Source organism: Streptomyces sp. SLBN-8D4 (assembly GCF_049739545.1).
GTDB classification, from domain to species: Bacteria; Actinomycetota; Actinomycetes; order Streptomycetales; family Streptomycetaceae; genus Streptomyces; species Streptomyces canus_C.
In genome coordinates this window covers 7,123,478-7,352,117 of the sequence record NZ_JBMGQC010000001.1, presented here as the reverse complement: position 1 = coordinate 7,352,117, position 228,640 = coordinate 7,123,478, and the positions used below count along the sequence as shown (strand labels likewise).

Genomic DNA, 228,640 nt, shown 5'->3' with positions numbered 1-228,640 from the left:
TACAAGGACAACGCCGGCGAGTACGGAACGTACAACCCGGCCAAGTCCAAGGCCTCGCTGGAAGCGGCAGGCTGGAAGCTCGACGGCGAGTACCGTAAGAAGAACGGCAAGACGCTCGAACTCAACCTCGTCATCCCAGCCGCCGTCAGCGTCTCGGCCAACGAGGGCAAGCTGATGCAGCCGATGCTCAAGGCCGTGGGCATCAAGCTGAACATCAAGTCCGTGCCGCTCCAGAACTTCTTCGACAAGTACGTCACCCCGGGCAACTTCGACCTGACTGTCTTCTCCTGGATCGGGACCCCCTTCCCGACCTCGTCGACCCAGTCGATCTACGCCAAGCCCGTGGGCTCCGACATCCAGCAGAACTACACCGGTGTGGGCAGCGACGAGCTCGACGCCGCCATGAAGAAGGCCTCCGCCGACCTCGACCCGGCCCAGGCCATCACCGACACCAACGCCGCCGACACCCTGATCTGGAAGCAGGCCAACCTGCTCCCGCTCTACCAGCGCCCCGACATCAAGGCCGTCAAGAGCACCCTGGTCAACCTCGGCGCCTACGGCTTCGCGGACCCGCGCTACCAGGACATCGGCTTCACCCGGTAAGGGAGTGTCCGTGGGCGGAGGGTCCGAGGAATTCCGGGAAGCCTCGGGAGCGTGACGCCCGTGGCTCCGGGTAGCCGGCGGGTCGCGAGCACCCGGTGGGGTGTGATGGAGCTGCACTCCACCGAGGACAGTGCGAGCCTGCCTGGGATCCCGAGGCCTCCAGCCAGACGGGAGACCTACCGGCAACTGCCGCAGCCTCACGGCGCCGGCCTCCTTGTCGTTCTCGATGTACTCGGCGCCGATCTCCCAGACGTTGTCTGCAGCGAAGGCTCGGGGGGCGTCCATCTGTCGGTCGACACCGCGCTTCAGGTCACGGGGGTCCTCGCTCATACGGGCGTACAAGAACGCCACGGTGCGGGCGGGGCAGGGTTGGCGGTCACATTTGTTGTGTTGCCCGGTGACCTTTGGTGTTCCCGGGAGGCGTGGGCAACACCCGCAAGTCGACCGCAACTTCCGGAGGGGCACGCACGGGGGTGGTGAACTCCGGGGCGCGCGCCCCGCACACACCCCTGCGCGCGCACCCCGTGTGAACTCTTCGCACACTCCGGTGTCACGCACGCGCTCCCGGCGCACTTGGTTGCGCAGTCAACTGGGAGCAGCCCCGCACAGGACGACGGCTCCTGCGCGGTACGGGCCGCCGGTCTTTCATCCCCGCCCTCGACCGGCGGCCCCGGCCCGCTTGTCCGGAAACTGTTCACAGAAACGCAACACCCGTTCCCAATATGCGGACGATTGCCGTCGTGACCTCGACAAACGGGACAGTGGACTGTCACTCTCCCGCCATGCACCCTGCCCCTCGCGCCCTGCGCCGCGCCGCCGCCGCGGCATCCATAGCCCTGCTCGCCACCGCCGTCGGCTGTGCTCCGCAGCCGGAGGACGACGCGAACGCCAAGGCCTCGGGGTCGACCGGAACCACCTGCGCCAAGGGCGAGTTGGCCACCAAGACCTCCGGCAAGCTGACCGTCGCGACCGACGAGCCCGCCTACGAGCCGTGGTTCAAGGACGACAAGCCCGCGAGCGGCAAGGGCTTCGAGTCGGCCGTCGCGTACGCCGTGGCGAAGCAGCTCGGTTACGACAAGAACGCCGTGGTCTGGCAGAGCGTTCCCTTCAACAAGGCCTTCGCACCAGGTGAGAAGACCTTCGACTTCGACATCAACCAGGTGTCGATCAGCGCCGAGCGCAAGAAGGCCGTGGACTTCTCGTCCGGCTACTACGACGTGCGCCAGGCCGTCATCGCGCTCAAGGGCACGAAGGCGTCCAAGGCGACGAGCATCGCGGACCTTAAGGGCCTCAAGCTGGGCGCCCAGGTCGGCACGACGAGCCTGAACTACATCGAGGACGTGGTGAAGCCAACCCACGAGGCCGCCGCGTACGCCAAGAACGACCAGGCCAAGTCCGCGCTCCAGAACCGCCAGGTGGACGCCATCGTCGTCGACCTGCCGACCGCCTTCTACATCACCGCGGCAGAGGTGACGGACGGCACGATCGTCGGGCAGTTCGAGAACCAGGGCGGTACGCCGGAGCAGTTCGGGCTCGTTCTCGACAAGGGCAGCGCGCTCACCTCCTGCGTGACCGGTGCCGTGGACGCCCTGCGCAAGGACGGCACGCTCGCCAAGCTGGAGCAGGAGTGGCTGTCGGACGCCGTCGACGCCCCGGTGCTCAAGTGACGCTCACGAAGGACGAGGCCGGCCAGGAGAGCGCGGGCGACTCGTACACGCCCTCGCAGCGGCGGATCGAGCGGGAGCGCCTCAAGCGCACCCGCGCCCGCCGCGCGACGGCGATCGCCGCGGTCTCGACTCTGGTCACCGCCGTCGTCCTCTACCTGGTCGTCGTCAACGCGCCCGGCTGGCCGCGCACCAAGGAGACGTTCTTCAGCGGGCAGTACGCGCGCGAGGCGTTCCCGAAGGTCCTCGAAGGGCTGTGGCTGAACGTCCGGCTGCTGCTGGTCTGCGGTGCCGCCGTGCTGGTGCTCGGCATGCTGATCGCCATCGCGCGCACGCTGCGCGGCCCGGTGTTCTTCCCGCTGCGCTTCCTGGCCGCCGCCTACACGGACTTCTTCCGCGGGCTTCCGCTCATCATCAACCTCATGATCGTCGTCCTGGGCGTCCCGGCCCTGCGGCTCCAGGGCGTGACGGTCGACCCGGTGTGGCTGGGCGGTACGGCGCTCACGCTGACGTATTCGGCGTACGTGGCCGAGGTGTTCCGCGCCGGCATCGAGTCCGTGCATCCCTCACAGCGCGCCGCGGCCCGTTCGCTCGGGCTCTCCAACCGGCAGGCGCTGCGGTACGTGGTGCTCCCGCAGGCGGTGCGCCGCCAGGTGCCGCCCCTGCTGAACGACCTGGTGTCCCTCCAGAAGGACACCGGTCTGGTGTCGATCGGGGGCGCGATCGACGCCGTACGGGCCGCCGACATCATCGTCGGCCGGAGCCTCAACTACACGCCGTACATCGTCGCGGGCCTGGTGTTCGTGGCGCTGACCATCCCGATGACCCGCTTCACGGACTGGGTGACGGCACGGATGGACCGCCGGCGGGCCCAGGGAGGAATCGCATGAGCGACGCAGACGGACCGGTGCTGCGGATGGAGTCCGTCCGCAAGACCTTCGGCGGTTCGGTCGTGCTGCGGGACGTCGACCTGGAGGTCGCCCCGCACACGGTGACCGCGTTGATCGGGGCCTCCGGCTCCGGCAAGTCGACGCTGTTGCGCTGCGCCAACCTCCTGGAGGAGATCGACGACGGCGCCATCTGGCTGGACGGCGAGGAGATCACCGATCCGCGCGCGGACCAGGACGCGGTACGGCGCCGTATCGGCGTGGTTTTCCAGGCGTACAACCTCTTCCCGCACATGACGGTGCTGGAGAACATCACGCTGGCCCCGCGCCGGGTGCACGGAGTGGCCCGCGCGGAGGCCGAGGAGCACGCCCGCGAGCTCCTGGAACGGCTCGGGCTCGGCGGGAAGGCGGGCGAGTACCCCGACCGGCTCAGCGGCGGTCAGCAGCAGCGGGTGGCGATCGTGCGGGCCCTCGCCGTGCGCCCCCGGCTGCTGCTGCTCGACGAGATCACCGCGGCCCTCGACCCCGAGCTGGTGGGCGAGGTCCTGAACGTCGTGCGCGACCTGAAGGCCGACGGGATGACCATGATGCTGGCCACGCACGAGATGGGCTTCGCTCGCGAGGTCGCCGACCAGGTGTGTTTCCTGGACTCGGGTGTGGTCCTGGAGCGCGGGACCGCCGAGCAGATCTTCGGCGACCCGCGGCAGGAGCGCACCCAGCGCTTCCTGAAGCGGATCGTGGAGGCGGGACGGCTGTAGGGAGCGGTACGTGTGGTAAGGACCGCCCGTCCAGGACATCGGTCCTTACACGTCGGCCTGGGCAGGACCTGCCAGCGCCGCGACGCGCTCCACGCCGAACACGTACCCCTGCACACCGCAGCCCGCGATGACCCCGTCCGCGCGCAGCGAGACGTAGGAGTGGTGCCGGAAGGACTCGCGCCGGTGGATGTTGGAGATGTGCACCTCCAGTACCGGCAGCCCGTCACAGGTGTTGAGTGCGTCCAGGATCGCGACCGAGGTGTGCGAGTAGGCACCGGGGTTGATGACGATCCCGCAGTGGTTCAGCCGGGCCTCGTGGATCCAGTCGACCAGCTCGCCCTCGTGGTTGGACTGCCGGAAGTCCACCGTGCCGCCGTGCGCGGCCGCCGCCTTCGCGCACAGGGCCTCGACGTCGGCGAGGGTGTCCTTGCCGTAGATCTCCGGCTGCCGCTGACCCAGCAGGTTCAGGTTGGGACCGTTGAGGATCATGATCGGGGCGTTGGCGAGGGTGCGGGGCACGGTTCCTCCGGTCGGTGAAGACGGGCTGCTCGGACCCGGTTTATCACGGTGCGCCGAGCGCGGCGCGGCCCATACCCTCCGGGCCGTTCTTCGGGATGAGCGACAACACGAACCTGCTCGCCTATCTGTGTGCCCCCAACACCACCATCGTCTTCGATGTGGACTACGGCCACACCGATCCCCAACTCGTCATCCCCTACGGCGGTCTCGTCCGCGTCGACGGTCCTGCCCGGCGCATCACCGTCACGTACTGATCACTCCCGAGCGCGCTCACGCGCCCCCGTAACCCGCGATCACCGTGGGTAGTTGACGCGGCATGCACGACGTACGCACCGTGAGGGCGCCCTCCATGCCGAGGCTCGCGGCCGCCTCGCTCGCCGGGACGGCCATCGAGTTCTACGACTTCTTCGTCTACGGGACGGCCGCGGCGCTGATCCTGGGGCCGCTGTTCTTTCCGACCTTCTCGCCGCTCGCGGGGACGCTGGCCGCCTTCGGGACGTTCGGGGTGGGGTTCGTCGCGCGACCGCTCGGGTCGGTGCTGTTCGGGCACATCGGTGACCGGCGCGGACGGCGGCCGGTTCTCGTGGGCTCGCTGCTGCTGACCGGCGCCGCCACGGTCGCGGTCGGCAGTGTGCCGACGTACGACGCGATCGGCATGGCCGCGCCCGTGCTGCTTCTGGTACTGCGCTTCCTCCAGGGTCTTGGGCTCGGCGGGGAGTGGGGCGGGGCCGTGCTGCTGACCGCCGAGCACGCGCCCGCCGAGCGGCGCGGGCTGTGGACGAGCTTCCCGCAGGTGGGACCCGCGCTGGGCTTTCTCCTCGCCAACGGGGTGGTGCTGGCGCTGTCGGCCACGCTGTCCGAGGCGCAGTTCGCCGCGTGGGGCTGGCGGGTGCCGTTCTGGGCGGCCGGGGTGCTGGCGGCGCTGGGCCTGTGGCTGCGCTCCTCGCTTGCGGAGAGCCCTGGTTTCCTGGAGATCGACGACCACGCGCGCGTGCCGCTCGCCGAGGTGGCCCGCGACCACTGGCGGCTCGTCCTGCTGACGGCCGGGGCGCTCGCGGTCGGGTACGCGATCTTCTACGCCGTGACGACGTGGTCCCTCGCCTACGGGACGGAGCGGCTCGGGGTGAGCCGTACCGTCATGCTGACCTGCATCATGGCCGCGGTGCTGGTGAAGGGCTCACTCACGCCGGTGGCGGCGCTGCTCGGGGACCGGTACGGGCGGCGGCCGCTGTGTCTCGCGGGATGTGCGGCGGCGGCGCTGTGGATGTTCCCGATGGTGGTGCTGCTCGCGACCGGGGAGCCGCTGCTGATGTTCCTCGGCTTCCTGGGCGCGATGATCGCGTTCATCACGATGTTCGCGGTGATCGCCGCCTATCTGCCGGAGCTGTACGAACCGCGCGTCCGCTGCACGGGGGCCGCTGTCGGCTACAACCTCGGCGGGGTGGTCGGCGGCGCGCTGACGCCGGTCGTGGCGACGGCTCTGGTGGAGCAGGGCGGGCGGGTGCCCTGGGGGGTGGGGGCGTATCTGACCGGGATCGCGCTGCTCAGTCTCGGGTGTTTCGCGTTGCTGCCGGAGACGCGGCCGGTGCCCGTGGCGGCGGTGGCGGCAGAGCCGGCTATGGATTGATCGCCAGCTCCAGGTAGGCCGCGAACACCACCAGGTGGACGCCGCCCTGCAGCGGTGTGGCCCGGCCGGGAACCACCGTCAGGGAGCTCACCACCACGGTCAGGGCCAGCAGCACCATGTGGGTGGAGCCGAGGCCGAGGACGAGCGGGCCGGAGAGCCAGACGGACGCCAGGGCGACCGCGGGGATGGTCAGGCCGATGCTGGCCATGGCCGAGCCGAGGGCGAGGTTGAGGCTGGTCTGCACGCGGTCGCGGCGCGCGGAGCGCAGGGCGGCGATGGTCTCGGGGAGCAGCACCAGCAGGGCGATGATCACACCGACGACGGCCTGCGGGAGACCGGCCTTCGCCACCCCGGACTCGATGGTGGGCGAGACCCCCTTGGCCAGGCCGACCACCCCGATCAGGGCCAGGCCCAGCAGGCCCAGACTGATCAGCGCGGCGCGGGCGGTCGGCGCGTGGGCGTGGTCGTCGACGGTGATCACCTCGCCCTGGCGGCTGATCGGGAGGAAGTAGTCGCGGTGCCGTACGGTCTGGGTCGCCACGAACAGGCCGTAGAGGATCAGCGAGGACAGAGCGGCGAAGGTCAACTGGGTGGTGGAGAACTCCGGGCCCGGCTTGCTCGTGGTGAACGTCGGCAGCACCAGGCTCAGCGTGGCCAGGGTGGCGACCGTGGCGAGGGCGGCGCCGGTGCCCTCGGGGTTGAAGACCGCCGTGCCGTGGCGCAGTGAGGCCACGAGGAGGCTGATGCCGACGATGCCGTTGCAGGTGATCATCACGGCCGCGAAGACCGTGTCCCTGGCCAGGGTCGAGCTCTTGTCGCCGCCGTCCGCCATCAGGGTGACGATCAGGGCCACCTCGATGATCGTGACGGCGACGGCGAGGACGAGCGAGCCGAAGGGTTCGCCGACCCGGTGGGCGACCACTTCGGCGTGGTGCACTGCGGCCAGCACGGCCCCGGCGAGCACCAGGGTCACGAGAACGACGACGACCGCGGGCAGGTCGCGGCCCCAGGTGAACACCAGCAGGACGACCGCGAGCACCGGCACGACGGACGTCCAGCTCGTGGTGAGCGACCTGAGCCGAGCGATCATGCAGCGATCGTCGCAGAGGCGCGGGGGCCACGCACTACGCCGGGACTACTTGAGTTCACCCGATTCCAGGACGTCGCAGTTGGTGTAGACGCGCTCGCCGATGCTCAGCTCGCCCAACTGCTCCGCGAGTTTGCTCGTCTCGGGGTCGTCGCTGTTGCGCATAGCCTCGTCGAACGACTCGAACTCGATCAGCGCCAGGTAGTGGTTGGGCTTGTCCCGGTCCTTCAGGAGCATGCGGTGGGTCGGGCCGCCCGTCCTGCCCGCGCCGCGCTGCTCCGCCTCCTGCAGCAGCTGCCGCATCTCGTCCAGGCGCTCGGTCTCGAAGCCGATGATCTGCACGAACTTCATGGTGTCTCCAGCCGGCCGCGGCGCCCCCGGGCCGGGGAACGCACTCTGGAACAAAACAAGCACCGGGAGCGGTACCCGGCAATTCGCCGCGCACCGCTCCCGGTGGTGGTTCTTCCTACGCCTGCCGTGGTCAGGCCTCGATGCTGTCCTTCGGAGCGCCTTCGCTCTCCGTCTGCGCCGCCTTGGCCGCCGCCTGCCTCTTGGAGGCCATGAGGCTGGTGATCGTGGTGACGATCAGGACCGAGCAGATCACGCCTAGCGAGACCGGAATGCTGATCTCGGGGACATGGACCCCGGACTCGTGCAGGGCGTGCAGGACCAGCTTGACGCCGATGAAGCCGAGGATGATCGACAGGCCGTAGCTGAGGTGGACCAGCTTCTTCAGCAGGCCGCCGATGAGGAAGTACAGCTGCCTCAGCCCCATCAGGGCGAACGCGTTGGCCGTGAAGACGATGTACGGGTCCTGGGTCAGGCCGAAGATCGCGGGGATCGAGTCGAGCGCGAAGAGCACGTCGGTGGAGCCGATGGCGAGCATCACGACGAGCATCGGGGTCATGACCCGCTTGCCGTTCTCCACGATCCACAGCTTGGTGCCGTGGTAGCGGTCGGCCACTCCGAACCTGCGCTCGGCGGCCTTGAGCAGCTTGTTCTCCTCGAACTCCTCGTCCTCCTCGTCCGCACGGGCCTCCTGGATGAGCTTCCAGGCGGTCCAGATGAGGAAGGCGCCGAAGATGTAGAACACCCAGGCGAAGCTGGCGATGATCGCGGCACCGGCGGCGATGAAGATCGCGCGCAGCACCAGGGCGATGAGGACACCGACGAGGAGCACCCGCTGCTGGTACTGCGAGGGCACCGCGAACTTCGCCATGATCAGGACGAAGACGAAGAGGTTGTCCACGCTCAGGGACTTCTCGGTGATGAAGCCCGCGAAGAACTCACCGGAGGGCTCGCCGCCGGCGAAGATCATCAGCCCGAGGCCGAAGAGGCCGGCCAGGGCGATCCAGACGACCGTCCAGATGCCCGCTTCCTTGATGGACACGTCGTGCGGCTTGCGGCCGATGAAGAAGTCGACCGCGATGAGGGCCGCGAGGCCCACGATCGTCAGGACCCACAGGGTCACGGAAACATCCACAGTTCCTCCGGCAATACGTAACGGCAAGTAACCAGCGTCGTCGCGCTGCCGGAGGTCTCTTCCACCCACGGTGGGCCGGCGCCCCGGGATCAGGCCTGATCCGTATTGACGGGTACGCCGCAGTCGACAGGGAGTACTCCCCTCCGTGCCACCAACCGTACCCAATCACCAAGGAAAGGTAAAGCGATTAGCAAAAGAAAGGTCAAATTCCCTGACCGGAGGGGCTTTACGTGTACTTGGTGCGGGCCTCCGCGACCTGGCTCAGGACCTGTTGGAGCACCTGGCTGCCCGGCGGGACGAGGGCGGGCTCGTAGGTCCAGGCGTGTCCGACCCACGGGTCGGCGAGGTGGTCGTCGGGCACCGGGGTCAGCCGCATGAGCGAGCGCCACAGGGGGTCGAGGAGGGGGCCGTAGCCGGAGGCGTCCTCACGGTCCGCGACCATCATCAGGTGGACGCCGACGGACGGCCCCTCGTCCGCCAGATAGCGCAGCTGGGTCACGGCCCGGTCGTCGAAGCCGTGCGGGAAGTCGTTGACGATCAGGAGCTGTTCGGAGGTGTCGAGGCCGGGCGGGAGGGAGTCGGCCGCGCCGCCGCGCACCGCCATCTGCACGAGGTCCACGCGCTGGGTGAGGCGGGCCAGGACCTCCGCCACACCGGCGGCGCCGACCGCGGGCGGGGCCGCGAGCACCCCGCTCCACACGAGCGGGGCGAGCGCCTGCGCCCCCGAGCCGGCCGGGTCGATGACGTGCAGGGTGTAGTCCCCGGCGGGGTGGACGGCGACCAGCCGGGCCGCGAGCGCCACGGCCGTGTCCATGGCGAGGCGGTGCAGTTCGTGGGAGTCGAGGAACGAGCCGTCGAGGGAACCGGCCGCCCCGCTGTCGATCCACAGGCCACGCTCCAGCGGGAGCCGGACCAGCATCGGGATGCGCAGCTCGGCGCACTCGGGCAGGTGCAGGTCGCCCAGGCGCACGGCCATGGGCACCTCGAACGGCACCCGGTAGCCGTGCCAGACGGGGTTGTCCCAGCGGGCGTACGCCGGTGGCAGGGCGGGTTCGACCACCTCGGACTCGGCCGTGAGCTGGCCGAGATCCCGGTCGTAGGCCGCCCGGGCCTGCTCGACGAGCTGGGTGTACTTGGCACGGGCCGCCTCCCGAGCGGCGTCACCCTGCCCGCCGATCCGGCTGCGCGGGTCGGCGAGGGCCGCGTCCAGCTCCTTCTCCATGCGCGAGTCGGCGAAGTCGACGGCACTGCGGTACGCCGCCGTGGACCGGGCCAGGTCCTCGAACATGCCCCACACCTGGTTGTAGAGCCGCTCCTCCATGGACCAGCCGGTGGCGTCCCCGGCGACGGGCCGCGCGGGCTGACCCGGCTGAGCGGGAGGCGCGGCGGGCGGTGGCGGCGGGGCGGTGTTCTGCCGCCGGGGATGGCTGTAGTCGACCGGGCCGCCGACTGTGGGCGGCTGGGGCGTGGTGTCCGCCGGACCCGGGGTGTGTCCGGGCTGCGGTGTGCCGGAGACCGGACCACCGCCCGGGGACTGTGTGCCGTACGGCGACAGGGGCTGCGGGGTGTTCGGGGACGGTGGCTGCGGCGGTACGGCACCGGGGGTGCCCTGGGTCGCGGACGATCCCTGGTCCGCGCCCGGCGTCGGTGTGGCCGTCTGCCGGAGACGGTCGCCGTCCGCCGTGAGCGGTGGCGGCATCGGCACCGCGCGGGCCAGGCCCCGGGCCACCGCCTCGTGGATGTCGTGGGCGAGCTGTCCGGCCTGGGGAAGGCCCTGGTCGGTGAGGAGTTCGGCGAGGCCGCCCGCGTAGCCCTGCCCCACGGCGCGTACCTTCCAGGCGCCCTGGCGGCGGTAGAGTTCCAGCGCGACGACCGCCGACTCGGCGTCCAGCCCGGTGATGGTGTAGCTGACGAGCTCGGTGCCGTCCAGGCCGGTGACCGCGACGAACGGGGCGGCGACGGCGCCGAAGCGCACGGGGCCGCCCGCCGCCGGCAGCGCGAGCAGCACATGGACCCGGTGGACGGCCTCGGGCACCGCGCCGAGATCGACGGCTAGGCGGTGGTCGGCGGCCGCCTGCCGGGAGACCTCCAGACCCGGCAGGGTGGGCGCGCCCGGGTGGACGACCCACTCGACGCCGTGCACCCTGCCGTGCTCGTCGCCGAGCGTGGCTCCGGCCACGACCGGCGTGCCGGCCGCGATCCGGATCTCGAGTCGGGCCTGGGAGAGCGGGTGGTTCTGCCCCCGCACCAGCTCGGCCGTCATCGCCTTCTCCCCCCGTGTGGTGGTGTCGGTCGGTGCCGCTCGGCGGGCCGGTTACAGATGCGGCAGGATCGCCGGCATCAGGTCCTGGAAGGTGCGGCCGTTGGCCGGGGTGCCGAGGGCCGTCATCGTCCAGCCCGCACCCGTCCGGTGCACCTTCGCCATGATCTGGGCGGTGTAGGCGCCGCCGCCGGCGAGCGTGTAGCGGGCGAGCTCGTCACCGGTTGTCTCGTCGACCAGACGGCAGAAAGCGTTCTGCACTTCCTGGAAGGTCTGGCCCGTGAAGGAGTTCACGGTGAAGACGATCTGGTCGACGTGGACGGGGACACGGGAGAGGTCGACGAGGATCGACTCGTCGTCCCCGCCCTGGCCGACGCCGCCGACGAGGTTGTCACCGGTGTGCTTGACCGAACCGTCGTCGCTCACCAGGTGGCGGAAGAAGACCACGTCGACGGGCTGCTTGTCCGCGAACAGGACGGCGGAGGCGTCGAGGTCGACCTCCCGCGTGCGCGAGCCGAACAGGCCGCGCCGGGGAGCGGCCTGCCATCCGAGGCCCATGCGCACCGCGGTCAGGCTGCCCCCGTCGTTCTTCTGCAGACTGATGGCCTGACCCTTGGTCATGTTGACGGTCACGCGCCGAACCCCTCTCGCTGCTGTCCCCTGTTGCCGCGGCCCCCGCGGTGGTCAGAACCCTACGCAGGGCCATTGACAGTGACGCACCCCGGAACGCACTTTGTGTCGGTCTTGCAACACAGCGCGATGCGGGTCAGGCCAGGCCCGCCTCCTTCATCTGCCGGAGCTCCTTCTTCATCTCGGAGACCTCGTCGCGCAGCCGGGCCGCGATCTCGAACTGCAGGTCGGCGGCGGCCGCACGCATGCGTGCCGTCATCTCCTCGATCTGCTCGGCGAGCTCGGCCGCGGGACGGTCGGTCGGGACGGTCTCCTTGGCCTTGCCCCTGGCCGCCTTGGTGCCCGCCGCCTTGCCGCCGAGGGCCGGCACGGGCGCCTTGGCCGCCTTGCCGTCCTTGCCCTTGCGGTAGCCGGAGCCGAGCAGTTGCTCGGTGTCCACGTCCTCGCGGGCGATCTGCGCGACGATGTCGTTGATCTTCTTGCGCAGCGGCTGGGGGTCGATGCCCCGCTCCGTGTTGTACGCGACCTGCTTCTCCCGGCGGCGGTTCGTCTCGTCGATGGCCTTCTCCATCGCCGGGGTGATCTTGTCGGCGTACATGTGGACCTGGCCGGAGACATTGCGCGCGGCGCGGCCGATGGTCTGGATCAGGGAGGTGCCGGAGCGCAGGAAGCCCTCCTTGTCGGCGTCGAGGATGGCCACCAGGGACACCTCGGGCAGGTCGAGGCCCTCCCGCAGCAGGTTGATGCCGACGAGGACGTCGTACTCGCCGGCACGCAGCTCGCGCAGCAGCTCCACGCGGCGCAGGGTGTCGACGTCGCTGTGCAGATAGCGGACCTGGATGCCGAGTTCCAGGAAGTAGTCGGTGAGGTCCTCGGCCATCTTCTTGGTGAGCGTGGTGACCAGGACACGCTCGTCCTTCTCGGTGCGGGTGCGGATCTCGTGCACCAGGTCGTCGATCTGGCCCTCGGTGGGCTTGACGACGACCTCGGGGTCGACCAGGCCGGTGGGGCGGATGATCTGCTCGACGACGCCGTCCCCGCGTGAGAGCTCGTACTTGCCGGGCGTCGCGGACAGGTAGACGGTCTGGCCGATGCGCTCGGTGAACTCCTCCCACTTCAGGGGGCGGTTGTCCAGGGCCGACGGGAGGCGGAAGCCGTGGTCGACGAGGGTGCGCTTGCGGGATGCGTCGCCCTCGTACATCGCGCCGATCTGGGGCACGGTCACGTGCGACTCGTCGATGACGAGCAGGAAGTCGTCCGGGAAGTAGTCCAGCAGGGTGTTCGGCGGGGAGCCGGGCAGGCGGCCGTCGAAGTGCATCGAGTAGTTCTCCACGCCGGAGCAGGAGCCGATCTGGCGGAGCATCTCCAGGTCGTAGGTGGTCCGCATCCGCAGGCGCTGGGCCTCCAGGAGCTTGCCCTGCTTCTCCAGTTCGGCCAGGCGCTCCCCGAGCTCCTTCTCGATGTCGTTGACGGCCCGCTCCATGCGCTCGGGTCCTGCGACGTAGTGGGAGGCCGGGAAGACGTACAGGTGCTCGTCGTCGCTGATGATCTCGCCGGTGAGCGGGTGGAGCGTCGAGAGGGCCTCGATCTCGTCGCCGAACATCTCGATGCGGACGGCGAGCTCCTCGTAGACCGGGAAGATCTCGATGGTGTCACCGCGGACCCGGAAGGTGCCCCGGCTGAAGGCCAGGTCGTTGCGCGTGTACTGGATGTCCACGAAGCGGCGCAGGAGCTGGTCGCGGTCGATCTCGTCGCCGACCCTGAGGGGGACCATGCGGTCCACGTACTCCTGGGGCGTACCGAGGCCGTAGATGCAGGAGACGGAGGCGACCACGACGACGTCGCGGCGGGTGAGCAGCGAGTTGGTCGCGGAGTGGCGCAGGCGCTCGACCTCCTCGTTGATCGAGGAGTCCTTCTCGATGTAGGTGTCCGACTGCGGGACGTAGGCCTCGGGCTGGTAGTAGTCGTAGTACGAGACGAAGTACTCGACTGCGTTGTTCGGCAGCAGCTCGCGGAACTCGTTCGCCAGCTGGGCGGCCAGTGTCTTGTTCGGGGCCATCACCAGGGTGGGGCGCTGGAGCTTCTCGATCATCCACGCGGTGGTGGCGGACTTTCCGGTGCCGGTCGCGCCGAGCAGGACGACGTCCTTCTCACCTGCCTCGATGCGCTTGGCCAGCTCGGCGATCGCCGCCGGCTGGTCGCCGCTGGGCTGGTAGGAGCTGACGACCTCGAAAGGCGCCACCGTACGTTCGATGTGGGAAACGGGCCGCATGGAGTCAACCGTACGACCCCCCACTGACAACGCGGTCCGATCAGGGGTTCCGGACGTCGGCGGAGGGCGCGTGCGCCGGCGGTGAACGTGCGGCGGCCCCTGGGAGGCGGGGGGGCGGGCGGGCGGAGACGGCGAGCCCGGCAGCGGCCGCCGCCGCGGCGGCATGGGGCGGGCGGGGCCACCCGAGGGGCAGAGGCCGGTCGGGGGGCGGAGCGGGAGGGGCAGGGGGCGGTTGACGGCCCCGATGGTCAGCGGTTCTGCGGGGTGCGGGAGTCGCGGTGGGGCACGCTCCAGGGGCCGGGCGGAGACGGCGAGCCCGGCAGCGGCCGCCGCCGCGGCGGCATGGGGCGGGCGGGGCCACCCGAGGGGCAGAGGCCGGTCGGGGGGCGGAGCGGGAGGGGCAGGGGGCGGTCGATGGCCCCGATGGTCAGCGGTTCCGCGGGGTGCGGGAGTCGCGGTGGGGCACGCTCCAGGGGCCGGGCGGAGACGGCGAGCCCGCCAGCAGCCGCCGCCGCGGCGGCATGGGGCGGGCGGGGCCACCCGAGGGGCAGAGGCCGGTCGGGGGGCGGAGCGGGAGGGGCAGGGGGCGGTTGACGGCCCCGATGGTCAGCGGTTCTGCGGGGTGCGGGAGTCGCGGTGGGGCACGCTCCGGGGGGTGCGGAGCGACGGACGGCGATCGGCCGTGTGGTGGACGAGTTCGCGGGCGGGGACGCCGGGCTTGTTCTCGGCGGGCGACCAGACGGGCTTGCCCATGACCATCAGCGGATCGAACATCACGACGACGCCCGCGAGCAGCAGGAAGGCCAGCGGGCCGATCATCATCGGAGCGAGCAGGGAGGCGGGAGAGTCACCGGCGACGGGGGCGGACGAGCGGTGCAGGTGGACGCTGAGGGCGGCCATGCCGGTGTAGTGCATGCCCGTGACGGCGAGGCCCATGATCAGGCTCGCGCCCACGCTCCACAGGAATCCCCTGACCTGCCCGGCGGCCCACAGGGCGGCGGTGGCCGCGACCACGGCTATGACCACGGAGATGGCGACGGTGACGGTGTTGTACTCCAGCTGCCCGTTCAGGCGCATGCCGGCCATGCCCAGGTAGTGCATCGAGGCGATGCCCAGGCCGGTGACGGCACCGCCGGTCATCAGGGCCGTACCGGTCGCGCCCCGGTAGCCGACGATGAAGACCCCGATGCCCACCATGACGATGGCGACGCCCAGGCTCGCGAAGGTGATGAACCTGTCGTAGTGGATCGGTGTCTGCTCGACCTTGAAGCCCATCATCGCGACGAAGTGCATGGTCCAGATGCCGGAGCCGATCGCGACCGAACCGAGAGCCAGCCAACCTGGTCGCCAGGACCGGCTGACCAGCATGGATCTGGTGGTGCAACGCAGGCCGAGGGCACCGCCGAGGCAGGCCATGAGGTAGGCCACCAGCGGTGTGACGAGTCCGTAGCTGAATCCGTCGACCGTGCCTTGCATGCGCGGCTGCCCTTCCGCCCTCTTACGTCCCGGAATTCCCTGAAATGCGCCCCTTCCCAGCACCGCACGAGCGGTCAGGGTCGAGGCAGAGAGTATGACTGCCACCGGAATGGTCGAACGATTTTCCGGCAAAGAAACACGCCCTTGCCCCAGTTGTGCGGCACCGGTGAGCGGACCAGGGACACGCCCATCGGGATGTGCCCATTGTGTACCCCGGTGCCGTTGACCCGGTGCTGTCACAGTGGTGCTGTACGTGATCGCTCGACGCGAGGAGTGCGTATGCACGCGCGCGCCGTGACCGCCCTGCCACCGCGCTCCTGGGGACCGCCGCCCTCCTGCTTCCGGCAACCGACGTCCGGGCCGTCGAGGACGGCACGCCGCCCGCGGTCGTCGCCCACCGGGCCGGCGCCGCCCACGCCCCCGAGAACACCCTGGCCGCCGTCGACCAGGCCGCCCGGATCGGCGCCGTCTGGGTCGAGAACGACGTCCAGCGCACCAGGGACGGCGAACTCGTCGTCCTCCACGACGACAGCCTCCGGCGCACGACGGACGTGGAGCGGGTCTTCCCCGGCCGGGCGCCCTGGAGGGTGAATGACTTCACCGCCGCCGAGATCGCGCGGCTGGACGCGGGCAGCTGGTTCGGTACCGCGTACGCGGGCGCACGCGTGCCGACGCTGAAGCAGTACCTGCGCCGTGTCGATCTTCACCGTCAGAAGCTGCTCCTCGAACTCAAGAACCCGGAGCTGTACCCGGGCATCGAGCGGGAGACCCTCAAGCTCCTCGGCAACGAGGGGTGGCTCGACGGAAGGCACCGGAGCCGGCTGATCGTGCAGAGCTTCAGCGCGGCGAGTCTGCGGACCGTCCACGACCTCAAGCCCGGGGTGAAGACCGCCTTCCTCGGCACGCCGTCCGTGGCGAAGCTGCACACGTACGCGGTCTTCGCCGATCAGATCAATCCGTCGTACACCTCCGTCTCCAGGGCCTACGTCTCGGCGGTCCATGCCTTCACCGGCCCGCACGACAAGCCGCTGGAGGTCTTCGCCTTGACCGTCGACACCGCGGACGCCGCGCGGAGGGTCGCCGGGTACGGCGTCGACGGCATCATCACCGACAAGCCGGACGCGGTGCGGGACGCGCTGCGCGGGCAGCGGGCCGTTCGCGCAGGTCGCCGGGTGTTGTCAGTGGCGGCTCGTACGGTGGTCGCATGAACAGCCATGGACAGGACGAGCAGCGGATCGTGTGGACCGTCGTCGGCACGGACATCGGCCCGCTGCTGCTGGCCGCGACCGACGAGGGTCTGGTCAACGTGGTCTTCCACGCCACCGACGCCGTCCGCGACAAGGCGCTGGAGCGGCTCGCGTCCCGGCTGGGCGCCGAGCCCGTGGAGGCGCCCGGTTCCCCGCTTCTGGTCGAGGCGATACAGCAGGTCGAGGCCTATTTCGCGGGCGAGCGGCACGACTTCGAGCTGCCCCTGGACTGGTCGCTGATCTCGGGCTTCAACCGGCAGGTGCTGCGCGAGCTGGCGTCCGGTGTGCGGTTCGGCCAGGTCGTCGGGTACGGCGATCTCGCCGGGCGGGTGGGCCAGCCGGGTGCCGCGCAGGCCGTGGGCGTGGCCATGGGCTCCAATCCGCTGCCGGTCGTCGTGCCCTGCCACCGGGTCGTCGAGAGCGACGGCGGCATCGGCGGGTTCGGCGGCGGTCTGGAGACCAAGCGGAAGCTGCTCGCGCTGGAGGGCGTCCTGCCCGAGCCGCTGTTCTGACCGCGTGTGACCCTCGCGCGGCCCTCGCGCGGTCAGTCGTAGTGCCGTGCCTCGAACACGTTCCCGTCCGGGTCGCGGAAGTAGAAGCTGCGCCGGGCCATTCCGCGGGCGCCGAAGGAATCATGGGAGAAGTCCGAGACGGGCACGGACCGTTCCTCGAGGCGGGCACGGAGTGTCTCGAAATCGTCGGCGGGCAGGGCCAGGCAGACATGGTTGACGGGGTGTCCCGCGCTCTCGGCAGCGCCGGGCACCATATGCATGCCATCCGCCAGGGCGAGCGGCATGAGGTCGAAGATGGTCTCGTCGTTGAGCCGTACGGAGGGGAAGGACACCGCCCCCGCGGCGAAGTCGGTGAGCCGCACGGGTTCCATGCCCAGGGTCTTCTCGTAGAAGTCGGCCGATGCCACCGGGTCGCGAACCCAGAGGACGACATGGTCGAGACGTGCCGAGTTGTCCGTCATGCACCCCAGGCTGGTGGCGTCCTCCACAGCCCGCAAGGGTTTGACCGGACGCGCCGCCCGCCAGAGATGAGGGAAGACCGAACGACAGGAGGCATGCCCGTGGTGCTGGTGGTGTCCGAAGAGGTGCGCGAGGCGATCGACGCGCGTCGACCCGTGGTGGCCCTGGAGTCCACGATCATCGCGCACGGGTTGCCGCGTCCGCGCAATCTGCAGGTGGCGCTGGAGCTGGAGGACGTCCTGCGGCAGGAGGGGGCGGTACCGGCGACGATCGCCGTACTGGACGGGCGCCCCCATGTCGGCCTGGACAAGCAGCAGTTGGAACGGGTCGCGAACGAGGACGGGATCCGCAAGCTGGGTCACCGGGATCTGCCGCTGGCCATGGCCGCGGGGGTGAGCGGGGCGACCACCGTGTCGGCGACGGCGCAGCTGGCGGCCCTGGCCGGGGTGGAGGTGTTCGCGACGGGCGGCCTCGGCGGGGTGCACCGGGAGTGGACCACGACCCAGGACGAGTCGGCCGACCTCGGCCTGCTGGCGCGCACCGCGATCACCGTGGTGTGCGCGGGGGTGAAGTCCATCCTGGACGTGCCCGCGACGCTCCAGCGCCTGGAGACCCTGGGTGTCGCGGTCGCCGGGTACGGCACGGACCGCTTCCCCGGCTTCTATCTGTCCGACTCCGGCTGTCCGGTGGAGTGGCGGCTGGACTCCCCCGAGCAGGTGGCGGAGGTCATGCGCGCGCGTGCGGCCCTCGACGCGCCCGGCTCGGCGCTGATCGTCGCCAACCCGGTGCCGGAGGAGGAGCAGCTGGATCCCGCGTTGCACGCGCGTGTGCTCGCGGAGGCACTTCAGGCCTGCGAGGAGGCGGGGGTCTCCGGCCAGGGGGTCACACCGTTCCTGCTGGAGTACCTCGTGCGGCACACCGACGGCGCCTCTCTGAGCGCCAACCTGGCGGCGGTGCGGGGCAACGTACGGCTGGCGGGACGGATCGCGGCCGCCCGGGCCGGGGCGTGACGACGGACGGGCCCGGCACCGCCGCGCCCGTTGGAGGCGGTGCCCTCCTGGTCGTCGGGGACGTCATCACGGACGTCGTTGCCCGGCATCGGGGACCGCTCGCCGCCGGTACGGACACCGCCGCCGCGATCCGTACGGTGCCGGGCGGGGCCGGGGCCAACGTGGCCTGCTGGGCCGCCGCTCATGGGGGCGGTGCGGAGGTACGACTGCTGGGGCGGGTGGGCGCGGACGCGGCCGCGTGGCACGAGCGGGAGCTGGCCGCGTGCGGAGTACGGCCGCGACTGGTGGTCGATCCGGAGGCACCGACCGGGACGGTGATCTGTCTCGTGGACACGGGTGAGGCCGCCGAGCGGACGTTCCTCACCGACAGCGGCGCGTCACTGCGGCTGGACCCGGACGACTGGTCGGACGCGTTGCTCGACGGCGTGGCGCGGCTGCATCTGTCGGGCTATCTCCTGTTCTCGGAGCCCAGTCGGGCGCTGGTGGCGGTGGCCCTGGAGTCGGCACGCGCGCGCGGTGTGCGGGTGAGCCTCGACCCGGCGTCGGCGGGCTTCCTCCGGGAGATGGGACCGGACCGCTTTCTCTCCCTGATCGAGGGGGTGGACGTCCTGCTGCCGAGCCGGGACGAGGCCTGTCTGCTCACCGGGTTGCCCGACGTGACGGACGCGGCTGCCAAGTTGAGCCGCCATGTCCCGCTGGTGGTGGCCAAGCAGGGCGCGGAGGGGGCGCTGATCGCCCGGTCCGGCACCGTGTACGCGCACGTGCCCGCCGTAGCGGCGACGCCCCGGGACACCACCGGGGCGGGTGACGCCTTCACCGGCGTGTTCCTCGCGGCACTGCTGGCCGGCGCCGTTCCCGAGGACGCGGCGGCGGAAGGATGCCGGGCCGGCGCGCTGGCGGTGGAACGGGTGGGCGGGAGGCCGCCGGTGCCGGAGTGACAGCGGCGTTGGACGGGCGGCCGCCGGTGCCGGGCCTGACGGCCGGCCGGCGGACCCTTCTGCGGGCTCCCGCCCGGCCATCGGTTCGCGCCGGCTTTCGCTCCCCTCCTACGCCCTGCGCCCCGTGCGTCTACGCCTTGCGCCCCCAAGCCGAGATCAGCGGGGCCGTGGCCAGGTCCATCGTGCCGGTGGCGACGTTGGCGAGGTGGCGGTCGACGTCCTCGTCCGTGGCCAGGCCCGCCGTGACCAACTGGGCGCGGATCTGGCGGATCGTGGCGGACTCCAGCGCGGCGCAGGCCGTGGAGGCGAGCGGGAAGTACGCGTCGGCGGCCACCTGCCGCAGACCGGCCTCGCGGAGCAGGCGCGGGAGGGTACGGCCGTAGGAGAGGTCGGCACCGCGGTCGGCGAGCAGGCGGCGAAAGCCCTGGCGCAGCCGGTTCGCCAGCTGCTGCTCGGGGCCGTACTCGTCGGGGCAGGTCAGGGGTTGCAGGGCGGGGTCGGCGTCCTCCAGCAGGAGGCGTCCGCCGGGCCGCAGGGATTTGATCATCGACCGCAAGGCCCGTTCCCGGTCCGGCACATGGACCAGGACGAGCCGGGCGTGCACCAGGTCGAAGCCCTCGCCGGGGGGTTCCTCGGCGCTCACGTCGTGGACACGTACGTCCACCGGCGGGCGGGCCGCCGGAGTCAGACGCGTGGTGTCGATGTCCGTCGCGACGACCTTGCCGGTCGGGCCGACCTTCTTCGCCAGCCAGGACACCACGGACGTGCCGCCCGCGCCGACCTCCCAGCAGCGCCAGCCGGATCCGATGCCGAATCCTTCGATGTGCCGGAAGGTCGTGGGGTCGAAGAGGGTGGCGAAGGCGTCGAAGCGCTCTGCCGCCTCCGCCTGCTGGTTGTCGAGGAGGTACCCGTCGGTTCGTGTCATGTCGCGATGATCCCAGTCGCCGGGCTTGTCCGAAACGGACGACGCGGTTCCTTCTACGAGGACTGTTGGGTTTTCCACAGACGGGAACCAAGCGGAACCTGCCCTGTCCACAGGCTCACCCGGCGCTTGCCCCGACCTGGCAAACTGGCGCGCCAGGACGCAGAAACGCGTCGCACGGAGATCCACACGAGGAGATCCCAGATGTCCATGGCAGGGAATCTGCGAAAGGTCACGAGCCTCGGCAGGGTCGGCGGCCTGCGCAAGGTGGCCCGGCTGACGCGGCGGCGCCCGCGCGTCGACCTGAGCCACCACGCCCGTTCCCCGCTGGGCACCTCGGTGGTCAACTGCGTGACGTACAAGGAGGGAGCCCGCATCCCGGTCGCCGGTGATCTGGTCGACACCGTGGAGCGGGTGCGCAAGAGCCGTGACGGCTTCGTCTGGCTCGGCCTGCACGAACCCTCGGACCATGAGTTCGAGGGCATCGCGGACCTCTTCGACCTGCACCCGCTGGCCGTCGAGGACGCGGTCGAGGCCCATCAGCGCCCGAAGGTGGAGCGCTACGGCGAGACACTTTTCGCGGTGTTCAAGACGGTCTGTTATGTCGAGCACGAAGAGCTGACGGCGACGAGCGAGGTGGTCAACACCGGCGAGATCATGGTGTTCGTCGGCGAGGACTTCGTGATCACGGTGCGGCACGGCAGCCACGGATCGCTGGGGCCGCTGCGCGAGGAGCTGGAGTCCGACCCCGGGCAGCTCGCCAAGGGACCGGCCGCGGTGCTGCACGCGATCGCGGACCATGTGGTCGACGGCTATCTGGACGTCACCGACTCCGTCCAGTCGGACATCGACCTGGTCGAGACCGCGGTGTTCGCGGACAACGGCGCGCGGGTCGACGCGGGCCGCATCTACCAGCTCAAGCGTGAACTCCTGGAGCTCAAGCGGGCGGTGGTACCGCTCAGCCGCCCGCTGGAGGAGCTGTCCACCCGGCCGATCCAGGTCGTCGCCCCGGAGATACAGGCGTACTTCCGTGACGTCTCCGACCATCTGCTGCGTGCCAAGGAGCAGATCGCCGCGTTCGACGAACTGCTCAACTCGATCCTCCAGGCGCACCTCGCGCAGGTGACGGTCGCTCAGAACGAGGACATGCGGAAGATCACGGCCTGGGCCGCGGTGATCGCCGTCCCGACGATGGTCTGCGGTGTGTACGGCATGAACTTCGATCACATGCCGGAGCTGCACTGGACGTTCGGCTATCCGTTGGTGATGGGCGTGATAGCCGTCGCCTGCGCTGTGCTCCACCGCGGCTTCCGGCGAAACGGCTGGCTGTGACCGGGGGCTCTGGCGGGACGGGTCAGTGGGTGGTGGAGGAGCGCGCGTAGACGCTCTCGGCCCAGCCGGCGATCTGCTCGTCCGTCAGGTGCCGGGCCAGGTCGGACTCGCTGATCATGCCCACCAGGCGCTTGTTCTCGATGACGGGGAGCCTGCGGATCCGGTGCTCCCGCATCTCGTGCAGGACGTCGGCCACGTCCGCGCTCGCGTCGATCCACCGAGGGGTGCCCCGGGCCAGCTCACCGGCGGTGACCTTGGCCGGGTCGTGGCCCACGGCCACACAGCCGATGACGATGTCGCGGTCGGTGAGGATGCCGCACAGCCGTTCGTTCTCGTCACTGATGGGCAGGGCTCCGACGCCGAGTTCACGCATCAGCTGGGCGGCGCGGTCGAGGGTCTCGTGGGCGGGGATCCACTGGGCACCCCGGTGCATGATGTCTCCGGCGGTGGTCATGGAGTACCTCCCGATGCCGGACGGCCGGCGCGACGCGGGCGGCACCGCGAGTCCCGGCGCCCTACACATTCTCGCCGCGTCACCGGGGGTCCGCACCCGGAACCCCGCGGTGCCGGCGGCCGGGTTCAGGCGGCGAGGCCACAGCCCCCGGACCCGCCGGGTCAGCCGTTCCACGCCGGGTGGCGGGGGTCGTCGGCGCGGACCAGGACGTCGGCCGTGCCGGCCGGGTCGGTCTCGTCGGCGTAGCGCTCGTAGGCGGGGAGGGTCCAGTGGTCGGGCTCGGGGGTACGGCGGCGGAGGGCGCCCTCGGACAGGAGGACGTGGACGGTCAGGTCGAAGGGGAACCAGTGGCGCAGCAGGAGGGGGCCGTGAAGCAACAGGACGCCGCCGGGCGGAAGGTGGACGTAGGGACTGCGGGTGGCGCGGTCGGAGACCGGGTCCCACAGGTCGGGCAGGACACGGCCGTCGCCGCCGGGTTCGAGGGGGCCGAAGACCTCGCGCCAGAGGGCGCCGGTGTCGAACCAGCCGTCGTAGTAGGCCTCCAGGTCGTGGTGGCCGTATTCCAGACGGAGCGAGGCGGGGCGCAGGAAGCCCTCCGTGCCGACGACGAGCGAAGGCCGGCCGCGTATCCGCAGGGCCTCCCCCACCCGCTCGGCGAGTTCACCGGGGCGGGCCGCCGGGGCGCCGTCGAGGGCGACGCGGGGCCAGGGGCTGCCGTCGGCGGGCTTCAGATCGAGGAGGCGGTCGGCCAGCCGCTCGCCGAGCCGGTCCCAGGTGATCGCTTCGAGTCGCACGTGGCCATGATGCGTCAGCGGGGGCGGGGGGTGACGAGGTCGAGTGGCCGACGCGGCATCGGACACAGGTGCCGGCGGTCCATGTCCAGGTCTGTCGTGGTCCGCGTCAGTGGTGGGTGCGGCTCGGGAATGAACCCCTCATGACAGGCCTCGCGACTCCCCCGGCCCGCGGTGGACCTCTCGTCGTCCAGCCGTTGCGAAGACGGCACTGTGCGGAGTGCCGCGGCGGGCCGCTGCCGTTGCTCGTCGTCGAGGACGGGGCGCCGCGGTGTCTCGACTGCGCCGACCTCGCACACCTGGTGTTCCTGCCGCGCGGGGACACGGCGCTCACGCGTCGGTCGCGGGAGGAGAGCGCGCTGTCGGCGGTCGTCGTGCGGTTCAACCGACGCAAGGGGCGTTACGAGCGGCAGGGCGTCCTCGTCGAGGAGGCGGGGCTGGCGCGGGCCGAGGAGCGGTGTCTGGCCGACGCGGAGGCACGACGGCGGCGTCGGGTGCGGGACGCGCGGCGGCGCGCGGTGGAGGACGTGCGGTTCGCGGAGGCGTTCGCTGCGGAGATTCGGCGGCTGTTTCCGGGGTGCCCCGACGAGCGGGCTCGGACCATCGCCTCGCACGCGTCCGTGCGGGGCAGTGGGCGGGTGGGGCGGAGTGCGGCGGGGCGGGCCCTGTCGGAGGGGGCGGTGGTGTCGGCGGTGGTGGCGTCCGTACGGCATGTGGACACGCCGTACGACACGTTGCTGATGAGCGGGGTGGCACGGCACGAGGCGCGGCGGCGGATCTCGGGGCGGGTGGAGGCGGTACTGAGGGGGTGGCGGGGGACGGTGATGCGGGAGGGGGCGGGTTGACCATCCCGGCACGGACCGCACGGCAGGGCTGGGCCCGCAATTACCGGTGTGAAGGAGTTCTGGGCGGCCGGTGGGGATGGACGTCCGCTTATGGGGGTGCGTGGGTTGGCCATGGTGAGGAGCGTGGGCGGGGGATTCACTGGTGGGGACGGGTGTACTGGGTCGGCGGCGGGAGCTGGTGTGGGCATGATCGATGGGCCTTACTTCGTGCTGGTCGTACTGGGGGTGCTCGGCACCGGGCTGGTGGCCGGGGTGTTCTGCGCGTTCTCGACGTTCGTGATGAGAGGGCTCGCCGCGTTGCCTCCCGCGCAGGGCGTCGCCGCGATGAACGCGATCAATGTGAGCGCGGTGCGGCCGCCGTTCATGGCCGTGTTCGCGGGCTCCGCGGTCCTGTGCGCGGTGATCGCGGTGGTGACGTTCGTACTGTGGCCGGAGGAGGGGACCGTGGAACTGCTGGTGGGCAGCGCGCTGTATCTGTTCGGTTCGTTCGGGTTGACGATGCTGGCGAACGTGCCTCACAACGACGCCCTGCTCAGGCTGGATCCGGGCACCCCGGAGGCGACGGCGTACTGGCCGACGTACGTGCGCGAGTGGACCATGTGGAACCACGTCCGCGCGATCGCCTCGGGCGCGGCGGCGCTGGCGTACGTACTGGCCCTCACCTGAGCGCGCACACCGAGCGCACACCACGCGTACACCGTGCGCACACCGCTCCGCGGCCTGGAGCACCCGGTCTGGAGAAGGCGCCGTCCCAGCGGCCCGCCGGCACTCTGCGCGCGTGGCCGAGGAGTCGTATCGTGGCCGGAAGAAGTTCCGCAGGAGTGCCGCTCGATGACGCACGGCCACGCCGGACGCGTCAGCGTCACCAGCGTGAGCGAGGAAGACGGCCATGGCCGATCCCAAGGGATTCATGACCATCCCCCGCCAGGACTGGCCCCGTCGGCCGGTCGAGGAGCGGGTCCGGGACTGGGACGAGGTGTACGTCCCGGGGGCGCTGCTGCCCATCATCACCGAACAGGCGGATCGCTGCATGGACTGCGGCATCCCGTTCTGCCACGAGGCCTGTCCGCTGGGGAATCTCATCCCGGAGTGGAACGACCTGGTCTCGCGGGAGGACTGGCGCCAGGCCGCCGACCGGCTGCACGCGACGAACAACTTCCCCGAGTTCACGGGGAGGTTGTGTCCGGCACCCTGCGAGGCGGGGTGCGTGCTCGCCATCAACCAGCCTGCGGTCACCATCAAGAACGTCGAGGTGGCCGTCGCGGAACGGGCCTGGGAGCTCGGGTTCACGCCGCCCCGGCCGCCGGACCGGCTGTCGGGGCGGGACCGTCGCGGTGATCGGGTCGGGGCCGACCGGGCTCGCCGCGGCACAGCAGTTGACGCGGGCGGGGCACACGGTCGCCGTCTACGAGAAGGACGACCGGCCGGGCGGGCTGATGCGGTACGGCATCCCCGAGTTCAAGATGGAGAAGCGGCATCTGGAGCGGCGGATCGAGCAGATGCGGGCCGAGGGGACGAAGTTCCGTACGTCCACGGTGGTCGGGCGGGACATCGGCGCGGCGGACCTGCGGACGCGGTACGACGCGGTGGTGATCGCCACCGGGGCCACGGCCTGGCGCGAACTGGACGTGCCGGGGCGGGAGTTGGCCGGGATCCAGCAGGCCATGGAGTATCTGCCGCTCGCCAACCGGGTGTGCGAGGGGGAACTCGCGGTGTCCCCGATGTCGGCCGCGGGCAAGCATGTCGTGATCGTGGGCGGGGGTGACACGGGCGCGGACTGTCTGGGGACCGCGGTGCGGGATGGGGCCGCCTCCGTGACCCAGTTGGACATCTACGCCCAGCCGGGGGGCGAGCGGGACGAGGATGTCGAGCCGTGGCCCACGTACCCGAAGATCTACCGGTTGTCGGCGGCGCACGAGGAGGCCGGTGAGCTGCGGACGGCACCCGCGGCCGACGCGGACGCACGGTTGTTCGCGGCGTCCACGCTGCGCTTCACCGGGGACGCCGACGGGCACGTGCGGTCGCTGCACCTCGTCGAGGTGGACGCGGCGCGGCGGCCGGTGGAGGGCACGCAGCGGACGCTTCCCGCCGACCTCGTGCTGCTGGCGCTCGGGTTCTCCGGGCCGGACCGGGGGGACGGGCTGGTGGATCAGTTGGGGCTGGAGATGGAGCCTCGGGGGACGGTCGCGCGGGACGCGGGGTTCGCGACGAACGTGCCGGGGGTGTTCGCCGCGGGGGACGCCGCTCGGGGGCAGTCGTTGATCGTGTGGGCGATCGCGGAGGGGCGGGCGGTCGCGGCGGCGGTCGACCGTTATCTGACGGGGAGTTCGCAACTGCCGGCGCCGATCGGGCCGTACGACCGTCCGATGACGGTGTAGGGCGGCGCGGAGAAGCTCCCCAGCCCACTCCGGCCGCTCAGCCCGCCGCCCGCTCAGCGCCCCGGCCACTCAGCGCCCCGGCCAGTCAGCCCCGCTCGTCCGTCCCCGCGACCTTCGCCGTCGCCAGGGCCACCCTGTTCCAGGTGTTGATCGTGAGGATCAGGGACAGCACATGGGCCAGTTCCTGCTCGTCGAAGCAGGCCGCGGCCTGGGCGTAGACCGTGTCGGGGACTCCCCCGTCGGCCACCAGCGTCACCGCCTCGGTGAGGGCCAGGGCCGCCTGCTCCTTCTCCGTGAAGAAATGGCGGGCCTCGCGCCAGACCGGGACCATGTGGAGGCGGTCCTCCGTCTCACCGGCCTTGCGGGCGTCGTTGGTGTGCATGTGGAGGCAGTACGCGCAGTGGTTGAGGTGGGAGGCGCGGATCTGGATCAGCTCGACGAGGGCGGGGTCGAGGCCCTCGCGGGCCGCCGTGTCGAAGCCGATCAGAGCCCGGAACACCTTCGGGGCGGCCTTCGCGAGGTTGAGTCGAGCCGTACCGGTCATGTGCGGGTTCGTCGTCGTCATGTGATCAATCTACGGTCCGGAAAGACCGCCTGTAGGGTGCATTTCCATGGCGGAATCGTGGGTCAATTACGCGGAGCGGATCGGCTCCGACCTGCATCTGGAGCTCTCCGGGCCGGGGAGCAGGCGGGCCGCGCTCATCGGGGCGCTGCGGGACGCGGTACGCAGCGGGCGGCTCGCCCCGGGCACCCGGCTACCGCCGTACCGCTCGCTCGCCGCCGACCTCGGCGTCGCCCGCAACACGGTGGCCGACGCCTACGCCGAACTCGTCGCCGAGGGCTGGCTCACCGCCCGCCAGGGCTCCGGCACCCGCGTCGCCGAACGAGCCCGGCCGCTCCGCTCCGCCGTACCCCCGAAAGCACCCGCACCGCCCTCACCCGCGCCACCCCCACACGCGCGCGCCCCGCACCCCAGCCGGCCCACCCCGCACGACCTCCGCCAGGGCACCCCGGACGCCTCCGCCTTCCCCCGGTCCGCCTGGCTCGCCTCCTACCGCCGGGCCCTCCACCAGGCCCCCAACGAGGTCTTCGGCCCCGGCGACCCCGCCGGACGGCCGGAGCTGAGAGCGGCCCTCGCCACGTATCTCGCACGCGCGCGTGGCGTGCGCACGGAGCCGAACCGGATCGTCATCTGCTCCGGGTTCGCCCACGCCCTACGACTGCTCTTCGGAAGCGGAAACGGAAAGGGAGGCGGAGGCCGAGGCCGAGGCCGAGGCGAAGGCGGAATCGGGAGTGGAAACGCGAGCGGAGACGGACGCGGTCAGATCCTGCGCGGACCGCTCGCTGTCGAGGCCTACGGCCTGCCCTTCCACCGGGACCTGCTCGCTGCCGTGGGCGCACGGACCGTCCCGCTCCCCCTCGACGAAGACGGCGCGCGGGTCGACCGGTTGAGCCGCGAGCGGGCCGTACTGCTCACGCCCGCGCACCAGTTCCCCACCGGCGGTCCGCTGCACGCCGAGCGCCGGGCCGCGGTGGTCGACTGGGCACGCGCGCGGGACGCGGTGGTGCTGGAGGACGACTACGACGGGGAGTTCCGCTACGACCGCAAGCCCGTCGGCGCCCTGCAGAGCCTCGACCCCGAGCGGGTGATCCTGATCGGCTCGGTCAGCAAGAGCCTGTCACCCGCGGTGCGGCTGGGGTGGATGGTGCTGCCAGAGCGGTACGTCGACGACGTGCTCGCGGCCAAGGGCGAGCGGGAGGCCTGGGCGAGCGTGCCCGACCAGCTGGCCCTCGCCGACCTGATCGTCTCGGGGTCCTACGACCGTCACGTACGGCGGATGCGACAGCGCTACCGCGGCCGCCGGGACCGGCTCGTCGCCGCGCTGGCCGAGCGGACGCCGCACGTGGAGGTCAGCGGGGTGGCGGCGGGCCTGCACGCGGTCCTGCGGCTGCCGCCGGGCACCGAGAGGTCCGCCGTCGGAGCCGCGGTGCGGCAAGGGGTCGCGCTCGACGGGCTCGCGGAGTTCCGCCACCCGGAGACGGACATGCCGGCCCACGACGGTCTGGTCGTGGGGTACGCGACGCCTCCCGAGCATGCGTACGGGGCGGCGCTGGAGGCGCTGTGCGGGGCGTTGGCGTCGAGTGGGGCCCGGGGGTCGTGAACCGCGGGTGGGTCGGGGGCGAGCAGTTGCCGCCAAGCAGTTGCCGCCCCTCCCCCATCCGTCAGTGCTTACTCATCAGGGATTACCAGCAGTGATTACCCAGCAAGGGAGCAACGAGGTCAGGAGAGCAGGAAGTCGGCCACCCCCGCCTTCGCGCCCTCGATGAACGCGGTCATCTCGTCGGTGGTGTAGATCAGCGCCGGTCCGTCCGGATCGGTGGACTGGCGAACGGCGATCCGGCCGTCGGCGAGCTTCATCGCCTCCAGGCAGTTGCCGCCGTTGCCGCCGCTCCACGGCTTGTGCCAGCCTTCGCTCCCCAGCTCCCGGGCGGGCATGCCGTTGTAGACGGAGAGGCGGGGCTTGATGCGATTCATTCACAGCTCCTTGCGGAGATCCCGGAGGATCTCCTTCGTGCGATGTGCCGTAGCGGCCTGCGCCGCCATGCGGTCCATGACCTCGAGATGGGTCGCCACCTCGACGCGCGCGTCCAGATAGATCGCGCCGGTCAGGTACTCGCTGTAGACCATGTCCGGAAGTTCGGGCACGGCGAATCGGAAGAGCACGAAGGGCCCGTACGTGCCGGGGTGCGGCCCGGCCGCGAACGGGGCGACCTGGAGCGTCACGTTGGGCAGCTTCGTCGCCTCGAGCAGTTTGTCGATCTGCGCACGCATCACCTCCGGGCCGCCCACGGGGCGGCGCAGCACGGTCTCGTCCATGACCACCCACAGCCGGGGCGCGTCCTGGCGGGTGAGCAGTCCCTGCCGTTCCATGCGCAGGGCCACATGGCGCTCGATGTCCTCGGGGCTGGTCTGGCCGATGGCGCCCGAGCGCAGGACGCCACGCGCGTAGTCCTCGGTCTGGAGCAGACCGGGCACGAAGTGCGGTTCGTACTCGCGGATGAGCGCGGCCGCGCCCTCCAGGCTGACGTGCATCGAGAACCAGCCGGGCAGTACGTCGTGGAAGCGCTGCCACCAGCCGGGACGGTTGGCGTCCTCGGCGAGCTGGACGAAGTCCTCGGCCTCCTGGTCGGAGACGCCGTAGGCCTTCAGCAGCAGCTGGAGATAGGGGATCTTGAGCCCGACCTCGGCCATCTCCATACGGCGGACGGTGGCGGGGGCGACGCGGAGGATGCGGGCGGCCTCCTCGCGCTTGAGCCCGGCGCGTTCCCGCAGGTCCAGCAGGCGCCGGCCGAGGACGACCTGGCCCACCGTCGGCGCGGACCGCGGTTCGCTCACGCTCCACCTCCACGAAGTCATGTACGGGCGTCACAGGTCGGGTACGGGCGTCACAGCCAGCAGCATGCTGACAGGCCAGCGGCGCCATTCGAAGACCTAAATCGAAGATCTGTACGGATATGACCATCGGTACGAATACCGATACGTACGGATCTACGGTGATCCCAACTGGCGCCGCTCAACATGCTGTTGCGAGCAGTGTGCCACGGCCTCCCACCGCGTCACACAGCACTCTGCATTTTTCAGAGTGACACTTGCCAAGTGTTCACGACGGGGCGATAGTGGCAAGCGTGATTCCGTCCCCGTCCTTAGGAACAGACGCCGCCGAAGACCGCCCCCAGGGTCTCGGTGCCGCCGCGGGAGCAGGCCTCTCCAGGGCCGCTGTCCGGCGCCGGTTCCGTTTCGAGCTGGCCGCGCACCCGGGTTCTCCCGCGCAGGCCAGACGCCTGACGAGGGCGCGACTGACCCATTGGTCGGTCTGCGAGGACACCTGCGACTCCGCCGCCCTGGTGGTCTCCGAGCTGGTGACCAACGCCATCGTGCACACCCGCGAGCAGCCGTGTGGTCTGCGAGCTGCACGACAACGACGACCTGGTGCGGATAGCCGTACGCGACGAGGGCTGCGCGCCGGGTGAACCGCATCCGTCCCCGCAGCGCGGCGAAGAGGAGCACGGGAGGGGACTGCTCCTCGTCGACTCCCTCTGCCACGCGTGGGGCGCCCATGAGCACGGCCCCGGCCTGCTGGTCTGGGCGGAGCTGCCGCGCAAGGCGGACGAGCCCCGCGAGGACACCGGCCCGAGCAACGACCTGGGCTGGGGGGCCCGCAACGACCTGGGCTGGGGGGCCCGCCCGAAGCCGGTCCCCTCCGGGGAGCCGGGCCAGGGCGAAGAGGCCGAGGAGCATCACAGAGCGGCGCCCGAGGGGTATGCCCGCGAGCACGGGGCGGGGGGCGCCGGCGCATGGGCGTGAGGAGCGGGCCCGGCGGCCAGGCGCTGACCCTGGACACGCTGGTCCGCCTCGGACGCGGGCTGCGGGCGCCGGGGACGCCGCACAGGCTGGCCGTGCCGGAGGGGATGACGGTGCCGCTGGGCTGCGACGCGGTGGGGGTGCCGGCGTCGCTGGGCCGGCAGCTGATGTCCCGGTTGCCACGGGTCGGGTGCGTGTACGCCGATGCCACGCACTGGTGGTGGCTCGTTCCCGCCGACTCCGACTACGCGCTCGAGTGGCCCACACCTGCCCAGTACGCCACCGGGGCGGTTGTTCCGGACGCCCCGGTGGTGCCGTCTCTTGTGCGTCGGGGCGCGGGGACCTTGCCCTATACGCCGCCGATACCGCTGTACCTGGCGCTGTGCCGGCTGACGGGGACGACACCCAACTGGTCCCGGCCGGTCAGCTCCGCCGGTTAGGCCGTCCTGCGCAGTGCGGGCCCGAGGGCCGGCCGCGCCCCTGGGCGGACCGGTGTCCCCTGCGAAAAAGGTGTGCGCCCGCGCGCTGCCCGTAATTCCCTCTGCGCCCTGCCCCCGCCCGGTCCGCCCCGCCATAGTTGCCCCCGTCCAGCGATCGGGGGAGGTCCACGGTGGGGAAACAGCCGGACGCCGAGCAACCCGGGGTCTCCGAGTCGGAGCGGCTGCTCTTCGGGGGACCGTTGCGGTACGACGCGGGGTGGAACTCGCACTCCGACGCGTTCCTGGAGCTGGGGTTCAGGGCCATGGTGGGGCGGCTTCCGTCGCTGCTGTCGGGGAGTCTCCGGCTGGCCTGGCAGGCCGACCGGCAGGCCGCGCGGATCGTGCTGGTCGCCGAGGTCTGCCGGGGGCTGACGCAGGCGGTGAGTCTGCTCGCCGTCAACAGTGTGCTGGGGCGGCTGATCGGCGGGGGCGCTCTGGAGGACCGGCTGCGGGGTGCCGTGCCCGCGCTGGTGACCATGGCCGCCGTCATGTTCGCGGGAGCGCTGTTGCGGGCGGCGTCCACGTACGCCACGGGACGCCTTGAGCCCAAGGTCGAGCGGGTGGCGACCGAGCGGTACCTGGAACAGGCGGCCACCGTGGAGCTGGCCGCGATCGAGGACCACGCCTTCCACAAGCTGCTGGACACCGCGCAGTACGGCGCCACCTCGGCCCGCCGGATGATCTCGTTCGCGACCCGTGTGGTGAACGCGATGATCTCGCTGGTCGCGGCGGCGGGCGTGCTGACCGTGCTGCACCCCGCCCTGCTGCCGCTGCTGGTCACGATGACGATCCCGAGCGGCTGGGGCGCGCTGACGATCGCGCGCCGCCAGTACGAGTCCTTCCACACCTGGGTGCAGCACGTGCGGGCGGGCCGGCTGCTCGGCGCCCTGCTGATCGAGCCGGAGTCGGCGCCCGAGATCCGGGTCCACGGGGTGGGCCCGTTCCTGCTCAGGCACTATCGCGCGATGGCCGAGACGGCGGAGGCGGAGCAGGCCCGGCTGGCCCGGCTCGCGGCCTGCACCGGGCTGATCGCGGCCGCCTGGACGGGCCTGGCGACGGTGGCGACGTACGCGACACTCGGCGGGCTGTTGCTGGGCGGCGCGATGGCGCTGTCGGTGGCCGGAACGGCCGTGATCGCGGTGCGCACCGGCTCACAGAGCCTGAACACCCTGGTCGTCGAGATGAACGCGCTGCACGAGGAGGCCCTGTTCGTCGGCGACCTCCAGCGGCTCTACGAGGAGGCGTCCCAGTGGGCGATCCCGGCGGGCGGGACCGCGCTCCCGGACGATCCGCGCGAGATCCGCTTCGAGAACGTCACCTTCGGCTACCCGGGTGACACGACCCGTCCCGCGCTCGACGACGTGACGCTCACCCTGCCGCTCGGCAAGATCGTCGCGCTGGTCGGCGAGAACGGCTCCGGCAAGACCACCCTGGTGAAGCTGCTCGCGGGACTGTACGCGCCCGACCGGGGCCGGATCCTGTGGGACGAGGTGGACGCGGCGCACGCGGACCGGCGGCTGCTCGCCGAGCGGGTCGCGATGGTCGCCCAGGACTTCAAGCGGTGGCCGTTCACCGCCCGCGTCAATGTCGCGGTGGGCCGCTCGTCGGTGCCGCTGACCGACGAGCGGGTGGCCGGCGCGGTCACGGAGGCCGGGGCCGGGGAGGTGCTGGCCGATCTGCCGCGCGGCCTGGACACGCTGCTGGCCCGCAACTTCAGCGGCGGGCACGAGCTGTCGGGCGGGCAGTGGCAGCGGCTCGGGATCGCCCGGGCCGCCTATCGGCGCGGTCACATCCTGATCGTGGACGAGCCGACGGCCGCCCTGGACGCCCGGGCCGAGCTGGAGGTCTTCGAGAGGATCCGCGCCCTGGCCGGCACCGGTCAGACGGTCGTCCTGATCACCCACCGGCTGGCGTCCGTACGCCACGCGGATCTGGTGCACGTCCTGGAACAGGGACGCCTCGTGGAGTCGGGCACCCCCGACGAGCTCCTGGCCTCCGGAGGCGTCTACGCGGAGCTGTACTCGCTCCAGGCCGAGCAGTTCACGGCAAAGGTGCCCGCCGAGGAGGCGGGCTGACCTCATGCGAGGGCGTCGGCCGCTGCCTCGCCACTGCGGACGATCACCAGGAAGGTGTCGGTCGCCAGGTCCATGACGACCTCCGCCGGCAGTCCCTCAAGACGCCTCGCCTGCGCGAACTCCTCCGCCGGCCACGATCCACGCGGCCCGCCAGCGGGAAAGCGTTCGAGCACTGTTCGCCCGTTCACCACCCTGCACCTCCAGAAAGCGTGTGCTCACCCGTAGGAGCACTTGTAGGAGTTAACGCCTTCCGGAGCCCGAAAGCCTCGGTGAGTTGCCGTACTGAGACGTAGTTGACACGCGTTCAGCGCGAAGCGTGAGAATTCGATTACTCAGCGATCACCTTCGTCGCTCCTTGTGTCAGTCTTCGTACTCATCGTGATAACGCATGCGCACACTGCCTGCGGGCGCCCCCAGAGCGGACGCGCGCCCCTTGGGTTCCTCCCACTCCTCCTGCCGGCCCAGCGCGGTGAGATCGAGGAGGCTGGTGGTCGAGCCGAGTCCGTCGAGACCGCGTTCATAGGTCGAGTAGGTGTGGAAGACCTGGTCGCGGTCGCGCAGGAAGCAGCTGATGCCGGGCCGCTCGGCCGGTTCCCCGTCGATCTCCAGGGTGGCCTCGAAGTCGCGGTTGAAGTCGCCGCCGTACGAGGAGTACCAGGGCACGGTCCATCCCATCCGCGCCTTGAACGGCAGGATTTTCGTATACGGCGCTCTCGACACGGCCGCGAACGTCGTCCCCCGTGCCTTCAGATGGGCCAGGTGCCCGATCTGGTCCAGGAACGCCGAGCAGCTGCGGCAGCCCGCGTCCCACTCCGGCGCGAACATGAAGTGGTAGACGACGAGCTGGTCGCGCCCCTCGAAGAGGTCGAGCAGGGTGGCCTTGCCGTCGCCGCCCTCGAAGAGGTACTCCTCCGCCACCTCGACCATGGGCAGTCTGCGCCGCTCCGCGTTGAGGGCGTCCCGCGCACGCGTGATCGCCTTCTCGCTGACCAGCAGCTCCTCGCGCGCCGTGCGCCATTCGTCCCGCGAGACGATCTCCGGAAGCGCCATGGGGTCCCTCCTGTGCAACGGTCCGTTCGGGGTGGTGACCGTGGGGAGAGGCGGAACTCATCGGTGGTGCGGGAGATTCCTTCCGTACGACACCCGCAGCGCGAGCAGTCCGCGGGCGCGCAGGGAGGCGCGCCACCTCGGGGCGGGGTCGGCGAGGGCGAGGTCCGGGAAGCGTTCCAGCAGCGCGGCCAGGGCGATCTCGGTCTCGGCGCGGGCCAGCGGGGCGCCCAGGCAGTAGTGGATGCCGTGGCCGAGGGAGAGGTGGCCGGAGGCGTCGGGGCGGTCCAGGTCGAGGCGGTCGGGGTCGGGAAAGCGGTCGGGGTCGCGGTTGGCGGCGGACGGGGAGACCCAGACCGTCTCGCCCGCCGGAATCGTGACCCCGCCGAGGGTGACGTCCTCGACGGGGAAGCGGCGGATGGCCAGCAGGGCGGGGCCCTCGTAGCGAAGGAACTCCTCGACGGCCGCCGGCAGCAGAGAGGGGTCCTTGCGGAGGGCGGTGAGCTGTCCGGGGTGCTGGAACAGGGCCAGGGCCGCGTTCCCGATCAGCTGCACGGTGTTCTCGTACCCGGCGAAGAGGATGAGGAAGGCCAGTGACATCAGCTCGTCCTCGCTGAGCCGGTCGCCCTCGTCGCGGACGGCGATCAGGTCGCTGAGCAGGTCGTCGGCGGGGTCCCGGCGCTTGTCGGCGAGCAGCCTGGTGAAGTAGCGGAGCATCGCCACGACCGCTTCCTTGGCGGCTCCGGGTCCTGCCGCGGGGTCCGGCGCGACGAGGGTGTCGGTCCACACCCGGAAGTCGAGCCGGTGCTCGTCCGGGATGCCGAGCAGGTCGCAGATGACCGTGATCGGGAGGGGCGCTGCGTAGGAGGCGATGAGGTCGGTCGTGCCGTGGTCGCCGAGCGCGTCGAGGAGCCGGTCGGCGGTGTTCCGGATCGGCCCCCGCAACCGCTCGATCCGACGCGGGGTGAAGGCCCGTCCGACCAGTCGCCGGATCCGGGTGTGGTCGGGCGGATCCATGTTGAGCAGGTTGGCGTCGAGAGCGGGCGGCAGCGAGAAGCCCTTGTACGTCCCCGCCGTGGCGCGCCTCTTGTCCAGCGACAGCCGTGGATCGGCGAGAGCCGCCCGCACGTCGTCGTACCGCGTGACGATCCAGGCCGGCGTCCCGTCGGGCCCGGCGATCCGGTGCACCGGCGCGGTGTCGCGCAGACGCCGGTACACGTCGTAGGGGTGATCGAGGAGGCCGTCTGCTGGGTCCATGCGCGTCAGCCTAGCGGCGCGGAGATCACGGGCTGCCCGACTCGGTCACCGGCGGTTGGCGTCGAAGTGCTTCTTCGCGAACGGATTTCAGGTGTTGTAGTCCTGGATCCGCCGACCGTGACTCCGGTCCAGCAGCGCCGGCATCCGCTCCCCCAACTCCCTTACGACCGCGCCCACATCGAGGGTCAGCAGCTCACGGTCCCGCATCAGCACGCGGCCGTCGACGATCGTCGTGCGGACGTCGGAGGAGCGGGCGCTGTGGACGAGGGTGGCGGCGAGGTCGTGGACGGGCTGGGTGTGCGGCCCTGTGAGGTCGACCAGGATGATGTCGGCGCGGCGGCCGGGCGCGATGCTGCCGACGGTGTCCCGGAGTCCGACCGCGCGGGCGCTCTGGAGGCTTGCGTGGTGCAGGGCCTGACGGGACGTCAGCCAGCGCGGGTCGCCGGTGGTGGACTTCTGGATCAGCGCGGTGAGTGCCATCGACCCCCATACGTCGAGGGAGTTGTTGGAGGCGGCCCCGTCCGTGGCGAGTCCGACGGGGATGCCGAGGTCGCGCAGGGCGCGGACGGGCGTGGTGGTGGGCCAGGCGACGGATCCGGTCAAGCGGGTGGGAACACCCGGGTCGGACCACGCCCCGGTGTGGGTGCGGGTGTGACTCCTAACCGGCGAGGTTCACTTCGGGCAGCCGGATCTCCACCCGCCCCCGCCCCTCGTCGAGTCGGCCGAGTTCGTCGAGGAGTTCGGTGAGCCGGTGGACCTGTTCGGGGGTGAGCCGCCCGGAGTCGTCGACGTGGACGGCGCACGCGGTGGTCGTGTCGACGATCCGTTCGAGCACGGCGACGATCTCGTCGGCACCCTCCGAGTGCCGGGCCAGCGCGGGGAGTTCGGCGGCGGCGTGGGCGATGGCGGTACGTGCCTCGGCGAGCGCGCGGTAGGCCTCGCGGCGCAGGGTCCAGCGCAGGGCGCGGGTGTCCTCCGTGGACGTGCCCTCGGTGCGGATGTCCCGTACGGCGGACTCGGCGCCTCGTGGGACGGGCCGCGGTGCCTCCCGTGGAACCGGCAGCGGTGTCTCCCGTGGAAGAGGCCGCTCGGTCTCCCGCAGCACATGCGCGAGGTACTCCTGCGCCGCCCTGCCCGCCGCCGCCAGCCGGGACCGCACTCCCCCGCCCCGCTGCCCCGGCATCGGCAGATGCCCGACGATCAGCACGATGGCGCAGGCGAGCAGGGTCTCGGTGATGCGGCCGACGGAGGCCTGGGGCTCGCCGCCGACCATCACGAGCGCCAGCACGAGGACCGTGACGACCGCGGTCTGCGCGGCGAAGTGCCGGGTGGCCACCGGAATGAGGGCCCCGCTGACGGCGACGAGCGCGATGAGCCCTTCGGGCCGCGGCAGCACGAGTGCGAAACCGGCGAAGACCAGCGCGCCCAGGACGGTCCCGGCGGCCCGGCACAGCACCCGGGAGGCGAGCGGTCCGAGGTCGGGCTTGACGAGGAAGACGGCGGTGGCGGGCAGCCAGTACCAGTGCGCGTGCTCCCCGTACCAGTGGGAGTGGTGGAGGGCTTGTGCCACGCCGGCGCTGGCCCCGAAGCACAGGGCGACCCGCAGCCCGTACTCCCGCCCGCCGGCCCCGAAGACGGACCGCAGCAGGTCCCGGGCGGTGAGCCGGCGCGTGTGCAGGTTCTCGCCCCGCCCGCGGTCGAACGCCTCGGCGGCCCGCAGCAGGGCGTCGTCGAGTGCCCGCAGCGCGGGCCCGGACCGGTTGGGCGCGGGCAACGGCCCGGTGTGCGTGTTGTCCCGTACGGCGGCGGCGAGCCGCCGGGGCCCGGCGGAGGCCCGTCCGGGCACCGCTTCCTCCGCCCAGGCGAGCGCGGTGGCCGCCTCGGCGAGCGGCAGCGCGGCCGCGTACTGCGCGTGCAGTCGCCGCTCGGCGGCCGAGCCGGCGTACCGCCGCAGCCGGGGCCCGGTGAGCGCGTCCTGTGCGTGATCGAGAGCGGCGGTGAGCGCGACGCGGCGGGCGGTGGCGTGCTCGGTGCCCGCGGCGTCGAGCAGGTCGGCGACGGCCTCGTACACCGCGGCGACCGCCTCCCGCTCGCCGTCGAACCGGAAGTCCCCGGCGAGGGCGCCGGGCGTGGGCAGCGCGAGCCGCAGCGCGAGCAGCCAGCAGCCCCCGCCGAGAAAGGCGACGGCCCGCAGCCACCCCTCCTCCGGCAGCGGCATGCCCGCCCCCGATCGCCGACGCGACGAGCAACTGCGTACCGGCCCCGGAGGCGACGGGCCCGACGGCGCTGACACCGCCGGCGACGAGCCCGACGAGGGTGAGCAGAACGGTGAGAGCCACGGCCCCCATGTACTCCCCCGCGTACGTCCCGACGACCATCCCGACCGCGCCCGCGAGCGCGGGCACCCCGATCCTCTTCACCGAGACCCGCCGGCTCCCGGGCCGGTCGTTGATCCCGGCCAGCATGGCGGCGATGGCGGCGACGACACCGAGGGAGGTGCGGCCGGCGAGCACCGCGGCCAGCAGAAGAGGGCCGGCGGACAGGGCCCCCCGCACGACCGCGCTCCAGGGAATCGGCCCCCGCTGAGCACGGAGAGCATGAGCGAGCCAGGGCGGTGGGGCGAGTGACACGGGGCTCCTGTCGTCTGGACGAGGCGGGGGTGTGCCTTCGGGCGACGGTGGCCGGGCGGTGGGCTGTGTTCTCCACGGTAGAGCGCGTTCTTGGAGGGTCCGGGACGCTTGTGTTACCCACGTGTGACGATGCATGCAAAAGCCACGTTCTTTATGAACGCAACCCGGGAAGGCGGGACGGCGGCGGTCCTGCGGCCGCTCAGCCCGCGCTGTCGAACAGCTCCCGCACCTCCGCAGCCGCGCGGAGGGCCGACCCGGGTGCGGCCGTCAAGGACTCGACGATCCGGTCGACGTCCCGCAGTCCGGCCCGCTCCAACAACCGCTTCTCGTTGGTCACCCACTCCCCTCGCGCCGCCAGCACCGAGTGCCCCATCTGCACGGCGGCCGTGGCGAGGCCGCCGGCCGTCTCGGTGAGGCGGCCGGCCGGGGCGTGGTTGGCCTCGGTGTAGGCGAGGGTGAGGTGGGCGGTGTCCCGCCAACGGGCGGCGGCGGAAGTGCGGAGCTTCGCCGGGTACGCCGCCGGGCGGGGCAGGTCGCCCCTGAGGACCTGGTTGACGGCGAGTTCGGCCACGATCAGGTAGGTGGGGATGCCGGCCAGGTGGAAGAGCAGGGGCTCCACCCGGAAGCGTCCTTCCTCCGCCTCGGCCGACTCCCGTTCCACCACGTCGAGATCCCGGTAGTGGACGTCGACCCGCCGCCCGTCGATCGTCAGCCAAGCTCCCCCGTTGAAGACACCTCCGCCCCAGCCGCCGATCTCGGAGACCTCGCCCGCCCAGCCGATCGCGCGGAGGTCGGCGGGGGCGAAGTCGCCGCGGTAGTAGACCGCCAGGTCCCAGTCGCTGTCCGGTCGTGCGGTGCCCTGGGCACGGGAGCCGCCGAGTGCCACGGCCCGGACGGTGGGGAGGGCGGCGAGTCGGTCCGCGGTGGCGTCCAGGAAGCCGGCGTCGGGGAGGGTGGGGGACATGGGCGCAGCGTACGGAGACCGGGGCCGTCCCCTCCACGGAATTACGCGGCCGGCGACTGCCCGGGCACAGCTGACTGGCGGTAATTCAGGTGCGGTCCCGACCTCCGGCCCCCGATGATCGAAAGGTTGTCCGCCGTCCGCCGTCCGCCGTCCGCCACAGGAGTCCACGTGATCGAGCGCGTCACCGCCCCGGCCCTCTTCCCGCCGCCGACCTACTCCCACGCCTCCGTCGTCGAGGCCGGCACCAAGCTCGCGTTCCTCGCCGGGTCCGTTCCGCTGGACGCCGAGGGGAACCTCGTGGGGGAAGGGGACCCCGCGCGGCAGGCCGAGCAGGTGATCGCGAACCTGCGGGAGCAACTGCACGCGGTGGGCAGCGACTTGGAGCACGTGCTGGCGACCGATGTGCATGTCGTGAGCAGCGAGCCCGCGGTGCTGTCCGCCGTGTGGGAGGTCGTCGAGGCGTCCGGACTGAGCGCCGGCCCGCACTCGTCGACGCTGATCGGGGTCGCCTGCCTCGGATACACGGGCCAGCTGGTGGAGATCACGGCCACGGCCGTCGTACCGGAGAGGGCCTTGCGGTGAGCCTGGTCGTCATCCGCCGGGCCACGGCCTCCGACGCCTCCGCCACGGCCGACGTCTATCTGCGCTCCTTCGCCGCCGCGTTGCCGACGGTGGTGCGGCCACGGTCCGACGACGAGGTGCGCGCCTACCTCCGGGACGTCGTGGTGCCCTCGCGGGAGACGTGGGTGGCTGTCGCGGAGGAACAGGTCGTGGGCCTCATGGTGCTCGCCGGTGATCTGCTGTCCCAGCTGTATCTCGATCCCGACTGGCGGGGACGCGGCATCGGCGACCGGTTCGTCGCGCTCGCCAAGGAACGGTCTCCGCAGGGGCTGAGCCTGTGGACCTTCCAGGTCAACAAGCCGGCCCACCGCTTCTACGCACGCCACGGCTTCGTCGAGGCCGAACGCACCGACGGCGGCGGCAACGAGGAGCGGGAGCCGGACGTGCGGTACGTCTGGCGGCCCTGAGCACCCGGTCAGTCCGACCGCGGCCCCCACGCCCGCCTCTTCGGCACCGGCTTGGCGTACCCGCCCGCCCGGCTGGTGCTCAGCCCCAGCCCCACCAGCGACTCCGCCAGCTTCACCGCAGCGCCCACCCCGTCGACCACCGGGAGCCCCAGCTTCTCCCCCACCGTGCGCTGAAGTCCGGTCATCCCGGCGCACCCCAGCACCAGCACCTCTGCGCCGGCCTCCCGTACCCGCTCGGCCGCCGCGAGGAAGGCGGCCTCCGTGCGGTCGGCGTCCCCCAGGTCGAGAACGCCCAGTCCGGTCCCGACGACGGCGGCACAGTTGCGCCCCACCCCCGCAAGCTCCAGGCTGTCCTCGATCTGCCCGCAGGACCGCTCCAGCGTGGTCACCACGCCGTAGCGCCGACCGAGCAGACAGGCCAGATGGGCGGCGGCCTCGGTGATGTCGACGACCGGTACGTCCACCAACTCCCGGACACCCTCCCGCCCGTGCTCGCCGAAGCCGGCCATGACGACGGCGTCGTAGGAAGGACCCTCGTACGTGCGCAGCAGGTCGATGACCGCCGCCGCGGAGAGGTAGCTGTCGAGCCAGCCCTCCGCGGACTCGGGACCCCAGGCGGGAGTGAGCCCGAGCACGGTGGTGCCCGGGCCTGCCGCGGCCCGGGCACCTCGTACGATCTCCTCGGTCATCTCCTGCGTGGTGTTGCAGTTGGTGACGACGATCCGCACGTGTATCAGACCTCCACGGCCTCGGGGATTTCGGGAGCCGCGCGCTCGCTCCGGCACAGCAGGGCGTACAGCCCGGCCGCGAGGGCCGTGCCGATGAACCAGGAGTACGGGGCCACGTCGCTGAACGTCTTCACCAGGGCGAGGACCCCGGCGACGGCGGCCGCGGGAAGGAACGCCCACAGCGCCTTCGGGTTGACGCCCTTGCGGTAGTAGTAGCGGGAGCCGGGCTCGGCCTTGAACAGTTCGTCGATGTCCACGCGGCCCTTCTTGACCCAGTAGTAGTCCAGCATGATCACGCCGAACAGCGGGCCGAGGAAGGCGCCGAGGCCGCCGAGGAAGTAGTTGACGACGGTGGGGTTGGAGAAGAGGTTCCACGGGGTCACGAGCAGCGCGGCGACCGTGCTGATCATGCCGCCGACCCTGAAGGTGATCTTCTGCGGCCAGACGTTGGCGAGGTCGTACGCCGGTGAGACGAAGTTGGCGACGATGTTGACGCCCATGGTGGCGACGGCGAAGGTGAGCGCGCCCAGCACCATCACCCAGGTGTTGCCGACCTTGGCGACCAGTTCGGCCGGGTCGGTGATGGCCTGGCCCCAGACCTCCAGCGAGCCCGCGGTGACGATCACGGAGACGACCACGAAGGCCGTGGAGTTGATGGGCAGGCCCCAGAAGTTGCCGCGGCGGACGGTCTTGTAGTCCGGTGCGAAGCGGGAGAAGTCGCAGAAGTTGAGCATCAGCGTGCCGTAGGTGGCGAGGATCAGGCCGATCGCGCCGAACCACTGCCGCCACTGCTCACCGACCGAGACCGGGTGCGGGGTGCTGGTGAGCGAGATGCTCCAGCCGGCCTTGGCCAGCACCCAGACCGCCAGCGCGATCATGACGAGCCAGATCGCCGGTCCGCAGAAGTCCTGGAACTTCCGGACCGACTCCATGCCCTGGCTGATGATCAGCGCCTGGACCAGCCACAGCGACAGGAAGGAGACCCAGCCGAGCGCGTCGAGGCCGAGGAAGGAGCTGTGCGTCCAGGACTCCAGGCCGGGCCAGGCGGCCAGCAGCATCACGTTGACCGCGACGGAGGCCAGGTAGGTCTGGATGCCGTACCACATGATGGCGATCACAGCCCGGATCAGGGCGGGGATGTTGGCTCCCCACACACCGAAGCTGATGCGGCTGACCACGGGGAACGGCACGCCGTGGCGCTGGCCGATCTTCCCCATCCAGTTCATGCCGACGTAGATGAGCACGAAGCCGACGAGCAGGGACGTGAAGACCTGCCACACGTTCATGCCGAGGACCAGCAGACCGGCCGCGAAGGTGTAGTTGCCCAGGTTGTGGACGTCCGACATCCACATGGCGAAAAGGTCGAAGACCTTCCAGTTGCGCTTGCCCGCGGGGGCGAGGTCTTCGTTGGTGAGCCGGGGATCGGGGACGAACGCTGGTGTGCCGGTGACTTCGGCACGGTCGGCGAGGGACACAGGGCCTCCAAGGACGGGGACAGGAGGATGGCGGCCGCCTGGCATCCGGTTTTGGTATACCAAACTGCCGTCATGGTCCCGCCGTCAAGAGTCCCGGCCGATGTCGCGTTTGTTAAGGGTCCGTAAAACAGCAAGGCTCCGTAAAACAGCTCCGTCGTCAACGACGGCTCAGGCGTCGGAGAAGATGGCTCCATGAGCTCCACGACGAACACCGAGCCCCTCGGCGCCGTCCGCGAACGCGTCCTGGCCACCCTGCGGCAGGAGATCATCGCGGGCGGACTGCGGCCGGGCGACCGACTGGTCGAGCGGGAGCTCGCCGAGCGCTTCGGGGTCTCCCGGGTGCCGGTCCGCGAGGCGATCCGCGCACTGGTCGCCGAGGGCTTCGTGCACTTCGAGACACCCCGCCGCACGGTCGTACGGCGGCTGACCCCGAACGACGTCAAGGAACTCTTCGAGCTGCGCGAGGCGTTGGAGGTGTACGCCGCGGGCCTCGCCGCGGCCCGGGCGACCCCGGAGGATCTCGCCGAGGTGGAGCGGCTCCTCGGCCTCGCGGCGACCGCGACCGAGGCGGGCGACGCGGAGACCATCACGGACGTCAACAGCCGTCTGCACGACAGCATCGTGGCGATGGCCCGCAACAGTCTGCTGGTCGAGGCCCTGGAACCCGTTGCGGGACGGCTGCGCTGGATGACCCGGCGCAACGAGGAGTGGCCCCAACTCCTGGTCGAGCACCGCGACTTGTACGAGGCGATCGCCTCGGGCGACCCGGACCGGGCCCGCGCGCACGCCCTCGCGCACGTGCGGACCAACTACGAGTCGACGGTACGGCAGTTGTTCGGGGAGACGGGCGAGATGGTCTAACGGGTCCGGCCGCGGGCGTACTGGTCCGTCGCCCGCACCAGCGCCTCGACCGATCCGGGGGCCCCGGGGCCGTGCCCGGCCTCGTCGATCACCGTCAACTCGCTGCCGGGCCAGGTGTGATGGAGCCGCCAGACGGTGCCGAGGAGGTTGCCGAAGTCGAGGCTGCCCTGGACGAGAGTGCCGGGGATGCCCTTCAACCGGGGCGCGTCACGCAGGACGACGCCGTCCTCGTCGAGGAAGTGTGCGTTGCCCCAGTAGTGGGTGACGGTACGGGCGAAGCCCACGCGGAACACCGGGTCCTCGAAGCGCTCGACCGACCTGGGCGGGGCGGGAATGGTCGCCGTCTCCCAGTCCGTCCAGGCCCGCGCCGCCCGCTCACGGACCTCCGCGTCGGGCGACTCCAGCAACCTGTTGTACGCGGCGGCGAGGTTCCCGTCCCGCTCGGCGACCGGCAACTCGCCGACGAACCGTTCGAAGGCCGCGGGGAAAATCTTCCCCAACCCCCTGGTGAGCAGGGCGACTTCGGCGTCGGACCCGGTCGCGACCCCCGTGAGCACGATCTCCGTCACGGCCTCCGGATGCGTCTGCGCGTACCGCAGCCCCAGCACCGACCCGAACGACACGCCCCACACCAGCCACCGCTCGATCCCCAGATGCCACCGCAGCAGCTCCAGGTCCGCGATGAGATGCGGGGTCGTGTTGACGCTCATGTCGGTGTCGTGCGCGCTCGCGTGGGGCGTCGACCTCCCGGCGCCCCGCTGGTCGAGGAGCACGATCCGGTACGCGGCGGGGTCGAACAGCCGCCGCGCCCACGGCGAGCACCCTGACCCCGGCCCGCCGTGCAGCACCACCGCCGGCTTGCCCTCCGGGTTCCCGCAGGTCTCCCAGTACACGAGGTTGCCGTCACCGACGTCGAGCATGCCCTGGTCGTACGGTTCGATCTCCGGGTAAAGAGGCATCCGGCGACCCTAACCGTCGTACGACGGCCTCGTCGTCCCGTTTTCGCCGGTACGGCCCCGCAGACCCGCCGTCTCGGCCGCCGTGCGCAGTACGTCCCGCAGCATCTCGGGCGTGAGCCTGCCGGTGAAGGTGTTGCGCTGGCTGACGTGGAAGCAGCCGAAGAGTTCGAGGCCGTCGAGCGGGACGCGCGCGCCGTGTCCGAAGGCGGGTCGCGGCCGGGGCACGCTCCAGCCGGCCGCCGTGAACGCGGGCAGCGCGGCCTGCCAGCCGAAGGCGCCGAGCACGACCACGGTACGGAGCGTGGGCCGCAGCAGGTTCAGCTCCTGGACCAGCCAGGGCCGGCAGGTGTCGCGCTCGCCGGGGGTGGGTTTGTTGGCGGGCGGGGCGCAGTGCACGGGCGAGGTGATCCGCACGCCGTGCAGCTCCAGTCCGTCGTCGGCGGTCACCGCGGTCGGCTGCGAGGCGAGCCCGATGTCGTACAGCGCCTGGTACAGCACGTCCCCGGAACGGTCGCCGGTGAACATCCGCCCGGTACGGTTCCCGCCGTGCGCGGCCGGAGCGAGCCCGACGATCAGCATCCGGGCGTCCGCAGGACCGAAGCCGGGCACCGGCCGTCCCCAGTACGTCCAGTCGGCGAACGCGGCCCGCTTGGTCCGGGCCACTTCCTCCCGCCAGTCGACCAGCCGTGGGCAGGCACGGCAGCCCGAGATCCGGCGGTCGAGATCGGCGAGGGCGTCCACCCGTCCACGGTACGGGCAGGCCGCCGCCGTGGTGGCGGCCGGGGGCGGCGGTGGCCTGCCCGTGCTGCCGGGCCGCCGCCCGGAAAACCCACCCGGGGTGCGCGGTCCCGAGTACTAAGGTCGGAGCCATGGCTGTGGAACGTACGGACGACAACGAGACCGGTGGGACGGGCCGGGCCGCGACGACGGCCGACGCTCCCGGCGCGAAGGCCGCCGGCATGGACCCCACGGCTCCCGGTGCCGTGGCCTCCGAGGAGCCGGACCCGAAGATCGCCGCCGCCGTCGCCGCCGCGGAGGCCGCCGGGCCGCAGAGCGGCGAGACCGTGCGGATCGACAGCTGGATCTGGTCCGTACGCCTGGTCAAGACCCGTTCCGCGGGAGCCACCGCCTGCCGGGGCGGGCATGTTCATGTGAACGGCGAGCGGGTGAAGCCCGCGCACTCCCTGCGCGTCGGCGACGAGGTGCGCGTCCGCCAGGAGGGCCGGGAGCGGATCGTCGTCGTCAGGCGTCTGATCCGCAAGCGGGTCGGCGCCCCCGTGGCCGTCCAGTGCTACGTCGACAACTCTCCCCCGCCCCCGCCGCGCACGGCCGTCGCCCCCGCCGGTATCCGCGACCGCGGCGCGGGCCGCCCCACCAAGCGCGACCGCCGCGAACTGGAACGCCTGCGCGGCCTCACGGAAGGCAACCGCCGGGGCCGCTTCGCCGGACCGGGCGGCCCGGCCGGAGCCGACAGCAGCCCGGACGGGCCCGACGCCCCGGAGGGCGCGGGCGGCTCGGGCGACCAGGCACGCCGTTCGGAAAGAACCCGCCGCTCGGACCGGGGCGGGAACGCGGACAGAAGTGGGCGCTCGCGCTGAGCGAACGCCCGAGCGACAGCGGGCACCCGGCACCCGGCACCGAAAACACCCACGGTCAGCGCGGCGAGGCCGCGCTGACCGTGGGCCGTTCTCCTCATGCCGGTCGTCGCATCATGCCCGTCGTCGCACCAGCCGCAGCAGGTCCGCATTGTGCCACCGCCGGGCCCAGGCGATCAGGGCGAGCGGGACGATCAGGATGAGCGGAGTCGCCGCGTTCTCCCCGTCGAAGTAGGTGAGCTGCACGACGAACGCGCCGACCATCAGCCCGCTCAGCGCCACGGCCGCCACCGACTGCAGCACCGGGATCAACAGGGCGATCCCACCGGCCAGTTCGAGGACGCCGATGGTGTACATCCCCGCGCTGCCCCAGCCCATCTTGTCGAAGCCCTCGACGGCCGAGGGGTGCGCGATCAGCTTGGGGAGCGCGCTGGCGATCACGTAGAAGAGGGCGAGCACGACCTGCAGGGTGCGCAGGGCGATCCGGGCCCGGCGGCCGCGGGGGGTCGTGGACTCGGCGATGACAGGGGCGGAGGCGGCGGCGTGGGTGACGGGGACGGTGGTCTCGGACATCGGGGTCTCCTGGGGGAAGCGGTCCGTGGTGCTGTCGGAGAGGTAGACCCCGGCCCCGCCCCGAACTCATCGCCGTCCTACAGGGGAAACCAGCCGTGCCCGATGTACCAGTGCCCGCCCGCCCGCAGGTGATCGCCCACGGCCCGCTCCAGTGCCGTCCGTCGCGGCAGGCTCTCCACCGACAACTCCGGGTCCCCGAACACGAACTGCACCGGCTCGGTGTCCTCAGGCTCCGGGTCCGCGGGGGCCGTCCTGAAACGCTCCTGGAACCGGACGATGTTGGAGTCCGCGGGCAGGTACTCCTTCAACTGCGGGTCCAGCAGCCAGGAATGACACAGCGCGGCACGATACGGCTCCTCCGCGAAGTGCCGGGCGAAGAACTCGGCGGCCACGGCCAGCGAGCGGTCACAGGCCTCGGGTGACAGCGGGCCGAGGAAGTCGGGGATGTGCAGGCTCAGACAGGGCGTGCCGGGCGCGAGGTCCAGTCCGGCCGCCGCGAGGGTCCGGCTGTTCCACGGCCCGTACCGCGTCCGCTCGAACTGGAGTCGCCCCAGCTGGTACAGCTCGCCCCGCGAGTGCCGGGTCAGCCAGCGCGGTGACTGCACGCCCGCCCTGCCGTACCGCCTGCGGTGCACGGCCATGTTCCGCCCGAGGTCGGCGAGGGTGCGCCGGGACACCTCGGCCGGGATGCCGCGCTCGCGGTGGTACGCGCGCGTGTGGGGCAGCGCCGCCACGAACACGTATACGGGGAAGCAGCGTTGGAGGGCGCCGGCGGGCCAGTCGAGCTCGGGCAGGACGACCGGATCGTCGGCCCTCCCCATGTCCCGGACGAGTTCGTCGACGGAGTGTTCCAGGAACCGCCGCAGCTCCGGGTCGTCCATGACCCGCCGGCCCATCCGCACGAGTTCGTTGACGTCCTCATGCGGTACGGCGAGTTCCACCAGCACCTCGGCCAGTTCGTCGGCATCCGGAAGCACGCGGTGACCCCTTCATCGGCCCTTTGGTCAACGTTCGTTCCGAAGAGTACGTTGCAGGAGAGGGCTGGTGATCCCGATGCGTACAGGCAGTGAGCCCACGACAGCGCGCAGTGCACTGCGGGCGCGGTTCTGGCTGAGCGTGTGGGGGCTGGTCTGGGCGATCTTCGGCACGGCCGCGTTCGCGCTGGCGGGCCGCCCCGGGTGGGCGATCGCCTGCGGGGTGCTCTGGCTGGTGATCACCGTCGACACGACGATGATCCTCCGGCACATCCGTCAGGGCCCGCACTACCAGCCGGGCCCCGACATCCCGCCGTACCGGCCGCCGGAGAACCGCCTCAGGTAGCGGGCCGGCCCGCTCAGGAGTCGAACCGGGCCGCCTTCAGGAACTCCGGGTTGGGATCCAGCGCGGCCGCCAGCCGGAAGTGCCGCCTGGCCTGGTCGGACCGTCCCTGCCGCTCATAGGTGCGGGCGAGCGCGAAGTGCGCGAAGGCGTTGTCCGGCTCGCGCTCCAGGACGATGGTGAACTCCAGCTCGGCGGGCCGCAGTTGCGCGGCGGCGAAGAACGCCCGCGCGCGCAGCAGCCGGGCCGCGGTGTTCTCCGGGTGGGCGGCGATGACGGAGTCGAGCAGCTTCACCGCGCCCCGCGGGTCCCGCGCGGAGAGCAACTGCTCGGCCGCGCGGTAGTCGATGACATGCGTCTCCGGAGTACGTCCGGTCGATCCGCTGATCTCGGGCACGGCTCAGTCCTTCCCTCACTGGAAGGGTTCAACGCCCGGACCGGGGATCGCTATTCCTGGGACGCCCGGGACGCGCGCGCCCGCCGCAGGAGATCGCCCCATACGTCCCGCACGCGGTGGCGCAGTTCATCCAGAGGTACATCGTTGTCGATCACGATGTCCGCGATCTCCAGACGCTTCTCGCGCGTCGCCTGGGCGGCCATGCGCGCGCGTGCGTCCTGCTCGGTCATGCCGCGCAGCCCGACGAGCCTGTGAAGCTGTGTCTCGGGGCTCGCGTCGACGACGATCACGAGGTCGTAGAGCGGGGCGAGGCCGTTCTCCGTGAGGAGCGGGACGTCGTGGACGACGACGGCGTCCTCGGCGGCGGCCGCTTCGAGCTCACGGGAGCGGGCGCCCACCAGGGGATGCACGATCGAGTTCAGTACGGCGAGCCGCTCCGGGTCGGCGAAGACGACGGAGCCCAGCTTGGGGCGGTCGAGGCTGCCGTCCTCGGCGAGCACGTCCGCGCCGAAGGCGTCCACGACCGCGGCCAGTCCGGGCGTACCGGGCGCGACGACCTCGCGCGCGATGCGGTCCGCGTCGATCAGGACGGCGCCGTGCTCCACGAGGAGCTTCGACACCTCGCTCTTGCCGGCGCCGATACCGCCGGTCAGGCCCACGTTCAGCATGACCGGAAGCCTAGACGCTCCTCGCGGGTCAGTTTTCGCCTTCCCGTTCGGCCAGGAAGCGCTCGAACTCCATCCCGATCTCGTCCGCCGACGGAATCTCCACGGGCTCGGCGAGCATGTTGCCCCTGGTCTCCGCTCCGGCCGCCGCGTCGTACTGGTGCTCGAGACCCTGGACGAGGGCCACGAGGTCCTCGTCGCCCTCCTGGATCTGGCGGTCGATCTCGGTCTGGGTGCGGTGGGCGTCGGTGCGCAGGGCGTGGGCGATGCCGGGCAGGACCATGCCGGTGGCGGCCGTGATGGCCTCCAGGACGGTCAGGGCGGCGTCCGGGTAGGTCGAGCGCGCGATGTAGTGCGGGACGTGGGCCGCGACGCCCAGGACGTCGTGACCGGCCTCCATGAGCCGGTACTCGACCAGGGCCTCGGCGCTGCCGGGCACCTGGGCCTCCTCGAAGGGGCTGCGGTGGCCGGGGACGAGGTCGTGGCGGTTGCCGTGCGGGGTGAGGCCCACGGGTCGGGTGTGCGGAACGCCCATGGGGATGCCGTGGAAGTTCACGGACAGCCGGACGCCGAGCCGTTCCACGATCTGCTGGACGGCGGCGGCGAAGCGCTCCCACTCCACGTCCGGCTCCGGGCCGGACAGCAGCAGGAAGGGCGCTCCGGTGGCGTCCTGGACGAGCCGCACGTCGATCGTGGGCTCCTCGTACTCCGTCCAGCGGTCGCGCTTGAAGGTGAGCAGCGGACGGCGGGCGCGGTAGTCCACGAGCCGGTCGTGGTCGAAACGGGCCACGACCTGGTTCGGCAACGAGTCGAGCAGCCGGTCGACGATCTGGTCACCGGTCTCGCCCGCGTCGATGTATCCGTCGAAGTGGTAGAGCATGACCAGGCCGGCCGACTCCTGGGCGAGAGCCATGTCGACAACGGCGAGGCCCTTGGGCTCCCATGCGTACAAACCCTGCGGATCAAGCACAGTGACCGCTCCTCCTCGTGTTCATACGCTTCAACACGCCCTGGAGCAGGGGCATTCCCACCCGAGCGCTTGATCAGGCCATCTCTTACGCCCCTCTTCATGACGGGGTGAGCACAACGCGCCCCTCAGGGGCGCGGGGAACTGCGCGACAAGCCCACCGGCCGTCAGCCAAAATCCAGCCCGGACAGCACTGAAGGGGCCGTACCTCGAAAGGTACGGCCCCTCAGTCAGCTGCTAAGCCTCAGCGAGCCAGCGTTCAGCTCTGCCCACCCGCCAGCTTCTCACGCAGCGCGGCGAGCGCCTCGTCGGAAGCCAGCGCACCGGAGGTGTCCGCACCCTCGGAGGAGTACGAACCGCCACCGCCACCGCCACCCGCGGCCGGAGCAGCGCCCGCGGCGTCCCCGCCCTCGGCGGCAGCAGCCGCGTCGGCCTCGCGGGACTTGATGACCTGCTGCTGGTGCTGCTCGAAGCGGGTCTGCGCCTCGGCGTACTGGTTCTCCCACACCTCACGCTGGGACTCGTAACCCTCGAGCCAGTCGTTGGTCTCGGGGTCGAAGCCCTCGGGGTAGATGTAGTTGCCCTGGTCGTCGTACGACGCGGCCATGCCGTACAGGGTCGGGTCGAACTCGACCGAGGCCGGGTCGGAACCGAAGGCCTCGTTGGCCTGCTTCAGCGAGAGGCTGATGCGGCGGCGCTCGAGGTCGATGTCGATGACCTTGACGAAGATCTCGTCGTTGACCTGGACGACCTGCTCCGGGATCTCCACGTGGCGCTCGGCCAGCTCGGAGATGTGGACCAGACCCTCGATGCCCTCGTCCACGCGGACGAACGCACCGAACGGAACCAGCTTCGTGACCTTGCCGGGCACGACCTGGCCGATCTGGTGGGTGCGGGCGAACTGCTGCCACGGGTCTTCCTGGGTCGCCTTCAGCGACAGGGAGACACGCTCGCGGTCCATGTCGACGTCGAGGACCTCGACGGTGACTTCCTGGCCGACCTCGACAACCTCGGAGGGGTGGTCGATGTGCTTCCAGGACAGCTCGGAGACGTGGACCAGACCGTCGACGCCACCCAGGTCCACGAAGGCACCGAAGTTGACGATCGAGGAGACCACACCGGAGCGGACCTGACCCTTCTGGAGGGTCGTGAGGAACGTCTGGCGAACCTCGGACTGGGTCTGCTCGAGCCAGGCGCGGCGGGACAGGACCACGTTGTTGCGGTTCTTGTCCAGCTCGATGATCTTCGCCTCGAGCTCCTTGCCCACGTAAGGCTGGAGGTCGCGAACACGGCGCATCTCGACGAGGGAGGCCGGCAGGAAGCCACGGAGGCCGATGTCGAGGATGAGACCACCCTTGACGACCTCGATGACGGTACCGGTGACGATGCCGTCTTCTTCCTTGATCTTTTCGATCGTGCCCCAGGCACGCTCGTACTGAGCGCGCTTCTTGGACAGGATCAGACGGCCTTCCTTGTCCTCCTTCTGGAGAACAAGGGCCTCGATCTCATCGCCCACGGCGACGACCTCGTTGGGGTCGACGTCGTGCTTGATGGAGAGCTCGCGGCTCGGGATAACGCCTTCGGTCTTGTAACCGATGTCGAGCAGGACCTCGTCCCGGTCGACCTTCACGATGACGCCGTCGACGATGTCGCCGTCGTTGAAGTACTTGATCGTCTCGTCGATCGCGGCGAGGAAGGCTTCCTCGTTACCGATGTCGTTGACCGCTACCTGCGGAGTGGTAGAGGTGGTCTCGGTGCTGCTCGTCATGTGGGAAAGGGCTCCGGTACGGACAGTGAGTCGTAGGTACTGCTTACGCCGGGAGCCTGTTTCGCTCTGAAGAAGCCGGACAGCCAAGGAAGCGCCACACAAAACCACTGGTGGCGCCTCGACAACCGAGGGGACTACAACAGATGCGAGCGCAGCCTGCTACGTCTGAGGAGCGCAGGCCCGCAGCGCAACTTGTAGCATACGGGGGCAGCCGGACAGGGTCAATGCGCGAAGGCGCACACCCGGGGCGGATCGCCGCATACCCGGCACAAAACCAGTCTCACGAGGCCACGCACGCGTGACCGCGCCCCATTTATGACGGCCGTCGCGACGGGTTGGGCGGAAGAGCCCGCAGACTAATACGAGGGAGCCGATCATCCAAGAGCCCGCATCACACCCGCAGGAGTCAGGGCCGGACGCCGACTCGCAGGCCACCCGCCGTGACGCGGACGTCACGGAGAGCGCCCGCGCCAACCGTGGCTGGTGGGACCGCAACGCGGACGAGTACCAGATCGAGCACGGCACGTTCCTCGGCGACGACCGCTTCGTGTGGAGCCCCGAGGGCCTCGACGAGGTGGAGGCCGAGCTGCTGGGCCCGGCCGAGGACCTCAAGGGCAAGGACGTCCTGGAGATCGGCGCCGGCGCCGCCCAGTGCGCGCGCTGGCTGGCCGAGCAGGGCGCCCGCCCGGTCGCCCTCGACATCTCGCACCGCCAGCTCCAGCACGCCCTGCGCATCGGTACGTCCTTCCCCCTGGTGTGCGCCGACGCGGGCGCGCTGCCCTTCGCGGACGGCTCCTTCGACCTGGCGTGCTCGGCGTACGGCGCGCTGCCGTTCGTCGCCGAGCCGGTACTGGTCCTGAAGGAGGTGCGCCGCGTCCTGCGCCCGGGCGGCCGCTTCGTCTTCTCCGTCACCCACCCCATTCGCTGGGCCTTCCCCGACGAGCCCGGTCCCGAGGGCCTGTCCGTATCCGCCTCCTACTTCGACCGCACGCCCTACGTCGAGCAGGACGAGGAGGGCCGCGCGGTCTACGTCGAGCACCACCGCACGATCGGCGACCGGGTCCGTGACGTGGTCGCGGGCGGCTTCCGCCTGGTCGACCTGGTGGAGCCGGAGTGGCCGGTCTGGAACACCTCGGAGTGGGGCGGCTGGTCCCCGTTGCGCGGCAGCCTGATCCCGGGCACCGCGATCTTCGTCTGTGAACGGGACTGACACGCGAGGCCGTCGGGCGGCCGTACGACACTAGGGACGTGATCCGTTACGACGCCCTGGACGCCCTTCCCGTACGCAGTGCCCTGTCCGCGCTGGGCGACGCCCTGGACGGGCACGGCACGGCGGTCCTGGTGGCACCGCCGGGCACCGGCAAGACGACCCTCGTCCCGCTGGTGCTCGCGGGCCTGCTGGATTCCGGCGCACCCGCGCGGAAGGTTGTCGTCGCCGAACCCCGCCGTATCGCCGCCCGCGCGGCGGCCCGGCGGATGGCGTGGCTGCTGGGCGAGCAGGTCGGCGAGAGCGTCGGCTACACCGTGCGCGGCGAGCGGGTGGTCGGACGGCACGCGCGCGTGGAGGTTGTCACCACGGGTGTGCTGCTCCAGCGGCTCCAGCGCGACCAGGAGCTGACGGGCGTCGACGTGGTGGTGCTCGACGAGTGCCACGAACGGCATCTGGACGCGGACACGACGGCGGCCTTCCTGTGGGACGTGCGGCAGACACTGCGGCCGGAGCTGCGCCTGGTGGCCGCGTCCGCGACGACCGACGCGCAGGGGTGGGCGCGGTTGCTGGGCGACGCGCCCGTGGTCGAGGCGGCGGGCGTCTCGCATCCGGTGGAGGTCGTGTGGGCGCCGCCGGCGCGTCCGGTGCGCCCGCCGCACGGCATGCGGGTCGATCCCGCGCTGCTCGCGCACGTGGCGTCGGTCGTACGGCGGGCGCTGTCCGAGCGGGACGGGGACGTGCTGTGCTTTCTGCCCGGCGTGGGCGAGATCGCGCGCGTGGCCGGGCAGTTGGGCGGTCTCGGTGGCGTGGAGGTGCTCCAGGTGCACGGGCGGGCGCCGACGGCCGTGCAGGACGCGGTACTGACGGGCGGGGAGCGGCGGCGGGTGGTGCTCGCGACCGCGGTGGCCGAGTCGTCCCTGACCGTGCCGGGGGTGCGGGTGGTCGTCGACTCGGGGCTCGCGCGGGAGCCGCGCGTCGACCACGCGCGCGGGCTGAGCGCGCTCGCGACCGTGCGGGCCTCACAGGCTGCCGGGCGGCAGCGGGCGGGGCGGGCCGGGCGGGAGGCGCCGGGTGCGGTGTACCGGTGCTGGGCGGAGGCCGAGGACGTCCGGCTGCCGCGTTTCCCGTCGCCGGAGATCAAGGTGGCCGACCTGACGGCGTTCGCGTTGCAGGTGGCCTGCTGGGGCGATCCGGACGCGTCCGGCCTCGCCCTGCTGGATCCGCCGCCGGGCGGGGCGATGGCGGCCGCGCGGGACGTGCTGACGGCCGTGGGGGCGGTGGACGCGGACGGCCGGGCGACCGCGCGCGGCGCGCGGCTGACCCGCCTGGGTCTGCATCCCCGGCTGGGCCGGGCGCTCCTTGACACCTCCGGCGCGGGCGCCGAGGCGGTCGCGCTGCTGTCGGAGGAGCCGCCGCGGGAGTACGGCGACGACCTGGCGGCCGCCGTGCGGACCGCGCGCCGGGGCGGTGACGCCTACGCGGGGCGGTGGCGGTCGGAGGTGCGGCGGCTGCGCTCCGCCTCGGCGGAGTTCACCGAGCCGGCCGCGGGGAACGACGGTCTCGTCGCCGCGCTCGCCTTCCCCGAACGGGTCGCCAAAGCCGACTCGGGCTCCTATCTCATGGCCTCCGGCACCCGCGCCGAACTCTCCGACGGCTCCCCGCTGCGGGGCTCGCCCTGGATCGCCGTGGCCGTGGCGGACCGGCCCGTAGGAAAGGGGCACGCGCGGGTGCAGCTCGCCGCCGTGATCGACGAGGACACCGCCCGGTCGGCGGCCGCGTCCCTGTACTCCGAGCGCCAGGAGGTGCACTGGGCCGACGGGGACGTCGTGGCACGCCGGGTGGAGCGGCTCGGGGCGATCGAACTCGCGGTACGGCCCCTCAAGGACGCCGACCCCGTCCTCGTACGCGAGGCCCTTCTCGAAGGGCTCCGCCAGGAAGGGCTACGGCTGCTGCGGTGGACGCCCGACGCGGACGTCCTGCGCCAGCGGCTGGCGTTCCTGCGCCACCACCTCGGCGACCCGTGGCCCGACGTCTGCGAGGACGCGCTCCACGCGCGCGTGGACGAATGGCTGGAGCCCGAGCTGAGCCGTGCCCGCCGACGGGTCGACCTGGCGCGCATCGACGCCGGACAGGCACTGCGAAGGCTTCTCCCCTGGGCCTCGGGCGAGGCCACGCGGCTCGACGAGCTGGCGCCGGAGCGGATGGCCGTACCGAGTGGGTCCAGGGTCCGGATCGACTACGCCACCCCCGAACAGCCGGTCCTCGCGGTGAAGTTGCAGGAGATGTTCGGGCTCCAGGAGTCGCCTCGGATCGCCGGCGTGCCCCTCCTCGTCCATCTCCTCTCCCCCGCGGGGCGCCCCGCGGCCGTCACCGCCGATCTCGCGTCCTTCTGGAAGGACGGCTACAAGGGCGTCCGGGCGGAGTTGCGCGGCCGGTACCCGAAGCATCCGTGGCCCGAGGACCCGGCGGGCGCCGAGCCGACGCGGTACACCAACGCGCGGCTCAGGCGCTGACCGGTTCGGGTTCGTCGACCGTCGCGGGGGCCGGGCGGCGGCCGCGGGCTTCCAGCCACAGCGACGACGCCAGCAACAGGACGCCCAGGATGAGGAAGCCCCACGGCAGGTACGAGGTCATGAGCAGGACGAGGGTGCGGTTCGACTTGACCAGGTCGACGGTGTGCCGGATGTAGTCCTCGCGCATCTTCACGTCGCCGGCGAAGACCGTCACCTTGTCGCGGCCGCCGAGCAGGGTGCCGCCGCGCAGTTCCTCCTTGTGGAGTTCCTCGCCGTAGACGGGGGCCCCGGTGAGGGGTTCGACCCAGAACTTGCGGACCGTGGTGTACCAGCGGGTGGTGCCGGTCCTGGCGATGGACTGGGGGGTGATGCCCTGGACCGGCATGGTCTTCGGGAAGGGCACCTTGGTCCAGGGGATGGTCTGCTCGAAGTAGTAGACGTCGAGGCCGCGGAAGTTCCGGGTGCCCTTGTAGTGGATGGGGGCCGAGGTGCGGGCCTGGGCGTCGAAGTAGACGTAGTCCCGTTTCTCGGTGAGGAAGGGCCACTTGAACTCGATGCCCGCACGCTTCACGGGGTCGCCGTCGACCATCTCGCCGGTGGCGTGGACGGGGTCCTGGGTGTGGGCGTCGAAGATGTAGCGCTCGGGGATCTTGGAGACCATCTTGCCGTCGGGCCCGACGACGTAGGACAGCCCGTCCCAGACGACGACGTCCTTCCCGGCCGTCTTCTCGATCTTCTCCGAGGCCTCCACGTTGCCCTTGAGGGTCTGCACGATGGTGACCTTGGAGACCTTCTTCTCCTTCATTCCGTCGTCGTAGTCGATGAGGGTCGCGTCCTTGGCCTCCAGGACCATGTCCTGGTACTGGTTCGCGGGGATCTTGGCGAGGCGCGGGAAGGCGTACCAGCGCAGCAGCGGGGACAGCGCCGCGAAGAACACGGCGAGGGCGAGCAGGACCAGGCTGGTCTTGCGGCGCATCTCGGCCTCCCGGGGGTCACGGGTGCGCGGGCACCGTGGTCAGCAGCGGCTTCGGGGACGTCTTGCCGGTCGGCGTGCCGAGAGCGGTGATGGTGAGGACCAGCGCGAACGCGAGGGCGAGACCGGTCGCGGCGGCGATCAGGGCACGCATGTCCACCTCCCGGCACCGAAACTGATACATCGTCAGGTCCGGCACCGTAGCAACGGGTGGGCGAGATGAGAACAGCTCGCGCACGGCGAAGGGCGCCCTGTCCGCCGTAGCGGAAAGGACGCCCTCCCGGTGGGTTCGTCTACTACGAGCTCGCGCTGGGGCTGGGCGAGGGGCTCGGGGAGGTGTCCGTGGCGGCCGCCACGGTCAGCGTCACGTCGAGCGTCGCGCCGCCCGCGGTGGTGATGCGGAGCAGGAAGGTGCCGGTGGTGTCGTCGGCGTAGAGCTGCGGCAGCTTCAGCAGGCCGTCCGCGTCCGTGGTGAGGCCCGTGAGGGTGCGGACGGTCTTGCCGTCGGCGTCCTTGAAGTAGGGGCCCTTGTCGTTCTCGGTCGCGTCGTCGGCCGACTTGATCAGGGTGGCGGTGGCGCCGACCTTGTCGGCGACGGCGTCCTTGTAGGTGGCCTTGACCTGGACCGCGTCGGCGAACTGTCCGCCCGGGGTGCAGGTCAGCGCGGTGTCGCTGGTGCGCACGAGGGTGTCGGCGACGCGCTGGGTCACGGTGGCCGGGTAGTCCGGGCCGGTGACGGTACGGCCGATGAGGGTGGCGCGGACCGTGAAGGCGCCGGTGGTCTCGCCCGCCTGGAGCGCGGGCGCGGTGGCCACGCCGGAGCTGTCGGTCAGCGCGGTGGCGACCTTCTCGCCGCCGGTGAAGGTGGCGTCGGTGTCGCCGACGATCGTGAAACGGATCCGGACCTTGGCGACACCCTTGCCGGCGGCGTTCTCGGCCTTGGTGCTGATCTTCTCGGCGAACGCGTCGCCCGCCATGGCGGTGAGCTTCGCGGTGCCCGAGTCCTCCAGGTGGTCCACTGACTGGGTTGGGGTGGCCGGAGGGGACGTGGGCGGAGTGGTGGGGGTCCCCGACGGGGGCGGGGTGGTCGACGGCGGGGTCGGGTGCGGAGAGCCGGGCGTGCTCGGCTTCGACGGGTGGTGCGGCGCGCTCGGAGTCGAGGGCAGGGACGGCGAGGTGGTCGAGCCGCCGCCGGTCCCGCCGTCGCTGCGGTTGCCCGGGACGGTGCCGGTGCCGTCGGGGATCTCGTGGGTGCCCTTGCGGTAGTACTCCAGCCACGAAAGGACCGTGTTCACGTAGTGCCGCGAGGGGTTGTAGCTGAGGATCGCCTTGTCCAGGTCGCCGCTGTCCGACAGGTCCCAGTCGTAGCGGCACAGGTAGTGACCGGTGGCGAGAGCGGCGTCGTAGACGTTGTTCGGGTCCTTCACCCCGTCACCGTTGCCGTCACGGCCGGCCCACGCCCAGGTGGACGGGATGAACTGCATGGGCCCGACGGCCGAGTCGTAGGCGGTGTCGCCGTCGTAGGCACCCTTGTCGGTGTCCTTGATGAGCTCGAAGCCGTTGCCGTCGAGCTGCGGGCCGAGGATCTTGGAGGTGGTGGTGCCGGCCGCGTCGACCCGGCCGCCGCGGGCCTGGCCCGACTCGACCTGGCCGATGGCGGCGAGCAGCTGCCAGGGCAGATTGCAGCCGGGCTTGGACCCCTGGAGTTCGGCCGCGGCCTTCTTGTAGGCGTCGAGAACGGTCGCGGGTATGCCCGCCTCGGACTCGCCCGGAGAGACGGTGGAGGTGCCGTCGGTCGGCGCGGGGCTCGGGGTGTTCAGCGGCGGCAGGTCCGTGTAGTACGGCGAGTTGCCGGTCGCGCCGCTGTCATCGGCGGTCGCGTCGGGAGAGGGCTGGGCATCGGCGGCGGTGGATCTGCCGTGGTCGTCGACCGTGGCCCCCGGGGCCTGGGAGGCGGACAGTGCCGCGACCGCGGCCGCGGCCACGGCGGTGGTCACCGCTCCCTTGCGAAGCCTCCTGCCGAATTGCGCCGCCATAAAGTGAACCCCTCCTGTGGACGCCTGAGCGCCCTTCTCCGTCTGTCGCTCTCGTCCCGTTGAGACAGTCGAACCGCCCTTGAGGTTGCCCCTGTGACGCGCGGTAATTCCTGAGTCGCACGTTCGAGCTCCCCAGCGCGGTGACCCGTGTGACCCTACGACAACTTCCCTTCCTCGGACACCGGTTCGTGCCCGGTATTCACCGGTTGGCCATGTTCGATCGGTGCGGGCCCGCGTCGCCCATACTGGAGGGCACCGATCACCCGGGCCGTCGCCCGGCCAACACCCGCGACGAGGAGCCCCGTTGCCGTTCACCCTGAGCCATGCGGCGGCGGTGCTGCCCGCTGTGCGCGCCGACGGAACAGGCCGGGGCCGACTGGTTCCGGCCGTCCTCGTGGCCGGATCCTTCGCACCCGACATGACCTATTACGCGGCAAGTGTCGTGCCCGGGGCGATGGAGTTCGGCACCGTCACGCACTCCTTCCCGGGCGTCTTCACCATCGACGTGCTCGTCGCCTGGGCGCTGGTGTGGCTGTGGCTGCTGCTGCGGGAACCGCTCGTGGCCCTGCTGCCACGAGGGCGACAGGGCGGAGTGGCGACACTCCTGCGCTGCGGCACGCCACGCGCACGCGTGCGTACGGCACTGGCCGCGCGCTGGTACGCCTCCGCCGCCGTCGGAGCGCTGACCCATGTCGTGTGGGACGCGTTCACGCATCACGACCGGTGGGGGATGCGGCTGTTCCCCGTCCTGGGCCGGGAAGTGGCCGGGTCCCCTCTGTACTGGTATCTCCAGTACGGCGGTTCGGCGCTGGCCGCGGTGGTGATCACCGTGTTCTGCGTGCACGCGCTGCGCCGGGCACCCGCGGCGGCCGAGCCGTCCGGTGTCCCCGTTCTGTCGGTGCGGGACAAAGGGTGGGCCGTGGCCCTGATCGGCGGGTGCATGACGGTGGCCGCGCTGCAGCGGGCCTCGCGGTGGTGGGCCTACTGGGGCTCCACCGCGAAGCCCTGGGAACTGATCCCGGCCCTCTGCTTCGGCGCGGGCGCCGGCCTGGTGGTCGGGGTACTGCTGTACGCCGCAGGCGTCAGGCTGTGGCGCCCGGCCCCGGTGTCCGACGCCCGGGAAGAGACCGGTCTCCCGCTCGCTCGCTGACGGCGTCCGCGGCCGCGACGAACACCGTCATGGTGGGCATCGGACGGGACCGGGGCAGCAGGGTGAGGGCGAGCGAGAGATAACTGAGCGCCAGCTCGGCCCACCGCTCTATGGCGTCCCGGTCGCGGCGGCTGACGCGGTGCCGCAGCTCCGCGGCGGCGCGCCGCAGCCCTCTGCCGACGCGGACCGGGATGCGGGGGCCTGCCGCCCTGGCTAGCGCCCTGCGCAGCAGTGTCGCCAGGTCGAAGGGAATGCGGGCGGTGCTTGCGGCGGCCGCGTGGGCCGGAACCGGGGGACGTACGGACGGGGCCTTCCCGGCGTACACCGGTGCCTGCGTCCGTCCGGGGGCCGCCCGGCGGTGAAGCATGCGTATACCCATGACGGCATCCTGGCCGGGGGGCGGGACGAGGGCGCGGGCTGGGGTCCACGCGAGTGACGAACGCTGCGCTGAGCTTGGGCGGGGCGCCTAGGGGGGTGCCGGTCCTGTTGTGGGGCGGGTGCGGGTGCGTGGGGGCTGGTCGCGCAGTTCCCCGCGGGCAGCTGCGCTGGGCTTGGGCCGGGCGCCGATGGGGGTACCGGGCTCGGTTGTGGCGCGGCTGCGGGTCCGTCGTGGCTGGTCGCGCAGTTCCCCGCGGGCAGCTGCGCTGGGCTTGGGCCGGGCGCCGATGGGGGTACCAGGTTCGGTTGTGGCGCGGCTGCGGGTCCGTCGTGGCTGGTCGCGCAGTTCCCCGCGCCCCTAGGGGGTTGCAGTCACGCCGGCCAGGACGGGACCGTACGCCACCTCACGCGCCACGACGGGCCGTTCGACACCTTCCCCCGCCCCGCACGCGCTACACAAGCCCCCACCGGAGCCGGGCAGGCCGCCGCAGGCATCAGGGGCGCGGGGAACTGCGCAAAAACGCCCGCCCCCACCGAACCCGCACCAGAACCCGCCCAACCGCCGGAGGCTAGTGCGCTGCGGACTCCCAGTCCGCCCCATCCCCCACAGACACCCCCAACGGCACCCGCAGATCCACCGCGTCCGACATCTCCCGCCGCACAATCTCCTCCGCGACCCCCCGCTCCCCCGGCGCAACCTCCAGCACGATTTCGTCGTGGACCTGGAGCAGCATGCGCGAGGCGAGCCCGGCGTCCCGCAGCGCACCGTCCACCTTCAGCATCGCGATCTTGACGATGTCCGCCGCCGTCCCCTGGATCGGCGCGTTGAGCGCCATCCGCTCGGCCGCCTCACGCCGCTGACGGTTGTCGCTGTTGAGGTCGGGCAGATACCGCCGGCGCCCGAAGAGCGTCGCCGTGTACCCGGTGGCCCGCGCCTCGTCGACGGCCCGCCGCAGATAGTCCCGCACCCCGCCGAACCGCTCGAAGTACGCGTCCATCAACGCCCGCGCCTCCCCCGCCTCGATGTTCAGCTGCTGCGAGAGCCCGAACGCGGACAACCCGTAGGCCAGCCCGTACGACATCGCCTTGATCTTCCGCCGCATCTCCGCGTCGACCGCACCGGGCTCGACCGCGAACACCTGCGACGCGGCCGTGGTGTGCAGGTCCTCCCCCGAGGTGAACGCCTCGATGAGCCCCGCGTCCTCGGATAGGTGGGCCATCACCCGCAGCTCGATCTGGCTGTAGTCCGCGGTCATGAGGGACTCGAAGCCGTCCCCCACCACGAACCCGCGCCGGATCGCCCGCCCCTCGTCGGTGCGGACCGGGATGTTTTGGAGGTTCGGATCCGTGGACGACAGTCGGCCCGTCGCCGCGACCGTCTGGTTGAACGTCGTGTGGATACGGCCGTCCGCGGCGATCGTCTTGATCAGGCCCTCGACGGTCACCCGCAGCTTGGCCTGCTCGCGGTGCCGGAGCATGATCACCGGCAGTTCGTTGTCCGTCTGGGTCGCCAGCCACGCGAGCGCGTCGGCGTCCGTCGTGTACCCGGTCTTCGTCTTCTTCGTCTTCGGCAGGCCGAGCTCGCCGAAGAGGACTTCCTGGAGCTGCTTGGGCGAGCCGAGGTTGAACTCGTGCCCGGCCGCCCCGTGCGCCTCCTTCACGGCCTGCTGGACCGCCCCGGCGAACATCTGCTCCATGGCTTCCAGGTGGGCCCGGTCGGCCGCGATGCCGTGCCGCTCCATGCGCGCCAGCAGGGCGGAGGTGGGCAGCTCCATGTCCCGCAGCAGGTCCGCGGCCCCGACCTCGGCCAAGCGGCCCTCGAAGGCCGAGCCCAGATCGAGCACGGCCCGCGCCTGGACCATCAGCGCCTCGGCCTCGGCCCCGTCGTCCGTGCCGAAGGCGAGCTGCCCGTCGGCCGCGGCCGGGGGCGCCAGCTCCCGGCCCAGGTACTCCAGCGACAGCGCGTCCAGGTCGAAGGACCGGCGCCCCGGCTTGACGAGGTACGCGGCGAGCGCGGTGTCCATGGTGACGCCGGCGACACTCCAGTCGTGCTCGGCGAAGACCCGCATGGCGCCCTTGGCGTTGTGCAGCACCTTGGGCCGCTCGGCGTCGGAGAGCCAGGCGACCCACGCCCGCTCGTCGGCCTCGTCCAGCTCGGACGGGTCGAACCAGGCGGCCGCCCCGTCGGCCGCGGCGAGCGCGACCTCGGCGACCGAGCCGGTGCCCAGACCCCAGGTGTCGACGGTGGCGACACCGAGGGGCTGCCGCGCGCCGTGCTCGGCGAGCCAGCCGGCCAGCTCACCGGTGCCGAGCACCGTGCCGTCCACCGCCACTCCGGGCGCGGCGACCGGGGCCCCCTCGGCCTCCTCGGCGCCCGGGTCGACCGCCAGCAGCCGCTCCCGCAGGGAGGGGTTCCTGATCTCCAGGGTGTCGAGGATCATCGCGAGCGACTTGCGGTCGTACGGGGCGCGCTCCAGGTCGACGACCGTCTTCGGCAGTTCCACCGTGCGCACCATCTCGGTGAGGCGGCGGTTGAGCTTGACGGCCTCCAGGTGGTCGCGGAGGTTCTGCCCGGCCTTGCCCTTGACCTCCTCGACGCGCTCGACCAGCTCGGCGAACGAGCCGAACTGGTTGATCCACTTCGCGGCGGTCTTCTCGCCGACGCCGGGAATGCCGGGGAGGTTGTCGGACGGGTCGCCGCGCAGGGCCGCGAAGTCGGGGTACTGGGCGGGCGTCAGGCCGTACTTCTCGAAGACCTTCTCCGGGGTGAACCGGGTCAGCTCCGAGACGCCCTTCGTCGGGTACAGCACGGTGGTGTGCTCGGAGACCAGCTGGAAGGAGTCGCGGTCGCCGGTGACGATCAGCACGTCGAAGCCCTCGGCCTCGGCCTGTGTGGCGAGCGTGGCGATCACGTCGTCGGCCTCGAAGCCGTCGATCGCGAAGCGCGAGACGTGCATCGCGTCGAGGACCTCACCGATCAGCTCGACCTGGCCCTTGAACTCGTCCGGGGTCTTGGAGCGGTTGGCCTTGTACTCCGTGAACTCCTCGGAACGCCAGGTCTTGCGGGACACGTCGAAGGCCACCGCGAAGTGCGTGGGCTCCTCGTCGCGCAGGGTGTTGGCCAGCATCGACGCGAAGCCGTAGATCGCGTTCGTCGGCTGGCCGGTCGCGGTCGTGAAGTTCTCCGCGGGCAGCGCGAAGAACGCGCGATAGGCCAGCGAGTGCCCGTCCATGAGCATCAGGCGCGGGCGGCTGCCGCCGGGGCTGTTGTCGGTCTTCTTCGCTGCTGTCTCTGCCACGCCCCCGATCCTGCCACGCCCCACTGACACTCAGACCCGCCCGCCGCCGACGGCACGGAAGCCGCAACCTCTGCCGTCGTCTCCCCCGAACCCGGCAAACGCCGTTGTCACCGGCGCGTGCGAGGATCGGAGACGTACCTCACAGGTGTGTGCGAAGGAGAGAGTCCGATGGCCACGAAGCCGCCCAAGGGTGATCCGGTTCAGGACGCTCCGCAGGTCACCGAACCGAAGCACGCGGCGGCGGGACTGCCCGCCATCGGCCACACGCTGCGGATCGCGCAGCAGCAGATGGGCGTGAAGCGCACCGCGCTGACACTGCTGCGCGTCAACCAGAAGGACGGCTTCGACTGCCCCGGCTGCGCCTGGCCGGAGCCCGAGCACCGGCACGCGGCCGAGTTCTGCGAGAACGGCGCGAAGGCGGTCGCCGAGGAAGCCACCCTGCGCCGGATCACCCCCGAGTTCTTCGCCGCGCACCCCGTCGCCGACCTCGCGACCAGAAGCGGCTACTGGCTCGGCCAGCAGGGGCGGCTCACCCACCCGATGTACGTCCCCGAGGGCGGCACCCACTACGAGCCGGTGACCTGGGAGCGTGCCTTCGACATCATCGCCGAGGAGATCGCCGCCCTCGGCTCCCCCGACGAGGCGGTCTTCTACACCTCGGGCCGCACCAGCAACGAGGCCGCGTTCCTGTACCAGCTCTTCGCCCGCGAGCTCGGCACGAACAACCTGCCGGACTGCTCCAACATGTGCCACGAGTCGTCCGGTTCGGCGCTCAGCGAGACCATCGGCATCGGCAAGGGCAGCGTCCTGCTCGACGACCTCTACCAGGCCGACCTGATCATCGTCGCCGGACAGAACCCGGGGACCAACCACCCCCGCATGCTCTCCGCGCTGGAGAAGGCCAAGGCGAACGGCGCGAAGATCATCAGCGTCAACCCGCTGCCCGAGGCCGGTCTGGAGCGCTTCAAGAACCCGCAGACCCCGCAGGGCATGGTCAAGGGCGCCGCGCTCACCGATCTGTTCCTGCAGATCCGCATCGGCGGCGACCAGGCCCTGTTCCGCCTCCTCAACAAGCTGATCCTTCAGACGGACGGGGCCGTCGACGAGGCCTTCGTCCGCGAACACACCCACGGCTACGAGGAGTTCACCGAGGCCGCCCGCGCCGCCGACTGGGACGAGACGCTCACCGCGACCGGCCTGTCCCGGCAGGAGATCGAGGAAGCCCTCGCCCTGGTGCTCGCCTCCGAGCGGACCATCGTCTGCTGGGCCATGGGCCTCACCCAGCACAAGCACTCCGTGCCGACCATCCGCGAGGTCGTCAACTTCCTCCTCCTGCGCGGCAACATCGGCCGCCCCGGCGCCGGCGTCTGCCCGGTCCGCGGCCACTCCAACGTCCAGGGCGACCGCACCATGGGCATCTTCGAGCGGCCCGCGCCCGCCTTCCTGGACGCCCTGGAGAAGGAGTTCGGCTTCGCCCCGCCGCGTGAGCACGGCTTCGACGTGGTGCGCGCGATCCGCGCCCTGCGCGACGGCGAGGCCAAGGTCTTCTTCGCCATGGGCGGCAACTTCGTCTCCGCCTCCCCCGACACCGACGTCACCGAGGCCGCCATGCGGCGCGCCCGGCTGACCGTGCACGTGTCGACCAAGCTCAACCGCTCGCACGCGGTCACGGGCGCGCGTGCCCTGATCCTGCCCACTCTCGGCCGCACCGAGCGCGACCTCCAGGGCAGTGGCGAGCAGTTCGTGACCGTCGAGGACTCCATGGGCATGGTGCACGCCTCCCGGGGCCGCCTGGAGCCCGCGAGCGGCCAACTGCTGTCCGAGCCCGCCATCGTGTGCCGGCTGGCCCGCCGGGTCCTCGGCGAGGAGAGCCGGGTGCCGTGGGAGGAGTTCGAGAAGGACTACGCCACCATCCGCGACCGCATCGCCCGCGTGATCCCCGGCTTCGAGGACTTCAACGCGCGCGTGGCCCGCCCCGGCGGTTTCACCCTGCCGCACGCCCCGCGCGACGAGCGCCGCTTCCCCACCGCCACCGGCAAGGCCAACTTCACCGCCGCGCCCGTCGAGTACCCCGAGCTGCCCGAGGGCCGGCTGCTCCTGCAGACCCTGCGCTCGCACGACCAGTACAACACCACGATCTACGGCCTCGACGACCGCTACCGGGGCATCAAGAACGGCCGCCGGGTGGTCCTGGTCAACCCCGAGGACGCCGACCGGCTGCGGCTCGCCGACGGGTCGTACGTCGACCTCGTCAGCGAGTGGAAGGACGGTGTGGAGCGGCGGGCACCCGGGTTCCGGGTCGTGCACTACCCGACCGCACGGGGATGCGCGGCCGCGTACTACCCCGAGACCAACGTCCTGGTGCCGCTGGACGCCACCGCCGACACCAGCAACACCCCGGCCAGCAAGTCCGTCGTCGTGCGTCTGGAACAATCGGCAACCGACTGAGCGTTTGCTCAGCGCAGACAGTCGTAGCGACCAGGACGAACGGAGCCCGCCCATGGGTGAGCAGCAGCACGCCACGTTCCCTCAAGAGGTCATCGACGAGTACGCGGCGCTCGGCGTCGACCTCGTCGCCATGTTCTCCGCCGGGCACCTGGGCACCCGCATGGGCGTGCAGATCGTCGAGGCCTCGGCGGAGCGGGTCGTCGGCACCATGCCCGTCGAGGGCAACACCCAGCCGTACGGCCTGCTGCACGGAGGCGCCTCCGCCGTGCTCGCCGAGACACTGGGCTCCGTCGGCTCCATGCTGCACGCCGGCAGCTCCAAGATCGCGGTGGGGGTGGACCTGAACTGCACCCACCACCGCGGGGTGCGCTCGGGAGTGGTGACCGGAGTGGCCACCCCGGTGCACCGGGGACGCTCCACCGCGACGTACGAGATCGTGATCAGCGACGAGGACGAGCGCCGCGTCTGCACCGCCCGCCTGACCTGCCTCCTGCGAGACGCCCCCGGCCGCTAGGAGCTGCCCCGGGGGCTGGGCCGGCATCACGGCACCGACCCACCCCTTTGGGGGCCGCTGCCCTCTGCCTGCCCTCCCGCTTGCCCGCCCGTACAGCCTGGACGGGACACCGCCTCCTGCCCTCGCTCCGCTACGCCGGCAGACCCCGGTCCGTCACCGACTGGGCACGGCCCCCCGCCTCCCCTACCGTTCTCCCATGACCGGTATCGGCCCCGTCGAACCCGTCGAGTCCCCCGATCGCGGGGAGAGTTACGACGTCATCGGTGCCGACAGGCCTCGGCTGACGGACCGTTGGAGCGTGTGGTGGCGCGGCCTGCCGCCGCGGGTCCGCAGGGCCACCCTGGCCGCCACCGCGATTACCCTGCTCGCGGCCGGAGTTCTGGTCCCCCGCGCCCTCTCCGAGGACCAGCACCCCGAGCCGGACCGCGCCCCCGTCCCCTGGCCCGCCAACGTCACCGCCTGGCGGTACCTCGGGCCCGCCGACCTCCCCGAACCCCCCGGCACCCACCCCACCAGCGGCCGCTTCCGCTTCGCCGTCGACGTCGGCAGCGGGCCCCCCGTCACCCTCCAGGTCACCGGCGCCGCCTTCACCGGCCTCACCGCCCACGCCCTGCCCGACGCCTTCACCGTCCACCCCGGCACGACACGCCTCGTCACCGTGGAGATAACGGTTTCCGACTGCTCGGGTCTGCCCCTGAATGCCGACCTACCCTTTCTTGACGTAACGCTCCGTAACACGCGCGCAATACAGCATCACAGCTTCATCTTCGGCCGGGCGTACTCCCGCGACCTTTTCCGGCTCCTTCGGGAGGCCTGCGCCACGACATCCGCGCCACAGCCCGGACGGCCAAGCGGAAGTGCAGGTTCTCAAAATGCGGACTGAGGGGATATTCCGCCAAACCGGTTGAGAGCCCCCACGGCGGAAGCCCGCCATCCATCACGTCATAACAAGAAAGTCACAAGCCCGCACACAGCGATGCCCCTGCCTGCAAACCGGGCTTAGAGTCACGGCCAGTCACCGCTCCATCGGGAGTTCGGTAAAGCGCGGGCACCAGCCGCACCCAACAGGGCGCGCGAGCCTGCGGAAAGGAATGATTGTGCGACGTTCCATGGTGATCCTGACCTCCGTCATGGCGACGGGGGCTCTCACACTCACCGCCTGCGGCTCCCGTGACGACAAGGGCGGCGACAGCAACGGCGGGGGTGGCACCACCCTCACCATCGGCGTGGACGCTCCGCTCTCCGGCGAGAACTCCACCACCGGTCTGGGCATCCAGTACGGCGCCCAGATCGCCGTCGACGACGCCAACAAGAACAAGCTCGTCCCCGGGGTCACCTTCAAACTGAAGGCCTTCGACGACAAGGCGCAGCCGGCCACCGGCCAGTCCAACGCCACCACCATCACCGGTGACAAGACCGCCGTCGGCGCCGTCGGCCCCCTGAACTCCGGTGTCGCCCAGACGATGCAGCAGGTGTTCGCCTCGGCCAACATGGTCCAGATCTCCCCCTCGAACACCAACCCCGAGCTGACCCAGGGCAAGAACTGGCAGACGGACAAGAAGCGGCCGTACAAGACGTACTTCCGCACCGCCACCACCGACGAGCTCCAGGGCAGCTTCGCCGCCGACTACGCGTACAACGGCCTCAAGAAGAAGAAGGTCTTCGTCGTCGACGACAAGCAGACCTACGGCGCCGGCCTCGCGAAAATCTTCAACGCGCAGTTCAAGAAGCTCGGCGGCACCGTCGTCGGCACCGACCACATCAACACCGGCGACAAGGACTTCGGCTCCCTCGTCACCAAGATCAAGAACGCCAAGGCCGACCTGCTCTACTACGGCGGCCAGTACGACGAGTCCTCGCTGATCACCAAGCAGCTCAAGGGCGCCGGCGTCAAGATCCCGCTCTTCGGCGGCGACGGCATGTTCGCCTCCACCTACATCGAGACGGCCGGCGCCACCTCCGAGGGCGACCTCGCGACCGCCGTCGGCGTCCCCGCCGACACCCTGCCCGCGGCCAAGACCTTCATCGAGACCTACAAGTCCAAGGGCTACAAGGGTGACTACGGCGCCTACGGCGCGTACTCCTACGACGCCACCACCGCCATCATCAAGGCCGTGAAGGCCGCTGTCGACGCCAACTCGGGCAAGGTCCCCAGCGACATCAACGCCCTGCGTTCCTCCGTCGTCGACGGTGTCCAGAAGTCCGACTTCGAAGGCATCTCCGGCAAGGTCGCCTTCGATCAGTACGGTGACACCACCAACAAGCAGCTCACCGTCTACCAGGTCACCAAGGGTGCGTGGAAGGCTGTGAAGACCGGCACCGCCGACCTCGGCTAGTCCAGGCCCAGCAGCACACAGCAACACCACTCACGGGCCGCGCGGGAGGGGACCCCGACCGCGCGGCCCTTGCCACACCCCACCCCAGCACGCCACACGTGCACACGACCACCAGCGACAATGGAGGCCACGCGGTGAACACCCTGCCGCAGCAGCTGGCCAACGGGCTGCTTCTAGGCTCGATGTACGGGCTCATCGCCATCGGCTACACGATGGTGTACGGCATCGTCCAGCTCATCAACTTCGCGCACGGCGAGATCTTCATGACCGGGGCCTTCGGCGCCTTCACGGTCTACTTCTACATCCTCCCCGACGGCACCTCGATGGCCCTCGCCGTCCCCCTGATGCTGATCGGCGGCGGCATCGTCGCCATCCTCATCGCCGTCGGAGCGGAACGGTTCGCCTACCGGCCCCTGCGCGGAGCCCCACGGCTCGCCCCGCTCATCACCGCGATCGGCCTCTCCCTGGCCCTCCAGGAAGTCGTCCGCAACTTCTACCCGCACGCGGACCGCGCCGTCGCCTTCCCCGGCCTCGACGCCACCCACGACATCGGCTCCATCACCATCAAGGACGCCGACATCTTCCTGATCGTCGCCGCGATCGTCTGCATGTCCGCCCTCGCCCTCTTCGTCCGCAAGTCCCGCACCGGCCGCGCCATGCAGGCCACCGCCCAGGACCCGGACACCGCACAGCTCATGGGCATCGACACCAACCGCATCATCGTGATCGCCTTCGCCATCGGCGGCTTCTTCGCCGCCGTCGCCGCCGTCGCCTACGGCATGAAATACGGCAGCATCGACTACCGCATGGGCTTCCTGATGGGCCTCAAGGCCTTCACCGCAGCGGTCCTCGGCGGCATCGGCAACATCTACGGCGCCATGCTCGGCGGCCTCGTCCTCGGCGTCGCCGAGACCCTCGCCTCCGCCTACATCGACGACATCCCCGGCATGCACCTCTTCGGCGGCGGCTCCTGGAAGGACGTCTGGGCCTTCTGCCTGCTCATCATCGTCCTCCTCGTCAGGCCACAAGGCCTGCTCGGCGAACGCGTAGCGGACAGGGCGTGATCACGATGACCGACACCACCACCCGCGGCCTGATCCCCCTGCCCCTCCCCGCGGCCCGCGCACTCCTCCTCGTCGGAGGCATCGCCACCGCCGCCTCCGCCTTCCTCGCCTGGACCTGGACCAGCGAGTTCCCCGGCGACCTCACCATCAGCGGCTACCCCGGCGGCCTCCAGTGGCTGACCTTCATCGCCGGCCTCCTCATCACGGTGTTCGCCCTCGCGGCGTACGACGTCCCCGGCCTGCGCGGACTCATCCCCGCCCGCAACAACGCCCCCCTCGTACTCACCGCACTCGGCGGCTTCGGCGTCACCTGGTACACGATCGTCTCGATCGCCGCCGAACTCGGCGGACTCGCCAACCTCGAACCCGGCGGCTGGGTCGCGGCCATCGCCTCCCTCCTCCCCGTCATAGGCGCCTTCGCCCTCCCCGAGCCCCGCACCGCGAGCGCCAAGGGCAACCTCAAGGCCTACCTCGCCAAGCCCGACGGCATCCCCGCCCCCTCACCCCTCAGCCCCTGGGTCGAGCGCGCGATCATCACCGTCGCCACCATCGTCGGCCTGGCCGTCTTCACCTACGGCATCGACACCGAGTACGGCGAACTCTTCGTCGGCTACCTCATCGTCGTCGTCTTCGCTGTCTGGGCGATGCACACCGCCGGCCTCAACGACCGCTTCTCCCGCATCGTCGCCCGCAACCGCAGCTTCACGCTCGCCATGGGCTTCGCCGCGGCCATCGCGTTCCCCTTCACCCAGACCAACGACCACTACGCCAACATCGGCGTCAACATCCTGATCTTCGGGACCGTCGCCCTGGGCCTCAACATCGTCGTCGGCCTCGCCGGCCTCCTCGACCTCGGATACGTCGCCTTCCTCGGCGTCGGCGCCTACACCGCCGCCCTCGTCTCCGGCTCCGAGTTCTCCCGCTTCTCCGGCGTCCACTTCCCCTTCTGGGCCGCCGCCCTCACCGGCGCCGCCGCATCGCTCGTCTTCGGTGTCCTCATCGGCGCCCCCACCCTGCGACTGCGCGGCGACTACCTCGCCATCGTCACCCTCGGCTTCGGAGAGATCTTCCGCATCGCCGTCAACAACATGGACGGCGACTCCGGCCCCGACCTCACCAACGGCCCCAACGGCATCCCGGCCATCCCCGACCTCAAGTTCTTCGGGTTCAACCTCGGCGACGCCCACGACATAGCAGGCTTCACCCTCGGCCGCTTCGCCAACTACTACCTGCTCATGGTGCTGATCATGGCCATCGTGGTCCTGGTCTACACCCGCGCCGCCGACTCCCGCATCGGCCGCTCCTGGATCGCCATCCGCGAGGACGAGACCGCCGCCACCGCCATGGGCATCAACGGCTTCCGCGTCAAGCTCATCGCCTTCGCCCTCGGCGCCACCCTCGCCGGCCTCGCCGGCACCGTCAGCGCCCACGTCACCTACAGCGTCGTCCCGACGCCGTACCAGTTCGCGGGCTCGACACCCCCCAACTCGGCCTTCCTCCTCGCCGCGGTCGTCCTCGGCGGCATGGGCACGGTCGCAGGCCCCATCCTCGGCGCGGCACTTCTGTACCTGCTCCCGGAGAAGCTCGTCTTCCTCCAGGACAAGTCACTGCTCGCCTTCGGCATCGCCCTCATCCTGCTGATGCGCTTCCGCCCCGAAGGCATCATCGCCAACCGCCGACGCCAACTCGAATTCCACGAGACCGGCCAACTCGACGTACCGGAAACAACAACGCTGACCGGCGAACCCGCAGCCGTCACCAAGGCGGGGGCGTGAGCACCATGACCACACCTGTACTCGAAGCCCGCAACGTCACCATGCGCTTCGGCGGCCTCACCGCCGTCCGCTCGGTCGACTTCACCGTCAACGCAGGCGAGATCGTCGGCCTCATCGGCCCCAACGGCGCCGGCAAGACCACCTTCTTCAACTGCCTCACCGGCCTCTACGTCCCCACCGAAGGCACGGTCACCTACCAGGGCACCGTCCTTCCCCCCAAGCCCCACCTGGTGACCAAGGCCGGCATCGCCCGCACCTTCCAGAACATCCGCCTCTTCGCCAACATGACGGTCCTCGAGAACGTCCTCGTAGGCCGCCACACCCGCACCAAGGAAGGCCTCTGGTCCGCCCTCCTGCGCGGACCCGGCTTCAAGAAGGCGGAGAAGGCCAGCGAAGAACGGGCCATGGAACTCCTCGAGTTCATCGGCCTGGAGGCCAAGCGCGACCACCTCGCCCGCAACCTCCCCTACGGCGAACAGCGCAAGCTCGAGATCGCGCGCGCCCTGGCCTCCGAACCCGGCCTGCTCCTCCTGGACGAGCCCACGGCCGGCATGAACCCCCAGGAGACGCGAGCCACCGAAGAGCTGGTCTTCGCCATCCGCGACATGGGCATCGCCGTCCTCCTCATCGAGCACGACATGCGCTTCGTCTTCAACCTCTCCGACCGCGTCGCCGTCCTCGTCCAGGGCGAAAAACTCGTCGAAGGCACCTCCGAGGTCGTCCAGGCCGACGAACGCGTCATCGCCGCCTACCTCGGCGAACCCTTCGAAGGCGACCCCGGCGTGGCCGAAACCGCCGAGGCCGACGCGGCCGAAGCGGGCACCACCAGCACCAAGGGAGAAGGCCAGTGACCGCACTCCTCGAAGTCGAGGACCTCCGGGTCTCCTACGGCAAGATCGAAGCCGTCAAAGGCATCTCCTTCAGCGTCGAAGCCGGCCAAGTCGTCACCCTCATCGGCACCAACGGCGCCGGCAAGACGACGACCCTGCGGACGCTCTCAGGCCTCCTGAAGCCCACCTCCGGCAAGGTCCTCTTCGACGGCAAGCCCCTCAGCGGCGTCCCCGCCCACAAGATCGTCTCCTTCGGACTCGCCCACTCCCCCGAAGGCCGGCACATCTTCCCCCGCCTGACGATCTTCGAGAACCTCCAGCTCGGAGCCTTCCTCAGGAAGGACAAGGAAGGCATCGAAAAGGACATACAGCGCGCCTACGAGCTCTTCCCCATCCTGGGAGAACGCCGCAACCAGGCGGCAGGTACCCTCTCCGGCGGCGAACAGCAGATGCTCGCCATGGGCCGCGCCCTCATGTCCCAGCCGAAGCTGCTGATGCTCGACGAGCCCTCCATGGGGCTCTCCCCGATCATGATGCAGAAGATCATGGCCACCATCGTCGAACTCAAGTCCCAGGGCACGACGATCCTCCTCGTCGAACAGAACGCCCAGGCGGCCCTCTCCCTGGCCGACCAGGGACACGTCATGGAAGTCGGCAACATCGTCCTGTCCGGCACCGGCCAGGACCTCCTCCACGACGAGTCCGTCCGCAAGGCGTACCTCGGCGAGGACTGACGCCCTTCATATGTACGACGAGGCCCGCGCCCCCTTCTCCGGGACGCGGGCCTTCGTTTTGTGGGGGCGCCGAACTCAGCCCTTGTCGGCCTTCTTCTCGTCGGCGTCCTGAATCACGGCCTCCGCGACCTGCTGCATCGACATGCGCCGGTCCATCGACGTCTTCTGGATCCACCGGAACGCGGCGGGCTCGGTCAGACCGTAGGACGTCTGGAGAATCGACTTCGCCCGGTCGACGAGCTTGCGGGTCTCCAGGCGCTGGCTCAGGTCCGCGACCTCGTTCTCCAGCTCCCTGAGCTCCGTGAACCGCGAGACGGCCATCTCGATCGCCGGCACGACGTCGCTCTTGCTGAAGGGCTTGACGAGGTAGGCCATGGCACCGGCGTCACGGGCCCGCTCCACCAGGTCCCGCTGCGAGAAGGCGGTGAGCATCAGCACCGGGGCGATCCGCTCCTCGGCGATCTTCTCGGCGGCGGAGATCCCGTCCAGCTTCGGCATCTTCACGTCGAGGATCACGAGGTCCGGCTTGTGCTCACGGGCGAGCTCGACGGCCTGCTCGCCGTCGCCTGCCTCGCCTACGACGCTGTAGCCCTCTTCCTCCAGCATCTCTTTGAGGTCGAGCCGGATCAGGGCCTCGTCCTCGGCAATGACGACACGGGTCGTCAGCGGAGGCACGTGCGACTTGTCGTCGTCGGGCGCGTCTACGGGCTGGGGCGACTCGGGGGCGGTCACGGGGGCTCCTCGTTCAGGGGCAGGGGTACTGCTGACAAGAGCGTACCTAGCTGCGGTAAGGTGGGAGCACGGCGGGTGACCGCTGACCTTCGTATCGAAGGTGGGCCCCGGTAGCCCAGCGGTAGAGGCCATGGATTCAAAACCCATCCAGCGTCGGTTCGAATCCGACTCGGGGCACTTTTCCTTGGATTCCAAGGAGCCGCCTAAAAGCGGATGTCCACGTTCTCGTGAACATCCGCTTTTTGCTGCGTGTCGTCGCGATCACTCTCACAGAGTGGCTGCATGTACGACGTCAGCACACGCAAGCGAGCCCTCGCACTGGTGGCACAGGGTCGCAGCCTGAATTCGGTCAGTCGGCAAACGGGAATCTCACGAGCCGCAATCCGGTCCTGGCAGCAACGCCTTGAGCCACTACCGCATATCGCATCCCCGGACCCTGGACCACCCGCGGACAACCAGGCCTACTCCTACCTGCTGGGCCTCTACCTGGGCGACGGCTGCATCAGCGCACACCCGCGCAGCGTCGGCTACTACCTCCGCATCGCGTGCGCCGACGCCTGGCCCGGCCTCATCCAGAAGTGCCGTGAAGCCATCACCCAGGTTCGCCCGGGCATTGGGGTCTACGCCGTCCAAAGCGAGGGCTACAGGATGGTGACCAGCTACTCACGCCACTGGCCCAATCTCTTCCCCCAACACGGCCCCGGCAAGAAGCACGAGCGCGCCATCGCCCTCGAACCCTGGCAGCAGGAGATCGTCGACGCGTACCCCTGGGAGTTCATCCGCGGCCTCATCCACTCCGACGGATGCCGTATCACCAACTGGACAACCCGCCTCGTCGCCGGTGAGCGGAAACGCTATGAGTACCCGCGGTACTTCTTCACCAACTTGTCGGGGGACATCATCCGGCTCTTCACCGACACCCTTGACCAAGTGGGTGTCGACTGGAAATTGGCGAACGCTCGCAACATCTCCATCGCCCGCAAAGCCTCAGTAGCCCTCATGGACACCCACGTAGGCCCCAAGCACTGACCGACCCCACCCCCTACTTCGGACTGTCGTCCTCCCCGATGTGGTGCACCCGGACCAGATTCGTCGAGCCGGACACCCCGGGCGGCGAACCGGCCGTGATCACCACCACGTCGCCCTTCTCGCACCGCCCGTACTGCAACAGCAGCTCGTCCACCTGGTCCACCATCGCGTCCGTGGTGTCGACCTGCGGGCCGAGGAACGTCTCCACACCCCAGGTCAGGCTGAGCTGGGAGCGGGTCGCCGGCTCCGGAGTGAACGCCAGCAGGGGGATCGGTGACCGGTAACGGGACAGACGGCGGACCGTGTCGCCTGACTGGGTGAAGGCCACCATGAACTTCGCGCCCAGGAAGTCACCCATCTCCGCCGCCGCTCGGGCGACCGCACCGCCCTGGGTGCGGGGCTTGTTGCGTTCGGTCAGCGGCGGCAGCCCCTTCGCGAGGATGTCCTCCTCCGCCGCCTCCACGATCTTCGCCATCGTCCGGACCGTCTCGACGGCGTACTTGCCCACGCTCGTCTCACCCGACAGCATCACCGCGTCCGTGCCGTCGATGACCGCGTTCGCGACATCGGACGCCTCCGCCCTCGTCGGACGCGAGTTCTCGATCATCGAATCCAGCATCTGCGTGGCGACGATCACCGGTTTGGCGTTCCGCTTCGCCAGCTTGATCGCGCGCTTCTGGACGATCGGCACCTGTTCCAGCGGCATCTCCACGCCCAGGTCCCCGCGCGCGACCATGATGCCGTCGAAGGCCGCCACGATGTCGTCGATGGCCTCGACCGCCTGGGGCTTCTCCACCTTGGCGATGACCGGCACTCGCCGCCCGGCGTCGTCCATGATGCGGTGGACGTCCTCGATGTCGCGGCCGGACCGTACGAAGGACAGGGCGATCACGTCGAAGCCCATGCGCAGGGCCCAGCGCAGGTCCTCCTCGTCCTTCTCGGACAGCGCCGGGACCGAGACGGCGACGCCTGGCAGGTTCAGTCCCTTGTGGTCCGACACCATGCCGCCCTCGATGACGCGGGTGTGGACCCGGGGGCCCTCCACCGACGTGACTTCCAGGCAGACCTTGCCGTCGTCGACGAGGATGCGCTCGCCCACGGTGACATCCGAGGCGAGTCCGGCGTACGTGGTGCCGCAGGACCGCTGGTCGCCCTGCGCGCCCTCCTCGACCGTGATGGTGAAGGTGTCGCCGCGTTCAAGGAGTACGGGCCCTTCGGTGAAGTGGCCGAGGCGGATCTTCGGGCCCTGAAGGTCGGCGAGGAGGCCGACGCTGCGGCCGGTCTCGTCGGAGGCCTTGCGGACGTGGTGGTAGCGCTCCTCGTGTTCGGCGTAGCTGCCGTGGCTGAGGTTGAAGCGGGCTACGTCCATTCCGGCGTCGACCAGGGCTTTGATCTGGTCGTACGAGTCGGTGGCGGGGCCCAGGGTGCAGACGATCTTTGCTCGGCGCATGTTTCGAGCCTAGACCTTACCGATGGGTAGGGAATTGGGGAGGTATGACGACTCAACAACCTCTGGGTGAAGGGTTGTTGACAAGGGTTGAAGTGTGCGCCACCCCGCTCTGATGAGCATTCCGAATGCAAATTCGAGTGACGCTCACAGTGCGGGTGGTGCCATGGTGAAGCGTGCGTTGACCTGGGCGTGGACGTGTTGGCGTTGGGGTTCGAGGTCGAGTGGGGCGGCCGAGGTGTCGGCCGCTGCCTCGTAGGCCATGGAGCGTGCGCGGCTGGCCTTGCCGACGAAGCGGGGTTCGGGGTCCTCGGCGCCGATGTCGGCCAGTTCGACCAAGGACGCCAGTGACGTACCCAGGGCCTCCGCGTACTCCCTCGCCCGCTGGACGGCTTCCCGTACGGCCTGTTGGCGGGCTTCCCGGTAGGCGGGTGAGTCGCGGCGCAGGGCCCACCATGGTCCGTCGACCCGCGTCAACTCCTGGTCGGCCAGTCGGGTCGTCAGTTCCCCGAGGGCCGTGAAGTCGGTGAGTTCCGCGGTGATGTGGACGTGGCCGTGGTAGGCGTGGACGCGTTCGCCGCGGCCGTGTTCCTTGAGTTCCGGGGTGACCGAGAAGGAGCCGGTTTCCAGGTGTTCGACCGCGTCGCCGTAGGACTTCAGCAGGTCGAGGGCGGCGGTGTTGCGGCGGGTGAGGTCGTCGAGGGCGGTGCGGCGGTCCTTGCCGCGGGAGGCGACGGTGACGCTGATGCGGGCGATCTCGGGGTCGACTTCGAGGTGGGCTTCGCCGCGGACGGCGATGCGGGGGGCGTCGGGGGTGCCGTAGGGAACGGAGTCGGTGGCCATAACGACCCACTGTGTCAGTTGTTGGCCGGTTACGGACCCGGTCGGTGGCTGGTCGGGTCATCAGATCGAAACCTGCGGGGGCTGTTGCCGTTCGCCATGTGCGGGTCAGAATCTACGCGCGTTGTTGACCGTTCCCCGAGGAGATCAAGACATGGCCTTGAACCGCAGGAAGTTCCTGGAGAAGTCCGCCGTGACCGGTGCGGGTGTCGCGCTGGCCGGTGCCGTGGGTGCTCCGGCCGCCCAGGCCGCGGAGGCCGGGAAGGGGCGCGAGAAGCGGTACTCGCTGACCGTGATGGGCACCACCGACCTGCACGGTCATGTCTTCAACTGGGACTACTTCAAGGACGCGGAGTACAAGGACACCGCGGGCAACGCGCAGGGTCTGTCGCGGATCTCGACGCTGGTGAACCAGGTCCGTGCGGAGAAGGGCCGCTGCAACACACTGCTGCTGGACGCGGGCGACACGATCCAGGGGACGCCGCTGACGTACTACTACGCGAAGGTCGACCCGATCACCGCGAAGGGCGGTCCCGTCCACCCGATGGCCGCGGCCATGAACGCCATCGGGTACGACGCGGTGGCGCTGGGCAACCACGAGTTCAACTACGGCATCGAGACGCTGCGGAAGTTCGAGGAGCAGTGCGACTTCCCGCTGCTTGGCGCGAACGCGCTGGACGCGAAGACGCTGAAGCCGGCTTTCCCGCCGTTCTTCATCAAGAAGTTCCGTGTGAAGGGCGCGCCGCCGGTGAAGGTGGCGGTGCTGGGTCTGACGAATCCGGGTATCGCGATCTGGGACAAGGCCTATGTGCAGGGGAAGTTGACGTTCCCGGGGCTTGAGGAGCAGGCGGCGAAGTGGGTGCCGAAGCTGCGGTCGATGGGTGCGGACGTGGTGGTCGTGTCGGCGCACTCGGGTTCGTCGGGTACGTCGTCGTACGGTGACCAGTTGCCGTATGTCGAGAACTCGGCGGCGCTGGTGGCGCAGCAGGTGCCGGGGATCGACGCGATCCTGGTGGGGCATGCGCATGTGGAGATTCCGGAGCTGAAGGTCACCAACGCGAAGACCGGGAAGACGGTCGTGCTGTCGGAGCCGTTGGCGTACGCGGAGCGGTTGTCGCTGTTCGACATCGAGCTGGTCTTCGCGAAGGGGCGTTGGTCGGTCGAGTCTGTGTCGTCCAAGGTGCTGAACTCGAACTCGGTCGCGGACGACCCGAAGATCACGAAGCTGCTGAAGGCCGATCACGACGTCGTCGTGAAGTATGTGAACCAGGTGGTCGGTACGGCGACTGAGACGCTGACGACGGTCGAGGCGCGCTACAAGGACGCGCCGATCATCGACCTGATCACGAAGGTGCAGGAGGACGTGGTCAAGGCGGCGCTGGCGGGTACGGAGTACGCCTCGCTGCCCGTGATCGCGCAGGCGTCGCCGTTCTCGCGGACGTCGGAGATCCCGGCGGGCTCCGTGACGATCCGGGACCTGTCCAGCCTGTATGTGTACGACAACACGCTGGTGGCGAAGTTGCTGACGGGTGCGCAGGTCAGGGCGTACCTGGAGTACTCGGCGGAGTACTTCGTGCGGACGGCGGCGGGCGCGGTGGTGGACGTGGAGAAGCTGACGAACGCGGGCAACCGTCCGGACTACAACTACGACTACGTGTCGGGGTTGTCGTACGACATCGACATCGCTCAGGCGGCGGGTTCGCGGATCAAGAACCTGACCTTCAACGGTGCCGCGCTGGACGACGCGCAGAAGTTCGTGTTCGCGGTGAACAACTACCGGGCGAACGGTGGCGGGGCGTTCCCGCACGTGGCCTCGGCCACCGAGCTGTGGTCGGAGTCGACGGAGATCCGGACGCGGATCGCGGAGTGGGTGACCGCGAAGGGCGTGCTGGACCCGAAGGAGTTCGCGTCGGTGGACTGGAGGCTCACGCGGGACGGTACGCCGGTCTTCTAGAGGCTGAGCAGGGTGGTGTCCACGGCGCCGGCGATGACTTTCACGCCGGCGCCGTTGGCGTGGAGGCCGTCGCCGGTTTCCTACCGTCCTTCGACGAGGGGTGTCAGGACGGAGGCCTTGCGGGCGGGTGGGATGAGGGGCAGCCGGTCTTCGAGGCCGAAGGTGGTGAAGGCGGTGCGGGTGGGGAGGGGGTAGGCGTCCTTGCCGGTGAGGGTGTTGAGGATGGTGGCGCTGCGCCAGGCGGCGAGGCCGAGGTCGGGGGTGCCGACGCCGTGGGTGTGCCGTTCGGCGTTCTGGACGTAGACGTGGCAGTCGGCGCCGGTGACGGACGGGTCGAGGGCGAGGCGGAAGTGTTCGTCGACGCGGGGGCGTTCGCGGCTGTCGCGGCGCATGTAGGGGTCGAGTCCGGCGAGGATGCGGTCGAGCGGTCGTTCGCGGTGGCCGGTGGCGAGGACGACGGCGTCGGTGGTGAGGCGGGAGCGGGTGCCCTGCTGGATGTGTTCGAGGTGGAGTTCGATCTTCGTGGTGGCGATTCTGCCGGCGGTGCGGACGCGGACGCCGGGGGTGAGGACGGTGTCGGGCCAGCCGCCGTGCAGGGTGCGGCGGTAGAGCTCGTCGTGGATGGCGGCGATGGTGTCGGTGTCGATGCCGCGGTGGAGTTGCCATTGGGTGGTGCCGAGGCGGTCGCGGACGCTTTCCGACAGGGCGTGGAAGTAGCGGGTGTAGTCGGGGGTGAAGTGTTCGAGGCCGAGCTTGGAGTACTCCATGGGTGCGAAGGCCTCGGTGCGGCCGAGCCAGTGGAGTTTTTCGCGGCCGGTGGGGCGGTGGCGGAGGAGGTCGAGGAAGATCTCGGCGCCGGACTGTCCTGAGCCGACGACGGTGACGTGGTCGGCGGCGAGGAGGGTGTGGCGGTGGTCGAGGTAGTCGGTGGCGTGGATGACGGGCACGCCGGGCGCCTCGACGAGGGGCTTCAACGGCTCCGGCACGTAGGGCTCGGTGCCGATGCCGAGGACGATGTTCTTGGTGTAGGTGCGGCCCAGTGCTTCGGCTTCGCCGTCGGTGTCGAGCTGGGTGAAGTCGACTTCGAAGACGTCGCGTTCGGGGTTGAACCGGACGGCGTCGACCTGGTGGCTGAAGTGGAGTCCGGGGAGGTTCTCGGCGACCCAGCGGCAGTAGGCGTCGTATTCGGCGCGCTGGATGTGGAAGCGCTCGGCGAAGTAGAAGGGGAACAGGCGCTCGCGGGTTTTGAGGTAGTTGAGGAAGGTCCATTCGCTGGCGGGGTCGGCGAGGGTCACCAGGTCGGCGAGGAAGGGGACCTGGATGGTGGCGCCGTCGATGAGGAGCCCGGGGTGCCAGCCGAAGGCGGGGCGTTGGTCGTAGAAGACGGTGTCGAGTGCGGTGAGGGGCTGGGCGAGGGCGGCGAGGGAGAGGTTGAAGGGTCCGATGCCGATGCCGACGAGGTCGCGGGGTGCGTCGGGCTCGTGGTGTGGGGGGTGGGGGTTCATCGGGGGGTGGTTCCTTCCACGAGGTGCAGGAGTCCGGCGAGGTCGGCCGGCCGGGTGGTGGGGTTGAGGAGGGTGGCCTTGAGCCAGAGCCGGCCGTCGGTGCGGGCCCGGCCGAGCACGGCACGTCCGTCGGTGAGGAGTTGTCGGCGTACGGCCGCTACGGCGTCGTCGGTGGCGCCTGCGGGTCGGAACAGGACCGTGCTGATGGTGGGCGGTGCCTGGAGTTCGAACCCGGGGTGTTCGTCGATGAGTCGCGCGAACTCCCTTGCGAGGCCGCAGACTTGGTCGACGAGTGCGCCCAGTCCCGTGCGTCCGAGGGTTTTCAGCGTGACGGCGGTCTTGAGGACGTCGGGGCGGCGGGTGGTGCGCAGGGAGCGGCCCAGGAGGTCGGGGAGGCCGGCTTCGGTGTCGTCGTCGGCGTTGAGGTAGTCCGCGCGGTGGGTCAGGGCGGCGAGGTCTTGGGCGTCGCGGACGGCGAGGAGTCCTGCGGCGACGGGTTGCCAGCCGAGTTTGTGGAGATCGAGGGTGACGGTGCCCGCGGCGCTCAGGCCGGTGAGCTTGGCTCTGTGCCGTGCGCTGAAGAGGAGTCCTCCGCCGTAGGCCGCGTCCACGTGCAGGCGGGCTCCGCGGTGTGCGCACAGGGCGGCGATCTCGGGGAGGGGGTCGATGAGGCCGGCGTCGGTGGTGCCCGCGGTGGCCGCGATGAGCAGCGGTCCTGGTGGGAGTGTTTCGAGGGTTGCGGGGTCGAGGGTGCCGTGAGGAGTGGGGACGATCACCGGCTCGGGCAGGCCCAGGAGCCAGGCGGACCTTGGGAGGGAGTGGTGGGCGTTTTCGCCGCAGACGAGGCGGACGCCGGGGCCCAGGGTTTCTCTGGCCAGGAGGAGGGCGAGTTGGTTGGATTCCGTGCCACCGGTTGTGATCAGAGCGTCGGGCCGGTGGGGGCTTGTCGCGCCCCGCGGCGGAGCCGTATGTCGATACGGCCCTGCGCCCCTGGGTGGGTCTGCGTAGACCTCGTTTGCCAGTGCACGTGTCACCAGCGCCTCAAGCTCCGAGGCTGCCGGGGCTTGGTCCCAGGAGTCCAGGGACGGGTTGAGCACGGAGGCGGCCAGGTCTGCCGCTGCGGCCACCGCGAGAGGCGGGCAGTGGAGGTGGGCCGCGCAGAAAGGGTCCGCCGGGTCCGCGGAGCCTTCCGCCAAGGCGCGCACCAGGCGCCGTAGGGCCTCCGGATCGCCCTCTTCCGGGAGTACGTCCCCGACCGCGGCCCGCATCCGCTCGGCCACCTCGGGCGGGCCTCCGGCCGGCAGTGGCCCTCCCCTCAGGCGGGCCCCCTCCCCCAGCGCGGCCAGGACCGTGTCGAGCAACGGACGCAGCGAGGAGGGGCCTTCGGGGCCTGAGGCCAGGGGCGGCGTGCTCATCGTCGACCTCCGGGGGCGCTGGTGGCTTCCAGCTTGGACGCGGTTGCCTGGGCGCGCCCGGAGAGTTCAACGATCCTGACCCGGAAGGGGGTACTCCCGTACGGGGAAAATCCGCTCTACGACTGCCTCACGCGCAGCGCGCGTCCCAGGTCGTCGAGTTGGTCGACCAGTTTGCGGCGCAGGGCGGGGATGGGGTCGGCGTCGCGCAGACAGGCCTGGCCGAGGGCCTGGTTGTCCTCGTCGATGGCGTGGTCGGGGAACGCCCAGCGGCCGGCGGCGTCGGCGATCGCGGGCCCGCGGCGCGCGGCGAGGGCGACGGCGTCCTCGTAGTAGCGGGGCACGTACTGCCGTACGAGGTCGGTCTGTTCGGGTTGCCAGAAGCCCTGGGCGGTGGCGGTGAACAGGTAGTTGGAGAGGTCGTCGCGGGTGAACATCGCTTCCCAGGCCTGCGCCTTGGCCTCTTCCGTGGGCAGGGCGGCGCGGCAGCGGGCGGCGCCTTCCTGGCCGGTGGCGGAGGGGTCGCGGGCGAGTTCGGCGGCGATGGCGCTCTCGTCGGTGGCGCCGAGGACGGCGAGGCGGGCGAGGACGCGCCAGCGCAGTTCGGGGTCGAGTTCGGGGCCGCCGGGGACGGTGCCGTCGGCGAGCCAGGCGGCGATGGTGTCGGGGTGGGCGGCGGCGTTGACGCTGTGGCGGACGGCGATGAGGCGCAGGCCGGGGTTGTCGCCGTCCTCGGTGCGGCGGATGAGGTCGCGGCACAGGGAGGAGAGGGTGGCGAGGGCGGCGGGGCGCTGTTCGGGGGTGACGTAGCGGTCGGCGACGTAGGTGGAGGCGAAGGCGAGGACGCCCTGGACGAGGGCGAGGTCGGTCTCGTGCGGGAGGTGGGTGCGGGCGGCGTCCAGGTAGGCGGTGGGCGGGAGTTCGCCGTCGCGGACCGCGTCCCTGAGGGCGTTCCAGACGACGGCGCGGCTCAGGGGCGAGGGCAGGCCGGAGAGGGTCTCGGTGACCGCTTTGAAGGACTCGGGGTCGAAGCGGACCTTGGTGTAGGTGAGGTCGCCGTCGTTGAGGAGGAGGAGGGTGGGGCGCTTGCCGATGGGCTGCGGGGTGCTCTGCGGGACGTCGAGGTCGAGGCGTTCGCGCAGGACGAGGTGGCGGCCCTCGTCGGCGACGTCGAGGTCGTAGAGGCCGACGGCGATGCGGTGCGGGCGGCTGCCCTTGTGTTCGACCTGGAGGGTGTACGTGCCTTCCTCGCCGGGGGTGACCACGGGCCGCAGGGTGTCGACGCCGGTGGTGCGCAGCCAGGCGTCGGCCCAGGCGTGGACGTCGCGTTCGGTGGCGGAGGCGAGGGAGTCGATGAAGTCGGCGAGGGCGGCGTTGGCGAACCGGTGGCGGGCGAAGTGGGTGTTGATGCCGGCGAGGAAGTCCTTCTCGCCGAGCCAGGTGACCAGCTGGCGCAGTGCGGAGGCGCCCTTGGCGTAGGAGATGCCGTCGAAGTTCAGCAGGGCCGATGCCGTGTCGTCGACGGCTTCGGGGGCGACGGGGTGGGTGGAGGGACGCTGGTCGGCGTCGTAGCCCCAGCCCTTGCGCATGACGCCGAAGTCGACCCAGGTGTCGGTGAAGCGGGTGGCCTCGGTGAGGGTCTGGTAGCCCATGTACTCGGCGAAGGACTCGTTGAGCCAGATGTCGTCCCACCAGCGCAGGGTGACGAGGTCGCCGAACCACATGTGGGCCATCTCGTGGGCGATGACCATGGCGCGGGTCTGGCGTTCGGTGTCGGTTACGGCGGAGCGGTAGACGAACTCGTCGCGGAAGGTGACGAGGCCGGGGTTCTCCATGGCGCCGGCGTTGAACTCGGGGACGAACGCCTGGTCGTAGGAGTCGAAGGGGTAGGGCTCCTCGAACTTCTCGTGGTAGCGGTCGTAGCACTGCCTGGTGATCTCGAAGATCTCGTCGGCGTCCGGGTCCAGGTAGGGGGCCAGCGAGCGGCGGCAGTGGATGCCGAAGGGCAGGCCGCGGTGTTCGGTGCGCACGGAGTGCCAGGGGCCGGCGGCCACGGCGACGAGGTAGGTGGAGATCAGGGGCGTGGCGGCGGCCTGCCAGTGGCCGTCGCCGAGGTCGGTGGTGATGCCGTTGGCGAGGACGCTCCAGCCTGCGGGGGCCTTGACCGACAGGTCGAAGACGGACTTGAGGTCGGGCTGGTCGAAGGCGGCGAAGACGCGTTGGACGTCCTCCATGAACAGCTGGGTGTAGACGTAGGTCTCGCCGTCGGTGGGGTCGGTGAAGCGGTGCATGCCCTCGCCGGTGCGGGAGTACCGCATGACGGCGTCGATGCGCAGTTCGTGCTCGCCGGCGGTCAGGGCCTTGAGGGGCAGCCGGTTGTCCTCGAGGGTCTCCGGGTCGAGGGGGTGGCCGTCGAGGGTGGCCTCCCGCAGTTCGGCCGGCTTGAGTTCGACGAAGGTGTCCGCCTGCGTGCGCGCGGTGAACCGGACGACGGTCCGGGACGTGAAGGTCTCGTCGCCGGTGGTGAGGTCGAGCGCGATGGCGTAGTGGTGAACGTCGAGGAGCTTGGCACGGGTCTGCGCTTCGTCGCGCGTCAGTACGGACATGCAGGACATGCTGCCTGATGGCACGGGCAACTCACAGAGGCGGATCGGTACACGCCTTATGTCCGGTCCTGTTCGAGCTCCCCGGTGTGCGCCCCGTTGATGCGCTGGACCGGTACGCGGGCGTCCGGGGCGGGGAGCGCGCGGTGGCGGGCGGCCGCGTTGCCGTCCTCCTCGTCGTGGCCTTTGTCCTCGCCGTGGTCCTTGACGAGGGCCCGTAACTCCCGCACCTCGTGTTCGAGGGCGAGGTGGCGGCGGTGGGTGTCGAAGAGGTAGCGGACCTTGGTGCGCAGGGCCCAGGGGTCGATGGGTTTCAACACGAGGTCGGCGACGCCGAGGGCGAAGGCGGCGGAGGTCAGTTCGTGGTCGGGGCCGAAGCCGGTGAGCAGGACGACGGGGATGTGCTGGGTCTGCTCCAGGCGCCGCATGTAGCGGACCACGTCGAGGCCGCTGACGCCGGGCATCCGTACGTCGAGGAGCAGGAGGCCGACCTGGCCGCGGAGCACCTGCTTGAGGGCCTCGTCACCGCTGGTGGCGCGGCCGAGCCGGTAGCCCAGGGGGGCCAGGGCGCTCTCCAGGGCGTAGAGCGTGTCCTCGTGGTCGTCGACGATGAGGATCTTGGCATCCGAAGGCATGGCCCGACGTCCCTCCCTCGCGGACAGCCAGCCTACCTCCGTGCACTGACACGGAGTGCTCGCGGGCTGACAAGGAGTGCACAGCGCAGCATGCCGGGTGCGGGCGCCCGTGTCACCTCCCCGGGGCGTCCGGCGAGGTCAATCGGCCGGCGGCGTGGGGTCGTCGACGGTGTCCTCGGCGATGCGCTCGTGGTGTCTGATCACCTCGGCGATGATGAAATTCAGGAACTTCTCAGCGAAGGCCGGGTCGAGTTTGGCGTTCTCGGCGAGGGTGCGCAGCCGCTCGATCTGGCGGGCCTCGCGGGCCGGGTCGGCGGGCGGCAGCTGGTGGCGGGCCTTGAGGTGGCCGACCTGCTGGGTGGCTTTGAAGCGCTCGGCGAGCATGTGGACGACGGCCGCGTCGATGTTGTCGATGCTGTCGCGCAGCCGTCCGAGCTCTTCACGGACGGCGGGCTCGACGTCACCGGATCCGGTGTTGCTGGTGGTCATGGGCGACAACCCTAAGGGGACGGGGTGAACGGTTCGCCGTCGGATCGGCCGGAGCGGAGGGCCTGGACGTCGCCTGTCGGCGAATCGGCCGGAGCGGAGGGCCTGGACGTCGCCTGTCGGCGGACCGGCCGGAGCGGAGGGCCTGGACGTCGCCTGTCGGCGGATCGGCCGGAGCGGGGGCCCGGACGTTGTCGGCGGACCGGCCGGAGCGGGGGGCCTGGACCTTGGCTGCCGACGAAACGGCCAGAGCGGAGGGCCTGAACCTGCGCTGCCGACGAAACGGCCAGAGCGGTGCGCCAGGTGATCTACTACCCGGCGCAACGGCCCCGCCGGAGGCCCGGACGTCCGCCCGCTCGCCGGATCAGCAGGATCAGCAGGATCAGCAGGATCAGCAGGATCAGCAGGATCAGCAGGATCGAGGGTCCGGTCCACCGGCCCCTGGGCGCCGAAGCCAACCCGAGGGCCCGGCCCCCGGATCGCAGCCGACGCCGAGATCCCGAACCCAGGTGATCAGATCCTCAGCGGACCGCCCGCCCCGAGGGCGGGCCCCGCCCCTCCAAAGGACCGCCCGGCCCGGGAACCCCGAACGATCGCAACGGACCGGCAGACCCCGAACCCGGCCCCCACACCCACAACAGACCACCCAGCCCCGGAACCCAGACCGTCAGACCCCACCAGACCGACCGCCCCCGAACCCCGCAGCCGGCCCCCTCGACCCCACCCCCTCAAACCCTCGGCGGATCGTCCGGATCCGGTACCTGGTTGCTCCAACCCCCGGGCACCGTCCGGCTCTCCTGGGCGCGGAAGCGGATCGGGGCCATGCCGACGCGGCGGGTGAACAGGCGGGAGAAGTAGGCGGGGTCGTCGTAGCCGACGCGGCGGGCGACGGCGGCGACGGGGAGTTCGGTGGCGGCGAGGAGTTCCTTGGCGCGGCCGAGGCGGATGCCGAGGAGGTAGTCCTTGGGGCTGCAGCCGGCGCCGCGGCGGACGGCCGTGCGCAGTTCGGCGAGGGTCATGCCGTGCCGGGTGGCGTGGTCGGCGACGGACATCGGTTTGAAGGCGTCGCGGGCGAGGGCTTTGAGGACGGGGTCGCCGTCGGGGGCGAGGTCGGCGCGGGCGCGGCGCAGGGCGACGAGGAGTTCGTGGACGGCGGCGCCGGTCTCGACCTCCAGGAGGGGGTTGTCGCGGCGGGCGGCGCGGGCGATGCGGGCGATGACCGCGCGCGGGCCTGTGGCGTCGGAGAGGGGCACGACGGGGCGGTCGGGTTCGATGTAGCCGAGTTCGGTGTAGGTGGCGGTCGCGGGGCCGGTGAAGCCGACGAACCCCTCGTCCCAGCCGGTTTCCGGGTCGGGTGCGTAGTGGTGCGGGATGCCGGGGGTGAGCCACAGCAGCGAGGGCGCGGTGACGGTCGTACGGCGGCCGTCGGGGGTCTCGTACCACCCGGTGCCGGTGCTGATGACGACGGCGACGTGGCTGTCGAGGGTGCGGGGGCCGACGGTCGGCAGCGCGCCGTACTGGAGTCCGACTCCCAGGCAGACCACGCCCAGGCGGTGGTGGACGGGGCTGGGGGTGAGGAATCGCATCCAGGTGTGGTACATCGCGCTCCTTGCATGCGCTTCGGTCCAAGCAGCGCCGATCTTTGTCCATGGACCTGATCGCCGCCAGTGGCGAGGGTGGAGCCTATGAGCGAGTTGACGGTGGGTGAAACCGATTTCCTGCTGGACGGCCGGCCGGTGCGGCTGTTGTCCGGCGCGCTGCACTACTTCCGGGTGCACGAGGCCGGGTGGGGGCACCGGCTGGCGATGTTGCGGGCGATGGGCCTCAACTGTGTGGAGACGTACGTGCCGTGGAACCTGCACGAGCCGCACCCGGGTGACGTCCGGGACGTGGAGGCGCTGGGCCGGTTCCTGGACGCGGCCCGGGAGGCGGGCCTGTGGGCGATCGTGCGCCCCGGTCCCTACATCTGCGCGGAGTGGGAGAACGGCGGTCTGCCGCACTGGCTCAAGGGGCACGCACGCACGAGCGACGAGGTGTACCTGGGGCAGGTGGAGCGCTGGTTCGGGCGGCTGCTGCCGCAGGTCGTGGAGCGGCAGATCGACCGCGGCGGCCCGGTGATCATGGTCCAGGCGGAGAACGAGTACGGCAGCTACGGCTCGGATGCCGCGTATCTCCTGCGGCTGACCGAGCTGCTGCGCGCGGAGGGCGTCACGGTGCCGCTGTTCACCTCGGACGGCCCCGAGGACCACATGCTCACCGGCGGCTCGGTCCCGGGTGTCCTCGCCACGGTGAACTTCGGCTCCGGCGCCCGTACGGCCTTCGAGGCGCTGCGCCGGTACCGGCCGGACGGCCCGCTGATGTGCATGGAGTTCTGGTGCGGCTGGTTCGAGCACTGGGGCGGTGGGCCCGTCGTACGGGACGCCGGGGACGCGGCCGCGGCGCTGCGGGAGATCCTGGAGTGCGGGGCCTCGGTGAACCTGTACATGGCGCACGGGGGCACGAACTTCGCGGGCTGGGCGGGCGCCAACCGGGGCGGGGGCGCGCTGCACGACGGTCCGCTGGAGCCGGACGTGACGTCGTACGACTACGACGCGCCGATCGACGAGTACGGCAGGCCGACGGAGAAGTTCTGGCGCTTCCGTGAGGTGCTGTCCGCGTACGGTCCGGTGGCGGAGCTGCCGCCCGCGCCGGAGGTGTTGGGTGCCATGACTGACGTGGACCTGACCGGATGGGCTTCCCTGTCCGCGGTCCTGGAGAAGCGCGGCGGACCGGTCCACGAGGGCCCTGTGCCGCCGACCTTCGAGGAGCTGGACGTCGACCGGGGGCTGGTGCGGTACGAGGTGACCGTGCCGGGGCCGCGGCAGCCGTACCCGCTGATCGCTCGGGGGCTGCGGGATCTCGCGGTGGTGTACGTGGACGGGGAGCGGGCCGGGGTGCTCACCGAGGACGACGTACAGCTCAAGGAGCCGGTCGCGGGGTACGCGCGCGTGGAGCTGTGGGTGGAGTCGCTGGGGCGGGTCAACTACGGGCCCAGGAGCGGGGAGGCCAAGGGGATCACCGGGGGGCTGCTGCACGAGCGGCAGTTCCTGCACGGGGTGCGGGCGCGGGGGCTGCGCCTCGACGCGCTGGACTCCGTGACCGGGATCGGCTTCGGGGCGGTTCCCGGGGACGGCTCGGCGGGGCTGTACCGGGGTGAGGTGAGCGTGCGCGGTGCCGGGGACGCGGTGCTTGAGCTGCCGGGCTGGACCCGGGGGTTCGTGTGGGTCAACGGCTTCAACCTCGGCCGGTACTGGTCCGCGGGCCCGCAGCGGACGCTGTACGTGCCCGGCCCGGTGCTGCGGGAGGGCGGCAACGACGTGTGGGTGCTGGAGCTGGAGGAGGCACCGGCGGACGGGCCCGCGATCCGGCTCCGTGCGCCGGATCCGACCCACGAGAATCCGCCCGCGACCTCGTAGAGTGGAATCGGGTTCTGGGCGTCTTGGGGGTACGGGCGTGACGAACGACGGACCGGTCCGGCACGGCTACCCGCACCTGGAGACGGTGCGGGCCTCGATCAACGCGCTCTACAAGCGGCTCTCCTACGACACCGTCCAGACGTTCGCGACGAGCGTGGCGCCGGTGGACGTGGCGTTCTGCGACACCGACGACCTCTATCTCGGGGCGCAGCGGGTGGCCCGGGAGCTGGTGCGGCACTACCGGCTGCCGGACGCGCGGTTCGTGGTCAGCTTCCGGGAGATGACCCATGCGGCGAACGTCGAACTCACCGCGGGCCCGGAGTACTTCGTCGAGCTGAACGACCGTTTCCGCACCCATCGGCGGGACATCGGCGCGGCACTGGCCCACGAGGTCATGCACGTGTATCTGCACCGGCTGGACCTCTCCTTCCCGGGGGTGCGGGAGAACGAGATCCTCACGGACACGGCGACGACCTATCTGGGGGCGGGGTGGCTGCTGCTGGACGCCTACCGGGAGGACGCGGCGTCGTCGCAGAAGCTGGGGTATCTCACGCCGGAGGAGTTCGGGTACGTGCTGGCGAAGCGGTCGCTGGTGTTCGGGGAGGATCCCTCGGTGTGGTTCACCAGCGCGCAGGCGTACACGGCGTATGTGAAGGGGATGGCGCAGGCCCGCCAGGACGAGCAGCAGCCGCCGCTCACCGCCGCGGGGTGGGCGGGCAGGCGCCGGTACGCCCGCGACCGCCGGCACGCGGGTCCGGGTCCGCAGCCCGGGGTGCCCTATACGTTCACCCCCGACGGGGGCGGGCGGCTGCGGGTGTCCTTCCCCTGCCCCACCTGCCACCAGCGGATCCGAGTGCCTGTGCGCGGGCGGGTGCGGGCGCGATGTGCTGTGTGCCGGACGGTTCTGGAGTGCGACACCTAGGGTTTGCACCCGTCCGCACACGTCCTGTGGCCGGTCGCGCACGCGCGGCGGAGCCGCAGATCGATGCAGCCCCGCGCCCCTGGGTAGGTCCAGTCACGCGCCATACACCGGGGCCGGTGTCTCCGCCTCGCCGAGCAGCTTCCGTGCCGTCTCCCCCGCCTCCGCCGGGGTCCACCTCGCGCCTCTGTCGGTGGTCGGGCCCGGCCGCCAGCCCTCCATCACCGTGATCCGGCCGCCCTCCGCCTCGAAGACCCGGCCGGTCACCCCCGCGCACTCCGCCGAGCCCAGCCACACGACCAGCGGGGACACGTTCTCCGGAGCCATCGCGTCGAAGCCGTCGGACGGAACGGCCATCGTGTCGGCGAACGTCCGCTCCGTCATCCTGGTCCGTGCCGCGGGGGCGATCGCGTTGACCTGGACGCCGTAGCGGGCGAGTTCGGCCGCCGCGACCAGGGTGAGGCCGACGATCCCGGCCTTCGCGGCGCTGTAGTTGCCCTGTCCCACCGAGCCCGACAGGCCTGCCCCGCTGGAGGTGTTGACGATCCTGGCCACCGGTGTGCGGCCCGCCTTCGTCTCCGCCCGCCAGTGCGCGGCCGCGTGCTTCAGGGGCAGGAAGTGGCCCTTCAGGTGGACGCGCAGCACCGCGTCCCAGTCGTCCTCCTCCAGGTTCACCAGCATCCGGTCGCGCAGGAACCCGGCGTTGTTGACGAGGGTGTCGAGGCGGCCGTAGGTGTCCAGGGCCGCCCGGACGAGGGAGACGGCACCGTCGGGGGTCGCGATGTCACCGCCGTGGGCGACCGCCTCGCCGCCCGCCGCGCGGATCTCCTCGGCGACGAGGACGGCGGGGCTTTCGGGGTCCGGTGTGCCGTCGAGGCCCACGCCGAGGTCGTTGACGACGACCCGTGCCCCCTCGGCGGCGAAGGCGAGCGCGTGGGCGCGGCCGAGACCGCGGCCCGCGCCGGTGACGACGACGACCCGGCCGTCGCAGATTCCGGTCATCTCACGTCTCCTTGTCGATGGTTCACGTCTCCTTGTTGACCGTTGCGGCGTCGAGGAACGCCGGCCGCTCCCCGCCGCCGTGCACCAGCAGCGAGGCCCCGCTGATGTACGCGGCGGCGTCCGAGGCGAGGAACACGGCCGCCGCGCCCACGTCCGAGGCTTCGGCCAGGCGGCCGAGCGGGACCGTGCGGGAGACCGCCGCGATGCCCTCCTCGTCGCCGTAGTGCAGCTGCGACTGCTCGGTGCGGACCATGCCGACGACCAGGGTGTTCACCCGGACGTCCGGCGCCCACTCCACGGCCATCGAGCGGGCGAGGTTCTCCAGGCCCGCCTTGGCCGCCCCGTACGCGGCGGCGCCGGGCGAGGGCCGGCCGCCGCTGACGCTGCCGATCATGACGATCGAGCCGCGGGTCCGCTTCAGGTGTTCGTACGCGGCGAGGGACACCGTGAGCGGGGCGAGGAGGTTCAACTCCAGGACACGGACGTGCCGTTCGGGGCCGGCGTCGGCGAGCAGCCGGTAGGGGGCGCCGCCCGCGTTGTTGACCAGGACGTCCAGGCGCGGCAGTTCGGCGAAGAAGTGCGCTACGGCGTCGGCGTCCCGGACGTCCAGCTCCATGAACCGCGCCTTCGGGAAGGGGACTTCGGGCGGTCTGCGCGCGCAGACGACGACCTCCGCCCCTGCCTCCGCGAAGGAACGGGCGATCCCGGCGCCGACTCCGCGCGTGCCGCCGGTGACGACCACGACCCTCCCGCTCAGCTCCATTCACCGCTACCCTTCACCTAACAAACGTTTGGTGGAAAGGTAGCTGATGCGGCCATGGGTGTCTCCACCTCGTCCCCGGAAAAGGGGATCGTCCTGATCGAGGTCGACTTCCCGCCGGTGAACGCCCTCGCGGTGGACGGCTGGTTCGCCCTGGCCGACGCCGTGCGCGCGGCGGGCCGTGATCCGGAGGCCAGATGTGTGGTCCTGGCGGCCAAGGGGCGCGGTTTCAACGCGGGCGTGGACATCAAGGAGATCCAGACGCGCGGCTCGGCCGCCCTCGTCGGCGCCAACCGCGGTTGCTTCGAGGCCTTTTCGGCGGTGTACGACTGCGAGGTGCCCGTCGTGGCGGCCGTGCAGGGATTCTGCCTGGGCGGGGGCATCGGCCTGGTGGGCAACGCGGATGTGATCGTGGCGAGCGAGGACGCCACCTTCGGTCTGCCCGAGCTGGACCGCGGGGCCCTCGGCGCGGCCACCCACCTGGCCCGCCTGGTCCCCCAGCACCTCATGCGCGCCCTGTACTTCACCTCCCGCACGGTCACCGCCGCCGAACTGCACCGGCACGGCGCCGTGTGGAAGGTCGTCCCGAGGGACGACCTCGCCGCCGCGGCCCTGGAGTCGGCCCGCGAGATCGCCGCCAAGGACGGCGAGCTGCTGCGCCTGGCCAAGGCCGCGATCAACGGCATCGACCCGGTCGACGTCCGCCGCAGTTACCGCTACGAACAGGGCTTCACCTACGAGGCGAGCGTCAGCGGGGTCGCCGACCGGGTCCGTGACAGGTTCGGCAGGGAGGCCGAGTGAGCGACAAGACCATGACGGCCGACGAGGTCGTCTCCCGGCTGCACAGCGGCATGACCCTCGGCATCGGCGGCTGGGGTTCGCGCCGCAAGCCGATGGCGCTGGTGCGCGCGCTGCTGCGCTCGGACGTCACCGACCTGACGATCGTCTCCTACGGTGGCCCGGACGTCGGCATGCTCGCCGCCGCAGGGCGCATCCGCAAGCTCGTCGCCGCCTTCGTCACCCTCGACTCGATCCCCCTCGAACCGCACTACCGGACGGCTCGCGAGGCCGGTGCCTTCGAGCTGACGGAGGTCGACGAGGCCATGTTCATGTGGGGCCTGCGGGCGGCCGCCAACCGGCTGCCGTTCCTGCCGGTGCGGGCGGGCATCGGTTCGGACGTCATGCGGGTCAACCCGGGCCTGCGGACGGTGACTTCGCCGTACGACGACCAGGAGACGTTCGTGGCCATGCCCGCGCTCGGCATGGATGCCGCCCTGGTGCACCTGAACCGCGCCGACCGGCTGGGCAACGGCCAGTGTCTCGGCCCCGACCCGTACTTCGACGACCTGTTCTGCGAGGCGGCCGACACCGCGTACGTCTCCTGCGAACGGATCGTGGAGACCGCGGAGTTGACCAAGGACGCGCCGCCGCAGTCGCTGCTCGTCAAACGGCACACGGTGACCGGCGTGGTCGAGGCTCCGGGCGGCGCGCACTTCACCTCCTGCGCCCCCGACTACGGCCGGGACGAGGCCCTGCAGCGGGAGTACGCGACCACGCCCTGGCCGGAGTTCGCCGCACGGTATCTCGGGGGAGGACTTCATGACCGTGACCCGGAGTGAGTACTGCGTGATCGCCTGCGCCGAGGCCTGGCGGGACGCGGGCGAGATCCTGGCGAGCCCGATGGGCCTGATCCCCTCGGTCGGCGCCCGGCTCGCCCGTCTCACCTTCTCCCCCGACCTGCTGCTGACCGACGGCGAGGCCCTGCTGGTCCGCCCGGACGGCACACCCGAGGGCTGGCTGCCCTACCGTCAGCACCTCGCCCTGGTCACCGGCGGGCGGCGGCACGTGATGATGGGCGCGAGCCAGATCGACCGGTACGGCAACCAGAACATCTCCTGCATCGGCGACTGGGCGAGGCCGAGGCGGCAGCTGCTCGGGGTGCGGGGCGCACCGGTCAACACCCTGAACAACCCGACCAGTTACTGGGTGCCGAGGCACTCCCGGCGGGTGTTCGTGGAGAAGGTCGACATGGTGTGCGGAGTCGGGTACGACCACGCCGCCGGGGCACGTTTCCACCGCGTCCCGCGGGTCGTCTCCGACCTGGGCGTGTTCGACTTCGACACCCCGGACCGCTCGATGCGGCTGGCCTCGCTGCATCCCGGGGTCACCGTGGAGCAGGTCCGGGAGGCCACCGGCTTCGAGTTGGCCGTACCGGACGAGGTGCCGTACACCCGCGAACCGACCGCCGGCGAACTGGAGTTGATCCGCGAGGTGCTCGACCCGGCCGATACCCGCGCCCGGGAGGTCGGCGCCTGATGGACACGGCGTTCACCCGGCTGGTCGGGGTCCGCCACCCGGTCGTGCAGACCGGGATGGGATGGGTGGCAGGACCGCGCCTGGTCTCCGCGACGGCGAACGCCGGCGCGCTCGGCATCCTGGCGTCCGCGACGATGACCACCGACCGGCTGCGGGAGGCGATCCGTGAGGTCGCCTCCCGCACGGACGCGCCCTTCGGGGTCAACCTCCGCGCCGACGCGGCGGACGCCGGGGAGCGGGTGCGGATCATGATCGAGGAGGGGGTCCGGGTCGCCTCCTTCGCCCTCGCGCCCTCCCCCGGGCTGATCACGCGGCTCAAGGAGGCGGGGATCGTCGTCGTCCCGTCCGTCGGCGCCCGGCGCCATGCCGAGAAGGTCGCGGGCTGGGGGGCGGACGCGGTGATCGTGCAGGGCGGCGAGGGCGGCGGACACACCGGGGAGGTGGCGACGACGGTCCTGCTGCCGCAGGTGGTGGACGCGGTGGACATCCCGGTCGTGGCGGCGGGCGGCTTCTTCGACGGGCGGGGTCTGGTCGCGGCGCTGGCGTACGGGGCGGCGGGGGTCGCCATGGGCACGCGGTTCCTGCTCACCTCGGACTCGACGGTGCCGGACGCGGTGAAGGCGCGCTATCTGGCGGCGACGGTCAAGGACGTGACGGTGACCCGGGCGGTCGACGGCCTTCCGCACCGCATGCTGCGGACCGACCTGGTGACCGCGCTGGAGGACTCCGGGCACGCGAAGTCCCTGGCGCGGGCCATTCGCAGGGCGGCCGGCTTCCGGCGGCTGTCCGGGCTCACCTGGCGGCAGCTGGTGCGCGACGGACTCGCCATGAAACACGGCAAGGACCTCACCTGGAGCCAGGTCCTCCTCGCCGCCAACACCCCGATGCTCCTCAAGTCGGCGATGGTGGACGGCCGTACGGATCTCGGCGTGATGGCCTCCGGGCAGGTCGCCGGGGTGATCGACGACCTGCCGTCGTGCGCGGAGCTGGTGGAGCGGATCATGAAGGAGGCCGAGGAGGTCCTTCAGGGCCTCACAGCCTCTCGATGATCGTCACGTTCGCCTGCCCCCCGCCCTCACACATCGTCTGAAGTCCGAACCTCCCACCCGTGCGCTCCAGTTCGTGCAGCAGGGTGGTCATCAGTTTCACGCCCGTCGCTCCCAGCGGATGCCCGAGGGCGATCGCGCCGCCGTTGGCGTTGACCTTGTCCGGGTCGGCTCCCGTTTCCTTCAGCCAGGCCAGCACCACCGGCGCGAAGGCCTCGTTGATCTCGACGAGGTCGATGTCGTCGATGGTGAGGCCGGTCTTCTTCAGGGCGTGCGCCGTGGCCGGGATGGGGGCGGTGAGCATCCGGATGGGGTCCTCGCCGCGGACGGAGAGGTGGTGCACGCGTGCGCGTGGGGTCAGGCCGTGCTCGCGCACCGCCCGCTCCGAGGCCAGCAGCATGGCCGCCGCTCCGTCGGAGACCTGCGAGGAGCAGGCCGCGGTGATGGTGCCGCCCTCGATCACCGGCTTCAGTCCGGCCATCTTCTCCAGTGAGGTGTCCCGGCGCGGGCCCTCGTCGACCGCGACCGGGCCGTAGGCCACCGTCTCGCGCTCGAAGCGCCCCTCGTCGATGGCCCGCAGGGCCCGCCGGTGGGACCGGAGCGCGAACTCCTCCTGGTCCTCGCGGCTGATCCCCCACTTCCCGGCGATCATCTCGGCGCCGGCGAACTGGTTCACCGCCCGGTCCCCGTACCGGGCCCGCCACCCCTCGCTGCCCGCGAAGGGCCCCTGGGTCAGCCCGAGCGGCTCGGCGGCCTGCCGGGTCGCGAAGGCGATCGGGATCATCGACATGTTCTGCACCCCGCCGGCCACCACCAGGTCCTGTGTCCCGGACAGCACGCCCTGCGCGGCGAAGTGCACGGCCTGCTGCGAGGACCCGCACTGCCGGTCCACGGTCACCCCGGGCACCTCCTCGGGCAGCCCGGCGGCGAGCCACGAGGTGCGCGCGATGTCCCCGGCCTGCGGCCCGACCGCGTCCAGGCAGCCGAAGACGACGTCCTCGACGGCCGCGGGGTCGACCCCGGCCCGCGCGACGACCGCCTTCAGCACATGCGCGCCCAGGTCGGCCGGGTGGACCCCGCTGAGCCCTCCCCCGCGCCGCCCGACGGGCGTGCGGACCGCTTCGACGATGTAGGCCTCGGCCATGGCGACTCCCCAGACATCCCAATGAGTTAGGTACGTACGGCGATCCCGTCCAGCACCATCGACAGGTACTGCCGGGCGATCTCCTCCGGGCTGTGCTGTCCGCCGGGCCGGTACCAGGACGCGGCGACCCACACGGTGTCGCGCACGAACCGGTAGGTCAGCCGTACGTCGAGGTCGGCCCGGAACACCTCGGCCGCGACCCCGCGCTCCAGCGTGGACAGCCAGGCCTTCTCGAACCTGCGCTGTGACTCGGCGAGGAACGCGAACCGCTCCTGCGCCACCAGCTGCTTGCTCTCCTTCTGGTAGATCGCGACGGCGGCGCGGTGCCGGTCGATCTCCCGGAACGACTCGGTGACCAGGGCCTCCAGCGTCTCGCGCGGGCCGAGTTCGGCGGCCAGGACGGTGTCGTAGCCGTCCCAGAGCTCGTCGAGGAAGGTCCGCAGGATCTCCTCCAGCATCGATTCCTTGGAGTCGAAGTGGTAGTAGAGGCTGCCCGCGAGCATGCCCGCGTGATCCGCGATCTTGCGTACGGTCGTGGCGTTGTAGCCCTGTTCGGCGAAGACCTCGGCGGCGGTGTCGAGGAGTTCACTGCGGCGGGCGGGGGCTGCCGCGCTCACCTGGGGCTTCTTCTTGGTCGGCACAGGTCCATTGTCCTAGGCGTGTTGGCTGCTGACGGCGACGACCTCGCCGGTCATGTACGAGGAGTAGCCCGACGCCAGGAACACGATCACGTTGGCCACCTCCCAGGGCTCGGCGTACCGCCCGAAGGCCTCGCGCCCGGTCAGTTCCTCCAGCAGCTCGGCCGAGGTCACCTTCACCAGGTGCGGGTGCATGGCGAGGCTGGGCGACACCGCGTTGACCCGGACGCCGTACCCGGCCGCCTCGACCGCCGCGCACCGGGTCAGCGCCATCACGCCCGCTTTCGCGGCGGCGTAGTGCGCCTGCCCCGCCTGCGCGCGCCAGCCGACGACGGAGGCGTTGTTGACGATCACCCCGCCGCCGGAGTCCCGCATCAGCCGCAGGGCGGCGCGGGTGCACCGGAAGGTGCCGTTCAAGGTCACGTCCAGGACCCGGGACCACTGCTCGTCGGTCATGTCGACGAGCGCCGAAGTGCCGCCGAGGCCGGCGTTGTTGACGACGACGTCCAGCCGCCCGTGCTCTTCTGCGGCCGCGTCGAACAGCGCGCGCACCTGCGCCTCGTCGGTGACGTCACAGGGCACGGCCGACACCGCTCCCGGGAACCCTCGTCCGAGCTCGGCCTCGTACTCCTTCAGCCGCCGCGTGTGCGCGTCGCTGATCAGGACGCGCGCGCCCTCCTCCAGGAAGCGGCGCGCGGTCGCCCCGCCGATGCCCGCTCCGGCGGCGGCGGTGATGACGGCGGTGCGCCCCTTCAGCAGCCCGTGCCCCGGTTCGTACACCGGACTCTCGACGCCTGTCATGGCGCCACGCTAACCTACCAAACACTTGTTAGGGAAGGACGGGTGTCCATGGATCTGGCGTTCACGCAGGAGGAAGAGGCCTTCCGTGCCGAGGCCCGCGCATGGCTGCGCGCGCATGTGCCCGCCTCTCCGCTCCCCTCCCTGGAGACCGAGGAGGGTTTCGCGGCCCACCGCGGGTGGGAGGCCGAACTCGCCGCGGACCGCTGGTCGGTGGTCAACTGGCCCCGCGAGTACGGCGGCCGGGACTCCGGGCTGCTCCGCTGGCTGGTCTTCGAGGAGGAGTACTACGCGGCGGGGGCACCCGGGCGCGTCAACCAGAACGGCATCAGCCTCCTCGCCCCGACCCTCTTCGACCACGGCACACCGGAGCAACGCGCGCGCGTGCTGCCGTCGATGGCCACCGGTGAGGCGGTCTGGGCGCAGGCCTGGTCGGAACCGGAGGCGGGCTCGGACCTGGCGTCCCTGAGGTCCAGGGGGGTGCGTACGGAAGGGGGCTGGCTGCTCAGCGGCCAGAAGACCTGGTCCTCCCGGGCGGCCTTCGCGGACCGCGCGTTCGGGCTCTTCCGCACCGACCCGGACACCCCGAGACCCCACCAGGGCCTGACCTACCTGATGTTCGACCTGCGGGCGCCCGGCGTCACCGTCCGTCCCATCCGCCGCCTCGACGGGAAACCGGCCTTCGCCGAGCTCTTCCTGGACGACGTGTTCGTGCCGGACGAGGACGTCATCGGCGGGCCCGGCCAGGGCTGGCGGATCGCGATGTCGACGGCGGGCAACGAACGGGGGCTGATGCTGCGCTCACCGGGCCGTTTCCTGGCGTCCGCCGACCGGCTGTCCGCGCTCTGGCAGGCCCAGGGAAGCCCGCGGGAGACCGGGAACCGGGTCGCGGACGCCCTGATCGGAGCCCGCGCGTACCAGCTCTTCACCTACGCGTCCGCCTCCCGCTTCCTGGACGGTGACACGCTGGGCCCGGAGTCCAGCCTCAACAAGGTCTTCTGGTCCGAGTACGACATCGCGCTCACGGAGACGGCCCTGGACCTCCTGGGAGAGGAAGAGGACCCGGACTGGTCCGAGCGCTATGTCTTCGCGCTCGCCGGACCCATCTACGCCGGCACGAACGAGATCCAGCGCGACATCATCGCCGAACGCCTGCTGGGTCTGCCGAAGGGCCGCCGCTGATGCGTTTCCTCCTCGATCCGGAGCAGCGGGAGTTCGCCGCCTCGCTGGACTCGATGCTGACCGCGGCCGACACGCCCTCCGCCGTACGGGACTGGAGCCACGGCGATCACACCCGTGGGCGAGCACTGTGGGGCCGTATCGCCGAAGCGGGCGTGTTCGCACTGGCGGTACCGGAGGCATACGAGGGGCTGGGGCCGCGCCCCGCGGAACTCGCCGTGGCCTTCGTGGAGTTGGGGCGGCACGCGGTACCGGGCCCCTTGGTGGAGACGGTGACGGCGGCGACGCTGCTCACGGCGCTGGACGACACCGGCCCGGCGAAGCTGCTGCTGCCAGCGCTGGCGTCGGGCGAGTCGGTGGCGACCGTGACGACGGGGTCGTATGCGCCGGACGCGGACGTGGCGGACGTACGGCTGGCGATCTCGGGTGCGGGTGAGTGGGGGCTGGTCGCGCAGTTCCCGGCGCCCCTGAAGGGCCTTCGGCCCCTGGACCCCGCCCGCCGCCTCTTCCCCCTCCCCGCCGGGGGACAACGACTCGCCACCGGCCCCCAGGTGGCCACGGCCACAGAACGCGCCCTCACCACCGCCCGCCTCACCACCGCCGCCCAAGCTCTCGGTGTGGGACTCGCGCTGCTCGACAAGACCGTCTCCTACGTCAGGCAGCGCACCCAGTTCGGCGTCCCCATCGGATCCTTCCAGGCGGTCAAGCACCAACTCGCCGACGTGAAGATCGCGTTGGAGTTCGCGCGGCCCCTGCTCCTCGGAGCCGCCCTGACGATGACCCGGGAGGACGTCGCCGCCGCCAAGGTCACGGCGTGCGAGGCGGCGTACCGGGCCGCCCGTACCGCGCTCCAGCTGCACGGGGCCATCGGGTACACGGCCGAGTACGACCTGTCCCTGTGGCTCACCAAGGCCCGCGCCCTGCGCACCGCGTGGGGCAGCCCCGACGCGTGCCGCGCGACCGTCCTCAGTGGTGGTCGCCGCTGGTGACCTCCCGGTACTCCTCCACCGTCGGTTTCGCGATCCGCGTGTCGGGCCCGAACATCTCCCGCGCGAGCCCGGCCCGCAACCGCTGGGAGCGCCTGACCGGCCGTCGCGCCCGGTGGGTGTCGGTCAACGGCCCGGTCGTCCGGCGAAGCCAACGGGGCGGACGGCCGACGACGGCCCCGCCGCCGCCTCCCTCCACCGGAGTTCGCTATTTTGTTCGCCGCCGACCCCACCGGCTCGATCATCACCCCTGTCACTCCGAGGAGAGCCGGCCGTGGAACCCGAATCCACCCTCACCACCTGTTATCGCCATCCCACGGTGGAGTCCCATGTCCGCTGCACCCGCTGCGAGCGGTACATCTGCCCGCAGTGCATGCGGGAGGCGGCCGTCGGCCACCAGTGCCCCGAGTGCGTGCGGGAGGGGACGCGGTCGGTGCGGCAGGCCCGGACCGCGTTCGGTGGGCGGATCACGGCCGTACCGCTGGTGACGTACGTCCTCATCGGCCTCAACGTGCTCGCCTACGTCGGCGAGCTCGTGCGCCCGGCGATCGTGGACCGGTTCGAGATGCTGGGCGTCGGCCTGGTGGGCCCGGACGGCGGCCACTACGTGTGGCAGGCCGCATACCCCGCCGACTTCCACATCGAGGGTGTCGTCGACGGCGAGTGGTACCGGCTGCTGACCGGCGCGTTCCTCCATCTGCCGCCCACCGGGGGCATGTTCGGGATCCTGCACATCGTGATGAACATGGTGTCGCTGTGGAACATCGGCCGCGTGGTCGAGCTCCAGCTCGGCCGGATCCGGTACCTCGCCCTCTACCTGCTGTCGGCGCTCGGCGGCTCGGTCCTCGTCCTGCTGATCGCGCCCACCACACCCACCCTCGGCGCGTCCGGCGCGATCTTCGGGCTCGGGGCCGCCTACTACGTGATGGCCCGCCGGCTCGGCGCCGACATGGCCCAGGTCAACCGCTTCATGGCGGGCCTGCTGCTGTGGCTGCTGATCTCCGCGGGGCTGACGTCGTGGCAGGGCCACCTCGGCGGCCTGCTGGCCGGAGCCGTCGTCACCCTCGCCTACGCGTACGCGCCCCGGGACGGCCGTCGCGCCCTGGTGCAGGCGGGGGCGTGTGCCGTCCTGCTGGTGGTGCTCCTGGTGTCCACTTGGGCCAAGGTCACCGAACTCACGGGAGCTCGGTGAAACCCGCCCGCCTGCTCCTCGCCGCCGCCGTCCCCGTGCTCGTCACGGCGTCGGTCTATCTCCTCGCGTCCGAGGATCCCGACGCGGGAGGGGCGGGCCCCGACCTCTCCTCCGCCTACCGCTCGCAGGCGGCCGAGGACGCCAAGGGTGCCGAGGGCGCCAAAGCCTGGGCCGAGGGGGGCGCCGGCGCGGCCGACGCCGACGTGCTCGCCGACGCGCCGCCCGGCCTGGCCGCCCCCGCCGAGAAGGACCTCGCGCAGCAGCTCGTGGCGAGCGCCGAGAACTCCACCCTCGACTGGCGCAGCGCCTACGCCTACATCGAGGACATCGGCGACGGACAGGGCTACACGGCCGGCATCATCGGCTTCTGCACCGGCACCGACGACCTGCTCACCCTCGTCGAGGGCTACACGAAGGCCCACCCGGACAACCGCCTCGCGAAGTACCTCCCCGCGCTGCGCGCGGTCGACGGCACGGACTCCCACGAGGGCCTGGACCCGGGCTTCACGGCCGCCTGGAAGGCGGAGGCCGAGGTCCCGGCCTTCCGGAAGGCCCAGGACACGGCCCGCGACCGGGTCTACTTCGACCCCGCGGTCCGCCTCGCCAAGCTCGACGGCCTCGGCGCCCTCGGCCAGTTCGTCTACTACGACGCCATGGTCTTCCACGGCCCCGGCACCGGCCCCACCGGCTTCTACGGCATGCGCCTACGCGCCCTGGAGAAGGCCGGGAGTCCGACCGAGGGCGGCTCGGAGAAGACGTACCTGGACACCTTCCTCGACATCCGCCGCGCGGCCATGAAGACCCGCGACCCGGACATCGACACCTCCCGCGTCGACACGGCCCAGCGGCGGTTCCTCGACGAGGGGAACCTGGGCCTGAGGCGACCGCTGGAGTGGCAGGTGTACGGGGAGACGTTCAAGGTGCCGTAGGAGCGCATGCGACGGCGCCTGCCTCCGGTCCGGTCGGGGACGTGGAGGCAGGCGCCATCAGTGTTCCGTACGCCTTTGTACGGGACGTCTTGAGGGGCCGTCAGACCATCAGGGACCGGTCCGTCGGCCGGATCGGGGCGGGCAGTTCGCTCGCGCCGGTCAGGAAGCGGTCGCAGCCGCGGGCGGCCGAGCGGCCCTCCGCGATCGCCCACACGATGAGCGACTGGCCGCGGCCCGCGTCACCGGCGACGAAGACGCCCGGCACGTTGGTCTGGAAGTCGGCGTCGCGGGCGATGTTGCCGCGCTCGTCGAGCTCCAGGCCGAACTGCTCGACCAGGCCGTTCTCGCGGTCGGTGCCGGTGAAGCCCATGGCCAGCGTCACCAGCTGGGCGGGGATCTTGCGCTCCGTGCCCGGCTTCGGGGTCAGCTTGCCCTCGATGAACTCGACCTCGCTCAGGTGCAGCCACTGGACGTTGCCGTCCTCGTCGCCCTCGAAGTGGGTCGTCGAGACGGAGTAGACCCGCTCGCCGCCCTCCTCGTGCGCGGACGTGACCTTGTAGAGCATCGGGAAGGTCGGCCACGGCTGGTGCGGGGCCCGGTCCTCGCCCGGACGGGGCATGATCTCCAGCTGCGTCACCGAGGCCGCGCCCTGGCGGTGGGCGGTGCCCACGCAGTCGGCGCCGGTGTCGCCGCCGCCGATGACGATGACGTGCTTGCCCTCGGCCGTGATGGGGGGCGCCACGTAGTCGCCCTCCTGCACCTTGTTGGCCAGCGGCAGGTACTCCATGGCCTGGTGGATGCCCTTGAGCTCGCGGCCGGGGACCGGGAGGTCACGCGCGGTGGTGGCGCCGGCGGCGATGACGACGGCGTCGTACCGCTTCTTCAGGTCGGTCGCCTTGAGGTCGCGGCCGATCTCGATGCCGGTACGGAAGCGGGTGCCCTCCGCGCGCATCTGCTCGATACGGCGGTTGATGTGCCGCTTCTCCATCTTGAACTCGGGGATGCCGTACCGCAGGAGGCCTCCGACGCGGTCCGCGCGCTCGTAGACGGCGACGGTGTGACCGGCCCGCGTGAGCTGCTGGGCGGCGGCGAGACCGGCCGGACCCGAGCCGATGACCGCGACGGTCTTGCCGGACAGGCGCTCGGGGGCCTGCGGCTCGACATCGCCGCTGTCCCACGCCTTGTCGATGATCGAGACCTCGACGTTCTTGATGGTGACCGGCGGCTGGTTGATGCCGAGCACACACGCCGACTCACAGGGAGCGGGGCACAGACGACCGGTGAACTCCGGGAAGTTGTTGGTCGCGTGCAGCCGCTCGGAGGCGGCGGACCAGTCCTCGCGGTAGGCGAAGTCGTTCCACTCGGGGATGAGGTTCCCGAGCGGACAGCCGTTGTGACAGAACGGGATGCCGCAGTCCATGCAGCGGCTGGCCTGCTTGCTGATGATCGGCAGCAGGGAGCCGGGGACGTAGACCTCGTTCCAGTCCTTCAGGCGTACGTCGACCGGGCGGGACTTGGCGACCTCACGGCCGTGGTTCAGGAAGCCCTTCGGGTCAGCCATTGATCGCCGCCTCCATCATCTTCTCGGTGATCTCGGACTCGGAGAGTCCCGCCTGCTCGGCGGCGTCCTTGGCGGCGAGCACTGCCTTGTACGTGCTGGGGATGATCTTGCTGAAGCGCTCGACGGCGGTGTCCCACTCGGCGAGCAGCTTCTCGGCGACCGTGGAGGCGGTCTCCTCCTGGTGGCGGCGCACCACGTCGTGCAGCCACTGCTTGTCGGTGTCGTCCAGCGCCTCCACGGCGTCCGCGTTGCCGACGTTGACGTTGTCCCGGTCGAGGTCGATCACGTAGGCGACACCGCCGGACATGCCGGCCGCGAAGTTGCGCCCGGTCTCGCCGAGGACCACCGCGTGACCGCCGGTCATGTACTCGCAGCCGTGGTCGCCCACGCCCTCGGAGACGACCGTGGCACCGGAGTTGCGGACACAGAACCGCTCGCCCGTACGACCGCGCAGGAACAGCTCGCCGCCGGTCGCGCCGTAGGCGATGGTGTTGCCCGCGATCGTGGAGAACTCGGCGAGGTGGTCGGCGCCCCGGTCGGGACGGACGATCACCCGGCCGCCGGAGAGGCCCTTGCCGACGTAGTCGTTGGCGTCGCCCTCCAGGCGCAGCGTGACACCGCGCGGCAGGAAGGCGCCGAAGGACTGGCCCGCCGAGCCGGTGAAGGTGATGTCGATGGTGTCGTCGGGCAGGCCCGCGCCACCGAACTTCTTCGTCACCTCGTGGCCGAGCATGGTGCCGACCGTGCGGTTGATGTTGCGGATCGCGACCTGGGCGCGCACCGGCTGGGCGTCGGTCGCCGAGTCGGCGGCCAGGGCGTCGGCGGCGAGCTTGATCAGCTCGTTGTCGAGCGCCTTCTCCAGGCCGTGGTCCTGCTCGATGACCTGGTGCAGCGCGGCACCCTCGGGCAGCTCGGGCACGTAGAAGAGCGGAGCCAGGTCGAGGCCCTGCGCCTTCCAGTGGTTGACGGCCCGCTCGACGTCGAGCGTCTCGGCGTGACCGACGGCCTCCTCGATGGAGCGGAAGCCCAGCTCGGCGAGGATCTCGCGGACCTCTTCGGCGATGAACTTGAAGAAGTTCACGACGTACTCGGCCTTGCCGGTGAAGCGGTCGCGGAGCACCGGGTTCTGGGTGGCGATGCCGACCGGACAGGTGTCCAGGTGGCAGACGCGCATCATGACGCAGCCGGAGACGACGAGCGGCGCGGTCGCGAAACCGAACTCCTCGGCGCCGAGCAGCGCGGCGATGACTACGTCACGGCCGGTCTTGAGCTGACCGTCGGTCTGGACGACGATCCGGTCGCGCAGGCCGTTGAGCAGCAGGGTCTGCTGGGTCTCGGCGAGACCGAGCTCCCAGGGACCGCCCGCGTGCTTCAGGGAGGTCAGCGGGGAGGCACCCGTACCGCCGTCGTGACCGGAGATGAGCACGACGTCCGCGTGCGCCTTGGACACACCCGCCGCGACCGTGCCGACGCCGACCTCGGAGACCAGCTTCACGTGGATCCGCGCCTGCGGATTCGCGTTCTTCAGGTCGTGGATCAGCTGGGCCAGGTCCTCGATCGAGTAGATGTCGTGGTGCGGCGGCGGGGAGATCAGGCCCACGCCCGGGGTGCTGTGCCGGGTCTTGGCGACCCAGGGGTACACCTTGTGGCCGGGCAGCTGGCCGCCCTCGCCGGGCTTGGCGCCCTGGGCCATCTTGATCTGGATGTCGTCCGCGTTGACCAGGTACTCGGAGGTCACGCCGAAGCGGCCGGAGGCGACCTGCTTGATCGACGAACGCCGCGCCGGGTCGTACAGCCGGTCCGCGTCCTCGCCGCCCTCACCGGTGTTGGACTTGCCGCCCAGCTGGTTCATGGCGATGGCGAGGGTCTCGTGCGCCTCCTTGGAGATGGAGCCGTACGACATGGCGCCGGTGGAGAAGCGCTTGACGATCTCGGAGACGGGCTCGACCTCGTCTACGGGGATCGCCTGACGGTCGCTCTTGAAGCCGAACAGGCCGCGCAGCGTCATCAGGCGCTCGGACTGCTCGTTCACACGGTCCGTGTACTTCTTGAAGATGTCGTAGCGGTTCGCACGCGTCGAGTGCTGGAGGCGGAAGACCGTCTCCGGGTCGAACAGGTGCGGCTCGCCCTCACGGCGCCACTGGTACTCGCCGCCTATCTCCAGGGCACGGTGGGCCGGCGCGATGCCGCTCGCCGGGTACGCCTTGGCGTGCCGGGCGGCGACCTCCTTGGCGATGACGTCGATGCCGACGCCGCCGATCTTGGAGGCGGTACCGCTGAAGTACTTCTGGACGAAGCCCTCTTCGAGACCGACGGCCTCGAAGACCTGGGCGCCGCGGTAGGAGGCGACGGTCGAGATGCCCATCTTCGACATGACCTTGAGGACGCCCTTGCCGAGGGCGTAGATCAGGTTGCGGATGGCCTGCTCGGCCTCGATGTCCGACAGGAAGGTGCCCGCGCGGACCAGGTCCTCGACGGACTCCATGGCGAGGTACGGGTTCACGGCCGCGGCGCCGAAGCCGATCAGCAGGGCGACGTGGTGGACCTCGCGGACGTCACCGGCCTCGACCAGCAGGCCCACCTGGGTGCGCTGCTTGGTGCGGATGAGGTGGTGGTGGACGGCCGCGGTGAGCAGCAGCGACGGGATCGGCGCGTGCTCGGCGTCCGAGTGCCGGTCCGAGAGGACGATCAGCCGGGCGCCGTTGGCGATGGCTGCGTCGGCCTCGGCGCAGATCTCCTCGATGCGCGCGGCGAGGGAGTCGCCGCCGCCCGAGACCCGGTACAGGCCGGACAGGGTCGCGGCCTTGAAGCCGGGCATGTCGCCGTCGGCGTTGATGTGGATGAGCTTGGCCAGCTCGTCGTTGTCGATCACCGGGAAGGGCAGCACGACGGAACGGCAGGAGGCGGCGCTCGGGTCGAGCAGGTTGCCCTGCGGGCCGAGGGCGGAGCGCAGCGAGGTGACGAGCTCCTCGCGGATCGCGTCCAGCGGCGGGTTGGTGACCTGCGCGAACAGCTGGGTGAAGTAGTCGAAGAGCAGCCGCGGGCGCTCGCTCAGCGCGGCGATCGGCGAGTCGGTGCCCATCGAACCGATCGGCTCGGCACCGGCCTTGGCCATCGGTGCGAGGAGGACGCGGAGCTCTTCCTCGGTGTAGCCGAAGGTCTGCTGGCGGCGGGTGACCGAGGCGTGAGTGTGCACGATGTGCTCACGCTCGGGCAGGTCGCCGAGCTCGATCTCGCCGGCATCCAGCCACTCCGCGTAGGGCTGCTCGGCGGCGAGGCCGGCCTTGATCTCGTCGTCCTCGATGATGCGGTGCTCGACGGTGTCGACGAGGAACATCCGGCCGGGCTGGAGGCGGCCCTTGCGGACGACCTTGGCGGGGTCGATGTCGAGGACGCCGACCTCGGAGCCGAGGACGACGAGGCCGTCGTCGGTGACCCAGTAGCGGCCGGGGCGAAGGCCGTTGCGGTCCAGGACCGCGCCGACCTGCTTGCCGTCGGTGAAGGTGACACAGGCCGGACCGTCCCAGGGCTCCATCAGGTTGGAGTGGAACTGGTAGAAGGCGCGGCGGGCCGACTCCATGGAGTCGTGGTTCTCCCACGCCTCGGGGATCATCATCAGCACGGAGTGCGGCAGCGAACGGCCGCCCAGGTGCAGGAGTTCGAGGACCTCGTCGAAGGACGCGGAGTCGGAGGCGTCCGGCGTGCAGATCGGGAAGACCCGCTCGATGGCCTTGCTGTCGTTCCCGAACAGGTCCGAGACCAGCTGCGATTCGCGGGCCGCCATCCAGTTGCGGTTGCCCTTGACGGTGTTGATCTCACCGTTGTGCGCGACGAAGCGGTACGGGTGCGCGAGCGGCCACGACGGGAAGGTGTTCGTGGAGAACCGGGAGTGCACGAGCGCGATCGCGGAGGCGAAGCGGCGGTCGGACAGGTCCGGGAAGAAGGGCTCCAGCTGGCCGGTGGTCAGCATGCCCTTGTAGACGATGGTCCGCGCGGACAGCGAGGGGAAGTAGACGTCTACCTCACGCTCGGCGCGCTTGCGCAGCACGAACGCCTTGCGGTCGAGGGCGAGGTCCGTGGCGGGCGCGGCGGAGGCGTCGCCGACGAAGAGCTGGCGGAACGCCGGCATCGTCGAGCGGGCGGTGGCGCCGAGCAGTTCAGGGGCGACCGGGACCTCGCGCCAGCCGAGGACGGTGAGGCCCTCCTCGGCGGCGATCGTCTCGATCTTCGAGACGGCGTCCTCGATGCCGTCCTCCGGGAGGAAGGCGGTACCGACCGCGTATCCACCGGCCGCAGGCAGCTCGAAGCCGGCGACCTCACGGAAGAAGGCGTCCGGAACCTGGGACAGGATGCCCGCGCCGTCACCCGAGTCGGGCTCGGCGCCGGTGGCACCGCGGTGCTCCAGGTTGCGCAGAACCGTGAGCGCCTGCTCGACCAGCGCATGGCTCGCCTCGCCGGTGAGGGTGGCCACGAAGCCGACGCCACAGGCGTCCTTTTCGTTGCGGGGGTCGTACATACCCTGCGCAGCAGGGCGAGCATCCATGAAGGACCACTTCTGGCCATTCGTGGAGTGCTGGGACGGCTGGCGCGGCGTACGCATCGGCTCTCCCGTCGTCGTCAATTGGCATATTCAGCTTGCCGAGGGACGACGTTGGCCCTCTGCGTAAGTGCAAAATTTCGTGCAGGTTACATGATGGAGCGGATCTCGGGAACCGGATACTCCGTTCCAACATGCGGACGCCACGCGGTGCGAGGGGGGTGTCGCACACGTGGCTTGAAGTATGTGGGGACCGAACCGGACCGATCGGTCAGATCGTCGTCCGTCGATCCATGGGGCGGCGAAGGCGTCGTCGCCGACCCCGCGAGCGCACCGCAAGCGTCATTGCCCGCAGCGCTTACGGCTCATGCCCAGTGGTTAAGCACTCGAAACCAGCGAGTAACGGCTACTTATGCGGCCCAACGCATAAGTAGCAGCCGACCTATCCTACGGCCGTCCCGAAGAAACTGCCCAGGGCGTACGTCACACCGGCCGCCGCGCCTCCCAGGACGAGCTGCCGCAGTCCGCTGTACCACCAGGTCCGCGCGGTCACCCGGGCCACAAGGGCACCGCACGCGAACAGCCCGACAAGAGCGAGCAGCAGGGCGGGCCACAGCATGGTCGCACCGAGCAGATACGGCAGCACGGGCAGCAGGGCGCCCAGGGCGAAGGACCCGAAGCTGGACACGGCGGCGACCAGCGGCGAGGGCAGATCGCCCGGGTCGATCCCCAGCTCCTCGCGGGCGTGGATCTCAAGGGCCTGCTCGGGGTCCTTCGACAGCTGCCGCGCGACTTCCCTGGCCAGTTCGGGCTCGACCCCGCGTCCCTCGTACAGGGCGGCGAGCTCGGCCTCCTCGTCCTGGGGGTGCTTGCGCAGCTCCCGGCGCTCCACGTCCAGTTCGGCCTCGACGAGCTCGCGCTGGGAGGCTACGGAGGTGTACTCACCGGCGGCCATGGAGAAGGCACCGGCGGCGAGCCCCGCGAGTCCGGTCAGCACGATGGTGTTCTGACCGACGGCTCCACCGGCGACACCGGTCATCAGGGCGAGGTTGGAGACCAGCCCGTCCATCGCCCCGAAGACGGCGGGCCTGAGCCAGCCACCGTTCACGTCCCGGTGCGTGTGGTTGTCGCGGTGCGCCTCGTGCAGGGGCGCTTCGATGTCGATGACGGCCATTCCGGTCCCCCAGGGAAGCCAAGCCAAAGCTAACTTTGGACACGTTCTAATTCTTAACAACGCACACGATACGACGGTCGATTCCCGTCCGCCAGCAAGGAAAGGCTCGGCTAACCTGCGGCTTTACCTTTCGGTTGCGCAGACGATCATGGCTCCGCTCAGATGTCGACCGGGTGACGTTGAGGCAGGAGAGGCTGAGGTCAACCGCCGATGGTGGGACATATACGGCAAAGGTTCCGCGCTCCGCGCGAATCTCCTCTGCTCCCTGTTGTGGAGAGGCCGCGTATGACATCGATCGCCCGCGTTTCCTCGGTCCCGGCGCCCCAGGACACCGCCGAACTCCGCGAGCGGGCCCGCGGCGCCCTGCTGGGCCTGGCCGTGGGGGACGCCCTGGGAGCCCCCGCCGAGAACATGAAGCCGTCGCAGATCCGCGCCCGCTGGGGCCGTATCGAGGGCTACGTGGAGGACGAGCCGGCCGGCACGGACGACACGGAGTACGCGATCTTCTCGGGCCTGCTCCTGGCCCGCCACGGCTCCGCCCTCACCCCCTCCCACGTGGAGTCGGCCTGGCACGAGTGGATCGCGGACCGCGACGAGGGCCCGTTCCGGGGCGCCGGCTTCAGCGAACGCGGCACGCTGGAGAACCTCCGCCGCGGCCTTGCGGCCCCCATCTCGGCCCAGCACCGCCACGCCTGGAGCGACGGCCTGGCCATGCGGGCGGCCCCCTTCGGCGTCTTCGCGGCGGGCCGCCCCGCGGAGGCGGCCCGCCTGGTGGCCGTCGACGGCTCGGTGAGCCACGACGGCGAGGGCATCTACGGCGGCCAGGCGGTCGCCGCCGGAGTGGCCGCGGCGATGGCCGGTGCCCCGACGATCGCCGTCGTCGCCTCCGCGCTGGCGGTGATCCCGGACGACAGCTGGACGGCCCGCTCCCTGCGCCGCGCCGTGGCAGTGGCCCACAGAGGCGAGCGCGCGGTCCGCTCCTCCGTCGTCATCGGCGGCTATCCGTGGACCGACCTGGCCCCGGAGGCGGTGGCTCTGGCCTTCGGCGCGTACGCGGCGGCGGACGGCGACTTCCGCGAGGCGGTCCTCACTGCGGTGAACATGGGGAGAGACGCGGACACGACGGCGGCGGTGGCGGGGGCGCTGGCCGGGGCGACCAGGGGCGTCTCGGCGATCCCGGCCGCGTGGGCCGCGGCGATCGGCCCGGCGAAAGGCAGCTGCCTGCCCTCCATGGCGGGCCATCACGTGCTGGACGTGGCGGAGTTGCTGGTGGCGGGCGAGGACGGCAAGTGGGCCACGACCGGCCTCGCCCAGGAGTGGCCCCCACCCGCCCCGGACGCCTTCACCCTGGCGGCGGGCACCGACTCGGGGACGGACCGGTGAGGCCGCCGGGGCCGTGGGGCGAGGGCTCGACGAACGCTTCGGGTTCCGCCGATCCCGCATCCACGGCGACGCCGAACGCTCCCGCGGCCGCCGACGGCGGGGACGTGCCACAGGGGCCACCGGCACCCGACGACGAAAGTCGCACGGGTGGTGCGGGTGGTGCGGGTGGTGCGGGTGGGAAAACCAAGGCCGAAGGCGAAGCCGAGGCCGGTCAAAGGGTCACCGGCCTCCTCCTGGGCCTGGCCGCAGGCGACGCCGCCGGCTGGCCCGCCGCCCGCCACAGAGCCGCCCGCATGCCCGAGTGGACCCGCCGACTCACCCGCGAACTGGACACCTTCGCCGAACAGAACGCCACCACCACCCTCCCCGTCCCCATCGCCCTGAACCAACCCCCCGAGCCCCTCCGCCTCGGCCCCTCCGACGACGCCGAATGGGCGGCCTTCACCGCGGAGGCCCTCCTCAGAGCAGGCGACGACACCGCCCTGGGCGACCTGACGAGACACCGCCGTACGAGAGCCGCCATCGACCTCGCCTGGAACGCCCTCGCCGCCGAAGTGGCCGCGGCGGCGGACCGCGCCCCCGAGATCGAGTCCGCCGTCCTCCCCCTCCGCGCCCGCATCTCCGTGAGAGCGGGACTGGGCAACCTCGCCACCGGCCTGCGCCCACCCGCCACCGGCCACGACAACCCCCACTACTTCGACGACGCGGCCTGCGTCAGGGCCTGCGTCCTCGCCGTCGCCCACCCCGGCGACCCCCGACTCGCCGCGGACCTCGCCGAGTTCGACGCCCGTTACACCCAGGACGAAGACGGGGTGCACGGAGCGAGGGCGATGGCCTCGGCCGTCTCCCTGGCGCTGACCGGCGCCCCCGTCGAAGCCTGTGTGACAGCGGCCCTCACCGAACTCCCGGAGGAGACGGAGATCGGCCGCAACGCCCGCCACGCCCTGCACCTGGCCCGGACCGCCGGCCCCGCCTTCGCCCTGATCCCCGCCCTGGAACACGAGATCGTCGACCACGTCTACAGCTACGGCGTCGCGGCCGCCGAAACCGTCCCCGTGGCCCTCGCCCTGGCCACCGCGGCGCGGGGCCGCATCGCCGAGGCGATCCCCGCGGCAGCCTGTCTCTCCCGGGTCGCCGACTCGGCCCCGGCCCTGGTGGGTGCCCTGACCGGCGCCCTCGGCGGGGCCGGCGCGATCCCCGCCACCTGGCGGGACACCTGCCGCACCCTCTCCGGCTGCGCCCTCCCCCGTCTCACCGGCACAGACCTCGTGGAACTCGCCGAACTCCTGGAAGCCGCACAACCGCCCCTCCCAGGAGGATGATTCCGGGCATGACGCCCAAAAACACAGAAAGCAGCCTTGAGGACCGGATCGCCGGAGCCCTCGTGGGCGCGGCGGTGGGCGACGCCCTCGGCGGCCCCGTCGAGGGCTACTCCCCCGACCAGATCCTCGAACGCCACGCAGGCCGCGTCCACGGCATCGTCGGCCCCTGGAACGGCGACGCGTGGCGCACCGCCCGCCCCATCGCCCCATACCACAAGGGCGACGGCCACGTCACCGACGACACCTTGATGACCCACGCGCTGATCCGCGTCTACGACCGGGTCAAAGACCATCTCGACGCCTACGCGATCGCCGACCACCTGGTCCCCGACCTGATGACGAACCCGCGCTGGATCCCGGAACTGGAGGCGGAGGCGCTCCCCCTGCACCGCATCTTCCTCGCGGAGAAGTGGCTGGTCACGCGCCTCCACTACGGCCACATCGACCCCCGCGAGGCAGGAGTGGGCAACATCGTCAACTGTGGCGCGGCGATGTACATGGCCCCCGTCGGCCTGGTCAACGCGGCCGACCCGCGGGCCGCCTACGCCGAGGCCCTGGACATCGCGGGCGCCCACCAGTCGTCGTACGGCCGGGAGGCGGCGGGAGTCTTCGCGGCGGCGGTGGCGGCGGCGGCCGCACCGGGAGCGACACCGGACTCCGTGGTGACGGCCTGTCTGTCGCTGGCCAAGGACGGCACCCGTACGGCGATCGAGCAGGTCTGCGAAGTGGCCGCCCGCCACACGGACTTCGAGTCGGCCCTACGACCCCTGCGGGACGCCGTGGCTCCCTACGACACGGTCGGCCCCGACTACCGCGCCCCCTCCCTCGGCGCCCGCCGCCCCTCCCGCCTCCACACGATCGAGGAACTGCCCGTCGCGCTCGGGATGTTGGTGGTGGCCGGGGGCGACTACCGGCAGGCCGTTCTCGGCGCGGTGAACTACGGCAGGGACTGCGACTCGATCGCCACCATGGCCGGCGCCCTGTCGGGCGCGCTGGGCTTCCCGGTCCCGGACGACTGGTCGAAAACGGTCTCGGAGGCGAGCCGTCTGGACCTGTGGGAACCGGCGACGACGCTGACCGCCGCGACCCGGGAGATCTTCGAGAAGGACGTGGCCCGCCGCCGGGCCCACGAGGCGGCCTTCGCGGAACTCGGAGGCCCGAGATGCTCCGACTGACCTGGGTGCAACCGGAGGACCTCATCGGCCACGAGCTCCGCCAGGCGGCCCAGGACGGCAGGGAGCCGTCGGCGATCGCGGCGCGATGGCGAGCGGCCGGAGGCGGACAGGCGCCGGCCCGAGCGGGCGCCTCGGCGGAGCCCGCGTCCCGGTATCTGCGGCAGCTCGCGGAGGACCTGCTGGACGAACTCGCGGATCTGCCGAGCGCGTGGGCGGACGACGAGCCCACCGACCTCGCGAGGATCAAGGCCCGCTGCCGTGCATGGCCGGCGCCCACCGCCACGGCCCCCCTCACCGAGGCCCGCCTGGAGGCGGCCTGGCTGGGCCGGGCCGTGGGCTGCCTCCTGGGCAAACCCGTGGAGAAACTCCCCCTCGAAGCCATCCGCGCACTCGCCCGATCCACCGGCAACTGGCCCCTGAACACCTACTTCACGGCCAAGGGCGTCCCCGCCGAACTCCTCGCCGCCCACCCCTGGAACCGCCGCTCCGCGGCTACCTCCCTCGCCGAGAACATCGACGGCATGCCCGAGGACGACGACCTCAACTACCCCTTGCTGAACCTCCTGTTGCTCCAACGCCACGGCAAGCACTTCACCACCACGGACGTGGCGAAGCTCTGGCTCGACGAACTCCCCGCCGGCCGCACCTTCACCGCCGAACGCATCGCCTACCGCAACCTCCTCCAGGGCCTTGAGCCTCCCCGAACGGCCCGCCACCGCAACCCCTTCCGCGAGTGGATCGGCGCCCTGATCCGCGCGGACGTCCACGGCTGGACCAACCCCGGCGACCCCGCGGCCGCAGCAGAACAGGCCCACTGTGACGCCACCCTCACCCACACGGCGAACGGCGTCTACGCGGCGATGTTCACGGCCGCCGTGATCGCCCAGGCGGCGGCGACCCCCGACATCCACACCTGCCTGCGCACCGGGCTCAGCGTGATCCCCCCGAACTCCCGCCTCACCAAGGCCATCACCCACGCCGTCCGACTGGCCGAGACACACCACGACTTCGACACGGTCGTGGACGAACTCCACGCCGCTCACGGCGCGACCCACCACTGGGTCCACGCCGTCCCCAACACCGCGCTGATCGCCGCCGCCCTCACCCACGCGGACGGCGACTTCACCGGTTCCCTCTGCAAGGCGGTCAGCGGCGGCTGGGACACCGACTCCAACGGCGCGACAGCGGGAAGCATCGCCGGTCTTCTCTGCGGCGCCCCGGAAAACCTCCCCGACCGCTGGACCACCCCCCTGAAGAACCGCCTGGCCACCTCCGTCGCCGACTTCAACGGCACGGGCTTCGACACCCTGGCCCACCTCACCCACCGGGAGGCTGCTCGCCCATGACCCACATCGCCGTGCTCGGCAGCACGAACATGGACCTGGTCGTCTACGTCGAAAAGGCACCCCGGCGCGGAGAGACCGTCACCGGCAGGGAGTTCCGTACGATCCCCGGCGGCAAGGGCGCCAACCAGGCCATCGCCGCGGCCCGTTCCGGCGCCACCGTCTCGATGATCGGCGCGGTCGGCAACGACGGCTTCGGCACCCGGCTGCGCTCCACCCTCGAACACTCCGGCGTCACCACCGACCACCTGCGCACCGTCGAGGGCCCCTCCGGCACCGCGCACATCGTCGTGGACGACGAGGGCGGCAACGCCATCGTCGTCATCCCCGGCGCGAACGGCACCGTCGACCACCTCGTCCCCGGCGACGAGGGCCTGATCGCCTCCGCCGACGCCCTGCTCCTCCAGCTGGAGATCCCCCTGGCAGCGGTCCTCGCGGGCGCGCAGACGGCCCGCGCCCACGGTGTCCGTACGATCCTCACCCCCGCCCCGGTCCAGGAGCTGCCGCCCGAACTCCTCGACGCCACCGACCTGTTGGTCCCCAACGAGCACGAGGCGGCCACTCTCACCGGCCTCGCCGACCCGTTCGCCGCGGGCACCGCCCTCCTCGACCGGGTCCCGCGCGTGGTGATCACCCTGGGCGCGGCGGGCAGCCTGTATCTGACCCGGGACGCCGAACCCCTCGCCGTCCCCGCCCCGCGGGTCACCGCGGTGGACTCCACGGGGGCCGGCGACACCTTCGTGGGCGCGCTCGCCATCGCTCTCGGTGAGGAACGGCCGATCCGGGAGGCCATGACCTGGGCCGCCGCCGCGGCCGCGCTGTCCGTCCAGCGGGAAGGCGCCTCGGCGTCGATGCCCTACCGCTCCGAGATCGAGGCCCGGTACCCGTCATGACCGAGACCCCCCTCCAAGGCCTGCGCGTCCTCGACGCGGCCACCCTCTTCGCCGGCCCGCTCGCCGCCACCCTGCTCGGCGACTTCGGCGCGGAGGTCGTCAAGATCGAGCACCCCACGAAACCGGACCCCTCCCGCGGCCACGGCCCCTCGAAGGACGGCATCGGCCTGTGGTGGAAGGTCCTGGGCCGCAACAAGCGCACGATCACCCTGGACCTGTCCAAGCCGGGCGGCCGGACCACCTTCCTCAAGCTGGCCGCCTCCGCGGACGTGGTCATCGAGAACTTCCGCCCCGGCACCCTGGAGAAGTGGGACCTCGGCTGGCCGGAGCTGTCCGCCGTCAACCCCCGCCTGGTCCTCACCCGCGTCACCGGCTTCGGCCAGTTCGGCCCCTACGCCCACCGCCCCGGCTTCGGCACCCTCGCCGAGGCGATGAGCGGCTTCGCCGCGATCACCGGCGAGCCGGACGCGCCCCCGGTCCTGCCGCCCTTCGGCCTGGCCGACTCCATCGCGGGCCTGGCCACGGCGTACGCGGTGATGACGGCGCTCGCGGCCCGGGACCGCACGGGCGAGGGCCAGGTCGTCGACATGGCCCTCATCGAGCCGATCCTCACGGTCCTCGGCCCCCAGCCGACCTGGTACGACCAACTCGGTCACGTCCAGGAGCGCACCGGCAACCGCTCCGCCAACAACGCCCCCCGCAACACCTACCGCACCGCCGACGGCACCTGGGTCGCCGTCTCCACCTCGGCCCAGTCGATCGCGGAACGCGTGATGCACCTGGTGGGCCGCCCGGAGCTGATCGACGAACCGTGGTTCGCGACCGGCGCCGAGCGGGCCGCCCACGCCGACGTCCTCGACGCGGCGGTCGGCTCCTGGATCGCCCGACGCAGCCGCGCCGACGTCCTCGCGGCCTTCGAGAAGGCGGAGGCGGCGGTCGCCCCGATCCAGGACGTCCGGGACGTGCTGGCCGACCCGCAGTACCAGGCGCTCGACACCGTCACCACCGTCGACGACCCCGACCTCGGCCCCCTGCGTATGCAGAACGTCCTCTTCCGGCTCTCCTCGACGCCGGGCGCGATCCGCTGGGCGGGGCGCCCGCACGGCGCGGACACGGACGAGATCCTGCGGGAACTGGGCCTGACCGAGGCCGAGTTGACGGCCCTGCGCGCGGAGGGCGCCCTGTGAGGCCGTACCCTCTGACCTGGCTCTACGTCCCCGGCGACCGCCCGGAGACCGTCACCAAGGCCCTCGTGGCCGGCGCCGACGTCGTGGTCGTCGACCTGGAGGACGCGGTCGCCCCCGACCGCAAGCGGTACGCCCGTGAGGCGACCGCCGAGCGTCTCAGCGACCCCCAGCCGGTCCCGGTCCACGTCCGGGTGAACGCCCTCGACGGCCCCCTGGCGGCAGCGGACCTGGCAGCGCTCGCCCCGCTCCCTGGCGTCTGCGGTCTCCGCCTGCCCAAGGTCACCTCCCCCGCCCAGATCACCCGCGTCGCGCGGAGGGCGGCCCGGACCGAAGGAGGCGTCGCCCCACCCCTGTACGCCCTCCTGGAATCAGCCCTGGGCATCGAGCGTGCCCACGCCATCGCCACCGCCCACCCGAGTCTGCGGGGCATCGCTCTCGGCGAGGCGGACCTACGCGCCGACCTGGGCGTCCGGCACGACCGGGGCCTGGACTGGTCCCGCTCCCGGGTGGTCGTGGCGGCGCGAGCGGCGGCCCTTCCTCCCCCGTCCCAGTCGGTCCACCCCGACACCCGGGACCTGGAGGGCCTGCGGACATCCTGCGCCCATGGCCGTGCCCTGGGCTTCCTGGGCCGGGCAGCCGTCCATCCCCGCCAACTCCCGGTGATCGAGCGCGCGTTCCTCCCCACGGCGGAGGAGATCGAGCAGGCGGAAACGATTCTCAAGGCGGCGGAGGCCTACCAGGGAGCCCAGGCCCTCGCGGACGGTACATTCATCGACGCGGCGGTGGTGACCCAGGCGCACCGGACCCTCTCCCTCGCCCAGCGCGCCTGACATACGAGGAGGGCGCCCCGACAGCTCGGGGCGCCCTCGTCGACGTACGACCGACCGTCAGGTCTTCTTCGCCGACCCGGCCTCGTCGGACACCTCGGCGGTGTCGGTCTCGGCGGCGGGCCCGGTCTTCTCGTCGCTCTCGGCAGCGTCGCCGGGCTCGGTGTCACCGCCGGAGTCGGTCTCGTCGTCGGTGGCACCCGGCTCGACGGTTTCCTCGCGTCCGGGCCGCTTCTTCGCCGACACCACGAGGTACGTCACCGCGAGCAGGAACACGATGATCGCGGTCCAGACGTTGAGGCGGAGCCCGAGGATGTGGTGGGCGTCGTCGATGCGCATGTACTCGATCCAGCCGCGCCCGGTGCAGTACGCGGCGACGTACAGCGCGAACGCCCGTCCGTGTCCGAGCGTGAAGCGGCGGTCGGCCCAGATGACGAGAAGCGCGACACCGATGCACCACAGCGACTCGTAGAGGAAGGTCGGGTGGTAGTAGCCCGGTACCCGGCCGTCCGTGGAGGACGTGATGTGCAGGGCCCACGGCAGGTCGGTCGGCTTGCCGTACAGCTCCTGGTTGAACCAGTTGCCCCAGCGGCCGATCGCCTGCGCGAGGGCGATACCGGGGGCGAGGGCGTCGGCCCACGCCGGCAGCGGGATGCCCCGGCGGCGGCAGCCGATCCAGGCGCCGACCGCGCCGAGCGCGATCGCGCCCCAGATGCCGAGGCCGCCCTCCCAGACCTTGAAGGCGTCCACCCAGTCACGGCCCTCGCTGAAGTACAGCTCGTAGTCCGTGATCACGTGGTAGAGGCGGCCGCCGAGCAGTCCGAACGGCACGGCCCAGACCGCGATGTCGGCCACCGTGCCGGCCCGCCCGCCCCGGGCGATCCAGCGCTTGTTGCCGAGCCAGACGGCAACGAAGACGCCGATGATGATGCAGAACGCATAGCCACGCAGCGGGATGGGACCGAGGTGGATCACCCCGCGCGACGGGCTGGGAATGTAGGCAAGTTCCATGGCAGGGTCGACGCTACCCTGCCGGGCCGGGCCCACGGCAGGCGGCCCGGCAACGGGTCCATAACAGGCGGGTGAGAGAAGGCGGCCGCCGCCTTACCCGGCATCACCCCTTGTTAGCGGCCTCCACCTGCTGCTTCAGCTTCGCCGGGGTCATCGTGCGGTCCTGGTAGATGTTCTTGCCGTCGAGCAGCACGGTCGGCGTGCCGGAGAAGCCGCCGTTGCGGAAGGCGGCCGCGGACTTCTCCACCCAGCTGTTGTGGGTGCCCTTCTCGACACAGGTGCGGAACGCGGGCGTGTCGAGGCCGTCGACCTTCTTCGCCAGTTCGAGCAGCTTCCCGTTGTCCGCGTAGTCGTCGCTGGTCTCGTCGGGCTGGTTCTCGTACAACACGTCGTGGTACCCCGGGAACTTCCCGGCGTCCTGGGCGCAGGCCGCCGCGTTGGCCGCGTTGCGGGAGCCGGTGCCGCCCATGTTGCCGTCGATGATCGTCGCCAGGTGGTACTCGACCTTGAGCTTCCCGGATCCGGTGAGCTCGTGGACGGTCGGGCGGTACGCCGTCTCGAAGGCCTTGCAGGCCGGGCAGCGGAAGTCCTCCCAGACGACCAGCGTCGACCTGGCGCCCTCCTTGCCGACCGGGATGGCGAGACTGTCCTGGCCCTTGGCCCCCGACGGCGCCACGACCGGGCCCGAGGAGTCCTTGTCCTTGTCCTTGCCTGCGTTGGCCGCGACGACGCCGATCACCGCCGCGAGGCCGAGGACGCACACCACACTCGCGCCCACGATCAGCACCCGGCGCCGCTTCTCCGCGGACTTCTGCTTCGCGCGCTCCTCCGCCAGCCGCTCCCGGGCGGTGCGCTTTCCCTCACGGTTCTTCTCGCTCACACCCGCAGAACGAACCGGGGAGGCGCACCGCGCCTCCCCGGCCCCAGGTCCACCCGTTCGAGTGAGCGGATCTCCCGTCACGCCATGACGGGCGTACGGCGGGCCTACGCCTGTCGGCGCACGCCCTTCGCCAGCTCGCCCGCGAGGGCGCGGACGCCCTCGATGCCGGCCTTGTCGTCCGGTGCGTCCAGCATCCGCTTCACGAAGGCCGAGCCGACGATCACGCCGTCGGCGAAGCCGGCCACCTCGGCGGCCTGTCGGGCGTTGGAGACACCGAGCCCGACACAGACGGGCAGAGCGGCCCCGGCACCGGCGGCGCGCGTGCGCTCGACCAGATCCTGGGCCTGCGCCCCGACCGACTCACGCGTGCCCGTGACGCCCATCAGTGAGGCGGCGTACACGAACCCGCTGCCGGCCGCGGTGATCTCGGCGAGCCGCGCGTCCTTGCTGCTGGGCGCGACCACGAAGACCGTGGCGAGCCCCTGCTTCTCGGCGTGCTCCCTCCACAGGGCCGACTCCTGCACGGGCAGGTCGGGCAGGATGCAGCCCGCACCGCCCGCCTCGGCGAGCTCGGCGGTGAAGCGCTCGACGCCGTAGCGGTCGATGGGGTTCCAGTACGTCATGACGAGCACCGGCTTCCCGGTGGCCTCGTAGGTCTCCTTGACCGTCCGCATGACGTCGGCGATCTTGACGCCGCCGCGCAGGGCGATGTCGTCGGCGGTCTGGATGACGGGGCCGTCGAGGACGGGGTCGCTGTGCGGCAGACCGACCTCGACGACGTCCGCGCCGCCGTCGAAGGCCGCCTTGATCGCCTCGATGCCGCCGTCCACGGTCGGGAACCCGGCCGGGAGGTAGGCGATGAGCGCGGACCGGCCCTCGGCCCTGGCAGCGGCGAGGGTGTCGGACAGCAGTTGAATGTTCCCGCTCACTTCGCGTCCCCCTCGATCTCCGCGCCGGTGCCGGCCTCGTCCGCCGCGACGGCCGCGTCGGTCTCGTACAGGCCGAAGTAGCGTGCGGCCGTGTCCATGTCCTTGTCACCGCGCCCGGACAGGTTGACGACGATCAGCCCGTCCTTGCCGAGTTCCCTGCCGACCTCCAGGGCGCCGGCCAGCGCGTGGGCGCTCTCGATGGCGGGGATGATGCCCTCGGTGCGCGACAGCAGGCGCAGCGCCTGCATGGCCGCGTCGTCGGTGACCGCGCGGTACTCGCCGCGGCCGGAGTCCTTGAGGTAGGAGTGCTCGGGGCCGATGCCCGGGTAGTCCAGACCGGCCGAGATGGAGTACGGCTCGGTGATCTGGCCCTCCTCGTCCTGAAGGACGTAGGAGCGGGAGCCGTGCAGGATGCCGGGCTCGCCCGCGGTGAGGGTCGCCGCGTGCTCGCCGGTCTCGACTCCGTGCCCGGCGGGCTCGCAGCCGATGAGGCGTACGCCGGTGTCCGGGATGAAGGCGTGGAACAGGCCGATGGCGTTGGAGCCGCCGCCGACGCAGGCGATGGCCGCGTCGGGCAGCCGCCCGGCGCGCTCCAGGAGCTGGCGGCGGGCCTCGACGCCGATGACCCGGTGGAAGTCGCGGACCATGGCCGGGAAGGGGTGCGGTCCCGCGACCGTGCCGAACAGGTAGTGGGTGCGGTCGACGTTGGCGACCCAGTCGCGGAAGGCCTCGTTGATGGCGTCCTTCAGCGTGCGGCTGCCGGACTTCACGGCGATGACCTCGGCGCCGAGCATGCGCATCCGGGCCACGTTGAGGGCCTGGCGCTGGGTGTCGATCTCGCCCATGTAGATGGTGCACTCGAGACCGAAGAGCGCGCAGGCGGTGGCCGTGGCGACACCGTGCTGGCCGGCGCCGGTCTCCGCGATCACCCGGGTCTTGCCCATGCGCTTGGTCAGCAGGGCCTGGCCGAGCACGTTGTTGATCTTGTGGGAGCCGGTGTGGTTGAGGTCTTCCCGCTTCAGGAAGACCGTGGCGCCGCCGGCGTGCTCGGCGAACCTCGGCACCTCGGTGAGCGCGGAGGGGCGGCCCGTGTAGTTCACGAGCAGGTCGTCGAGCTCACGGGCGAACTCGGGGTCGTGCTTGGCCTTGTCGTACTCGACGGCGACCTCGTCCACGGCGGCGACGAGGGCCTCCGGGATGAACTTGCCGCCGTAGGCGCCGAAGTAGCCTTCGGTGCTGGGGACTTGACCCTCGGGGTCGGGGATGAAGAACTCGCTGGGCATGGCTGAACCTCACGGTGAGTGCGCGAAAGAGACACTGAGCGCCGTGGGGGGCGGAGAAGTCAGTTGGCTGCGGGACCGCTTGGGCTGGTCGCGCCCGCGCGGCGGTCGCCGCAAATCCAACAGAGCCCCGCGCCCCTGACGGGGCGCTGCCATCGCATGCCGTTCACCTGACCGGGTTCGTCCCCGATGACGTACCGCACCCGACGCCCGTGCACCCTGCGTGCAGGCGCGCGGCAGCCACGGGGTCGGCAGCCGCGCGCGAGGCGGGCGTACCGGTCCGTGGCTGTCGTGAAGGTCGCCGGAGTCATCGTGGGCAAGCCTAGCGGGTGATCATCCGCGCCCGTGGCGCAGTGCGGGATGCTCGCCCGCCGCCACCAGGTCCGCGACCGCCGTCTTCGGGTCCTTGCCGGTGACCAGGGACTCGCCCACCAGGACCGCGTCGGCGCCGGCGTTGGCGTAGGCGATCAGGTCGTGCGGGCCGCGGACGCCGGACTCGGCGATCTTGACCAGGTGGGCGGGGATCTCGGGGGCGATGCGCTCGAACGTGCCGCGGTCGACCTCGAGGGTCTTGAGATTACGCGCGTTGACGCCGATGATCTTCGCTCCGGCGTCCACCGCGCGCTCGACCTCGTCCTCGTCGTGCACCTCGACGAGCGGGGTGAGCCCGATGGACTCGGCGCGCTCGATCAGGGACTCCAGGGCGGGCTGCTCCAGGGCCGCGACGATGAGCAGCGCGAGGTCGGCGCCGTAGGCCCGGGCCTCCCAGAGCTGGTACGACGTGACGATGAAGTCCTTGCGCAGGACCGGGATGTCCACGCGCGCGCGGACGGCCTCCAGGTCGGCCAGGGAGCCGCCGAAGCGGCGCTGTTCGGTGAGGACGGAGATGACGGCCGCGCCGCCCGCCTCGTAGTCGGCGGCGAGGCCCGCCGGGTCGGCGATCGCGGCCAGCGCGCCCTTGGAGGGGCTGGAGCGCTTGACCTCGCAGATGACCTTGACGCCGTCGCCGCGCAGTGCGGCCACGCCGTCCTTGGCCGCGGGAGCCTTCGCCGCGCGCTCCTTGAGCTCGTCGAGGCTGACGCGCGCCTGCCGTTCCGCGAGGTCGGCACGGACTCCGTCGATGATCTCGTCGAGCACACTCACGCGAGCGGCCCCCTTCCAGACGGTTGACAGTTCCAGCGACCGATGAAAACAGGTGGTCACTGCGATGGTATCCGCAGGAGGGCGTAGCCCTCGCATCCGGTTGACGCCGGTCCCACTACCTGGACATTCGCCAGTTGATCAAGGATGAAGCCAGCCACCGAAGGGCAGGTTCCGGACAACCGTGAAGACCAGCAGCAATGTCCCCGCCGTCCACAGGTGCACCGGCCCCAGACCGAGCTTCAGCGGCCGGCCGCGGGCCGCGCGGACCACCCAGACGGTCCACAGCACGGCGAAGCCCAGATAGCCCAGCACGGCCGGCGCGTTGTCCTGGAGCGCTGCCAGGAAGTCCCCGTGGATGAAGGCGTGCGCGCTGCGCAGTCCGCCGCAGCCGGGGCAGTAGAGGCCGGTGATCCGGTAGAGCGGGCAGACCGGGTAGTGGCCGGGCTGGTTGGGGTCCACGGCCCCCACGTACGCGAAGGCCCCGGCGACGGCCGCGAGGATGCCGCCCGGGACGGCGAGACGTCCCGCCAGGCCGGTCCGGGGCAGCACACGCTGCGTTTCTGCGTTCACGTCCGGCATTGTCCCCCGCCCTCCCGTCGAACGCGTGAGGGGCGGCCCCGGCGGTTTCGCCGGACCGCCCCTTCACGAGGTGCGTGTGTCAGCTCTTGGCGTCCGCCGACTCGGGCCGCGAGGTGGCGAGCGGCTTGTGGGTGTCCTTGGGCATGCCCATCCCCATGGCGCTCATGATCCAGCCGATGATGCCGCCGATGACCACGATCGCCATACCGGCCCAGAAGCCCGCCGGCTGGGCCATCACCATGAAGGCGCCCGCGACACAGAAACCGATGAAGGCGATAGTGACACCGGTCCAGGCGGCCGGGGTGTGACCGTGGCTGCTGCCCGCCATTGCTTGCTCCTAGGTGCTGAGTACGTGACTGAGCCGAACGCTCGAAAGCCATTGTTCCGTACGCGGGGGAACGAAGTGTCCGGGGGTCACCCCGACGCGTCCCCCACGGCTACGCCCCCGTCGGGTCTTCCCCGCGATCGAGTGCCTTCCAGATGTCCTCGGGCCGATCGGGATCCACCACGGCCTTACGACGGACACGGGGCGCCCCGTCCCGCTCGTACCGTCCGGACATCGCGGGCCACAGCCGCCCGTACCGCAGCGCGAGCAGCCCGGCGAGCAGAATCAGGGCGCCGCCCACCACGGCGACGTACGGCCAGGCGGTGTGCGACAGCGAGGCGACCGTCGCCGAGGTGTCGCCGGAGGCCTTCGCCGCCTGCTCGTCCAGCGCGGACGAATCGCTCGCCCCGACCAGCGCCGCGGCGGCGATCCCCGCGCCGGAGAGCGCGAGCACCCCGGCGACCAGGAGACGGCCCGCCTTGCGGACGGCGAAGACGGCGACGAGCGCGGCGAGGCCCACTATGGCCAGGGCCGCCGGGACGCCCGTGACGTCACTGCCCTTGGCGGTCAGCGGGAAGGCGCCGCCGGCCACGGTCGCGGTGCCCTCCGCCCACTGCTGACGGGTGGCCAGCAGCGCCACGGCGGCGCCGAGTGCGCCGCCCAGCAGGGCGACGGCGAGACTCAGACGTCCGGCCCTGGCGGGTCCGGCGGCTTCGGAACGGGGGTGCGGTACAGCAGTCACGTACCCCACTATCACCCGAACCCCGGGCGAACGGGCACCCGGGGCCCCGTGAGAAGCGCCCCATTCGGCGCCGAAGCCCCCTACTTGCCGAGCCGGTTCGCCGTGTGCACCGCCCGCAGGACCGCCGCGGCCTTGTTGCGGCACTCCGTGTCCTCGGCGACCGGGTCGGAGTCGGCGACGATGCCGGCACCGGCCTGGACGTAGGCCGTGCCGCCGCGCAGGAGGGCCGTGCGGATGGCGATCGCGGTGTCGGAGTCGCCCGCGAAGTCGAGGTAGCCGACGCAGCCGCCGTACAACCCGCGCCGGGACGGCTCCAGTTCGTCGATGATCTGCATCGCGCGGGGCTTGGGGGCGCCGGAGAGGGTGCCCGCGGGGAAGCAGGCGGTCAGGACGTCGAAGGCGGTACGGCCCGGCGCGACCTTGCCGGTGACCGTGGAGACGATGTGCATCACATGGGAGTACCGCTCGACGGACATGAAGTCGACGACCTCGACCGAGCCGGGCTCGCAGACGCGTCCCAGGTCGTTGCGGCCGAGGTCCACCAGCATCAGGTGCTCGGCGCGCTCCTTGGGGTCGGCGAGCAGCTCGTCGGCGAGGGCCTGGTCCTCCTGCGGGGTCGCCCCGCGCCACCGGGTGCCGGCGATGGGGTGCACCATGGCGTGCCCGTCCTCGACCTTGACCAGGGCCTCGGGGGACGAGCCCACGACGTCGAAGCCGTCGAAGCGGAACAGGTACATGTACGGGGACGGGTTCGTGGCCCTCAGGACCCGGTAGACGTCCAACGCGCTTGCCGTGCACGGTGTCTCGAAGCGCTGCGAGGGGACGACCTGGAAGGCCTCGCCGGCCCGGATGCGCTCCTTGATGTCCTCGACGGCCTCCTGGAAGTCGGGGCCGCCCCAGAGCGCGGTGTACTCGGGCAGCTCGGAGGGCGGGAGGACCGCCGGGGGCTGGGCCACCGCGCGGGACAGGTCCGCCTCCATGGCGTCCAGTCGGGCCACCGCGTCCGCGTGGGCCTCGTCGACACCGGTGTCGAGGTCGTTGTGGTTGATCGCGTTGGCGATCAGCAGGACCGAGCCCTCCCAGTGGTCCATGACGGCGAGGTCGCTGGTCAGGAGCATGGTCAGCTCGGGGAGCTTCAGGTCGTCGCGCTCGCCGGGCCCGATCTTCTCCAGCCGGCGGACGATGTCGTAGCCGAGGTAGCCGACCATGCCGCCGGTGAAGGGCGGCAGGCCCTCCTGGTGCGGGGTGTGCAGGGCCTCGATGGTGGCGCGCAGGGCGGCCAGCGGGTCGCCGTCGACGGGGACGCCGACCGGCGGGGTGCCGAGCCAGTGCGCCTGTCCGTCACGCGCGGTCAGGGTCGCGGCCGAGCGCACGCCCACGAAGGAGTAGCGGGACCACGAGCGGCCGTTCTCCGCGGACTCCAGCAGGAAGGTGCCGGGGCGCTCGGCGGCGAGCTTGCGGTAGAGGGCGACCGGGGTGTCGCCGTCGGCCAGGAGCTTGCGCGTGACGGGGATGACACGGCGGTCGGTGGCCAGCTTGCGGAAGGTCTCGAGGTCCATGGCGGCTGACCTTACTGATCCGAGGCGGCGGGACCGGAATCAGCGCCGTCCTTGAGGAGCACGTCCTCGTCGAAGCAGGTCCGCGCGCCGGTGTGGCAGGCGGCGCCCACCTGGTCGACCTTGACCAGCACGGTGTCGGCGTCGCAGTCCAGGGCGACGGACTTGACCCACTGGAAGTGGCCGGAGGTGTCGCCCTTGACCCAGTACTCCCGGCGGCTGCGCGACCAGTAGGTGCAGCGGCCGGTGGTCAGCGTGCGGTGCAGCGCCTCGTCGTCCATCCAGCCGAGCATGAGCACCTCACCGGTGTCGTACTGCTGGGCGATGGCGGGGACGAGCCCGTCGGCGCTGCGCTTGAGGCGCGCGGCGATCTCCGGGTCGAGGCTGCTGCTGGGCGGCGTGCTGGTCATGGGTGCCATTGTGCCGCGCGCCACTGACAGTGACCGTGGGGTGTCCACTGTGCGGACCGGGGACGCGGTCGTAGGCTGACTGCATGTCGACTTTCGCCAAGCGTGAACGACTTCTCCTCGCCGACCTGTTGGAGGCCGAGGGTCCCGAGGCCCCCACTCTGTGCCAGGGCTGGCTCACCCGGGATCTCGCGGCGCACGTGGTGGTGCGCGAGCGCCGTCCCGACGCCGCCGGCGGTCTGCTGATCAAGCAGCTCGCGTCCCGCCTGGACCGGGTGATGACCGAGTTCTCCGAGAAGCCCTACGAAGAGCTGATCCAGCTGATCCGCACCGGCCCGCCGCGCTTCTCGCCGTTCCAGCTCAAGCAGGTCGAGGAGCTGTCGAACACGGTGGAGTTCTACGTCCACACGGAGGACGTCCGCCGGGCCCGCCCCGACTGGACGCCCCGCGAGCTGGACCCGGTCTTCCAGGACACCCTGTGGTCCCGTCTGGAGCGCACCGCCCGGCTGATGGGCCGCGGTGTCCCCACCGGTCTGGTGCTGCGCCGCCCGGACGGCCAGACGGCGGTCGCGCACCGGGGCACCCCGGTCGTGACGGCGACCGGTGAGCCGTCGGAGCTGCTGCTGTTCCTGTACGGGCGGCAGAGCGCGGCCAAGGTGGAGCTGGACGGCGACAAGGAGGCAATCGCCAAGCTGCACGAGGCGAAGGAACTCGGGATCTGACGGGTCAGGCGGGGAGCTCGGCGCGGCGCAGGTTCGGTGCGCACAGCGCGACCACCCCGCCGAGCCCGCACACCGCCGCGCTGGTCACGAAGACCGGTCCGGTGCCCCAGGCGCCGATCGCGGCGGCCGACAGCGGCATGCTGCGCGGTGCGAAGCCGAGGCTGACCAGTGAGGACACGGCGGTCACCCGGCCCAGGCAGGCGGGGTCGGCCTGGGTCTGGAGCAGCGCCCCGCACAGGGCGCCGCTGAGCCCGGCGAGCAGTCCGATCAGCAGGGCGACCCCGGCCGCCGCGACGACCCCCGGGACGAAGGCCAGGGCGCCGATGGCGGCCGCCCCGCACAGACAGGCGTACGCCATCACGTGCCCGGCGTGCGGCACGCGCCCGCGTACGGCGAGCAGCAGCGAGGCGGCACCGGCCCCGGTCCCGAACCCGCCGAGCACCCAGCCCATTCCGGAGGCACCCCAGCCGCGCTCGTCCGCCAGCAGGGTCAGCCCGACGTTGAGCGGCCCGACGAAGCCGAGGTCTCCGAGGGCGATGGCCGGCATCAGCGGGGCGAGGACGCGGTGGCGGCGGATGTACCGCAGTCCGGCGCGCAGGTCGTGCCAGGCGGTGCCGGCGGCCTTCGTGTCGTCGGCGGGCAGGTCCCCTATCCGGACGGCGACCAGCAGCGGCACGGATATCGCGATCAGCACTCCGGCGAGGGCGAACGCGGCCTTCGCTCCCCCGGCCGCCACCGCGAGTCCGCCCAGCGGGCCGCCGACGACGCTCGCGAAGCGGATGCCGAGCCCTCGCATGCCCTGCACGGCGCGAGCTGCCCGCGGCTCGTCACGCGCGCGGGGAGAGCTCCCACGGCCGGCATGAACACGGCGTCCACGGTCCCGAAGACGAGTCCCAGCAGGGCCAGCGGCCACAGTCCGGGGCTGGTGAGGAACAGCAGCGCCGCCACCGCGAGCACTGCCGCGCAGCGCACCGCGTCACTGCCGATGACGACCCTGCGCGGGCCCAGCCGGTCGGCGATCACTCCTCCGCCGAGCATCAGCACTGCCCGCGGCAGCGCGCTGACCGACATCACGATGCCTGCCTGCGCGGGTGTGCCGGACTGGACGGCCGTGGCGGCGGTCACGGGTGGGACCCTCTCGGACGCGGAGCGGGAGTCGGCGGCGGAACGGATCAGCGGGGATCAGACCCGGAACGGGAAGCCGTACTTGTGCAGCGCGACGTTCTCGCGCTCGCTGTCCGAGGCGGCCCGTTCCACTCAGCGCTCCAGGTGGGCCGCTCGTCGAGGTAGCGGCGGTACCGGGACTCCAAGGTCGGGGCCCGCCTGTTCGTCACCGCTGAAAGCCGTGACGTGGACTTGCTCGCGGGAACGCCGTTCAGCGAACGGGGTGCCCCGCCCCCCGTAGCGTCTCCTTCACCTCGCCGATCCGCAGATCGCCGAAGTGGAACACCGAGGCCGCCAGCACCGCGTCCGCGCCCGCCCCGATGGCCGGCGGGAAGTGGTCCAGCTTCCCCGCGCCGCCGGAGGCGATCAGCGGCACCGTCACGTGCTTGCGGACGGCCTTGATCATCTCCAGGTCGTAGCCGTCCTTGGTGCCGTCCGCGTCCATCGAGTTGAGCAGGATCTCACCGGCGCCCAGCTCGGCGGCCCGGTGCGCCCACTCGACGGCGTCGATGCCGGTGCCCTGGCGGCCACCGTGCGTGGTCACCTCGAAGGAACCCGACGCGGTGCGCCGCGCGTCCACCGACAGCACCAGCACCTGTCGGCCGAACCGCTCGGCGATCTCGCGGATCAGGTCGGGGCGGGCGATGGCCGCGGTGTTCACGCCCACCTTGTCCGCGCCGGCCCGCAGCAGCTTGTCGACGTCCTCGGCCGTGCGGACACCGCCGCCGACCGTGAGCGGGATGAACACCTGCTCGGCGGTGCGGCGCACCACGTCGTACGTCGTCTCGCGGTTGCCCGACGAGGCGGTGATGTCCAGGAACGTCAGCTCGTCGGCGCCCTCGGCGTCGTAGACCTTGGCCATCTCGACGGGGTCGCCCGCGTCGCGCAGGTTCTGGAAGTTGACGCCCTTGACGACCCGGCCGTTGTCCACGTCCAGGCAGGGGATGACTCGTACGGCGAGGGTCATGCTGCGGTGTCTCCTCGGAACGCCTCCACCTCGACTTCGACGACCAGGCTGGGGTCCACGAAGCCGGAGACGATGATCATGGATGCGGCGGGCCGGACGGCGTCGAACAGCTCCTTGTGAGCGCGTCCGACCTCGTCGACGTCCCGGGCGTGGGTGATGTACAGGCGCGTGCGCACCACGTCGTCCCGGCCGAGCCCCAACTCCTTCAGGGCCGCGAACGCGACGTTGAAGGAGTTGACCGTCTGCTCGTACGGATCGCCCGCGACGATCTCACCGTCCACCACCGAGGTGCAGCCGGAGACCAGCACCAGGCCGTTCGGCAGTTCCACCGCCCGGGAGTACCCGAAGGTGTCCTCCCAGGGCGCACCGGTCGTGACGCGTCGCAGATCGCTCACTGAGCCACCGCCTCCAAAGCCTCTTCCAGGGTGAACGCCTTCGCGTACAGCGCCTTCCCGACGATGGAGCCCTCGACACCGAGCGGGACCAGTTCGGCGATGGCCCGCAGGTCGTCCAGCGAGGACACCCCGCCGGAGGCCACGACCGGGCGGTCGGTGGCGGCGCAGACGTTGCGCAGCAGCTCCAGGTTGGGGCCCTGGAGGGTGCCGTCCTTGGCGATGTCGGTGACGACGTACCGGGCGCAGCCCTCCTTGTCGAGCCGCTCCAGTGCCTCGTAGAGGTCGCCGCCCTCGCTGGTCCAGCCGCGGCCCTTGAGGGTCGTCCCGCGGACGTCGAGACCCACCGCGATCCTGTCGCCGTGCTCGGCGATGACCTTGGCGACCCACTCCGGGCTCTCCAGTGCGGCCGTACCCAGGTTCACCCGGGTGCAGCCGGTGGCGAGGGCGGCGGCCAGGGAGGCGTCGTCGCGGATGCCGCCGGACAGCTCCACCTTGATGTCCATGGCCTCGGTGACCTGCCGGACCAGCTCCCGGTTGTCGCCGGTGCCGAACGCCGCGTCCAGGTCGACCAGGTGCAGCCACTCGGCGCCCGCCCGCTGCCAGGACAGGGCGGCCTCCAGGGGGGAGCCGTACGAGGTCTCGGTCCCGGACTCGCCGTGCACGAGGCGGACGGCCTGGCCGTCGCGCACGTCGACGGCGGGCAGGAGTTCGAGCCGGGAGAGCTTCGAGGGCATCACAGGGTTCCGATCCAGTTCTTCAACAGCTGCGCACCGGCGTCGCCGGACTTCTCGGGGTGGAACTGCGTGGCCCACAGGGCGCCGTTCTCCACGGCGGCCACGAAGGGCCTGCCGTGCGTCGACCAGGTCACGCGCGGCGCCTGCATCGACGGGTTGTGCGTCTCCAGGGACCAGTCGTGGACGGCGTAGGAGTGCACGAAGTAGAAGCGGGCCTCGGCGTCCAGGCCGGCGAACAGCTGGGAGCCGGCCGGCGCGTCGACGGTGTTCCAGCCCATGTGGGGCACGATGTCGGCCTTCAGCGGCTCGACCGAGCCGGGCCACTCGTCGAGGCCCTCGGTCTGCACGCCGTGCTCGATGCCGCGCGCGAAGAGGATCTGCATGCCGACGCAGATGCCCATGACCGGGCGCCCGCCGGACAGCCGGCGGTCGATGATCCAGTCACCGCGAGCCTCGTGCAGGCCCTTCATGCAGGCGGCGAAGGCGCCGACGCCCGGCACCAGCAGGCCGTCGGCGTTCATGGCCCTGTCGTAGTCGCGCGTTATCTCGACCTCGGCCCCCGCGCGCGCGAGGGCGCGCTCAGCGGACCTCACGTTGCCGAAGCCGTAGTCGAAGACGACGACCTTCTTCGAAGTCGGAGCGCTCAATTCCACACCCCCAGCCTCATGACGCCGGCGACGAGACACATCCCGGCGGCGATGGAGAGCAGCACGATGAGGCCCTTGGGCATCTGCTGCTTGACGAAGGAGTAGATGCCGCCGGCCAGGAAGAGGCCGACGACGATCAGGAGGGTCGACAGGCCGGTCACAGCGCGCCCTTCGTGGAGGGGAGGATGCCGGCCGCGCGCGGGTCGCGCTCGGAGGCGTAGCGCAGGGCCCGGGCCAGCGCCTTGAACTGGCACTCCACGATGTGGTGGGCGTTGCGCCCGTACGGCACGTGCACGTGCAGGGCGATCTGCGCCTGGGCCACGAAGGACTCCAGGATGTGCCGGGTCATCGTGGTGTCGTACTCGCCGATCATCGGCGCCATGTTCTCGGGCTCGGTGTGCACGAGGTAGGGGCGCCCTGACAGGTCCACGGTCACCTGGGCGAGGGACTCGTCCAGGGGGACCGTGCAGTTGCCGAAGCGGTAGATGCCCACCTTGTCGCCGAGCGCCTGCTTGAAGGCGGCGCCGAGCGCGAGGGCGGTGTCCTCGATGGTGTGGTGCGAGTCGATGTGCAGGTCGCCCTCGGTCTTCACGGTCAGGTCGAACAGACCGTGCCGGCCCAGCTGGTCGAGCATGTGGTCGTAGAAGCCGACGCCCGTCGCCACCTCGACCTTCCCGGACCCGTCGAGATCGATCTCGACCAGGACCGAGGTCTCCTTGGTCACTCGTTCCACGCGTCCTACGCGGCTCATGTGCTCTGCTCCTTCTTGAGTTCACGGACCGCGTCGAGGAACGCGTCGTTCTCTTCGGGGGTTCCGGCGGAGACCCGCAGCCACCCCGGAATGCCGTTGTCCCGGACCAGGACACCCCGGCCGAGAATCTTCTCCCAGGCCACGTGGGAGTCTTCGAAGCGCCCGAACTGCACGAAGTTCGCGTCCGACTCCACGACCTCGAAGCCGATCGCGCGCAGCTCGCTCACCAGCCGGTCCCGCTCGGCCTTCAGCTGCTCGACGTACTTGAGCAGCGTGTCGGTGTGCTCCAGGGCGGCCAGCGCGGTCGCCTGCGTGACGGCCGACAGGTGGTAGGGCAGCCGGACGAGCTGGACTGCGTCCACGACCGCCGGGTGCGCGGCAAGGTAGCCGAGGCGCAGGCCGGCCGCCCCGAACGCCTTCGACATCGTCCTGGAGACGACGAGATTCGGCCGTCCTTCGAGCAACGGCAGCAGCGAGTCGCCGTGGCTGAACTCGATGTACGCCTCGTCGACGACGACCATGGAGGGCTTGGCGGCCTGCGCGGCCTCGTAGAGCGCGAGGACCGTCCCGGGCGGGACCGCGTTGCCCGTGGGGTTGTTGGGGGTGGTGATGAAGACGACGTCGGGCTTCTGCGAGGCGATCGCCTGCGCGGCTACCTCGACGTCGATGGTGAAGTCCTCGTTCCGGGGGCCCGAGATCCAGCCCGTGCCGGTGCCGCGCGCGATGAGCGCGTGCATCGAGTACGACGGCTCGAAGCCGATCGCCGTACGGCCGGGGCCGCCGAAGGTCTGGAGCAGTTGCTGGATGACCTCGTTGGAGCCGTTCGCCGCCCAGACGTTGGCGAGGCCCACCTCGTACCCGGACGTGTCCGTCAGGTACTTGGCGAGCTGGGTGCGCAGCTCGACCGCGTCCCGGTCCGGGTAGCGGTTGAGGTCGCGGGCGGCCGCACGGACGCGCTCGGCGATGCGCTCGACCAGCGGCTCGGGCAGCGGGTAGGGGTTCTCGTTGGTGTTCAGCCGGACCGGGACGTCCAACTGGGGCGCGCCGTAGGGGGACTTGCCGCGCAGCTCGTCCCGTACGGGAAGATCGTCGATTCCGAAGTTCACTTGCTCGTCGGCACCTTCCACCCGAACCGGGCCTTGATCGCCGCCCCGTGGGCCGGCAGGTCCTCCGCCTCCGCCAGCGTGACCACGTGGTGCGCCACGTCCGCGAGCGCGTCCTTCGTGTAGTCGACGATGTGGATGCCGCGCAGGAAGGACTGGACGGACAGGCCCGAGGAGTGGCAGGCGCAGCCGCCGGTGGGCAGGACGTGGTTGGACCCGGCGGCGTAGTCGCCGAGGGACACGGGGGCCCAGGGGCCGACGAAGATCGCACCGGCGTTGCGGACCCGGTCGGCGACCGCGGCGGCGTCGGCCGTCTGGATCTCCAGGTGCTCGGCGCCGTACGCGTCGACGACCCTGAGGCCCTCGTCGATGCCGTCGACGAGGACGATCGCGGACTGCCTGCCCTTCAGGGCGGGCACGATCCGGTCCTCGATGTGCCGGGTGGCCGCGACCTGCGGCTCCAGCTCCTTCTCGACGGCGTCCGCGAGTTCGACGGAGTCGGTGACCAGGACGGCCGCGGCCAGCGGGTCGTGCTCGGCCTGGCTGATCAGGTCGGAGGCCACGTGCACCGGATCGGCGGAGGAGTCCGCGAGGACCGCGATCTCGGTCGGGCCGGCCTCGGCGTCGATGCCGATCTTCCCGGTGAAGTAGCGCTTGGCGGCGGCGACCCAGATGTTGCCGGGGCCGGTGACCATGGTGGCGGGCGGGCAGGACTCGGTGCCGTACGCGAACATCGCGACGGCGGTCGCGCCACCGGCGGCGTAGACCTCGTCGACGCCGAGCAGCGCGCAGGCGGCGAGGATCGTCGGGTGCGGGAGGCCGCCGAACTCTTCCTGGGCGGGCGAGGCGAGCGCGATGGAGGGCACTTGCGCCTCCTGCGCCGGCACCACGTTCATGATCACGGAAGACGGGTAGACCGACCGGCCGCCGGGCGCGTACAGCCCGACCCGGTCGACCGGCACCCATTTCTCGGTCACGCTGCCGCCGGGCACGACCTGGGTCGTGTGGTTCGTCCGGCGCTGTTCGCGGTGGACGAGACGGGCGCGGCGGATGGACTCCTCCAGGGCCGCCCGTACGCCCGGGTCGAGCTCCTCCAACGCGCGCGTGAGGGCCTCGGCGGGCACCCGCACCCGCTCCAGCCGCACGCCGTCGAACTTCTCCGCGAAGTCGATCAGCGCCGCGTCGCCCCGATGATGCACGGCCTCGCAGATCGGACGCACCTTCTCCAGGGCGGCCGAGACGTCGAAGTCGGCTCGGGGCAGCAGGTCGCGCAGGGCGGGGCCCTCGGGGAGGGCGTCGCCGCGCAGATCGATTCGGGAGATCACGCGTCAATTCTCGCAGACCCGCATCAGGCCCTGTTCGCGCATTCCAATGGCTGATACGCAACCCGGAAGATCCCCTTCACGTCTAGCGTTCGGGGCGTTACTCAACGGGCATGAACGGTTGTACGAATCCCACGAGCCGCAAGGAGCTGGAAGAACCGTGACCGAGGGGGCCGGCATCCGGAGCGGAGACCTGCCGGACGATCTGACCGCTGCCGAGGCCGGCATGTGGCAGGCCTTCCGCAACGGCACCACGTACGACCTGAGCAGCGGCGACACCGTCGTCGACGATCCGCACGGCGGACATCCCTGGGGCCCCGAGCGGACGGTCCGCGCCCGGATCGTGTGCTGGCTGCTCCTGGACGGTCCGCCCGCGCTCGCCGGCCGGGTGTCGTCCCTGAAGCTCACCGGCGTGCAGATCAGCGGCACCCTGGACCTCGCGGGCGGCACGGTGGTGCCGTACATGGAGATGAAGGGCTGCCGCTTCGAGCGGGAGATCCTGCTGCCGGAGGCCCGTTTCACCACCGCGCGGTTCGTGAACTGCTCGGTGCCGCGCCTGGAGGCCGCCCGGGTGCACACGGAGGGCGATCTGCATCTTCCGCGCTGCCGGTTCCACAACGGCGTACGGCTGACCGACGCGCACATCGGCACGGACCTGCTGATGAACCAGGCGATCGTCTACCGCGACCGCAGCGGCCGCTCCATCGCCGCCGACGGCATGACCGTGGGCCAGGACCTCCAGGCCGAGCTCCTGGAGTCGCACGGCGAGCTGAGCCTGCGCAGCGCGACGATCGGCGTCTCGCTGAGCCTGCGCGGCGCCCGGCTGACCAACCCGTACACCCGGCTCGCGCTGAACGCCCCGCAGCTGACCGTGGAGCGCACGCTGTACCTGACTCCCGCGGGCGTCGGGGCCTCCATGCTGAGCGGGGCGACCCCCGCGCGCGGGACGCGGATCCAGCGCTTCGAGTGCCAGGGCGGGGTGCGGCTGGACGACGGGCGGTTCGGGGACGCCGTGGACCTGGAGCGGGCCCGCTTCGTCTTCACCGACGAGCAGGAGCTGTCGCTGCGCCGCATCCAGGCGCCCGAGCTGCGCTTCCTCGGCGAGAAGCCGCAGCGCGGCAAGGTGGTGCTGTCGGGCGCGCGCGTGGGCAACCTCGTGGACCGGGCGAGCGCCTGGCCGGGGCCCGGCAATCTGCACATGGGCGGCTTCGCCTACGAGAACCTCGTGCCGCACGGCCCCTTTCCGCTCGCAGAGCGGCTGGAGTGGGTGGCGGCCGCGACCGCCGAGTACAACCCGGAGCCGTACGAGAGGCTCGCCGCCGTACTGCGGGCCGGCGGCGAGGACGAGGACGCGCGCGAGGTGCTGCTGGCCAAGCAGCGCCGGCGCCGCGAGAGCCTGCCGCCGGCCGCCAAGCTGTGGGGGTACGTGCAGGACTGGACGGTCGCCTACGGGTACCGGCCGGGGCGGGCCGCGGTGTGGATGGCGGTGCTGTGGGCGGCGAGCTCCGTGGCGTTCGCACACGCGAGCCATCCGCCGCTCAAGGGCGGCGACCATCCCGCCTGGAATCCCGCCCTGTTCGCCCTCGACCTGCTGCTTCCGGTGATCGACCTGGGACAGGTCGGATTCTGGCAGTTGCGCGGCGGCTGGCAGTGGCTGGCGGCGGCGATGGTCCTCCTCGGCTGGGTCCTGGCGACCACCGTGGCGGCGGGGGCCACGAGGCTGCTGCGGCGGAGCTGACGGGCCCTGTGAAGAATTCGGCAGGGCACCGGGTGGGACCGGTGAGACAGCAGGTCAGAGAGTTGTTGAACGGTCACCTTTTTAAGGTCCCTTGACCCCGCGGCGTACAACTTTCCACGAATTGCACGTTCGCACTGGCGCAGCCTTCGCCGTCGGACTTTCAATGGTCGACACCATGGCTCTGCTGCCCCCCTTCATCCGTGCGACGCGGATGCCCCCGTACCTCACCGGCGGACTGTCCGCCGACGACGAGGTGCTGCTCGACGCGCCGGACGACCGGCTCGGACCCGCGCTGGTCGCCGCCGGTCAGGGCACGTACGGGCGAGCGGCCGAGCTGCTCCGCATGACCCGCGAGAGCGCCGCCTGGGAACTGCGCGACCGGTACGTCCGGCGGCTCTCCGCCTTCGCCCGCTCCCGCCCCGAGTGGTACGACGCCTGGCGCGCCGAAGCCCCGTACGACCCGGACCAGCTGCTGCTCACCGCCCAGCTCGCGGTGGACCGGGTGTGGGACTCGCCGGCCCGGGCGGAGCTGCTGCGCGAGGTGAGCCCGCTGATCACGGCCGCGGCGCGCGGCGAGGACCGGGACCCGGTGCCGTGGCGGATCGCCCTGGACCACGCACGCGGCTCCCAGGCCGGGCACACCTACTTCGGGGAACTGTGGGAGGCGGCCCTCAGGCGCGCCCCGCTGCACTACGGCTGCCATGTGGCCGCCCTGCGCTATCTGGCGACGTCCTGGCGCGGCTCGTACCGCGAGTGCTTCGACTTCGCCGACCGGGCCGCCCAGGACGCCCCGCCCGGCTCTCTGATCCAGGCGCTGCCCGCGCGGGCGGCCCTCGCGTGTCTGACCGAGGCGGGCTCCGACGCGGTGCCGCGCGAGCGGCTGGACGCGGCAGCCGACCGGGCGGTCGAGCTGTCCGCCACGCTCGCGCCGGCCGACCCCTGGCCCGCCGAGATCCGCAACAAGCTGGTCTACGTGCTGGTGCGTCTGGGCCGCTGGCACGACGCCCTGGAGCAGCTGCGCATGCTCGGCCCGTACGCGACCTCGTTCCCGTGGGGCCGGGAGGCCGAGGACCCGCTGGGCCGCTTCCTGGAGGTCCGGGAGGAGGTCCGGCAGCACGCCCTGATCCATCCACGGAGTGGGCACGGGGGACGAGTCCGCTCCGCGGGCCATTAGGCTTTGGCGCCGTGACCACCGTGCGGCTCCCGCTCTTCCCCCTGAACTCTGTGCTGTTCCCGGGGCTCGTGCTTCCTCTCAACGTCTTCGAGGAGCGCTATCGCGCCATGATGCGCGAACTGCTGAAGACGCCCGAGGAGGAACCGCGCCGGTTCGCCGTCGTGGCGATCCGTGACGGCCACGAGGTGGCGCCCAGCGCCCCCGGCCTGCCGGACCGGACGGCCGTGCCCGACAGCGGCCCCGCGGCCGGCTTCGGTGACGACCCCGTCAAGGCGTTCCACGCGGTCGGCTGCGTCGCGGACGCGGCGACGATCCGGGAGCGGGCCGACGGCACCTTCGAGGTCCTGGCGACGGGCACGACCCGGGTCCGGCTGCTGTCCGTCGACGCCTCGGGCCCCTACCTGACGGCCGAACTGGAGGAGCTGCCGGAGGAGCCGGGCGACGAGTCCGGGCCCCTGGCAGAGGGCGTCCTGCGGGCCTTCCGCCAGTACCAGAAGCGCCTGGCGGGAGCGAGGGAACGCTCCCTGTCATCCGGCGCGGACCTCCCGGACGAACCCTCGGTGGTCTCGTACCTGGTGGCGGCCGCGGTGATGCTGGACATCCCCACCAAGCAGCGCCTGCTCCAGGCCCCCGACACCGCGTCCCGGCTGCGCGAAGAACTGAAAATCCTGCGCGCGGAGACGGCGATCATCCGTAATCTGCCGTCGTTGCCGGCGTCGGAACTGACGCGCGGCCCGACGAGTCTGAACTGAGGCCGGAATCCGTCAGATGGCGAAGAAGTCGAAGAAGCAGCAGCTGGGCGGCACCCCCGCGACCGTGGCCCTGACCACCGCGGGCGTTTCCTTCACCGTGCACGCCTACGACCACGACCCCGCCCATCCCTCCTACGGCGAGGAGGCGGCCGAGGCGATGGGAGTCTCCCCGGAGCGCGTCTTCAAGACGTTGGTGGCGGACGTGGACGGCGCGCTGACGGTGGCGGTGGTCCCGGTGGCGGGCTCCCTGGACCTGAAGGCCCTGGCGACGGCCGCGGGCGGCAAGCGGGCGGCGATGGCCGACCCGACCCTCGCGGAACGCACCACGGGCTATGTCCGGGGCGGCATCTCCCCGCTGGGCCAGCGCAAGAAGCTGCCCACGGTCCTGGACGCGTCCGCCTCCGCCCACGACACGATCTGCGTCTCGGCGGGCCGCCGGGGCCTTGAGGTGGAACTCGCGCCGAAGGACCTGGCCGATCTCACGAACGCGGTCCTGGCGCCCATCGCCCGCGCGTGACCCCTCGACGAGGGCCCCTTCCTGGACTAAGCAGAAGGGGTATGTCGAAGAGAACGCGCAAGCGCAGGTGGCGCACGAAGAAGGGCCGCTCGAACCACGGCAGCCGCCCGGCGTAGGGGGCCGACTCCGGCCCAGGTCATTCGGCCCCGTCCGGCGTTCGAGGACGGGGCCCCTCCGGAGCCCCTACTGCGCGGGCGTTCCGTACCCGTCCCCCGGGGCCGCCGCCCCGTACGCCGACTCGGGATCCCGCGGCCCGAACAGCGCCGTGAGCCCCAGATGCACGACGAGGCCGGCGAAGGACCAGGCGAGCAACGCCCCCTTCGCCCCCAGCTTCAGCGGCGCGGCGAACGTGACGCCCTTGCCCACGGCCTTCGCATGGGCGATCACGTCGGACGTGGGCCCGAGCCACGTCCCCACCCGCCACGCGAGCAGGGATCCCAGCACTCCCCCGACGGCCAGCCCCACGACCAGCGGCACCCCGCCCCGCCGCCGCCACAGGAACACGGCGAGCGCGCTCACGAAACCGAAGGCCAGGGCCAGCAGAGTGAGCGTCCCGTCCACCCCGACCGCCTGCTCCCCCTCGGTGTCCTTGAGGTAGACGACCCAGTTCCCCTGCTCGTCCACGTCCCCGACCAGCGGCACATGCGGAGCCAGCCACCACCACAGCACCCCGAGCAGCGCCCCGGCGAGCGCCACGGCGACCATGATCACCGTGCCTTCCAGCAGCTCGGTCTTCATCCCGGGCCCGCCGTGCCCGTACCGGGGTTCGGCAGGAGCCGCGTAGGCGGCACCGGGGGCCTGCCAGGCATCGTGCGAGGACGGTTCGTGCGGCGGCGGAGGAGGCGTCAACGGAGCGGTCACCCTGCCATCGTGCCAGGCCCGCCTGCGCGGCGCGTCACCGGACGGCCGCCCGGCGATAGGCCCAGGTGGCGACGGCCAGCGAGACCACTCCCACGCACCCGCACACGGCGAGGTCGCCGAGCACGAAGGCCCAGTCGGGATGCGGCCCGAAGGTCCGGGCGAAGGCCTCGACGCCGTAGGTCGACGGCAGCAGGTCCCGGGCGAACCGCACCACCTCGGGCATCCGGTCGGCGGGCAGCACCCCGAGCAGCAGCGCGGCGGACATCCCGAGCTGTCCCAGCAGGGTGGCCAGCTCGGGCCGGGGCGCGAGCAGTCCGAGGGCCGCACCGAGGCCCGCCAGAGCGGCTCCCGCCAGCGGAATGACCGCCACCAGCACCCACAGGTGCGCCAGCGGCAGCCCGAACAGCACACACCCGAAGACGGCGGTCACCACGGTCCCGGGCACGGTGAAGGAGGCGTACGCGCCCGCGGCGCCGAGCACCACGGCGGCGGGCGGCACCGGCAGGGTGGCGTAGTGGTCGAGCCCTCCGCTGGCCCGCAGCTGCCCGAAGTACTGCGCGAGCAGATTGAGCGCGACGAAGGCCACGACCAGCACGGACGCCCCGGCGACCACGGACTGCGCCTCGTCCCCGCCGTCCACGACCCCCCGCATCAGGATCATGATCCCGATCGACTGGAAGGTCGCCACGAACAGCAGCGGGATGCGAGCGACCCGCGCGCGGGACAGCTGCGCCCGGTACACGGCCGCCAGCGACGGCCACAGCCGCGCGCGCGGCCCGAGCTCGGCCGCCGCGTCCCGGCCCGTCTCCTCGACGGCCGGCGCGCCGCCCTGCAGAGCCTCGGCGGGTACGACACTCACGTGGCTCAGCTCCTCTTCGCTCCGGCACTCGCCCTGTGACGTACGGACAGGGCCGTCCGCGTACTCAAAGTGCTCAAGCCTTCACCAGTCCCTGCTGCGCGGCCCCGCCCAGCGCGAGGTACACGTCCTCCAGGCTGGGCGTGGCGAGCGTGAAGTCGTCCAGCGCGGCGAACGCGGCCCCGCCGGTGACGGTGGCGACGACCGCGCGGGCCTCCTCGGGGGCGAGCCGCAGCGTCCAGCGGCGTCCGGCGGCCACGGCCCGGTCCAGGAGCGCGGCGACCTCGGGCACGTGCAGCGGGGCCGCCTCGCGCCACACGAGGTCGACGCGGACCTCGCCCGCCACCTGTTGCTTGAGGCCGGTGGGTGTGTCGCAGGCGATCACCCGGCCCTGGTCGAGGACGGCGACCCGGTCCAGGACCGTCTCCGCCTCGATGACGTTGTGGGTGACGAGCAGCACGGTCGTGCCGCGTTCGGCCCGCCGCCGGTCCACGGCGGACCACACCGCGCGCCGCGCCACGGGGTCCATCGCGGTGGTCGGCTCGTCGAGCACGAGCAGCGGCCGCTCCCCCACGAGCGCCGACGCGAAGCAGGCGAGCCGCCGCTGCCCGCCGGACAGCTTCTTCAGCGGCCGCCCGGCGATCGGCGTCAGCCCCAGCTCGTCGAGTACGGCGTCCCGCTCGGCCCGCGCCTTCCTGGCCTCCAGGCCGCGCAGCCGACCGGTGGTCTCGGCGGCGAGGGAGACGGTGAGCTCGTCGAGGGCGGTGGACTCCTGACCGAGATAGGCGAGGATCCGCGAGGCCCGGTCCGGGTGGCGCACGATGTCGTGTCCGAGGATCTCGACGCTGCCGCGGTCGGGCCGCATCAGCCCGGTGAGCTGCCGTACGAGCGTGGTCTTCCCCGCGCCGTTCGGCCCGAGCAGCCCGAAGATCTCACCGCGGCGGATGTCCAGCCGTACGTCGTCGGTGGCCCGTACCTCGGGCGTCGCCGGCGTCCCGCGCCGCCCGCGCACCGCGGGATAGGTCTTGGTCAGTCCGCGCACCGCACACACGACATCACCACGGTGTCGAAGTGCCGGTGCAGCGCGCGTACTCACAAAGGACGAGACTACGGGGTCGGGGAGCTTTGCTCGCCCTTGGGGCGGCGTATGTGCCGTTTCACTCCCCGGCGGGGACGTGCTCCGCGGCCGTCCGCACATCGATCTCCCGCCAGAAGCCGGCCCGGATCGCATAACGGTCGTGCTCGTCGATCTGGTCGTCCTTGTGCGCGAGCAGCCCGAACCGGGCCGCGTACCGGAGCAGTTCCCCGTCGATCCGGTGCGGCACCCGCGGGTACATCCCGGACAGCCGCTGCAGATGCGCCTGGTCCCCGAGCCGCTCCATCCACCGCCGCGCGAAGACCTGCCCCACCTCGAACGGGTCGCCGCCGACCGTGGTGATGTCCTCCTCCCGGTCGGCCCACCGCTGCTCCGCCGTGGTCAGCTGCGCGAGCGTCGGCATGGAGGCCACCTCGGGCGGCTCGGCGGCACCACTGGGCCGGTCGACCCAGCCCTTGTCGGAGGACCAGCGCAGAGTGGCGCTCGCGGGGTGCTGGGCGGGCTGCTGGGCACCGTGGGCCCGCAGCGCGGCGAGGTCCTTGGGCGTCGGCACTCCCTTCGGTGCCGGCACCCGCTCCTGCGTGCCGTTCTCCGAGGCGGCCGCCGGGGCGTGCTCGCTCTCCTCCGCGGACCGCTCGGGCGCCTGCGAGAGCGCGGACTCGGGCAGCGGCGCCGACAGGATCGCGGCGATCTCGGGCCGCGGCACGGGCTGCGGCGCGCAGATCCCGCCGAGCTCCTTCGCGCGGACGGCCTTGGTGATCCACGCGCGGTCCAGCACCCGCCGCTCGTCCGCCTCGGCGACCAGGTCCTCCGACTGGTTGTAGTCCCCGTCGGCGGCCTGCACGGCCCACAGGTGTACGGCGACCCCGTGTTCCTTGGCGGCCATCATGCCCGGCAGCAGGTCCCCGTCGCCGGTGACGAGCACGATGTCGGAGCAGGCGCGGTTGCGGGCCAGCTCGGTGAGCTCGGCGTGCATGGCGGCGTCCACGCCCTTCTGGGCCCAGCGTCCGTCGCTGCGGGTCAGGGCGCCGAGCCGGACGGTGACCCGGGGCATCACCCGCAGTCTGCGGTGCTCGGGCTGCGGGACGCGGTCGGGTGCGCCGTCGAACCAGTAGATGCGCAGCAGGGGCCGTTCGGTGTCGGACTCGGCCCGGTCGCGCAGCCCCTGCACGAGGGCGGCGTGATCGACGGTGATACGGGAACGGGAGGGCTCCCCGGCAAGGAGACTGGCGGCGGCCCCCAGCAGATACCCGGCGTCCACCAGGACGATGCAGCGGTCCACGCGATCCACCCTCTTTCCGGGAGGTTTGCTTCGGGCTTCCTTCGAGTCTGCCCGACCACGCGAGGGTTAACGGCCGGAACTCGATCTTCGGCGTGGCGTTTCGGGGCATTGCCCGGTGACATCCCCTGTCACAGACGGTAATTATCCGAAATGCGCCTGTTGTCAGCCTATGTGAATCTGGTCCCGGCCCTGGCCCCTAGATCCCCACAGGAGGCAACACCATGGCCAAGAACAAGAAGCAGAACCGAAAGCCGTCGCAGACCGAGCGTGCCGGGCAGGAGCCCCAGCACTCCTCGATGGAGACGCCGACCGAGCAGCATGCCCCGCAGGTGACCCCCGGCGACATGGCCCGCAAGGGGCGGCAGAAAAGCTTCGGCCACAACTGACATCTGCATAAAGGGTTGTTGAGACCCAAGCACACAGAGGGGCGCACCCCGTCAGGAGTGCGCCCCTCTGCATGGCCGGTACCGCCCGGGTCGCTCAGCCCGCCAGGCAGGACGGTCCGAGCAGCACCTTCAGATCGCCGAAGAGGGCCGGGTCCGGCTTCACCCGGTGCCGGTCCAGCCTGAGGACCGTGGTCTTGCTGGGCCCCTGGAGCCTGATGCGGACCTCGCTCTCCCCCTTGTGATGGCTGAGGATCTCACCGAGCCTGCTGACCATCGGCGGGGTGACCTTCAGCGCCGGGATGGTGAGGATCACGGGCGCGTTGGTACCGGCGTTGGACAGGTCGGGGACCTGGAGCTCCATCGCCACCAGCCGGGGCACGTCCTCGCGCTTGTCGAGGCGGCCCTTGACGAACACCACGGCGTCCTCGACGAGTTGGGTCGACACCAGCTGGTAGGTCGCCGGGAAGAACATGCACTCGATGGAGCCGGCGAGGTCCTCGACGGTGGCGATCGCCCAGGCGTTGCCCTGCTTGGTCATCTTGCGCTGGAGGCCCGAGATGATGCCGCCGATGGTGACGACCGCGCCGTCCGCGTGCTCACCGCCGGTGAGCTGGGCGATGCCCGCGTCGGCCTTGTCGGACAGCACGTGCTCCAGGCCGAAGAGCGGGTGGTCGGAGACGTACAGACCGAGCATCTCCCGCTCCTGGGCGAGCAGATAGGTCTTGTCCCACTCGTCGGTGGTGAACTCCACGTCGAGTCCGAAGCCGGGCTCACTGGCGTCCGCCTCGCCCATCCCGCCGAAGAGGTCGAACTGGCCCTCGGCCTCCTTGCGCTTGACCGCGACCACGTTGTCGATCATCGAGTCGAAGTGCGCGGTGAGGCCCTTGCGGGTGTGCCCCATGGTGTCGAACGCGCCCGCCTTGATCAGCGACTCGGTGGTGCGCTTGTTGCAGGCGACCGCCTCGACCTTGTCGAGGTAGTCGGGGAAGGAGGCGTACTTCCCCTTGGCCTTGCGGCTGCGGATGATCGACTCGACCACGTTGGTACCGACGTTGCGCACCGCTTCGAGCCCGAAGAGGATGACGTCGTCGCCCTGGGCGGCGAAGTTGTGCTCCGACTCGTTGACGTTCGGCGGGAGCACCTTGATCTTCATGCGCCGGCACTCGTTGAGGTAGACCGCCGACTTGTCCTTGTCGTCCTTGACGGAGGTGAGCAGCGCGGCCATGTACTCGGCCGGGTAGTTGGCCTTGAGGTACGCGGTCCAGTAGGAGACCAGTCCGTACGCGGCGGAGTGCGCCTTGTTGAAGGCGTAGCCGGCGAAGGGGACCAGTACGTCCCACAGGGCCTGGATCGCCTCGTCGCTGTAGCCGTTCTTCTGGGCGCCGGCCTGGAAGATGGTGAAGTTCTTCGCCAGTTCGTCGGGCTTCTTCTTGCCCATCACGCGGCGGAGGATGTCGGCCTCGCCGAGGGAGTACCCGGCGATGATCTGGGCGGCCTTCTGCACCTGCTCCTGGTAGACGATCAGGCCGTAGGTGACCGCGAGGACCTCTTGGAGCGGCTCCTCCAGCTCCTTGTGGATCGGCGTGATCTCCTGGCGGCCGTTCTTGCGTTCCGCGTAGTTGATGTGGGAGTTCATGCCCATCGGGCCCGGCCGGTAGAGGGCCGAGACGGCGGAGATGTCCTCGAAGTTGTCGGGCTGCATCTGGCGCAGCAGCGAGCGCATCGGGCCGCCGTCGAACTGGAAGACACCGAGGGTGTCACCGCGGCAGAGCAGTTCGAAGGTCTTGGGGTCGTCCAGCGGGAGGGCGAGCATCTCCAGGTCGATGCCCTTGTTGGCCTTCACCATCTTGATGGCGTCGTCCATGATCGTGAGGTTGCGCAGGCCCAGGAAGTCCATCTTCAGCAGGCCGAGCGACTCGCACTGCGGGTAGTCCCACTGCGTGATCGTCACGCCGTCGGTGTGCCGTACCCAGATCGGGGCGTGGTCGACGATGGGCTCGCTGGACATGATCACGCCGGCCGCGTGCACACCCATCTGCCGGACCAGGCCCTCGACGCCCTTGGCGGTGTCGATGACCTTCTTCACGTCCGGTTCGTTCTCGTACATCGACCGGATCTCGCCCGCCTCGCTGTAGCGCGGATGGGAGGGGTCGGTGATGCCGTTCAGGTCGATGCCCTTGCCGAGGACGTCTGCGGGCATCGCCTTGGTGAGCCGGTCACCCATCGCGTACGGGTAGCCCAGCACGCGCGCGGAGTCCTTGATGGCGTTCTTCGCCTTGATCTTGCCGTACGTGCCGATCATGGCGACCTTGTCGGCGCCGTACTTCTCGGTCACGTACCGGATCACCTCGACGCGCCGACGCTCGTCGAAGTCGATGTCGACATCGGGCATGGAGACGCGCTCGGGGTTGAGGAACCGCTCGAAGATCAGGCCGTGCGGGATCGGGTCGAGGTCGGTGATGCCCATGGCGTAGGCGACGATCGAACCGGCCGCGGAGCCTCGGCCGGGGCCCACCGCGATGCCGTTGTTCTTGGCCCACATGATGAAGTCGGCGACCACGAGGAAGTAGCCCGGGAACCCCATCTGGATGATGACGTCCATCTCGTAGTCCGCCTGCTTCTGGCGGTCGTCGGGGACGCCGCCCGGGAAGCGGCGCTCCATGCCGCGGCGCACCTCCTCCTTGAACCAGGTGACCTCGGTGTAGCCCTCGGGGATGTCGAACTTCGGCATGAGGTTCCTGGCCTCGAACATGCCGGTGGTGTCGACCATCTCGGCGATCAGGAGGGTGTTGGCGCAGCCCTCCTGCCAGGCGTCCGAGGAGTCGACGGCGTACATCTCGTCGGTCGACTTCAGGTAGTAGCCGGTGCCGTCGAAACGGAAGCGGTCGGGGTCGGAGAGGTTCTTGCCGGTCTGGATGCACAGCAGGGCGTCGTGGGCCGTCGCCTCGTGCGCGTACGTGTAGTGCGAGTCATTGGTGACCAGCGGGGGGATGCCGAGCTTCTTGCCGATCTCCAGGAGGCCGTCGCGGACCCGGTGCTCGATCTCGATGCCGTGGTCCATCAGCTCCAGGAAGTACCGGTCCTTGCCGAAGATGTCCTGGTAGTCGGCGGCGGCCTTCAGGGCCTCGTCGTACTGGCCGAGGCGCAGCCGGGTCTGGAGTTCGCCGGAGGGGCAGCCGGTGGAGGCGACGATCCCCTCGGACCACTGGGAGATCGTCTCCTTGTCCATCCGGGGCCACTTCTGCAGCCAGCCCTCGGCGTACGCGTCGGAGGAGAGCTTGAAGAGGTTGTGCAGGCCGGTCTTGTTCACGGCCCACATCGTCTTGTGGGTGTAGCCACCGGAACCGGAGACGTCGTCCCGCTTCTGGTGCGGCTGGCCCCACTGGATCTTGCGCTTGTTGCGCCGGGACTCCGGCGCCACATACGCCTCGATCCCGATGATCGGGGTGACCCCGGCCTTCTTCGCGGTGTGGAAGAAGTCGTACGCCCCGTGCAGGTTGCCGTGGTCGGACATGGCGATGTGGGTCATGCCCATCTCGTTGCACGCGTTGAACATGTCCTTGAGCCGCGCGGCACCGTCCAGCAGGGAGTACTGGGTGTGGACGTGCAGGTGCGTGAACGGCGGCTTTGACACGGCGTGGCCTCCATGGAAAACACTCGACGACAGGCGGGCGGACAGTGCGGGGGACAGCGTCGAAGTCTATGCCTCGGCACTGACACTCAGGGGGCCGCCCCGCGTACCTTCACAACGAGGGTCGCGGGCACTTTCGCCGGGACCCGCCCGTTGGAGAGACGACAGAAACGCTGTCGTACACATGTACCTGGAGGCACCCCGCGATGTCGGTACCGCAGCTCAACGACGAGCACCGCGGCGAGGAGATTCTCGCTGTCTTCGACACCGCCTTCGGCGAGCTCCTGGCCGCCGATCCGGCCGCGTTCCGCGTGAAGTTCCGGAAGATGGCGGCCTCGGCGTTCGCGTTCTACCGGGGTACCGCGTGCCTCTTCTACCACGACCTGGACGCCGAGAAGAGGGGTGGCCCGTACCTGGACGAGCGCACCTCACGCGTGTGGATCCACGGCGACCTGCACGCGGAGAACTTCGGCACGTACCTGGACGCCAACGGCCGGCTGATCTTCAACGTCAACGACTTCGACGAGGCCTATGTCGGCCCGTTCACCTGGGACCTCAAGCGCTTCGCCGCCTCCGTCGCGCTGATCGGGTACGCCAAGGCGCTCGGCGACGAGCAGATCACCGAGCTGGTGGAGGTGTACGCGGGCGCGTACCGCGAGCGGATCCACGCCCTGGCCACCGGCGCCAAGAGCGACGAGGTGCCGCCCTTCACCCTGGACACCGCCCAGGGCCCGCTCCTGGACGCGCTGCGCGACGCCCGCTCCCTGACCCGCTTCGGCCTCCTGGAGTCGATGACGGAGATCCGTGACTTCGAGCGCCGCTTCGCGCCGGGCGGCGGCTCCATCGAGCTGGACGCGGCCACCCGCTACAAGGTGCTCGCGGCCTTCGACGGTTATCTGGAGACCCTCCCGGAGGCATCCCTGGACCGTCCGGACTCCTACCGCGTCAAGGACGTCGTCGGCCGCCGCGGCATCGGCATCGGATCGGCCGGGCTGCCGTCGTACAACATCCTGCTCGAAGGGCACACCGACGCCCTGGAGAACGACGTCGTGATCTACATCAAGCAGGCCCAGACCCCGGCCGTGTCCCGGCACATCACCGACCCGGCGATCCGCGACTACTTCCAGCACGAGGGCCACCGCACGGTGATCTCCCAGCGCGCCCTCCAGCAGCACGCCGACCCGTGGCTGGGCTGGACCGAGCTGGGCGGCGCGGGCCAGCTGGTCGCCGAGATCTCGCCGTACGCCGTGGACCTGGACTGGGGCGACATCGACGACCCGGAGGAGATCGCGGGCGTCGTCGCCGACCTCGGCCGGGCCACGGCCACCATGCACGCGGCGGCGGACGACACCTCGGGCGAGTCCCTGGTGCCCTTCTCCACCGAGCGGGCCATCGACGCGGCGATCGCGGCCGACGAGGACGGGTTCGCGGGCCTCCTGGTCGACTTCGCGCACAGCTACGGCGCACGCGCGCGTGCCGACCACCAGACCTTCGTGGACCTGTTCCGCAACGGCCGTATCCCCGGCCTGTGACAGGCCCTGTACCGCTGTCGATAACGATAGGGCCGCTCACAGGGACTCTTTAGGGGTCCCTTACAGGCCCGCGTGACACACTCTCCACGCTATGGACATATCCGGGACCCAGCTACGAGCGCTCCGCGCGGCGCTGTTCACGGCACTCGTCGTGACGCTCAGCACCGCGTCGCACGTGCTGCTGTCCCGGGCTCCCCTGCCGCTCAACACGGTGGCGGTGGTCGCCGTCGCCGTGTTCGCGCTCACCTACGCGCTGGCCGGCCGGGAGCGCGGCTTCGGGCGGATCGCCGTCGTGCTGATCCCGCTGGAGCTCGCCGCCGACACCGTCTTCACCACCGGCCAGCACGTCTGCTATGGCGCCGCGGGCGGCCCGGTGGCGGGTCCACTGCGTTCGGTCGGCTGGGACGTGTTCTGCGGTGACGGCACCAGCGTCGGCTCGCCGCTGGCCCGGATGGCTGGCTCCGACCCCGGCAGGCTCGGCGGCCTGCTCGCCCACGCCGACCCGCAGACCGCCTGGCTGCTGCTGGGCGCCCACATCTGTGTCGGCCTCCTCGCGGCCGCCTGGCTGCGCCGCGGCGAGCGGGCCCTGGCCCAGCTGCTGCGGGCCGTGGCCGCCACGACCTTCCGGCCGCTGCTCCTCGCGGCCGCCGCGCTGACCGTGCGGTCGGCGCCGGAGCCGGCCCGCCCGGTGCGCCCCGGCCGCCGTACGGCCGTCGTGCTCGACGAGTTCCTCGTGCACTCCCTGGGACGGCGTGGACCGCCGTGCTCGCCCGCTGTCGCCTGAGCCTCTCCCGCTCGCACAGCGTCCGCGCACCACCAGTCCCGACCTACGTATCCCCGCACACGACGTGTGCGCGTCCCCTCGATGGAGAACACCACCATGAGCAAGCGGAACAGCCAGGCCGCGAAGACCGCCGCCCGCGAGCGGCTGCGGCAGGAGCGCGAGCGCCAGGCCAAGCGCGACAAGATCAAGCGGCAGGTCATCGTCGCCTGCTCCATCGTCGGCGTCCTGGCGATAGCCGGCGGCATCAGCTACGCGGTCGTCCAGAGCAACAAGCCCAGCTACTGGGAAGAGGCCAAGAACGACAAGCTCGTCAAGCCGGCCAACAGCACAGGCACCAACGGCACGACGGTCGTCATCGGCAAGAGCACCGCCAAGAAGACCCTGCTCATGTACGAGGACCCGCGCTGCCCCGTGTGCGCGCAGTTCGAGCAGACCGTCGGCTCGACCGTCGACAAGGACGTCGCGGACGGCAAGTTCAAGCTCCAGTACGTCGGCGCCACCTTCCTCGACGGCAACCTCGGCGGCGAGGGCTCCAAGAACGGCCTCAGCGCCCTCGGCGCCGCGCTGAACGTCAGCACCGACGCGTTCCTGCAGTACAAGACCGCGATGTACTCCACGAAGTGGCACCCCGACGAGAGCGGCCCCGACAAGTTCAAGGACGACTCCTACCTCATCAAGATCGCGCAGACCGTCCCGGAGCTGAAGGACAACAAGACCTTCCAGGACGCCGTGAAGAACGGCACCTACGACAAGTGGGCCCTGGTCATGTCCGAGAAGTTCAACAAGGACGGCGTGACCGGCACCCCGACCCTGAAGATGGACGGCAAGACGCTGACCGGTTCCGACGGCAAGAGCGCGCCGATGACGGTCGCCGACTTCAACACGGCGCTCGAAGCGGCCCTGAAGGGCTGATCCCCGCACTCTTCAGGCAAAGAGCGGGCGAACTTTCACGAGTTCGCCCGCTCTCGTTCATACCGATCAGTAACCTGATCGGCCGTGACTAGTAGACAGAGATCAGCCGACAGCAACTCCCTGTCCCCACGCCGCCGTACGGTCGTCAAGGCCGCGGCGGCCACTGCTGTCCTGGCCGCCCCGCTCGCCGCCGCATGGCCGGCCGGCGCCGCCGAGGCCCCCGCCTTCCTGCACGGTGTGGCCTCCGGCGACCCGCTCCCCGACGGCATCCTGCTGTGGACCCGGGTGACTCCGACCGCCGAGGCCGTACCCGGCTCCGGGCTCGGCCCGGACACCGAGGTCGGCTGGGTCGTCGCCCGGGACAAGGCCTTCACGAACGTCGTCGCCAAGGGTTCCGTCACCGCGACCGCCGCCTCCGACCACACGGTCAAGGCGGACGTGCGCGGCCTGGCCCCCGCGACCGACTACTGGTTCCGCTTCTCGGCGGGCGGCACCGACTCCCCGGCGGCGCGCACCCGCACCGCGCCGGCGGCGGACGCGGCCGTCACGAACCTCCGCTTCGGCGTGGTCTCCTGCGCCAACTGGGAGGCCGGCTACTTCTCGTCCTACCGCCACCTCGCGGCCCGCGGCGACCTGGACGCCTGGCTGCACCTGGGCGACTACATCTACGAGTACGGCACCGGCGAGTACGGCACCCGCGACACCGTCGTACGGCAGCACGCGCCGACCCACGAGATACTCACCCTCGCCGACTACCGGATCCGGCACGGCAAGTACAAGACCGACCCGGACCTCCAGGCCCTGCACGCCGTCGCCCCGGTCGTGGCGATCTGGGACGACCACGAGTTCGCCAACGACGCCTGGTCGGGCGGCGCCGAGAACCACACCGAGGGCGCGGAAGGCGCCTGGTCGGCCCGTCAGGCCGCCGCCAAGCAGGCCTACTTCGAGTGGATGCCGGTCCGCCCCGCGCTCGCGGGCACCACGTACCGCCGGCTGCGCTTCGGCAAGCTCGCCGACCTCTCGCTGCTCGACCTGCGGTCCTTCCGCTCGCAGCAGGCCGCCGTGGGCAACGGCTCGGTCGACGACCCGGACCGCACGATCACGGGCCGCGCCCAGCTGGACTGGCTGAAGGCAGGTCTGAAGGCGAGTGACACCACCTGGCGGCTGGTCGGCAACTCCGTGATGATCTCGCCGTTCGCGATCGGCTCGCTCTCCGCCGACCTGCTCAGGCCGCTCACCGAGCTGCTCGGCCTGCCGAAGGAGGGCCTCGCCCTCAACACCGACCAGTGGGACGGTTACACGGACGACCGCCGTGAACTCCTCGCCCACCTGCGCTCCAACGCCATCCGCAACACCGTCTTCCTGACCGGTGACATCCACATGGCGTGGGCCAACGACGTCCCGGTGGACGCCGGCACCTACCCGCTGTCGGCCTCGGCCGCCACGGAGTTCGTCGTCACCTCGGTGAGCTCGGACAACCTCGACGACATCCTGAAGGTCCCCGAGGGCACGGTCACCGCGCTCGCGGCCCCGGTCATCCAGGTCGCCAACCGGCACGTCCACTGGGTCGACACCGACCGCCACGGCTACGGCGTCCTGGACATCACGGCCGACCGGGCGCAGATGGACTACTACGTGCTGTCCGACAAGACGAAGGCGAACGCGACCTCGTCCTGGGCGCGTTCGTACCGCACGCGGACCGGCACGCAGAAGATCGAGCGGACGTACACGCCGGTCTAGAGCGGTCTATAGCGGTCTAGAGCCGCTCTACAGGCTGTCGAGGAAGCCGAGGGCCACCCGCCAGGTGGCCTCGGCGGCCTCCTCGTCGTAGTCCGGCAGGCCGGGGTCGGTGTAGAGGTGACCGGCCCCGGCGTACCGGTAGACCTCGACGTCGGCGCCGGTGCGGCCCATCTGGAGATACCAGGCGCTCAGCCAGTCGTCGGTCTCGAAGGGGTCGGGCTCGGCCACGTGCAGCTGGACCGGCAGTTCGTCGGCGGTCGCGTTCGGCGCGATGTCGGACGTGCCGTGCAGAAGCAGCAGGCCGCGGGCCTTCTCGTCGCCGAGGGCGAGGGTCTGCGCGATCGAGGCGCCGAGGGAGAACCCGGCGTAGACGAGACCGCGCTCGGAGTAGGGCGCGGCGGCCAGGACGGCCCGCTTGAGCAGTTCGTCCTTGCCGATCTCCTCGTTGAAGGCCATGCCCTCCTCGACCGTCTCGAACGTGCGCCCCTCGAAGAGGTCCGGCGTCCAGACCTCGTGCCCGGCCTCCCGCAGCCGGTCGGCGGCCTGACGGACGGCGGGCCTGAGGCCGTAGGTCGAGTGAAAGAGCATGATGTTCATGAGGCCATGGTGCCAGCCTGCACCGACAGTGCCGATCCACGGGCACGGCGGCGGCCGTACCCACTTCGCGGCGGAAGTCACATGTTCATGCGTCCCCCGGGCCGGTTAGGTTCGGGGTCATGGAGAACGTACTCCGCCCACTGATCGTGGTCGGCGGCTCGGTGTTGCTCACTCTCGTGATCGGCTGGGCCACCGACCTGCTGCTGCGCAAGGCCGACGACCGCCACAGCGAGACCCCGCTGTGGGGTCTGCTGCGCCGTGGCCGCATCCCCTACATGCTCGTGCTGTGCGCGGCGATGCTGAGAGGGGCGTACGACGAGGCGCGGCTGGCGCAGCGGCACAGTGCCGGTATCGGGCAGGCGCTGACCCTGATCCTCATCGGGGCGACCGCCTGGCTGGTGATCCGGATCGCCGCCGCCATAGTGGAGACGACGTACACCCGCTATGCCCGCGCCCACCACGACGCCGCCCGGGTCCGCCGGGTGCGCACCCAGGTCACGCTGATCATGAGGGTGGTCGCCGCGGTCGTCGGAGTGGTGGCGGCGGCCGCGATGCTGCTGACGTTCCCGGCGATGCGCGCGGCCGGTGCCTCGCTGCTGGCCTCGGCCGGAATCCTCGGCATCGTCGCCGGTGTGGCCGCCCAGTCGACGCTGAGCAACATGTTCGCCGGGCTGCAGATCGCCTTCGGCGACATGGTCCGCATCGGCGACACCGTGGTGGTGGACGGCGAGTGGGGCACCGTCGAGGAGATCACGCTGACCTTCCTGACGGTACGGACCTGGGACGAGCGCCGGCTCACCATGCCGGTGTCGTACTTCACTTCGAAGCCGTTCGAGAACTGGTCGCGCGGCACCCCGCAGATGACCGGCATCGTCTACTGGCACGTCGATCACACGGCCCCGGTGGAGCTGATGCGTGGGCGACTGCGGGACATCCTGCGCGAGTGCCCCGCCTGGGACGGCCGCGACTACGGCCTCGCCGTCACCGACACCACTCCGAACACCATGCAGGTGCGTGCCCTGGTGACCGCCAAGGACGCCGACGACATCTGGACGGTACGGGTCACGGTCCGCGAACAGATGCTCCGCTGGCTCACCGACAACCACCCGTACGCCCTGCCGCGGGTCAACACGGCGGACGCCACGCTGGCGCCGGGGTTCCACCGGGACAGCGACCGACGCAACGGCCACAACTCCGACGGCGTGACCGTCGGCGGATCCCAGGAGCCCCCTCGAACGGGCCGCGGCTGACACGGCGTGGCACGGTCGCAGACCGGCTGACGCCCCGTGGGGCGCCGCGGCAGAAGGCCCGCCCTGTCACCAGGGGCAGAGGGGTCGTCGTGGCGCCGCGCGGCAGAGGGGCCGTCCCGGTGCCGCACGGCAGCAGAGGGTCCGTCGTGGCGCCGCATGACCGCACCCACCCAGGGGCGCGGGGCTGTATCGATGTGCGGGTCCGCCGCGCGGGTGCGACCAGCCACGACGAACCCGCACCCGCAGCCGGTCCCCCCTCGCTCCCCCGTCACCTCCCGCGCTCAGCACCGCCATTGACCTGCACGATCTGCGACGTCACATGCCCGGCCCCGGGCGACGCCAGCCAGTGCAGGGTGGCGGCGACATCCCCCGGCGTCCCCGCCCGCCCCGTCGACGTGTCACCGATGAGCCGTTCGCGCCGGGCCGGATCGATCGCCTCGCCGAAGAACTCCGTGTCCTCGACATACCCCGGGGCCACCACGTTCGCCGTGATCCCCCGCGGCCCCAACTCCCGGGCCAGATCATGGGCGTACGGATGCAGCCCCGCCTTCGCCGCCCCGTACGCCCCGCTCCCGGACCCCCGGTAGGCGGCGATGGAGCTGACGAACAGCACCCGGCCGCCCGGTGAGGCGAGCCGGTCCTTCAGTCCCTCGGTGAGCAGCGCCGCGGTCAGCAGATTGAGCCGGAAGTTCACGGTCCAGTTGTGGGCGACGGCGTCGAGCGGGTCGGAGACGGCGTCGGACGGTTCGAGCTGCCCGGTGCCCCCGGCACTGTGGATCAGCACGTCCACGGCCCCGAGCTCACGCTCGACGAAGCCGACGACACCGCGCACCTGGCCGACGTCGGCGAGATCGGCGGCGTACGTCAGCGCCCCTGGCACCCCGGCCTTCTCCAGCACCTCGGCGCGCCGCCCGAGCAGCAGCACCCGGTCCCCTTCCGCGGCGAACACCTGCGCCGCCGCGAACCCGATCCCCGTACCGCCACCGCTGATTACCACGTTGCGAGCCATAACCGCAGCCTACAAAAAGCTCACCGCAGACTGCGGACGTCCAGGTGGCGCAGCACCCGGTCCACGACCTCGGGGTCGGCCCCCGGTTCGCTCCGCGCCGCCAGCACCTCGTGCCGCGCCGCGCTCAGCATCTCGCCGTGGATCCGCCGCGCCCGCTTGAGCCGCCGCCGGGCCTCGCGCCGCTCCTCGTCCCCCGTCTCGGGATGGATCCGCACGCCGATCTCGAACGCCCGCCGCAGCATCTGCTCGGACAGGTCCTCCGGCAGCTCCTCCACGTTCTCGATCTCCCGCAGCCGCTGCTTGGCCGCCTTCGCCGCCCGGACGGCGAGGACCTTCTCGAACTCCTTCTCCCGCTCGGTGTCGGCCTCCACCCCCAGCCGCTTCACCAGCCACGGCAGGGTCAGCCCCTGGAGCACCAGCGTGGCCATGATCACCCCGAACGCGATGAAGATGATCTCGTCCCGGTCGGGAAAGCCCGCCCCCGAGTCGGTCTCCAGCGGAATGGCCAAAGCCAGCGCGACCGACGCCACGCCCCGCATCCCGGACCACCACATGATGACGGTCTCCCGCCAACTGGTCGGGATCTCCTCGCTGTAGTCCCGCTTCGCGTGCATCCGCTGGGCGAGCCAGGTGGCCGGCATCAGCCACGCCAGCCGTACGAGGACGACCACGGCCACGATCGCCGCGGCCCAGCCGAGCATCTCGCCCCAGCGGCCGGACGCGGTCCGGATCGCGTTGTGCAGTTCGAGCCCGATCAGCCCGAAGGCCACACCGGTGACGAGCGTGTCGACGATGTCCCAGAAGGTGTGCCCGGCCAGCCGGGTCATCACGTCGTCGGCGTCGGTGCCGTACTCGGCGAGGAACAGGGCGGTGGTCAGCACGGCGAGCACACCGGAGCCGTGCAGTTCCTCGGCGAGCACGTAGGAGGCGTACGGCACGAGCACCGTCAGCCCGATCTGGAGGGTGGCGTCGCCCAGGAGGTCCATCAGCTTGTTGGCGCCCCAGCCCAGCGCGAGCCCCACGGCGACGGCGACCACCGCGGAGAGCACGAGCTCGAAGACGGCCTCCCCGGCCGTGAACGAGCCGCTGACGGCCGCGGCGACGGCCACGTGGTAGAGCACGATCGCCGTCACGTCGTTGAACAGGCCCTCGCCCTCCAGGATGGACACCAGCCTGCGGGGCAGCCCCAGTTGGCCCGCGACGGCGGTCGCGGCGACCGGGTCGGGCGGCGCGACCAGCGCGCCGAGCGCGAGGGCGGCGGCGATCGGCAGCCCCGGCACGATCGCGTGGGCGACGGCGGCGACGCACAGGGTCGTCACGAACACGAGCGCGACGGCGAGCAGGAAGATCGGCCGTTTGTTGGCCGCGAACTGGCGCCAGGAAGTGCGCCGCACCGCCGCGTAGAGCAGGGGCGGCAACAGGATGGGCAGGATCAGCTCGGGCGGGATGTCGACATTCGGTACGAAGTCCAGCACCGCGAGCACTATGCCGAGCAGGGTCATCAGCACCGGCGCCGGCAACCCGAAACGGTCCCCCACCGGGACGCTGATCAGAGCCCCCAGCAACAACATGAACAACAGGGCCAACTGATCCACGGTCAGAACTCCGGGCAGATCGACAGAACATCGGTCACTTCAGTCTGCCCGCAAAACGCCCGAACCCTCCCGACGGCCGCTCCCGCCGACCCTCAGAGAACCCGCCGCATGGCCCGGTGCGGCATCCCCGCGTCCGGGAACTCCGGTCCGTAGGCCACGTACCCCAGTCGCTCGTAGAACCCCAGCGCGTGCGTCTGGGCGTGCAGGTCCACCGCCGTCAGCCCACGCGCGCGTGCCGCCTCCTCGACGGCCCGTACGAGCGCGGCACCCACCCCGAGCCCGCGCGCCTGCGGGGTCACGGCGAGCCGCCCCAGCGAGCCCACCGACGCGTCACCGCCGGTCTTCCCGGCCGCCGCGTCACCGAACAGCAGCCGCCCGGTCCCGAGCGGCGTCCCGTCCTCCCGCACGGCCAGCACATGCACCGCCACGGCGTCGTAGGCGTCGTACTCGATGTCCTCGGGCACGCCCTGCTCGCGGACGAAGACCTCCTTGCGGACCGTGAAACAGGCCTCACGGTCGGCGGGGCCCTCGGCGACCCGCACCTCGTACGCGGGCGTGCTCACCCGTAGGTCTCCTCACGCACCAGGTCCAGGGCCTGCTGGAGGTCCTCGGGATAGTCGCTCGCGAACTCCACCCACTCCCCGTCCCCGGGGTGCTCGAAGCCGAGCCGCACGGCGTGCAGCCACTGCCGGGTCAGCCGGAGCCGCTTGGCGAGCGTCGGGTCGGCGCCGTATGTCAGGTCGCCGACGCACGGGTGGCGGTGGGCCGCCATGTGGACGCGGATCTGGTGGGTGCGCCCGGTCTCCAGCTTCACGTCGAGCAGGGAGGCCGCGCGGAACGCCTCGATGAGGTCGTAGTGCGTCACGGACGGCTTGCCCTCGGCGGTGACCGCCCACTTGTAGTCGTGCTGGGGGTGCCGGCCGATGGGCGCGTCGATGGTGCCGCTGGTCGGGTCCGGGTGGCCCTGGACGAGCGTGTGGTACCGCTTGTCGACCGTGCGCTCCTTGAACTGCCGCTTGAGCGAGGTGTACGCCCGCTCCGACTTGGCCACGACCATCAGTCCCGAGGTGCCCACGTCGAGCCGGTGCACGATGCCCTGGCGCTCGGCGGCACCGGAGGTGGAGATGCGGTACCCGGCGGCGGCGAGCCCGCCGATCACGGTCGTCCCGGTCCAGCCCGGGGACGGGTGCGCGGCCACGCCGACCGGCTTGGCGATGACGACCACGTCGTCGTCGTCATGGACGATCTCCATGCCCTCGACCGGCTCGGCGACGATCTGCACGGGCGCGGCCGCCTGTGGCATCTCGACCTCCAGCCAGGCCCCGCCGTGCACCCGCTCGGACTTCCCGACCACCGACCCGTCGACCATGACCTTCCCCGAGGCGGCGAGCTCGGCCGCCTTGGTCCGGGAGAAGCCGAACATGCGGGAGATGGCGGCGTCGACGCGCTCGCCCTCCAGGCCGTCGGGCACGGGCAGGGTACGGATCTCGGGAATGGTGCTCACCCGTCGAGTATGCCGGACGGGTGAGACAGCCCCGACCGAGCCTGTGGAAAACCGGGGCTCAGTCCTTGTGGACGGTGCCGTCCGGGTCGAGGCCCTTGAAGGACAGCAGCACGATCAGGATGCCGCCGCACACGATCGCCGAGTCGGCGAGGTTGAAGACGGCGAAGTGCTTGGGCGCGATGAAGTCGACGACCGCCCCCTCGAAGACGCCGGGCGAGCGGAAGAGCCGGTCGGTGAGGTTGCCGAGCGCGCCGCCGAGCAGCAGCCCGAGGGCGATCGCCCAGGGCAGGCTGTGGAGCTTGCGGGCGAGCCGGGCGATGACCACGATCACGGCGGCCGCGATCACCGTGAAGATCACGGTGAAGGCCTCACCGAAGCCGAAGGCCGCGCCCGCGTTGCGGATCGCCTCGAACTTCAGCCAGTCCCCGACGATCTCGATCGGCTCGTGGTGCTCCAGCCTGGCGACCACGATCATCTTGCTGACCAGGTCGAGGGCGTACGCGAAGGCGGCCACCGTGAACAGCACGGCGATACGGCGCTTGCCCCTGGGCCGCGCCGTCTGGTCCTGCTCCGGCTCGGTCCCCGCCGCCTCTGGGGTATCCGGCGTACCGATGATGCGCTCCGCCTCTGCCACGTGAGTCCCTCGACCTAGGTACCTGACTGAGGACGAGGGTACGACACGCCTCCAAGGTCCCTCAGTACCGGCGTTCCTGCTTCTGCTTGCACTCCACGCACAGGGTCGCGCGCGGGAAGGCCTGCATGCGGGCCTTCCCGATGGGGTTGCCGCAGTTCTCGCACAGGCCGTAGGTGCCGGCGTCGAGCCGTCCCAGGGCGTGCTCGGTCTGGATGAGCATCTCGCGCGCGTTGGCCGCCAGGGCCATCTCGTGCTCGCGCGTGATGTTCTTGGTGCCGGTGTCGGCCTGGTCGTCGCCCGCGCCGTCCCCGGAGTCCCGCATGAGCCCCACCAGGGACTCCTCGGACGTGGAGATCTCGGTGCGCAGCCGCAGAGCCTCGGCCGTCAGTTCCGCGCGGGCCTCCGCGACCTCTTCGGGCGTCCACGGGTCCTCACCCGGGCGCACCGCGAGTTCGCCGGGCTCCACCGCGGCGACACGCGCGTTGGGTAGGGCGCTCTTCGCCGCTGTGGCCGTGCCAGGGGTCTTCTTCGCAACCACGGTCGTGGCTCCCGTCTGCTTCGCGGCCTCGGCCGCGCCCGCCTTGTTGGCCGTGCTCTTCCTGGCCGCCGTCTTCCCGGAGGTGCCCTGCCCGGCGGCCCCCTGCGGGGCCCCGGCCTCCGTGGCGGCCGTCTCCTCGACCGCGGTGTCCTTTGCGGCCGTCTTCCGACCCGCGGCCTTCGTCGCGGCCGTGCCCTTGGCCGCACCCTTCGGCGCGGCTGTCTTCCTGACCGCGCTCTTCGGCGCGGCGGTTTTGCCGACCGCGCTCTTCGGCGCTGCCGTGCTCTTGGCCGCGCTCCCGGTCGCGGCCGTGCTCTTCGCGGCGGCCCTCTTCGTGACCGCCTTCTTCTGCGTGGCCGACCCCTTCTCGGCGGCCGCGGACTTCCCGGCGCCCGCCTTCCCGGTGGCTCCGGCCTCCGCGACCGCCCCCTTGGCGACCGCCTTGCCGGTGGCTGCCTTCTTGGCGACCGCGGACTTCTTCTTGGCCGACGCCTTCTCGGCAACCTCAGACTTCCCGGCGCCCGCCTTCTCAGTCGCTCCGGCCTCCCCGACCGCCGCCTTGGCGACCCCCTTCCCGGTGGCCGTGGACTTCTTGGTCACCGACGCCTTCGGGGCGGCCCCAGACTTCCCGGCGCCCGCCTTCCCGGTGGCTCCGGCCTCCCCGACCGCCCCCTTGGCGACCCCCTTCCCTGTGGCCGCCTTCTTGGCGACCCCGGCCTCCTTCGTGACCGCCTTCTTCGTGCCCGCGGCCCTTTTCGTCACCCCGGGCTTCTTCGTCGCCTGCGCCTTCTTCGGGACCGAGGCCTTGCCGACGCCCTTCGCGGCCTCCGCCGTCCCACCGACCGGCGGCTCGGCCTCCGGTCTCCCGGCCGGGGCCTCCTCCCGCCCGGCACTCCGGGAGGCCGTGGCCTTCTTCGCGACACTCTGCGCCGCCGCTCCGACCGCCTTCACGGCCTTGGCCGCCGCGCCCTTGCCGGACGACGCGGCCTCGGACGCCACCCCGCGCACACTCTTCTTCCCGCCCGCGTCCTTGGCCTCGCCACCGGAGGCACGGGCATGGGTGGAACGGCCCGACGCCGACTGCTGTACGGCGGTCTTCTTCGCCACCATGCCGCGGCCCCTTCACATATTGTGATCTTGCACGCGAATCGTGCTGGGACGATAAATCGACTTGAGTCCCGCGGCAACGGGGCACGCCGCCCGATTCGCCCGCCCCGCACGTGCGGGGCGGGAAGCATGCATGCGTTGTGCCCAGCTCCCCGCCGGGTAATCCGCACAATCCCCCGTCCCGGAATCCGAACAGCCGTGCCGCTCCATTCGGGTCACTCGACGCCCTGCGGCGGCCTCCCCGCCCGGCCCCGGAAAAGCGGTCGGCCGCTGTCCCCGGGGCGCCGTACACTGGGCGAAGCGAGAAGCGTGGATGGGGACGAGTAGCGGCGTAAGCAGCCCAGAGCGACCCGGGGACGGTGGAAGCCCGGGGGCGAGCGCGACGCGAAGATCACCCCGGAGCCGCCGGAAGAAACCCCCAGTGGGGGGCGTAGACCCGGCATCGCGACCCCAATGAGGGGGCTCACCGACGCACACCCCGTGTCGGCGGGCCAAGGAGGGTGGTACCGCGGGAGCGCGCCGAGACCGGCGTAGAGAACAAGGCTCTCGTCCCTCCGGACGGAAGGCAGCACATCCGCCGGAGGAAGACTGATGACGCAGTACCGCCAGGTGCCCGCCCAGGTCGACCTGCCCGCGCTCGAGCACGCGGTGCTCGACTTCTGGCGCGAGCAGAAGATCTTCGCCAAGACCCTGGAGCAGTCCGAGGGCCGCCCCGAGTGGGTGTTCTACGAGGGCCCGCCCACCGCCAACGGCATGCCGGGCGCCCACCACATCGAGGCGCGCGTCTTCAAGGACGTCTTCCCCCGCTTCCGCACCATGCGCGGCTACCACGTGGCCCGCAAGGCCGGCTGGGACTGCCACGGCCTCCCGGTGGAGCTGGCGGTCGAGAAGGAGCTCGGCTTCAGCGGCAAGAAGGACATCGAGGCGTACGGCATCGCCGAGTTCAACGCCAAGTGCCGCGAGTCCGTGACCCGCCACACCGACGCCTTCGAGGCGCTCACGACCCGCATGGGCTACTGGACCGACCTCCAGGACCCGTACCGCACGATGGACCCGGAGTACATCGAGTCCGTCTGGTGGTCGCTGAAGACGATCTTCAACAAGGGCCTGCTGGTCCAGGACCACCGCGTCGCCCCCTGGTGTCCGCGCTGCGGCACCGGCCTGTCCGACCACGAGCTGGCGCAGGGCTACGAGACGGTCGTGGACCCGTCCGTGTACGTCCGTTTCCCGCTCACCTCCGGTCCGCTCGCCGGCGAGGCCGCGCTCCTGGTGTGGACGACGACCCCCTGGACCCTGGTGTCCAACACGGCGGTCGCCGCGCACCCGGAGGTCAGCTACGTCGTCGCGACCAATGGCGAGGAGAAGCTCGTCGTCGCCGAGCCGCTGCTCGCCAAGGCGCTCGGCGAGGGCTGGGAGACCACCGGCCAGTCCTTCACCGGCGCCGAGATGGAGCGCTGGACCTATCAACGTCCGTTCGAGCTCGTGGAGTTCCCGGAGCCGGCGCATTACGTCGTCAACGCCGAATACGTCACGACCGAGGACGGTACGGGCCTGGTCCACCAGTCCCCCGCCTTCGGTGAGGACGACCTCAAGGTCTGCCGCGCCTACGGTCTGCCCGTGGTGAACCCGGTCCGCCCGGACGGCACCTTCGAGGAGGACGTCCCCCTCGTGGGCGGCGTCTTCTTCAAGAAGGCTGACGAAAAGCTCACCGAGGACCTCCAGCAGCGCGGCCTCCTCTTCCGGCACATCCCGTACGAGCACAGCTACCCGCACTGCTGGCGCTGCCACACCGCGCTCCTGTACTACGCGCAGCCGTCCTGGTACATCCGCACCACCGCCGTCAAGGACCGCCTCCTCCAGGAGAACGAGAACACCAACTGGTTCCCGGAGACGGTCAAGCACGGCCGCTTCGGCGACTGGCTCCAGAACAACATCGACTGGGCGCTGTCCCGCAACCGCTACTGGGGCACCCCGCTGCCCATCTGGCGCTGCGAGGACGACCACCTCACCGTCGTCGGCTCCCGCGCGGAGCTCTCCGAGCTGACCGGCACGGACCACTCCGAACTGGACCCGCACCGCCCGTACATCGACGACGTCACCTTCGCGTGCCCCCAGTGCCAGAAGACGGCCAGGCGCGTACCGGAGGTCATCGACGCCTGGTACGACTCCGGATCGATGCCGTTCGCGCAGTGGGGCTACCCGTACAAGAACAAGGAACTGTTCGAGTCCCGCTACCCGGCACAGTTCATCTCCGAGGCCATCGACCAGACGCGCGGCTGGTTCTACACGCTGATGGCCGTCGGCACCCTGGTCTTCGACAAGTCGTCGTACGAGAACGTCGTCTGCCTCGGCCACATCCTCGCCGAGGACGGCCGCAAGATGTCCAAGCACCTGGGCAACACCCTGGAGCCGATCCCGCTGATGGACCGGCACGGCGCGGACGCGGTGCGCTGGTTCATGGCGGCCGGCGGTTCCCCCGTGGGCGGCCCGCCGCGTGGGCCACGGCACGATCCAGGAGGTCGTCCGCAAGACGCTCCTGACGTACTGGAACACGGTCGCCTTCCAGGCCCTGTACGCGCGTACGTCGAACTGGGCGCCCAGCGAGGCGGACCCGGCCCCGGCCGACCGCCCGGTCCTGGACCGCTGGCTGCTGTCCGAACTGCACGCCCTGACCGACCAGGTGACCCAGTCCCTGGAGTCGTACGACACCCAGCGCGCCGGCAAGCTCCTGTCGGCCTTCGTCGACGACCTGTCCAACTGGTACGTACGCCGGTCCCGGCGCCGCTTCTGGCAGGGCGACAAGGCCGCGCTGCGCACGCTGCACGAGGTCGTCGAGACGGTCACCCAGCTGATGGCCCCGCTGACCCCGTTCATCACCGAGCGGGTCTGGCAGGACCTGGTCGTGCCGGTCACCCCGGGCGCCCCGGAGTCGGTGCACCTGGCCTCCTGGCCGGAGGCGGACCTCAAGGCCATCGACCCTGAGCTGTCCAGGCAGATGGTCCTGGTGCGCCGGCTCGTCGAGCTGGGCCGTGCCACGCGCGCGGAGTCGGGCGTGAAGACCCGGCAGCCGCTGTCCCGGGCGCTCATCGCCGCGACCGGCTTCGACGCCCTCGACCGAGAACTGCACGCGCAGATCACGGACGAGCTGAACGTGACCGCGCTCGCCTCCCTCAGCGAGGTCGGCGGCAGCCTGGTCGACACCACGGCGAAGGCCAACTTCCGCGCCCTGGGCAAGCGGTTCGGCAAGCGCGTCCAGGAGGTGGCCAAGGCCGTCGCGAACGCCGACGCGGCCGCGCTCTCCCTCGCCCTGCGCGAGGGCACGGCGTCAGTGGAGGTCGACGGCGAGACGATCGCACTCGCCCCCGATGAGGTGATCATCACGGAAACCCCGCGCGAGGGCTGGTCGGTGGCGTCCGACTCCGGTGCGACGGTGGCCCTGGACCTGGAGATCACGGAGGAGCTGCGCCGAGCGGGTCTGGCCCGTGACGCGATCCGCCTGATCCAGGAGGCCCGCAAGAACAGCGGCCTCGACGTGGCCGACCGCATCGCGCTGCGCTGGACCTCCACGGACCCGGCGGTCCTCGCGGCGCTGTCCGAGCACGCGGCTCTGATCGCCGACGAGGTCCTGGCGACGGACTTCTCCCAGGGCGAGGCGGACGACACCTACGGCACCCCGTTCACCGACGAGGGCCTGTCGCTGACGTTCCGCCTGCGCAAGGCGTAGGACCGAGAAGAAAGGCCCGGTTCCCCCGCGAAGGCGAGGGGACCGGGCCTTTCTTCATGTCCGCGACACCGTGATCAACCCGCGTAAAAGGGCAGGGCCCCGGATCGAAATCCGGGGCCCTGCCCTGAACGCTGCCGACGCCTGAGGCGTACTAGAGGCCGTCAGTTGTCGTCCTCGTCGATGAGGAAGCCACGCATGGGCGAGGGAGCCTGCCCCATCGGGCCGGGACCCTGCGGCCGCACCGGCGCCATCGGCTGGGTCATCGCGGGCGACATCTGCTGCTGGCCGCCGTAGGACGGGCCGGCCGGCGAAGGACCGCCACCCATGCCCTGGTTGCCACCGTACGACGGCGCACTCGCACCGGCCGGAGCCATCGAAGGCGCCGGGGACGGCGGCAGCGACGCGGTCGCCGGGGTACGCGGCGGAGCCAGCGAGTCGTCGGCCTGGGTCTCCAGCTGACGCAGCTGGGACTCGAGGTACGACTTCAGACGCGTGCGGTACTCGCGCTCGAAGCCGCGCAGGTCCTCGACCTTGCGCTCCAGCGTGGCGCGGGCGGACTCCAGGGAGCCCATCGCTACGCGGTGCTTCTCCTGCGCGTCCCGCTCCAGGGCGTCGGCCTTGGCACGGGCGTCACGCTCGAGACCCTCGGCACGCGAACGCGCCTCGCCGACGATCTTGTTGGCCTCGGAACGGGCCTCCGCGATCGCCTGGTCGGCGGTCTGCTGGGCGAGCGAGAGGACTCGGGCGGCGCTGTCGCCACCGGGGCCCTGACCGGGGCCGCCCATCGGACCGCCCATGGGGCCGCCCATCGGGCCACCCATCTGCTGCTGCATGGGCGGCTGACCGCCCATGGTGCCCTGGCCCATCTGGCCCTGGCCCATCGGGCCCTGACCCATCTGACCCTGGCCCATCGGCCCCTGACCCATGGGCCCCTGACCCATCGGACCGGGACCCTGCGGGCCGCCCTGGCCACCGCCGGGACCGGCAGGCAGCTGCGGCGCACCGCTCGGCAGCTGGGGCGGGCCACCCATGGGGCCGCCCATCTGCTGCTGCGGCGGACCGGATATGCCGGCAGGCACGGGGGCGCCGGGACCGGGCCCACGCATGCCCTGCTGCGGCATTCCCTGCTGCGGCATTCCCTGTCCGGGCATGCCACCTTGCTGCTGGTCCTGCTGCTCCGGAGGCTTGCGCATGTTCTGCTGGTTCTGGGCAGCAGCACGCGTCGCCGCGGCCAGCTTGGCGCGCAGGTCCTCGTTCTCGCGCAGCAGGCGGGTCAGTTCGGCTTCGACCTCGTCGAGGAAGGCATCGACCTCGTCCTCGTCATAGCCTTCTCGGAGGCGGACGGTCGTGAACTGCTTGTTCCGCACGTCCTCGGGGGTCAACGGCATCTCTTCACCTCAACGTAGTCATCGGCAGTCGGCAAGACCGTATCGTCCACAGTCACCTCGACAGGTTTCCCGTGATGGAGATGAGGATGTAGACGATGATCATCAGCACGAAGAAGGACAGGTCGAGCGCCACGCCCCCGAGACGCAGCGGCGGGATGAACCGCCGCAGAAGCTTCAACGGTGGATCGGTGACAGTGTAGGTGGCCTCCAGAACGACCACCATCGCCTTGCCGGGTTGCCACGAGCGGGCGAACTGGAAGACGTAGTCCATGACCAACCGGAAGATGAGCACGATGAGGAACACCATCAGCGCGATGTAGATCACCTGTGCGAACACGCTCATGGACTGTCTTTCCCTCTCCCCTGTTCCGTGCTTCGTTCCGGTTGTTGCTTCTCAGCTCTGATTGAAGAACCCGCCCTCTGCGATGCGGGCCTTGTCCTCCGCCGTGACATCGACGTTAGCAGGCGACAACAGGAACACCTTCTGCGTCACCCGCTCGATGCTGCCGTGAAGACCAAACACCAAACCGGCCGCAAAGTCGACAAGTCGCTTGGCGTCTGTGTCATCCATCTCAGTCAGATTCATGATCACCGGGGTGCCTTCACGGAAGTGTTCCCCGATGGTACGGGCCTCGTTGTAGGTCCGGGGGTGAAGTGTGGTGATCCGGTAAGGCTCTCGTTCCGACACGACCTTGGGCATGATCACCGGTGCGTTCTTCTCCAGGCTTGCGCGCTCTTGTGTGATGGATGCCACGGGCGCGATGCGCGCCGGACGCACCGATTCCGCGGCGAGCGAAGAGGATCGGGGCACCGGGTCGCGCGGCACCGAGGACTGCACCACTCTGACCGATTCACCCCTTTCAGGCTGAAGTGCCTGATGTGACTGATGAGACGGCTCATGCCGTCGGCGGTCCCGTTCGGGCTCCGGGTCGAGTTCCGGTTCGAAGTCGTCGTCGGGGTCGAAACCGCGGCCGTCGTACCCATCGTCCTCCACGAGGCCGAGGTAGACCGCCATCTTGCGCATCGCGCCGGCCATTCTCTGAGTCCTCCGCTCTGTGGTGGATCGGCTGACGACTGCCAAGTGCCCGCGATCCACGAGGTCGTTATGACCGCCTCTCGGCGGCAATGACCATATTTTCTGCTGTGGTCCGACTTCCTGGCGACGTTACCCGAGCCGGGGGCGGACTCCGAGTACCGCGGTGCCGACGCGCACATGTGTCGCCCCTGCCGCCACGGCCTGTTCGAGGTCCGCGCTCATCCCTGCCGAGACCATGTTCGCAGCCGGATGGTCCCGGCGCAGGTCGGTCGACAAATCCATCAACCGCTCGAACGCCGCCTGTTCGCGTCCCGCGTACTCCCCGGTGAGCGGAGCGACGGTCATCAGACCGTCGAGCCGCAGTCCCGGAGCCCGGGCCACGAGACCGGCCAACTCCCCGATCCCGCCCGGCGCCACACCACCCCGCTCCCCTCGCTCGCTCGAACCGGCGTCGAGTGCGACCTGGATCAGGCAGCCCACTTCGCGCTCGGCCTTCACGGCCTCCCTGGAGAGAGCCGTCACCAACTTCGAACGATCGACAGACTGCACGAGATCCGCGTAACCCACTACAGATCGCACTTTGTTGGTCTGCAATTGACCAACGAAATGCCAAGTAAGGGGCAGATCCGAGCATTCGGCGGCCTTGGGTGCCGCGTCCTGGTCCTTGTTCTCGGCGACGTGGCGCACCCCGAGCGCGGAGAGAATCCGCACATCGCTCGCGGGGTAGGTCTTGGTGACCACGATGAGGGTGACCTCTTCGCGCCCCCGCCCGGCGGCCGCACACGCGGCGGCGATGCGCTGCTCCACCTTCGCCAGATTTGCGGCGAGTTCGTCCTTACGGTCCGTCATGCCCCATCAGTCCAGCCAGACATATCCCGCGAGTCGCCCCGTGGCGCGATCGCGGCGATACGAGAAGTGGTCGCCCGACTCCAGCGTGCACACCGGCGACTGCCGCCGGTCGTGCACCCCGAGCCGGTCGAGCTGCGCGTGCACTCCGGCGCTCACGTCGACCGCGGGAGTGCCCCAACTCGTCTCGGCGTGCGCCGCGGGTTCAACGGCGGCGACCTCGGCGCGCATCTCCTCGGGCACTTCGTAGCACCTGCCGCAGACGGCGGGTCCGGTGCGGGCGACGATCCGGGCGGGATCGGCGCCGAGTTCGGTCATCGCGCGTAGCGCGGCCGGGACGACTCCGGCCACCATGCCGGGCCGGCCCGCGTGGGCCGCCGCGGCGATCCCGGCGACCGGGTCGGCGAGCAGCACCGGGGTGCAGTCGGCGGTGAGGACGGCGAGGGCGAGACCGCGTTCGGCGGTGACAACCGCGTCGACCCGGGGCACCGGCTGCTTGCCCCAGGGCTCCGAGACCACCACGACGTCCGCCCCGTGCACCTGGTTCATCCAGACCACGCGGGCCGGGTCGAGACCGAGCGACTTGGCGGCCAGTTCGCGGTTTGTTGTCACGGCTTCGGGGTCGTCGCCGACCGCTCCGCCGAGGTTGAGCTCCTCATACGGAGCGGCGCTCACCCCGCCCCACCGGTCGGTGAAGACGAAGTGCGCGCCGCTCACGCTGTCGCGCTGTCCTATCACTTCAGGAAGTCCGGCACGTCCAGCTCCTCGGCCGCGCTGTCCGAGTAGCTCCGGGACGGCGGGACGGGCGGGGCGACCGGGAGGTCGGCGGCCGGCTCGGGCGCGGGCTCCGGGTCCTCCTTCGGCGTGACGCTGCCGAGCGAGCCGAAGGACGGACGGCTCTCGGTCTGCCGTACCGGAGTGGGCTCCTCGCGGCGGGCCGAGGTCGAGGAGGAACCCATGACCGTCTCACGGCGGGTCGGCGGCTGGCCCCCGTCGAAGCCGGCGGCGATCACGGTGACGCGGACCTCGTCGCCGAGGGCGTCGTCGATGACCGCGCCGAAGATGATGTTGGCCTCGGGGTGGGCGGCCTCGCTCACCAGCTGAGCCGCCTCGTTGATCTCGAACAGACCGAGGTCGCTGCCGCCGGAGATGGAGAGCAGCACGCCCCGGGCGCCGTCGATGGACGCCTCCAAGAGCGGCGAGGAGATCGCCATCTCGGCCGCGGCCACCGCGCGGTCGTCGCCGCGGGCCGAGCCGATGCCCATGAGCGCCGAACCGGCCTCGGACATGACCGACTTGACGTCGGCGAAGTCGAGGTTGATCAGACCGGGCGTGGTGATGAGGTCGGTGATGCCCTGGACACCGGAGAGCAGGACCTGGTCGGCCGACTTGAAGGCGTCGAGGACCGAGACCTGGCGGTCCGAGATGGACAGCAGGCGGTCGTTGGGGATGACGATGAGGGTGTCGACCTCTTCGCGGAGTTCCGCGATGCCGTCCTCGGCCTGGTTGGCGCGGCGCCGGCCCTCGAAGGTGAACGGGCGGGTGACCACGCCGATGGTGAGGGCGCCCAGCGAGCGGGCGATGTTGGCCACGACGGGCGCGCCGCCGGTGCCGGTGCCGCCGCCTTCACCGGCCGTCACGAAGACCATGTCGGCCCCCTTGAGGACCTCCTCGATCTCCTCGCGGTGGTCCTCGGCCGCCTTGCGGCCGACGGCCGGGTTGGCGCCGGCGCCGAGTCCGCGGGTGAGTTCTCGGCCGACGTCGAGCTTGACGTCGGCGTCGCTCATCAACAGCGCCTGTGCGTCGGTGTTGATGGCGATGAACTCGACGCCCTTGAGACCGACCTCGATCATCCGGTTGATGGCATTGACACCACCGCCGCCGACACCGATGACTTTGATGACTGCGAGGTAGTTCTGCGGTGCTGCCACGTCGAAGGCCTCTCGCCTCGAGTTACGTGTCGCCGAACCGACGAAGCAGTACTGCCTCGCGATCCGTCGACTGATGCCGAATGGGACGGCCCGTAGCGCCGACCCGAACCCTAACGCTGAAGTTTAGGGTTACCAGTGTGTCTGTTCCCTGGAGTCTTCTGAACAGGACACTAAGTCGACAAGTGGCGCACGTTCAACGAACACGCCGAACCTCCCGTTTTTCTTTTCACCCTATGTGATCAGCCGTAGCAGTGCCCAACCAGGGTGCTGGCCTGCGCTGATGTGCGTCAACTCCCCGATGACGCGGGGGCGGTGGGAACGCTGACGTCGAAGTGCCGCGCATCGGGGGCGGCTTTCATGAGAGCGGTGAGCGTACGGGCCTTGGCGGCACCGTTCTCGCCGCTCCCCCAGGCGACGGTGCGACCGCCCCTCAACTCCAGCGAGATGTCGTCGTACGAACGCACCTTGACGGAACGGGTCGCGCGCGCGACATCGATCGGAATGTCACCCGCCACGCGCACCGCTTCGCGCACGAGCCGGGACTCGCCGAAGCGGCGCAGGCTCGCGGCGCGGGTGTCCGGCCGACCGAGCGTCAATTCCAGTGCGGGAACGCCTTTCGGGGCCACGGGAACCGTGGCGAATCGGACACCTTCGTCGTCCACTTCGACAAAGTTTCGGCCCTTTTGGACAAGCAGAACCGGAGTACGCTCAGTCACTTTCAGCCCGATTCCATGCGGCCAGGATCGAGCGACATCAACCGAGTCAATTCGGGGCAATTTCCGGCGCAGTCGCGCGTCGATCGCGTCGGTGTCGACGGAAATCAGCGGCGAGCCGACCGGGACGTCCGCGACCTCGCGGACCTGTTCCGGAGTCAGCACCAGGGTTCCCGAGACCGAGACGCGCTCAACGCGGAACCACTGGGAGCCGTACAACAGCCCGAAGGCACCCGCGGAGAGAAACGCGAACGCCACGGCAAGGATGATGATCATACGAAGCCGACGCGCCCTCAACCGCCGGGCGGGAGGCGGGCCGGACGACTCCTGCTGGCGTTCACCGCGCTCGGCGGTCGTCGATCCGGCCACGCGCACTCCCTCTTCCTGGCTACTGGCGTCGGTGCGAGGCGATCGCCTCGTACACCATGCCGACGAGCAGGTCGTCGGCGTCCCGGCGGCCGAACTCGGCGGCGGCGCGGGACATCTCGTACAGCCGGTGCGGGTCGGCGAGCACGGGCAGGACGTGACCCCGTACCCATTCGGGCGTCAGTTCCGCGTCGTCGACCAGCAGTCCGCCGCCGGCCTTGACCACCGGCTGGGCGTTCAGCCGCTGTTCGCCATTGCCGATGGGCAGCGGGACGTAGGCGGCCGGGAGCCCGACGGCGGAGAGTTCGGCGACGGTCATCGCGCCCGCGCGGCAGAGCATCATGTCGGCCGCGGCGTACGCGAGGTCCATCCGGTCCAGGTAACTTACCGGGATGTACGGGGGCATTCCCGGCATCTGCTGTACATGCGGCAGTTCGTTCTTGGGACCGACCGCGTGCAGGATCTGGATCCCGGCCTGCTGGAGCAGGGGCGCGACCTGCTGGACGACCTCGTTGAGGCGCCGGGCGCCCTGCGAGCCGCCGGAGACCAGCAGGGTCGGCAGGTTCGGGTCGAGGCCGAACAGGTGCCGGGCCTCGGGGCGGACGGCGGCCCGGTCCAGGGTGGCGATGGTGTGGCGCAGCGGGATGCCGATGTAGCGGGAGTTGCGCAGCTTGCTGTCCGGCGTGGCGACGGCGACCTGGGCGGCGTACCGGGACCCGATCTTGTTGGCGAGGCCGGGACGGGCGTTGGCCTCGTGGACCACGATCGGCACGCCGAGCCGCTTGGCGGCGAGGTAGCCGGGCAGCGCCACGTAGCCGCCGAAGCCGACGACCGCGTCGGCCTTCGTGCGCTCCAGGATCTGCTCCGTGGCCTTGATCGTGCCACGCAGCCGGCCCGGGACGGTGATCAGCTCGGGGGTCGGCTTACGGGGCAGCGGGACGGCCGGGATGAGCGCGAGCTCGTAGCCGCGCTGTGGGACGAGCTTGGTCTCCAGGCCCCGTTCCGTGCCCAGGGCCGTGATCCCCACGGTCGGGTCCTGCCTGCGCAGGGCGTCCGCGAGGGCGAGCGCGGGCTCGATGTGGCCGGCGGTCCCCCCACCGGCGAGTACGACATGCACCGAAATTCACCGCTCTCCGGACGAACGCGCCGATGGGGCGCGCCGTCTCATCGTGTTCCATCTCCGAGGCCCCCGTGCCGGCACGGCGCCTCCCGCCCGCTTTCTACCAAAGCGGGGTTGCCGCATCGAAAGCGCCGCCCGCGCAGCGGGATCGTCACGCGCGAACGCGATCAGCAGCCCGATGGCGAACATGGTCGGCAGCAGGGCGGACCCTCCGTAGGAGAACAGCGGGAGCGGGACTCCGGCGATCGGCAGCAGACCGAGCACCGCACCGATGTTGATCACTGCCTGAGCGGTGATCCAGGTGGTCACGCCTCCCGCGGCATACCTCACGAAGGGGTCCTCCGTGCGTCCGGCCACGCGGATACCCGCATAGCCTAGAGCCGCGAAGAGAGCGAGTACCGACAGCGTCCCCGCAAGGCCCAGTTCCTCACCGGTGACGGCGAAGATGAAGTCGGTGTGGGCTTCGGGTAGTTGGCCCCATTTCTCCACACTGGCACCGAGCCCGGAGCCAAAGATTCCGCCGGAGGCCAGGGCGTAGATGCCGTGCACGGCCTGCCAGCAGTCGGCGCCCCCCGACCTGGGCTCGGTGGCCCCGATGCAGGCGAGCCGGGCCATGCGGTTGGGGCTGGTCTTGATGAGGATCATCCCGATCAGCCCGGCGATCGACAGCACCCCGACGAACAGCCGGGTCGGGGCCCCCGCGAGCCACAGCAGGCCGAACAGGATCGCCGTCAGGATGATCGCCGTGCCCATGTCGCCGCCGAGCATGATCAGCCCGAGCAGCAGGAAGGTGACCGGGACGAGCGGCACCAGCATGTGCTTCCACTGGGTCAGCAGCTTCTTGTCCTGCTTGCGGGCGAGCAGGTCGGCCGCCCACAGCACGAGGGCGAGCTTGCCGAACTCGCTGGGCTGGATCTGGAAGGAGCCGCCGAGCGAGATCCAGTTCTGGTTGCCGTTGACCGACATCCCTATCCCCGGCACCTGCACCAGGGCCATCAGGAAGACCGCGCCCGCCAGGATCGGGTAGGCGAGCGCCCGGTGCAGCTTGACCGGCATCCGGGAAGCGATCAGCAGCAGTGCGGCACCGATGACGGCGGCCAGGAACTGCTTGCGGAAGAAGAAGGATCCCGGCAACGACATCTGCAGAGCCGTGATCTGGGAGGCCGAGTAGACCATCACCAGCCCGAGCACGGTGATCAGGAGACTGCCACCGAGGATCAGGTAGTAGGCGGTAAGCGGCCGGTCCCAGGCCTTTCGCGCGCGCGTGTAGAGCCGTTGTACGGGGTTCTCGGGCAGGGACCGGGCGACGGCGGGGCGTCGGGCCGCCCGCTGCACGGGCGGCCTGCCGGTTCGGCTGGTGGGCATCAACGCCTCCGCTACGTCGGTCAGGAGCCGAGTTCGCGAACCGCCTCCGCGAACGCGTCACCGCGCTTGTTGTAGTTGGCGAACATGTCCATCGAGGCGCAGGCCGGGGCCAGCAGCACCGTGTCCCCTGCGACGGCGAGGCGGGAGGCCTCCTGGACAGCCGCGAGCATCGCCCCAGTGTCGGTCCGGTCGAGGTCCACCACGGGTACTTCCGGGGCGTGTCGCGCGAGGGCTTCACGGATCAGGGCGCGGTCCTGGCCGATGAGCACGACACCGCGAAGTCGCTTTGCCGACTTGGCGACCAGTTCGTCGAAGGTGGCGCCCTTGGCGAGCCCGCCGGCGATCCACACGATCGACTCGTAGGCCGCCAACGAGGCTTGTGCCGCGTGGGTGTTGGTGGCCTTGGAGTCGTCGACGTAGGCGACCGCGTCCACGTCGGCCACGTGGGAGATGCGGTGGGCGTCCGGGGTGAAGTCCCGCAGCCCGTCCCGTACGGCCCTGGCGGGCACCCCGAATGCGCGTGCGAGGGCCGCCGCCGCAAGGGCGTTGGCGATGTTGTGCGGGGCGGGCGGGTCGACGTCGGAGACCTCGGCGAGCTCCTGGGCGTTCTTGTGCCGGTCCTCGACGAAGGCCCGGTCGACCAGGATGCCCTCGACGACACCGAGTTGGGACGGTCCGGGGGTGCCGAGGGTGAAGCCGATCGCCCGGCAACCCTCCTCCACGTCCGCCTCGCGCACCAGGTCCTCGGTGGCCTTGTCGGCCACGTTGTAGACGCAGGCGACCCGATTGCCCTCGTAGATGCGGCCCTTGTCGGCTGCGTACGCCTCCATGGAGCCGTGCCAGTCGAGATGGTCGGGGGCGAGATTGAGCACGGCGGCGGAGTGGGCGCGCAGCGAGGGCGCCCAGTGGAGCTGATAACTCGACAACTCCACGGCCAGGACGTCGTACTGCTCGTCGCCGAGGACCGCGTCCAGGAGGGAGACGCCGATGTTGCCGACGGCGGCGGTGCGCAGCCCCGCGGCCTTCAGGATCGACGCCAGCATCTGGGTGGTGGTCGTCTTGCCGTTGGTGCCAGTGATCGCGAGCCAGGGGGCCGCGTCGGGGCCCCTGAGACGCCAGGCGAGCTCCACGTCGCCCCAGATCTCCAGACCGGCCTCACGGGCCGCTGCGAAGAGCGGCTTGTCCGGCTTCCAGCCCGGCGCGGTGACGACGAGTTCGGTGCCCTCGGGCAGGGTCGCACCATCGCCGAGACGCACGGTGATGCCCAGCGCCTCCAACTCGGCGGCCTGCTCACGCGCGCGTGCGTCGTCGCCGTCGTTGACGACCGTGACGTGCGCCCCGCGCGCGTGCAGCGCCCTGGCCGCCGGGATGCCGGAGACACCGAGTCCGGCGACGGTGACGTGCTTCCCCTGCCAGTCGAGGTGCTCCGAGGAGGTCACTTTTCTGCTGCCCATCCCGCGTAGAAGAGACCCAGGCCGACGATCACGCAGATGCCCTGGATGATCCAGAAGCGGACCACCACGAGGACTTCGGACCAGCCCTTGAGTTCGAAGTGGTGCTGGAGCGGGGCCATGCGGAAGACGCGCTTGCCGGTGAGCTTGAAGGAGCCGACCTGGATGACCACCGACATGGTGATGAGGACGAACAGGCCGCCCATGATGGCCACCAGCAGCTCCGTGCGGGAGAGGATGGCCAGGCCGGTGAGGACACCGCCGAGCGCGAGCGAACCCGTGTCACCCATGAAGATCTTGGCCGGCGAGGTGTTCCACCACAGGAAGCCGAGGCAGGCACCCATCAGTGCCGAGGCGATGACCGCCAGGTCGAGGGGATCCCGTACCTCGTAGCAGGCACCCGGGTTGGTCAGGGTGCCCGCGTTGGCGCAGGACTCCTGGAACTGCCAGACGCCGATGAAGGTGTAGGCGCCGAAGACGAGGACGGAGGCGCCGGTGGCGAGGCCGTCCAGACCGTCGGTGAGGTTCACGCCGTTCGACATCGCGAGGATCATGAACAGCGCCCAGACCACGAACAGGATCGGGCCGATCTTCCAGCCGAAGTCGGTGATGAACGACAGCTTGGTGGAGGCCGGGGTGTTGCCGCGGGCGTCCGGGAACATCAGCGCGAGCACCGCGAAGCTGATGCCGACGATGAGCTGACCTGCCATCTTCGCCTTGGCCCGCAGGCCCAGCGAACGCCGCTTGACGATCTTGATGTAGTCGTCGAGGAAGCCGACCAGGCCCATGCCGCACATCAGGCCGAGCACTAGCAGACCCGAGTAGGTGGGCGGGAAACCGGTGATGACCTTGGACAGGAAGTAGGCGACGACCGTCGCCAGGATGAAGGCGATACCACCCATGGTCGGCGTACCGCGCTTGCTGGCGTGCTCGCGCGGGCCGTCGTCCCGGATGTACTGGCCGTAACCCTTGCGCGCGAGCAGCTTGATCAGCAGCGGGGTGCCGACCAGGGTCAGAAAGAGGCCGATGACTCCTGAGAACAGGATCTGCTTCATCATCGGGCGGCAACCTCACCCTCGGCGTCGAGCAGCGCCTGGGCGACGCTCTCCAGGCCGACCGAACGGGACGCCTTCACGAGGACGACGTCTCCCGGGCGCAACTCACTGCGCAGCAGGTCGACCGCCGCCTGTGCGTCGGACACGTGCACCGACTCCTCACCCCACGAACCCTCGTTATATGCGCCCAGTTGCAGCCAGGACGCTTCCCTGCCCCCGACCGCGACGAGCTTGCCGACATTGAGCCGGACGGCGAGCCGTCCGACCGCGTCGTGCTCGGCGAGCGCCTCGTCCCCGAGCTCGGCCATCTTGCCGAGCACCGCCCAGGTCCGCCGCCCCTTGCCCATCGCCGCGAGCGCGCGCAAGGCCGCTCGCATGGACTCGGGGTTCGCGTTGTAGGCGTCGTTGACGATGGTCACGCCGTCCGGGCGCTCGGTGACCTCCATACGCCAGCGGGAGAGGGAGCCCGCCTCGGAGAGCGCGGTGGCGATCTCGGTTGCGGACATGCCCAGCTCATGGGCGACGGCGGCCGCGGCGAGCGCGTTCGACACGTGGTGCTCACCGTACAGGCGCATGGTCACTTCGCTTGCACCGGAGGGTGTGTGAAGCATGAAGGCAGGCTGTCCGCTGTCCGTGAGTCGTACGTTCTCGGCGCGTACGTCCGCTTCGCCGGACTCTCCGAAAAGGATCACCTTCGCCTTCGTACGGGACGCCATGGCCCGTACGAGAGGATCGTCGGCGTTGAGGATCGCCGCACCCTCCGCGGGCAGCGCCTCCACCAACTCGCCCTTGGCCTGCGCGATCTGCTCGCGGCCGCCGAACTCGCCGATGTGCGCGGAGCCGACGTTGAGGACCAGGCCGATCTTCGGGGGCGTCAGATCCGTGAGGTAGCTGATGTGGCCGATCCCGCGGGCGCCCATCTCCAGGACGAGGAACTTCGTCTCCTCGGTGGCGGTGAGCGCGGTGAGCGGCAGCCCGATCTCGTTGTTGAGCGAGCCCGGCGTGAACACCGTCGGCGCCTTGCTCCGGAGCACCTGGGCGATGAGGTCCTTGGTGCTGGTCTTGCCGGCCGAGCCGGTGAGGGCGACGAGGGTCGCGCCGAGCCGTCGTACGACGTGACGCGCGAGGGCGCCGAGGGCCGTCTGGACGTCCTCGACGACGATCGCGGGCACGCCGACGGGGCGCTGTGCCAGCACGGCCACCGCGCCCGCCCGGACGGCCTGGTCGGCGTAGTCGTGGCCGTCGACGCGCTCCCCCACGAAGGCGGCGAACAGGCTGCCGTCCTTCACCTGCCGGGAGTCGATGACGACGGGCCCGTGCACCTGCGCCGACGGATCCGGTATGTCATGCGTCTGCCCGCCGACGACTGAGGCGATCTCGGCGAGAGAGAGGGCGATCACAAGTTCATCCCTGGGTCTTCTGGATGGCTTCTCGAAGCACCTGGCGGTCGTCGAAGGGACGGACCACCCCGGCGATGTCCTGGCCCTGCTCGTGGCCCTTCCCGGCGACCAGTACGGTGTCGCCCGGCCGCGCGCGGGCGACTGCTGCGGCGATCGCGGCGGCCCGGTCCTCGAAGACCTGGACCTCGCCACGCTCGTGTGCCGGTACGGACGCCGCGCCCTGGAGCATGGTTGCAAGAATCGCGAGGGGATCCTCGGAGCGGGGGTTGTCGGAGGTCAGTACGGCGGTGTCGGCGAGGCGGGCCGCGGCCGCGCCCATGGGGCCCCGCTTGGTCGTGTCACGGTCGCCTCCGCAGCCGAGCACGATGTGCACCTTGCCCTCGGTGACCTTGCGGAGCGCCTTGAGCACCGACTCGACGGCGTCGGTCTTGTGGGCGTAGTCCACGACCGCGAGGTAGGGCTGCCCGGCGTCCACGCGCTCCAGGCGGCCCGGCACGCCCGGTACGGCGGCGACGCCGTCGGCGGCGGTCTGCGGGTCGAGGCCGGCCGCGGCCAGGGCGACGATCGCGGCGAGGGTGTTCGCCACGTTGAAGGGGCCCGCGAGCGGAGACCTGGCGGCGATCCGCTCGCCCTTGGGGCCGATCACGGTGAACGTCGAGTCCATGGGACCGACTTCGACGCCCTCGGCACGCCAGTCGGCGTCGGGGTGGCCCTCCGCGGAGTAGGTGACGACCGGGACGGTGGCTTCCTTGGCGAGCCTGCGGCCGTACTCGTCGTCGAGGTTGACGACGCCGAGACGGCTGCGTTTCGGCGTGAAGAGCTGCGCCTTGGCCCGGAAGTAGTCCTCCATGTCGGAGTGGAACTCCATGTGTTCCGGGCTGAGGTTGGTGAAGACGCCGATGTCGAAGACGCAGCCGTCGACCCGGCCGAGGACCAGTGCGTGGCTGGAGACCTCCATGGCGACCGCCTCGACCCCGCGCTCGCGCATGACCGCGAACAGGGCCTGGAGGTCGGTGGCCTCGGGCGTGGTGCGCTCGGACTTGATGCGTTCGTCGCCGATGCGCATCTCGACGGTGCCGATCAGGCCGGTGGACCTGACCCCCTTGAGACCGCCCTCGACGAGATACGCCGTGGTGGTCTTGCCGGAGGTGCCGGTGATCCCGATCTGGAGCAGGTCCCGGCCGGGGTCGCCGTAGATCGTGGTGGCCAGTTCGCCCATGCGCGCGCGTGGGTCCTCGACGACCAGTACCGGAAGCCCGGTCGCGGCGGCGCGCTCGGCGCCGGTCGGGTCGGTCAGCACCGCGACCGCGCCGAGGCCGACGGCCTGGGTGACGAAGTCGGCGCCGTGCAGACGGGCGCCGGGGAGGGCGGCGTACAGGTCGCCGGGGCGGACGGCACGCGAGTCATGGGTGATCCCCGTGACCTGCGCGGCCTTCTGCGGCGGCTCGGCACCCAGCTGATCGGCGAGCTCCGCGAGGGGTGTTGCGGAGACCCGGACCGGCCGGGGCGGTCCCGGATAGGTCACGGGTGCGCCCTTCTGGGTGGTTTGGGACTGATCAGCGTGTGGCACGGCGGTGAGCGTACCGGGCGCACCCGCTTCGGAGCGAAGTGAGGGGCGGGGGGCGCCCTGGTTCCCGGCGTCGGAGGTGATCGTCGTCACGAGGTGGGTCCTGGTGGCCTTTCCGAGGTGCTGATGAGGTGCTGATGAGATGCAGGCGATGTGCGGGCTGGGTGTCCGCCGGTGCTGACGCCGTGCTGGTCAGGGCGTGTACGACACGGGCAGCTTCGCGGCCTTCGCCCCCGTGGGCGGGACCTGGAGGGTCTTCAGGGCGAACTCCATGACCTTCTTGTAGACGGGTCCGCAGATCTGGCCGCCGAAGTAGCTGCCGCTGGTGGCGTTCTGGATGGCGCAGTAGACGGTGATCCGGGGCTTGTCGGCGGGCGCGAAGCCGGCGAACGACGACGTGTAGCCCTTGTACTTGCCGGTGGCCGGATCCACACGGTTGGCCGTGCCCGTCTTGCCCGCGACCCGGTAGCCGGGAATGCGTGCCTTGGTGCCGGTGCCCTCCTGGTCGTCCACGACGGACTCCAGCATCTGAGCCAGCGTCTTGGCCGTCTTCGCGCTGACGACCCTTGTCTCCCTGGGCTTCGCGGCGGGTGTGAAGCGTCCGTCGGGCCCCTTGGTGCCGCGCACGAGCGTGGGTTCGACGCGGACACCGCCGTTGGCGATCGTCGAGTAGACGGACGCGGCCTGCATGGCGTTGAGGGACACACCCTGGCCGAAAGGAATCGTGAACTGCTGCGAGGTCGACCAGTCCGCGGGCTTGGCCAGGATGCCCGGGGTCTCGCCGGGGAAGTCGAGCCCGGAGTAGCGGCCGAGGCCGAACTTGCGCAGGTAGGAGTACAGGACCTGGTTGGCCTGCGCCTGGGTCTTGCCGAGCTGGCCGGTCGCCAGGATGGTGCCGATGTTGCTGGACTTGGCGAGCACGCCGTTGAGCGTGAGGTACCAGGTCTCGTGGTCGATGTCGTCCTTGAAGAGCCGGTCGCCGCGGTGCAGCCGGTTGGGCACGATCACATGCGTGAGCGGGGTGGCGACGCCCTGTTCCAGGACGGCGGCCATCGACATGACCTTGGCGGTGGAACCGGGCTCGTAGGCGTCCTGGAGGGCCGCGTTGCCCATGTTCACCGTGCTCGCCTTGGACAGGTCGTTGGGGTCGAAGCCGGGCGAGTTGGCCATGGCGAGCACCTGGCCGGTCCGCGTGTCCTGCACTATCACGTACCCGCGGTCCGCCTTGGACTCCTTCACCTGGTCGGTGATCGCCTGCTGGGCGGCCCACTGGATGTCGCGGTCGATGGTGAGCTCGACATCGCTGCCGGGCACCGCGGGGGTCTCCGTGGAGCCCACGGTGGGCACCTGCCGGCCGCCCGACTGGGCGTAACGGATCTTGCCGTCCTTGCCGGCCAGCAGGGAGTTCAGCTGCTGCTCGACACCGCCGCCGCCCTTGCCGTCGGCGTTGACCCAGCCCAGTATCCCGGCGGCGAGATCGCCGTTCGGGTACACGCGCTTGGTCGTCGGCACGGACAGGACGCCCGCGAGGACGTTGGCGGTGCCGGGGTCGGTCTCGCTCTTGGTGGCGAGCGCGGACCTCAGGTCCTTGATCTGCTTCCAGACCTGCGGGGTCTGCCGGTTGGCGAGCAGGACGTAGCGGAGCTTCTTGTCCTTGGGCCGCAGCTTCTTGACGATCGTCTCCTGCTCCTGCCCCAGGATCGGGGCGAGCAGGGCGGCGGCCTGCTCGGGGCCGTCGTCGATCTTGAGCTGCTTGCGGGTGAACAGCGTGGGGTCGGCCGTGATGTCGTACGCGTCCTCGCTGGTCGCGAGGGCCACACCGTCGCGGTCGGTGATCCCGCCGCGCTCGGCGGCGAGCGTGTAGCCGACGTACCGGTTCTGCTCGGCCTTGGCGGCGTACGTGCTCGCGTCGACGGCCTGCACCTGGAGCAGTCGTACGACGAAGGCGGCCAGCACCAGCGTCAGCGCGAGGCCGACCAGCCGCAGCCGGGGGCGGGGGCTGCCCAGGCGGATGGTCTTGGGGGCCGCGGGGCGGGGCGCCGACGGGCGGCGGGCCGGTCGGGCGCCGGGGCCCGGGCGCGCCCGGCCGACGGGGCGGGCGGAGCGCTCGGGGCGCGCGGGGCCCGGCACGCGGCGGCGCGGCGGTTGCCTGCCGAAGTCGTCGGACACTTCCGTCACCTGCCGGGGGTCGGGGTCGTGGGGAGCGGGACGTCCGAGGAGACGGTCTCGGGGGCTTGTACGACGTCCTCGGGGGCCCGGACGACCGTCTCCGTCGGGGTGGGGCTGACCGCCGGCGCCGGGACCGCCGTGCTGTCGAACGCCTCGGGCGCGAGGACGAGCGGCATCCGGTAGGAGAGCGGTTCGGCGTCGGAGGCGGGGGACGGGACGCCCTTGACGGTGCCGTCGGGGTCGAGGAAGGCCGGGTCGCCGCCGGGCACCATGCCGAGTTCCCGGGCGCGGCGCAGCAGGGCGTCGGGCGCGGAGTAGGCGTCGATGTCCCGCTGCAGGCCCTGCTGCTCGTCGGTGAGGCTCTTGGTGTCCTTCTGGAGGTCGGCGAGCTTGAACGACCCCTCGCTCAGCGCGGAGTTCAGCACCAGCAGCCCGATGAGGCCGCCGCCGAGCAGCAGGACCACCAGGAGCACGAAGGGGGTGCGGGCCGCCTGTCCGGGGCTCGCCGTGCCGGGGAGGAGACGCGCGAGACGAGCCGCCCTCCCTCTCAGTTCGGGTTTCCTACGCACACACCCTCCGGTGAGTCCGGTTTCCCAACCCACTGACGCGCCTCACGCACTTCACTCGATGTCCTCCCTGATGCGCTCGGCGCCTCTGCAACGCGCCGGAGCGGCCCGCCGGTTCTCGGCGATCTCTTCCTCGGTGGGAAGTTCGGCACCGCGCGTGAGCAGCTTGAGCCGGGGCTGGTAGCGCTCGGGGACGACGGGCAGCCCGGGCGGGGCGGTGGTGGCGGCGCCGGCCGCGAAGACCTGCTTGACCAGCCGGTCCTCCAGCGAGTGGTACGACAGCACGGCGATCCGGCCGCCCACCGCGAGCGCCTTCACCGCGGCCGGGATCGCCCGCTCCAGGACGGAGAGTTCGCCGTTGACCTCGATGCGCAGGGCCTGGAAGGTGCGCTTGGCCGGGTTGCCGCCGGTGCGCTTGGCGGCCTGCGGCAGGGAGTCGCGGATCAGCTCGACGAGCCGCGCGCTGTTGGTGAACGGCTCCTTGTCGCGCTCGCGCACGATCGCGGACACGATCCGCTTGGCCTGCTTCTCCTCGCCGTACGCCCTCAGGATCCGGACGAGTTCGCCCGGCGGGTAGGTGTTGAGGACCTCGGCCGCGCTCATGCCGGTCGTCTGGTCCATGCGCATGTCGAGCGGGGCGTCCTGGGCGTAGGCGAAGCCGCGGTCGGCCTCGTCGAGCTGCATGGAGGAGACCCCGAGGTCGAAGAGGACGCCCTGCACGCGCGCGATGCCGAGCCGGTCGAGGACGTCCGGGAGTTCGTCGTAGACCGCGTGGACGAGGGTGGCGCGCTCACCGAAGGGCGCGAGCCGCTCGCCGGACAGGCGCAGGGCCTCCTTGTCACGGTCGAGGGCGACGAGCCGGGCCTCGGGGAACCGCTGGAGCAGGGCCTCGCTGTGGCCGCCCAGGCCGAGCGTGCAGTCCACGACCACCGACCCGGGCCGCTCGAGTGCGGGGGCCAACAGGTCCAGGCACCGCTGGAGCATCACCGGGACGTGTCGACTCTGGCTCAAGGGGCCCTCTCAGGTCCGGCACGGGCCGTACGCACCGCCGGGTCCCCGCCCGCTCATGAAGGGGAGGCCTGCCGGCGCCGGAAGCGTCAGTCGACCGGGAGCGGGAGGAGGCCGAGCCGTACGTACGCGCCGCGCACGTGGGGAGACCGTCCGCGCGCGAGCCGGGGTCTCCGGGGAAAGTCAGCAGGGAGGCCTCGCCTCCCGCTTCGCGTCACTTTAGTCCACGGTGTCTCGCGGTCAATCAACCGGCCTGCGCGTCGCGCACCGGCACGGACTCGACGCCTCAAAAGCATGGAAAACACCCGTTCGGGTGCACCCGATACTCTTGTGGGGTACCTCACACAGAAGACGTGATGACGCTCTTTTTCCCTTCTCACGGCAGGACCGCGACGGCGGTGACCAGTACCGTCATGGTTATGACGACTTCCGCATCCGTTCCCACCGAAGGCGCCATATCCCGCGACGGTGGCGTGACCGACCGCCTGGTCGACGCCAACGAGCGGTACGCCGCCGCGTTCAGCGATCCCGGCATGGACGCCCGCCCCGTCCTGCACGTCGCCGTCGTGGCGTGCATGGACGCCCGCCTCGACCTGCACGCCGCGCTCGGCCTGGAGCTCGGCGACTGCCACACCATCCGCAACGCGGGCGGTGTGGTCACCGACGACGTGATCCGCTCGCTCACCATCAGCCAGCGCAAGCTCGGCACCCGCAGCATCGTGCTCATCCACCACACGGGCTGCGGTCTGGAGGCGATCACCGAGGACTTCCGCAACGAACTGGAGATGGAGGTCGGCCAGCGTCCCGCGTGGGCCGTGGAGGCCTTCCGTGACGTCGACCAGGACGTACGGCAGTCCATGCAGCGGGTGCGCACCTCGCCGTTCCTGCTGCACATCGACGACGTGCGCGGGTTCGTGTTCGACGTGAAGACGGGTCTGCTGCGCGAGATCGACCCCGCCTGACTGCCGCCCTCACGGCCCGCCGTAGCTGTCGTTTCGCTGTTGATTTCAACCCTCGGGGTGCCCAAAACGCCGCAAGACCCGACATAGTGCAGCCAGTTGTCCACAGTCGAGTGACACGAATCGGTAACGGCAGCAAGAATGCGGGAGTGACGTCGCGCGGAACTATTCACGCGTGGTGTCCGTGATTCGGGGTGGGCCGGTTGCGCATCACAGCGTCGGCCCGGAAAGTACGGGCCGAGGAGGGCCGGGTGACCACCTATGACGATCGATCGAGCCTCACTGATCTGACCGCCGTCGTCGAGCGGGTTCGCAGTTCGGTGGAGGGCGTGATCGAGGGGAAGCCCGAGGTCGTACGGCTTTCACTGACCGTGCTGCTCGCCGAGGGACATCTTCTGATCGAGGATGTCCCCGGCGTCGGCAAGACCATGCTGGCCAAGGCCCTGGCGCGGTCCATCGACTGCTCGGTGCGCCGCATCCAGTTCACCCCCGACCTGCTGCCCTCGGACATCACGGGCGTGTCCATCTGGGACCAGCAGCGCCGGGACTTCGAGTTCAAACCGGGCGCCATCTTCGCCCAGATCGTGATCGGCGACGAGATCAACCGCGCCTCGCCGAAGACCCAGTCCGCGCTCCTGGAGTCGATGGAGGAGCGCCAGGTCACCATCGACGGTCAGACCTATGAGCTGCCCAGCCCCTTCATGGTGGTCGCCACGCAGAACCCGGTCGAGATGGAGGGCACCTACCCGCTCCCTGAGGCCCAGCGCGACCGCTTCATGGCCCGGGTCTCGGTCGGCTACCCGAGCGCGGAGGCCGAGCTGCAGATGCTCGACATCCACGGCGGGGCGAGCCCCCTGGAGGACCTTCAGCCGGTGGCGCACGCGCACGACATCGTGAAGCTCATCGAGGCCGTCCGCGGCGTCCACGTCGCCGAAACGGTCCGGCGGTACGCCGTCGACCTGGTCTCCGCCACCCGCACCCACCCCGATCTCAGACTCGGCGCGTCCCCGCGCGCGACGCTGCACCTGCTGCGTGCCGCCAAGGCCTCCGCCGCCCTCAGCGGCCGCGAGTTCGCGCTGCCGGACGACATCCAGGCGCTCGCCGTGGCCGTCCTCGCCCACCGTCTGCTGCCCACCGCCCAGGCCCAGCTGAACCGGCGCACCGCCGAGCAGGTCGTGCAGGAGATCCTCCAGCGCACCCCGGTCCCCGCCGCGCCCCAGCAGGGCGGACTCGGGATCGGCCGGACCGCGCCCGCGTATCCGCAGCAGCCGCCGCGGGGCCTGTGATGTCCACCGGGGTGCCCTCGGCCGGCGGCCCCGAGGCCGACCGGGGCGACAAGGGCGGGGTCCGCACGGCACTGGCCGGACTGACCACCCGGGGCCGCTCCTTCTTCGCCGCCGGCATCGCCGCGGCCGTCTGCGCCTACGTCCTCGGCCAGTCCGACCTGCTGCGGGTCGGCCTCCTGCTGGCCGTACTGCCCCTGGTCTGCGCCGCCGTGCTCTACCGCACCCGCTACCGGGTCGCGGGCAGCCGCAGGCTCTCCCCCGCGCGCGTGCCCGCCGGCAGCGAGGCCCGCGTCCATCTGCGGATGGACAACGTCTCCCGGCTGCCCACCGGCCTGCTGATGCTCCAGGACCGGGTTCCCTACGTCCTCGGCCCGCGCCCCCGCTTCGTGCTCGACCGCGTCGAGCCGGGCGGCCGCCGCGAGGTCTCCTACCGGGTCCGCTCCGACCTGCGCGGCCGCTACCCGCTGGGCCCGCTCCAGCTGCGCCTGACCGACCCGTTCGGCATGTGCGAGCTGACCCGCTCCTTCTCGACGTACGACACCCTGACCGTGATCCCGCGCGTGGAGGCGCTGCCCCCGGTGCGGCTGAGCGGCGAGGCCAGGGGGTACGGCGACGGACGGCAGCGCTCGCTCGCCCTGGCCGGCGAGGACGACGTGATCCCGCGCGGCTACCGCTACGGCGACGACCTGCGCCGGGTCCACTGGCGCTCCACCGCCCGCTACGGCGAGCTGATGGTCCGGCGCGAGGAGCAGCCCCAGCGCGCCCGCTGCACGGTGCTCCTGGACACCCGGGGCCTCGCCTTCGCGGGTGCGGGCCCCGACTCGGCCTTCGAGTGGGCCGTCTCGGGCGCCGCCTCCGTCCTGGTCCACATGCTCGAACGGGGCTTCTCCGTACGGCTGCTGACGGACACCGGCAACTCCGTGCCCGGCGAGGGCGCCGACGGCTTCGCGGGCGCGAGCCAGGGGACCGCTGACGCGGCCGGGCTGATGATGGACACCCTCGCGGTGATCGACCACTCCGACGGCACCGGCCTGTCGCGCGCGTACGACGTGCTGCGCCGCGGGAACGAAGGGCTGCTGGTGGCCTTCTTCGGCGACCTCGACGAGGAGCAGGCCGCGGTGGCTGCCAAGATGCGGCAGCGCAGCGGGGGCGCGCTCGCGTTCGTGCTGGACAGCGAGAGCTGGGTGCGGGAACCCTCCGACGTGCCCGGGCCGGTGGACGAGCGCGAGGCGCCGCTGCGGATGCTGCGGGAGTCGGGCTGGACTGCGCTGGGCGTGCCGCGGGGCGCCTCCCTCGAGGAGCTGTGGCGTCTCGCGGACCGCGAGCGCACGGGCGTCGGTGCGGCCGGCGCCGGGGAGGCGTCGTGATGAGCGGGCGGGGACGGCTGGCGCTGTGCGCGTGGGCGGCCACGCTGATGGCCGCGTGCGCCCTGCTGCCGCTGGTCGAGCCGGTCACCTGGATCGTGCAGGCCGCCTTCCTGCTCGGGGTGCAGACCGTCGTGGGCGCGGCGACCCGGCGGATCCCGCTGGCCCGTCCGCTGACGGTGGCGGCCCAGGCGCTCGTCACGCTGGTCATGCTGACCCTGATCTTCGCCCGTGACCAGGCCTTCCTCGGGCTGATCCCCGGCCCGGGCGTCCTGCTGCACTTCGGGGACCTGCTCCAGCAGGGCGGCGACGACATCGCCCGGTACGCGATCCCGGCGCCGCTGGCGTCCGACGGCATCAAGCTGATGGTCCTCGGCGGTGTCCTGATCGTCGGGCTCATGGTGGACACCCTCGCGGTGACCTTCCGCAGCGCGGCCCCGGCGGGCCTGCCGCTGCTCGCGCTGTACTCCGTCGCCGCGGGGCTGTCCGAAGGCCACGGCGACTGGTTCTGGTTCCTGGTCGCGGCGATCGGCTATCTGCTGCTGCTCCTGGCCGAGGGGCGCGACCGGCTCTCCCAGTGGGGCCGTGTCTTCGGCGGGGCGCCACGCTCCCCGGGCATGGACTCCGGGCCGGTGGCGCCGGTGCGCACCGGCCGGCGGATCGGCGTGGCGAGCCTCGGCATCGCCCTCGTGGTGTCGGCCGTCCTGCCCTCGATGAACGGCGGCCTCCTGGACGCCACCGGGGCGGGCGTGGGCGCCGGGAACGGCAGCGGCGGCACGATCTCCGCCGTGAACCCGCTGCTCTCGCTGCGCGACAGCCTGAACGTGGACGAGGACCGCCAGGTCCTGTCCGTACGGACCCAGAGCAACGACACCTCCGACCTGTACCTGCGGATCGTCTCCCTGGACGACTTCGACGGCCGGACCTGGAAACCGTCCAAGCGGTCCATCGGCGCCGTACCGAAGGACTTCCCCACCCCGATCGGCCTCGGCCCCGACGTCAACCGCACGGAGGTCAAGACGACCATCTCGGCGGCGAACTGGTACGAGCAGAGCTATCTGCCCATGCCCTACCCGCCCAGCGGCATCCAGGTCCGCGGCAACTGGCGCTACGAGCCCGAGGGCATGGCGCTCGTCGGCGACCACGGGCAGAACACGCGCGGCCTGACGTACGAGGTGAAGAGCCTGGACGTCGAGCCGACGGCCGAGCAGCTCGCCGCGGCACCCGCCGCGCCGCCGGCCATCGAGCGCGAGTACACCGACCTGCCGGACTCGCTGCCGGCGGTGGTGGCCAGGACCGCCCACGAGGTCACCGCGGGCGCCAAGAACCCCTACGAGCAGGCGGTCGCGCTCCAGGACTACTTCGCGGTGACCGGAGGCTTCGAGTACGACACCCAGGTACAGGTCGGCGACGGGCCCAACGCGATCGCCAACTTCCTGCGGGACAAGCAGGGCTTCTGCGTCCACTTCTCCTTCGCCATGGCGGCGATGGCCCGCTCGCTGGGCATTCCGGCCCGTGTCGCGGTGGGCTTCGCGCCCGGCACCCCGCAGGCGGACGGCTCGGTGTCGGTGGGGCTCAAGGACGCCCACGCCTGGCCCGAGCTGTACTTCGAGGGGGTGGGATGGACCCGCTTCGAGCCCACCCCGACCCGGGGCACGGTGCCCTCCTACACCGTCCCGGACGCCACCGGCAACGTCGACCCCGGTGCGGCGCGGCCCTCCGCGGGGTCATCCACGGCTCCGTCGGCCTCGGCCTCGGCGAGCGAGATCTGCTCGCCCCAGCTGCGGAAGCTTCAGGCGTGCGACAGCGCGTCCCCGGCGGCCGCGGCCGCCAAGGGCGGTGACGGCCCCTGGTGGGCCGTACAGGGCCAGTGGTGGTATCTGAAACTGCTGTTCTGGCTGTTCGTCGGACTGCTCGTGCTCTCGGTCCCCTCGGCGCCGATGCTGTGGCGGCTGCGCACCCGGCGGGTACGCCTGGGCGGGTACGGCCGCAGCGCCGAGGGGGCCGCCGCGCACACCCTCGCGGCCTGGCAGGAGCTGACCGACACGGCCTGGGACTTCGGGATCCCGCCGGACGACTCGCAGACGCCCCGCAGGGCGGCCGCGCGGATGGTGCGGCTCGGGCATCTCGACCCGCCGGCCGCGGCCTCGGTGCACCGGGTGGCGGACGCCGTGGAGCAGGTGCTCTACGCCCCGCGGCCCCGGCCGACGGCCGGACTCACGCAGGACGTCCACCAGGTGATCGGCGGACTGCGCGGCTCGGCCGGGCGGCGCACACGGGCGCGTGCACTGATCGCCCCGCGTTCCACCGCGAGGGTGGCGTGGGCGGTCTCGGAGTGGTGGGCGGGGGTCAGGACACGTGTGGCGGCGGCCCGGCCGACGCTGCGCAAGCCGTCGGGTCAGAGCGGCTGAAGAACGCCGCCCCGCAGGCGGCAGAACGACGGTGGCCCGGGCCTCTCGAAGGCCCGGGCCACCGTGCTGCGCGCAGGACATGCGTGAGGGGGTGAGCACCCGACTGGGTGCTCACCCCCTCAGAACATCTGTGGGAACTGCTTGCCGGGCCGGCTACTGGCCGCCCTGCTCGTCGCGGCGCTTCTGCCAGCGCTGCTCGATCCGGTCCATCACCGAGCGCTTCTGCCGCCCCTGACGACGGGCGTGCGGAGCGCCCGCGGCGGGTTGCTCGCCCGGCTTGGGGGCCTTGCGCCAGCCGGTCACGGCGAGCACCGCGCACCCCAGCATGACGAGGAAGCCCACCACGCTGAGCCACACCTGCTTGGCGACCATTCCAGCCATGAGGAGCGCGATACCCACGAGGAAGCCGGCGACCGCCTGGTAGACCCGCCGCCGGGTGTACGTACGCAGCCCGCTTCCCTCGAGCGCCGACGCGAACTTGGGATCTTCGGCGTACAGCGCTCGCTCCATCTGCTCGAGCATGCGCTGCTCGTGCTCCGAGAGCGGCACGGCGTCCTCCTCATCGTGCAGTCGCCGGGGCGACTCGGGGGGTCCCTTCAGGATAGGCAGGGAATCGCCCCCGTGAAACCCGCCCCTCTGCGCCAATTGGCCAACCGGATTCCGCCATGAAGGCTCCGGCTGCTGAATCTTGTCATTCCCCAGCGGCCGTCCCGTCATGCCGGGCGGTCTCCCTCGATCATACGGCGCTGAGCGCGCTATCGGGGGGCCTGTGGCGTACTCCATGTGCCATCAAGTACCTGATCAGCACTCCGGCACAGGGGGCGGCTCAGGCCTCGGCTGCCTCTCGCGTCTCACCGAGCACATGGAGCTGGGTGGCCACGGAGTGGAAGGCGGCGAGCTCGGCCGCCGCCTCCTCCAGCTTCAGCAGGGCTTCCAGGGCGCCGGGCTCGGTGTCCACGAGCACGCCGGGGACGAGGTCGGCGAAGACCCGCACGCCGTGCACGGCGCCCACGGTCAGGCCCGCGCCCTCGACGAGCGCGGTGAGCTGGTCGGCTGTGAAGCGGCGCGGCACGGGGTCGCCGTCGCCCCAGCGGCCGTTCGGGTCGTCGAGCGCCTGCCGGGCCTCCTTGAAGTGTCCGGCCAGGGCCCGCGCGAGCACGGCGCCGCCGAGACCGGCGGCGAGCAGGCTGAGGACGCCCTCGGGGCGCAGGGCGGCCACCACGTTGCGTACGCCTTCGGCCGGGTCGTCCACGTACTCCAGGACCCCGTGGCACAGCACCACGTCGTAGCCGCCGCGCTCGGCCACGTCGAAGAGACCGTGGGCGTCTCCCTGGACGCCGCGCACCCGGTCGGCGACATCGGCCTCGGCGGCGCGGCGCTCCAGGGCGAACAGTGCGTTGGGGCTGGGGTCCACGACGGTCACCTGGTGGCCGAGGCGGGCCACGGGCACCGCGAAGTTGCCGCTGCCGCCTCCGGTGTCGAGGACGTCCAGCGCCTGGCGTCCCGTGGCCTTGACCCGGCGGTCGAGGGCGTCCTGGAGGACCTCCCAGACCACGGCGGTACGGAGGGAGGCGCGGGGTCGCAGCGGGTCCGACACGACAGTTGACTCCTCGGCGCGCAGGGGAAGGATTCAAGCGTCTTCCACCCTATTGCCTCCGGTACCCCGCCTGGTCACTCAGGTGGCGTGCCCGGCCGCTCGTCTCGTACGGCGGACCCTGGCCGGCCCTGGTGACCCGTGACGCGGCACGCCGGTCACCCGGCGTCCGGAAAGCCTCGGTCGGTGCCGTGGCCGCTCTCCTGCGGACCCTCCGCGTCCTGGCGTGGCTGCGGCAGGACCGGCTGGAGCACCAGCATCCGCTCGACGAGGCGCAGGAACATCGCCACGTCGCGTATGAGGTCGTCCGCGTCCCGGCGGCCTGCCGCGCCCTGGATGCCGGCCTCGGCCCGGGCGCGGCGGCGGGCTCCGGAGGCGAACAGCGCGCTCCACTCGGTGAGCTCGGGCGCTATCTCCGGGAGCACTTCCCAGGCGCTCCGGATCTTGGCGCGGCGTCGGGGCGTCGGCTCCGGACGCCCCCGGGCGGCGAGCACGGCGGCCGCGGTGCGCAGGGCCGCGAGATGGGCCGTCGCATAGCGCTCGTTCGGCGTCTCCAGCGCCGAGGCCTCGTCGAGGCCTGCGCGGGCCTGGGCGAGCAGGTCGAGGGCGGCGGGCGGGGCCGTCGCCCGGCGCAGCACGGGGTGCACGTCGCTCGCCGGGCCGGTCAGTGAGGGGGCAGGGCCGGTGGCGCGGCGCCGACGGGCGGCGGCTGCGTGGTAGCTGGCCATGACGGGCCTCCTGTCGTCTGGTTGACGGCAGCTCGCGCTACGGAGTGCCGTATGTGCCCATCGTGAGGTATGCCACTGACAATCCGTTCTGACCTGCACTTTTGCTTCGATCGAAGGTTCGGGTTAGTTTTTGCACTGACCAGTCAGTTCAAAAAGTTCGCGATTCAAGAAGATCAGGGGGTGGCCGTGGACGGAGTCACTGTCACGGCCGAGGGTTTCGGTCTGAAGGGGCCCCGCGGCTGGGCGTTCCGCGGGATCGGCCTCGCCGCGGAGCCCGGCGCGTTGATCGCCGTGGAGGGGCCCTCGGGTTCCGGTCGTACGAGCCTGCTGCTCGCGCTCACCGGGCGGATGAAGGCCACCGAGGGGACGGCGAGCGTGGGCGGGGCCCGGCTGCCGAAGCAGCTCGCGGCGGTGCGCCGGTTCAGCGCGCCGGCGCACGTCGCCGGGGTCACCGACCTCGACCCGGCCCTGACCGTCGGGGAGCATCTGCGCGAACGGGCGCTGCTGCAGCGCCGGTTCGGCGACTCGGTGCGCGCCCTGCTGCGGCCGCGCGAGGAGCGTACGGCCGAGGCGAGGCTGCGGATCGACACCGCGCTGTCGGCCGCCGGGCTCGACCAGGAGGCGCTGCCCAAGGGCGCGCGGACCGCCGTACGGGATCTGGAACGCCTGGAAGCGCTGCGGCTGTCGATCGCCCTGGCGCTGATCGGCCGTCCGCGGCTGCTCGCCGTCGACGACCTGGACCTGAAGCTGTCCGACGCCGAACGCACCGAGGCCTGGGCCCAGCTCAGGTCCCTCGCCGCGGCCGGGACCACGGTATTGGCGGTGTGCAGCGAGGCCCCGGAGGACGCCGTGACGGTGTCCACCCGGCCGGCCGCCGAGAAGGACGAGACCAGTGAGGAGACCACCGATGCGTTCGCCGAGACTGGCCGCGCTTGAGCTGCGCCGCTTCGGCAGGGGGAAGCTGCCGCGCGCCGCCCTGGTGGCCCTGCTGGTGCTGCCGCTGCTGTACGGCGCCCTGTACCTCTGGTCCTTCTGGGACCCGTACGGCCGCCTGGACCGCATCCCCGTCGCCCTCGTGAACGACGACAAGGGCGCCACCGCCGACGGGAAGAAGCTGACCGCGGGCGACGACCTCACCAAGGGGCTGCGCGAGAGCGACACCTTCGACTGGCACGAGGTCGGCGCCGCCGAGGCGCGCGAGGGCGTCGAGAACGGCACCTATTACCTGTCGCTCACCATGCCGGCCGACTTCAGCCGGCGGATCGCCTCCAGCGCGGGCGACTCCCCCGAGACCGGCGCCCTCCAGGTCCGTACGAACGACTCCAACAACTACATCGTCGGGCAGATCTCCCGGACGGTCTTCGCCGAGGTGCGCCAGGCCGCGTCCACCAAGGCGTCGCGGTCCTTCCTGGACCGGATCTTCATCTCCTTCTCCGACATCCACGGCGCCACCGTGAAGGCCGCGAACGGGGCGGACGACCTCGAAGGCGGCATCGGCAAGGCGGAGAAGGGCTCCGAGGACCTCGCCGCGGGCCTTGAGCAGGCCAAGACGGGCAGCGGCAGGCTCTCCGACGGGCTGGCGAAGCTCGACAAGGGCTCGGGTGACCTCGCGGACGGCGCGCGGCAGGTCGCGGACGGCACCCAGAGCCTCGCCGACAAGGTCAACGGGGTCGCGGACAAGGCGGGCCCCTTCCTCAGGGACAACGAGGAGACCATCGGCGACACCGCCCGGCTCGTCGCCGACTCGGCCGGGGCCGTCCGCCACAACCTCGACACCCTGGTCAGGACCGCTCCGGCGGCCGCCCAGGGAGCACACAAGGCCGCCACCGCCCTGAACGCCGTCTACAAGGCGCGCTGCACGGACCCGGTGCTGCCGGACCCGGCCTGCGCCGACCTGAAGAAGGCCCAGCAGGCCGCCGCCGACGTGGCGAAGGTCGCCGACGACGTCAACGCGCTCGTCGCCGACCAGAACGGCGAACTGAAGAAGCTCGACGGCCAACTCGCCACGCTCCAGCAGCAGGCCCGGACCCTCGCCGAGCGGGCACCCCACCTCTCCGAGGACCTCGACGACGCCGTGGCGAAGATCAACAAGCTGAACCAGGGCGCCGGCAAGGTCGCCGCCGGCGCCAGGACGCTCCACTCCGGCCTCGGCACCGCGAGGACCGGCGCACAGGACCTGGACGCGGGCCTCGGCAGGCTCAAGACCGGGGCCGACACCCTGAGCGGCGGCATGTACAAGCTCGCGGACGGCTCCGGGAAGCTCTCCGACGGGCTGCACGACGGCGCCTCGCAGATCCCCGACTACGACAAGAAGGACCGCGACCGGCGTACCGACGTGATGGCCGACCCGGTCCAGCTGGTCTCCAAGGACCTGCACAAGGCGCCGAACTACGGCACCGGATTCGCCCCGTACTTCATCCCGCTGTCCCTGTGGGTGGGCGCGATGGTGGCGTACATGCTCATCACCCCGATGAACCGGCGTGCCCTCGCCGCCGGTGCCGGGGCCTGGCGGATCGCGCTGGCGGGATGGCTGCCCGTGGTGGCGATCGGAGTGCTCCAGGTCGTGGCGCTGATGTCGGTGCTGCACTGGGCGATCGGCCTCCAGATGGTGCGAGCGGCCGGAACCGTGGGCTTCCTGTTCCTGGTGACCGCATGCTTCGCGGCGATCGTCCAATGGCTGAACGCACGCTTCGGAGCGGCGGGCCGGATCCTCGTCCTGGCGCTGCTGATGCTCCAGCTGACGTCCGCGGGCGGCACCTACCCCGTCCAGACCAGCCCGGGGTTCTTCAACGCACTCCACCCCTTCCTGCCGATGAGCTATGTCGTCGAGGCCCTCAGGAGGCTCATCACGGGCGGCGGTCTCACTCCGGTGTGGCACGCGTGCGTTGTGCTCCTCGCCTTCACCGCGGGCGCCCTCGCGCTGACCGCCGTCTCGGCCCGTCGTCGGCAGGTGTGGTCGCTGGACCGGCTGCACCCGGAGCTGACCCTGTGAGCCCTTCCGCGACCTCAGGGGCGTCCTCACCTGTGAGAATCAGGACCATGGAAAGCAGCAGCGCCACGGCGGGCGTCAGTACGCGTCGCGAGGCCACCCGGCAGAAGCTCTACGAGGCGGCCGTCACGCTCATCGCCGAGCAGGGCTTCTCCGCCACCACGGTCGACGAGATCGCCGAGCGGGCCGGAGTCGCGAAGGGCACGGTCTACTACAACTTCGCGAGCAAGTCCGTCCTCTTCGAAGAGCTGCTGCGGCACGGCGTGGGCCTGCTCACCGCCTCTCTGCGGGAGGCGGCGGAAGCGACGGCCCGCGCGGGCGGCGGCAAGGTGGACGCCCTCGACGCGATGATCCGGGCGGGCCTCCTCTTCATCGACCGCTACCCGGCCTTCACCCAGCTGTACGTGGCCGAGCTGTGGCGCACCAACAGGGCCTGGCAGTCCACGCTCATGGTGGTCCGTCAGCAGGCCGTGGCGGTCGTGGAGGGCGTGCTGCGCGAGGGGGTGGAGAACGGCGAGTTCAGCGACGAGATCGACGTCCCGCTGACCGCCTCCGCCCTGGTCGGCATGGTCCTGGTGGCCGCCCTGGACTGGCAGTCCTTCCAGCCAGAGCGGTCCCTGGACGACGTGCACGCGGCGCTGTCGCGGCTGTTGCAGGGCCGGGTGAGCGGGCGCAGGGGCTGACACCGGGCCGACATGCGAAAGCGCCGGTCCGATGTGGCCGCGTCCCCCGCGGGCCACCTCGAACCGGCGCCTTCCCTGCTCCCCCGACCCCCCGTTTCCCCCGTCCCCCGTTGGGCCCCCGTTCGGTCGTTCCCCCGCTTTCCGGGTTCCCCCGTGCCTCGCTCCCGCCGACCTCGGCCGACGGAAGGAGCGGATCCGGGGCGGCTCCGTTCCGGCGCCCCGTGTCGCCGGTGCCGGAGCCGTTCCCCTTCGCCGTGCCCCCACTCTCTCGTCCACGCAGGTCGGGGCCCATCCGCGCGCGTACTCAACTCACCCACTAGGTACGCGTACTCAGGCCTGCGCGCTCACCCCCAGGACGGCTTGTCGCCGACTGGTTACGATCGCGTCCGTGTCCGTACTCCCCTTGGTGTTCACCAGCGGCTGGGCCAGCGGTGTCAACGCGTACGCGGTGGTGCTGCTGCTCGGCCTGTTCGGCGCGACGGGACTGAGCGACGACGTCCCCGAGACCCTGCAGCGCCCCGAGGTCCTCGTGGTGGCGGGCCTGCTGTTCCTGTGCGAGGCGGTGGCCGACAAGATCCCGTACGTCGACTCGGCGTGGGACGCGGTCCACACGGTGATCCGTCCCGTCGCCGGCGCCTGGGTCGGTGCGCTGCTCGCCGGTCAGAGCGGGTCGCTCTCCGACGTGGCCGCGGGCCTGATCGGCGGTTCGACGGCACTGGCCAGCCACACCGTCAAGGCGGGCACCCGCATGGCGGTGAACGCCTCCCCCGAGCCCTTCAGCAACATCGTCCTGAGCCTGGCGGAGGATCTCGGCGTCGCCGGCATCGTCACCTTCGCGGTGTTCCACCCGGAGGCGGCGGCGATCATCGCGGGCCTCCTGCTGGCGGCGGGACTGGTGGTGCTGTACTTCCTGATCTCCCGGATCCGCAGATTCCGGCACCGCCGGGCCCAGCGGCGGGAGGAGAGACGGCTGGCGGCACGCATGGAGCGACCACCGGTCTGACCGCGCCGCGGCCGGAGAGGGTCCCTCCGTGACGGCCCGCGGCCGGAGTGTCAGTGGCGGCCGATAAAGTCGCAGGCATGGCACGGATTGCGGTGATCGGCGCCGGGATGGGCGCGATGGCGGCCGCTGCCCGGCTGGCCGTCGCGGGCCACCGGGTGGCGGTGTACGAGCGTACGGACACGTACGGCGGGGCGGTGCGCCGCCTCGAGCGGGACGGGTTCGCCTTCGACACCGGGCCGGGGCTGCTCACGCTCCCCGCGGTCTACCGCGACCTGTTCATCAAGACCGGCAAGGAGCCGCTGGAGTCCCTGGTCGAACTGGTCCAGGTCGACCCGTCGTCACGGCACGTCTTCACGGACGGCACCGAGGTGTCCCTGCCGAACGCCTCGCGCGCGGGAGTGGTCGCCGCGCTGGACGAGGCGCTCGGCGAGGGCGCAGGCGCCCGCTGGGGCGACTTCCTCATCCGGGCCCGCGAGGCCTGGGACCGCACGCGCAGGCCGCTCCTGGAGGAGCCCCTGTGGCCCAACTGGCAGGTGCTGATGCGCGAGCCCTACCCGGCGGTGCCGCACAAGCGGCTGCTGCGCACCCGGCGGGCCTGCACCCTGGCCGAGATCGGCGCCTGGGAGCTGCGGGACCCCCGCCTCGCGGCCCTGCTGTACGGCCACGCGCTCGCGTACGGCGTCGACCCCGGCACCGCGCCGGCGAGCGCGGCCGTCCTGCCGTACATGGAGCATGCCTTCGGCACCTGGTATGTCCGGGGCGGCATGCGGGAGTTGGGGCGGGCGGTGTACGAGCGGTGCGTCCGGCGCAAGGTCGAGTTCCACTTCGGCGCGGAGGTGACGGGCGGCCTGGAGAAGGACGGTCGCGCGGCGGGCCTGGAGCTTTCCGACGGGACCGTCGTGGAGGCGGACACCGTCGTCGGCACCGGACCCTGGCGACTGCGCGGGCTCGTACCGGGCCGTGAGCTCTATGGCGCGAAGGACGTTCCTCCCGACGCCGAGGACCTGCACCCCGGCCGGGTCGTCGTGTGCCTCGCCCTGCGCGGTGCGCCGGAGCCGGACGCCGCGCACCGCACGGTGGTGTACGGCCCCGATCCGGAAGGCGAGTTGGACCTGTTCGCGCACGGAGAGATGCCGGACCCCACGGTCCGGATCGACCGGCCGGACGACCCCGCCCTGCGCCCCGACGCGGACCACGAGTCCGTGGTGCTGACGGCGACCGTGCCCAGCGGACTCGGGCACGACTGGGCCACGCCGGCCGTCGTCGAGAGCTTCGCGGACCGGATGGTCGCCGCCGCCGAGCGGGCGGTTCCGGGCCTGCGCGAGCGGATTCTCTGGCGCGAGGTGCGGACGCCGGTGCACACCGAGCGCGAGACGGGGGCCGCGGGCGGCGCCGTCCCCCCGCCCTCACTGGCCGGCGGCGAAGGCACCCTGCACCCTTCCAACAGCACTGCGGTACCTGGCCTGTTCACGGCCGGCGGCTGGTCGCACCCCGGCGGCGGCCTCGCCCACGCGGGCATGTCGGGCGCGCTGGTGGCCGGACTGATCGTGGAGGGACCGGAGTTCCGCGGTTCTCAGTGAGGGGAGCCGTCCGGCGTCAGAAGCGGTACTGCTCGTCGTACCCCTGGCCCTGGTTCTGCTGCCCCTGGCCGCCGTTGTCGGGGTAGTAGCCCTGCTCGGGGGGGAGTTCGCCGCCGTAGGACTCGTCGGTGCGCTGCTGCGGCACCCACACGCCGCCGGACGGGGTCTCGCCGCCGTACGTCCCGCCGTACTGGTCGTAGCCCTGCTGGACGAACTGCTGCTGGCCGCCGTAGGAGGTGTCGTACGACCCCGCGCCATAGGTCTGGGTGCCGATGTACGGGTCGGAGTAGGCGGCGTACTGCTGCTGTCCGGCCTGGTCGTAGCCGTACTGCTGCTGGTCGTAACCGGTGTAGCCGTCGTAGCCGTAGGTCTGGTCGGCGGCGGCCGTCGCGTACTGGTCCTGGTTCTGGCCCGCGGCCGCGTAGGACTGGTCGCCGGTGTAGGAGGCGTCGTTGTACACGCCGTAGGAGCCGGTGTCGTCGGGCAGGGGCTGCGGCTCGTAGACGGCGGTGGTCTCGGCGGCCGTGGGGGCGGCGGAGCGGGCGGGCGTGAAGACGTCGTCGCGGTCGTACTCGTCGTCGTGGCCGTAACCGGCGCCGGCCGGGCGGCCCTGGTCGTATCCGCGCTCGTCGCCGTAGGCCGCCTCGCCCGTCTCCGGGTCGGAGACCTCAAGGCCGGGCTCCTCGTGGCCGCGCTCCCGGCGGCCCTTCTTGCCGCCGGTCAGACCGCCCAGCGCGGCCGGCGGGTTGACCGCCCAGCCCTGCTCGAAGCCGCGACGGAACGACAGGGTGACGTAGGTCTGGCCGACCGCGAAGGCGATCGCGCCCAGGCCGATGACGATCACCGACGGGATCAGCACGCCGAGGACCACGCCGAGGAAGCCGACGAAGGCGAGCAGCCGCCAGCGCAGCCGCGCCTTGTACTGCAGCAGCACCTCGCCGAGCAGCCACAGCGCGACGAATCCGAACGCGATGTAGAGGACCGTCCAGCCCATGTACGCCCCTCTCCCAGTGACCGCTACGCAGTGTGTCGTATATCCGTGCGGCCGGTCTAGGCCTGCGGTCGATGGTGCAGACCCAGGTTTTCGTAGATTTCCAGCGTCGCCGTGGAGTTGTTGAGCGTGATGAAGTGCAGTCCGGGCACTCCCTCGGACAGCAGCCGTGCGCAGAACTCCGTGGCGAACTCGATTCCGATTGAGCGTACAGCGACCGGATCGTCCTTTGCTGTGAGGATCCGCTCTTTCAGGACGGAGGGGATGCTCGCGTTGCTGAGTTGCGGCAGTCGCTCCAGCATCCGCACGCTGGTCACAGGCATGACCTCGGGAATGACGGGGGTCTCGCAGCTCGCCGCGTGGACTCGGTCACGCAGCCGCAGATAGGACTCCGGCTGGAAGAACATCTGGGTGATGGCGTAGTCCGCGCCGGCGCGGCACTTGTCGACGAAGCGGGCGACGTCGGCGTCCCAGTCGGCGGAGCGCGGGTGCATCTCCGGGAAGGCCGCGACGCCGACGCAGAAGTCGCCCGACTCCTTGATGAGCCGGACGAGTTCGGCGGCGTAGGTCAGGCCCTGCGGGTGCGCCACCCACTCGGCCATCGGGTCGCCGGGCGGGTCGCCGCGTACGGCCAGGATGTTGCGGATCCCGGCGTCGGCGTACTGGCCGATGATGTTGCGCAGCTCCGCGACGGAGTGGTTGACCGCGGTGAGATGGGCGACCGGGGTCAGGGTGGTGTCCGCGACGATCTGCTGGGTCTCCTTGACGGTGCCCGCGCGGGTGGAGCCGCCGGCGCCGTAAGTGACGGAGACGAAGTCCGGGGCGACCGCCTCGACCCTCCTGAGTGCGCTCCACAGGTTCCGCTCACCCTTGGGGGTCTTCGGCGCCGAGAACTCGAAGGAGTACGTCGTCTTGCCCGCGGCGAGCATGTCACGCACGGTGCGTGCGCGGTCAGTCCTGGTGGATGCGGTTCCTAGGGCCATACCGGCAGGTTAGCCAGGGGGCGGCGGTCACCCAACCGGATCGGGGAAATTTGCCCGTTTTGTCGACTTGTTGTCCACCCCTCGGACACCGGGCCGATCATGCGACCGGTCACCATCGACCGGTCACTGCGTGTCACGCAACCGCTTCGCGAACTCCGCGGCGGCCGCGCCCGGATCGTCCGACTCGGTGATCGCCCGGACGACGACGACCCGACGGGCGCCGGCCTCCAGTACCTCGTCGAGGTTGCCGAGGTCGATGCCGCCGATAGCGAACCAGGGGCGGTCGGTGCCGAGTGCGGCGGTGTACCGGACCAGGTCGAGGCCGGGAGCGTGCCGGCCGGGCTTGGTGGGGGTCGGCCAGCAGGGGCCGGTGCAGAAGTAGTCCACGCCGTCCTGCACGGCGGCCGCGGCGGCCTCCGCCTCGGCGTGCGTGGAACGGCCTATGAGGACGTCCTCGCCGAGGATCGCGCGGGCGGCGGGGACGGGCAGGTCGCCCTGACCCAGGTGCAGTACGTCGGCCCCGGCCGCGCTGGCGACATCGGCCCGGTCGTTGACCGCGAGCAGCTTGCCGTGCCGCGCGCAGGCGTCGGCGAAGACCTGGAGGTGCTCCAGTTCCTCGGCCGCCTCCATGCCCTTGTCCCGCAGCTGGACGATGTCGACGCCGCCGGCCAGGACCGCGTCCAGGAACTCGGCGAGGTCGCCCTGTCGCCCGCGGGCGTCCGTGCACAGGTAGACACGGGCGTCGGCGAGCTGGGCGCGGGCGGTGTCGGGCATGCGTGAGTCTCCCCCGGGTTCGGTGGCGTACGGGCCGTGCCGGACCGTGGCCGTGGCCCCGGCGGTCACGGCCCGTACGCCGGTGTGGTTCGGATCAGACGGCGAGCGCCTGGGCCCGGCGCTTCACCTCCGTGCCGCGATTCTCGCTCAGGGCCTGCGCGGGGGTGCCGGGCAGGCTCTCGTCGGGCGTGAAGAGCCACTCCAGCATCTCTTCGTCGGTGAAGCCGTCGTCCCTCAGGAGCGTCAAGGTCCCGGCCAGGCCCTTGACGACCTTCTGCTCGGCCCCGTCGATGAAGGCGGCGGGGACGTGCAGCGCGCGGTTCTCACCACGGCGTACGGCGATGAGCTGGCCGTCCTTGACCAGCTGCCGCACACGCGTCACCTCGACATCGAGGATCTCTGCGATGTCGGGGAGGGTGAGCCAGGCGGGGACGAGAGCATCGATCTTTGCGTCAATCTCGGTCACGGGATTAAGCGTGCCATCCCGCACTGACAGTCGGAAGCCGGGGCGCCTCCGGCGGGGGAACGGGGGGCGCGAATGGCCGGGGATCGACTCCGGCGAACCACGCCGGGTCTCGGTGACCCGGTACCACCCGACTCCGCCTCACAGGCCGCGGCGAGCCGCCCGAAAACGCCACAGCGCAGGCCGCCAGCCAGCCGACCCGAGCCTCCACCATGCAGGGTCACGACTGCCCGCCCGAGCCCCCACCGGGGCCAGCCGCCCCGAGACTCCGCCGCGCAGGGTCACGGCCGGCCGCCCGAGCCCCCACCGCGCGGTCCCGCAACCAACTGACCCGAGACCCGACCGAGCAGGCCCGCAACCGACCGCCCCGAGACTCCGCCGCGCAGGGTCACGGCTGGCCGCCCGAGCCCCCACCGCGCGGTCCCGCAACCAACTGACCCGAGACCCGACCGAGCAGGCCCGCAACCGACCGCCCCGAGACCCCGTCGTGCAGGGTCACGGCTGGCCGCCCGAGCCCCCTCGCCCAGTCCCGCAACCAACCGCCCGAGACCTCACCGCGCAGGCCCGCAACCAACCGCCCCGAGGCCCCACCGCGCAAGGTCACGGCTACCCGCCCGAGCCCCCACCGCCCAGCCCCGCAACCAACCGCCCCAAGACTCCACCATGCAGGGCCGCAGCTGCCCGCCCGAGCTCCCCGAGACGCGCCCGGCCCTCGCCTACGCCGTCGCCGCCTTCAGGGGCCTCGCCGGGTCCACCAGCAGTTCCGGGTCCATCTCCGTGCCCGCCTCGATCAGGCGGCGGCCCTGGGCCAGGTCGCGGGGCCGGCCCACCGCCAGGAGGGCGACCAGGCGGTTCTCGCGCAGCCAGCACACCGTCCAGGCCGGACCGGAGGGCTCGCCACGCCACAGGGTCGTGTCGGCGGAGGCGTGGTGGCCGATGTACTGGACGAAGCGGCCGAACTGCTCGGACCAGAAGTACGGGACCGGGTCGTAGACCGTGGGCGTCTCTCCCAGGATGTCGGCGGCCACCGTGCGGGGTGCCTGGAGGGCGTTGTCCCAGTGGTGCACCAGCAGGCGCTCGCCGTACCGCCCCGAGGGGAAGGAGGCGCAGTCGCCGACCGCGTAGACGTCCGGCACGGAGGTGCGCAGGCGCTCGTCGGCGACGACCTCGCGGTGGGCGCCGAGTTCGATGCCGGAACCGGCGAGCCAGGCCGTGGCGGGCCGGGCACCGATGCCGACCACGACCGCGTCCGCGGCGATCCGGGAGCCGTCGTCCAGGACGACCGCGCCGGGTTCGACGCGCTCCACGCGCGCGTGTGTGCGCAACACGGCACCCGCGTCGGCGTACCAGGACGTCATCGGCGCGGCCACCTCGGCGGGCAGGGCGCCCGCGAGCGGCCGGTCGGCGGCTTCCACGACCGTCACCGCGCAGCCCGCCTCGCGCGCGGCGGTGGCGAACTCGGCGCCGATCCAGCCCGCCCCGACGATCACGACGTCGTGCTGCCGGGCGAGCACGGGCCGCAGCCGCTCGGCGTCGTCCAGGGTGCGCAGCAGATGCACCCCGGGCACGCCCTCCGTGCCGGGCAGCCGGATCGGCTCGGCGCCGGTGGCAAGGACCAGGACGTCGTACGGGAAGGCACCGTCCTCGGTGTCCAGCTCGTGCGCCTCGGGGCGTACGCCCAGCACCTCGCGGCCGAGGAGCAGTTCGATGCCGAGGGCCTCGAAGTCCACGTCGAAGGCGGAACCCTCGGCCTTGCCCAGCAGCACGGCCTTGGAGAGCGGCGGACGGTCGTACGGCTGGTGGGGCTCCGCGCCGATCAGCGTGACGGTTCCGCTGAAGCCCTGTTCGCGCAGGGCGACCGCGGTCTGCACCCCGGCCATGCCCGCGCCGACCACGACCACCCGCCGCTGCGCCTGCGTCCGCTCGCTCATTTGATCACCATAGTCAGCTGACAATCAGTCAGTCAGGAGTCGTGCGCAGTGACCTGCTCCACAATGCTCGTGCCGCTGCCCGGCTGCGACTCCCACTCCCAGGTCTCCTCCAGCCGCACCCGGCCGTCGGGGAGTTCCACGACCGTCGAGACGCAGTGCCCGGAAGATGTCGTTCCGTCGTGCTTGAGCTGCACGTAACGGAAGTCGAGCCGGTCCCCCGCGCGCGTGCCGACCAGATGTCCGCGTACCACGTCACCGCCCGCGTACTCGGCCCAGATCTCCCCGCCCTGCTCGTGGTAGCTGAACCGGGTCCGTGTACCCACCTGACCTGGGGCCTGGTCGGCGACAGGGGCGAGAACGAGACCGTCGAGCGAGCGTGCCACGAAAAGAGGCTCCCTTACTGAGACGTACGGCGTCGGGCTAGGGTGGCCAACGTAGAGCACTCGCGGGAGCCCGGACGCACCGGGCTGAGAGGGAGGCTGGGCGGCCTCCGACCGTACGAACCTGATCCGGGTCATGCCGGCGAAGGGAGGGGCTGGACGCCCATGTCCTCACGTACGTCAGACGTCCTCGTCGTCGGGGGCGGCATCATCGGCCTGGTCACGGCCTGGCGGGCCGCGCAGCGCGGTCTCACCACGGCCGTCGTGGACCCCGAACCGGGCGGCGGGGCCGCCCGGGTGGCCGCCGGGATGCTGGCCGCGGTCACCGAGCTGCACTACGGCGAGCAGACCCTGCTGGGCCTGAACCTCGCCTCCGCCCACCGCTATCCCGCTTTCGCGGCCGAACTCACCGAGCTGACCGGACAGGACCTCGGCTACCGCCGCTGCGGCACGCTCGCCGTCGCCCTGGACGCCGACGACCGCGCCCACCTTCGCGAACTGCACGCGCTGCAGCGGCAGTCGGGGCTGGAGTCGGAGTGGCTGTCCGGCCGGGAGTGCCGGCGCCTGGAGCCGATGCTCGCGCCGGGGGTGCGGGGCGGGCTGCGGGTGGACGGCGACCACCAGATCGATCCGCGCCGCCTCACGCGCGCGTTGCTGGCCGCGTGCGAGCGGGCGGGCGTGGTGTTCCACCGCACGTGGGCACAGCGTCTGTGTGTCGTACGGGACCGGGCCGTTGGGGTCGCCACCACGGACGGCGAGGAACTGGGCGCCGACCAGGTGGTGCTCGCCGCCGGAAGCCTCAGCGGCCGCCTGGAAGGGGTCCCGCAGGCCCTCCTGCCTCCCGTACGGCCCGTGAAGGGGCAGGTGCTGCGGCTGACCGTGCCGCCGCGCCACGCGCCCTTCCTGAGCCGTACCGTGCGGGCCGTCGTGCGCGGCAGCCACGTCTACCTGGTGCCGCGTGAGAGCGGCGAACTGGTGATCGGCGCGACCAGCGAGGAGCTGGGCTGGGACACCACGGTGACCGCGGGCGGGGTGTACGAGCTGCTGCGGGACGCGCACGAACTGGTCCCCGGCATCACCGAGCTGCCGCTGACGGAGACCCGCGCGGGACTGCGCCCGGGCTCCCCGGACAACGCCCCGCTGCTCGGCCCGACGGAACTGCCCGGCCTTCTGCTGGCCACCGGGCACTACCGCAACGGCGTGCTGCTGACGCCGGTCACCGGGGACGCGCTGGCACATGCCCTGACGACCGGTGAACTGCCGGAGGTGGCCCGCCCGTTCACTCCGAGGCGGTTCCTGGAGTCCGTGGAGCAGCCGGCATGAACATCTCCGTCAACGGGGAGCCGCGCCAGTTCGCTCCCGGCACGGCTCTCGACACCGTGGTGCGGGCGCTGACGCCGGCGCCCTCCGGGGTGGCCGCCGCGCTCAACGAGACCGTCGTCCCGCGCGCGCAGTGGCCCTCGACGTCCCTCGCCGAGGGAGACCGCGTGGAAGTCCTCACCGCCGTCCAAGGAGGCTGACCCATGGCCGACGATCCCTTCGTCATCGGCGGTACGTCCTTCTCGTCCCGGCTGATCATGGGCACCGGCGGAGCGCCCAGCCTGGACGTGCTGGAGCGGGCGCTCGTCGCCTCCGGCACCGAGCTCACGACGGTGGCGATGCGCCGCGTCAACCCCTCGGTGCACGGCTCGGTGCTGTCCGTACTGGAGAAGCTCGGCATCCGGGTGCTCCCGAACACGGCGGGCTGTTTCACCGCCGGGGAGGCCGTCCTGACGGCCCGCCTCGCGCGCGAGGCGCTCGGCACCGACCTGGTCAAGCTGGAGGTCATCGCCGACGAGCGCACCCTTCTGCCGGATCCCATAGAGCTCCTGGACGCGGCCGAGACCCTGGTGGACGACGGTTTCACGGTGCTGCCGTACACGAACGACGACCCCGTGCTGGCCCGAAAGCTGGAGGACGTGGGCTGCGCGGCGATCATGCCGCTCGGCTCCCCGATCGGCTCGGGCCTCGGCATCCGCAACCCGCACAACTTCCAGCTGATCGTCGAGCACGCGCGCGTGCCGGTGATCCTGGACGCCGGGGCGGGCACGGCCTCGGACGCGGCCCTGGCGATGGAACTGGGGTGCGCGGGTGTGATGCTCGCCTCGGCGGTGACGCGGGCACAGGAGCCGGAACTGATGGCGCACGCGATGCGGCACGCGGTGGAGGCGGGACGGCTGGCGTACCGGGCGGGGCGCATCCCGCGGCGGCATTTCGCCGAGGCCTCGTCCCCGGTGGAGGGCAGGGCCGTACTGGACCCGGAACGCCCCGCGTTCTGAACGCACGTTCGATCCGGGACACGGGCAGGTGCGACCTCCGTCACAGGTCAGCTGCAGTACGGCCGCCAAAACCGCCGAAGCGGATGGACTGTCGGCGGCGGCTCGTAGACTCGCCTGCGTGGATACGACCCTTCAGGACCCGCTGGTCGGGCAGGTGCTCGACGGCCGCTATCGCGTGGACGCGCGCATCGCGGTGGGCGGGATGGCCACGGTCTACCGGGCCCTGGACACCCGTCTGGACCGCGTGCTCGCGCTCAAGGTGATGCACCCCGCGCTCGCGGCGGACGGGACCTTCGTCGAGCGGTTCATCCGGGAGGCCAAGTCCGTCGCCCGGCTCTCCCACCCCAACGTCGTGCAGGTCTTCGACCAGGGCACCGACGGGTCGTACGTCTACCTCGCCATGGAGTACGTCGCCGGCTGCACCCTGCGTGACGTGCTGCGCGAGCGCGGGGCGCTGCAGCCGCGCGCCGCCCTGGACATCCTGGAGCCGGTGCTCGCCGCGCTCGGTGCCGCGCACCGCGCCGGTTTCGTGCACCGGGACATGAAGCCGGAGAACGTCCTGATCGGGGACGACGGCCGGGTCAAGGTCGCCGACTTCGGTCTCGTGCGGTCCGTGAACACCGTGACCAGCACCACCGGAGCCGTTCTCGGCACCGTGTCCTATCTCTCGCCCGAGCAGATCGACCAGCCCGGCACCGCGGACGCCCGCGTCGACGTGTACGCGTGCGGGGTCGTCCTGTACGAGATGCTGACCGGCAGCCAGCCGCACGAAGGCGAATCCCCCGCGATAGTCCTCTACAAGCACCTCCACGAGGACGTCCCGCCCCCCTCGGCCGTGGTCCCGGGGCTGCCGTACGAACTGGACGAGCTGGTCACGTCGGCGACCGCCCGCACCCCGGACCTGCGTCCGTACGACGCCGTGGCCCTGCTCGCGCAGACCCGCGAGGCCCGCGGCAGACTGAGCGCCGACCAGCTGGACGCGGTGCCGCCGCAGGCGCTCGCCACGGAGTACGGGGGCGCCGAGAACCGTACGAGCGTGATCCCGCGCTCGCTGACGGTGCCGCGCCTGCTGCCGGTCAACGAGGACGAGCCCCAGCCGGGGTACCACCGCACCAGCGTCCTGCAGAGCCCCCCGCTCCCGCCGTCCCGCCGTGACCGCTCCTCCGGCGGTCGCCGGCGCGGCCCGCTCCTGATCGTCGCCGCGGTCCTGCTGGCCCTCGGGCTCGGGGGAGGCGTCTGGTACATCAACTCCGGCCAGTTCACCCAGGTCCCGGCCCTCCTGACGAAGACCGAGGCACAGGCCCGGGACCGGCTGGACGAGGCAGGTCTGGAGACCGGCAAGGTCACGTACGCCTACAGCGACACCGTGAAGCGCGGCACCGTCATCAGCACGGACCCGGGGGTCGGCAGCCGGATTCGGAACCACGACTCCGTGTCGCTCACCCTCTCCAAGGGCCCGCAGACGGTGAAGGTGCCCGACGTGGACGGGTGGGTGCTGGGCAAGGCGCGAGCCCGGCTGAAGGCGGAGGGACTGGAGCCGGGCATGGCCACCCGGGAGTTCAGCGACGACGTCCCGAAGGGGTTCGTGATCGGCACCGACCCCGAGAGCGGCACCACGCTGCGCGCCGGCTCGGCCGTCGCGTTCACCGTCAGCAAGGGCGCCCCGGTCGACGTCCCGGACGTCACCGGCGAGGACCTGGCCGACGCCAAGGCCGACCTGGCGGAGGCCGGCCTGAAGGTCGAGGTCGCCACCGCCCGGGTCAACTCCGAGTACGACGCGGGCCAGGTCGCCAAGCAGACCCCGACCCCCGACAGCCAGGCGGCCGAGGGCGACACCGTCACGCTGACGGTCTCCAAGGGCCCGGTGATGGTCGAGGTCCCGGACGTCACGGGCGACAGCGTGGACGACGCCAAGGCCGAACTGGAGGACGCGGGCTTCCAGGTCGACGAGGACCGCGGCCTGCTGGGCCTGTTCGGCGACACCGTCAAGAAGCAGTCGGTGAAGGGCGGGGACACGGCGCCCAAGGGTTCGACGATCACGATCACGATCCGCTGAGCGCGGGGAACTGCGCGACCAGCCCCCACCGGCCCGCACCCGCACGAAAACGGCCCACCGGGGCACACGCCTGGGGCGCCTCGCACAGGCGCCGCAGGCAATGGCACCCTTGACCGGTGACAACTCAGCGCAACCCCGTCGGCGGCCACGTCCCCGTGGCCGGCGGTCTCCACACGGTGGGCCTGTCGTACGCCCAGGACCTCGATGCCGAGACCGTGCAGGTCTTCGTCGCCAACCCACGCGGCTGGGCCACTCCCGTCGGAAACCCCCGCCAGGACGAGGCGTTCCGCGAGACCTGCGCGGAACGGTCGATCCCGGCGTACGTGCACGCCCCGTACCTGATCAACTTCGGCTCGCACACCGAGGCGACGGTGGAGAAGTCGGCCGATTCGCTCCGGCACTCCCTGAGGCGCGGGCGCGAGATCGGCGCGCTCGGTGTCGTCGTGCACACGGGCAGCGCGACCGGCGGCCGGGACCGATCCGTGGCCCTGAAGCAGGTCCGCGAGCACCTGCTTCCCCTCCTCGACGAACTCACGCACGACGACGACCCGTACCTGCTCCTGGAGTCGACCGCCGGCCAGGGTGCCTCGCTCTGTTCCCGCACCTGGGACTTCGGCCCGTACTTCGAGGCCCTGGACGCCCATCCGAAGCTGGGCGTCTGCCTGGACACCTGCCACATCTTCGCCGCCGGCCACGACCTGACCGGCCCCTCCGGCATGCACCAGACGCTCGACCTGCTGGTGGACACGGTCGGCGAGGGCCGCCTGAAGCTGATCCACGCCAACGACTCCAAGGACGTCGTCGGCGCCCACAAGGACCGCCACGAGAACATCGGCTCCGGCCATATCGGCGAGGACCCGTTCCGCGCCCTGATGACCCACCCCGCCACCGAGGGCGTCCCCCTGATCATCGAGACCCCCGGCGGCAAGGAGGGGCACGCGGCGGACGTGGAGCGACTGAAGAAACTGCGCGACTGCTAGAAAATCCCGTTGAGGAATACCCCTAGGGGGTATACGGTTCCTGCCAGTCGCAGGAACCGTCATCCGACCATGGGGGCTTTCATGGATCACGAGGCGCACACGCACCAGCACGGGGCACCCGCGCATCAGCACGAGGCACCGGCCACCGCCACCTGGGCCGTCGCCGTCCAGGCCACCCTCCACTGCCTCACCGGCTGCGCCATCGGCGAGGTGCTCGGGATGGTCATCGGCACCGCGCTGGGGTGGGGCAATCTGGCGACCACCGTGCTGGCGATCATCCTGGCCTTCTTCTTCGGCTACTCCCTCACCCTGCGCGGGGTCCTGAGGGCCGGCATGAGTTTCCGGGCCGCGCTTCGGGTGGCGCTGGCCGCCGACACCCTGTCCATCGCCGTGATGGAGCTGATCGACAACGGCGTGATCGCCCTGTGGCCGGACGCCATGGACGCGGAACTCGTCGATCTGCTGTTCTGGGCGTCGCTGGCGATCTCGCTGGCCATCGCGTTCGTCGTCACTGTGCCGGTCAACAAGTGGATGATCGGCCGCGGCAAGGGACACGCCGTGGTCCACCAGCACCACGCCCACTGAGCGTCACAGCTCGGGGCCGTCCCCCGGCTCCTCCTGGTACGAGTACCGCTGTTCCTTCCAGGGGTCGCCGACGTTGTGGTAGCCGCGCTCCTCCCAGAACCCGCGCCGGTCGGCGGTCATGTACTCCACGCCGCGGACCCATTTGGGCCCCTTCCAGGCGTACAGATGGGGGACGACCAGCCGGAGCGGAAACCCGTGCTCCGCGGTCAGCAGTTCCCCGTCCTTGTGGGTGGCGAAGATCGTGCGCTCGGACGCGAAGTCGTCGAGCCGCAGGTTGGAGCTGAAGCCGTACTCGGCCCAGACCATCACATGGGTGACCGCCGGCGCGGGCGGGGCGATGTCCAGGAGCGTGCGGGCGGGGATGCCGCCCCACTCGGCGCCCAGCATGCTGAACTTCGTCACACAGTGCAGGTCGCCCACGACGGTGGTGTACGGCAGGGCCGTGAACTCCTCGTGGTTCCAGCAGTGCTTCTCGTCGTCCGCGGTGGCGCCGAAGACCCGGAATTCCCAGCGCTCGGGCCGGAACCGAGGCACCGGGCCGTAGTGGGTGACGGGCCAGCCGCGCTGCAGTCGCTGCCCCGGCGGAAGCTCGGAGTGCGCCGCTTCTCCACTCTCCCGCTCCACCGGCTGACCCATGCCTTCCATCCTGACAGACCCGAGGCGATGCACCCGACCAGGCCCCTCCCCACGCCCCCCAAATCGGACTAAGCATGCCCTTACTTACTAAGTGAGGGCTTACTGGACGATCTTCTTCGCCGGTGCGAGGATGCGGCGCAGCCTGCCAGTTCCCCACGGTTGGAAGGAGCCTCTGCGATGCAGGGCGACCCCGAGGTCATCGAATTCCTCAACGAGCAGCTCACGGGCGAGCTCACCGCGATCAACCAGTACTTCCTGCACGCGAAGATGCAGGAGAACTTCGGCTGGACGAAGCTCGCGAAGTACACCCGGCACGAGTCGTTCGACGAGATGAAACACGCCGAGGTCCTGACCGACCGCATCCTCTTCCTGGAGGGCCTGCCGAACTACCAGCGGCTGTTCCATGTGCGCGTGGGCCAGACCGTCAAGGAGATGTTCGAGGCCGACCGGCAGGTCGAGGTCGAGGCCATCGACCGCCTCAAGCGCGGTATCGAGGTGATGCGCGCCAAGGGTGACATCACCTCGGCGAACATCTTCGAGTCGATCCTCGCGGACGAGGAGCATCACATCGACTATCTGGACACGCAGCTGGAGCTTCTGGAGAAGCTCGGTGAGGCGCTCTACATCGCGCAGCTGATCGAGCAGCCGGAGAGCTAGGCGGCCTCGTCCAGTGCGGCACGGGTGGGCTCGCCCTGCTCGACGAGTTCGCCCCGCGAGCACGCCCCGCGGCCCAGAAGGGCCTGAATGCGCCGTACGCAGGAACCGCAGTCGGTGCCCGCCTTGCAGGCGGAGGCGATCTGGCGGGGAGTGCAGGCACCGTCCGCCGCGTGCTTCTTGACCTGCTGCTCGGTGACGCCGAAGCAACTGCAGATGTACACGCGACGCACCTCCCGACGGGCTGATCAGTGTTGCCGTCCCGATGATCGGTGAGGCTAACCTAACCTTACCCGGCGCTCAGGAACCGCAAAAGTGGAGCGGGGCGCGGATCGTATGTGATCCGCGCCCCATTCACGTCCCTGTAACAGGTGCCCCCGTCACTGGTCCCTGTACATCTCCGCGACAAGGAAGGCCAGGTCGAGCGACTGGCTGCGGTTGAGCCTCGGGTCGCAGGCCGTCTCGTAGCGCTGGTGCAGATCGTCGACGAAGATCTCGTCGCCGCCGCCCACGCACTCGGTGACGTCGTCACCGGTGAGCTCGACGTGGATGCCGCCCGGGTGGGTGCCCAGACCCTTGTGGACCTCGAAGAAGCCCTTGACCTCGTCGAGCACGTCGTCGAAGCGGCGGGTCTTGTGACCGGAGGCCGCCTCGTAGGTGTTGCCGTGCATCGGGTCGGTGATCCAGGCCACGGTCGCACCGGAGGCCGTGACCTTCTCGACCAGCTCGGGCAGCTTGTCGCGGACCTTGTCGGCGCCCATGCGGACGATGAAGGTCAGCCGGCCGGGCTCCCGGTCGGGGTCCAGGCGCTCGATGTACTGCAGCGCCTCCTCGGCCGTGGTCGTCGGGCCGAGCTTGATGCCGATCGGGTTTCGGATCTGCGAGGCGAACTCGATGTGCGCGTGGTCCAGCTGCCGGGTGCGCTCACCGATCCACACCATGTGCGCCGAGACGTCGTACAGCCGCCCGGTGCGGGAGTCGACGCGGGTGAGCGCCGACTCGTAGTCGAGCAGCAGCGCCTCGTGCGAGGAGTAGAACTCGACGGTCTTGAACTCCTCGGGGTCGGTCCCGCAGGCCCGCATGAAGTTCAGCGCCTGGTCGATCTCCCGGGCCAGCTGCTCGTAGCGCTGGCCGGAGGGGGACGACTTCACGAAGTCCTGGTTCCAGGCGTGCACCTGCCGCAGGTCGGCGTAGCCGCCGGTGGTGAAGGCGCGCACCAGGTTGAGCGTGGACGCGGACGCGTTGTACATCCGCTTCAGGCGCTCGGGGTCCGGGATGCGGGCCTTCTCGTTGAACTCGAAGCCGTTGACGGAGTCGCCGCGGTACGTCGGCAGCGTCACGCCGTCGCGGGTCTCGGTGCCCTTGGAGCGCGGCTTGGAGTACTGGCCGGCGATGCGGCCGACCTTCACGACCGGCACCGAGGCGGCGTACGTCAGCACGGCGCCCATCTGGAGCAACGTCTTGAGCTTGTTGCGGATGTGGTCCGCGGACACGGCGTCGAAGGCCTCGGCGCAGTCGCCGCCCTGGAGGAGGAACGCCTCTCCCTTGGCGACGGCCGCCAACCGGGCGCGCAGCTGGTCGCACTCGCCCGCGAAGACGAGCGGCGGATACGACTCGAGGTCCGCGATCACTGCGCGCAGAGCCTCGGTGTCGGGGTACTCGGGCTGCTGCGCCGCGGGCAGGTCTCGCCAGGTGTTGCCAGCGCTCGCGCTGGTCTTAGCGTTCACGGTCACGGCATCAACATTACGGGGTCGTGTCGGGGCTCCAGGGCCATGCCCAGCAAATGAGACACGGGGTACGAGGGCCGGACATGGGATAAGGTGCCTCGCATGTTCGCGCACTCGACCCAGAACTGGTGGTGGACCGCTCATCCGGCGGCCCACTGACTGCGCGTACGCAAGACTTCGCGAAGGCCGCCCGAGGGGCGGCCTTCGGCGTTTCCGGGGTCGTTCCTCACCGACATCGAGTCATCGACTCATCGAGAGCTGAGGAACCATGGACCTGACACGTCTGCTGGGCGACGACCGTCCGTTCGCCCTGGTCCGCCGCCGCACCCCGGGCCACGACGAGAACACCGTCGAGCTGCTTGTCGGCCCGGTCGGCACCTACGACCGCCTCGCCGACCTCCCCGACGTGGGGCTCGCGCTCATCCCCTTCCGGCAGATCCGCGAGCGCGGTTTCGACGTCAGGGACGACGGCACACCGCTGGCGGTGCTGACCCCCGAGGAGACGTACGAGCTCCCTCTCGCCGAAGTGCTGGAACAGCTCCCCACTCACGACGTCCGGGTCGAGAACGGCGGCTTCGACGTCCCCGACGAGGAGTACGCCGAGATCGTCGGACGGGTCCTGCACGAGGAGATCGGGCGCGGCGAGGGCGCCAACTTCGTGATCCGTCGGACCTACGAGGGCGAGATCCCGGGGTTCTCCCGCGCGGACGCCCTCGCGCTGTTCAGGCGGCTGCTGGTGGGCGAGCGGGGCGCCTACTGGACCTTCGTCGTCCACACCGGTGACCGCACGCTCGTCGGCGCGAGCCCCGAGGTGCACGTCCGGATGACCGGCGGGACCGTCGTCATGAACCCGATCAGCGGGACGTACCGCTATCCCGCCGAGGGCCCGAGCCCCGAGCACCTGCTCGACTTCCTGGCCGACGGCAAGGAGATCGAGGAGCTGTCGATGGTCGTCGACGAGGAGCTCAAGATGATGTGCACCGTCGGTGACATGGGCGGGGTCGTCGTCGGGCCCCGGCTGAAGGAGATGGCCCACCTCGCGCACACCGAGTACGAGCTGCGCGGCAAGTCCTCGCTGGACGTGCGGGAGGTCCTCAAGGAGACCATGTTCGCGGCCACCGTCACCGGCTCCCCGGTGCAGAACGCCTGCCGGGTCATCGAGCGGCACGAGGTCGGAGGGCGCGGCTACTACGCCGGCGCGCTGGCGCTGCTCGGCCGGTACGCGGGTGGCGGGCGGGACGGATCTGTCGGCGCGCAGACCCTGGACTCCCCCATCCTCATCCGCACGGCGGACATCTCCGCCGGGGGACACCTGCGGGTCCCGGTCGGCGCGACCCTCGTGCGCGGTTCGGACCCGGCGGGCGAGGTCGCGGAGACCCACGCGAAGGCGGCGGGAGTGCTGGCGGCTCTCGGCGTACGGCCGTCCCGGCCCCGTGCGGACCACGCGCGCGTGAGTCTCGCCGACGATCCACGCGTACGTGCCGCGCTCGACGGGCGGCGCACGAACCTCGCCCCGTTCTGGCTGCGGATGCAGGAGCGGTCGAACGAGCTCGAAGGGCACGCCCTCGTGGTCGACGGCGAGGACACCTTCACCTCGATGCTCGCGCATGTGCTGCGTTCGGGCGGGCTGGACGTGACCGTGCGGCGCTACGACGAACCGGGCCTGAGGGACGCCGTGCTCGCGCACGAGGGGCCCGTCGTGCTCGGTCCCGGTCCCGGCGATCCCTCCGACCTCGACGATCCCAAGATGCGGTTCCTGCGCGCCCTGACCGCCGACGTCATCCGCACCCACCGGCACGGCGTGCTCGGCGTCTGCCTCGGGCACGAGTTGATCGCGGCCGAGCTGGGGCTGGGGATCGTACGGAAGGAAGTGCCGTACCAGGGGGCGCAGACGACCGTCGACCTGTTCGGGCGGCCGGAGACGGTCGGCTTCTACAACAGCTTCGTGGCGCGCTGCGACGACGAGGCCGCCAGGGAGCTGGCCGCGCACGGCATCGAGGTGAGCCGGAGCGGCACGCACGAGGTCCATGCCCTGCGCGGGCCGGGCTTCGCCGGGGTGCAGTTCCACCCCGAGTCGGTCCTGACACTGAACGGCGCCGCCGTCGTACGGGAGCTGGTGGCTCAGCTGCGGGGCACCAGCACGTTCTCGGAGCGGCGGCCCGCCTTGTAGTCGAGGACGTTCTTCACCGTGGCGTCGATGATCTGGCCGACGGCGTCCTCGGTGTAGTAGGCCTGGTGGGAGGTGACCAGGACGTTCGGGAAGGTGACCAGGCGGGCCAGGATGTCGTCCTCGATGGCCTCCAGGGACCGGTCGACGTAGAACAGGCCCGCCTCCGCCTCGTACACGTCGAGGCCGACGCCCGTGAAGCGGCCGGCACGCAGTTCGGTGACGAGGGCCGCGGTGTCGATGAGGCCGCCGCGGCTGGAGTTGACCAGGATCGCGTCGTCCTTCATGGCCTTCAGGGCGTCGGCGTCGAGGAGGTGGGTGGTCTCCGGCATCAGCGGGACGTGCAGGGTGATCAGGTCGGACTCGGCGAGCAGCTGTTCCTTGGGGACGTACGTCATACCGAGTTCCAGGCAGCCGGGGTTCTCGGCGGCGTCCCAGCCGAGCAGCCGCATGCCGAAGCCGTGGGCGATCCGGGTGAACGCCTCCCCGATCTTGCCGGTGCCGAGGACGCCGACGGTGCGGCCGTGCATGTCGCGGCCCATCAGTCCGTCGAGGCGGAAGTCGAAGTCACGCGTGCGCGTGGAGGCGCGCACGACACGGCGGTTGACCGCCATGGCGAGGGTCCAGGCGAACTCGGCGACCGAGTACGGCGAGTAGTACGAGACCCGGGCCACCGTCAGGCCGAGGCGCTCGGCGGCCTTGAGGTCGATGTTGTTGAAGCCGGTGGAGCGCTGGGCGATCATCCGCGTGCCGCCCGCCGCGAGGATCTCCAGGACGCGGGCGCCGAGTTCGGCGTTGACGCTGGTGGAGACGGTCTCGTAGCCGGCGGCGATGGGGGCGGTGTCCTCGTTGAGGAAGACGTCCAGGCAGCGGACCTGGTGGTGCCCGGCGAACGCGCGCTCGATCAGGGGCTGCTCGTCGGCCTGCACGCCGAAGGCCAGGATCTCCAAGGCGTCTCCCGTTCGGTCGGCTGTGGGCCGAATATACGACCCACAGCCGCGCCCCGCCCGGTCAGCCGAAGAAGACCCCCACCTCCTCGTACAGCTTCGGGTCGACGGTCTTCAGCCGCGCGGTCGCCTCGGCGATCGGCACGCGCACGATGTCCGTCCCGCGCAGCGCGACCATCGTGCCGAAGTCGCCGTCGCGGACGGCGTCGATGGCGTGCAGGCCGAAGCGGGTGGCCAGCCAGCGGTCGAAGGCGCTGGGGGTGCCGCCCCGCTGGATGTGCCCGAGGACTGTGGTGCGGGCCTCCTTGCCGGTGCGCTTCTCGATCTGCTTGGCCAGCCACTCGCCGACCCCGGACAGCCGCACGTGTCCGAAGGAGTCGAGCGACTGATCCTTGAGGACCATGTCACCGTCCTTCGGCATGGCGCCCTCGGCGACGACCACGATCGGGGCGTACGACGCCTTGAAGCGGGAGGTGATCCAGGCGCACACCTGGTCGACGTCGAAGCGCTGCTCGGGGATGAGGATGACGTTGGCGCCGCCCGCGAGACCGGAGTGCAGGGCGATCCAGCCGGCGTGGCGGCCCATCACCTCGCAGACCAGGACGCGCATATGGGACTCGGCGGTGGTGTGCAGCCGGTCGATGGCCTCCGTGGCGATGCCGACCGCGGTGTCGAAGCCGAAGGTGTAGTCGGTGGCGGAGAGGTCGTTGTCGATGGTCTTCGGTACGCCCACGCAGGGCACGCCGTGCTCGTTGGTCAGTGTTGCGGCGACGCCGAGGGTGTCCTCGCCGCCGATCACGATGAGCGCGTCGACCTCCCGCTCGGCCAGGTTCTCCTGGATCCGGCGGATGCCGTCCTCCTGCTTCAGCGGATTGGTGCGGGAGGAGCCGAGGATGGTGCCGCCTCGGGGCAGGATGCCGCGGACGGCCGGGATGTCGAGACGCACGGTGCGGTCTTCCAGTGGACCCCGCCAGCCGTCCCGGAAGCCGGTGAAGTCATAGCCGTACTCCTGTACGCCCTTGCGGACTATGGCCCGGATGACGGCGTTGAGGCCGGGGCAGTCGCCGCCTCCGGTCAGTACTCCGACGCGCATGGACAGTTCCCTTCGCCGCAGGTGCCTGACGAAGGGTCAGTGTGACGCGCGTCTCACTCGTCGTCGAGGCCTCGTTCGATGGCGTAGCGGACGAGCTCGACCCTGTTGTGGAGTTGCAGCTTGCCGAGGGTGTTCTGGACGTGGTTCTGGACCGTGCGGTGGGAGATCACCAGCCGCTCGGCGATCTGCTTGTAGCTCAGGCCCTTGGCGACGAGGCGCAGCACCTCGGTCTCGCGCTCGGTGAGCTGCGGGGCCTTGGGCCGGTCGGGGTCGGAGGCGGGCGCGGGGTCGGAGGCGAGGCGGCGGTACTCACCGAGGACCAGGCCGGCGAGACCGGGCGTGAAGACGGGGTCGCCGACGGCCGTGCGGCGGACCGCGTCCAGGAGTTCCTCGGTCGACGCCGACTTCAGCAGATAGCCGGTCGCGCCGGACTTCACGGCCTCCAGGACGTCGGCGTGCTCGCCGCTCGCCGACAGGACGAGGACCCGCAGGGCCGGGTTGTGGCCGACGAGCTCCTTGCAGACCTGGACGCCCGGCTTCACCGGCAGGTTCAGGTCGAGCACCAGCACGTCGGGCCCGGCGGCCTTGGCCCGGCGTACGGCCTGGTCGCCGTCGCTCGCGGTGGCGACCACGTCGAAGCCGGACTCGGCCAGGTCCCGGGCGACCGCGTCGCGCCACATGGGGTGGTCGTCGACCACCATGACCTTGATCAGGTCCTTGTCACTCATCGTTGTCCTGCCTTCCCCCGTGAGACCTTCGGTATCTTCAGCTCGACCTCCGTGCCCTGCCCCGGAGGCGAGATCAACTCGGCGCTGCCGCCGAGGTCACGCAGCCGGCCGCGGATCGATTGAGCGACTCCGAGCCGCCCCTCCCCCTCGGCCTGCGCGAGTCGCCCCTCGGCGATGCCGGGTCCGTCGTCCCGCACGGTCACGATCACCTCGTCGGGCTCGTCCTCGACGAGGATCCACGCGCGCGCGTGCTCACCGGCGTGCCGGTGCACGTTGTCCAGGGCGGCCCCGACGGCCGCGGCGAGCTCGCGTGCGGCGGGCGGAGGCAGCGGGACGGGGGCGCCGGGCTCGACGAGGGACACCTTCGCCGAGGCGTACGGGGCGAGCAGCGCGCGCAGGTCGAGCGGGCCGTCGTCCGGCTCGTCGTCCACGGTGTCGACGACGTGGACGACCGCGCCCTGGGCCGCGTCCCGCGACACCCGGGAGACGGACGTCAGGCCGCCGGAGACCAGGGTGCGCAGCGCCACCTCCTGCTCACCGGCCATCCGGCCCAGCTCGGCCGCCTCGCCGCCCATGACCGCGCCCCGGCGCTGCACCATGGCGAGCACCTGGAGGACGCTGTCGTGGATGTCCCGGGCCAGCCGCTCGCGCTCCCGGGTCGCCGCCTCGATCTCCAGGGCCCGGGCGAGGGTGCGCTCGGAGGCGCGGGCGACCTCGACGACGTAGCCGATGGCGATGGAGGCGACCCAGACGAGGATCACGTTGTGGACGGTGTCGCGGGCCGGGTGGCCGCGCTCGATCAGGTTGGCGGCGGCGACCGGCGTGGAGGCGAGCGCGGCCCAGCGCCAGCCGCCCTTGATGGCGAACGCGAGGACGGAACCGGCGGTCCATATCGACGGCAGGGTGGGGCCGCCGCTGTCGATGTGGTGGTCGTTGACGACCAGCGGGGTCAGCACGATCCCGGTGACCGCGATCGCGAGGTCGACGGCGAGGAAGCTCTTGGTGCACGCGGCCGCGCTCTGGACACGGGGCAGCGTGGCGAGCGTCCAGACGCACAGGACGACGTAGTAGGCGATGGCGATGCCGGCCCGGTCGAACTCGTCGTACTCGGTGGCGAAGAGCCCGACCGCGTACAGCATGGTGAGCACCCGGTAGCCGGTCAGGGCACGCCACAGCGGCTGCTCGACCGACATGCGCATGACGCGCACCTGCTTGGCCATGTCCCCCACCCCCGGGTTCGACTGCTGTCCCAGGATCCTAGGACGCCGACTGCCCGGGCTTGTCCTGCTCGGCCTTCGCGGCAGCCGCCTTGGCGGCCTTCTCGGCCTTGGCCGCTTCCGAGATCTGCCGCTTGGCGGCGGTCGCGTAGATGTCGACGTACTCCTGGCCGGAGAGCTTCATGATCTCGTACATGACCTCGTCGGTCACCGCGCGCAGTACGAAACGGTCGTGCTCCATGCCCTGGTAGCGGCTGAAGTCCAGCGGCTCGCCGATGCGGATGCCCGGCCGCATCAGCTTGGGCATGACCTTGCCCGGCGGCTGGATCTTCTCGGTGTCGATCATGGCGACCGGGATGACCGGGGCGCCGCTGGCGAGCGCCACGCGCGCGAGGCCGCCGGGCTTGCCGCGGTAGAGGCGCCCGTCCGGCGAGCGCGTGCCCTCGGGGTAGATGCCGAACAGCTCACCGCGCTCCAGGACGTCGAGGCCGCTCTTGATGGCCGCCTCGCCCGCGCCGCGCGCGCCGGAGCGGTCCACCGGGAGCTGGCCGACGCCCTTGAAGAAGGCGGCCGTGAGCCGGCCCTTCACCCCGGGCGTGGTGAAGTACTCGGCCTTCGCGATGAAGGTGACCTTGCGGTCGAGGACCGCGGGCAGGAAGAAGGAGTCGGAGAACGAGAGGTGGTTGCTCGCCAGGATGGCCGGGCCCTCGGCGGGAATGTTCTCAAGGCCTTCCACCCAGGGCCTGAAGGCAACCTTCAGCGGCCCGCCGATGGCGACCTTCATCGTGCCGTACAACAACCGAGTGCCTCCTGTGTCCGTCGAACAGACCTTAACCCGGAGCCCTGTCAAACAGTCCGACGGCCCTGGTCGGTGTCAGTGCGGTCGCGTACGGTGAACCACACCTGGACTTGCTCACGCTTCTTTCATGAACAGGAGACCTAGGTGCCGGTCCTCCCCGGAGCCGAGCCGTTCCGCCATGACGGCGGGGAGGCCGGTGTCCTTCTCTGCCACGGCTTCACCGGTTCCCCCCAGTCACTGCGGCCCTGGGCCCAGCACCTCGCCGCGCACGGCCTGACGGTCTCCCTGCCGCTGCTGCCCGGGCACGGCACCCGCTGGCAGGACATGGCCCTCACCGGCTGGCGGGACTGGTACGCCGAGGTGGACCGCGAGCTGCGCGCCCTCACCGAGCGCTGCACCTCCGTGTTCGTGGCCGGCCTGTCCATGGGCGGCACCCTGGCCCTCAGGCTGGCCGCCAAGCACGGGGACGCGGTCAGCGGTGTCGTCGTCGTCAACCCGGCGAACCGTATGCACGGCCTCGCGCCCTACGCCCTTCCGGTGGCCCGCCACTTCGTCCGTACGGCGCCCGGGATCGCCAGTGACATCAAGAAGGAGGGCAGCGTCGAGCTGGGGTACGACAAGGTGCCGCTGCACGCGGCGCACTCCCTGCGGACCTTCTTCCGCCAGGTCGACGGCGAGCTGCCGCAGGTCACCCAGCCGCTGCTGGTGCTGCGCAGCACGCAGGACCATGTGGTGCCGACGGCCGACTCCGCGCGCGTGCTGAGCCGGGTGTCCTCGACGGACGTGACGGAGATCGTGCTGGAACAGAGCTACCACGTGGCGACGTTGGACCATGACGCGGAGCGGATTTTCGACGAGAGCCTCGCGTTCATCGGCCGGCACACCACCGGCATCGGCAGTGAAGGGACGGCCGCCCGTGGCTGAGCACGACTCCGAACGCGAAGACCGCGAGGGCCACGAGCCCGAGGAGCAGGGCGTCCCGTTCGACGAGGAGGCCGCGTGGGCGGCCATCGTCGCCGGGTACGGCGAGGAGCCGAAGGACCCGCCGGGCACCAAGCCGTTCAAGTCGGTCGAGGATCTCGCGCTTCTTGAGACCGAGACGAACGACGAGCCGACGGTGACGGCGCTGGAGAAGCCGGAGCCCAAGCCGAAGAAGGACGAGAAGCCGGCGAAGCCGCTGGGCGGTTCCATCTCCTTCGCGCCCGGCGTCGGACCCCGTGACTACAGCGGCCCCGAGCCGTCCGAGGACGACTTCGAGGAGGACGACGAGGGGCACTTCGTGCCGCCGGAGCCGCCGCCGCTGCCCGCCGCCGACACCACCGCGAAGTTCGCCTGGCTGGGCGTGCTGGGCGGCCCGGTCCTGCTGCTGGTCGCGGTGCTGCTCGGCTGGGAGATGACGTGGTGGCTGGCCACGGTCGGGATCGGCGGGTTTCTGGGCGGCTTCGTCACACTGGTGACGCGGATGCGGGCGGACGACGAGGACGACGAGAATCCCGGGCGGGGAGCGGTCGTCTAGTCCGGCTCAGCTCGCGGGGATGTCGAGGGTGGCCAGGACCGGGAGATGGTCGGTGGCCGCCCTCAGGTCTGTCTCCGTGATCCCGGGGAGGTCCAGGGGGACGCCGCAGCCGCGCACCTCGATGCCCTTCGTGGCGAAGATCGCGTCGAGGCGCCGGTGGGGTTCGGTGCGGGTCCAGGTGGCCTCGCCGCCGGTGGGGCTGGTCGCCCAGCAGTCCTGAAGGCTGTCCGCGACACGGCTGAAGGCGGGTCCGCTGGGGCGCTCGTTGAGGTCGCCGCCGGCCACGGCGTGCTCCACGCCCATGCCGGCCAGGCGGTCGAGGAGCATGCCTGCCTGGTCGTAGCGCTCGTCCTTCTGCAAGGACAGGTGACAGCTCAGTACGCCGAGCCGGGCTCCGCCGATGCGTACGACGGCCGTGGCGAAACCTCTTCTGTGCTGGCCCCGGGCAAGGGGGAGGAGGACGTCTTCCGTACGTTCGACCGTGGCCCGCAGGTTGCAGAGGATCGCGGGGCCCGCCGCGGTGCCGCCCCCGGTGAGGACGACCAGTCCCGCGGCCGACGCCAGCCTTGCCAGCTTCTTGCGCCAGCGGAAGAAGCGGGGGGCTTCCTGGATCAGGACGAGATCTGGTTCGCAGGCCTGGATGACTCGGGCCAGCGCGTCTGTGTCGTCCCGCATCGAGCGGATGTTGTAGCTCAGGACCTTGACCAGAACCATGTGGATCAATCTACGCCCAAGAGGAAGGGGCGCGGGGACCGCGCCCCACGCCCCTGAAGCGGAAAAGCCACCCCTACATGATCGGGTCGGGCTCTCTCGCCAGGTCCGCCGCGCCCACCAGGCCCGCCTTGTTGCCCAGTTGGGCGGCGATGACGTCCGCCACCGGGCGCCAGTTGCCGCCCACCAGCCAGCGCTTGTAGGACTTGCGGATCGGGTCCAGGACCAGTTCGCCCTCGTCGGAGAGGCCGCCGCCGACGATGAAGGCGGAGGGGTCGAAGAGGGAGGCCAGGTCGGCGAGGCCCGCGCCGGCCCAGCGGGCGAGCTCGCGGTAGGAGTCGACGGCGACCGGGTCGCCCTGACGGGCGGCCATGGAGATGTGCTTGCCCTCGATGCCGTCGGGGCTGCCGTCGCCGAGTCCGAGGAGGATCTCGGCGTTCTCCGGGGTGGCGTTGGCGCGCTGCTTGGCGTACCTCACCAGGGCGCGGCCGGAGGCGTACTGCTCCCAGCAGCCCTGGCTGCCGCAGCCGCACAGGAGGCCGTCCGGGACCATGCGGATGTGGCCGAACTCGGCCGCCACGCCGAAGTGGCCGCGGCGCAGCTTGTTGCCGATGATGATGCCGCCGCCGAGGCCGGTGCCGAGCGTGATGCAGATGACGTTGCGGTGGCCCTTGCCCGCGCCGAACTTGTACTCGCCCCACGCGGCCGCGTTGGCGTCGTTCTCCACGACGACCGGAAGGCCGACACGGGTCTCGACCTTCTCCTTCAGCGGCTCGTTGCGCCAGTGGATGTTGGGGGCGAAGTAGACCTCCGAGCGCTGGCGGTTGACGTATCCGGCCGCACCGATGCCCACGCCCACGATCGCGTGCCCGGCGCGCGCGCCCTCCACCGCCGAGGCGATCGCGTCGACGATGCCCTCGGCCGTGCCCGGGGTCGGCACCTTGTGGGTCGAGAGGATGTTGCCTTCCTCATCGACCACGCCGGCCGCGATCTTCGTGCCGCCGATGTCGACGCCGATGGTGAGTCCCATGAATCCCTCAGTTTCGGTCGAGCCCCGCTACGGCAACCGTACCCGAGGCCCTGCCGTCAGGGGGTTTCAGTCCAAGTCGATGCGCTCGGGGCCGGGGTCCTCGCCCTTGCCGCGCAGGGTGTCGTCACGTCGGCTCCAGCGCTGTTCCTGCGCCTGGACCGCGGAGCGGTACGCGGCGAGGAGTTCGCCACCGGCGGCGGCGAGGTGGTCGAAGACGTCGGGGTTGCGCTCGATGACCGGCTCGACCGCGGCCTTGGCCTGCTGGACGACCTGCTTGACCACCTGCTGGGCGGCGGGTCCCGCGATGCCCCCGAGCAGCGGGGACTGGAGGCCGGACAGCTTCTCGGCGACGTTGTCGACGAGCTTGCGCAGCTCTTCGGCGGCCGAGCCCGGGGGCGGGCCGTACTGGGTGCGGCGGCGGGCCTTCTCCGCCGCGAGGTCCTCAGCGGCCGCCGTCGCCCACGCGTCGGCGTCGGTCGCCCGTACCTCGTCCACGGCTTCCGCGGGCTCACGGTCAGCGGCGTCGGACGGGGGGAGCTCTTCGCTCATGACGGACTCCTGACTACGGTTCGTCCCTACGACGTTACCCGAATGGGCGTACGCGGTTCACGGGGTGCGGGGCCACAGATCCGGGTCCGGCGCGAACCGGATCCGCAGCTCGCCCTCGCGCAGGGCGGCGCCGGCCACGGTGCAGCGGCGCAGGGCCGAGGGCAGCGGGACGATCCGTCGGAACTGCCCCGCGCTGACGACGAGTTCGTCGCCGCGCCGGACCAGGTCCAGCTCGTCGCGGAGGGCGCCGGGCAGCGGGATGTGCCAGACCAGCACGCCGTCCTCGGCGAGGTGGTCGACGACGCGCCACTCGACGGTGGAGGTCGTGTCGTTGACCCCGGGGACGGCGAGCGCGCCGAGGTCGTCGTCCCCGCGCGGGTCATGGCCGAGATGCGGGACGGCCCGGACGTCGTAGGACTCCTGCCACTCCTCCAGGGCCTTGCGCTGCTGGGCGACGAGTCCCGCGGGCCAGTCCTCCGGCACGACCCGGTTGGCGACCAGGGTGTCGGGGCGCAGGCCGCGCAGGGCGAGGGCGAGGCTCGCGGCCTGTACGGCGTCGGTGCCGGCGGGGCCGGGTTCGGCGACGAGTCGCAGCACGGCCTGCCGGTCGGCGAGGACGGCCTGGACCGCGCCGAGTTCGGTGTCCCAGCGGGCGGCGGTCTCGTACAGCCACTCCGAGGGCATGGGGATGCCGGCGAGCCGTCCGAGGACGGGGCGCAGGCCGGCGGCCGCCTGGCGCTCGGCGGGGAGGAGTCGGCGCAGGTAGCGGCGCAGTTCCTCGGGGAGGGAGAGGAGGGCGAGGGCCTGCGGGGTGGGCGGCAGGTCCACGACCAGCAGCTCATGTCGCTCGGAGAGGGCCGCGTCGCGCAGGGCCCGGAGGAGGGTGAGTTCCTCGGCGCCGGGGAGAGGGGTGACCTCCTCGGGGTCGAGGCGGGAGGCGCCGAGCAGGTCGAGCACGTGGGAGGCACGGTCCTGGAAGGCGGCGAGGTCGTCCCGGAATCCCGCGGTGGCGTCGGGGCGCCAGGCGGTGAGGGTGGGGGTGACCTGGGTGGGGGTGGGGCCGGTTGTCGCGCCGAGGACCGTGCCCAGGGTGTCGGTCCGGTCGGCGCTCAGCACAAGAGTGCGGGTTCCCTCGCGGGCGGCGGCGAGCGCGGTGGCGGCGGCGACGGTCGTACGGCCACTGCCGCCGGGGCCCGTGATCAGGATGGTGCGCATAGGGGTGAACCGTAACGGACGCGGCGGTTCAGTCCGGCTGCAGGCCGGTGGGGGCTGGTCGCGCAGTTCCCCGCGCCCCTGAGTGGGTACAGTCGCGGCCGGTCCAGCTGTACCCAGCTTCTTGGGGGCGCGGGGAACTGCGCGACCAGCCACGACGGGCCCGCACCCGAAAACGCGCCCCTACTGCCCCGACTCGACCCGCTTCTTCAACCCCGCCAGCGCCCGGTCGATGATGACCTTCTCGGCCTTGCGCTTGATCATGCCGAGCATCGGGATCTTGACGTCGACCGTCAGCAGGTAGGTGACCTCGGTCGCCCCCGCACCCGCCGGCTTCAGCACGTACGAACCGTCCAGCTGCCGCAGCATCTGGGACTTGACCAGCGTCCAGGAGACCTCGTTCTCGCCGGTCCAGGTGTAGCCGAGGACCTGGTCGTCCTTGATGGCGCCCGCGTCCATGACCAGCCGGACCTGCTCGGCACGGCCGGACGCGTCCGTGGAGAGCACCTCCGCCTGCTTCACCTCACCCGTCCAGTCCGGGTAGCGGGCGAAGTCCGCGATCACGGCCATGACGTCGGCCGGCGCAGCTTCGATCGTGATGCTCGAACTGGTGTGTTCCGCCATCGCCGTGGCTCCTCCAGATAAGGTCCGGTGAGGAAGGGTGGTACGCACGTCTGTGCAGCGTGAAGGCTACCGCGCGGACGGAGTCACCATTCCAGCGCCCACGGCTTCCCGCTCCCCGCGAAGTGCCCCACGTTCACGCACTCGGTCGCCCCGATTCGCATCCGCCGGACCAGGGGCTGGTGGACATGGCCGAACAACGAGTAGCGGGGCCGGGTGCGGCGGATCGCGGCCAGCAGCGCCCGGCTCCCCCGCTCGAACCGCCGCGCCACCGTGTCGTACACCAGCTCCGGCACCTCCGGCGGGATGTGGGTGCAGAGCACGTCCACCTCGCCGACCGCCTCGATCTTCGCCGCGTACTCCTCGTCGTCGATCTCGTACGGCGTCCGCATCGGGGTCCTGAGCCCGCCGCCGACGAAGCCGAACGTCCAGCCGCCGATCTCCGCCCGCTCGCCGTCGAGCACGGTCGTGCCGGGTCCGGCGTACTCCGGCCACAGAGGCGGCATGTCGACATTGCCGTAGGTCGCGTACGTCGGTGTCGGGAACGCGGCGAACATCTCGGCGTACTGCTTGCGCACCGCCGTCTCGATCACCGAGCCCCGGTCGGCGCCGATCCCGCCCCACAGCCGGGCCCCGAGTTGCCGCGCCTCCTCGAAGCGGCGGGCGGTGCGCAGTTCCACGATCAGGTCGGCGTTCTCCGTCCCGAACAGGTCGGGGAAGATGCCGCGCGAGTGGTCGGCGTAGTCCAGGAACAGCACCAGGTCGCCCAGGCAGATCAGGGCGTCGGCACCCTCGCCGGCCCTGGCCAGGTCACGGGCGTTGCCGTGCACGTCACTCACCACATGTACGCGTGTCTTCCGGTTTCCGGCCGGTGTGGGTGCCATGACGATCAAGGGTAAGCCTGTGCGGCATACGTGAACAGTGCCGACCGGGCCTGCGGTTACTGGCCAGTCGGCAAGCAGGTGGACTACTGTGCCGGGGAACCCCAATCGTGTGACGCAGCGAACATCTCGCCGGGCCCCCTGTCGAAGAAGCCATACCGGCGGGTAACGTCCGGGCAGTCCAGTCGTGCTCAGCATTCAATTACTGAAATCCTGAGCACCTGCCCGAGCCTTGGACCGACCGTCGCATCACACAACGTCGTGGCGCCGGCGCCCTATGAGGAGCAGCAGTCTTGCGCGAGTTCAGCCTTCCGGCTTTGTACGAGGTCCCTGCGGACGGCAATCTCACCGATATTGTCCGTAGAAACGCCGCGCAGCATCCTGACGTCGCCGTCATCGCCCGCAAGGTGGCCGGTCAGTGGCAGGACGTGACGGCCACGGCCTTCCTGGCCGAGGTGCACGCCGCCGCCAAGGGGCTCATCGCCTCCGGCGTCCAGCCGGGCGACCGGGTCGGTCTGATGTCCCGTACCCGCTACGAGTGGACGCTGCTCGACTTCGCGATCTGGAGCGCGGGCGCGGTCACCGTGCCGGTGTACGAGACCAGTTCGGCGGAGCAGATCCAGTGGATTCTCAGCGACTCGGGCGCGACCGCCTGTGTCGTGGAGCTGGACGGTCACAGCGCGGCCGTCGAGTCGGTCCGTGAGCAGCTGCCCGCGCTCAAGCACGTCTGGCAGATCGAGGGCGGCGGGATCGAGGAGCTGGGCCGCGCGGGCAAGGACATCAGCGACGCGACCGTCGAGGAGCGCAGCTCGCTGGCGAAGGCCGACGACGCGGCGACCATCGTCTACACCTCCGGCACCACCGGCCGGCCCAAGGGCTGTGTGCTGACCCACCGCAGCTTCTTCGCGGAGTGCGGCAACATCGTGGAGCGGCTGCGCCCGCTGTTCCGCACCGGCGAGTGCTCGGTCCTGCTCTTCCTGCCGCTCGCGCACGTCTTCGGGCGGCTGGTGCAGATCGCGCCGATGATGGCGCCGATCAAGCTGGGCATGGTCCCGGACATCAAGCAGCTCACCGACGAACTGGCGTCCTTCCGGCCGACGTTGATCCTCGGCGTGCCGCGCGTCTTCGAGAAGGTGTACAACTCGGCGCGCGCCAAGGCGCAGGCGGACGGCAAGGGCAAGATCTTCGACAAGGCCGCCGACACGGCGATCGCCTACAGCAAGGCGCTGGACACCCCGTCGGGCCCGTCGCTCGGTCTGAAGATCAAGTACAAGACCTTCGACAAACTCGTCTACAGCAAGCTGCGGGCCGTCCTCGGCGGTCGCGGCGAGTACGCCATCTCCGGTGGCGCCCCGCTGGGCGAGCGCCTCGGGCACTTCTTCCGCGGCATCGGCTTCACGGTCCTGGAGGGCTACGGCCTGACCGAGTCGTGTGCCGCGACCGCCTTCAACCCCTGGGACCGCACGAAGATCGGCACGGTCGGGCAGCCGCTGCCGGGCTCGGTGATCCGGATCGCGGACGACGGCGAGGTGCTGCTGCACGGCGAGCACCTGTTCAAGGGCTACTGGAACAACGAGGCCGCGACCGCCGAGGCGCTCACCGACGGCTGGTTCCACACCGGTGACATCGGCACCCTCGACGAGGACGGCTATCTCAGGATCACCGGCCGCAAGAAGGAGATCATCGTCACCGCGGGCGGCAAGAACGTCGCCCCGGCCGTGATCGAGGACCGTATCCGGGCGCACGCGCTGGTCGCGGAGTGCATGGTGGTGGGCGACGGGCGGCCGTTCGTCGGCGCGCTGATCACCGTCGACGAGGAGTTCCTGGGCCGTTGGGCCGAGGAGCACGGCAAGCCGGCGGGTTCCACCGCGGCGTCGCTGGCCGGGGACGCGGACCTGAACGCGGCGATCCAGGCCGCGATCGACGACGGCAACGCCGCGGTGTCGAAGGCGGAATCGGTGCGGAAGTTCCGCATTCTGTCCTCCCAGTTCACGGAGGAGACGGGCCACCTCACGCCGTCCCTGAAGCTCAAGCGGAACGTGGTGGCGAAGGACTACGCGGACGAGATCGAGGCGATCTACGCGAAGTAGTCGCCCGTACGGGGCCTATGGCGCGGTGTCCTCCACGAGGACCCGCGCCATCGCGCGTTCGGCGAGCGCGGTGATGGTGACGAACGGGTTCACCCCGATGTTGCCGGGGATCAGCGAGCCGTCGGTGACGTACAGCCTCGAATAGCCCTTCACGCGGCCGTAGTTGTCGGTGGCCTTGCCCAGCACGCAGCCACCGAGCGGGTGGTAGGTGAAGTCGTCGGCGAAGACCCTGCTGGGCGATCCGAAGAGGTCGTACCGGTAGATGGTCGAGTTGGCGGAGTTGATCCGGTCGAAGAGCTTCTTGGCCATGCCGGAGGAGACCGCGCTCTGTGCGGCGCTCCAGTCGAGGCTCAACCCCCCGCTGCCGTACGAGAACCTGGCGCGCTGCGGGTTCTTGGTGATGGCCAGATACAGGCTCACCCAGTGTTCGAGTCCCGTGGGTAAGGGCGCGATCTCGGCGAAGACGGGGTTGTCGGTGTTGGCCCAGTCGTCGATGCCCATGACCGGCATGGTCGACTGGTTGGCGCCGACGGTGTCCCACAGGTGGTTGGCCCGCCCGAGCATCGTGTTGCCGTTGGGCCCCCAGCCCGCTCCGACGCTCGCGTCCAGCGCCGGGAGGGTCCCCGACTGCCGTGACCGGAGCAGGAGTTCACTCGTGCCGAGACTGCCGCCACCGAGGAACAGATAGGCGCAGGAGTACTGCTTGGTCTCGACGACCGCGCCGGTGTAGTCGATGCGCTCGGCGCTCAGCACCCAACTGCCGTCGCTCGCCCGGCTGATCCCGGTGACCTTCTCCATGGTGTGGATGGTGACGTTGCCGGTGCCTAGCGCGGACGCAAGATACGTCTTGTCGAGGCTCTTCTTGCCGAAGTTGTTGCCGTAGATGACCTCCTGGCCGAGAGCGGACTTGGTGGCGGTGCCGGCGGCCTCGCGCTGCATGTAGCCGAAGTCGTAGACACTGGGCACGAAGGTGGTCTTCAGACCGGTGTTCTGGGCGTGCTTCCGGGAGACGCGGCTGAACCTGTACCACTCAGTCGACTCGAACCAGGCCGGGTCGATGGTGTTGACGCCGAGCATGGCGCGGGCGCGCGGGAAGTACGTGGAGTACATCTCGTTCGCGTCCACGCTCGGGAACTGCTCGGCGAAGTAGGACTGGAGCGGGGTGACCGCCATCGAGCCGTTGACGAGGGAGCCGCCGCCGACGCCCCGGCCCACGAAGACGGACATGTTGGGAAAGTGGACCCGGTCCAGGACGCCGGGGTAGGGGCTGATGTCCTTGTTGACGACGTCCAGCCACAGGAAGGTGGCCAGCGGCGCCTCGGAGCGGGTGCGGAACCACATGGAGCGCTGGTCGGGATTGGCGGTGTTGCAGAAGACCTTGCCGTCGGGACCGGCGGTGTTCCAGAGCCGGCCCATCTCGAGGACGAGGGTGCGGATGCCGGCCTGGCCGAGGCGCAGGGCGGCGACGGAGGCGCCGTAGCCGGAGCCGACGACGATGGCGGGCGCGGACTCGACCGCGGCGGGCTCGTCCGCCCGGGCCGACTGGAGCCCGACGCGGGTGAAGCCGAGAGTGGCCGCCGTCTGAAGGGCGGCCATACCAAGGATCTGACGTCTAGTCAGCTGACGCTGTATCAGTTTTGCTGCCATGCGCGCAGCATCGGCGGATTATCGGCATCCTGCTATAGCAATGCCTTCAACTTTTCCGCCAACAAGTCCCATCGCCACTTCTCCTCGACCCACTCCCGTCCCCGCTCCCCCATGCGCCTCCGCAGTTCCGCGTCACCGAGCAGGACGGTGATCCGTTCGGCGGCCTCCTCGGGGGAGCCGCCCCGCACGACCCAGCCGGTCTCACCGTCGAGCACGGCGTCCGGGGCACCGCCCGAGTCCCCGGCGACGACGGGCAGTCCGGTGGCCGAGGCTTCCAGATAGACGATCCCGAGCCCCTCCACGTCGAGCCCGCCCCGGCGGGTGCGGCACGGCATCGCGAAGACGTCCCCGGCGCCGTAGTGCGCGGGCAGCTCGGCCCAGGGCACGGCCCCGGTGAAGCGCACGGAGTCGGCGACCCCGGTCTCGTGGGCGAGTTTGCGCAGCTCCTTCTCGTAGGGCCCGCCTCCGACGATCAGCAGCACGGCGTCGGGCTCCTCGGCCAGGATCCGCGGCATGGAGAGGATGAGGGTGTCCTGCCCCTTGCGCGGCACCAGCCGCGAGACGCACACGACCACCGGCCGGTCCGTCAGTCCCAGCCGTGCCCGCACGGCGTGGCCGCCCGACCCGGGATGGAAGGTCTTCTCGTCGACCCCCGGCGGCAGCTGCACCATTCGTGCGGCGGCCTTCGGGCTCAGCGCCCCGGCGATCCGCGACCGCGTGTACTCGCCGAGATAGGTGATCGTGTCCGTCGACTCCCCGATCCGGCCCAGCAGCTGCCGGGCCGCGGGAAGTTGGGCCCACCCGGCCTCGTGCCCGTGGGTCGTCGCCACCAGCCGCTCCGCACCGGCCTTCCTGAGCGCCGGGGCCAGGAGCCCGAGCGGCGCGGCCGCCCCGAACCACACCGACGTGCAGCCGTGCTCCCGCAGCAGCCCGACGGCCTTCCGGGACACCCCCGGTGTCGGCAGCAGCATGGTCGTGGAGTCCCGTACGACGGTGAAGGGCTGCTCGGCGTCGAAGGCGGCGGTCGCCTCGACGCCCTCCCGGCCCCGCTTCCAGGTGGAGGCGTAGACGACCAGGCGCTCGGGGTCGAGCCGTAGCGCCATGTTGTGCAGGAACGCCTGGATGCCACCCGGGCGGGGCGGGAAGTCGTTCGTCACGATCAGGGTCTTGTGCATCGCGGCCGACCCTACCGAACCCGCTGCTCACAGCCGGGCGCGGCCACGTTTATGGCACCCTCACAGGAGAGCGGGACATCATGTTCCCCTCAAGACCGCACGAGAACGGCAGGGGATCACGTGGAGACGACGGCCTGGCGGCGATCCCTGACCGGACTGCTGCTGACCTGGGGCGTGACCAGGCTGCTGCTCCTGTTGTGGGTCTACAAGGTGTACGTCTTCCCAGGCCCGGACGTCACCAGTGACGTGTCGGTCATCTACCAGGGCTGGTACGACGTCCTGCGCACCGGAACGTTCCCGCAGGACGACGTGACCTGGCAGTACCCGCCGGCCGCGGCACTCGCGATCCTCTCC

General features: G+C 71.0%; 208 protein-coding genes, 1 tRNA gene, 7 pseudogenes and 1 riboswitch (2 of these 217 cut by a window edge). Of the genes and pseudogenes, 89 read left to right on the top strand and 127 right to left on the bottom strand.

Translation table 11 applies throughout. The annotated features are described in order from the left end of the window. The 4 genes from RKD20_RS33405 to RKD20_RS33390 all read left to right on the top strand — a co-directional run. Positions 1-603, top strand: the final stretch of a protein-coding gene (locus RKD20_RS33405; RefSeq protein WP_424880953.1) for an ABC transporter family substrate-binding protein. The gene continues 1,089 nt to the left of window position 1, outside the view; 603 of the gene's 1,692 nt are visible here — the last part of the coding sequence; its start codon lies off the left edge, out of view; the stop codon is at positions 601-603. Between the two features lie 782 nt (positions 604-1,385). After that, positions 1,386-2,270, top strand: coding sequence for an ABC transporter substrate-binding protein (locus RKD20_RS33400; protein ID WP_424880952.1), 885 nt, complete (start codon positions 1,386-1,388; stop codon positions 2,268-2,270). Then, positions 2,267-3,157 (top strand): amino acid ABC transporter permease, encoded by an 891-nt coding sequence (locus tag RKD20_RS33395; RefSeq protein ID WP_424880951.1) that lies wholly within the window; start codon positions 2,267-2,269, stop codon positions 3,155-3,157. Before RKD20_RS33400 ends, RKD20_RS33395 begins: the two co-directional genes overlap by 4 nt. Continuing rightward, entirely contained in the window at positions 3,154-3,912 is a 759-nt protein-coding gene (locus tag RKD20_RS33390; protein WP_424880950.1) for an amino acid ABC transporter ATP-binding protein, read from the top strand. Before RKD20_RS33395 ends, RKD20_RS33390 begins: the two co-directional genes overlap by 4 nt. Positions 3,913-3,957: 45 nt before the next feature. Here RKD20_RS33390 and aroQ read toward each other — a convergent pair whose 3' ends face one another. Further along, positions 3,958-4,431, bottom strand: coding sequence for a type II 3-dehydroquinate dehydratase (gene aroQ / locus RKD20_RS33385; protein ID WP_007381264.1), 474 nt, complete (start codon positions 4,429-4,431; stop codon positions 3,958-3,960). A gap of 131 nt (positions 4,432-4,562) precedes the next feature. Between aroQ and RKD20_RS33380 the strand changes: the two are divergent. After that, a pseudogene (locus RKD20_RS33380) lies at positions 4,563-4,685 on the top strand (LD-carboxypeptidase); the annotation flags it as partial. A 95-nt stretch (positions 4,686-4,780) separates the two neighbouring features. Beyond that, positions 4,781-6,058 (top strand): MFS transporter, encoded by a 1,278-nt coding sequence (locus RKD20_RS33375; RefSeq protein ID WP_424880949.1) that lies wholly within the window; start codon positions 4,781-4,783, stop codon positions 6,056-6,058. Here the strand turns inward: RKD20_RS33375 and RKD20_RS33370 are convergent. The 7 genes from RKD20_RS33370 to RKD20_RS33340 all read right to left on the bottom strand — a co-directional run bounded on the left by RKD20_RS33370 (position 6,048) and on the right by RKD20_RS33340 (position 15,266). Further along, positions 6,048-7,148: a calcium:proton antiporter gene (locus RKD20_RS33370; protein WP_424880948.1), complete on the bottom strand. Its 1,101-nt coding sequence runs from the start codon at positions 7,146-7,148 to the stop codon at positions 6,048-6,050. The two genes, RKD20_RS33375 and RKD20_RS33370, sit on opposite strands and share 11 nt — an antisense overlap. Positions 7,149-7,193: 45 nt before the next feature. Further along, the gene (locus RKD20_RS33365; protein ID WP_424880947.1) at positions 7,194-7,496 is read right to left on the bottom strand and encodes a hypothetical protein; all 303 of its coding nucleotides are present in this window, start codon (positions 7,494-7,496) and stop codon (positions 7,194-7,196) included. 130 nt (positions 7,497-7,626) lie between these two features. Next, the gene (locus RKD20_RS33360; RefSeq protein WP_424880946.1) at positions 7,627-8,628 is read right to left on the bottom strand and encodes a TerC/Alx family metal homeostasis membrane protein; all 1,002 of its coding nucleotides are present in this window, start codon (positions 8,626-8,628) and stop codon (positions 7,627-7,629) included. Between the two features lie 226 nt (positions 8,629-8,854). Beyond that, a complete protein-coding gene (locus RKD20_RS33355; protein ID WP_424880945.1) occupies positions 8,855-10,891 on the bottom strand; it encodes a TerD family protein in 2,037 nt (678 codons plus the stop codon). 51 nt (positions 10,892-10,942) lie between these two features. Then, on the bottom strand, positions 10,943-11,521 hold the full coding sequence (locus RKD20_RS33350) for a TerD family protein (RefSeq protein ID WP_351991006.1): 579 nt from the start codon (positions 11,519-11,521) through the stop codon (positions 10,943-10,945). Positions 11,522-11,654: 133 nt separating this feature from the next. Next, positions 11,655-13,790, bottom strand: a complete 2,136-nt coding sequence (uvrB, locus tag RKD20_RS33345) for an excinuclease ABC subunit UvrB (RefSeq protein ID WP_424880944.1) — start codon at positions 13,788-13,790, stop codon at positions 11,655-11,657. A gap of 606 nt (positions 13,791-14,396) precedes the next feature. Continuing rightward, positions 14,397-15,266, bottom strand: coding sequence for an MHYT domain-containing protein (locus RKD20_RS33340; protein WP_424880943.1), 870 nt, complete (start codon positions 15,264-15,266; stop codon positions 14,397-14,399). A 279-nt stretch (positions 15,267-15,545) separates the two neighbouring features. Here RKD20_RS33340 and RKD20_RS33335 point away from each other — a divergent pair. Together RKD20_RS33335 and RKD20_RS33330 are read left to right on the top strand one after the other, a co-directional pair. Further along, positions 15,546-16,474 (top strand): annotated as a pseudogene (locus RKD20_RS33335) (glycerophosphodiester phosphodiesterase). Next, positions 16,471-17,025, top strand: coding sequence for a methylated-DNA--[protein]-cysteine S-methyltransferase (locus RKD20_RS33330; protein WP_424880942.1), 555 nt, complete (start codon positions 16,471-16,473; stop codon positions 17,023-17,025). Before RKD20_RS33335 ends, RKD20_RS33330 begins: the two are co-directional and overlap by 4 nt. A 32-nt stretch (positions 17,026-17,057) precedes the next feature. Here the strand turns inward: RKD20_RS33330 and RKD20_RS33325 are convergent, their stop codons facing one another. Beyond that, complete coding sequence (locus RKD20_RS33325; RefSeq protein ID WP_424880941.1) at positions 17,058-17,486, bottom strand: VOC family protein; 429 nt, start codon at positions 17,484-17,486, stop codon at positions 17,058-17,060. A gap of 93 nt (positions 17,487-17,579) precedes the next feature. On the opposite strand from RKD20_RS33325, the gene RKD20_RS33320 reads away from it, so the two are divergent. After that, the gene (locus tag RKD20_RS33320; protein WP_424880940.1) at positions 17,580-18,494 is read left to right on the top strand and encodes a pseudouridine-5'-phosphate glycosidase; all 915 of its coding nucleotides are present in this window, start codon (positions 17,580-17,582) and stop codon (positions 18,492-18,494) included. Further along, positions 18,491-19,432: a carbohydrate kinase family protein gene (locus tag RKD20_RS33315; protein ID WP_424880939.1), complete on the top strand. Its 942-nt coding sequence runs from the start codon at positions 18,491-18,493 to the stop codon at positions 19,430-19,432. Before RKD20_RS33320 ends, RKD20_RS33315 begins: the two co-directional genes overlap by 4 nt. Positions 19,433-19,562: 130 nt before the next feature. On the opposite strand, the gene RKD20_RS33310 is transcribed toward RKD20_RS33315, so the two are convergent. Further along, complete coding sequence (locus RKD20_RS33310) at positions 19,563-20,357, bottom strand: methyltransferase domain-containing protein (RefSeq protein WP_424880938.1); 795 nt, start codon at positions 20,355-20,357, stop codon at positions 19,563-19,565. Positions 20,358-20,558: 201 nt separating this feature from the next. Between RKD20_RS33310 and RKD20_RS33305 the strand changes: the two genes are divergently transcribed. Then, on the top strand, positions 20,559-21,686 hold the full coding sequence (locus RKD20_RS33305) for a magnesium and cobalt transport protein CorA (RefSeq protein ID WP_424880937.1): 1,128 nt from the start codon (positions 20,559-20,561) through the stop codon (positions 21,684-21,686). 22 nt (positions 21,687-21,708) lie between these two features. On the opposite strand, the gene RKD20_RS33300 is transcribed toward RKD20_RS33305, so the two are convergent. Both RKD20_RS33300 and RKD20_RS33295 read right to left on the bottom strand, forming a co-directional pair. After that, positions 21,709-22,140, bottom strand: coding sequence for a CBS domain-containing protein (locus RKD20_RS33300; protein ID WP_424880936.1), 432 nt, complete (start codon positions 22,138-22,140; stop codon positions 21,709-21,711). 161 nt (positions 22,141-22,301) lie between these two features. Then, positions 22,302-22,934: a uridine kinase gene (locus tag RKD20_RS33295; protein ID WP_385994461.1), complete on the bottom strand. Its 633-nt coding sequence runs from the start codon at positions 22,932-22,934 to the stop codon at positions 22,302-22,304. 140 nt (positions 22,935-23,074) lie between these two features. Here RKD20_RS33295 and RKD20_RS33290 point away from each other — a divergent pair, with 140 nt between their 5' ends. The 3 genes and pseudogenes from RKD20_RS33290 to RKD20_RS33280 all read left to right on the top strand — a co-directional run bounded on the left by RKD20_RS33290 (position 23,075) and on the right by RKD20_RS33280 (position 26,154). Continuing rightward, complete coding sequence (locus RKD20_RS33290; RefSeq protein ID WP_424880935.1) at positions 23,075-23,776, top strand: DUF2293 domain-containing protein; 702 nt, start codon at positions 23,075-23,077, stop codon at positions 23,774-23,776. Positions 23,777-23,962: 186 nt separating this feature from the next. Beyond that, complete coding sequence (locus RKD20_RS33285; protein WP_424880934.1) at positions 23,963-24,442, top strand: DUF1772 domain-containing protein; 480 nt, start codon at positions 23,963-23,965, stop codon at positions 24,440-24,442. Positions 24,443-24,665: 223 nt separating this feature from the next. Further along, positions 24,666-26,154: pseudogene (locus RKD20_RS33280) on the top strand (glutamate synthase subunit beta). A gap of 85 nt (positions 26,155-26,239) precedes the next feature. On the opposite strand, the gene RKD20_RS33275 reads toward RKD20_RS33280, so the two are convergent. After that, on the bottom strand, positions 26,240-26,719 hold the full coding sequence (locus RKD20_RS33275; protein WP_402261226.1) for a carboxymuconolactone decarboxylase family protein: 480 nt from the start codon (positions 26,717-26,719) through the stop codon (positions 26,240-26,242). Positions 26,720-26,765: 46 nt separating this feature from the next. Between RKD20_RS33275 and RKD20_RS33270 the strand changes: the two genes are divergently transcribed. Then, on the top strand, positions 26,766-28,316 hold the full coding sequence (locus RKD20_RS33270; protein ID WP_424880933.1) for a PLP-dependent aminotransferase family protein: 1,551 nt from the start codon (positions 26,766-26,768) through the stop codon (positions 28,314-28,316). A 119-nt stretch (positions 28,317-28,435) separates the two neighbouring features. On the opposite strand, the gene RKD20_RS33265 is transcribed toward RKD20_RS33270, so the two are convergent. Both RKD20_RS33265 and RKD20_RS33260 read right to left on the bottom strand, forming a co-directional pair. Then, positions 28,436-28,690 carry a DUF397 domain-containing protein gene (locus RKD20_RS33265; protein WP_020120036.1) on the bottom strand — a complete coding sequence of 85 codons (255 nt, stop codon included), beginning with the start codon at positions 28,688-28,690 and terminating at the stop codon, positions 28,436-28,438. Next, positions 28,691-29,551 carry a helix-turn-helix domain-containing protein gene (locus tag RKD20_RS33260; RefSeq protein ID WP_424880932.1) on the bottom strand — a complete coding sequence of 287 codons (861 nt, stop codon included), beginning with the start codon at positions 29,549-29,551 and terminating at the stop codon, positions 28,691-28,693. A gap of 281 nt (positions 29,552-29,832) precedes the next feature. On the opposite strand from RKD20_RS33260, the pseudogene RKD20_RS33255 reads away from it, so the two are divergent. The 3 genes and pseudogenes from RKD20_RS33255 to RKD20_RS33245 all read left to right on the top strand — a co-directional run bounded on the left by RKD20_RS33255 (position 29,833) and on the right by RKD20_RS33245 (position 33,071). Beyond that, positions 29,833-30,520: pseudogene (locus RKD20_RS33255) on the top strand (ATP-binding protein). Beyond that, positions 30,511-30,957: a hypothetical protein gene (locus RKD20_RS33250; RefSeq protein WP_424880931.1), complete on the top strand. Its 447-nt coding sequence runs from the start codon at positions 30,511-30,513 to the stop codon at positions 30,955-30,957. Before RKD20_RS33255 ends, RKD20_RS33250 begins: the two are co-directional and overlap by 10 nt. 170 nt (positions 30,958-31,127) lie before the next feature. After that, entirely contained in the window at positions 31,128-33,071 is a 1,944-nt protein-coding gene (locus tag RKD20_RS33245) for an ABC transporter ATP-binding protein (RefSeq protein WP_424880930.1), read from the top strand. Between the two features lie 2 nt (positions 33,072-33,073). Here RKD20_RS33245 and RKD20_RS33240 read toward each other — a convergent pair whose 3' ends face one another. From RKD20_RS33240 to RKD20_RS33220, 5 genes and pseudogenes are all read right to left on the bottom strand, one after another. Continuing rightward, positions 33,074-33,259, bottom strand: coding sequence for a hypothetical protein (locus RKD20_RS33240; protein WP_031061093.1), 186 nt, complete (start codon positions 33,257-33,259; stop codon positions 33,074-33,076). A gap of 172 nt (positions 33,260-33,431) precedes the next feature. Beyond that, positions 33,432-34,121, bottom strand: coding sequence for a DUF899 domain-containing protein (locus RKD20_RS33235; protein ID WP_424880929.1), 690 nt, complete (start codon positions 34,119-34,121; stop codon positions 33,432-33,434). Between the two features lie 57 nt (positions 34,122-34,178). Next, positions 34,179-35,375 (bottom strand): cytochrome P450 family protein, encoded by a 1,197-nt coding sequence (locus tag RKD20_RS33230; RefSeq protein ID WP_424880928.1) that lies wholly within the window; start codon positions 35,373-35,375, stop codon positions 34,179-34,181. 87 nt (positions 35,376-35,462) lie between these two features. After that, positions 35,463-35,963, bottom strand: a pseudogene (locus RKD20_RS33225) (amidohydrolase family protein); the annotation flags it as partial. A 70-nt stretch (positions 35,964-36,033) separates the two neighbouring features. After that, positions 36,034-37,593 (bottom strand): FUSC family protein, encoded by a 1,560-nt coding sequence (locus RKD20_RS33220; RefSeq protein ID WP_424880927.1) that lies wholly within the window; start codon positions 37,591-37,593, stop codon positions 36,034-36,036. Between the two features lie 110 nt (positions 37,594-37,703). Here RKD20_RS33220 and RKD20_RS33215 point away from each other — a divergent pair, with 110 nt between their 5' ends. Continuing rightward, positions 37,704-37,961: a hypothetical protein gene (locus tag RKD20_RS33215; RefSeq protein ID WP_424880926.1), complete on the top strand. Its 258-nt coding sequence runs from the start codon at positions 37,704-37,706 to the stop codon at positions 37,959-37,961. Positions 37,962-38,204: 243 nt separating this feature from the next. Here the strand turns inward: RKD20_RS33215 and RKD20_RS33210 are convergent, their stop codons facing one another. Beyond that, on the bottom strand, positions 38,205-38,969 hold the full coding sequence (locus RKD20_RS33210; protein ID WP_424880925.1) for a nucleotidyltransferase family protein: 765 nt from the start codon (positions 38,967-38,969) through the stop codon (positions 38,205-38,207). A gap of 168 nt (positions 38,970-39,137) precedes the next feature. Between RKD20_RS33210 and RKD20_RS33205 the strand changes: the two genes are divergently transcribed. Further along, on the top strand, positions 39,138-39,551 hold the full coding sequence (locus RKD20_RS33205) for a RidA family protein (protein ID WP_424880924.1): 414 nt from the start codon (positions 39,138-39,140) through the stop codon (positions 39,549-39,551). Beyond that, positions 39,548-39,997, top strand: coding sequence for an N-acetyltransferase family protein (locus RKD20_RS33200; RefSeq protein WP_424880923.1), 450 nt, complete (start codon positions 39,548-39,550; stop codon positions 39,995-39,997). Before RKD20_RS33205 ends, RKD20_RS33200 begins: the two co-directional genes overlap by 4 nt. An 8-nt stretch (positions 39,998-40,005) precedes the next feature. On the opposite strand, the gene RKD20_RS33195 is transcribed toward RKD20_RS33200, so the two are convergent. Beyond that, positions 40,006-40,725 carry an aspartate/glutamate racemase family protein gene (locus tag RKD20_RS33195; protein WP_424880922.1) on the bottom strand — a complete coding sequence of 240 codons (720 nt, stop codon included), beginning with the start codon at positions 40,723-40,725 and terminating at the stop codon, positions 40,006-40,008. A gap of 5 nt (positions 40,726-40,730) precedes the next feature. Then, the gene (locus RKD20_RS33190) at positions 40,731-42,200 is read right to left on the bottom strand and encodes an NCS1 family nucleobase:cation symporter-1 (protein ID WP_424880921.1); all 1,470 of its coding nucleotides are present in this window, start codon (positions 42,198-42,200) and stop codon (positions 40,731-40,733) included. A gap of 192 nt (positions 42,201-42,392) precedes the next feature. Between RKD20_RS33190 and RKD20_RS33185 the strand changes: the two genes are divergently transcribed. Continuing rightward, the gene (locus RKD20_RS33185; RefSeq protein ID WP_424880920.1) at positions 42,393-43,061 is read left to right on the top strand and encodes a GntR family transcriptional regulator; all 669 of its coding nucleotides are present in this window, start codon (positions 42,393-42,395) and stop codon (positions 43,059-43,061) included. On the opposite strand, the gene pip is transcribed toward RKD20_RS33185, so the two are convergent. Both pip and RKD20_RS33175 read right to left on the bottom strand, forming a co-directional pair. Further along, complete coding sequence (pip, locus tag RKD20_RS33180) at positions 43,058-44,020, bottom strand: prolyl aminopeptidase (protein ID WP_424880919.1); 963 nt, start codon at positions 44,018-44,020, stop codon at positions 43,058-43,060. The two genes, RKD20_RS33185 and pip, sit on opposite strands and share 4 nt — an antisense overlap. A gap of 9 nt (positions 44,021-44,029) precedes the next feature. Next, a complete protein-coding gene (locus RKD20_RS33175) occupies positions 44,030-44,761 on the bottom strand; it encodes a uracil-DNA glycosylase (RefSeq protein WP_424880918.1) in 732 nt (243 codons plus the stop codon). 128 nt (positions 44,762-44,889) lie between these two features. Here RKD20_RS33175 and RKD20_RS33170 point away from each other — a divergent pair, with 128 nt between their 5' ends. Beyond that, positions 44,890-45,618 (top strand): RNA-binding S4 domain-containing protein, encoded by a 729-nt coding sequence (locus tag RKD20_RS33170; protein WP_424880917.1) that lies wholly within the window; start codon positions 44,890-44,892, stop codon positions 45,616-45,618. 111 nt (positions 45,619-45,729) lie between these two features. Here RKD20_RS33170 and RKD20_RS33165 read toward each other — a convergent pair whose 3' ends face one another. Both RKD20_RS33165 and RKD20_RS33160 read right to left on the bottom strand, forming a co-directional pair. Further along, complete coding sequence (locus RKD20_RS33165; protein WP_424880916.1) at positions 45,730-46,188, bottom strand: DoxX family protein; 459 nt, start codon at positions 46,186-46,188, stop codon at positions 45,730-45,732. A 77-nt stretch (positions 46,189-46,265) separates the two neighbouring features. Further along, the gene (locus RKD20_RS33160; protein ID WP_424880915.1) at positions 46,266-47,165 is read right to left on the bottom strand and encodes an acyltransferase domain-containing protein; all 900 of its coding nucleotides are present in this window, start codon (positions 47,163-47,165) and stop codon (positions 46,266-46,268) included. Between the two features lie 76 nt (positions 47,166-47,241). Here RKD20_RS33160 and RKD20_RS33155 point away from each other — a divergent pair, with 76 nt between their 5' ends. Further along, complete coding sequence (locus RKD20_RS33155; RefSeq protein ID WP_424880914.1) at positions 47,242-47,508, top strand: DUF6343 family protein; 267 nt, start codon at positions 47,242-47,244, stop codon at positions 47,506-47,508. 13 nt (positions 47,509-47,521) lie between these two features. Here the strand turns inward: RKD20_RS33155 and RKD20_RS33150 are convergent, their stop codons facing one another. The 4 genes from RKD20_RS33150 to rpsA all read right to left on the bottom strand — a co-directional run bounded on the left by RKD20_RS33150 (position 47,522) and on the right by rpsA (position 51,302). After that, the gene (locus tag RKD20_RS33150) at positions 47,522-47,902 is read right to left on the bottom strand and encodes a tetratricopeptide repeat protein (RefSeq protein WP_007381308.1); all 381 of its coding nucleotides are present in this window, start codon (positions 47,900-47,902) and stop codon (positions 47,522-47,524) included. 50 nt (positions 47,903-47,952) lie between these two features. Next, positions 47,953-48,570 carry a dephospho-CoA kinase gene (gene coaE, locus RKD20_RS33145; RefSeq protein ID WP_424880913.1) on the bottom strand — a complete coding sequence of 206 codons (618 nt, stop codon included), beginning with the start codon at positions 48,568-48,570 and terminating at the stop codon, positions 47,953-47,955. A 28-nt stretch (positions 48,571-48,598) separates the two neighbouring features. Next, on the bottom strand, positions 48,599-49,537 hold the full coding sequence (locus RKD20_RS33140; protein ID WP_424880912.1) for a PAC2 family protein: 939 nt from the start codon (positions 49,535-49,537) through the stop codon (positions 48,599-48,601). A 256-nt stretch (positions 49,538-49,793) separates the two neighbouring features. Then, entirely contained in the window at positions 49,794-51,302 is a 1,509-nt protein-coding gene (rpsA, locus tag RKD20_RS33135) for a 30S ribosomal protein S1 (protein ID WP_020120009.1), read from the bottom strand. A 373-nt stretch (positions 51,303-51,675) separates the two neighbouring features. On the opposite strand from rpsA, the gene RKD20_RS33130 reads away from it, so the two are divergent. Beyond that, the gene (locus RKD20_RS33130) at positions 51,676-52,512 is read left to right on the top strand and encodes a class I SAM-dependent methyltransferase (RefSeq protein WP_424883380.1); all 837 of its coding nucleotides are present in this window, start codon (positions 51,676-51,678) and stop codon (positions 52,510-52,512) included. Between the two features lie 38 nt (positions 52,513-52,550). Next, entirely contained in the window at positions 52,551-55,025 is a 2,475-nt protein-coding gene (gene hrpB, locus RKD20_RS33125; RefSeq protein WP_424880911.1) for an ATP-dependent helicase HrpB, read from the top strand. Here the strand turns inward: hrpB and RKD20_RS33120 are convergent. From RKD20_RS33120 to RKD20_RS33110, 3 genes are all read right to left on the bottom strand, one after another. Then, positions 55,015-56,001, bottom strand: coding sequence for a DUF3068 domain-containing protein (locus RKD20_RS33120; protein WP_424880910.1), 987 nt, complete (start codon positions 55,999-56,001; stop codon positions 55,015-55,017). The genes hrpB and RKD20_RS33120 overlap by 11 nt on opposite strands. Before the next feature lie 16 nt (positions 56,002-56,017). After that, entirely contained in the window at positions 56,018-56,152 is a 135-nt protein-coding gene (locus RKD20_RS33115; protein ID WP_107405601.1) for an SPW_0924 family protein, read from the bottom strand. Positions 56,153-56,294: 142 nt separating this feature from the next. After that, positions 56,295-58,034, bottom strand: coding sequence for a lytic transglycosylase domain-containing protein (locus RKD20_RS33110; RefSeq protein ID WP_424880909.1), 1,740 nt, complete (start codon positions 58,032-58,034; stop codon positions 56,295-56,297). Between the two features lie 304 nt (positions 58,035-58,338). Here RKD20_RS33110 and RKD20_RS33105 point away from each other — a divergent pair, with 304 nt between their 5' ends. Beyond that, positions 58,339-59,184, top strand: coding sequence for a DUF4184 family protein (locus tag RKD20_RS33105; protein ID WP_424880908.1), 846 nt, complete (start codon positions 58,339-58,341; stop codon positions 59,182-59,184). On the opposite strand, the gene RKD20_RS33100 is transcribed toward RKD20_RS33105, so the two are convergent. After that, entirely contained in the window at positions 59,117-59,563 is a 447-nt protein-coding gene (locus tag RKD20_RS33100; RefSeq protein WP_424880907.1) for a hypothetical protein, read from the bottom strand. The two genes, RKD20_RS33105 and RKD20_RS33100, sit on opposite strands and share 68 nt — an antisense overlap. Before the next feature lie 568 nt (positions 59,564-60,131). Beyond that, positions 60,132-62,861, bottom strand: a complete 2,730-nt coding sequence (polA, locus tag RKD20_RS33095; protein WP_424880906.1) for a DNA polymerase I — start codon at positions 62,859-62,861, stop codon at positions 60,132-60,134. Between the two features lie 168 nt (positions 62,862-63,029). Here polA and RKD20_RS33090 point away from each other — a divergent pair, with 168 nt between their 5' ends. The 8 genes from RKD20_RS33090 to RKD20_RS33055 all read left to right on the top strand — a co-directional run bounded on the left by RKD20_RS33090 (position 63,030) and on the right by RKD20_RS33055 (position 72,562). Further along, positions 63,030-65,309: an FdhF/YdeP family oxidoreductase gene (locus tag RKD20_RS33090; RefSeq protein ID WP_424880905.1), complete on the top strand. Its 2,280-nt coding sequence runs from the start codon at positions 63,030-63,032 to the stop codon at positions 65,307-65,309. 52 nt (positions 65,310-65,361) lie between these two features. Beyond that, positions 65,362-65,823, top strand: a complete 462-nt coding sequence (locus RKD20_RS33085) for a PaaI family thioesterase (protein WP_424880904.1) — start codon at positions 65,362-65,364, stop codon at positions 65,821-65,823. A gap of 196 nt (positions 65,824-66,019) precedes the next feature. Further along, complete coding sequence (locus RKD20_RS33080) at positions 66,020-66,706, top strand: hypothetical protein (RefSeq protein WP_424880903.1); 687 nt, start codon at positions 66,020-66,022, stop codon at positions 66,704-66,706. Positions 66,707-66,932: 226 nt separating this feature from the next. Then, positions 66,933-68,159: a branched-chain amino acid ABC transporter substrate-binding protein gene (locus tag RKD20_RS33075; RefSeq protein WP_424883379.1), complete on the top strand. Its 1,227-nt coding sequence runs from the start codon at positions 66,933-66,935 to the stop codon at positions 68,157-68,159. Positions 68,160-68,293: 134 nt separating this feature from the next. Then, a complete protein-coding gene (locus RKD20_RS33070) occupies positions 68,294-69,223 on the top strand; it encodes a branched-chain amino acid ABC transporter permease (protein ID WP_424880902.1) in 930 nt (309 codons plus the stop codon). Between the two features lie 5 nt (positions 69,224-69,228). After that, positions 69,229-70,998, top strand: a complete 1,770-nt coding sequence (locus RKD20_RS33065; RefSeq protein ID WP_424880901.1) for a branched-chain amino acid ABC transporter permease — start codon at positions 69,229-69,231, stop codon at positions 70,996-70,998. Between the two features lie 5 nt (positions 70,999-71,003). Continuing rightward, positions 71,004-71,849 carry an ABC transporter ATP-binding protein gene (locus RKD20_RS33060; RefSeq protein ID WP_424883378.1) on the top strand — a complete coding sequence of 282 codons (846 nt, stop codon included), beginning with the start codon at positions 71,004-71,006 and terminating at the stop codon, positions 71,847-71,849. Next, on the top strand, positions 71,846-72,562 hold the full coding sequence (locus RKD20_RS33055) for an ABC transporter ATP-binding protein (protein ID WP_020119994.1): 717 nt from the start codon (positions 71,846-71,848) through the stop codon (positions 72,560-72,562). The genes RKD20_RS33060 and RKD20_RS33055 overlap by 4 nt, the downstream gene beginning before the upstream one ends. Before the next feature lie 75 nt (positions 72,563-72,637). Here RKD20_RS33055 and RKD20_RS33050 read toward each other — a convergent pair whose 3' ends face one another. Continuing rightward, positions 72,638-73,294 (bottom strand): ANTAR domain-containing response regulator, encoded by a 657-nt coding sequence (locus tag RKD20_RS33050; protein WP_424880900.1) that lies wholly within the window; start codon positions 73,292-73,294, stop codon positions 72,638-72,640. A gap of 104 nt (positions 73,295-73,398) precedes the next feature. Here RKD20_RS33050 and RKD20_RS33045 point away from each other — a divergent pair. Beyond that, positions 73,399-73,471 (top strand) — tRNA-Leu (locus tag RKD20_RS33045). Between the two features lie 105 nt (positions 73,472-73,576). After that, entirely contained in the window at positions 73,577-74,323 is a 747-nt protein-coding gene (locus tag RKD20_RS33040; RefSeq protein ID WP_424880899.1) for a helix-turn-helix domain-containing protein, read from the top strand. Between the two features lie 13 nt (positions 74,324-74,336). Here RKD20_RS33040 and pyk read toward each other — a convergent pair whose 3' ends face one another. Both pyk and RKD20_RS33030 read right to left on the bottom strand, forming a co-directional pair. Next, on the bottom strand, positions 74,337-75,773 hold the full coding sequence (pyk, locus tag RKD20_RS33035; protein ID WP_424880898.1) for a pyruvate kinase: 1,437 nt from the start codon (positions 75,771-75,773) through the stop codon (positions 74,337-74,339). A gap of 144 nt (positions 75,774-75,917) precedes the next feature. Next, positions 75,918-76,613 (bottom strand): SIMPL domain-containing protein, encoded by a 696-nt coding sequence (locus RKD20_RS33030; RefSeq protein ID WP_424880897.1) that lies wholly within the window; start codon positions 76,611-76,613, stop codon positions 75,918-75,920. A 151-nt stretch (positions 76,614-76,764) separates the two neighbouring features. Here RKD20_RS33030 and RKD20_RS33025 point away from each other — a divergent pair, with 151 nt between their 5' ends. After that, positions 76,765-78,564: a bifunctional metallophosphatase/5'-nucleotidase gene (locus RKD20_RS33025; protein ID WP_424880896.1), complete on the top strand. Its 1,800-nt coding sequence runs from the start codon at positions 76,765-76,767 to the stop codon at positions 78,562-78,564. 80 nt (positions 78,565-78,644) lie between these two features. Here RKD20_RS33025 and RKD20_RS33020 read toward each other — a convergent pair whose 3' ends face one another. From RKD20_RS33020 to RKD20_RS32995, 6 genes are all read right to left on the bottom strand, one after another. Further along, complete coding sequence (locus tag RKD20_RS33020; RefSeq protein WP_424880895.1) at positions 78,645-80,069, bottom strand: lysine N(6)-hydroxylase/L-ornithine N(5)-oxygenase family protein; 1,425 nt, start codon at positions 80,067-80,069, stop codon at positions 78,645-78,647. Then, positions 80,066-81,484 carry a pyridoxal phosphate-dependent decarboxylase family protein gene (locus RKD20_RS33015; RefSeq protein WP_424880894.1) on the bottom strand — a complete coding sequence of 473 codons (1,419 nt, stop codon included), beginning with the start codon at positions 81,482-81,484 and terminating at the stop codon, positions 80,066-80,068. Before RKD20_RS33015 ends, RKD20_RS33020 begins: the two co-directional genes overlap by 4 nt. Positions 81,485-81,600: 116 nt before the next feature. Further along, positions 81,601-84,087, bottom strand: a complete 2,487-nt coding sequence (pepN, locus tag RKD20_RS33010; protein WP_424880893.1) for an aminopeptidase N — start codon at positions 84,085-84,087, stop codon at positions 81,601-81,603. A 56-nt stretch (positions 84,088-84,143) separates the two neighbouring features. Next, the gene (locus RKD20_RS33005) at positions 84,144-84,719 is read right to left on the bottom strand and encodes a response regulator (RefSeq protein ID WP_424880892.1); all 576 of its coding nucleotides are present in this window, start codon (positions 84,717-84,719) and stop codon (positions 84,144-84,146) included. Positions 84,720-84,857: 138 nt separating this feature from the next. Further along, positions 84,858-85,208 (bottom strand): chorismate mutase, encoded by a 351-nt coding sequence (locus RKD20_RS33000; RefSeq protein ID WP_424880891.1) that lies wholly within the window; start codon positions 85,206-85,208, stop codon positions 84,858-84,860. Between the two features lie 725 nt (positions 85,209-85,933). Beyond that, positions 85,934-86,806: a helix-turn-helix domain-containing protein gene (locus RKD20_RS32995; RefSeq protein ID WP_359421676.1), complete on the bottom strand. Its 873-nt coding sequence runs from the start codon at positions 86,804-86,806 to the stop codon at positions 85,934-85,936. Positions 86,807-86,890: 84 nt separating this feature from the next. On the opposite strand from RKD20_RS32995, the gene RKD20_RS32990 reads away from it, so the two are divergent. Together RKD20_RS32990 and RKD20_RS32985 are read left to right on the top strand one after the other, a co-directional pair. After that, positions 86,891-88,660, top strand: a complete 1,770-nt coding sequence (locus RKD20_RS32990) for a glycoside hydrolase family 35 protein (RefSeq protein WP_424880890.1) — start codon at positions 86,891-86,893, stop codon at positions 88,658-88,660. 37 nt (positions 88,661-88,697) lie between these two features. Further along, entirely contained in the window at positions 88,698-89,582 is an 885-nt protein-coding gene (locus RKD20_RS32985; RefSeq protein WP_424880889.1) for a hypothetical protein, read from the top strand. Positions 89,583-89,675: 93 nt separating this feature from the next. Here RKD20_RS32985 and RKD20_RS32980 read toward each other — a convergent pair whose 3' ends face one another. Next, positions 89,676-90,581 carry an SDR family oxidoreductase gene (locus RKD20_RS32980; RefSeq protein ID WP_424880888.1) on the bottom strand — a complete coding sequence of 302 codons (906 nt, stop codon included), beginning with the start codon at positions 90,579-90,581 and terminating at the stop codon, positions 89,676-89,678. A 22-nt stretch (positions 90,582-90,603) separates the two neighbouring features. Then, a complete protein-coding gene (locus tag RKD20_RS32975; RefSeq protein WP_424880887.1) occupies positions 90,604-91,344 on the bottom strand; it encodes an SDR family oxidoreductase in 741 nt (246 codons plus the stop codon). A 54-nt stretch (positions 91,345-91,398) separates the two neighbouring features. Here RKD20_RS32975 and RKD20_RS32970 point away from each other — a divergent pair, with 54 nt between their 5' ends. Genes RKD20_RS32970 through RKD20_RS32955 form a run of 4 tightly spaced genes read left to right on the top strand, consistent with a single transcriptional unit; the run spans position 91,399 to position 94,706 of the window. Further along, the gene (locus RKD20_RS32970) at positions 91,399-92,142 is read left to right on the top strand and encodes an enoyl-CoA hydratase family protein (RefSeq protein WP_424880886.1); all 744 of its coding nucleotides are present in this window, start codon (positions 91,399-91,401) and stop codon (positions 92,140-92,142) included. Next, the gene (locus RKD20_RS32965; protein ID WP_424880885.1) at positions 92,139-92,960 is read left to right on the top strand and encodes a CoA transferase subunit A; all 822 of its coding nucleotides are present in this window, start codon (positions 92,139-92,141) and stop codon (positions 92,958-92,960) included. Before RKD20_RS32970 ends, RKD20_RS32965 begins: the two co-directional genes overlap by 4 nt. Continuing rightward, a complete protein-coding gene (locus RKD20_RS32960) occupies positions 92,941-93,657 on the top strand; it encodes a CoA-transferase subunit beta (RefSeq protein WP_424880884.1) in 717 nt (238 codons plus the stop codon). The genes RKD20_RS32965 and RKD20_RS32960 overlap by 20 nt, the downstream gene beginning before the upstream one ends. Further along, positions 93,657-94,706 carry an NAD(P)H-dependent flavin oxidoreductase gene (locus RKD20_RS32955; RefSeq protein WP_424880883.1) on the top strand — a complete coding sequence of 350 codons (1,050 nt, stop codon included), beginning with the start codon at positions 93,657-93,659 and terminating at the stop codon, positions 94,704-94,706. Before RKD20_RS32960 ends, RKD20_RS32955 begins: the two co-directional genes overlap by 1 nt. Here the strand turns inward: RKD20_RS32955 and RKD20_RS32950 are convergent. From RKD20_RS32950 to RKD20_RS32940, 3 genes are read right to left on the bottom strand one after another with little or no spacing between them, the layout of a single operon-like run. Beyond that, positions 94,690-95,847 (bottom strand): acetyl-CoA C-acetyltransferase, encoded by a 1,158-nt coding sequence (locus RKD20_RS32950; RefSeq protein WP_424880882.1) that lies wholly within the window; start codon positions 95,845-95,847, stop codon positions 94,690-94,692. The genes RKD20_RS32955 and RKD20_RS32950 overlap by 17 nt on opposite strands. Positions 95,848-95,873: 26 nt before the next feature. Continuing rightward, positions 95,874-96,488, bottom strand: a complete 615-nt coding sequence (locus tag RKD20_RS32945) for a TetR/AcrR family transcriptional regulator (protein WP_424880881.1) — start codon at positions 96,486-96,488, stop codon at positions 95,874-95,876. A 12-nt stretch (positions 96,489-96,500) separates the two neighbouring features. Then, a complete protein-coding gene (locus tag RKD20_RS32940; protein ID WP_424880880.1) occupies positions 96,501-97,286 on the bottom strand; it encodes an SDR family oxidoreductase in 786 nt (261 codons plus the stop codon). 48 nt (positions 97,287-97,334) lie between these two features. On the opposite strand from RKD20_RS32940, the gene RKD20_RS32935 reads away from it, so the two are divergent. Both RKD20_RS32935 and RKD20_RS32930 read left to right on the top strand, forming a co-directional pair. Further along, positions 97,335-98,465 carry an acyl-CoA dehydrogenase family protein gene (locus RKD20_RS32935; protein ID WP_424880879.1) on the top strand — a complete coding sequence of 377 codons (1,131 nt, stop codon included), beginning with the start codon at positions 97,335-97,337 and terminating at the stop codon, positions 98,463-98,465. After that, entirely contained in the window at positions 98,465-99,451 is a 987-nt protein-coding gene (locus RKD20_RS32930) for an acyl-CoA dehydrogenase family protein (protein WP_424880878.1), read from the top strand. The genes RKD20_RS32935 and RKD20_RS32930 overlap by 1 nt, the downstream gene beginning before the upstream one ends. Here the strand turns inward: RKD20_RS32930 and RKD20_RS32925 are convergent. Beyond that, entirely contained in the window at positions 99,429-99,578 is a 150-nt protein-coding gene (locus tag RKD20_RS32925) for a hypothetical protein (protein WP_424880877.1), read from the bottom strand. The genes RKD20_RS32930 and RKD20_RS32925 overlap by 23 nt on opposite strands. A 144-nt stretch (positions 99,579-99,722) precedes the next feature. On the opposite strand from RKD20_RS32925, the gene RKD20_RS32920 reads away from it, so the two are divergent. Beyond that, the gene (locus tag RKD20_RS32920; RefSeq protein WP_424880876.1) at positions 99,723-100,640 is read left to right on the top strand and encodes a rhomboid family intramembrane serine protease; all 918 of its coding nucleotides are present in this window, start codon (positions 99,723-99,725) and stop codon (positions 100,638-100,640) included. Then, on the top strand, positions 100,637-101,569 hold the full coding sequence (locus RKD20_RS32915; RefSeq protein ID WP_424880875.1) for a chitosanase: 933 nt from the start codon (positions 100,637-100,639) through the stop codon (positions 101,567-101,569). Before RKD20_RS32920 ends, RKD20_RS32915 begins: the two co-directional genes overlap by 4 nt. Before the next feature lie 100 nt (positions 101,570-101,669). Here the strand turns inward: RKD20_RS32915 and RKD20_RS32910 are convergent, their stop codons facing one another. The 3 genes from RKD20_RS32910 to RKD20_RS32900 form a co-directional block, all read right to left on the bottom strand. Continuing rightward, positions 101,670-103,130, bottom strand: coding sequence for a glutamate synthase subunit beta (locus tag RKD20_RS32910; RefSeq protein WP_020119967.1), 1,461 nt, complete (start codon positions 103,128-103,130; stop codon positions 101,670-101,672). Then, on the bottom strand, positions 103,123-107,730 hold the full coding sequence (gene gltB / locus RKD20_RS32905; protein WP_424880874.1) for a glutamate synthase large subunit: 4,608 nt from the start codon (positions 107,728-107,730) through the stop codon (positions 103,123-103,125). The genes RKD20_RS32910 and gltB overlap by 8 nt, the downstream gene beginning before the upstream one ends. A 379-nt stretch (positions 107,731-108,109) precedes the next feature. Continuing rightward, a complete protein-coding gene (locus tag RKD20_RS32900; RefSeq protein ID WP_424880873.1) occupies positions 108,110-108,841 on the bottom strand; it encodes a VIT1/CCC1 transporter family protein in 732 nt (243 codons plus the stop codon). A gap of 285 nt (positions 108,842-109,126) precedes the next feature. On the opposite strand from RKD20_RS32900, the gene RKD20_RS32895 reads away from it, so the two are divergent. The 7 genes from RKD20_RS32895 (at position 109,127) to RKD20_RS32865 (ending at position 116,974) form a co-directional block, all read left to right on the top strand. Then, positions 109,127-110,224: an ADP-ribosylglycohydrolase family protein gene (locus RKD20_RS32895; RefSeq protein WP_424880872.1), complete on the top strand. Its 1,098-nt coding sequence runs from the start codon at positions 109,127-109,129 to the stop codon at positions 110,222-110,224. Positions 110,225-110,328: 104 nt separating this feature from the next. Beyond that, a complete protein-coding gene (locus RKD20_RS32890) occupies positions 110,329-111,546 on the top strand; it encodes an ADP-ribosylglycohydrolase family protein (RefSeq protein WP_424880871.1) in 1,218 nt (405 codons plus the stop codon). An 8-nt stretch (positions 111,547-111,554) separates the two neighbouring features. Then, entirely contained in the window at positions 111,555-112,721 is a 1,167-nt protein-coding gene (locus tag RKD20_RS32885; RefSeq protein ID WP_424880870.1) for an ADP-ribosylglycohydrolase family protein, read from the top strand. Next, positions 112,709-114,067 carry an ADP-ribosylglycohydrolase family protein gene (locus RKD20_RS32880; RefSeq protein ID WP_424880869.1) on the top strand — a complete coding sequence of 453 codons (1,359 nt, stop codon included), beginning with the start codon at positions 112,709-112,711 and terminating at the stop codon, positions 114,065-114,067. Before RKD20_RS32885 ends, RKD20_RS32880 begins: the two co-directional genes overlap by 13 nt. After that, positions 114,064-114,957, top strand: coding sequence for a ribokinase (rbsK, locus tag RKD20_RS32875; RefSeq protein WP_424880868.1), 894 nt, complete (start codon positions 114,064-114,066; stop codon positions 114,955-114,957). Before RKD20_RS32880 ends, rbsK begins: the two co-directional genes overlap by 4 nt. Next, positions 114,954-116,144: a CaiB/BaiF CoA transferase family protein gene (locus RKD20_RS32870; RefSeq protein ID WP_424880867.1), complete on the top strand. Its 1,191-nt coding sequence runs from the start codon at positions 114,954-114,956 to the stop codon at positions 116,142-116,144. Before rbsK ends, RKD20_RS32870 begins: the two co-directional genes overlap by 4 nt. Further along, a complete protein-coding gene (locus tag RKD20_RS32865; RefSeq protein WP_424880866.1) occupies positions 116,141-116,974 on the top strand; it encodes an HpcH/HpaI aldolase/citrate lyase family protein in 834 nt (277 codons plus the stop codon). The genes RKD20_RS32870 and RKD20_RS32865 overlap by 4 nt, the downstream gene beginning before the upstream one ends. Positions 116,975-117,031: 57 nt before the next feature. On the opposite strand, the gene lgt is transcribed toward RKD20_RS32865, so the two are convergent. The 11 genes from lgt to hisI form a co-directional block, all read right to left on the bottom strand. Then, entirely contained in the window at positions 117,032-117,982 is a 951-nt protein-coding gene (gene lgt / locus RKD20_RS32860) for a prolipoprotein diacylglyceryl transferase (RefSeq protein WP_424880865.1), read from the bottom strand. A 103-nt stretch (positions 117,983-118,085) separates the two neighbouring features. Further along, complete coding sequence (locus RKD20_RS32855) at positions 118,086-118,862, bottom strand: DsbA family protein (RefSeq protein WP_424880864.1); 777 nt, start codon at positions 118,860-118,862, stop codon at positions 118,086-118,088. Between the two features lie 104 nt (positions 118,863-118,966). Further along, positions 118,967-119,791 (bottom strand): tryptophan synthase subunit alpha, encoded by an 825-nt coding sequence (gene trpA, locus RKD20_RS32850; protein WP_424880863.1) that lies wholly within the window; start codon positions 119,789-119,791, stop codon positions 118,967-118,969. After that, positions 119,788-121,074: a tryptophan synthase subunit beta gene (gene trpB, locus RKD20_RS32845; protein ID WP_424880862.1), complete on the bottom strand. Its 1,287-nt coding sequence runs from the start codon at positions 121,072-121,074 to the stop codon at positions 119,788-119,790. The genes trpA and trpB overlap by 4 nt, the downstream gene beginning before the upstream one ends. Before the next feature lie 59 nt (positions 121,075-121,133). Continuing rightward, positions 121,134-121,382 (bottom strand): tryptophan biosynthesis modulator TrpM, encoded by a 249-nt coding sequence (gene trpM / locus RKD20_RS32840; RefSeq protein ID WP_424880861.1) that lies wholly within the window; start codon positions 121,380-121,382, stop codon positions 121,134-121,136. A gap of 22 nt (positions 121,383-121,404) precedes the next feature. Next, on the bottom strand, positions 121,405-122,214 hold the full coding sequence (trpC, locus tag RKD20_RS32835) for an indole-3-glycerol phosphate synthase TrpC (RefSeq protein WP_424880860.1): 810 nt from the start codon (positions 122,212-122,214) through the stop codon (positions 121,405-121,407). A gap of 138 nt (positions 122,215-122,352) precedes the next feature. Then, a complete protein-coding gene (locus RKD20_RS32830; RefSeq protein WP_424880859.1) occupies positions 122,353-122,793 on the bottom strand; it encodes a DUF2752 domain-containing protein in 441 nt (146 codons plus the stop codon). Between the two features lie 79 nt (positions 122,794-122,872). Further along, a complete protein-coding gene (locus RKD20_RS32825) occupies positions 122,873-123,121 on the bottom strand; it encodes an HGxxPAAW family protein (protein WP_424880858.1) in 249 nt (82 codons plus the stop codon). A gap of 109 nt (positions 123,122-123,230) precedes the next feature. Continuing rightward, positions 123,231-123,869 carry a TIGR02234 family membrane protein gene (locus RKD20_RS32820; RefSeq protein ID WP_020119950.1) on the bottom strand — a complete coding sequence of 213 codons (639 nt, stop codon included), beginning with the start codon at positions 123,867-123,869 and terminating at the stop codon, positions 123,231-123,233. Positions 123,870-123,940: 71 nt separating this feature from the next. Continuing rightward, complete coding sequence (locus RKD20_RS32815; RefSeq protein ID WP_424880857.1) at positions 123,941-125,419, bottom strand: anthranilate synthase component I; 1,479 nt, start codon at positions 125,417-125,419, stop codon at positions 123,941-123,943. An 11-nt stretch (positions 125,420-125,430) separates the two neighbouring features. Then, positions 125,431-125,826 (bottom strand): phosphoribosyl-AMP cyclohydrolase, encoded by a 396-nt coding sequence (gene hisI / locus RKD20_RS32810; protein ID WP_424880856.1) that lies wholly within the window; start codon positions 125,824-125,826, stop codon positions 125,431-125,433. A gap of 83 nt (positions 125,827-125,909) precedes the next feature. Here hisI and RKD20_RS32805 point away from each other — a divergent pair, with 83 nt between their 5' ends. Then, positions 125,910-126,545: a TIGR03085 family metal-binding protein gene (locus RKD20_RS32805; protein ID WP_020119947.1), complete on the top strand. Its 636-nt coding sequence runs from the start codon at positions 125,910-125,912 to the stop codon at positions 126,543-126,545. A gap of 4 nt (positions 126,546-126,549) precedes the next feature. On the opposite strand, the pseudogene RKD20_RS32800 reads toward RKD20_RS32805, so the two are convergent. The 9 genes and pseudogenes from RKD20_RS32800 to hisD form a co-directional block, all read right to left on the bottom strand. Then, positions 126,550-127,670: pseudogene (locus RKD20_RS32800) on the bottom strand (MFS transporter). A 250-nt stretch (positions 127,671-127,920) separates the two neighbouring features. Next, complete coding sequence (gene hisF / locus RKD20_RS32795; protein ID WP_424880855.1) at positions 127,921-128,676, bottom strand: imidazole glycerol phosphate synthase subunit HisF; 756 nt, start codon at positions 128,674-128,676, stop codon at positions 127,921-127,923. Beyond that, entirely contained in the window at positions 128,673-129,071 is a 399-nt protein-coding gene (locus tag RKD20_RS32790; RefSeq protein WP_424880854.1) for a RidA family protein, read from the bottom strand. Before RKD20_RS32790 ends, hisF begins: the two co-directional genes overlap by 4 nt. Further along, positions 129,068-129,805 carry a bifunctional 1-(5-phosphoribosyl)-5-((5-phosphoribosylamino)methylideneamino)imidazole-4-carboxamide isomerase/phosphoribosylanthranilate isomerase PriA gene (gene priA / locus RKD20_RS32785; RefSeq protein WP_007381380.1) on the bottom strand — a complete coding sequence of 246 codons (738 nt, stop codon included), beginning with the start codon at positions 129,803-129,805 and terminating at the stop codon, positions 129,068-129,070. The genes RKD20_RS32790 and priA overlap by 4 nt, the downstream gene beginning before the upstream one ends. After that, positions 129,805-130,452 (bottom strand): imidazole glycerol phosphate synthase subunit HisH, encoded by a 648-nt coding sequence (gene hisH, locus RKD20_RS32780; RefSeq protein WP_424880853.1) that lies wholly within the window; start codon positions 130,450-130,452, stop codon positions 129,805-129,807. Before hisH ends, priA begins: the two co-directional genes overlap by 1 nt. After that, a complete protein-coding gene (locus tag RKD20_RS32775) occupies positions 130,449-130,613 on the bottom strand; it encodes a hypothetical protein (protein ID WP_391187746.1) in 165 nt (54 codons plus the stop codon). The genes hisH and RKD20_RS32775 overlap by 4 nt, the downstream gene beginning before the upstream one ends. Further along, positions 130,610-131,203, bottom strand: coding sequence for an imidazoleglycerol-phosphate dehydratase HisB (hisB, locus tag RKD20_RS32770; protein ID WP_028808075.1), 594 nt, complete (start codon positions 131,201-131,203; stop codon positions 130,610-130,612). Before hisB ends, RKD20_RS32775 begins: the two co-directional genes overlap by 4 nt. After that, positions 131,200-132,309: a histidinol-phosphate transaminase gene (locus RKD20_RS32765; RefSeq protein WP_424880852.1), complete on the bottom strand. Its 1,110-nt coding sequence runs from the start codon at positions 132,307-132,309 to the stop codon at positions 131,200-131,202. The genes hisB and RKD20_RS32765 overlap by 4 nt, the downstream gene beginning before the upstream one ends. Continuing rightward, positions 132,306-133,631 carry a histidinol dehydrogenase gene (gene hisD, locus RKD20_RS32760; protein WP_424880851.1) on the bottom strand — a complete coding sequence of 442 codons (1,326 nt, stop codon included), beginning with the start codon at positions 133,629-133,631 and terminating at the stop codon, positions 132,306-132,308. Before hisD ends, RKD20_RS32765 begins: the two co-directional genes overlap by 4 nt. Before the next feature lie 157 nt (positions 133,632-133,788). On the opposite strand from hisD, the gene RKD20_RS32755 reads away from it, so the two are divergent. The 4 genes from RKD20_RS32755 to ybaK all read left to right on the top strand — a co-directional run bounded on the left by RKD20_RS32755 (position 133,789) and on the right by ybaK (position 137,809). Continuing rightward, the gene (locus RKD20_RS32755) at positions 133,789-135,366 is read left to right on the top strand and encodes an oxidoreductase (RefSeq protein WP_424880850.1); all 1,578 of its coding nucleotides are present in this window, start codon (positions 133,789-133,791) and stop codon (positions 135,364-135,366) included. A 163-nt stretch (positions 135,367-135,529) separates the two neighbouring features. Beyond that, the gene (locus tag RKD20_RS32750; protein ID WP_424880849.1) at positions 135,530-136,540 is read left to right on the top strand and encodes a hypothetical protein; all 1,011 of its coding nucleotides are present in this window, start codon (positions 135,530-135,532) and stop codon (positions 136,538-136,540) included. Between the two features lie 11 nt (positions 136,541-136,551). Then, complete coding sequence (locus RKD20_RS32745; protein ID WP_424880848.1) at positions 136,552-137,292, top strand: LON peptidase substrate-binding domain-containing protein; 741 nt, start codon at positions 136,552-136,554, stop codon at positions 137,290-137,292. Positions 137,293-137,308: 16 nt separating this feature from the next. After that, complete coding sequence (ybaK, locus tag RKD20_RS32740) at positions 137,309-137,809, top strand: Cys-tRNA(Pro) deacylase (RefSeq protein ID WP_424880847.1); 501 nt, start codon at positions 137,309-137,311, stop codon at positions 137,807-137,809. A gap of 183 nt (positions 137,810-137,992) precedes the next feature. On the opposite strand, the gene RKD20_RS32735 is transcribed toward ybaK, so the two are convergent. From RKD20_RS32735 to RKD20_RS32720, 4 genes are all read right to left on the bottom strand, one after another. After that, positions 137,993-138,670, bottom strand: a complete 678-nt coding sequence (locus RKD20_RS32735) for an AAA family ATPase (RefSeq protein ID WP_424880846.1) — start codon at positions 138,668-138,670, stop codon at positions 137,993-137,995. A 34-nt stretch (positions 138,671-138,704) separates the two neighbouring features. Continuing rightward, on the bottom strand, positions 138,705-139,529 hold the full coding sequence (locus tag RKD20_RS32730; protein ID WP_424880845.1) for an ABC transporter permease: 825 nt from the start codon (positions 139,527-139,529) through the stop codon (positions 138,705-138,707). A 73-nt stretch (positions 139,530-139,602) separates the two neighbouring features. Further along, a complete protein-coding gene (locus tag RKD20_RS32725) occupies positions 139,603-140,577 on the bottom strand; it encodes an ABC transporter ATP-binding protein (protein WP_028808074.1) in 975 nt (324 codons plus the stop codon). Between the two features lie 106 nt (positions 140,578-140,683). Then, on the bottom strand, positions 140,684-141,904 hold the full coding sequence (locus RKD20_RS32720) for an NYN domain-containing protein (protein ID WP_424880844.1): 1,221 nt from the start codon (positions 141,902-141,904) through the stop codon (positions 140,684-140,686). Positions 141,905-142,125: 221 nt separating this feature from the next. On the opposite strand from RKD20_RS32720, the gene RKD20_RS32715 reads away from it, so the two are divergent. Then, complete coding sequence (locus RKD20_RS32715) at positions 142,126-142,290, top strand: hypothetical protein (protein WP_424880843.1); 165 nt, start codon at positions 142,126-142,128, stop codon at positions 142,288-142,290. Between the two features lie 94 nt (positions 142,291-142,384). On the opposite strand, the gene dnaE is transcribed toward RKD20_RS32715, so the two are convergent. Next, complete coding sequence (gene dnaE / locus RKD20_RS32710) at positions 142,385-145,924, bottom strand: DNA polymerase III subunit alpha (RefSeq protein WP_424880842.1); 3,540 nt, start codon at positions 145,922-145,924, stop codon at positions 142,385-142,387. 203 nt (positions 145,925-146,127) lie between these two features. On the opposite strand from dnaE, the gene RKD20_RS32705 reads away from it, so the two are divergent. The 4 genes from RKD20_RS32705 to RKD20_RS32690 all read left to right on the top strand — a co-directional run bounded on the left by RKD20_RS32705 (position 146,128) and on the right by RKD20_RS32690 (position 150,889). Continuing rightward, positions 146,128-147,453, top strand: coding sequence for a DUF2252 domain-containing protein (locus RKD20_RS32705; RefSeq protein WP_352382846.1), 1,326 nt, complete (start codon positions 146,128-146,130; stop codon positions 147,451-147,453). A 91-nt stretch (positions 147,454-147,544) separates the two neighbouring features. Beyond that, entirely contained in the window at positions 147,545-148,237 is a 693-nt protein-coding gene (locus RKD20_RS32700; protein ID WP_424880841.1) for a hypothetical protein, read from the top strand. Positions 148,238-148,333: 96 nt separating this feature from the next. Further along, on the top strand, positions 148,334-149,149 hold the full coding sequence (locus RKD20_RS32695) for a thioredoxin domain-containing protein (protein WP_424880840.1): 816 nt from the start codon (positions 148,334-148,336) through the stop codon (positions 149,147-149,149). 84 nt (positions 149,150-149,233) lie between these two features. Continuing rightward, positions 149,234-150,889: an alkaline phosphatase D family protein gene (locus tag RKD20_RS32690; RefSeq protein ID WP_424880839.1), complete on the top strand. Its 1,656-nt coding sequence runs from the start codon at positions 149,234-149,236 to the stop codon at positions 150,887-150,889. A 27-nt stretch (positions 150,890-150,916) separates the two neighbouring features. Here RKD20_RS32690 and RKD20_RS32685 read toward each other — a convergent pair whose 3' ends face one another. After that, complete coding sequence (locus tag RKD20_RS32685) at positions 150,917-151,486, bottom strand: dienelactone hydrolase family protein (protein ID WP_402261048.1); 570 nt, start codon at positions 151,484-151,486, stop codon at positions 150,917-150,919. Between the two features lie 119 nt (positions 151,487-151,605). On the opposite strand from RKD20_RS32685, the gene RKD20_RS32680 reads away from it, so the two are divergent. Continuing rightward, complete coding sequence (locus RKD20_RS32680) at positions 151,606-152,736, top strand: mechanosensitive ion channel family protein (protein WP_424880838.1); 1,131 nt, start codon at positions 151,606-151,608, stop codon at positions 152,734-152,736. 268 nt (positions 152,737-153,004) lie between these two features. Here the strand turns inward: RKD20_RS32680 and RKD20_RS32675 are convergent, their stop codons facing one another. The 6 genes from RKD20_RS32675 to RKD20_RS32650 all read right to left on the bottom strand — a co-directional run bounded on the left by RKD20_RS32675 (position 153,005) and on the right by RKD20_RS32650 (position 159,126). Beyond that, complete coding sequence (locus RKD20_RS32675; RefSeq protein ID WP_424880837.1) at positions 153,005-153,745, bottom strand: SDR family NAD(P)-dependent oxidoreductase; 741 nt, start codon at positions 153,743-153,745, stop codon at positions 153,005-153,007. A 20-nt stretch (positions 153,746-153,765) separates the two neighbouring features. After that, complete coding sequence (locus RKD20_RS32670; protein WP_424880836.1) at positions 153,766-155,340, bottom strand: Na+/H+ antiporter; 1,575 nt, start codon at positions 155,338-155,340, stop codon at positions 153,766-153,768. Between the two features lie 92 nt (positions 155,341-155,432). Then, entirely contained in the window at positions 155,433-155,903 is a 471-nt protein-coding gene (locus tag RKD20_RS32665) for a GNAT family N-acetyltransferase (RefSeq protein WP_424880835.1), read from the bottom strand. After that, positions 155,900-156,844, bottom strand: a complete 945-nt coding sequence (locus RKD20_RS32660; protein ID WP_424880834.1) for an RluA family pseudouridine synthase — start codon at positions 156,842-156,844, stop codon at positions 155,900-155,902. Before RKD20_RS32660 ends, RKD20_RS32665 begins: the two co-directional genes overlap by 4 nt. Before the next feature lie 58 nt (positions 156,845-156,902). Beyond that, the gene (lspA, locus tag RKD20_RS32655; RefSeq protein WP_424880833.1) at positions 156,903-157,478 is read right to left on the bottom strand and encodes a signal peptidase II; all 576 of its coding nucleotides are present in this window, start codon (positions 157,476-157,478) and stop codon (positions 156,903-156,905) included. A gap of 61 nt (positions 157,479-157,539) precedes the next feature. Then, positions 157,540-159,126, bottom strand: coding sequence for a TraR/DksA C4-type zinc finger protein (locus RKD20_RS32650; RefSeq protein WP_424880832.1), 1,587 nt, complete (start codon positions 159,124-159,126; stop codon positions 157,540-157,542). A 588-nt stretch (positions 159,127-159,714) separates the two neighbouring features. Here RKD20_RS32650 and ileS point away from each other — a divergent pair. Then, positions 159,715-162,847: pseudogene (gene ileS / locus RKD20_RS32645) on the top strand (isoleucine--tRNA ligase). A 161-nt stretch (positions 162,848-163,008) separates the two neighbouring features. Here ileS and RKD20_RS32640 read toward each other — a convergent pair. From RKD20_RS32640 to rsmH, 16 genes are all read right to left on the bottom strand, one after another. Further along, positions 163,009-164,235, bottom strand: coding sequence for a DivIVA domain-containing protein (locus RKD20_RS32640; protein ID WP_424880831.1), 1,227 nt, complete (start codon positions 164,233-164,235; stop codon positions 163,009-163,011). A 52-nt stretch (positions 164,236-164,287) separates the two neighbouring features. Beyond that, positions 164,288-164,578, bottom strand: a complete 291-nt coding sequence (locus RKD20_RS32635) for a YggT family protein (RefSeq protein WP_020119913.1) — start codon at positions 164,576-164,578, stop codon at positions 164,288-164,290. Positions 164,579-164,629: 51 nt separating this feature from the next. Further along, positions 164,630-165,271, bottom strand: a complete 642-nt coding sequence (locus RKD20_RS32630; RefSeq protein WP_424880830.1) for a cell division protein SepF — start codon at positions 165,269-165,271, stop codon at positions 164,630-164,632. A 129-nt stretch (positions 165,272-165,400) separates the two neighbouring features. Then, the gene (locus tag RKD20_RS32625; protein WP_424880829.1) at positions 165,401-166,120 is read right to left on the bottom strand and encodes a YggS family pyridoxal phosphate-dependent enzyme; all 720 of its coding nucleotides are present in this window, start codon (positions 166,118-166,120) and stop codon (positions 165,401-165,403) included. Between the two features lie 6 nt (positions 166,121-166,126). Further along, positions 166,127-166,855 (bottom strand): peptidoglycan editing factor PgeF, encoded by a 729-nt coding sequence (gene pgeF, locus RKD20_RS32620; protein WP_424880828.1) that lies wholly within the window; start codon positions 166,853-166,855, stop codon positions 166,127-166,129. Then, positions 166,852-168,048, bottom strand: a complete 1,197-nt coding sequence (gene ftsZ, locus RKD20_RS32615; protein WP_007381416.1) for a cell division protein FtsZ — start codon at positions 168,046-168,048, stop codon at positions 166,852-166,854. Before ftsZ ends, pgeF begins: the two co-directional genes overlap by 4 nt. A 287-nt stretch (positions 168,049-168,335) precedes the next feature. After that, a complete protein-coding gene (locus tag RKD20_RS32610) occupies positions 168,336-169,130 on the bottom strand; it encodes a cell division protein FtsQ/DivIB (RefSeq protein WP_424880827.1) in 795 nt (264 codons plus the stop codon). A gap of 19 nt (positions 169,131-169,149) precedes the next feature. Further along, the gene (murG, locus tag RKD20_RS32605; protein WP_359421852.1) at positions 169,150-170,244 is read right to left on the bottom strand and encodes an undecaprenyldiphospho-muramoylpentapeptide beta-N-acetylglucosaminyltransferase; all 1,095 of its coding nucleotides are present in this window, start codon (positions 170,242-170,244) and stop codon (positions 169,150-169,152) included. 6 nt (positions 170,245-170,250) lie between these two features. Continuing rightward, positions 170,251-171,612: a putative lipid II flippase FtsW gene (gene ftsW / locus RKD20_RS32600; protein ID WP_424880826.1), complete on the bottom strand. Its 1,362-nt coding sequence runs from the start codon at positions 171,610-171,612 to the stop codon at positions 170,251-170,253. Between the two features lie 20 nt (positions 171,613-171,632). After that, positions 171,633-173,066 carry a UDP-N-acetylmuramoyl-L-alanine--D-glutamate ligase gene (murD, locus tag RKD20_RS32595; RefSeq protein ID WP_424880825.1) on the bottom strand — a complete coding sequence of 478 codons (1,434 nt, stop codon included), beginning with the start codon at positions 173,064-173,066 and terminating at the stop codon, positions 171,633-171,635. Beyond that, positions 173,048-174,121 (bottom strand): phospho-N-acetylmuramoyl-pentapeptide-transferase, encoded by a 1,074-nt coding sequence (gene mraY / locus RKD20_RS32590; RefSeq protein ID WP_352382888.1) that lies wholly within the window; start codon positions 174,119-174,121, stop codon positions 173,048-173,050. The genes murD and mraY overlap by 19 nt, the downstream gene beginning before the upstream one ends. Continuing rightward, positions 174,118-175,518: a UDP-N-acetylmuramoyl-tripeptide--D-alanyl-D-alanine ligase gene (locus RKD20_RS32585; protein WP_020119904.1), complete on the bottom strand. Its 1,401-nt coding sequence runs from the start codon at positions 175,516-175,518 to the stop codon at positions 174,118-174,120. Before RKD20_RS32585 ends, mraY begins: the two co-directional genes overlap by 4 nt. A 4-nt stretch (positions 175,519-175,522) precedes the next feature. After that, complete coding sequence (locus RKD20_RS32580) at positions 175,523-177,043, bottom strand: UDP-N-acetylmuramoyl-L-alanyl-D-glutamate--2,6-diaminopimelate ligase (protein WP_424883377.1); 1,521 nt, start codon at positions 177,041-177,043, stop codon at positions 175,523-175,525. A 234-nt stretch (positions 177,044-177,277) separates the two neighbouring features. After that, the gene (locus RKD20_RS32575; RefSeq protein WP_424880824.1) at positions 177,278-179,254 is read right to left on the bottom strand and encodes a peptidoglycan D,D-transpeptidase FtsI family protein; all 1,977 of its coding nucleotides are present in this window, start codon (positions 179,252-179,254) and stop codon (positions 177,278-177,280) included. Positions 179,255-179,259: 5 nt separating this feature from the next. Next, positions 179,260-179,823: a septum formation initiator family protein gene (locus tag RKD20_RS32570; protein WP_424880823.1), complete on the bottom strand. Its 564-nt coding sequence runs from the start codon at positions 179,821-179,823 to the stop codon at positions 179,260-179,262. A 51-nt stretch (positions 179,824-179,874) separates the two neighbouring features. Then, positions 179,875-180,831, bottom strand: coding sequence for a 16S rRNA (cytosine(1402)-N(4))-methyltransferase RsmH (gene rsmH, locus RKD20_RS32565; protein WP_424880822.1), 957 nt, complete (start codon positions 180,829-180,831; stop codon positions 179,875-179,877). A 353-nt stretch (positions 180,832-181,184) separates the two neighbouring features. On the opposite strand from rsmH, the gene RKD20_RS32560 reads away from it, so the two are divergent. The 4 genes from RKD20_RS32560 (at position 181,185) to RKD20_RS32545 (ending at position 186,848) form a co-directional block, all read left to right on the top strand. Next, a complete protein-coding gene (locus RKD20_RS32560) occupies positions 181,185-181,790 on the top strand; it encodes a beta-class carbonic anhydrase (protein ID WP_424880821.1) in 606 nt (201 codons plus the stop codon). 248 nt (positions 181,791-182,038) lie between these two features. Further along, positions 182,039-183,073 (top strand): AAA family ATPase, encoded by a 1,035-nt coding sequence (locus RKD20_RS32555; RefSeq protein ID WP_351988006.1) that lies wholly within the window; start codon positions 182,039-182,041, stop codon positions 183,071-183,073. Next, entirely contained in the window at positions 183,073-184,440 is a 1,368-nt protein-coding gene (locus tag RKD20_RS32550; RefSeq protein WP_424880820.1) for a DUF58 domain-containing protein, read from the top strand. Before RKD20_RS32555 ends, RKD20_RS32550 begins: the two co-directional genes overlap by 1 nt. After that, complete coding sequence (locus RKD20_RS32545; protein ID WP_424880819.1) at positions 184,440-186,848, top strand: transglutaminase TgpA family protein; 2,409 nt, start codon at positions 184,440-184,442, stop codon at positions 186,846-186,848. The genes RKD20_RS32550 and RKD20_RS32545 overlap by 1 nt, the downstream gene beginning before the upstream one ends. A 153-nt stretch (positions 186,849-187,001) precedes the next feature. Here the strand turns inward: RKD20_RS32545 and RKD20_RS32540 are convergent, their stop codons facing one another. From RKD20_RS32540 to RKD20_RS32530, 3 genes are all read right to left on the bottom strand, one after another. Further along, positions 187,002-187,397, bottom strand: coding sequence for a DUF3040 domain-containing protein (locus RKD20_RS32540; protein WP_391187674.1), 396 nt, complete (start codon positions 187,395-187,397; stop codon positions 187,002-187,004). Positions 187,398-187,674: 277 nt separating this feature from the next. Beyond that, positions 187,675-188,445, bottom strand: a complete 771-nt coding sequence (locus RKD20_RS32535) for a methyltransferase (RefSeq protein WP_424880818.1) — start codon at positions 188,443-188,445, stop codon at positions 187,675-187,677. Between the two features lie 155 nt (positions 188,446-188,600). Beyond that, the gene (locus RKD20_RS32530; RefSeq protein ID WP_424880817.1) at positions 188,601-189,170 is read right to left on the bottom strand and encodes an SAV_6107 family HEPN domain-containing protein; all 570 of its coding nucleotides are present in this window, start codon (positions 189,168-189,170) and stop codon (positions 188,601-188,603) included. A gap of 180 nt (positions 189,171-189,350) precedes the next feature. On the opposite strand from RKD20_RS32530, the gene RKD20_RS32525 reads away from it, so the two are divergent. From RKD20_RS32525 to RKD20_RS32505, 5 genes are all read left to right on the top strand, one after another. Continuing rightward, entirely contained in the window at positions 189,351-190,106 is a 756-nt protein-coding gene (locus tag RKD20_RS32525) for an ATP-binding cassette domain-containing protein (RefSeq protein WP_424880816.1), read from the top strand. Further along, entirely contained in the window at positions 190,078-192,162 is a 2,085-nt protein-coding gene (locus RKD20_RS32520) for a YhgE/Pip family protein (protein WP_424880815.1), read from the top strand. The genes RKD20_RS32525 and RKD20_RS32520 overlap by 29 nt, the downstream gene beginning before the upstream one ends. A 47-nt stretch (positions 192,163-192,209) precedes the next feature. Beyond that, a complete protein-coding gene (locus tag RKD20_RS32515; RefSeq protein ID WP_424880814.1) occupies positions 192,210-192,842 on the top strand; it encodes a TetR/AcrR family transcriptional regulator in 633 nt (210 codons plus the stop codon). A gap of 388 nt (positions 192,843-193,230) precedes the next feature. Next, the gene (locus RKD20_RS32510) at positions 193,231-193,845 is read left to right on the top strand and encodes a DUF4126 domain-containing protein (protein ID WP_424880813.1); all 615 of its coding nucleotides are present in this window, start codon (positions 193,231-193,233) and stop codon (positions 193,843-193,845) included. 77 nt (positions 193,846-193,922) lie between these two features. Beyond that, positions 193,923-195,425: a phytoene desaturase family protein gene (locus RKD20_RS32505; RefSeq protein ID WP_424880812.1), complete on the top strand. Its 1,503-nt coding sequence runs from the start codon at positions 193,923-193,925 to the stop codon at positions 195,423-195,425. Between the two features lie 16 nt (positions 195,426-195,441). Here RKD20_RS32505 and RKD20_RS32500 read toward each other — a convergent pair whose 3' ends face one another. The 6 genes from RKD20_RS32500 to RKD20_RS32475 form a co-directional block, all read right to left on the bottom strand. Continuing rightward, positions 195,442-196,419, bottom strand: a complete 978-nt coding sequence (locus tag RKD20_RS32500; RefSeq protein ID WP_424880811.1) for a hypothetical protein — start codon at positions 196,417-196,419, stop codon at positions 195,442-195,444. A gap of 56 nt (positions 196,420-196,475) precedes the next feature. Next, a complete protein-coding gene (metF, locus tag RKD20_RS32495; protein WP_424880810.1) occupies positions 196,476-197,399 on the bottom strand; it encodes a methylenetetrahydrofolate reductase [NAD(P)H] in 924 nt (307 codons plus the stop codon). Between the two features lie 123 nt (positions 197,400-197,522). After that, on the bottom strand, positions 197,523-198,173 hold the full coding sequence (gene thiE, locus RKD20_RS32490) for a thiamine phosphate synthase (protein WP_424880809.1): 651 nt from the start codon (positions 198,171-198,173) through the stop codon (positions 197,523-197,525). A 94-nt stretch (positions 198,174-198,267) separates the two neighbouring features. After that, positions 198,268-198,639: an Rv2175c family DNA-binding protein gene (locus RKD20_RS32485; protein ID WP_031059430.1), complete on the bottom strand. Its 372-nt coding sequence runs from the start codon at positions 198,637-198,639 to the stop codon at positions 198,268-198,270. A gap of 713 nt (positions 198,640-199,352) precedes the next feature. Further along, entirely contained in the window at positions 199,353-200,567 is a 1,215-nt protein-coding gene (locus tag RKD20_RS32480) for an NAD(P)/FAD-dependent oxidoreductase (RefSeq protein WP_424880808.1), read from the bottom strand. Positions 200,568-200,599: 32 nt separating this feature from the next. Further along, entirely contained in the window at positions 200,600-200,950 is a 351-nt protein-coding gene (locus RKD20_RS32475) for a hypothetical protein (RefSeq protein WP_424880807.1), read from the bottom strand. Between the two features lie 52 nt (positions 200,951-201,002). Next, positions 201,003-201,115, top strand: a riboswitch (TPP riboswitch). Between RKD20_RS32475 and thiO the strand changes: the two genes are divergently transcribed. The 6 genes from thiO (at position 201,113) to RKD20_RS32445 (ending at position 206,886) form a co-directional block, all read left to right on the top strand. Next, a complete protein-coding gene (thiO, locus tag RKD20_RS32470) occupies positions 201,113-202,270 on the top strand; it encodes a glycine oxidase ThiO (RefSeq protein ID WP_424880806.1) in 1,158 nt (385 codons plus the stop codon). (Overlaps the previous riboswitch by 3 nt.) Beyond that, positions 202,267-202,467, top strand: coding sequence for a sulfur carrier protein ThiS (thiS, locus tag RKD20_RS32465; protein ID WP_020119880.1), 201 nt, complete (start codon positions 202,267-202,269; stop codon positions 202,465-202,467). Before thiO ends, thiS begins: the two co-directional genes overlap by 4 nt. Positions 202,468-202,470: 3 nt before the next feature. Continuing rightward, positions 202,471-203,265, top strand: coding sequence for a thiazole synthase (locus RKD20_RS32460; protein WP_424880805.1), 795 nt, complete (start codon positions 202,471-202,473; stop codon positions 203,263-203,265). Positions 203,266-203,383: 118 nt separating this feature from the next. Continuing rightward, on the top strand, positions 203,384-205,321 hold the full coding sequence (pknB, locus tag RKD20_RS32455; RefSeq protein ID WP_424880804.1) for a Stk1 family PASTA domain-containing Ser/Thr kinase: 1,938 nt from the start codon (positions 203,384-203,386) through the stop codon (positions 205,319-205,321). Between the two features lie 116 nt (positions 205,322-205,437). Then, entirely contained in the window at positions 205,438-206,301 is an 864-nt protein-coding gene (locus RKD20_RS32450) for a deoxyribonuclease IV (protein WP_424880803.1), read from the top strand. 81 nt (positions 206,302-206,382) lie between these two features. After that, a complete protein-coding gene (locus RKD20_RS32445) occupies positions 206,383-206,886 on the top strand; it encodes a DUF4396 domain-containing protein (protein ID WP_424880802.1) in 504 nt (167 codons plus the stop codon). A 3-nt stretch (positions 206,887-206,889) separates the two neighbouring features. Here RKD20_RS32445 and RKD20_RS32440 read toward each other — a convergent pair whose 3' ends face one another. Then, positions 206,890-207,522: a sulfite oxidase-like oxidoreductase gene (locus RKD20_RS32440; protein ID WP_359421927.1), complete on the bottom strand. Its 633-nt coding sequence runs from the start codon at positions 207,520-207,522 to the stop codon at positions 206,890-206,892. 177 nt (positions 207,523-207,699) lie between these two features. On the opposite strand from RKD20_RS32440, the gene bfr reads away from it, so the two are divergent. Continuing rightward, the gene (bfr, locus tag RKD20_RS32435) at positions 207,700-208,179 is read left to right on the top strand and encodes a bacterioferritin (RefSeq protein ID WP_007381448.1); all 480 of its coding nucleotides are present in this window, start codon (positions 207,700-207,702) and stop codon (positions 208,177-208,179) included. Here the strand turns inward: bfr and RKD20_RS32430 are convergent. Together RKD20_RS32430 and RKD20_RS32425 are read right to left on the bottom strand one after the other, a co-directional pair. Further along, a complete protein-coding gene (locus tag RKD20_RS32430; protein WP_424880801.1) occupies positions 208,176-208,409 on the bottom strand; it encodes a (2Fe-2S)-binding protein in 234 nt (77 codons plus the stop codon). The two genes, bfr and RKD20_RS32430, sit on opposite strands and share 4 nt — an antisense overlap. Positions 208,410-208,556: 147 nt before the next feature. Further along, positions 208,557-209,909: a class II 3-deoxy-7-phosphoheptulonate synthase gene (locus RKD20_RS32425; protein ID WP_020119869.1), complete on the bottom strand. Its 1,353-nt coding sequence runs from the start codon at positions 209,907-209,909 to the stop codon at positions 208,557-208,559. A gap of 96 nt (positions 209,910-210,005) precedes the next feature. Here RKD20_RS32425 and RKD20_RS32420 point away from each other — a divergent pair, with 96 nt between their 5' ends. Then, positions 210,006-210,062: a trp operon leader peptide gene (locus tag RKD20_RS32420; protein ID WP_071528813.1), complete on the top strand. Its 57-nt coding sequence runs from the start codon at positions 210,006-210,008 to the stop codon at positions 210,060-210,062. Positions 210,063-210,171: 109 nt separating this feature from the next. Then, positions 210,172-212,073, top strand: a complete 1,902-nt coding sequence (locus tag RKD20_RS32415; protein WP_424880800.1) for an anthranilate synthase family protein — start codon at positions 210,172-210,174, stop codon at positions 212,071-212,073. Here the strand turns inward: RKD20_RS32415 and RKD20_RS32410 are convergent. The 5 genes from RKD20_RS32410 to RKD20_RS32390 all read right to left on the bottom strand — a co-directional run bounded on the left by RKD20_RS32410 (position 212,025) and on the right by RKD20_RS32390 (position 216,851). After that, positions 212,025-213,020 carry a 2-hydroxyacid dehydrogenase gene (locus RKD20_RS32410; protein ID WP_424880799.1) on the bottom strand — a complete coding sequence of 332 codons (996 nt, stop codon included), beginning with the start codon at positions 213,018-213,020 and terminating at the stop codon, positions 212,025-212,027. The genes RKD20_RS32415 and RKD20_RS32410 overlap by 49 nt on opposite strands. Before the next feature lie 61 nt (positions 213,021-213,081). Next, the gene (locus tag RKD20_RS32405; RefSeq protein ID WP_424880798.1) at positions 213,082-214,110 is read right to left on the bottom strand and encodes a 6-phosphofructokinase; all 1,029 of its coding nucleotides are present in this window, start codon (positions 214,108-214,110) and stop codon (positions 213,082-213,084) included. Between the two features lie 53 nt (positions 214,111-214,163). Beyond that, entirely contained in the window at positions 214,164-214,838 is a 675-nt protein-coding gene (locus RKD20_RS32400; protein WP_424880797.1) for a response regulator, read from the bottom strand. Beyond that, the gene (macS, locus tag RKD20_RS32395) at positions 214,835-216,058 is read right to left on the bottom strand and encodes a MacS family sensor histidine kinase (protein WP_424880796.1); all 1,224 of its coding nucleotides are present in this window, start codon (positions 216,056-216,058) and stop codon (positions 214,835-214,837) included. Before macS ends, RKD20_RS32400 begins: the two co-directional genes overlap by 4 nt. Positions 216,059-216,095: 37 nt before the next feature. Further along, on the bottom strand, positions 216,096-216,851 hold the full coding sequence (locus tag RKD20_RS32390) for a lysophospholipid acyltransferase family protein (protein ID WP_078612643.1): 756 nt from the start codon (positions 216,849-216,851) through the stop codon (positions 216,096-216,098). A 147-nt stretch (positions 216,852-216,998) separates the two neighbouring features. Between RKD20_RS32390 and RKD20_RS32385 the strand changes: the two genes are divergently transcribed. After that, on the top strand, positions 216,999-217,778 hold the full coding sequence (locus RKD20_RS32385) for an alpha/beta hydrolase (protein WP_424880795.1): 780 nt from the start codon (positions 216,999-217,001) through the stop codon (positions 217,776-217,778). Further along, positions 217,771-218,370, top strand: coding sequence for a hypothetical protein (locus RKD20_RS32380; RefSeq protein ID WP_424880794.1), 600 nt, complete (start codon positions 217,771-217,773; stop codon positions 218,368-218,370). The genes RKD20_RS32385 and RKD20_RS32380 overlap by 8 nt, the downstream gene beginning before the upstream one ends. Before the next feature lie 6 nt (positions 218,371-218,376). Here the strand turns inward: RKD20_RS32380 and RKD20_RS32375 are convergent, their stop codons facing one another. The 6 genes from RKD20_RS32375 to RKD20_RS32350 all read right to left on the bottom strand — a co-directional run bounded on the left by RKD20_RS32375 (position 218,377) and on the right by RKD20_RS32350 (position 223,377). Beyond that, on the bottom strand, positions 218,377-219,084 hold the full coding sequence (locus RKD20_RS32375; protein WP_424880793.1) for an endonuclease/exonuclease/phosphatase family protein: 708 nt from the start codon (positions 219,082-219,084) through the stop codon (positions 218,377-218,379). Between the two features lie 73 nt (positions 219,085-219,157). Beyond that, positions 219,158-220,111: an ROK family glucokinase gene (locus RKD20_RS32370; protein ID WP_031061936.1), complete on the bottom strand. Its 954-nt coding sequence runs from the start codon at positions 220,109-220,111 to the stop codon at positions 219,158-219,160. Between the two features lie 66 nt (positions 220,112-220,177). Then, complete coding sequence (locus tag RKD20_RS32365) at positions 220,178-220,660, bottom strand: DUF5304 family protein (protein ID WP_424880792.1); 483 nt, start codon at positions 220,658-220,660, stop codon at positions 220,178-220,180. Between the two features lie 57 nt (positions 220,661-220,717). Next, entirely contained in the window at positions 220,718-221,875 is a 1,158-nt protein-coding gene (locus RKD20_RS32360) for an ArsA family ATPase (RefSeq protein ID WP_424880791.1), read from the bottom strand. Between the two features lie 180 nt (positions 221,876-222,055). Continuing rightward, complete coding sequence (locus RKD20_RS32355) at positions 222,056-222,496, bottom strand: SRPBCC family protein (protein ID WP_007381461.1); 441 nt, start codon at positions 222,494-222,496, stop codon at positions 222,056-222,058. Positions 222,497-222,579: 83 nt separating this feature from the next. Continuing rightward, positions 222,580-223,377, bottom strand: coding sequence for a metallophosphoesterase family protein (locus tag RKD20_RS32350; RefSeq protein ID WP_424880790.1), 798 nt, complete (start codon positions 223,375-223,377; stop codon positions 222,580-222,582). 290 nt (positions 223,378-223,667) lie between these two features. Here RKD20_RS32350 and RKD20_RS32345 point away from each other — a divergent pair, with 290 nt between their 5' ends. Then, the gene (locus RKD20_RS32345) at positions 223,668-225,464 is read left to right on the top strand and encodes an AMP-dependent synthetase/ligase (protein WP_424880789.1); all 1,797 of its coding nucleotides are present in this window, start codon (positions 223,668-223,670) and stop codon (positions 225,462-225,464) included. Between the two features lie 15 nt (positions 225,465-225,479). Here the strand turns inward: RKD20_RS32345 and RKD20_RS32340 are convergent, their stop codons facing one another. Both RKD20_RS32340 and RKD20_RS32335 read right to left on the bottom strand, forming a co-directional pair. Further along, on the bottom strand, positions 225,480-227,060 hold the full coding sequence (locus RKD20_RS32340) for a GMC oxidoreductase (protein WP_424880788.1): 1,581 nt from the start codon (positions 227,058-227,060) through the stop codon (positions 225,480-225,482). Between the two features lie 83 nt (positions 227,061-227,143). After that, on the bottom strand, positions 227,144-228,286 hold the full coding sequence (locus RKD20_RS32335; RefSeq protein ID WP_424880787.1) for a glycosyltransferase family 4 protein: 1,143 nt from the start codon (positions 228,284-228,286) through the stop codon (positions 227,144-227,146). Between the two features lie 120 nt (positions 228,287-228,406). Here RKD20_RS32335 and RKD20_RS32330 point away from each other — a divergent pair, with 120 nt between their 5' ends. Further along, positions 228,407-228,640: the 5' portion of a glycosyltransferase 87 family protein gene (locus RKD20_RS32330; RefSeq protein WP_424880786.1), read on the top strand. It continues 1,008 nt past the right edge of the window; the window shows 234 of its 1,242 coding nt (coding positions 1-234); it begins with the start codon at positions 228,407-228,409; its stop codon lies off the right edge, out of view.

Bases quoted from the DNA above. Each gene is read 5' to 3' on its own strand.
- RKD20_RS33390 (WP_424880950.1), top strand. From the start codon at position 3,154: ATGAGCGACGCAGACGGACCGGTGCTGCGGATGGAGTCCGTCCGCAAG.
- RKD20_RS33330 (WP_424880942.1), top strand. From the start codon at position 16,471: ATGAACAGCCATGGACAGGACGAGCAGCGGATCGTGTGGACCGTCGTC.
- RKD20_RS33270 (WP_424880933.1), top strand. From the start codon at position 26,766: ATGGCGGAATCGTGGGTCAATTACGCGGAGCGGATCGGCTCCGACCTG.
- rpsA (WP_020120009.1), bottom strand. From the start codon at position 51,302: ATGACGAGCAGCACCGAGACCACCTCTACCACTCCGCAGGTAGCGGTC.
- RKD20_RS33025 (WP_424880896.1), top strand. From the start codon at position 76,765: ATGGCCTTGAACCGCAGGAAGTTCCTGGAGAAGTCCGCCGTGACCGGT.
- RKD20_RS33030 (WP_424880897.1), bottom strand. From the start codon at position 76,613: ATGGCCACCGACTCCGTTCCCTACGGCACCCCCGACGCCCCCCGCATC.
- gltB (WP_424880874.1), bottom strand. From the start codon at position 107,730: ATGCGTACGCCGCGCCAGCCGTCCCAGCACTCCACGAATGGCCAGAAG.
- RKD20_RS33220 (WP_424880927.1), bottom strand. From the start codon at position 37,593: ATGCCGCTGCCGGAGGAGGGGTGGCTGCGGGCCGTCGCCTTTCTCGGC.
- RKD20_RS32960 (WP_424880884.1), top strand. From the start codon at position 92,941: ATGACCGTGACCCGGAGTGAGTACTGCGTGATCGCCTGCGCCGAGGCC.
- RKD20_RS32625 (WP_424880829.1), bottom strand. From the start codon at position 166,120: ATGACGGACCGTAAGGACGAACTCGCCGCAAATCTGGCGAAGGTGGAG.
- RKD20_RS33275 (WP_402261226.1), bottom strand. From the start codon at position 26,719: ATGACGACGACGAACCCGCACATGACCGGTACGGCTCGACTCAACCTC.
- RKD20_RS33060 (WP_424883378.1), top strand. From the start codon at position 71,004: ATGACCACACCTGTACTCGAAGCCCGCAACGTCACCATGCGCTTCGGC.
- pyk (WP_424880898.1), bottom strand. From the start codon at position 75,773: ATGCGCCGAGCAAAGATCGTCTGCACCCTGGGCCCCGCCACCGACTCG.
- RKD20_RS32990 (WP_424880890.1), top strand. From the start codon at position 86,891: ATGAGCGAGTTGACGGTGGGTGAAACCGATTTCCTGCTGGACGGCCGG.
- RKD20_RS32360 (WP_424880791.1), bottom strand. From the start codon at position 221,875: ATGCGCACCATCCTGATCACGGGCCCCGGCGGCAGTGGCCGTACGACC.
- uvrB (WP_424880944.1), bottom strand. From the start codon at position 13,790: ATGCGGCCCGTTTCCCACATCGAACGTACGGTGGCGCCTTTCGAGGTC.
- ftsW (WP_424880826.1), bottom strand. From the start codon at position 171,612: ATGCCCACCAGCCGAACCGGCAGGCCGCCCGTGCAGCGGGCGGCCCGA.
- trpB (WP_424880862.1), bottom strand. From the start codon at position 121,074: ATGCCCAGCGAGTTCTTCATCCCCGACCCCGAGGGTCAAGTCCCCAGC.
- thiS (WP_020119880.1), top strand. From the start codon at position 202,267: ATGAACATCTCCGTCAACGGGGAGCCGCGCCAGTTCGCTCCCGGCACG.
- RKD20_RS32880 (WP_424880869.1), top strand. From the start codon at position 112,709: ATGCTCCGACTGACCTGGGTGCAACCGGAGGACCTCATCGGCCACGAG.
- RKD20_RS32935 (WP_424880879.1), top strand. From the start codon at position 97,335: ATGGATCTGGCGTTCACGCAGGAGGAAGAGGCCTTCCGTGCCGAGGCC.
- RKD20_RS32350 (WP_424880790.1), bottom strand. From the start codon at position 223,377: ATGGCACCCACACCGGCCGGAAACCGGAAGACACGCGTACATGTGGTG.
- macS (WP_424880796.1), bottom strand. From the start codon at position 216,058: ATGGCCAAGCAGGTGCGCGTCATGCGCATGTCGGTCGAGCAGCCGCTG.
- pip (WP_424880919.1), bottom strand. From the start codon at position 44,020: ATGCCTCTTTACCCGGAGATCGAACCGTACGACCAGGGCATGCTCGAC.
- RKD20_RS32885 (WP_424880870.1), top strand. From the start codon at position 111,555: ATGACGCCCAAAAACACAGAAAGCAGCCTTGAGGACCGGATCGCCGGA.
- RKD20_RS33355 (WP_424880945.1), bottom strand. From the start codon at position 10,891: ATGACGGCCGAGCTGGTGCGGGGGCAGAACCACCCGCTCTCCCAGGCC.
- RKD20_RS32545 (WP_424880819.1), top strand. From the start codon at position 184,440: ATGAGCGGGCGGGGACGGCTGGCGCTGTGCGCGTGGGCGGCCACGCTG.
- hisI (WP_424880856.1), bottom strand. From the start codon at position 125,826: ATGACCAGCACGCCGCCCAGCAGCAGCCTCGACCCGGAGATCGCCGCG.
- RKD20_RS33310 (WP_424880938.1), bottom strand. From the start codon at position 20,357: ATGACACGAACCGACGGGTACCTCCTCGACAACCAGCAGGCGGAGGCG.
- RKD20_RS32675 (WP_424880837.1), bottom strand. From the start codon at position 153,745: ATGGCTCGCAACGTGGTAATCAGCGGTGGCGGTACGGGGATCGGGTTC.
- RKD20_RS32520 (WP_424880815.1), top strand. From the start codon at position 190,078: ATGCGTTCGCCGAGACTGGCCGCGCTTGAGCTGCGCCGCTTCGGCAGG.
- RKD20_RS32950 (WP_424880882.1), bottom strand. From the start codon at position 95,847: ATGGCCGAGGCCTACATCGTCGAAGCGGTCCGCACGCCCGTCGGGCGG.
- RKD20_RS32705 (WP_352382846.1), top strand. From the start codon at position 146,128: ATGTCGGTACCGCAGCTCAACGACGAGCACCGCGGCGAGGAGATTCTC.
- RKD20_RS32980 (WP_424880888.1), bottom strand. From the start codon at position 90,581: ATGACCGGAATCTGCGACGGCCGGGTCGTCGTCGTCACCGGCGCGGGC.
- priA (WP_007381380.1), bottom strand. From the start codon at position 129,805: ATGCCCTCGAAGCTCTCCCGGCTCGAACTCCTGCCCGCCGTCGACGTG.
- RKD20_RS33170 (WP_424880917.1), top strand. From the start codon at position 44,890: ATGGCTGTGGAACGTACGGACGACAACGAGACCGGTGGGACGGGCCGG.
- RKD20_RS32550 (WP_424880820.1), top strand. From the start codon at position 183,073: ATGTCCACCGGGGTGCCCTCGGCCGGCGGCCCCGAGGCCGACCGGGGC.
- RKD20_RS33235 (WP_424880929.1), bottom strand. From the start codon at position 34,121: ATGGCGCTTCCGGAGATCGTCTCGCGGGACGAATGGCGCACGGCGCGC.
- RKD20_RS32650 (WP_424880832.1), bottom strand. From the start codon at position 159,126: ATGGTGGCGAAGAAGACCGCCGTACAGCAGTCGGCGTCGGGCCGTTCC.
- RKD20_RS32955 (WP_424880883.1), top strand. From the start codon at position 93,657: ATGGACACGGCGTTCACCCGGCTGGTCGGGGTCCGCCACCCGGTCGTG.
- thiE (WP_424880809.1), bottom strand. From the start codon at position 198,173: ATGCCCGACACCGCCCGCGCCCAGCTCGCCGACGCCCGTGTCTACCTG.
- RKD20_RS32995 (WP_359421676.1), bottom strand. From the start codon at position 86,806: ATGTACCACACCTGGATGCGATTCCTCACCCCCAGCCCCGTCCACCAC.
- RKD20_RS33085 (WP_424880904.1), top strand. From the start codon at position 65,362: ATGGGTGAGCAGCAGCACGCCACGTTCCCTCAAGAGGTCATCGACGAG.
- RKD20_RS32440 (WP_359421927.1), bottom strand. From the start codon at position 207,522: ATGGGTCAGCCGGTGGAGCGGGAGAGTGGAGAAGCGGCGCACTCCGAG.
- coaE (WP_424880913.1), bottom strand. From the start codon at position 48,570: ATGCTGAACGTGGGCCTGACCGGCGGTATCGGCGCCGGCAAGAGCGAG.
- RKD20_RS33185 (WP_424880920.1), top strand. From the start codon at position 42,393: ATGAGCTCCACGACGAACACCGAGCCCCTCGGCGCCGTCCGCGAACGC.
- RKD20_RS32560 (WP_424880821.1), top strand. From the start codon at position 181,185: ATGACGCTCTTTTTCCCTTCTCACGGCAGGACCGCGACGGCGGTGACC.
- RKD20_RS33375 (WP_424880949.1), top strand. From the start codon at position 4,781: ATGCCGAGGCTCGCGGCCGCCTCGCTCGCCGGGACGGCCATCGAGTTC.
- RKD20_RS33285 (WP_424880934.1), top strand. From the start codon at position 23,963: ATGATCGATGGGCCTTACTTCGTGCTGGTCGTACTGGGGGTGCTCGGC.
- RKD20_RS33005 (WP_424880892.1), bottom strand. From the start codon at position 84,719: ATGCCTTCGGATGCCAAGATCCTCATCGTCGACGACCACGAGGACACG.
- RKD20_RS32695 (WP_424880840.1), top strand. From the start codon at position 148,334: ATGAGCAAGCGGAACAGCCAGGCCGCGAAGACCGCCGCCCGCGAGCGG.
- RKD20_RS33115 (WP_107405601.1), bottom strand. From the start codon at position 56,152: ATGCGTGCCCTGATCGCCGCCGCGACCGGTCTCGCCCTCGCGTTCGCG.
- RKD20_RS32640 (WP_424880831.1), bottom strand. From the start codon at position 164,235: ATGCCGTTGACCCCCGAGGACGTGCGGAACAAGCAGTTCACGACCGTC.
- metF (WP_424880810.1), bottom strand. From the start codon at position 197,399: ATGGCCCTAGGAACCGCATCCACCAGGACTGACCGCGCACGCACCGTG.
- RKD20_RS32700 (WP_424880841.1), top strand. From the start codon at position 147,545: ATGGACATATCCGGGACCCAGCTACGAGCGCTCCGCGCGGCGCTGTTC.
- RKD20_RS32680 (WP_424880838.1), top strand. From the start codon at position 151,606: ATGGAGAACGTACTCCGCCCACTGATCGTGGTCGGCGGCTCGGTGTTG.
- RKD20_RS33305 (WP_424880937.1), top strand. From the start codon at position 20,559: ATGTCCATGGCAGGGAATCTGCGAAAGGTCACGAGCCTCGGCAGGGTC.
- RKD20_RS33400 (WP_424880952.1), top strand. From the start codon at position 1,386: ATGCACCCTGCCCCTCGCGCCCTGCGCCGCGCCGCCGCCGCGGCATCC.
- RKD20_RS32750 (WP_424880849.1), top strand. From the start codon at position 135,530: ATGGTCGACACCATGGCTCTGCTGCCCCCCTTCATCCGTGCGACGCGG.
- RKD20_RS33365 (WP_424880947.1), bottom strand. From the start codon at position 7,496: ATGAAGTTCGTGCAGATCATCGGCTTCGAGACCGAGCGCCTGGACGAG.
- RKD20_RS32340 (WP_424880788.1), bottom strand. From the start codon at position 227,060: ATGGCCGCCCTTCAGACGGCGGCCACTCTCGGCTTCACCCGCGTCGGG.
- RKD20_RS32870 (WP_424880867.1), top strand. From the start codon at position 114,954: ATGACCGAGACCCCCCTCCAAGGCCTGCGCGTCCTCGACGCGGCCACC.
- RKD20_RS32515 (WP_424880814.1), top strand. From the start codon at position 192,210: ATGGAAAGCAGCAGCGCCACGGCGGGCGTCAGTACGCGTCGCGAGGCC.
- RKD20_RS32445 (WP_424880802.1), top strand. From the start codon at position 206,383: ATGGATCACGAGGCGCACACGCACCAGCACGGGGCACCCGCGCATCAG.
- rbsK (WP_424880868.1), top strand. From the start codon at position 114,064: ATGACCCACATCGCCGTGCTCGGCAGCACGAACATGGACCTGGTCGTC.
- RKD20_RS33020 (WP_424880895.1), bottom strand. From the start codon at position 80,069: ATGAACCCCCACCCCCCACACCACGAGCCCGACGCACCCCGCGACCTC.
- RKD20_RS32400 (WP_424880797.1), bottom strand. From the start codon at position 214,838: ATGAGTGACAAGGACCTGATCAAGGTCATGGTGGTCGACGACCACCCC.
- RKD20_RS33290 (WP_424880935.1), top strand. From the start codon at position 23,075: ATGACAGGCCTCGCGACTCCCCCGGCCCGCGGTGGACCTCTCGTCGTC.
- RKD20_RS33155 (WP_424880914.1), top strand. From the start codon at position 47,242: ATGCGTACAGGCAGTGAGCCCACGACAGCGCGCAGTGCACTGCGGGCG.
- RKD20_RS32685 (WP_402261048.1), bottom strand. From the start codon at position 151,486: ATGAACATCATGCTCTTTCACTCGACCTACGGCCTCAGGCCCGCCGTC.
- RKD20_RS33120 (WP_424880910.1), bottom strand. From the start codon at position 56,001: ATGCGCCGCAAGACCAGCCTGGTCCTGCTCGCCCTCGCCGTGTTCTTC.
- RKD20_RS33340 (WP_424880943.1), bottom strand. From the start codon at position 15,266: ATGCAAGGCACGGTCGACGGATTCAGCTACGGACTCGTCACACCGCTG.
- RKD20_RS32630 (WP_424880830.1), bottom strand. From the start codon at position 165,271: ATGGCCGGCGCGATGCGCAAGATGGCGGTCTACCTCGGCCTCGTGGAG.
- thiO (WP_424880806.1), top strand. From the start codon at position 201,113: ATGTCCTCACGTACGTCAGACGTCCTCGTCGTCGGGGGCGGCATCATC.
- RKD20_RS32500 (WP_424880811.1), bottom strand. From the start codon at position 196,419: ATGGGCTGGACGGTCCTCTACATCGCGTTCGGATTCGTCGCGCTGTGG.
- RKD20_RS33165 (WP_424880916.1), bottom strand. From the start codon at position 46,188: ATGTCCGAGACCACCGTCCCCGTCACCCACGCCGCCGCCTCCGCCCCT.
- RKD20_RS32815 (WP_424880857.1), bottom strand. From the start codon at position 125,419: ATGGACCTCGAGACCTTCCGCAAGCTGGCCACCGACCGCCGTGTCATC.
- RKD20_RS33325 (WP_424880941.1), bottom strand. From the start codon at position 17,486: ATGACGGACAACTCGGCACGTCTCGACCATGTCGTCCTCTGGGTTCGC.
- RKD20_RS32930 (WP_424880878.1), top strand. From the start codon at position 98,465: ATGCGTTTCCTCCTCGATCCGGAGCAGCGGGAGTTCGCCGCCTCGCTG.
- RKD20_RS33100 (WP_424880907.1), bottom strand. From the start codon at position 59,563: ATGGGTATACGCATGCTTCACCGCCGGGCGGCCCCCGGACGGACGCAG.
- RKD20_RS32505 (WP_424880812.1), top strand. From the start codon at position 193,923: ATGGCACGGATTGCGGTGATCGGCGCCGGGATGGGCGCGATGGCGGCC.
- RKD20_RS32970 (WP_424880886.1), top strand. From the start codon at position 91,399: ATGGGTGTCTCCACCTCGTCCCCGGAAAAGGGGATCGTCCTGATCGAG.
- ybaK (WP_424880847.1), top strand. From the start codon at position 137,309: ATGGCGAAGAAGTCGAAGAAGCAGCAGCTGGGCGGCACCCCCGCGACC.
- RKD20_RS32715 (WP_424880843.1), top strand. From the start codon at position 142,126: ATGGCCAAGAACAAGAAGCAGAACCGAAAGCCGTCGCAGACCGAGCGT.
- RKD20_RS33210 (WP_424880925.1), bottom strand. From the start codon at position 38,969: ATGTCCCCCACCCTCCCCGACGCCGGCTTCCTGGACGCCACCGCGGAC.
- RKD20_RS32830 (WP_424880859.1), bottom strand. From the start codon at position 122,793: ATGCCGGACGTGAACGCAGAAACGCAGCGTGTGCTGCCCCGGACCGGC.
- RKD20_RS33080 (WP_424880903.1), top strand. From the start codon at position 66,020: ATGACCGGTATCGGCCCCGTCGAACCCGTCGAGTCCCCCGATCGCGGG.
- RKD20_RS32355 (WP_007381461.1), bottom strand. From the start codon at position 222,496: ATGGCGGAACACACCAGTTCGAGCATCACGATCGAAGCTGCGCCGGCC.
- RKD20_RS32940 (WP_424880880.1), bottom strand. From the start codon at position 97,286: ATGACAGGCGTCGAGAGTCCGGTGTACGAACCGGGGCACGGGCTGCTG.
- RKD20_RS32825 (WP_424880858.1), bottom strand. From the start codon at position 123,121: ATGGCGGGCAGCAGCCACGGTCACACCCCGGCCGCCTGGACCGGTGTC.
- RKD20_RS32365 (WP_424880792.1), bottom strand. From the start codon at position 220,660: ATGAGCGAAGAGCTCCCCCCGTCCGACGCCGCTGACCGTGAGCCCGCG.
- RKD20_RS32910 (WP_020119967.1), bottom strand. From the start codon at position 103,130: ATGGCTGACCCGAAGGGCTTCCTGAACCACGGCCGTGAGGTCGCCAAG.
- RKD20_RS32370 (WP_031061936.1), bottom strand. From the start codon at position 220,111: ATGGGACTCACCATCGGCGTCGACATCGGCGGCACGAAGATCGCGGCC.
- RKD20_RS33110 (WP_424880909.1), bottom strand. From the start codon at position 58,034: ATGGCGGCGCAATTCGGCAGGAGGCTTCGCAAGGGAGCGGTGACCACC.
- RKD20_RS32975 (WP_424880887.1), bottom strand. From the start codon at position 91,344: ATGGAGCTGAGCGGGAGGGTCGTGGTCGTCACCGGCGGCACGCGCGGA.
- RKD20_RS33065 (WP_424880901.1), top strand. From the start codon at position 69,229: ATGACCGACACCACCACCCGCGGCCTGATCCCCCTGCCCCTCCCCGCG.
- RKD20_RS32900 (WP_424880873.1), bottom strand. From the start codon at position 108,841: ATGGCCGTCATCGACATCGAAGCGCCCCTGCACGAGGCGCACCGCGAC.
- RKD20_RS32375 (WP_424880793.1), bottom strand. From the start codon at position 219,084: ATGGTTCTGGTCAAGGTCCTGAGCTACAACATCCGCTCGATGCGGGAC.
- RKD20_RS33090 (WP_424880905.1), top strand. From the start codon at position 63,030: ATGGCCACGAAGCCGCCCAAGGGTGATCCGGTTCAGGACGCTCCGCAG.
- hisF (WP_424880855.1), bottom strand. From the start codon at position 128,676: ATGACCCTCGCCGTACGAGTCATCCCCTGCCTGGACGTGGACAACGGC.
- pepN (WP_424880893.1), bottom strand. From the start codon at position 84,087: ATGTCCGTACTGACGCGCGACGAAGCGCAGACCCGTGCCAAGCTCCTC.
- RKD20_RS32415 (WP_424880800.1), top strand. From the start codon at position 210,172: ATGGACCTGACACGTCTGCTGGGCGACGACCGTCCGTTCGCCCTGGTC.
- RKD20_RS32635 (WP_020119913.1), bottom strand. From the start codon at position 164,578: ATGAGCGTGTTCGCACAGGTGATCTACATCGCGCTGATGGTGTTCCTC.
- RKD20_RS33230 (WP_424880928.1), bottom strand. From the start codon at position 35,375: ATGGACCCAGCAGACGGCCTCCTCGATCACCCCTACGACGTGTACCGG.
- RKD20_RS33000 (WP_424880891.1), bottom strand. From the start codon at position 85,208: ATGACCACCAGCAACACCGGATCCGGTGACGTCGAGCCCGCCGTCCGT.
- RKD20_RS33370 (WP_424880948.1), bottom strand. From the start codon at position 7,148: ATGATCGCTCGGCTCAGGTCGCTCACCACGAGCTGGACGTCCGTCGTG.
- RKD20_RS32895 (WP_424880872.1), top strand. From the start codon at position 109,127: ATGACATCGATCGCCCGCGTTTCCTCGGTCCCGGCGCCCCAGGACACC.
- RKD20_RS33320 (WP_424880940.1), top strand. From the start codon at position 17,580: ATGCCCGTGGTGCTGGTGGTGTCCGAAGAGGTGCGCGAGGCGATCGAC.
- RKD20_RS32460 (WP_424880805.1), top strand. From the start codon at position 202,471: ATGGCCGACGATCCCTTCGTCATCGGCGGTACGTCCTTCTCGTCCCGG.
- RKD20_RS32405 (WP_424880798.1), bottom strand. From the start codon at position 214,110: ATGCGCGTCGGAGTACTGACCGGAGGCGGCGACTGCCCCGGCCTCAAC.
- RKD20_RS33075 (WP_424883379.1), top strand. From the start codon at position 66,933: ATGGTGATCCTGACCTCCGTCATGGCGACGGGGGCTCTCACACTCACC.
- lgt (WP_424880865.1), bottom strand. From the start codon at position 117,982: ATGGAACTTGCCTACATTCCCAGCCCGTCGCGCGGGGTGATCCACCTC.
- RKD20_RS33300 (WP_424880936.1), bottom strand. From the start codon at position 22,140: ATGACCACCGCCGGAGACATCATGCACCGGGGTGCCCAGTGGATCCCC.
- RKD20_RS32805 (WP_020119947.1), top strand. From the start codon at position 125,910: ATGTCGACTTTCGCCAAGCGTGAACGACTTCTCCTCGCCGACCTGTTG.
- RKD20_RS32480 (WP_424880808.1), bottom strand. From the start codon at position 200,567: ATGAGCGAGCGGACGCAGGCGCAGCGGCGGGTGGTCGTGGTCGGCGCG.
- murD (WP_424880825.1), bottom strand. From the start codon at position 173,066: ATGGGCAGCAGAAAAGTGACCTCCTCGGAGCACCTCGACTGGCAGGGG.
- hisB (WP_028808075.1), bottom strand. From the start codon at position 131,203: ATGAGCCGCGTAGGACGCGTGGAACGAGTGACCAAGGAGACCTCGGTC.
- RKD20_RS33265 (WP_020120036.1), bottom strand. From the start codon at position 28,690: ATGAATCGCATCAAGCCCCGCCTCTCCGTCTACAACGGCATGCCCGCC.
- mraY (WP_352382888.1), bottom strand. From the start codon at position 174,121: ATGATGAAGCAGATCCTGTTCTCAGGAGTCATCGGCCTCTTTCTGACC.
- bfr (WP_007381448.1), top strand. From the start codon at position 207,700: ATGCAGGGCGACCCCGAGGTCATCGAATTCCTCAACGAGCAGCTCACG.
- RKD20_RS33015 (WP_424880894.1), bottom strand. From the start codon at position 81,484: ATGAGCACGCCGCCCCTGGCCTCAGGCCCCGAAGGCCCCTCCTCGCTG.
- RKD20_RS32530 (WP_424880817.1), bottom strand. From the start codon at position 189,170: ATGGCCAGCTACCACGCAGCCGCCGCCCGTCGGCGCCGCGCCACCGGC.
- RKD20_RS33250 (WP_424880931.1), top strand. From the start codon at position 30,511: ATGGGCGTGAGGAGCGGGCCCGGCGGCCAGGCGCTGACCCTGGACACG.
- RKD20_RS32335 (WP_424880787.1), bottom strand. From the start codon at position 228,286: ATGCACAAGACCCTGATCGTGACGAACGACTTCCCGCCCCGCCCGGGT.
- trpM (WP_424880861.1), bottom strand. From the start codon at position 121,382: ATGACTCCGGCGACCTTCACGACAGCCACGGACCGGTACGCCCGCCTC.
- RKD20_RS33040 (WP_424880899.1), top strand. From the start codon at position 73,577: ATGTACGACGTCAGCACACGCAAGCGAGCCCTCGCACTGGTGGCACAG.